Here is a 178,978-nt window from a genome sequence, read left to right on the forward strand (position 1 = left end):
TATCAGCACCCGTGATCTGCGGTAGGCCGTGGCGAGTCGGGCGTCCATGCGCCAGGTCATGGTGTCGCGGACGGTGACGTCGAGGTGGGGCAGGCCCGCCGCTTCCCGGACCAGGCGGGCCAGTTGGCGCCGGTCGGCCGACAGCTCCTCGATGTCGTCGCGCCCGGGGTCGTAGGGGTGCTGGTAGATCCAGTGCCGGTCGTTGTCGACGGCCAGGAAGCCGCCCCGTCCCGGCTCGGTGAGGAAGTACGACGCGCTGGCCCGGTCCGCCACGACCTCTCCGAGCGGAGCCTCGAACCGGACGCTGAGGAAGTGGCCCAGGCCGGTGGGCCCCTCCATCGCGATCCCGGCCCCGGAACGGACGGCGCTCGCCGCGCCGTCGCAGCCGACCAGCCACTCGGTGCGCACGGTGTGCCGCTCGCCGGTGGTCCGGTCCTCCAGTTCCGCGCGCACGCCGTCCCCGTCCTCGGCGAAGGAGAGCAACCGGGTGTTGAACGCGAGGGCGTCCGGCGCGAGTTCACGGGCACGTCGCAGCAGTACGGTCTCCAGCGCGTCCTGGGGGCAGATCAGTCCCGGCGACGGGGTGTACTCGGGGCTCTGCTCCGGATCGGCCGACAGCCCGGTGCGGACGAAGTCCGGGTCGACAAGGGTCCGGCCGCGGTAGAAGAAGACCTGCGAGGCGGGAAGTCCGGCCTGCCGGATGTCCTCCTCCAGGCCGCAACTCCGGAAGATCTCCATGGAACGCGCCGACACTCCACGGGCCTTGGGATGCCGCGAGACACCCGGATGCGCTTCGACGAGCAGATGGCGCACACCGTACTCGGACAGCAGAAGCGACAAGGTCAGACCGACCGGGCCGCCGCCGACGATCAGTACGGGTGTCGCTGCCGGACATCGCATGACCACTCCTCCGTAACGCCAAGCTAGTTTTTTTGAAGTTACCATGGGTGGCGATCGATCAGGAAAGGAGGGCCCCATGGCCCAGGACACCGGTGGCAACCCCCGAGGCCTCTACTTCCTCACCGACCTCGCGAACACCGTCCGCGACGACCCCGAAGCGGCCGCGGCCGACCTCCAGGCCATCCTGGAACGCCACGGCGGCCCCGCCTTCCAACTGACCGACACCGACGCCCGGGAACTCCGCGAGGCCACCGCCCACCTGATCGCCATCCTCACCACCCACGACCCGGACGAGGCGGCCGAGGCAATCAACACCCTGCTCGACCGCTACCCGGCCCGCCCCCGCCTCGTCCGCCTGCCTGACCGCCCCTGGTCACTGCACACCCAGCCGCCCCCCACCGCAGACCTCACCCACTGGCTCCTCTCCACCAGCGCCCTCGCTCTCGCCCTGTGGCTCAGCGAACGCGGCACCTGTGCCTGGGGCGAGTGCGCCGCGCCCGACTGCGACCACTTCTTCATCGACACCGGCCGCCGCACTCCGCAACGCTTCTGCACCCCGCGCTGCGCCACCCGCGTCCGCGTCGCCGCCCACCGAGCCCACCACGCGACCGGCTGACCCGGCCGCCGTAGAAGGCTCCCGGCAGAACCCCAGGGTTTTTCCCCGGTCCGCCGATGCGCCGGCCGCGCGAGTCTTGCGGGAACACGACGGCACCTTCACACGGGACACAGGATGAGGCTTGTACGGCGAGGCGCGGACCTCGGACGCTCGGACGGGAGGGGCCCCGCGCGGAAGGGCGGTGGCGGGGGCGGCCGGGGTCCCGTCCTGCGGACGCGGCGGAGCAGCCGGTGAACGACGGCACGCGTGACGCGCGCATCTCGGTGATCCTGACCCTGCTCGCGCGGCAGGGAGAGCTTCAGGTCCGTCTGCTGCCCGCGGTCCTCGGCGTATCGGGCCCCACCGTCCGCCGGGACCTGGCGGTGATGGAGGAGAACGGTCTCGTCCGGCGCTCCTACGGGCGGATCGCCGCGGCCCGCCGCAGCGCCGAGCTTCCCGTCGGGCTGCGTCAGTCGCGGAACACCGAGGCGAAACGCCGCATCGGGGTCCTGGCCGCCTCCCTGATTCCGAACGGCCCGCTCACGGTCGCGCTGAGCGGTGGCAGCACGGTCGGCTGTGTCGCCAGGATCCTGGCCGGACGACCGGACCTCACGGTGGTCACCAACGGCCTGGACACGGCCACCTCCCTCACGGCACGCCAGCTGGTGAAGGTCGTGGTCACCGGCGGCACGGCGCGGCCGCTGGCGAACGACCTCGTCGGCAAGGCCGCCGAACGCACGCTGCGCACCTACACGTTCGACTACGCGGTTGTCGGCGCCGACGGCATCAGTCCGGTCGGAGGATTCACCCAGCACAGTGTGAGCGGGGCGAAGGTCGACCGCATCATGCTGGAACAGGCGGAGCACACCATCATCGTGGCCGACAGTTCGAAGCTGGGCCGACTGCACCAGGCGAAGATCGCCGATATCGAGTCCGTGCACACCATGGTCACCGACGCGCACGCCAACGCGGACATGGTCGCGTCGCTCCGCAGACTCGGCCTCAACACCGTCCTGGTCGCCGTGCCGCCGACCGCCGGACCCGGATCCGGACCCGGGCAGCGCCGTACGGGCTGAATGGGCAGGCCGGCCCAGTCACTCGTCGACGGCCCGGATGCGCCGACGCAGTTCTCTGCGGTTGTGCACCCCTGTCTTTCCGAAGATGCTCCGGAGGTGGTACTCGACCGTTTTCACGCTGAGGGTCAGCTCGTCCGCGATCTCCTGATTGGTGTGGCCGAGGCCCACCAGATGGCTCACCTGGCGTTCGCGCGGGGTGAGCAGTTCCAGCTCCTCCACCCGGCCGGGTGCGGGCAGCGCGGCCCGGCGTTCGGCCCGGAACTCGGTGAGGAAGGGACGGGCACCGAGCCGCGTGAAAACTGCTTCCGCCGCGGCGAAGCGCTCCTCCGCGAGGCCGGTCCGGCCCAGCCCGGCGGCGACGCGTCCGTAGGCGGTGTCCACCAGAGCGCGGAGCAGGGGAATGTCCCGGCCGGGCGGGAGGGCGCGGACCGCTTCCTCGTATCGGCGCGCGGCATCCTCGCGGTCGCCCGCGGCCTCCGCCAGACGGCCGCGCAGCCATGCGTCCGCGACGGCCGGCAAGGGGTTCGCGGCGCCCGTCACGGCGCGCAGGGCGTCCAGGGCGGTGCGCGCCAGGTCGGCCAGCCCGCACACGATGAGCGACTCGGCCAGGAAGGGGAGCCATCCCGTGGCGACGACGCGTACGCGTTCCGAGTGGTCGGAGAGTTCGGCCACGGACTGAAGAGCGGTGACGACCCCGCGGTGGTCTCCTCGCGCCCGGGCGCCCATGGCCCGGGCCATGGCGGTGTTGTACAGCGGCCCGGCGAAGTCCAGGTGTGTGGCCAGCTCCTGAGTCTGCGTCAGGCAGGCTTCGGCCACAGCCTCGTTGCCCCGGAACGCTTCGAGGACGGAACGCAGGGACCACAGCGCGGCCATGTCGAAGCGGCGGCCCTGCTCGTCGTCGAGGGCGGCCTCGATCCCGTCGATCGCCCGGTCCCAATCGCCGTTCAGCAGACGGCACATGGCCAGATGCAGTGCGGCGCCGACACCGAAGAGACGGGCGCCGCCGGTCCGGCCGCGGACCAGGGCCATGGTGAGATCGGTCGTCGCGGCCGCCGTCCGGCCGTCCGCGAGCCGCAGGATGCCGCGTACGGTGAGGCAGGCAACGTCGTCCTCGCCGATCCCGTCCGCCTCCTCGGGGAGGTCCGCCAGCCGCGCGAGGCCGCTGTGCGCACCGTGCTGAAGCGCGGCTCCGTACGCGATCAGGGCTTCGGCCGACCGGTCCGTGCCCGGCGGGACGACGATGTCCGGGGCCCCGCACGGCGTAGGGGCGGCGGCGCGGTCTTCGGCGTGGCCGTCGGTGCGGTTGTCGGTGGGGTTGTCGGCGCGGGGCGTGGCGCGGGTGGTGTTCGCGGCCGCCGTGGCGTCCGCCGCCCTGTTCGCCGCCCCGTCCCTCGCGCCGTCCGCCGTACCTTCCCTCGTTCCGTCCGCCGTCGTGGCCGTCGTTTCGTTCCGGCGGAGGAGGGACAGTGCCTGTCCGGCACGGCTCGCGGCGGCCTCGCCCTGTCCCAGGATCGCGTGCACCATGGCCACTTCGGCGAGGACCACGGCGCTCTGGCCCGGGTGCCCGGTGCGCAGGGACTGGTGTGCCCGGTCCAGCAGACGTCGAGCGGAGTTGAGCCGGCCCGAGGCGAATTCGGTCAGCCCGAGTGCCTCGTCCCGCCAGGGGCACGGGCCGCAGGCGGCCACGGCGTCGGCATGGTGGGCCGCCTCGGTGTCGGCACCGGCCCAGAACAGCAGCCGGACCGCGCCAAAGAGCAGATGGCCTGAGAAATGCCCGTCAGTACAAGGCAGTTGAGCCGCCGACGACAGCAGCCGCGCGGCGGGCAGCAGGCGTCCCTCGGCGACCTCCTCCTCGACCACGCGCAGCAGGTCCGCCGCCAGCCCGCGGTCCAGGGTGCCCGCGGTCGCCACCCGGTGCGTCAGGCTCTGCCTCCGGTCGACGGCGCCGGCCGCGGCCCGGTGCAGCAGGTGACGGCGGGCGGAGGGCAGGGCGGCGTACAGGGCGTCGCGGAACGCGGAGTGCCTGATCGCCACCGTGGGCACGGGACCGTAGGTCCGGGTGATGAGTTCCTCGTCCACCAGCGGGTCCAGCGCGGTGGCGTGGTCGGGCACACCGAGTACCCGGCCGAGCGTGGGTACGGACGCCGAGCCGCCGAGAACGGCCAGGGCGTTCAGCGCCTCCGCGCTCGCCAGGGGGAGTCCCCGCAGCTGACGTTGCACCACGGTCGCGGGAAGCGTCGGCGTCCAGGAGCGCTCGGGCGGGTTCACCGCGTGCGGACTGCCGAGCAGTCCACTGAGATACAGCGGGTGGCGCCCCGAGTGACGCAGCAACTGCCGGGTGAGGGTGCGGTCGGTGGTGCCGCCGAGGGTCTTCGCCACCAGGTCGGCCGCCGCGCCGTCGTCCAGTTCCGTCAGGTCGATCGTGGCGACGGGGTGTCCCGTGTGCAGCGCCCGAAGTGTCTCCTCGTCCCAGGACCGCGTACGCCGCGCCGCCAGCACCACACAGAGGCGGACTCCCTCATGTGCGGCCTCCACCAGCGCGCACAGGCTGGGCCCGTCCGCCCACTGGGCATCGTCCACAAACAGTGCGAGGGGCCCCGCGGCGGGGGAGTCCACCAGTCTGCGCAGCGTGTGCGGAGCGGCCGGGGGAGGCGGGGTCGAGGCCGCGGCGCCCGCGTCCCCCGGTGTGCGGCGGCCCTGTGCGGGGACGACTGCCGGGCGCAGCAGCCGGGAGAGACAGTCGAAGGCGGCCTCGCTCGTCATGGGGGTCGCCGTGGTGGTCAGCACCGTGAAGTCCCTCAGCCCGGAGAGGAAGCGGCGTACCAGCGCGGTCTTTCCGATGCCGGGCGCACCCCGGACGAGGACCACCGCGCCCGTTCCGGCTCTGGCCCGCTCGGCCGCGGCGCGCAGTCTGCGCAGTTCGCCCGGGCGACCGGTGAACGTGTCCACGAGGTCCCCACTGTCGTGCTCCGACTGGTGTCTTGGTGCTCTCATCGACTAGGGCCTCTCGTGTGGATCAGGCCGGGCTCGCGGGCCCTGGTGCCGCGCCTCGCGGTGTTGTCGTCGGTTGCCATGGCTCCGCCATGACGCCCTCCTCCGCCTTGCGACGCACGGCACCAGACCCCGCTCCCTGACCCGGCCCGATCCCAACGAAAGACCCTAGCCGCCGTGGTGCCCTTCCGCCCGCGCCATGGCCCATGGTCCGCGCGCTCGGGCAGGGCACCTCCCGGCACAGCGGAACGAGGGATTGGGACCACCCGCCGAGGCGACCCACCGCCCGGAGGGCCAGCGTAGGCCACCGTGCCCGGTGCACGACCCTGGTGGACGACCGGGGAAAATCATCGATACTCTCCGGCTCCGGGCCCGGCACAGAGGCCGCTTCCGTGCGGCCGGACGCCACCCGGGGCGTATCTGCGAAGGCGCCCTCGCTGCACGGGGGTTGCTGTCCCTTGGCCCGGTGACCCGCAGCTCACCGAGTGACCCGTGGACTGTGCCGGGCGACCCCCTGGAGACCGGTGGAGCGGGCCGCCCCCGGCGAAGTGCTCATCTGCCGTGATCGTTTCCCGAGGCGCCGAAAGCACCGGATCCGGCCGCCCGCGGAACGGCTCGGGCGTCGGTGCACCGACGGTCGGGGCGGCGGCCGTCGGTGCACCGACGCCCGACAGCCCGGGAGGCGCAGGGCGAGGCGCACCGCGACCGGCTCTTTCCCTCCCCGCTCCGGGCGTCCGGCGCGTGTCTTCCCGGGCGCCCGCAAGGCGGCGCGCCCGATGATGACGGGCGTGGTGTGGAGGTTCCGTGCCGATTGACGGGCTCTCACGGCGCGCCACAGACTCGGTCCGCATCCGAGAGCGCCTCCCTTCGCCGGGGCGACTCGATCCCGGCGGTCGCCGCCCGAGCCGGCGCACAACTGCCGCCCGCCACAACGGACTTCAACGTCAGGAGAACACCATGCGCAGCATGACGCGCAGCAGCGCCGCACACCTGGGACGGCGGTTAGTCGCGGGAGTCGCCGTCGGAGGTCTGTCCGTCGTGGTCGGCGCACCCGCGGCGAACGCGGCGACGGCTCCGGACACTGCCCGGGCGGCCGGGGTCCGTCCGGCGGCGAGTCAGTCCACGGTCGACCTCGGCTCCTGGATGGAGCAGATGCAGGGGACCATCGGTGACCGGCCGTTGAACCGTATCGTCATGCCGGGCAGCCATGACGCCGGTACGGCGGGCATCACCAAGGACAGCGGCATCTGCGACCTGGGCGACACCGCCTCCACCGCGAAGAAGAACCGCTCCGTCGCGGCCAGCATGTCGAAGAGTCAGAGCGGGTCCCTGATCGAGCAACTCGACGGCGGATCACGGTACTTGGACCTGCGTCTGTGCGAGCAGGGCGGCACGTGGTACCTCTACCACGGCGGACCGATGGGCCGACAGTTCTTCGACTCCTGGGACGCCTCGGGCCATCGCGTCAAGGGCGAGGTGTCCGAGCTGGGCGACTGGATCCACCAGCACAAGAAGGAGATCGTGATCATCCGGCTCCAGGCCGTGGCGCCGTCCGCCACCGCCAGGGAGGACATCCGTGCGGCCATCTCGGAGCTGGGCGGTGTGATCGACGGCAGCCGACTGGACAACCCCGAGATCGCGGACGGCTCCCTGAGCCCCACCTCGACGTACAACCAGTTCATGGCCGCAGGCAAGCACATCGTCGTCATCGACGACACCAACAGCACGTCGTACCCGTGGGCCTGGGGGCCCGGGTCGCAGTCCTTCCGCGGCAGCTATGTGGAGGTCTCGCACGACGCGTGGGACGTCGCGAAGAGCTGGCTGGACCCGGACCAGGCACAGAAGAACCGTGATGCGGTGATCAACCGGGCGGGTCAGGTGTTCGCCAAGGCGCCGGGCGGGGACGCCGACAAGTTCTTCGTCCTGGAGGGCATCGTCGACCCGACGAACTCCATCCCCGACGCGGCCATCACCTGGTTCCTGGCACAGCTCAAGCTCCTCCCGGCGGCCGTCGCCGACACCATGCTCCTCAACCTGGAACACAAGCTGAACAAGCAGCTCCTGGACAGGTTCCGCGGCGACTGGAACACCTCCAACGTCAGCGACAACATGAACATCATCATGACCGACGACGTCAACCAGAACTCGGACGGCGTCGGCGCGGGCGAGCTGCAACGGGAGATCATCTCCAAGAACCTGCCGACCGTCCCGGTCACCCCGCACACCTTCTACGGCACCAGCCGCAGGAGCGACGGCTCCTGGACCGGGCAGACGGCGCTGTCCGGCGCCGGTGACGCCTTCCGGTTCCAGGGCTCCCGCGAGTCCGTGGCGGCGATGCCGGACGGCAGCGCCCAGGTCGTGGGCATCGGCAACGACGGCAACATCTGGCACACCATCCGCCGTGCCGACGGATCCTGGCAGGGCTGGAACATCCTGCCTGCTGCCGACAACAGGAACCCGGGCTTCGCCGCCACCGACACGGCCATCACCGGGATGCCGGACGGTGACGCCCAGATCGTCGCCGTAGGCAAGGACGGCTACGCCTACCACACCATCCGCCGTGCGGACGGCTCCTGGCAGGGCTGGGCCGCCATGGCCGGGACCGACAACGGCCTGGTCAAGGCGTCCAGGGTGGCGCTGGCGGGTATGCCCGACGGTTCCACGCAGGTGCTGCTGTTCGGCGCCGACGGCAGGATGCGGCTGGGAACGCGGGCGGCCAACGGTTCCTGGACCCCGTGGTCGGTCGTCAAGGGCGTCAACGCGGCCGACTTCCAGGGCCATGGGCCGGCGATCGCCGCCCTGCCCGATGGGGACAGTCAGATTGCGGCGATCGGCAACGACGGCAACATCTGGGTGACGACGCACCGTGCCGATGGATCCTGGGCGGACTGGTTCACGCCTCGGGGAGTGTCGACACAGGCGATGGGCGCGACTGCCGTGGCCCTCACCGGCATGCCCGACGGAACCAGCCAGATACTGGCCGTCGGACTGGACGGCAATGTCTACCACAGCGTCCGCGGCAGCGACGGCTTCGCGCCGTTCCGCCCTCTCGGGGGACTCCGAGGCGCCGCCGCCTTCCCGGGGGACCAGGTGAGCATCGCAGGCATGCCCGACGGTTCCGCCCAGGTACTGCTGACCTCGCGCTGACCGCCCCGCCTCCGGCGGATTCCCGCTGCCTTGCCCCACCCCGGCGCGCTCCCGCTGTGCCGTCCCGGCCCGCCGCCCTCACCGGGCGGCGGGCCGTCGTGCGAACCGGGTGGCGGCCATGGTGCGGACCGGGCGGCGGGACATGGTGCGGACCGCGAGGGGGGGAGGGAGGGGGGCCGCTACAGGTGCTTGAGGAACCAGTCGAGGGCGGCGCCGCTGGTCTCGTCGAGGTTCTTCGCGTATGCGTCGAAGTGGCCGCCGTCGTACCGGACCAGCTTCTTCGGCTCGCCCGCGGTCTCGAACGCGGCCTCGGCGAACTCATGCGGGGTGATCACATCGTGCTCGGCGACGATCATGAGCAGGGGAGTGGGTGCCACCCGCGGAACCCAGACACCCGGCTCGTACAGCTGGGCCTTGAGCGTCGAACGCAGTGTGACCCGCCGGTCGTCCTCCACTCCCTCCGGGGTGGGAAACCGCTCGTTGAAGTCCTCGATCTCCTGGGAGTGGTACACCGCGAGGGTGCCGGGGTCGGGACTGTTGATGGGCTGGGTGCCGGGTTCGCCGTCGAGCTGTGCGCGGTCGTCGTCCGCCAGCAGCCCGGCCATGGCCGCGCGCTTCTCGACCGGTACCCGCCGCAGGCTCTGCTCGTAGCCGCTGATCGTGGCGACCTGGGAGACGACCGCCTTGATCCGCCGGTCGCTCGCGCCGAGAACGAGGGAGTGGCCTCCGGCGTAACTGGAGCCCCACACGCCGATCCGCCCGGGATCGACTCCTTCCAGAGTGGTGATGAAGGAGATGACACGTCGCCAGTCGTGCAGCTGCCGCCACGGATCGATGTCCCGCCTCGGCTGCCCGCCGCTCAGGCCGAACCCGCGGTGGTCGTGGATCACCACGGCGAAACCGGCCGCGACGAACCGCTGGGCATAGCCGTCGAGTCCGTGGTACTTCAGGCCGGCGAAACCGTGGGCCATGCTGATCACGGGCACGGGCACGGGCACGGGCGCGGGCGCGGGCGCGGGAGCGGACGCGGATGCCTCGGCGGGACGGTACAGCCAGGTGTGCAGGTCGATCCCGTCGTCGACGGGCACGTAGATCTCTTCAGGGGTTGTGACCATGCCGCTGCTCCACCTTCACGATTCATGGAACCGACTGGATTGGAAATTCGGAGCCAGGCTATCCGCCGACTTGGAGAAGTCAAGGCAGCGGGGTGTGTGAGGTGGGGTGCGAGGTGGGGGCGTCTGGGTGCGACGGAAGGCCCCGGCCGTGGCGGGGGTGCCATGGCCGGGGCCTGGGGGTAGACGCAGCGGGGCCGATCACCGGTCCTCCCGGTGATCGGCCCCGCAGTGATCAGATCTGGCTGGGTGACGCGCCGGGGCCGGGGACGGTGATGACGTCCTCAAGGGCGACAGGTGCCCCCTCGGAGTCGACGAACGTCAACTGGACGGGCTCGTTCGTCTGCCGGTGCCGCAGGAGCGCCGGAGGTCCCGCCGCGTCGGCGAGGTGCTTGTCGCCCCAGGTCATCAGTGCGGCGATCACGAGGCCGAGCTCACGGCCCGCCTGGGTCAGGTGGTATGCCTGGCGCTCGCGGGAACCGCTGTCGCGGTAGGGCTGCTTCTCCAGTACACCGGCGGTGACCAGGCTCTCCAGGCGCTGCGCCAGCACATCGCTCGAAATCGTCAGAGCGTCCTGGAACTCGCTGAACTTGGTGCGGCCCTTCAGTGCCTCGCGGACCACGAGCAGGGTCCACCGCTGGCCCAGCACCCCGAGGCTCCGCGCTATTGAGCAAGCCCCTCCTGCTTCGAGTGAACCTCGTTTCGCCATGGGTCCGAGATTACCACTTGGCTTCGTCTGTCCCAGTCAGCCTCCGAGCGGCTGGATCAAGGATCCGTTCGCTCATGGGGTGGCGTCCCCTCTGGGTTGACTTTTCGGAGTCAGCGTGGAACCTTGCTCCGCGAAGGGTGACTCTGAAAAGCAGAGTCACCCCCTGCCGACAGCCGGATCAATCAGTGCAAAGCCAATGGAGGTACCGCTGTGGCGAGTGCAACCGCTCTCTCCTACGACGTTCTCGTACTGGACGGGAAGCCCCGGAAGTCCGAACTCCGGATGCCGGACGGCGGCCCGCTCATGTCGTCGCCGCTGTCCGTCACCCTGATCCACGGTGAGCGCGATGCCGTGCTGGTCGACCCGCCGTTCACCTACGACCAGATCCAGGAGGTGGGGGACTGGGTCGAGCGGTCGGGCAAGCGGCTGGCGTACATCTACATCACGCACGGTCACGGCGACCACTGGTTCGGCACCGCCGAACTGGTCAAGCGGTTCTCCGGTGCGAAGGTCTACGCCACGCCCGGCACCATCGGGGTGATGGAGCGGGCGGTGCAGACCCGCCAGCAGATGTTCGACGACTACTTCCCCGGCCAGATCCCCGAGTCGCCGGTCCTGGCCGAGCCGATACCGGCCGAGGGCATTTGCCTGGAGGGCCATCCCGTCCGGCCCATGGAGGTCGGGCACACCGACACCGACGAGACCACCGTGCTGCATGTGCCGTCGATCGGCCTGGTGGTGGCCGGTGACGCCGTCTACAACGGTGTGCACCAGATGCTGATGGAGAGTGCGGGCGGCGGCCTGGACGAGTGGCTGGAGGCGCTCGACCGGATCGAGGCGCTCCGGCCGACCGCGGTCGTGGCCGGTCACAAGAACCGCGAGCTGCCCGACGACCCGGCCATCATCGGCCGGACCCGCGCCTACCTTCAGGATGCGGCCCGGCTGCTGAAGACCCACAGCGACCCGGCCCCGTACTACGAGGCGATGCTCGGCCTCTACCCCGATCACCTCAACCGAAGCCCGCTCTGGTACTCCGCGGCCGCTCTTCTGGGCCGGTGATCCCCCTTGCGGAGCGTGAGGGACATGTCCGTTGACCGGCTCGCCGCCACGCGCACCGAAGTGACGCACTGGTTCTTCGAGGACTATCTGCCGCGCTGGGCCGCCGTGGCCGCCGGAGAATCCACCGAGGGGCCGGAGTTCATCCTCGCCTACTGGGGAACTCCCCTGCATGTCACGGCGTTTGAACAGTCGTTCTGGTGCCTCGACGACGCCAGTGTGCTGCGCTTTCTGGAACTCAATCATGCCCCGCTGCGCGAATCGGGGTACAGCCACACCGTGGTGCCCGACCGCCGCGTGATCGTCTACAACGCCGTGGGCGCCTCCATCGAGGTGATCTGGTCACGCCGCCGGGCCGACGAGAGCGAGGTCCAGCGCTGGGCCGTGCACTTCAGTGTCGCCAAGTCCGAGCGGGGCTGGCGGGTCGTGGCCATCCACGCCACGGAGACCAACGCGGACGTGGACCACGACAGCCTCGCCGAGGTCTGGTCCCATGACGCGGCAGCGCGGGCAGAGAGCCGTGGGTGAGTGCGCCTGCCTGCCGCCGGTCTCCCCAGGAGCGGATGCGGATGCCAGCCGCGTGTCGCCGGGGTCGCGATCATAGGGGAAGGAGCGCGTCCCCTGTGGGGGAAGGGGACGCGCTCCTGGTCGGGGTGTTCCGGCGACGGTGTTCCTAGCGTTGGAAGTCGCCGTAGGGCGTCCACCATTTCTGGTTGGTGCCGCCCCAGCAGTTGCTGATGGCCAGCAGGCCCCGGGTGTCCGGCTTGACGGAGCCGCCCGTGACCGTGAGACACAGTCCCGATGCCGGGTTGTAGAGGTTCCCCCAGCGGCCGAGGACCCATTGCTGATTGGTCCCTCCGTTGCAGGTGTAGATGATCACCTTGGCGCCGTCCGTGGTGGCGCCGTTCGCCACGTCCAGGCACATGCCGTTCACCCGGAGGGTGTTGTCCAGGCCGATGGTCCAGTCCTGGGCCTCGGTCCCGTTGCACGAGGAGAGCTGGGGTTCCGCGGGGGAGGCCTTGGTGTCGTCGTAGTCGTCCAGACACAGGCCGTTCTGGTTCTCGACCTTCAGTGTGGAATGAATCGGTGCCTTCGGTGTGAGGCGCGCATCGACGTTCTTCACCGAAGCGGTCGTCGAGCTTCCTACGTTGCTGCTGACGACCTGTATGCCCCGCAGGGTGAACTGGGACTTGTCCATCCTGTTCCCCGGATTGAGGTACGCGGCATACTTGTCGAACAGTGCGCTGATGTCGTCGTTGACGGGGGTCCAGTTCGACGAGTCGGACAGCAGTTGCGGTGCGCGGACCATGACCCGGCAGCCCCATTGCGCATCGCAGGTGTTCGTCTTTTCGTCGAGTGTCTCCCACTGGATGCCATGTGAGTCGACCGGCTGGAACGTCCCCGGGTCGTAGTGGACGATCGAGAGCACATCCGGGAGGGCGGAGCCGTGCTCGGGGTCTTCGAAGATGAAGTCCGTGGTGAGAATCGCCCGATGCTGAGCGCAGGAGAAGTCGCCCTGCTTCTGAATCTGCGCGTCGTACGAGACGTTCACCTGTCCGTCGCCCAGGGCGAGCCTCTTGCGGTCGGGGCCGAACCGCAGATGCGTGCCCTGGTAGGTGTAGCTGACGTTGGTCTCGTGGACAGCGCAGTCGCCGATGGCGCTGTTCCGCATGGTGACCGCCGCGGGGTCGGACTGCGACGTGAACGAGTAGCCGGGAGTCCTGCCCCAGTCGGAGCCGTTCCAGGTGCGCGTTCCCATGTCCCAGGTGGGCCGGTCGGCGGGGTCACGCTGGAATTCCTTGGTCGCCCCGAACACATCGCAGCCAGACGTGTTTTCATGCGCCGGATCGCTGTTGTTTCCGTCCGGGGCTCCTTCTACGAGCCTTCCGTAGCAAGAGTGCGACGGGCCGGGATCGTAAAGGAGCGAGTAGGAGCCGGAGCTGGATTCGGCTTCGAATCCGGAGTCTGAGGCCGCTGCTGGAGTCATTGGCCATAAGGCCGGCCCGAACAGGGAGAGAGCGGCGAGGAGCAGGAGGAAGACCCTGCGTGGTGGGGCCGGAGTGATCTTCATCGGATAACGGCGTTCCTTGGGCTAGGCGTTGCGGAGCTGTCTAGCTCTGCGCCGCGAACGCCGTCAAGGCGCCGATGTCCGGGGGAGCGAGGGTCTCACGTCCGGCGTGGAGCGGCGGCGCGGCACGACGCGCACACCCCCGGGCGGCTGTTTCGGCCGCTGCCACCGCACTCCGCACCCGGAATCCGTGTCGGATGCCGAGGCGCCAACGGCCGCACCACGCCCCGCCGGTGCGGGCTGGAACGCTCACCTTGGTTGCGCATTTGCGGAAGCGGTCTGAGGCAGGTGGGCACGCGCATCTCCGGGACCCCGGCCGCCCTCCTCAGGTGTAGGGGGTGGCGGGCGGCCGTATCCCCATAGGGAGCTGGCCCCATATTCCGTAGCCGTAGACCAGTTCTGCCGTCAGCATCTGGGCGGGGTCGTCGCGGGGTTCCACCAGCACGACGGGGTCGCCCTCCTGGGCCGGGCAGTGCAGGACGAGACCGGACTGCTTCGCGGTGACCCGGAGGGCCGGGGCGATGAATTCCTCCCCGTCCCCGTCCCCGTCTCCGTCGCCCTCGTCCGGGCTCGACGGCTCCTGGTCCACTCGGTGGTAGCCACCGTCGCGGTACTCCTCGATCAGGAACTTCTGCGCGTCGCCGTGGCCGGGCTCGCACTGCACCACGCCCGAACCGACGCTGTCCCCGGCCACTTGTACGGCCTTGCCGGAGTGGTGGAGGAGTATGCGGTGGAACCCCTCGCCGTCCGGCTCCAGCAGGAACCGGCAGGCGGAGGTGTGGTCGCGCTGCGCCATCGCCACCAGCGGTGCGCCTTCGCCTCTGCCGCGATCCAGTGGGACCGGGGCCTCGGCGGGGCGGTGGCCGGTGGCCGCCACGGCTTCGCTGACGTCCGACAGGCCACGCTCGGGGCACAGCGCGCGCACGATCTCCTCGGTCAGCGGCCGCCGTGCCAGTACGTGCCGGATGGCGTCGGCCCGACGGAACGACCCGTTCTCCTGGCCGAAGGAGCCGGGCAGCCAGAGATTGCCGGGGGAGGGGTCGATCAGGTCGGCGAGGCAGAACAGCGACCGGTCGTCGTACGGGAAGGGCTCCTCAGGCAGCCGGGTCGCACTCCAGGCGGTGTCGCCGGGCAGCCGCCACATCGCCGATGAGAGCGTCCACCAGACCTCCCCCTCGTCCCCGTGCCGCGCCATGGCGACAAGATGCGGCACCAGTTGCTCCGGGAGCTGGCCGACCAGGAAGTCCACCCCTTCCTCGTAGGCCGACTCGTCCACGTCCCATATCCACACCAGCGTGCCGTCGGTGCCGTGATGGACGCCGATGGCACGGGACTCATGCCGAATCGACAGCCGCCCCCCGTCGCCGGAAGGCGTGAAGACATAGTCCTCCCCGAACTGATCAGGGCAGATGGCGCTCAGCGCGGCAAGCGCCCGACAGCGATCGAGCAGCACCGGCACCTCGGGCATCCGCACGGCGGCTTGGGTAATCGACATGGCCCCAGCACACCACACGGGTCTGACAGCACCCCCCGCCGCGTGGCGAGCCCTTACCAGCTGCTCTTGGTCACGCCCGGAAGCTCACCCGCGTGTGCCATCTCCCTTACGCGGATGCGGGACAGGCCGAAGGCGCGCAGATGGCCGCGGGGGCGGCCGTCCACGGAATCGCGGTTGCGCAGGCGGGTGGCGCTGGCGTCGCGGGGTTGGCGGCGCAGTTCCCTCTGAGCGGCGGCGCGTTCGTCGTCCGATGTCCGCGAAGACGAGATGATCGCCTTCAGCACCGCGCGGCGGGCGGCATATCGGGCCACGACAAGCCGCCGCCGTTCATTCTTCGCGATCTTGCTCTTCTTCGCCATCAGACCTTCCCCCCTTGTGCGCGGATGCGGGCCACTGCGGCCTCGATGCCGATCACGTCGACCGTCTTGATGCCCTTGACGGAGAGGGTGAGCCGTACGTGGCGGCCCTCGCTCGGCAGCCAGTAGCGCTTGCGCTGGACATTCGGATCGAAGCGGCGGCTGGTGCGGCGGTGGGAGTGGGAGACGCGATGGCCGAAGCCGGGTTGGCGGCCGGTGGGTTGGCAGTGTGCGGGCATGGTGTTCCTCCTCGGTGATGGCATCAACTGCGCAGCACAATAACAGGTAAATGAAAATGAAAACCACTCTCGCATATGGTGCTGTTCATGGCCCGCAACGAACTGCGTCCGATCATCAAGCTGAGGTCCACCGCCGGCACCGGCTACACCTACGTGACCCGCAAGAACCGCCGCAACGACCTCGACCGTCCGACCCTGCGCAAGTACGACCCGGTCGTCGGCCGCCACGTCGACTTCCGTGAGGAGCGCTGAGAGCCGTGAAGCCCGGAATCCACCCCGCCTACCGCCCGGTCTTCTTCCGCGACCGGGCCGCCCACTTCGCCTTCCTGACCCGGTCGACAGCCACCAGTGACAGGACCGTCGAGTGGGAGGACGGCAATGTCTACCCGGTCATCGATGTCGAGATCTCCTGGCGAGTCACTCCTTCTCCACCGGAACCCAGCGGGTTCTGGACACCGCGGGACGGGTCGAGCGCTTCGAACGGCGATATGGGCGCCGCCGGAGCGCGCCGTGAACGGGCGGCGTCGGACCCGGTTGCCCGTCGCCCTCGTGGCCGGACTGCACGCCGACGCTCGCCGGGCCGCGGTCGAGGAGATCCTGTGCACGGTCCCCGGCTCGGTCGCGCTGCACCATGACCTCACGACCGCCGTCGACGGCACCGTGCGCCGGACCGTACGCGACGCGGACACCCTGCTGAGCAGCGGTGACGTACCCCGGTCAACGACTGCGCGTGCTGCGCACTCCGCGAGGACCTCGTCCCCGAACTTCTGCGGCTCGCCGAAGAGGGGCGCCGGGGGCTGGCCGTCGTGGAGCTGTGGGACTCGGTCGAGCCCCAGGCCATGGCCCAGGTCGTCGCTGCCGCGGGCGGTCCGCTGACGCTGACCGGCGTCGCCACCGTGGTGGACCCGGCACTTGTTCTGCCGTATCTGTCCCATGGGGACGACTTCGCAGACGCCGGTCTTGCCGCCGCCTCCACCGACCGGCGCACGATCGCCGACACCTTTGCCCGGCAGGTGGAGTACCCCACGGTGATCGCCTGCATGGAGGAGACCTGTCCGGGGGAGTGTGGCGGCGGCGCCGATGACACCGACCGCGCCCTGCTTGCCCGGCCTGCGGAGCGCTGCCTTGCCGCCTCCATGGACTGGCACGCGGAACTCGGTGACCGCTGCCAGTACCTCACCTTCACCTCACCCGGCCTGGACCGTGAGGTCCTGGCGTCCCTGCTCGACTCCTGCCTGCTCACGGACGAGGAGTATGCGGCGGGCAGGGACCACTGGCGGGAACTCCCCTGCCCCTTCAGCGACTTGCTCGATCCGGTGACCCGAGCGCGGGATTGGGAGCGTGGGCCGTGACGTCGTGACCGCGACGGATGGGATGACACACCGTCAATGGTGCGTGTGACGGGCGTTTTCGAGGCCCCTGTCAGGCCGCCTCACCCACCTCCGTGGAGGTGCGGGTGGGGCGGCATCGCACCACTCGACGGCTCGACAGGCCGGACCGGCAGGCGGCCCCGGCAGGGCGGACCTCAGGGCAGCAGGACGATCTTGCCCCGGCTGCGGCCGCCCTCGATGTCGGTGTGGGCCTGGGCGGCCTCCGCCAATGGGTAGGTCCGCCACACCGGGACCTCCAGCTTCCCGGCGGCGATCAGCTCGGCGAGCTGTGGCAGTGCCTCGGGGAAGCGGTCCCGGGGGTCCATGCCGGTGAACCGCACACCGTGCTCGACGTAGGACGGATCGGCGATGGTGACGACCCGCCCCGCATCGCCGACCAGGGCCACGGAGTCCCCGAGTACGCCTGCTCCCGAGGCGTCGAACACGGCATCCACGCCACCCGGGGCCGCGGCCGTGACCCGCTCCACCCAGCCCTCGCCGTACCGGACGCCCGTCCCGCCCAGGGCGCCGATCCGCTCGATGTCCCGCTCGGCGGCGGTGCCCACCACGGTGATGCCCCGGGCGACCGCGAGCTGGACCGCGACGGCGCCGACGCTGCCGCCCGCCCCATGGACCAGCAGGGTCTGCCCCGCCGCCATGTCGAGGTGCTCCAACGCCCGGTACGCGGCCTCGCCGACCGTCACCATCCCGGCGGCGGTCTCGAACGGCAGGCCCTTCGGCTTGGCGAACGGCCGGTCGAGCAGCGCGTATGCGCGGTAGCCGCCGGTCGAGGCCACGCCGAACACCTCGTCGCCGAGGGCGAAGCCCGCGTCCGCGCCTGCCGCGTCGACCACGCCCGCGACGTCCCAGCCCGGCACCTCGGGGAAGGCCACCGGAAAGACGTCTCGCATGATGCCCGCCCTGATCCGCGCGTCGATGGGGTTGACCGCGGCCGCCCGCACGCGGATGCGGACCTGGCCCGGCCCCGGCTCCGGCATCGGAACCGTCGAGACGGTGAGGACCTCGGGGCCGCCGTACTCGGAGAAGGTGATCGCAGTGGACATGGGGAACTCCCTGGAGAAGGCATGGAGCACACGCTTGAATCATGCAAGGTGTGTGATTGCCATTCCTGTGTATCACACGTGGTGTGTGATTGCTGGGGTGACCTCAATCACTCGTGATGTATGATTCATGCGGTAGGGTGAGGCGGTGGAGTCCGAGCCCCCTCACCGCCGTCAGCCGGCCCTGAGCAACCCCCGTGTCCAGCGCACCCGCCAGCGCATCCTGGCGGTCGCGCGCGAGCTGCTGCCCGAGGTGGGGCCGACCGGGCTGACGTACGCCCTGCTGGCCGAGAGGGCCGGGGTCACCCGCCAGACGCTCTACCGGCACTGGCCCAGCCGTGCCGCCCTGCTCTTCGACCTCGTCCTCCAGGGCCCCGACCTCGGCGACTATCCCGAGCCCGGAGACGACGTACGCGGTGTCGCAACGGCCTGGCTGAAGAGCCTGCGCTCCGGAGTCGGCGTTCCCGCCGTTCGCACCGCGGTGCTCGCGGTGACCGCCCAGGCCGACCATGACCCGGACAGCGCCCAGGCGCTCGAAGGTATCGGCCGGGACCGCCGTGCCGCCCTCAACAAGCTCCTGGAACCCGCGGGCGTCCAGCTCGACGACGACGCGTACACGCTGCTCTACGGGCCGGTCCTCGCCCGGCTGTTCCTCGACCGGGGCCAGGTCACCGACGAGTTCATCGACGCCGTCGTCACCCAGTGGCTCACCACGCTGCGGCGCACGGGCGTACTGCCGCCGGACGGTGCCGCGGCTGAGGAGTGAGGCCGGGGAGTCGGGCCGGGGAGTGAGGCCGTCCTCGCGGGGCGGCGCGGTGGTGTGACGCAGCCGGTGCTGGCTGCGTTTCCCGGGGTGGCTGTCACCCGGATGACCGGTCCCGGACGCGATATGTGCTCGTCCTTTCCCAGTTCAGGGCGTCTTCGAACGTGTGGGCGTGTCTGATACCCCGTCAGCGGGGTAGCGGCAGTACTCAACGGCGCCTAGGAAGGGGAAAGCCATGTCAGTGGATCCCGAAGCTGCCGAAGCAACACTGTCCGCGGAGCTTGCCGCCGAATCGATGATCCGCTTGTGGCAGCGGGCACATGAGGATGTCGCCCCGACGGTTTCCGACGAGCAGATGCGGACCCTGCTCGCCCTGGAGTGCGAGCGGAGCGATCCGGGCCGTATCGCCGAGGACCTCGGCATCGGCCTGACGTCGATGACGAGACTGCTCGCCCGGCTGGAGCAGCGGGCGCTGGTGCGGCGCTTCCCGGCCGGGGAGTTCCGCCTCACCGGCTCCGGAAAGTGCGTACTGGAAGCCACCCGCCAGCGCCGCCGTCAGCTGCTGGAAGAGGCCCTGATGACGGCCGTACCGGCGGACCGTCTGGTACTGCGCGATCTGTTCAACCAACTGTACGGACGGGTGAGCCCGTTGGCCCAGGTCCCGCGCAGCCGCACGCCGATCTGACCGGAGGGACCCCGTGTGCCGGTGCGGCGGCTCCCCTTGCGCCGGGTGAGGCGAGTGGGAAGGGTGCGGTGGGGAAGGGCCGCTGGGCCCTTCCGTGCGTCCCCTCGCATGCTAAGTTAGGCAACCCTAACTTGGTTGTTCGACGCGCAGGTCATGGAGGGGTGGCATGAGCCAGGGGCACGGCTGGGAGGGAGCGGTCCTCAGACTGCTGCGCGGTAAGGACTTCGAGTTCACCGTGACCGGCGTCGAGGACGTCACCCCGTACTACCGGCGCTTGCACTTCACCGATGGCGGCATGCTGGCCGCCACCGGGGTTCACCCCACGATGTGGGTACGGCTGTGGTTCGACAACGCGGGCAAGCCGCACCAGCGTGCGTACACACTCGTGGACCCCGATCCCTCCGCGGGCACGTTCAGTGTGGAGTTCGCGCTGCACGACGGGTGCGCCAGCGACTGGGCGCGTGGCGCCAAGCAGGGTGACACCATCGAGGCGACGGTGCACGGCAGCGGCTTCAACCGCCCCGAGCCCGCCCCCTCGCACCTCTTCGCCATGGGCGATCTGGCGTCCCTGCCCGCGCTCAACTCCCTTCTGACGGATCTGAAGGACGCGCACGCGACCATATGGTTCGAATCCGACTCGGACCTGGAGGGCCTGCCGCTGCGCGTCGCACCGAAACGTCACCGACTGCACACGGTGCCTCGCGTGGACTCCGGCGCCCATCTTGTCGCGCAGGTGAAAGGCGCGCTCCCCGAGCTGCTCAAGGACGCCCCGGACCCCTATGTGTGGATTGCCTGCGACGCGGCGACCACTCGGTCACTGGCGTCCCTCGTCCGCAAGGAACTGGCCGTACCGAGGCGGCGCGTCCACGCCCAGGGCTACTGGCGGCCGTAGGACACCTCGGGAGGGCAGCCTGGGTGCCGGGTGCCGGGTGCCGGGTGCCGGGTGCCGGGTGCCGGGTGCCGGGTGCCGGGTGCCGGGTGCCGGGTGCCGGGTGCCGGGTGCCGGGTGCGGGGCGCCAGGTCGCTGGTGGGGGGCCGTGCGGTGGCTTGGGGAAGCCGTGTGTGAGGAAGGCCGGGCGTGGGGTATGCGCTTGTGCGTCGGGGCAGGCGGGCGGGCCCGAGAGGTGCACCGCCGCTGCCGCGCCGCCGACAGGTTCACCGGCGTTCCTGCCGACCCTGACGTCCTTCTGCGGGTGCGGTGGCGGTTCTAAGGTGAGCCGACACGTGTGTCCTGCGGAGGGGAACCGATGGTGCGAAGAACCAAGATCGTCCGCTACGGCGCCGCACGCGCGGCGGCCTTGTTGCTGCTCTCCATCGTGTTCGCCCAGGGCGCCACTGCCAGTGGCGCCCCCGCCCGTGTCCGGCCGCATACGGACGCCGACCGGCTCGACGCCTACTGGACCCGGGCCCGGATGGCCGCCGCGGTCGCCGAGGACCCCGTCCAGAGCGCCAGGCCCGGGCCGAAGACCCTCGCCGCGTCCCCCGCGACGGACGGACCCCGGCCGGGCGAACACATCCCGCCCGGTCAGGCCTTCAACGGCATCCCCCAGGTCGGCACCTTCTTCTGGACCGACGCCACCGGTACCGGCCGCACCTGTACCGGCTCCGTGGTCCGCAGTCCCGGCCGCGCCCTGGTGCTCAGTGCCGGTCACTGCCTGAAGGACTACTCCGGCACGTCCCCGAGGCGCAACCTTGCCTTTGTGCCGCAGTACCACGACGGGCTCAAGCCCTTCGGTGTCTTCCCCGTCCGGCAGAACGGCGTCTATGTCCCGCAGCAGTACTACGACCTGGGGGAGCACGCGGGAGCCGAGTACGACTTCGCCTTCGCCGTCACCGGGCCCAACCAGAACGGCAGGCTGCTCCAGGACGCAGTCGGCGGAGTGCAGTTGCTCACCGGGACCGGGTACGACCACGCTCAGGTACGGATGATCGGGTACCCGGCGGACACGGACAAGCCGCTCCAGTGCCAGAGCCGGACCACCAAGTGGGTCAGCGACGACCCGGCCGACCCCGGCACCTTCCCGCGTATCGCCTGCGACGGCTTCGTGGGCGGGACCAGCGGCGGGCCGATGCTGGTGCCCTGGCCGGGCGGCTGGGCGGTGATCGGAGTGATCGGCGGCTACCACACCGGCGGCAACACCCCCCAGATTTCCTACAGTGCCACCTTCGGTGCCGCCACTCGGGCGCTGTACGGGGCCGCGGTCACCGGCGCCCCACCCGCGGGGCCCGCCTCCTGACGCCGGCCGCGCAAGGTCGGGAGCCGTACCTCCCGACCGCCTCCCGGGCCCGCCATCCGCGAGGGACGTGTGGCCGCCGGGGTCACTGGCCGGCAACTGCCCTCCTGCGCGCCTGCTCGAACTCCGCCAGCGGGTCCCCGCCGACGCGCCAGGGCCATGTGGTGACCGTGCCGCCCAGCGCCTCGAAGGCCGGACGGGCATCGTGCCGCCGGTCGGCGGCCATCAGCGCGTAGGCGAGGAGATTCAGGTCGGCCAGGGTCGCGGCATGGTGGAAGAACTCCGGGTTGACCCAGGTGTGGACCGCCCGGTCGAGGGCCTGAGCGGCTTCCCGCTGCCCCCAGTGGTTGCGCGCGACCAGGGCTTCGACGCCGCCCCGGGCGAGAACCGAGTGGTACTGGAGCACCTGGGCGGTGAGTTCCGTCGCCGCGCACGGCGCGTTCGCGGGCATACGGGCGGAGAGGACGTCCACGAACTCCAGTACCTGGACGCGTGAGCCCCCTTCCTCCGGGGTGAGGTAGCCCAGCATGCTCAGATAGGCCTCGCGGTTCCAGCGGTCGCGGGCCAGAACCTCGTTCCACACGCCGAACACCTGCGACTGCTCCCAGCGTTCCAGCCGTGCCGCGCCCAGCAGCACGATCCACGGGGTGGGATCCTCCGGCGCCAGATCGGCGGCCTGGAGGCAGCTTTCGGTGAGCTCTGCCGGGTCTTCCAGGCCGCCCTGGGCCCGGCCCCGCGCGAGCTGTGTCGCCGCGTGCAGCACCAGCGCGCTCGCCAGGCCCGGCTCACGTGCCGCCCAGGTCCGGGGCAGGTGCGAGGCGCGCAGATAGTCCGCCAGGACGGTGACGCGGTGGGCACGACGGTCCCAGTCGCCCGGATCCTCGTCCATGAGACGGGCTATCTGAGCCACGCACAGGTCCGTGGTCGCGATCGTGCCTGTTCTGGTGGTGGCCAGAAGAGACTTCAGGAGCCTGCCGAGGGCCTGGTCGTCGAGTTCCGGGGCAAGACGGGGCCTTTTACGACGGCTTGAGAGGAATGCCATGCACGGAGGCTAAAACGGACCGGATTTCACACAAGAGTTACGGCAAGATCGTTATCAGTTACATCTCTCAAACACGGTTACCCGCCCGTATGGCGAGATGCGTGCACGGGGCATTCTTTGTGGGGTGGGGTGGGGTGGGGTGGGGTGGGGTGCAGTGCGGTGGTCGGGCCTGCCAGTCGTCGCCCGGGCGGCAGCGGGTCGGACCTTGAGGGGTGAAGCGTTCGCCGTTCGGTTGGTGCGACTGCCTGTTAGCGTGCGTGGATGGACGATCTGGGGTGTGTGGTGTGGCCGCCTGAGCCGATCAGGACCGAGAGGCTTGTGCTCCGTGGGCCCGAGGCCCGGGATCGTGCGGCGTTCATCGAACTGCTCGCCTCGTCAGAGGTGCACACCTACCTCGGCGGCCCCTGGCCGCGTGACGAGCTCGAGCGCGAGATGTCCGGGGTGCCCCAGTCGCGGCCGGGGAGCTTTGTCGTCGATCTCGACGGGGCGATGATCGGCCAGATCCTGTTGAGGAGAGCAACGGCCCACCGTCGCCCCGCCGCCGTGGGGAAGGCCGACCTCGGCTACCTGTTCCTGCCGAGGGCGTGGGGGTTCGGGTACGCCGCCGAGGCGTGCACGGCGGCACTCGACTGGTTCGTCGGCGTGCTCCCCGGCGAACCCGTGGTGCTCGCCACCCAGACCGCCAACGCCCGCTCGATGCGGCTCGCGGCGAAGCTGGGGTTCACTGAGGTGGAGCGGTTCGAGGCCTGGGGCGCCGAGCAGTGGCTCGGCATGTGGTCCCCGGTCACGCCGACCGCTTGAGCACTGCCCGGGGAACCTGGAGAACCCGAGCAACCAGAGGACCCCGAGGACCCCGAGGACGTGGAACGGGCGTCGGGGCGGTCAGACGGTCAGTTCCTGGAGTGCTCCGGGTGTGGGACCTGCTTCGAGGCGGGTGAAGTACTCGGTGGAGATGATGCGTTCCCTCGCCGGGGCCGGAAGGCGGGCGAGGATACCGGGCAGGGAACGCTCCCTCGCCGCCTCGCTGCGGTGGGCCAGGATGGCGTTCCACTTCTGGTCGAGCCAGGCGTTCACGTCGACCGCCGCGGTGACGAAGTCGTCCGGCACGCTCAGTTCCTGCTTGCCGACCCGGGCGAGCAGAGGAGCCAGCTCTCCCACGCTTGAGTGCGGATAGGTGGCCAGATAGAGGGCCTTCGGCCGCCAGGGCGCTCCCGCGTCCGGACAGTGGTGTTCCAGCCCGGCGGCATGGACCGCGATCACGGTCGCGCGATGGGTGCGCAGATGATCGGGGTGGCCCGTCATCTGGCCGTACGCGTCATGGGTGATGACGACGTCCGGTCGGGTCTCGCGGATGTGCCGGACAAGCTGGTCCACCACGGTGTCGATCGGCGCATCGCACAGCCTGGGCCGGGCGGGGGCCGACTCCGGGATGCGGGCATCGGCGAACCCGAGCATCCGCGGCGGCCCGGAGCCCAGGATCTCCAGGGCATCGGCCAGTTCGGCGGCACGGTGGGTGTCCGGGGCCCAGGTGGCTGTGACGACGCCGGTACGTGCGCCGGAGGCGGCGTGCTGTGCCAGTACGCCGCCTGCCAGCAGGGATTCGTCGTCCGGGTGGGCGAACACGCCCAGCAGGGACGGCCGCGGTGAGGGATGGGGTGCGGGCACGGGCGGAGCCTTTCGGCTGGGGCTGGGGCTGGGGCTGGGGCTGGGGTCGGGGTTGGGCTGGGGGCGGGGCCGCGGCGACCGTGCGGGGCGTCAGGGGTGGAGGGCGTAGCAGCGGAGCACGTCCAGGTCGGCGGTGCGGACGACGGACCAGCCCGCGGTGAGGGTCTCGGCCTCGGCGGGCGTGATCCCGAGGTGCGCGCGCGGGTCGGTGGCCTCGCGGCGCCCGGCGATCTCGGTGACGACCCAGAAGCAGCCGCCGGGTGCGAGGAGTCGGCGGACGCGGTCGAGGAACGCGGGCTTGTCGTCCAGCCACCGGTAGACCAGGCGGCAGGTGACGGCGGCGTACGACGGATCGGGCAAGGCGGACAGGTCGTCGGCGGTGATGTCCGCGCACAGCCAGGAGGGTTGCGGGTCCGGCCCCGGCTGCTTGGCGGTGGCCAGGGCGACGGCACTGGGGGAGCAGTCGACGCCGGTGGCGCGGTAGCCGAGCCGGTGATGGAGGTGGCGGGTGAGGGTGCCGTCGCCGCAGCCGATGTCGAGCGCCGGGCACCCGCGGCCCGGGCCGAGGTGCTCGGCGAGCAGCGCGCTCTCGTCGTCGTCGAGTCCCCGGTAACGGTGGCCGTCGGCCCACAAGGGCTCCCAGAAGGACCGTGCGGATGGGCTCATGCGCTGTCTCCTTCGGGTTTCTCCTTGGGGTTTCCTCTTCGGGTGTCCCCTTTGGGTGTTCCCTTCGGGCGGCGGTGCGTCGCGGGCGGGCGGGGTGCCGGGGCCACGATGCGTGCATTCCCCGTACGGCCTCCCGCCAGGCGCCCGGTACCGGCCTGTCCGGTGGCCGCCCCGCCCGGTGACCGGACCCGCTGGGTCCTGCTGGTCGCGGTCCTGTCGGCCTGGGTCCGGACCGGGACTTGGCTCCGCCGAGCCGTCGTCAGCCGCGGGGGCTGCTGATCCGCTCGGGCTGGATCACGTAGATCACCCGGACCTGGTCGCGTCCTCCGAACCACGGGTAGGGGCCGCCGAGATACTTCTGTGCGAGGGCCTCGATGTGGTCGACCGCTCCGTCGGTGGTCACGCGTACGACCGTGCCGCGGATCTGGACGTACGAGGAGGGGTCCGAGGGGTCGGAGACCGCGACGGCCACCCTCGGGTCGCGTGCGATGTTCCGGGTCTTCTGGTGCGATTCGACGCTGTTGATGAGGACGTTCTGACCGTCGGTGTCGACCCAGGTCTGGGTGAGCTGGGGCGAGCCGTCGGGCATCGTCGTGGCGATGTAGCAGGTGCTGGGACGGCGCAGCAGTGCCAGGACGTCTTCGCCGAGGGGCACGGGCACAGGGTCCTCCGGGGTCGGTTGGGTGAGTGCAGGGGGCACGGTAGTCGGGGCGGTGAGTGGGGCGTGCCCCGGCTCCCGGCTACGGCGCCCGCCCGGTACGGCACACCGGGACGGCCGGGTGGCACCCTCTCGGTGCCGCCCGGCCGTCCCGTGTTCCGGCCGTGGGTGTGCGCGGGGTTCAGTGCCCGGCGGAACCCTCGTCCTCGGGGCGTGCGTGGCGGGGCAGGAGGAACGCGAGCAGGAAGGTCAGGGCGAGCATGCCGTCGACGATCCACAGCACCGACTTCATGACGGAGCCGAAGCCGCTGCGGAAGGCCGAGGACGCGGTGGCCTCCAGGGCGGCCGGTATCCGGGCACCCGCCTCAGGGGAGGTCACGACCGAACGGGTGTCCTTCTCCAGGCGTGTACAGGAGGCCGGGGTCGCGGCGGGATCCTTGGCGACGGCGCGGTCCGAGGTGCAGGTGCGCAGGTCCGCCACGACGCGATCCTGGTCGGCGGGTGCGACATGCGCGATGGCGAGCCGGCCCCGCAGACCGTCCGAGTGGTGGTCGACGGCGCCGGCGATGCCGCCGCCCAGCAGTCCGAAGAACACGGTGCCGAGGATGGCCACGCCGAAGGCGCCGCCGAGCTGCTGTATCGCGGTCATCGTGCCGGACGCGGAGCCCGTCTCGTGCTGCTCGACACTGGCGAGCACGATGTCGAAGAACGGCGCCATCAGCAGGCCCATGCCGATGCCGGTGACCAGCAGGGACGGCAGGAGCTGCCAGGGGCCGACGCCGCTTCCCACCATGTCGAGGGTCAGCCACACACCGAACACGCCGATCGCCATGACCAGCGCGCCCGCCTGGAGCACGGCACGACCGAACCGGGCGACGCCCTGGGCGATTCCAAAGCCGACGATCATGCCGCCCGACCAGGGCACCATCACCAGTCCGGCCTTGAGCGGCGAATAGCCAAGGCCGATCTGGGTGTAGAGGTTGAAGACCAGCATGAAGCCCTGCATGGTCGAGAAGAAGACCAGCCCGAGGGTCATGCCGCCGCTGAACCCGCGCTTGCGGAAGAGGCTGGGCACCACCAGCGGGTCCAGGCCGTTCTTGCTGCGGCGCGACTCGTACAGGGCGAAGGCGATGAAGAAGACCACCGAGGCGGCCATCATCAGGAACGTCCAGACCGGCCAGTCGTATTCACGGCCCTGGACCAGCGGGAAGATGATGAGCAGCGCGGCCAGCGAGACCAGGAGCATGCCGGGGATGTCCAGGCGCGGCTTGGTGCCGGAGTGCCCGCGCGGCAGATAGCGCAGCGCACCGAGGAAGGCCGCGGCCCCCAGTGGCAGGTTGATCAGGAAGATCATCCGCCAGCCGGTGCCGAAGTAGTCGGCGTCCACGAGCCAGCCCGCCAGGATCGGACCGCAGACCGCGGACAGTCCCATGACCGGGCCGAACATGCCGAACGCCTTCTGCGACTCCTTCGGCGGGAACATCTCCTTGATCATGCCGAGCCCCTGCGGCAGCATCACCGCGCCGAACAGGCCCTGTATGACGCGGGACGCGATCAGCATCTCCGGCGACACGGAGACCGCGCACAGCAGCGAACCAAGGGTGAATCCGGCGGCCCCGACCAGGAACATCCGGCGGCGCCCGTGGATGTCACCGAGCCGTCCTCCGGTGACGAGACCGACGGCCATCGAGAGGGTGTACGCGGCGGCGAGCCACTGAAGGGTGGAGGCGCCTCCGCCGAGGTCGGCCCGCATGGAGGGGCCGGCGATGTTCGTGACGACGGCGTCGAGGAGATCCATCACCTCGGCCGCGAGGATCACGAAGAGCGCGGCCCAGCGCCACCGGTACGGCGCCGGTGCGTCGGGCGAGTCGGTGGGCGTCTCTGCGGACACGACACCGGTGGTGGACATCGGAACTCCTCGCAGGAGGGCCGCGCCGCGGGGGATCCGCGGCGCGGAAGGACGGATGGCTGGGACTGCCCGGCTCGCTGGTACGGCCTGAAGGGGCTGGCGACCGGACGCGCGGGAGAACGGCGTTCACCCTAACAGAACAGTGCTCACCGCGAGAACGCTGTTCATTAAGATATAGCGCAATCGCCGTCCCGAGACAAGATATATCGCGTTTGGCGGTTCGAGGGTGGGCCTGTGCACGCGGCTCAAGGCTTACGGCTTACGGCGCATGGCTCACGGCTTGGCTCATGGGGCATGGCTTACGGCTCACCGGGGAGAACAGTGTTCTCCCCGGTGCCTAGACTGTCCTCATGACCGACGCGGCCGCCGACACCCCCGCCTCCCCGCCCCCGACCCCCTGGGAGCGGGAGCGCCCCGCTCGTGCCCATGTGACGCCCGCGCGTACACCACTGTCGAGGGAGCGGGTCGTGGAGGCCGCCTTCAGTGTGCTGGACCGCCAGGGCCTCGACGGCCTGTCCATGCGCCAGGTGGCGGCCGAACTGGGGGTCACGGTCTCCGCGCTCTACGCCCATGTCAGATCCAAGGACGATCTGCTGGAGCTGATGTACACCCGGCTCTTCGACGGCTTCGAGATGCCCGAGGCGGATCCGGAGCGGTGGCGGGAACAGGTACGGGACTATGCGCGGGCGGGGCGGCGGCGCCTGCTGTCGCACCGTGACATGGCCAGGATCGCCATGGCACACGTCCCCTTCACCGCCGAACTGCTCCCGCATGTCGAGTCGTTGCTCGCGGTCTTCCGTACGGCCGGACTGCCCGACCGCATCGCGGCGGAGGCCGGTGACCTCATCGCCACCTACATCGACGGGTTCGTCCTGGAAGAGGGCATGTGGCGGGACCGGGCCGCCGGGCACTGCCGCGGGGACTCCTCCGCCGCCCGCCCCGACTGGCGCGAGATGGCCGAAGAGATGCGGAACTACTTCGCGTCCCTGTCCGAGGGTGACTTCCCCCATCTGCGCGCCCTGGCCGGGCTGATGGTGGCGGACTCCTCCGACGAGAGGTTCGACATCGGTCTGGAGATCATCCTGCGCGGCCTGGCGAGCTATCTGCCGCCGGAGGGGGCGGCCGGTGCGGGTCCGGACGGCCCCTCCGCTCCGGACACCGCCTGATCCGGGGCAGCCGCCGGGCGTGTCAGCGGGGCGTCCGGTGTCAGCTGTCCGTGCCGCCGCGCGGTGCCATGTGGAAGTCGAATGCGAGGGTCCCGGGGTCCAGGGCCGTCGCCCCGCCGTCCACGGTGAGCACGGCGCCGTTGACATAGGACGCCGCCGGGGAGAGCAGCCAGCCGATCGCCTCGGCGACTTCGCCCGGTTCGCCCGGACGTCCCAGGGGCAGCGGCCCGGTCGCCTCCGCGTACGCGGACTCCATGTCACCCAGGTCCGCTTCCCTGGCGAAACGTGTCATGCGCCGGTCGGCCATCTCGGTCCGCACCCAGCTGGGGCACACGACATTGGCGCGTACCCCTTGGCGCCCGTAGTCGACGGCCACGGAACGGCACAGTTGCAGCAGGGCGGCCTTGGACACCGCGTACGGGACGTTGCCCCGGCCGTTGAGCAGGGCGGAGACCGAGGCTACGGCGACGACCGCGCCCCGTGTTTCGAGCAGGTGGGGGATCGCCGCGCGCAGTAGCAGCAGGGGGCCGGTGACGTTGGTCCGCATCACGTCGTCCCACTCCGCGAGCGAGAGGTCCCCGACCGTGCCGCCGCGGCCGATGCCCGCGTTCAGCACGACCCCGTCGAGCCGTCCATGGGCGTCGAGGGCCGCGCGGACCAGGCCTTCGACGGCATCGGGATCGCCCGCGTCGGACGGATACGCCAGGACCCCGGTCTCCTGCTCCAGGCGCCGCAGCGGCTCGGTGCGGCGCCCGGACACGACCACCTGGTGACCCTGCTCGCGCAGCAGCCGGGCGGTGGCCGCGCCGATACCGGATCCGGCACCCGTCACGATGACAACCTGCTTGTCCGTCACAGTGGTTCGGCCCTTCATGGGGGGGACTGCGGACGAAGTCGATCGTAGGCGCAGCCTGCGGCCGGGTGTCCGGCCGCCGGTGATCTTCGGACATGGCGTCCGTTCGGCAACGGTGGGCAGTGCGGTGGGCGGCGGGGGACCCCGCCCGGCTCAGGTCTGACGCAGCGGTATGTACTCCGTGGCCTCCAGTCCGAAGGTCCAGGCGACGCCCTCTCTCGCCGTGCGGGTCGTCGGCGGGACCCGCAGCCAGTAGACATTGTGCGAACCGTCCGGCTCCGGGGTCGAGTTGACCACTTCCACCATCACCACCGGCTCGTCCCCGACGAGGTCGATCCGCCACAGGGTGCCGGTCTCGTCGCTGCCCAGCGGGCGGGCCCCGGAGTCGGCCAGATAGCGGTCGTAGCCGTAGAACTCCAGCATCACCCGGCGCAGTTCGGCGTTCTCCTCGGAGCGGATGCGCTCCGGGGTGAGGGTCCGCAGCTCCTCGACGAAGGATGCCTGGACCGGCATGCCCCGCCACGCGTACAGGGCGAAGCCGTCGGGGAAGGCGAGGGCCGGGCCGTCGCCGCGGTCGAGTCGGCCGGCCTCGTCCCGGTGCAGCGCCGAGGGCCGCTCGCAGACCACCGCCACCTTCTCGAACGGCCACCACCAGCCTGCGCTGCGGCACACCTCGGCGAGCCCCTTCAACGGGCCTTCCCGACCGGAGAACGCGGCAAGCCATGCGGCGTCGTGCTGCCCCAGGACCGCGTCCAGAAGTATCAGCCGGACCTCCGGGTCCCCGTCGCACTCCGCCAGCACACCCGCGCGTATCCGGTCGACCAGCGCCTGGGTGAGCTCCCACAGCCGCCCACCCGTGGCCGCCCAGTGCGCCGCCCACCCGGCGGCGCCCAACTCCCCGTACAACCGGGCCCGTTCGCGGGACCATGGGGCGCTGCGCACCGCCTCGCGGACACTCGGCCCCTTGTCCTCCAGGGCGCGCACCAGGGCGACCCCCGCACGCGGCGAACCCGCCCACACCACCCGCTCCGGCTCGGGCAGCCCCGCCCGGCGATAGGCCTCCCGGACACCGGCCTCCGCCCGCTCCCGGTCGGCCGGAGCCGTCGAGGCCGCCCGAGCACGCCACTCCCCGGTCATGTCCCTCCCGCTTCCCCCGAGCGCCGCCCGATCCATCTCTGCCTGCCTCACCAGCGCCTCTTCCTGCTCTTTCTCTTTCTGCGTCACGGTCCGCGCCCTTCCTCTCCGTTCCCCCGGCTGTGTCAGTCCGCGACGATCCGCACCGAACCGGGCACGTACTCCCGCTGCCGGATCACCCGGAACCACCCCGACGGCAGCGCGATCGCCGCGTGCTCCTCGTGCACCACCCGTCCGCCCTTGGGCAGATGCAGCAGCATCGGGCCGAACGGGCCCTGCTCGCGCACCAGATCACCGGGCCCCATGACCGCGTGGGCATGCCCCGTGACCTCGCCCAGCGCCAGAACCAGCCGCCCCCGCCCGTCCCTCGGCTCTCGTGGCGCCCCCGCGACATGAGCCGGAACGGCCTCATCGGACATGGGCACGATCAGGACATCTCCCTGCCGGTACATCACTGCTCCCCTCCGCTGCGGTGCAGGGCCGCACCGCCTCCGTGACAGCGACCGTAGGACCCCCCACTGACAACGCCCCGAAAACCGCCCCACCGCCCCCCGTTGTCAGTGCCCCTTGGTAGAACTTCCGACATCGCAGCAGCCAGCATCCGTTCCAGTTCCCGGGAGCAGTCGCATGACCATCGGTGACCACCTGCACACCTTCCACGGGCTGCCCGTGTACTCCTTCCCCGGCCCGGAGACCAAGCCGGACCTGCCCGAACCGGACAGCCACGCCTGGCGCATTTCCGCCGATGTCTACGACGCGGAAGAGGAATGGACGGCCGCGTTCGCCCGTTTCCTGGGCGCGGTCGACACCACACGCGTGCGCGCTCTGGTCGTCGGAGCCTGGGGAGAGGCCTACGACAGCGACTCCTCCCCGGTCATCGAGGCGCTGTTGGCCGCCCGCGATCGACTGCCCGCCCTGCGCGCGGTGTTCCTGGGCGACATGGTCATGGAGGAGAGCGAGATCTCCTGGATCCAGCAGACCGATGTCACCCCCCTGCTGACCGGCTTCCCCGACCTGGAGGAGCTCGGTCTGCGGGGAGGATCGGAGCTCACGTTCCCGGCCCTGCGCCACACCGGCCTGCGCACGCTGACCATGGAGGCCGGCGGCCTGCCCGTGGAGGTCGTGCGCGGCGTCGGCGCCAGTGACCTGCCCGCGCTGGAGCACCTCGACCTCTGGCTCGGCACCCCCGACTACGGTGGTGACAGCGAGGTGGGGGACCTGGAGCCCATCCTGTCCGGTGCCCGCCTGCCCCGCCTGCGCCATCTCGGGCTGCGCAACAGCGAGATGCAGGACGCCGTCGCCGCGGCCGTCGCGTCCGCCCCGGTGGTGGCCCGCCTGGAGACGCTGGATCTGTCCATGGGCGTCCTCACCGACGAGGGCGCCGCCGCCCTCCTCGGCGGCCAGCCCCTCACCCATCTGAAGAAGCTCGACCTGCACTACCACTACATCAGCGAGCCGCTGCTGGACCGCATACGGGAGACCCTGGAGCCCGCGGGCGTCGAGCTGGACCTCGACCGCGACGACGCCGAGATCGACGACGACGAGGCGCATCGCTATGTGGCCGTGGGTGAGTGAGTGGACCCGTACCTGACCGGGCCCGGCCCGGGCGGCGCCGTGCGCTTCGCGGTGGTCGGCAACCCGGGCAGCCGCCGGGTGGCGCTCTTCGAGGAGGCGGTGCGTGCCGCCGGTCTGCCCGCCCCTCGCGTCCTCGCCTGGGCGCGGGTGCTGCGCGAGGGCGGCGCCGGATTCGCCGCCGACGAGATCGTCCGGCTGGACTCCCCGGGGGAGGACGCGGACGTCGACCGGCTGCTGCGCGGCGGCCAGGATCCCACCCGGGTGGAGGGATCCGGCCGCTGGTACGCCTCGTTGATGTCCGCGGTGCGCGGGCTGCGCGGAGGCGTCCGCCTGGACGACCCGGACGAGCTCGCCGTCCTGTTCGACAAGCGGCGCTGCCATGCCGCGCTGACCGCCGCGGGTGTGCCCGTGCCGTTCTCACCCACCTCGGGCGGCGCCGCACCGCCCGTGCGCGGCTGGGACGACGTACGCGCCCTGATGGGGGAGCACCGGATGCCCCGGCTGTTCGTGAAACCGGCGCACGGCTCGTCGGCGTCCGGGGTGCTCGCGGTCGAGTCCGCTGGCGGCGGCCGGATCCGCGCCACCACCTCGGTGGAACGCGGCCCGGACGGACGGCTGTTCAACTCCCTGAGGGTCCGCCGCTATGAGGACGAGCGGCAGATCGCGGCCGTCGTCGACGCCCTGGCCCCCGACGGCCTGCACCTGGAACGCTGGCTGCCCAAGGCCTCCCAGCAGGGCCGCGCCGCCGATCTGCGGGTCGTCGTCGTGGCCGGGAAGGCCACGCACGCCGTGGTGCGCACCAGCGTCTCCCCGCTGACCAACCTCCATCTCGGGGGCCGCCGCGGAGACCTCGACGCGGTTCGCGCCGCCGTGGAGACGGCGGGAGCCCGCTGGGCGGACGTCCTCGGCGTCTGCGAACGGGCCGCGGCCTGCTTCCCGCGCACCCTGTGCGTCGGCGTGGATCTGCTCCCGGCGATCGGCTGGCGCCGGTTCGCCGTGGGCGAGGTCAATGCCTTCGGTGATCTGCTGCCCCGGCTCACCGGCCTGCCCGGCAGCGGAGTGGAGGGCCTCGACACCTATGCGGCACAGGTCGCCGCGACCCTGGCCCGGCACACCCCCCGGAACCACCCCCACAGCCAGCACCACCCGCACCACCCGCACGAGAACAGAACGGGAACCGCTCATGCCATCGTCTGACCCGACGCCTCCGCACCTGCCCTCGGGCAGCGCCGGGCAACCGGACATGAACCGGATCGTCGGCAGCCACGACATCCTGCTGGTCACCCTCGACACCCTGCGCTACGACGTGGCGGCCGAGTTGGCCGCGGCGGGCCGCATCCCGCACCTGGCCCGGCATCTCCCCGACGGCCGCTGGGAGGAGCGGCACGCCCCCGGCAGCTTCACCTACGCCTCCCACCAGGCGATCTTCGCCGGGTTTCTGCCGACGCCGGCGGCACCGGGCCCGCATCCGCGCCTGTTCGCCGCGCGCTTCGCGGGCAGCGAGACCACCGCGGACGGCACCTATGTGTACGACACGCCGGACCTGGTCTCCGGTCTCGCCAAGGACGGCTATCACACGGTGTGCATCGGGGGAGTGGGCTTCTTCAACAAGCAGGGCCCGCTCGGTTCGGTACTGCCCGGGCTGTTTCACGAGTCGCACTGGGAGCCGGAGTTCGGCGTCGCCTCCCCCACCTCCTTCGAGTCGCAGGTGACCCGCGCCGAGCAGGTCGTCCATGGACTCCCCGCAGACCAGAGCCTCTTCCTCTTTGTGAATGTGTCGGCCCTGCACCAGCCGAACTGGTTCCATCTGCCCGGCGCCACCCGCGCGGCGGGCGACACCCGGGCGACGCACGCCGCCGCGCTGGAGTACGTGGACCGGCACATCGGCCGCCTCCTCGATGTGATGAGCAGCCGACGACGCTGCTTCGCCCTGGTCTGCTCCGACCACGGCACCGCCTACGGGGACGACGGCTACACGGGGCACCGCCTCGGCCACCCGGCCGTGTGGACCGTGCCCTACGCCCACTTCGTCCTCGACCAGGGACAGGGGCGCACGGCCGACGGGGGCACCCGATGACGACGGCGATCCAGCACACCGGCACCAGCCCGTACCAGAGCTATGTCTACGCCTACCCCCACAAGACCGCCTACCGCCCCCTGCCCGACCGCCCGTTGCTGAGCGGCCTGTGGGCAGGGGAGCCCAAGGACACCCTCTCCCTCTATCTGCATGTGCCGTTCTGCGAGGTCCGCTGCGGCTTCTGCAATCTGTTCACCCGGATCGGCGCCCCGGACGGTCTGACCACCGCCTATCTCGACGCCCTGGAACGCCAGGCCACCACGGTCCGCGAGGCGCTCGGCGACACGGCCGACCTCCGTTTCGCGACAGCCGCGTTCGGCGGCGGCACCCCCACCTTCCTCACCGCCGGTGAACTCACCCGCCTGTGCGACATAGCCGAGCACCGGATGGGTGCCGATCTGCGCGCGGTGCCGCTCTCCGTCGAGGCGTCGCCCGCCACGGCCACCGCCGACCGCCTCGACGTGCTGGCCGAACGGGGCACCACCCGGCTCAGCCTCGGCGTCCAGAGCTTCGTCGACACCGAGGCCCGCGCCGCCGTACGCCCGCAGCGCCGCGCCGACGTGGAGGAGGCCCTCGCCCGGATCCGCGACGCGGGCCTCCCGGTGCTGAACATCGACCTGATCTACGGCATCGACGGCCAGACGGACGCCAGTTGGCTCGTCTCGCTGAACGCCGCCCTGGCCTGGCGCCCCGAGGAGCTGTATCTCTACCCCCTCTATGTCCGCCCCCTCACCGGTCTCGGCCGCCGCGGCTCCGCAGCGGACCCCGCCTGGGACGAGCAGCGGCTGCGTCTGTACCGCCTGGGCCGCGACCATCTGCTGGCGAACGGCTATGTGCAGACCTCGATGCGTATGTTCCGGCGCGCCGACGCCCCGTCCCAGGGTGCGGACGACTACGCCTGCCAGACGGACGGGATGATCGGCCTCGGCTGCGGCGCCCGCTCGTACACGGCGGGCCTGCACTACTCCTTCGACTATGCCGTGAACATGCACGAGATCCGCGCCATCATCGACGACTATGTGGCGCGCCCCGCCGCCGACTTCGCCCGTGCCGAGTATGGGCGTCCCATGACCGGGGACGAGCCGCGCCGCCGCCATCTGCTCCAGTCCCTGCTTCAGGCGGAGGGCCTGGACACCACCGACTACCGGGCACGCTTCGGCGCCTACCCCGCCGACGACTTCGGCCCCGAGCTGAGCCGTTTCGCCGACCGTGGCTGGCTTGAGCAGCAAGGCGGCCCTGGGCGGTTGAGGCTGACGCCGGAGGGGCTGGCGCACTCCGACGCGATCGGTCCCGAACTGTTCTCCCCGGCCGTACGGGCGGCGATGGCCGCGTACGAACGCAAGTAGGCGGACTCCATGGACCTGACGATTCTCTACCGGGGCCCGCTCGCCTCCTGCGACTACGACTGCCCCTACTGCCCCTTCGCCAAGCGGCGCGACAGCACGGCCCAGTTGCGTACCGACCGTGCGGCCCTGGAGAGCTTCACCGCCTGGGCCGCCGACCGGACCGAGGACCGGCTGTCGGTCCTGTTCACCCCCTGGGGCGAGGGCCTGGTCCGCTCCTGGTACCGGCGGGCCCTGGTGGACCTGTCCCACCGCCCGCACATCCGCCGTGTCGCCATCCAGACCAATCTCAGCTGCCGCACGGACTGGCTGGCCGACGCGGACCCCGACACCGTGGCGCTGTGGTGCACCTACCACCCCGGGCAGACCCCCTACGACCGCTTCCTGGCCAAGTGCCGCGATCTCGCCGAGCGGGGCATCCGGTACAGCGTCGGCGTCGTCGGCCTGCCCGAACACCTCGATGATGCCCGGAGGTTGCGCGCCGAGCTGCCCGGTCATGTCTATCTCTGGGTGAACGCCGCAGAGGGACACACCTACGAGGACGCGGACGCCGCGGTGTGGACGGAGCTGGACCCGCTCTTCCCCTACAGCCGCCATCCCCACACCAGCGCCGGGCTGCCGTGCCGTACCGGGGAGTCGGTGATCTCGGTCGACGGCGAGGGGACCGTCCGCCGCTGCCACTTCGTACGCGCCGAACTCGGCAATCTCTACGACGGCTCCTACCGGGCGGCCCTCCGCCCGCGCCCCTGCCCCCTCGCGGTGTGCGACTGCCACATCGGCTATGTCCATCTCGAAACCCTGCCGCTGTACGACGTCTTCGCGGGCGGTGTTCTGGAGCGGATCCCGGCGGGGCACGGGGGACCGGCACATCCGCCCGGCCGACCGGAGCCGGTCCGTGCGGGCGGGGGTCCAGTGCCGGGCCCGTAGACGCCCTCATGAGCAGGGCGCCCATGAGCGGCAGCGCCTCCGCCGACAGCTTCTGCCACGGCGGATGCATCCGCGACACCTCGGCTCAGCCGCCGTGCGGCCGGGCCAGGCCGTGGTCGTAGGCGAAGATCACCGCCTGGATGCGGTCGCGGGCGCCGATCTTGGACAGGACACGGCCGACATGGGTCTTCACCGTGGACTCCGACAGGACGAAGTGGCCGGCGATCTCGCCGTTGCTCCAGCCCTTTCCGACGGCGACGAGGATCTCCCGCTCGCGGTCGGTGAGGGAGCTGAGTCTCGGGTCTTCGGCCGAGCCGTCACCGGCCGACGGCACGATACGGGCGAACTCGTGGAGCAGGCGGCGGGTGAGGGCGGGGGCGATCACCGCATCTCCCACGGCCACCGCGCGGATGCCTGCGAGGAGTTCCTCGGGGCGGGCGTCCTTGAGGAGGAAGCCGCTGGCACCGGCGCGCAGAGCCGCGTACACGTACTCGTCGATGTCGAAGGTGGTCAGGACGAGGACGCGGGAGCGGCCGCCCGCGGCGACGATCAGGCGGGTGGCCTCGATGCCGTCCATGCCGGGCATGCGCACGTCCATGAGGACCACGTCGGGCCGGAGCTCGGCGGCCTTGCGCACGGCTTCGGCTCCGTGTGCGGCCTCGCCGACCACCTCGGTCTCGGGCACGGAGTCCAGAAGCATGCGGAAGCCGTACCGCTGGAGCGGCTGGTCGTCCACGACGAGCACCGTGGTCACCGGACACCGTCCCGGGGAGTGAGGTCGAGGTCTGCGTGGACCGTCCAGCCGGTGCCCGCGGGGCTCGCGCTGACGTGCCCTCCGAAGAGCGCCGCTCGTTCTCGCATGCCCACCAGGCCGTGTCCTTCCTCGTTCGTCGTGCGGGGACGGCCGGCCGGGGCGGGCGGGCCGGAGTCCTGGACGGTAATGGTCAGCCGTGTGTCCTCGACGACGATCGCCAGGTTCGCACGCGCACCGGCACCGGCGTGCTTCAGGGTGTTCGTCAAGGCCTCCTGCACGATGCGGTAGACCGTCAGCTGCACACCGCTGTCCAGGGCCTCGATGTCACCGACGGTACGGTAGACGACCTCCAGCCCGGCGGCGCGCACCCCCTCGCACAGTGCGTCGATGTCCGTGAGACCGGGCTGCGGACTCAGCTCGGGCCCGGTGGCCGCACCGTCCGCCTCGCGCAGCACGCCGAGCACCCGCCGCAGTTCGCCCAGCGCCTGGCGACCGGTGTCGCCGATGAGATGCAGAGCCTCCGCTCCCCGCTCCGGGGCGGCGGCCGAGGCGTAGGCGCCCGCGTCGGCGAGTGTGATGATGACCGACAGGTTGTGGCCGACGATGTCGTGCATCTCGCGGGCGACGCGTGCCCGTTCGGCGGCGACGGCGAGTCTGCCGCGCTGGTCGCGTTCGACCTCCAGCCGTGCCGCGCGGTCCCGCAGCCCGGCCAGCTGAGCGCGCCGGATGCGGATGGCCAGGCCGAGGGCGAGGGCCGCCGTCGCCGTGCTGAGCAGGAAGAAGAGAGCGTCCCAGACCGACACCGCCGCCGAGACCCGCACCGCGACCAGGCTCAGCGCCCCCGCCGCGGCCGCGCAGGCCCAGGGCAGCTGCCGCAGCCGCCCGTGCAGGGCCAGGCTGTACAGGGCGACGAAGAGGGCGACGTCCGCCCGGAGTGCGGCGCCGAGCGCCCACTGAAGGACGAACACCAGTGTGACGGCGCCGAGGGCCACCGCGGGCGCCCGCCGCCGCCACAGCAGCGGCAGCACCAGACCGGCCTGGAGGGTCAGCATGCCCGCCAGGGGCAACCGGGTGAACGCCACGCGGAAGCGGCGCGGGCCGTCGTCGTCCGCACCGATCACGCCGACCGCGTGCAGCACGTCCGGCAGGCAGAACAGCAGGACGACCAGGACCACCACCGCGGTGTCCAGTACCCATGGGCGGGCCCGGTCGGCATGCCTGAGCCGCTGGCCCACCCGGCCGAGCCGGGCGACCAGCGGACCCATCCCGCTGATGTCTTCGGTGGTCACGGATGTCACCGGACCATGATGCGGGTGCCGCCGCTCAGACGTCGCTGCGCAGCAGCCGGTATGCCGCTCCGGCCAGCGCCAGCGCGGTCCAGCCGAGGAAGACCAGGAGTCCGGCGCCCGGCGACAGCGTGGTCGAGTCATGGGTCAGGGCGAAGATCGACTCACCCGCGTGGCTGGGGAGGTAGGGGCCGATGCCGCTCTGCCACGAACTGGGCAGCAGGGAGATCAGTCCGGGTACCAGCATGAGGGCGGCGACCAGGACGGAGATGCCGCCCGCCACGGACCGCAGCAGCGCGCCCAGCGCGGCGCCGATCACGCCCACCAGACCGAGGTAGAGCCCGGCACCCAGGAGGCTGCGGACGACTCCGGCATGGCCGAGGCCCATGGCGGCGGGCGTACCGGAGACGATCCTGCTGCCGACGAGGAAGGCGACGAACGCACCGGCGGTGGCGACGGCCAGTGCGACCAGCCCGTACACCGCCGCCTTGGACCACAGCACGGGCAGTCGGCGCGGCACGGCGGCCAGGGTCGAGCGGATCATGCCGGTCGAGTACTCGCCCGCCGTGACCAGCACGCCGAGCACGCCGAGGGCCAACTGTGCGAAGTTGGTGCCGAAGAGGGACAGGCTCACGGCCGTGGCGGTGGCGAAGTCGCGGTCCATGTGGCGGCCGGAGCCGAGATTCGACTTGTAGTGGCTCGCGGCGATGACCCCGAAGGCGACGAGGAACAACAGCCCCAGGCCGAGGGTGATCCAGGTGGAGCGCAGCGACCACAGCTTGGCCCACTCCGAGGACAGCACACGCCGCCCGGTCACCCGGTACGCGGTCCGGGACGGAGGGGTCCGGTCGGTCCCGGGCGTCTCGGGGATGGCCGTGAGGGTGCTCATGCCGCGCTCCCGGAGGTCTCGGCGCCGGTGGTGGAGCCGTGGTACTCCACGGCGTCCCTGGTCAGTTCCATGAATGCCTCCTCCAGCGAGACCGCCTTCGTGGTCAGTTCGAACAGCGGGATCCGGTGCTCGGCCGCCTTCCGCCCGATCTCGCGGGCGGACATCCCGGTCACCTGGAGTTCCTCGGAGCCGATCCGGCCGGTGATCTCCACGCCCGGTCCGGCCAGCGCGTCCCGCAGCCGCGCGGGGTCCTCCGTGGCCACCTTCACCGTGTCGCCGCCCGCGTCGCGGACCAGGTCCCGCACCGTCGTGTCGGCCAGCAGCCGGCCACGGCCGACGACGATCAGATGGTCCGCGACCAGGGCCACCTCGCTCATGAGGTGCGAGGAGACGAACACCGTGCGCCCCTCGGCCGCGAGGGAGGTGAGCAGGTTCCGGATCCAGAGGACGCCCTCGGGGTCCAGTCCGTTGACGGGCTCGTCCAGCATCACGGTCTGCGGATCCCCGAGCAGGGCCGCAGCGATGCCGAGCCGCTGCCCCATGCCGAGGGAGAAGGCACCGGCCCGCTTCTTCGCGACGCTGCCGAGACCGGCCAGCTCGACCACCTCGTCGACCCGGCGGCTCGGAATGCCATGGGTCAGCGCGAGAGCCCGCAGATGGTTGTAGGCCGAGCGGCCCGGGTGGATCGACTTCGCCTCCAGCAGCGCCCCCACCTCGTGCAGCGGGGCCCGGTGGCGGGCGTAGCGCTGCCCGTTCACCGTGACGGAACCGCTTGTCGGCGCGTCCAGCCCGACGATCATGCGCATCGTGGTGGACTTGCCCGCGCCATTGGGCCCCAGGAAGCCGGTCACCGTGCCCGGCTTCACGGTGAAGTCCAGCCCGTCGACGGCGGTCTTCTCCCCGTACCTCTTGGTGAGCTGCTGTGCCTCGATCATTCGGTTCTCACTTTCGGCCCGGGGCGCCCGGAGTGGGTGACGCCTCCTCGGTCACGCTAAGGCCGTGCTCTGCCGGATCCCGTGGTACCCGGGCGTGAACACTGACGCCCCGGTGGTACCGGGGTACTAGGACCCCGCCCGGCGCTTCCCGCAGGCGCTGCACCCGGCGACGAAACGCGCAGCAGCGGTTCGCCGCGGTGCCCGGTGCGCCGGTGCGTGGTCCGGCGGCGGAGCCGGACGCCTCTCCTGCCCCGCTCCCTGCCTGCCGCGCGTGGACCAGCGCCGAGAGGGCGAGCGCGGAGCTGGCCGAGATCAGGCCGCCGAGGACCAGACTGGAGCGGGCGCCGAAGGTGTCGGAGACAAGGCCGACGAGAGGGGCGCCGACGGGGGTGCCGCCGAGCAGGACGAGGAAGTAGACGGACATCACCCGGCCGCGCAGCCCCGGATCGGTGTGCAACTGGGTCAGCGTGTTGGCGGTCGTGGTGACGGTTGCGGCGGCCAGCCCGGTGGGGACGAGGAACGCCGTGAACGCGGCGTAGCCGGGCATCAGGCCGAGCGTGGCCTCCAGGGTTCCGAAGACGACGGTGGCGGTGACCAGGAGCCGTGCGGTGGGCGGGCGCCCCCGGCGGGCCGTGAGGAGCGCGCCGACGAGGCTGCCCGCGGCGTAGGCGGCCGAGAGGCAGCCGTAGGCGGCCGGGCCGGAGTGGAAGACCTCGACCGCCATGACGGAGAGGGTGACCTGGAAGTTGAGTCCGAAGGTGCCGACAACAGCGATGACGGTGACCGGCAGCAGGAGTTCCGGGGTGGCGGCGATGTGGCGGAACGGGGCCCCCGGCCGGGTGGCGCCTCGCCGGGGCCCGCTGCTTCGGCGGGGCGCGCGGGTGGGGAGGGTGATGAGCCCGTACAGGACGGCCAGGTACGAGGCCGCGTTGACGAGGAAGACGGGTCCGGTGCCGGCGGCGGCGACAGCCAGGCCCGCGAGGGCGGGGCCGATGAAGCGGGCCACGTTGAACTGGGCGGAGTTCAGGCTGACCGCGGCGGCCACATACGTCCGGCCGACGAGTTCGGGGATGAAGGCGCCCCGGGCGGGGGCGTCGACGGCGGTGGCGGTGCCGAGGGCGAAGGCCAGGGCGAACACCCACGCCAGGGTCACCGACCCGGTGATCGTCAGGATTCCGAGCAGCAGGGAGAGCGCCGCCATGGTGCTCTGGGTGATCAGCAGCAGCGTGCGCCTGGGGAAGCGGTCGGCGAGGATCCCCCCGACGAGGCCGAACAGGGTCTGGGGCAGGAATTGCAGAGCGGTCACCACGCCCACTGCGCCGCCGCTGTTGCCGGTGAGGTGCAGAACGAGCAGATCCTGTGCCGCGCGCTGCATCCAGGTGCCGGTGTTGGAGGTCAGCTGCCCGATCAGATAGCGCCGGAAGGGCCCTGCGGTGAGCGTGGCGCGGACCGCGTCCGGGGTCTTCCCTCCTCGCTCAGGGTGTACTTGGCGGTCCGTTCTCATGAGGAGGGGCAGGCGTGGGCGGCGGGGAGCGGCACGTCGGAGTCCTCGACGTGGTGGACGGTGGGGTGGGGGTGCATGAGGAAGTCGTGGTGGGAGATGTTCCATGCGTAGGCACCGGCGAGGGCGAAGGCGATCCGGTCGCCGACGCGCAGTCGGTCGATCACGATGTGATGGGCCAGGACGTCCTTGGGAGTGCAGAGTTGGCCCACCAGCGTCACTGGCTCGTAGCGGATCTGGGGGCGCTCCCACGGCCGGTCCCATGCGTCGTCGGGGACGACTTCGAAGGGCTGGTCGTGCTGTTTCGCGGCCGGGGTGCGCAGATGGTGGGTGCCGCCGCGCAGAACCGCGAACGCCTGGCCGCAGCTGAACTTGAGGTCCAGGACCTGAGTGACGTACCAGCCGCAGTACGCGGTGACCGAGCGGCCGGGCTCGATCCGCAGCGTGAGGCCGGGGTGGCGGCTGAGGGCGGAGCGCAGTCCGGCGCCGAACGCGGGCCAGTCGAAAACCTGTTGGGGCCGGATGTAGTCGACGTCCATCCCGCCCCCGAGGTTGACCTCGGTCAGGTCGATGCCCCGTCGGCGGGCCCAGCCGGACGCCCAGGCCAGGACGTCGTCGATCAGGGCTAGATGGGCGGTGGCACCGAGTCCGCTGGCCAGGTGGACGTGGAGGCCGCGCATCCGGATGCGGGGGTCGGAGGCGATGATGTCCAGGCACCGGTCCAGCTGGGACGGATCGAGGCCGAAGGGGCTGGGTCTGCCGCCCATGGCGAGAGCCACCGAGCGGAGGGGGACGGGCACGTTGACGCGCAGCAGGATGTCGGCGGTCCGGTCGCCCAGCACGGTCGCGAGCGTGCGCAGCTCATGCTCGCTTTCGACATGCAGCCGTGCCACCCGCGCGGCCACGGCCCGGGCCAGCTCGGCCGGTGTCTTGCCCGGGCCCCCGAAGGCGATCCGGGCGGCGGGCAGCAGCTGGCGGATGTGCCGGACCTCGCCGCCGGAGGCCGCCTCGAAGCCGTCGACGTGCTCGGCGAGGGCCTGGAGCAGGCGCGGATCGGAGTTGGCCTTCGTCGCATAGAGCAGTTCGACGCGCTGCGGCAGTGCGGCCCGGATCGCGCGCACGTGCTGGTCCAGGCCGGGCAGATCGTAGAGGTAGGCGGGCAGGTCCTCGTCGGCCAGGTGGCGGACGTGCTGGAGCAGTGCGGGTCTCACAGGGTCACCTCGTGGGGGAAGTTCCTGCCGAGCGGGCTGGGCAGGGGGACGTAGTCGGCGTGCCGGTCCGCCCGTCGGGCCCAGCGCAGGAGCAGGTTGGCCTTGGCGGGCAGCGGAACGCCGGACAGCAGGGCGCGCAGTCGCGGTGGTTCGCCGGCGGCGCGGGCACAGGCGTCGAGGCGGTCGTGGACCAGGCCCCACAGCGCAGGCTCCCGTGCCGGTTCCAGATCGGCGAGGACACCGAGCAGTTCGGCGACGTGATTGACCAGCAGGCAGTACGCGACCCGGTTCCAGCCGCGCTCGGCGTCATAGGTGAGAGGCCCGGCGACGTCTTCGGGCAGAGCGGCGAGGACACGATGATGATGGCGTGCCAGGAGCTTGGTCCCCTCCAGATCGCGGAACAGTATCTGCGCGGGCGAGCCGTCGGCGGCCACACCGATGACGACGTTCTGCAAGTGGGGTTCCAGGACGACGCCGTGCTCGAAGTAGGCGGCGAGCACCGGCGGGATCAGCAGCCGCAGATACGCGTCCCACCAGGCCAGGATGTCCCCGTCGCCGCGGGCGAGCAGATACGAGGCGTGCGCGGCACTGTTGGGGTACTCGTCCGCGACCGCGGCGGCGAGCACCGGTGTGACCCCGGGACGCAGATGGGGACGCAGCCCGGAGCGGACGACGACACCGAAGCCCTCCAGCAGGGCTACGTCGTCCACGGCAAGGGTGCGGTAGCCCGGCTCGGCCAGCAGCGCACACCCCGGGAAGCGGTCGGCGATCCGGGCCATGACGGGCTGGACCACCCGGTTCAGGGCCACGGCACCGGACAGTTCGTAACGGGCGTGCCTGCGCACGCAGTTGGTGAGCCGGACGTTCAGGCTGAACTTCAGGAAGGTGTCGGCCTCCGGCTCGTACAGGGTGCGCACGGATGCCGTCGGCACCAGCTCCGGCCCGCTCGGCCCGGTGTCCACGACCTCGCCCGCGTCCATCGCGGCGCGCAGGCGCGGATGGCCGCTGAGGAGCCGGAACTGCCAGGGGTGCACCGGCAGCGTCACGAAGGCCGCGTCCGCCCCGGGGCACAGTGCGTCCAGTTCCTTCAGGTCGCCCTCTTCCCGTACCAGGTCGCGGCGAACGGCCAGATGGCGAAGCCGGAAGCGGGCGCCGGTCTCCGGCCCGTGGACCAGCCAGTCCGCCGGATCCCCGGTGCGGGCCTTGGGCGTGGGGTGGAAGCGGTGGCCGAACACCAGGGACTGCTCGGATGCGACATAGAGGTCCCGCTGCGGCTCCGCGCCCGCCCGCTGCTCCAGGGTGGTGCGGATGGTGTCGCGGCTGTCGCGGACCTGGTCCGCGAACTCGCCGTTGGCCGTGCCGGTGCGCTGCTCCAGTTCGTCCTGGACGTGACCGGCCAGTTCCTGCCAGCCGACGGTGACCCAGTCGCCGCCCTCGAGCCGCTCGGCCGGGCCCTGGAAACGGTGTGCGCCGATCAGCGAGACCCGGCGCAGCCGGATCCGCAACAGCACACCCCGGCGGGGCAGGCGCAGCAGAAGGTGGTCCTGATCCACCGTCACCTGGTGCTCAGGAGCGGAGACCTCGCGGATCAGGCAGTTCAGGAGGGTGTGAGAGGTGACGAGGTCCGCCGTGCCCGCGGAGCTGCCGGCCGTGCGGGAGGCGGCGGCTGCGGCCGCGTCGCCGAGGTCGGCGGTCGAGGTGGTCATGCGAGGGCTCCAGTACGTCCGAAGTCGGGTGTCAGTCGTCGGCCGGGGAACGGTCGCCATGGCCCCCGGACTGCCGGGGTCAGCGGTGCTGCGCGAGAGGATTGGGGAGGTCAGTCCACTGCGCCGCGCCGGAGTCCCGGGCCAGACGCATCGCGATCGTCGCCTTCAGCGGCAGCGGGTCGCCGAAGAAGGCCGCCGCATCGCCGTCGTCGGGCAGATCGCCGTACACACGGCGCCCGGCCTCGGCCACCGCCTCCCACAGGGTCCCGGGATCTGCGGCCCGGGTGCGGGCCAGGACATCGACCAGTTCGCTGAACACCCCGCTGAGCAGCCCGCCGAACAGCTTGGTGCGCAGCGCCCCCGCATCGTCGCCGGCCCGGGCGCCTTCCAGCGGCGGCAGCGTGAACCCCCAGGCGGCCAGTCGGCGCGGACTGACCCGTACCCCGTCCAGGTCCCGGTACAGCACCCGCACCGGCCGTCCCTGCCGCAGCACGACCAGGGTGTTCTGGCCGTGAGCCTCCAGAGCCACTCCCATGGACAGCAGCGTCAGCGCGGGAGGCAGCACCAGGTCGGCGAACTCCGCCAGCCAGCGCACAGGATCACCTGCCACCACGGCGGCGCCGGTGGCGTGCACCGCCGTCAGCGGGACGGCGATCTCGCCGTCGTCGAGGTGGCACTCGGTGGACTCCCTGACCATCGCGGCCAGGCTCCCGGACGCCAGGCCGTCCACCCGTACCGCGCCACCGCCCAGCTCGCGCAGCACCCGCAGACTTCCGCCGAACCCGGCCTTGTCGACGACCGCCGCAACCAGCTCCGACAGGAGCGGGCCGTCGGCGACCTCGGCCGGTGAAAGGGTGCGGCGGTAGTTGGTGACCTGTACGTCGAGCGCGGTCTTGACATGGCAGCCCGCGAGGCCGGACAGCGGAGCCAGGGTGCGCAGCGACAGCAGCGGCCGCGCCGGGAGCGTGTGACGCGTCAGGGCGAGGTCCGGGTGGCGTACCAGCACATGGTCCCGCTGCCAGGGATGCACCGGGACCAAGCAGGTGTCCCCGTCACGCAGCTCCACGGGCCAGGTACCCGCCCTCTGCAAGCGGTCGGCCGGTACCGCCAGCAGCGCCAGCCGGATCACCGGATGGTGTTCGGGCGCGTAGGCGAGCACTTCGGCGATGGACATGCCGGTGCGGGTGCGGCAGCACGGGTGCTGGGGATGGCCGTCGACGACCGCTTGTTCCGCGTCGGCCGAATCGCCCGGCGCAGGGGGTCCTCCGGCGTTCGCGGCACGGGCCAGGGCGAGATTGACGACACTGTTGTCCAGCTCTGCGGCGAGCCGGTTCGCCGCCGCCGTACGCAGTCTCAGCTCCCCCAGCAGCTCCGCCGGACCGCGGACCGGCCCCTCGGGCCCCATGACGGCGAAGTCCTCGGGAATCCGGGCGAACCGCCGGGCACAGGCGTCGGGGGCGGTGAGACGGCCGCCGCTGCCCAGAGCGACCACCAGTGTCCCCGCCTCCCGCCGTCGGCCGGTCACTCCGGGGACCGGCTCTCGGGCGAATGCGCCCCACAGACGGCCGAGGACGGTGGCACGCGCTCCCGGCAGCGCGTGCAGGAACGGCTCCACCAGATCCGGGCGCACCAGGCACAGCTCGTCGACTGCGGTCCGGGACATCACCACCGTCCCGGAAGGAACGGAGACGGCCGATTCGTCGAAGCGTTTGAGTCTGTATATGGCATGCCTATGTCCAGGAAGTGAGTGGTGGATTCCTTCACGCGGAATGCCCGTGGCCTGCCCGCACATCGACACTACGAGGTGGCGTGGAAACGCATTCCCAGCGCGCATACAGCACGTACCACGAGGAGAGCCGCAGACCGGTGGGGGAATCCGGCCTCGGGGGCTATTCCGTCCCGCATCCGGGTTGACGGAAGTGCAGCGCCGCGGACGGCAACCGGGAGTCGGACAGCACGACTGCTCCGCGGGGCCGGGGCGCAGTGAACGAGCGGCACCGTGCTCAGCGGCCGCCCAGGTCCGCACGCGATTCGACGCGTGCGACGTCCGGGATTCCTCACCATCTCCTAACCGCCCGCTGTCCCCGCATTGGATGTCCGCACACACCCGTGGTCTCCGGCTGCGCCAACCGGACGATTTCCCGGGCATTCACCGGGGGGCTCACCTGCCCCGACGTCACGGAACCGGCTCGGACAGGTCACCGGCACGGGGGAAACACCGGCAATTGACCCGCACGGTGCGCAGGCATTTGTCAGTCTGACCGCATGCACGTGCTGCTGATCGAGGACGACGACCGGGTGGCCGAACCATTGGTGGAAGGACTGCGCCGCTTCGGATTCACCGTGGAACACGCGCGGACGGGCACCGACGGCCTGTCCGCCGGGGAACCGGAGATGGTGCTGCTGGACCTGGGACTGCCCGACATGGACGGCATCGACGTCTGCCGGGCACTGCGGAGCCGTTCCGACGTCCCGATCATCATGATCACTGCCAGGGACTCCGAAGTCGATCGTGTGCTCGGACTGGAACTGGGCGCGGACGACTACCTCTCCAAGCCGTTCGGGATCCGGGAGCTGGTCGCCCGGATCCGCGCCGTCACGCGCCGCACCCGCCCCCCGTTCCCGGGCCTCGGTCCCGCAGTCGGGCATTCCGGCGGCGTGGACCGGGGCGCCGTACCGGCCGCCCGGAGAATCGGCCCCCTGACCGTCGACCCCCGCACCCGTCAAGTGCACCTGCACCAGTCGCCCATCGCCCTGGCCCCCAAGGAGTTCGACCTCCTCGTCTGCCTCGCCGAGGATCCCGGGGCCGTCTTCTCCCGCCAGCAGATCCTCGACACGGTCTGGGACCCGCACTACTTCGGCCCGACCAAGACGCTCGACGTGCACATCGCCACCCTGCGCCGCAAACTCGGTGACCCCGGCTGGATCGAGAACATCCGCGGCATCGGATTCCGTCTCGTCCCCCCGTCGGAAAAGGCCGCCGCCACCTCCCCGGCACCGTCCGGACAGCCCCGCAGCGGCAGTCGATGACCCGCCGCCTGCTGCTCAGCTATCTCAGCCTCATGACGCTCGTCCTGCTCGCCCTCGAAGTGCCCTTCGGTTTCGTCTACGCCCGCAACGAGCTGAACCGCTTGTCCCGCACCGCGGAACTGGGTGCCATGACGTTCGCGGCCGTGTGCGAGGAGAAGCTCGAGCGCGGACTGACCGCCGATCTGCCGGAACTCGCCCGCCGCTACGCCCGGCACAGCGGCAGCAGCGTGATCGTCGCCGACCGGAACGGCATCGTTCTCACCGACACCACGACCGCCGCCACCGTGGGAAGGAACCTCTCCGCCGAACCCGACATCGCCGCCGCACTGAGCGACCACCCCGTCACCGGAGTCCGCCACGACCCCGCCCCGGGCGGCGACGTGCTGTTCGCCACCGTGCCGGGAAACTCCAGCGACACGGTGCCCTGCGTCGTACGGACCCTGTACTCGCTTCACCCACTCGCCCAGAAGGTCCACGCCACCTGGACGACCCTCACTCTCGTCGGGCTCGGCGTGCTGGCCGTGGTCGCACTCATCGGCTTCGCCCTGGCCCGCTGGATCACCCGGCCCCTACGCGCCCTGGAGCGCGCCACCAGGCAGCTCGCCGACGGCCGCCTCACCGACCCTCCGGCCACGGACCGCGGACCGCCGGAACTGCGGCAGCTGGCCACCTCCTTCACCCGCACGGCACGTCGGCTCCAGCACCTGCTCAGCGCCCAGGAAGCCTTCGCCTCCGAGGCGTCGCACCAGCTGAAGACCCCGCTGACCTCATTGCGCCTGCGCCTTGAGAACTTCGAGCCCCATCTCGCCCCCTGCGCCCAGCGCAGCCTGGGCGAAGCGATCGGCGAAGTGGGGCGGCTCAGCCGGATGGTGCAGGGGCTGCTCGCCCTGGCCCGGCTGGAGAACTCGGCGATCACCCCCGAGGTGACCGACCTCGACGCCGTCACAGCCGACCGCGCGGCCGTCTGGACGGCGTTCGCCGGTGAACAGCACGTCGACATCAAGGTGGCCGGAACCAGGGCCGGGCCGGTGTGGGCAGTCCCGGGAGCGCTTGAGCAGATCATCGACAATCTGCTGTCCAACGCACTGCGGGCGTCCCCTCCCGGTACCACCATCACCCTCGCGACCACCCCGGCGCCCCCCGGCAACGGCCGGACCCCGCCCATGGCCGAGTTGCACGTGGTCGATCAGGGACCGGGCATGACTCCGGTCGAACGGCAACGTGCCTTCGACCGGTTCTGGCGTGCCACCGACGCACACCACGACGGCACCGGCCTGGGGCTGTCCATGGTCCAGCGGCTCACCCAGGCCGGCGGGGGCGATGTCACCCTCGACGCCGCACCCCACGGCGGCCTCGACGTCCGCATCGGTCTCCGGCCCGCGCATGTCGCCCGCGCGCGGAAGTCTCCCACCGGCCGCGCGGGGCCGCTCCACCTCACCACCGCCGGGTCGGCCGAGCAGGAGGAGGGTCCGGCGAGCGCCCGGTAGGCGTTGTCGTCAAAGTGTCACGGCCCAGGAGCGAGGCGAGGGTTACGGCTGCGTGGCAACACTCGGCGGACTTGCCGCAGCAGGTCGCGGCAGTGCGCTGTTCTCCCGCGGGGAGCCCGTGCCGGGCACTGTTCGTGCGATGTCTTGCAGTGATCCGAGCAGCGGGTTGGGGTCGTCGGTGCGTGTGACGAGTACGACCTCGCAGGGGTCGGTGTCGGTGAGGGGTACCAGGGCGATGTCCTCGCGTGCTGCGGCGCGTCGGTCGCCGGCAGGGAAGATCGCGATGCAGTGGCCGGTGGCGACGAGCTCCAGTTTGTCCTCGAAGCTGTCGTCGATTGCGGGCTGGGGTGGCGCGGGGTGGTCGCCGAGCGGCTTGGGGGTGCTCCAGACAACCGGGGTGCTGACGCAGGCCACCAGTTCCTCGTCCGAGAGGGCGCGCAGGCTGATTGCTTTTTCGTTCGCCAGGGGATGGCTTGCCGATGTGACGAGGACCCGTGGTTCCTCATGGAGTGCGGTCACCCGGAAGCCGTCCGTGGGGAAGGGCAGGGGTTTGTAGGCGATGAGGGCGTCGACCCGCCCCTCGGTGAGAGCGCGTGTGTCCCGCCAGTCGAGGTGCCGGGTGCGGACCTGGCTTTCCGGGTGTCGGCGGCGCAGTTCCTGTGTCCAGGCGGTGATGAGCAGTCCTTCGGCGCAGCCGACGGTGAGGGTGTGAGGCTGTACGGCGGCTCTGGCTGTGCGGGCGGCTTGTTCGGCTTGCTGGAGCAGGATCCGGGCTCTGGGTAGGAAGGCCTGGCCGGCGTCGGTGAGGCTGCTGCCCTGCGGTGAGCGGTCGAAGAGGCGGGCGCCGAGCTGGGCTTCCAGTCGCTGGATCTGGCGGCTCAGCGACGGCTGCGCCAGGTGCAGTCTGGTGGCGGCCCGGCCGAAGTTGCCGTGCTCCGCCACGATCGTGAAGTAGCGCACGAGCCGTAGATCGACGTCCATCTGCCCAGCGTACGTGGTGCGTTGTCATGCGTCGGGCGTATGGCGGCATACGGAACGGGTCTTGGACAAGGTGTGCTGGTGGCTATTTGGCTTGCGGGCATGACGACTTATGAGGGCAAGAAGATCGTGATCACGGGCGGGAGCAGCGGTATCGGCCTGGCTGCCGCCCGGTTGTTCGCGGCCGGTGGGGCGCACGTGCTGATCACTGGCCGTACCCGGGCCACCCTGGACGCCGCGGTGGAGCAACTGGGTGACAAGGCGGTCGCCGTCCGCAGTGACGCCGCGTCCCTGCCGGAGATCAAGGTGCTGGCGGGCACGGTTCAGGAGCGGTTCGGCGCGGTGGATGCGCTGTTCGTCAACGCCGGTGTCACCGCGTCCGCGCCGTTCGGCTCGACGACGGAGGAAATGTACGACGCACTGTTCGACATCAACGCCAAGGGCGCGTACTTCACGGTGCAGGCGCTGGCGCCGCTGATGCGTGAGGGAAGCGGCGTGGTCCTCACCACGTCGGTGGTGAACGTCCTGGGTCTCGACGGGCTCAGTGTCTACTCGGCGAGCAAAGCGGCCCTGCGGTCGATGACGCGCACTCTGGCCCGCGAGCTGCTGCCGCGCAAGGTGCGGGTCAATGCCGTGAGTCCCGGTCCGACCGACACGGGCGTCCTGGACCGGTCCGTCCCCGCCGATGTCGCCGAGACGGTGAAGGACACCTACCGGAGCACCAACCCGATGCAGCGCCTGGGGACGTCCGAGGAAGTGGCCGCCGCGGTCGCGTACTTGGCGTTCGAGGCGACCTTCTCGACAGGAACGGAGTTCCCCGTCGACGGAGGGGCGTCGCAGCTCTAGGCCATGTCCCAAGGTCGCACTGTCGCCCGAGGGGCGGGCGGGACTGTGCGGACAGGCCCTGGACGCGGGCCGGACCGCGGAGCAGCGCACCGCGCCGAGACCGGGAATCGGTCTCGGCGCGACCTGAACCTGATGGCTCGTCAGTTCAGGGTGGTGAGGAAGGTGTTGAGCGCCTTGTCCTCCGTGGCCCTGTCCGGGTTCGGAGCGCGCAGCGCGGTCAGGACATGGTCGATTTCGCTGTCGAGGAAGTGCCAGGCCTGCTCGTTCTTGGGTTCCAGGGTGGGCTGGTCGTCGTCCCAGGCGGTCTCGAGGGCGGTCACCCGGGCGGTCGCGGCCGCCTGGTGGCCGGAGTCGAGCTTCGCCCGGGTGTCGGCTGCGATCGTGCGGAACTTCGCGATCTCGGCCGGCGGGAACGGCGACGTTGCCTGCTTCGGGGTGAGGTGGACGGTGGTGGCCGCGGGGGTCTCCTCCTCGCTGGCCGCTGCCGTATGGGGCTGCTGGTGTGCCCAGACGAGAAGCGCCGCAGTGGCGGCCGCCATGACGGCGTAGTAGCCGAGCATGAGCCGCTCGCGCGCCGGATCGGCCGCTCGTGGAGTGCGGGTCGCACCGGAGGTCTCGATGACGTCGCTGCGGCTGAGCGTGAGGTACAGGACCGTGGCGAGGATCGCGGCCAGGAAGATCACGCTGGTCGCCGCGGTGCCGAGGCCCAGTCCTCCGTCACCGCCGGGTGAGCCGAGCCAGTCGCCGAGGTTGGCGCCGAGGGGGCGGGTGAGGATGTACGCCAGCCAGAAGGAGAGCACCGCGCCCGCGCCGAGACGCCACGCGAGAACGATCGCGGCGATCAGCCCGAGAGGCAGGAGAACGGAGACGCCCGGAGTCCAGCCGGTCAGGTCCAGGGTCCAGTCGCCCGTCGCGGTGCCCAGGGCGAAGGTGACCAGGACCGCGAGCCAGTAGAAGAGTTCCCGCGGACGGGTGGTGATGCTGTGGACCGAAAGGGTCCGCTCGCGGGCGTACCAGGTCCCGAAGACCACGGCCAGAACACCGGCGAACACACTGCTGCTCACCGCGAGAGGAACGCCCTGGCTGTCGGTGAGGATGTCGGTGTAGAGAGTGCCCGTCACGCTCACCACCACCACGGTGAGCCAGTACACGAACGGAATGTAGCGTTTGGTGCCGAGCTGCCAGCCCAGGACGGCGGCCAGAACCACGGTGAAGATCAACGCGGTGTTGATCAGACCGACACCGAGGTTCATGTTGATCCAGTCGGCGAAGCTCTCACCGACGGTGGTACACAAGATCTTGATGACCCAGAACCAGATCGTGACCTCGGGAACCTTGTTCAGCAGGCCCCGAGGGGGCGTCCGAAGGTTCTCGGGCGTCGTCGCGGTCGTCATGTAACCCCTCACGTACACCGGGTGGCAGGCGGAGGGGTGTCCCTCCGGCCGGCGCCACGGTAGACCGTCTACAAGCATGTAGACAAGAGCGGTCTTGATCCCTAGGGTGGGCCGGGTGACTTCGATTGCTCGTCGTGCCCGTTCGGGCCGCACTGCTGCAGGCGCCTTCCCGGGCGTGGTTCGCGTCCCCGGAATCATCGCCGCCTTCTGGATGGCCAAGGGATTGTCGACGGCGCTCGGGGAGGGGGCCTCGGACTATCTCGTCCAGGCCATGGCGCCGCAGCTCGCAGTGGTGCTCGGCTTCATTGCCTTCCTCGTCGCGCTCGTGGTCCAGTTCCGCCAGGCCCGCTATCGGGCGTGGACGTACTGGTTCGCCGTCGCCATGGTCGGCATCTTCGGAACGATGGCAGCCGATGTGATGCATGTGGCCCTCGGCGTGCCCTACAGCGTCTCCAGCGCCCTGTACGCGGTGCTGCTGCTGGCCGTGTTCTGGCTGTGGCGGCGCACCGAGGGCACCTTGTCGATCCACACCATCGACTCCCCGCGCCGTGAGGCCTTCTACTGGGCGACCGTCGTCGCCACCTTCGCCATGGGCACCGCGCTGGGCGACTTCACCGCCTTCACTCTGCACCTGGGCTACTTCGCCTCCGCGGCCATGTTCGCGGCGCTGATCCTCATCCCGGCGGTGGGGTACCGCTGGCTGAGCTGGAATCCGGTGTTCTGCTTCTGGGCCGCCTATGTGATCACCCGCCCGCTCGGCGCGTCGATCGCCGACGGACTCGGCAAGTCCCGTTCCGCCGGAGGTCTGGGCTTCGGCGACGGGCCGGTGGCCCTCGTCCTGCTCGCCCTCATCGTGCTGATCGTCGCGTATCTGTCGGTGACCAGGGCGGACGTGCAGCGTGCGCCCGAGGCCGCCGCCGATCCGGAGGCGGCCGCCGTGCGCTGACAGCCGGGGCCTGCGGGGGCGGAGGGGCCGGGCCGGCCCGTGGCACAGTGTCCGGCTCGTCCGCCCGAAGGGCGTGGCCCGCGTGAGCGCCTATGCTGACTACAAGGCAGTAGTCAGCCCATCGCAGAATCCGGGCAGGGAGTGGAGGCGGTTCCGTGTCGGACACCGAGGGGGAGCGCAGGCCCGCCGGTGAACTGGAGGCCAGCGTGCTCGCGGCGCTGTGGGCGGCCGACGCGCCGCAGTCGGCCGCCCAGGTCAGAGCAGCGATCTCGCAGGACCTGGCGCGCACCACCGTGGCGACCCTGCTGGGGCGGCTGTGCGAGAAGGGGATGGTGGGCCGCAAGCCCGGCAGGCGCGGATTCGTCTACTTCGCCGTCCAGGACTCGCACGGGCTCGCCGCCCGGCGCATGCACCGCGAACTCGACCAGGGCGGCGGTGACCGAGGTCTCGTACTGGCCCGGTTCATCGAGGGGCTGAACCCGCACGACGAGGCCGAGCTGCGCCGACTGCTGGCGGAAGGCCATTCGTGATCGCCCTGCTCCTCATCCCCCTGTTGCTGCCGTGGCTGCTGCCGCCACTGGCACGGCGGACCGTGGAGCGAGTACGGCCGGACATCGCGCTGTGCGCGGTCACCGGTACCGCCGCCGCGCTGGCTCTCGGCGTGCTGGCATGCCTGGGGGTGCTGCTGCTTCCCCTCGCCCTCCGTCTCCCGCTCTTCGCCGCCCTCGTGCATCTGCTCCATCCGCTCCAGGCGGGTCCGGCCGCGCTGGTGTCCGGGGTTTCCGTGCTCGCGGTGGGTGCCCTCGTCGTGACCGTGATCGCCGGGGTGCGGGGCGTGACGGCGGAGGCGGTGCGGCTGCGCGCCGCCCACCGGCGCGTCGCCGCACTGCCGCAGGCCGGCGGCATGTCCGTGCTCGACGACGACCGGCCGGACGCCTTCGCGCTGCCCGGGGGGCTCTGGTCGACGGGCCGGATCGTCGTCACCGCGGGCATGCTCCGGGCGCTCGATCCACAGGAGCGCGAGGCGCTCCTCGGCCATGAGCGCGCCCATCTGGCCTCCCGCCATCATCTGTTCCTGGCGGTCGCCCAGCTTGCCGGTTGGTGCCATCCGGCCCTGGCCGCCATCGTCCGGGACGTCTCCTTCGCCGCTGAACGTGCCGCCGACGAGGCCGCGGCGCGGGTGTGCGGAGACCGTCGGCTGACCGCGCGGGCCGTCGGGCGTGCGGCGCTGGCCGCGAGTTCCCATCGTGCTGCGGCACGGCGGCCCGCCATCGCCGCGGGAGCCGCCACCGGACCCGTGCCCGCACGGGTGAGGGCGCTGCTCGTGCAGGCTCCCGTGCGGCGCTTCGCCCCGGTCCTGGTCGCCATGGTCCTGCTGTGCGCCACGGCAGGTGCGTCGTCCCTCGCCGGCGCCGTCTGGCTGCACCGCGGGGTCGAGATCGCGCAGGGCGAGGAGCCTGCGGGCTGAGGCGTCGTCGAGGCGTACGGTTCCGGCCCTGGCGGTGTCCGGCGCGCGCCCGGCGGCCCCGGCCGCCCGGCCGCGGCCCTGTTCTTCCCGCGCCGCCACCGAGACGTCCGCTCCGGCTTCGGGTGGGGTGCCGGTGGCGGTCCCGCTGCTTCTTCCCGGCCGTCCGAAGCCGCCCGTGCCGACGGCCGCGGGCAGTCGGCCGCTGGTGAGGCGGACCGCCCGGGGACGCCGGCACGAGTACCCGCCGCAGACTGCGCGGCGGTGGGGAGTCAGCAGCGGTGGGGATTCAGCAGCCGAAGTCGATGAGGTCGAACGTGGCGTAGTGGTCGGAGGTGTAGTAGTCCTCCTGGTTCTCCTCACCCGTGACGATGCGGCGCGCACCGCGCGTCGGGGATCCCGGGGTCGTCACGGTGTACTCGTGGTAGTAGCCGGACGACTGGCTGGGCAGGACGCCTTCACGGTTGGAGAAGACGACCCCGTCCTGCGAGTTCGGGAAGGGGCCGCCCTCGTCGATCAGGTTCAGGGTGTCGTCGGCCTGCGACGGCAGGGCACTGTGGCAGACGCTGCCGACCGAGTCGGCCGCCGCGTTCGCCGACGTGGCGGAGACGGTGCCGCCGACGACGAGGGTGGACAGGAGCGCGGCTGCGGCGCCGATGCGTGTTGCGCGTGGGGGGAATCTCATGGCGTCATGATGACGCGCGTAGATGTTGGCATGTCAACGACAAGATTGAAGATTCTCCCTTCAAGCTCGATATGTTTTCGGGGAGTTCACCTGGCGCATGGCATCTCCACGAGCACCGGCGGGGGCAGGGGCGGAGCACGCCCCGGCGACCCTGGTCGGGCTAGGACACGACTGTCGGCGGCACCGGCTCCAGGCGGTAGCCCTCGCCGTGCCGGGTGACGCGGCCCGCGGTCGGGGGCGGGAAGTGGGTGCCGAGGACGAGGGCCTCCGTGCCGGCGAGCGAGGCGAGCAGGTGGCGGCGGGTGGACTCGGCCAGAGCCGGGTCGATGTCGACGCAGCTGCCGATCGCGGGGTGGGCGAGCTGCACGGGGTGGTGCACGCAGTCGCCCGTGATCAGTGCCGTGGCGCCGCCGTGGCTCACCTGGACGGCAATGTGCCCGGGGGTGTGTCCGGGGGTCGGCAGCAGGCGCAGTCCCGGAGCGATGTCGGTGCCCTCGGCGGGGACGTCGACGGGGTCGAGCAGACCGGCCTCCTCGACGGGCCGTACGGAGTCGCGGAACATCTGCTGCCGCGGCTCGTCCATGTCCTGTCCGGCCCAGAAGTCGGCCTCGGTGCGCGAGACGACATAGCGGGCGTTGGGGAAGGTGGGCACCCAGGCGCCGTTGTCCCGGACGGTGTTCCAGCCGACGTGGTCGGTGTGCAGATGGGTCAGGATCACGAGGTCGACGGTGTCGGGTGCGAAGCCCGCGACGGCGAGCCGGGCCGGGTAGTCGGTGCGCAGATCGTTCCATGCGGGGTTCGCGCGGGTCTTGCCGTTGCCGATGCCGGTGTCGATCAGGACCCGCAGGCCGTCGGCCTCCAGGGCGAAGCTGTGGCTGTCGAGGCGCAGCACACCCGCGGGGTCGGCGAAGTCGGGGCGGAGCCAGTCCGTTCGGGTGACGACGTCCGGGGTGGCGCCGGGCAGCAGCCAGGGCCCGGTGGCCGCGGGGAGCGGGACCTCGTCGATCCGGTGGACGGTGAGGCCGCCGAGGGACCAGGCGGGGACGGCCGGTGCGGCGGGGGTCGTCGAGTCCCCCGGGGCGGGGTCCGTGCGGGGGGACGTCGGGGTCGGGTCGGGTGGGGTCACGGTCGGTTCGCTCCTCGGGTGGGCGGGCTGTGGCTGGTTGGCTGGCGATTGGCGGGCAGGCGGTCGGCGGGGGTGGGTCCCGCGGCGGAAGGTCGACGGGGATGCTTAAGGCAATCTCTTTGCTTTAGGTACGATAAACCCGCGCCTCCACTTAATGCAAACACATAGCCTTAAGGTGCGGGTAGAGTCGAGAAGATCGGCGCCGGTATGGCGATAGGCGCAATCGCTTTGCTTTAGGGTGGTCTCATGAGCCGCAAACCGATGGCGCGTCCGGGTGGGCGCAGTGCCCGGGTCCAGGAGGCGGTGCACGGTGCCGTACGCGAGCTGACCGGCGAGGTGGGGCGCGATGCCCTGACTGTGCCGCTGGTCGCCGCGCGTGCCGGAGTCACCCCGTCGACCGTCTACCGGCGCTGGGGCGACCTTCAGGCACTCCTCTCGGATGTGGCGGTGGAGCGGCTGCGCCCGGAGGCGCTTCCCGAGGACCGGGGCGATCTCACCGCGGATCTGATGGCCTGGGCCGAGGAGTTCCTCGACGAGATGTCCTCGCCGCCGGGCCGGGCCTATATCCGCGACGCCCTGCTCGGTGACCCCGACGGTGGCAACGCCGACCGTTGCTCGGCCTACGCCGCCGAGCAGATCGCCGTCATCCTCGCCCGCGCGGCCGGGCGGGACCAGTCGGCGCCCGAGGTGGAGTCGGTCATCGACCAGGTGGTCGCCCCGATGATGTACCGCATCCTCTTCCGCCCGGAGGGGCTCGATGCCGCGTACGCCCGCCGCCTTGTCTCGGGTCTGATCCGGGCCAGCTAGACCGGGGGGCGGTGCCGGCCCGGAGGGGGAGTGGGGCGGGACCGGGTGCAAACGGGCGCCCGTAGAGGGTGTTCGGGCCATCGGGCACCGTCCGGATCCGACCTTTTCCGCCCGTATTCGGTGGTCTTGGGGTGCTCGAAACGGGCAGACATCGGGCCCGTTCAGGTGGGTGACGGGCAGTCGCCGTGCGTACCAGGAGCGGTATAACTCTGTCACGGACAGCAACCGGGCGTGCGACGTCCGAACGGGCGGAGCGCGGCCGAGGGCGGAAGAGAACGGGGCCGGGGATGCGGGCAGCGAAGCGGCAGCACCGAGTCCGCGGGCCGCAGCGGCACGACGACCGGGCGGACAGGGTCGCCCCGGCCGCGGGTGCCGGTGCCGCGGCGGAGACCATACGGCCCGACCGCGACGGTCTCCGTGCTCGGACCGTTTGCGGCCCTGAGTGCCCCGGGGTCGGGCATCTCGCCGGAGCCCCCAGCTGACGGCCGCCGCGGCCGTGGGCGGTGGCCGGGGCCTCGGTCACCGGCCGACGCCGCAACGCACCCCCGCCCGGAAGGCCGCTCCGTACGGCGCAGGGTTCCGAAGGGGTTTCCGGCCGGGAGCCTGACCGGCTCCCAGGGCATCGATCGCGGGTGCCGGGCACGGTCGGGGTCGAGAGCGTCGAACCCGCGGCCCGGACAGGGGAGTTGGCCGGAGCGCGCGGACGGTGGCCCCGCCGGGATGGTGAACCTGGCAGGCCGCCGCCCCACCGTGGCGGATCCGGCCGGAGGCGAGTCGGAACACCGTATTCCTCGGGAGGACGGACGGTGACGGAGAACGGTCGGCTGCGCGTGGAGACGCTCGGGCCGCTGCGGGTATACGCCGGGGCGCGGGAGATCGCCCTCGGCCCGCCCAAGCAGCGAGCCGTCTTCGCCGTGCTCGCACTGAGTGACAACAGCCTGGTCCCACGGGACGACCTCATCGACCGGCTGTGGGGAGCCGAACCGCCGGCCACCGCCGTCGGCAGTGTGCACACCTATGTCTCGGGACTGCGCCGGGCCCTGGCGGACTCGGGCGACCCGCTGACCAGCACCGGCGCCGGATACCTGCTGCCGCTCGACCCCGAGGGGCTCGACGCGCGGGTCGCCGAGCGGCTGGCGGCACGGGCACGGGCCGACCGTGAGCGCGCCCCCGCCGCCGCGCTCGACGCCTACGACAGGGCGCTGGCCTGCTGGCGTTCCGGCTCCGTACTCGGCGGCCTGCCCGGCCCGTTCGCCGTGGAGTACCGCGCCTGGGCCTCGGATCTCCGGCTGCGGCTGCTGATGGAGCGCGCCGAACTGCTGCTGGGGCTCGACCGGCCCACCGGTGTCGCCGACGGACTGCGGGCACAGGTCGCCGCCCACCCCTACGACGAACGGCTGCGCGCCCTGCTGATGACGGCACTGAGCCGCAGCGGCCGGACCGCCGACGCGCTCGCCCAGTACCGGCATCTGCGCACGGTGCTCGCCGAGGACCTCGGCATCGCCCCCTCGGCCGAGCTGCGCGACCTCAACTCCTCGATCCTGGCCGAGAACGGCCGCCCCCGTACCCCGGCGGACCCCCGTCCACCGGCCGCCGCGCCGGTGGTTCCGGCCCAACTTCCGCACGGCGTAGGCGCCTTCGTCGGCCGGGCGGAGCCGGTCGGACAGGTGCTGGAGGCGGCCCGCACCGCGGCGGACGGCGAAGGCGCCGGGCAGGGCGGGGTGCCGGGCATCGTGATGATCGTGGGCGTGGGCGGGATCGGCAAGACCGCTCTGGCCGTGCACTGCGCCCACCGGCTGGCCGACGCCTACCCCGACGGGCAGCTGTACCTCAACCTCCGCGGCTTCGACCCCAAGCAGCCGGTCCGCGCCTCGGCGGACAGCCTGCACCATCTGCTCACCTCGCTGAATGTGACGGACATCCCCGCCGGTCATGAGCAGCGGGCGGCCCTGTGGCGCAGCATCGTCCGCGACAAGCGCATGCTGATCGTGCTGGACAACGCCGACTCCGCGGAGCGGGTGGAGGATCTGTTACCCGGTGCGGGCCCGTCCTTCACCATCGTGACCAGCCGCAACCGGCTCAGCGGGCTGGCCGTGCGCCATTCGGCCCGCCGGGTGACCCTGCCCCCCTTCAGCGTCCCCGAGTCGCTGGAACTGCTGTCCGCCTCCATCGGATCCGGCCGGGTCGGCGCCGAACTGGGCGCCGCCCGCCGCCTCGCCGGACTCTGCGACGGACTGCCGCTGGCGCTGCGCATCGCCTCGGAGCAGGCGACCGCGGGCCCCTCGGCGCGGATCGCCGACCTGGTGGCCGACCTGGAGGACGTACGGCACCGGCTCGACGCCCTCCAGATGCCCGACGACGAGCTGTACTCCGTACGCGGAGTGCTCTCCTGGTCCTACGCCCGGCTCGACACCGCAGGGGCGCACGCCTTCCGCACCCTGGGCCTCCTCCCGGGGCCCACCATCCGCCCCGAGGCGACCGCCGCCCTGCTGGACCTGCCCGTCCCGGCCGCCGCCGCCGCGCTGCGGAACCTGGCCGCCCAGCACCTGGTGGAGACCGCGGGCACCGGCTACCGCATGCACGAGCTGACCCGCCTCTACGCCGAGGAGCTGTGCCTCGGCGCGGAGACGGACGCCTCCCGGCGCCGGGCCCTGGAACGGCTGCTGCACTGGTATGTGGAAGCCCTGACCCCGGACCGGCCCGGGCAGCGGCCGACGCGATACGTCCCGGAGTGGGACGATGCCGCGCCGCTGGTGCGCACCGCGCAGCGGATCGGCCGCCATACGGAGGCATGGCAGCTGGCCCGGCTGCTCCACGACCGCCGTGTCGCAGCGGGGCAGTCCGGGGACGCGGGGGACTGGGTCCGACTGCTCAGGACCGGACTGCGCAGCGCCGAACTGCTCGGCGACAAAAGGGCCCAGGCCCTGCTGCTGCACCGGCTGAGCGCGGCCTGCTCCCGGCTCGGCGACGACGGGGCCGACCGGGGCGGGACGGCACTGCGCCGACTGCGGGAGGCCCTGGCGCTCGCCAGGGCCGACGGCGACACGCACCGGGAGGGCCTGGCGTTGTTCGGCCTCGCCCAGGTGCACGGGGCGACCGGGGCGTCCCCCGTACAGGTGCGGGACCTCGCGGTCCAGGCGCTGGCGCGGCTGCGGGAGTCGGGGACCGCGGAAGCCGCCGAGGTCAGTGCGTTCCTCGGGGCACTGGACGCAGGCCCGCGCCATGCGTCCGAGCGGGACCCCGTCCGGCGTGCGGGATAGGGCCGTCGTGGCGGCTCTGCCAGATCAGCACCGCCTCTACCCTGCTGTCCGCGCCCAGGGACCGGAAGATCCGGTTGATGTGGTTCTTCACGGTCTTCTCGCGCAGGTGCAGCCGTGCCGCGATCTCCGCGTTGCGGACCCCGCGCGAGACCAGGGTCATCACCTCGTGCTGACGCTGTGACAGGGGGAGGTCCACCCCCTCGTGTGCCGGGGCCGCGTCGGGGCGGGCGGGCGCCGGACCGGCCGGGGCGGGGGACCCGGCCGCCGGGCGGTCGGCCGCCTCGATCACATTGAGCCGGTACTCCGCGCACAGCCTGCGCACCGGGCGGACGACGGGCGCCGGGTCAGGAAGCACCGGGTGGTGCGCCCCCGCTTCGACGCAGGGGCGGCCGGTCCCGGCCGCGCCCGCGGCGGGCCGGACGGCGACCTCGACATAGGGCATCCGGACGATGTCCACATCCAGGTTCTTGCTGGCGAACACCTGCCGGATCTGGGCGAGGATGTCCGGGCTGGTGATGGCGATCCGCACCAGAGGGGAGCCGGGGCCGACCGGCGGAGCCATGGGGGGACGAGTCATGGCTCCAGCCTGGCGGGCCCCGCTTCACGCCCTCTTCACGGACGGTCCAGGCCGCCTTCAGAGCCGGCCGCCGCCGTCACCGTGTCCCCGTCCCGCCCCGCCTCCTGCTCCCCGGCGCTCCCGGTCAGCTGCGCCAGCTCGGCCAGCACCTCGTCCTCGGTGGGGACGTCCACCCGGTCCGCCCAGCGCAGGGTGGCGACAAGGCTGTCGAAGAGCATGACGACGGCCTGGACCGGCGCGGCCTCCACATCGCCGTCGGACAGCACGGTGAAGGTCAGCAGGGCCCACACGCCCGGGGCCTCCGGATGGGACACGTAGTAGGAGATCCGCTGCGACGGCGCCTTGCGTCCGATACGGCCGCTCTCCACCACCGAGGCCACCCGGACCGCGGGGCCGCCGCCGATCTCCAGATAGGTGCCGCTGTCCCCGGCGTCGGCCAGCACGGAGGCCAGCAGCTGTTCCGGGTCCTCGATGTCCTCCTCACGCTGCGCCTCCGACTCCAGGACGGTCATCAGCAGCGATCCGGGCAGCCGCACACCGCTGAATTCCTCCAGCGGCAGCAGCACCGAGCGGGCGTTCTGCCGGGCGGCCTCGTCGGTCGCCTCGGTCAGCTCCCGGCGCAGCATCCGGCGCCACGGACCGACCTTGTCCCGCGGCAGCGAGTCCGGCAGATGGTGGCGGATCACCTCGTCGATGATCCGGCGCCGCAGCACGGAGGTGTCGGGGGTGGTCGGGATCTGCACCCAGCCCTCGGGGACGACGAGTTCGAAGTCGATCACGACTGCCCCTCCCCGGCCGCCGCGAGGAAGCCGAGCCGGGCCGGGCCCCCGTCCGCGGGGGCGCACTCCTCGGCGATCTGCTGCATCAACTGCTCCACTCCGGGGCCGATCAAGGCCATCAGCCCCATCTCGAAGACGGACGTGCTCAGCAGGACGTCCGCGCTGCTGCCCGGGGCACCGCCCCGCGGCGGCACATCGAGGCGCAGCGCGGCGTCCAGACGTGCGTAGGCCGCACCCTCCGGGCTGCGGCAGAGGGCGAACACCCGCACTCCGTCACCGCTCGGCGTGGTCACGTAGTCCACGACGGGCTCCCGTGCGTCGCACTCCAGACCGCGCGCGCCCACCAGGTCCATCAGATAGTTCGGATCCTCGGCCTCGGGCCCGCGGAACTCCACCACCACCGGGACCGGCGCCCACCGGGGCCGCCCCTCGACGAAGGCCGCGCCCCAGGCCAGCCGGGACCACTCGGGCAACTGCTCCGCACGCTCCCGCAACCAGCGGGCCGTGTCCCGGCCCACCATGTCGGTGGTGAAGGGGAATTCGGCCCCGGCGTCCTTCGGCCAGGCCTCGCGGACGGCGGCCACGCCCTCGGCCGTCCACTCCGCGAACAGGGCCACCAGATGCCCGGTCCAGGTGTCGGGGTCGGGCTCGCCGGGCAGGCCCTTGGGCACCCACTCCCAGTGCCAGGGCAGCCTGGTCAGCTCCAGCAGTTCGCCGCTCATCGTCTCTCCCGTGCTCACGCGGTGGCATAACCGGGCGGATTGGCCGCGGGGATCCAGCCCTTGAGACGGCCGCCGGTGTAGATGAACCCGGCACCCAGACCGAAGGCGCCGTTCAGACCGCCCCAGGCGAACCAGAGCGGCGAGATCTTGCCGAGATTGGCCGCCGCCACGACGGCTCCCAGATCCTGGGCGCCCTTGATACCGGCGACGATGGACGCGAAGTCCTTGCCGAACTGCGCCGGGTTGGTCAGCAGGGTGGCCCACATCGAGCCCGCGCCCTTGAGCTGGCTCCAGGTGGAGGCCCAGAACCCGATGTCGGGGGTGACGGCGCCGGACTTGCCCAACAGCCAGTTGGTGGCCGGGTTGTTGAACCACTCCGACAGGTTCTGCCAGCTGGTGGCGGCGTTCGCCGGCGGCGGGGCGAACGGCCGGGAGAAGTTGGGCACCGGGCGGCCCGCTCCGGACGCCGCGGCGCCCGGCTGGTTGCCCGGGCCGAAGGGGCGGGAGAAGTTGGGCACCGGGCGCGGATTGCCCGGTCCGAAGGGCCGGGAGAAGTTGGGGGTGGGGCGGCCGCCCGCGCCGACCGGCCGCAGCGGCACCATGGGGATGCCCCCGTTGCCGCCGCCGACCGGGATCGGCCGCGGCCGGGCCCCCGCGCTCGCCGCGGCCTTGGCCGCGCTGGAGATGCCCTTGCCGACGACGGAGGCGATGGCGCCCAGGCCCGCCAGGCCCAGTCCCACCGCGCCGAGGATGACGTCCGCGAGGCTGCCCTTGCCGTCCACATAGAGCACGATGTTGGCGACCAGGGTGATGGCCCCGGCCACCACCCCCGCGATGACCAGCACGTTCACCCCCGGGATCAGGATGGCCAGCGCCGCGAGGACCATGCCGATGATGGCGAAGATCTGGCTGATCTTGGCCATCACCGCGTCCAGCTTGTCCTTGAAGCTGTCGGTGAGACCGTCCTTGTAGTTCTTGGCGTTGACCGCGTCGCCGAAGCGCTTGCCCGCCGTGTTCAGCGCGTTGAGGGCGTTGTCCAGCCGCGTCTTGGCCGCGGCCATCTTCGCGTCCGCGTCGGAGGTGGCCTTGTTCTTGGCATCGCCCTTGGCCTGTTCGTCCGGGTCGGTGGTGCCGTCGGGCTTCTTCTGCGGGTCCGGCATGCCCTTGGCCTTGGTCTGCGCGTCGTGCGCGGCCTCGGCGTCGGTCAGCGCTCCGGCCGTCTCGCTGAGCCCCCGGTCCAGATCGGGTTCGTACTTGGCGATCTCGTCGGCCACGTCGTGGTAGCGGACACCGGCCTTGGTGAGCCGGTCGTTGAGCGAGTTCGCCGAGGACTTCAGACCCTCGACGTACTGGCCCGCCAGGCTGTCGCTGCTGGTCCCGACGATCTTCTGGAGCTTGGCGGTCGCGTCGTCGATGGTGGCGGCGATGTGCTGGTACCGCTTCTGGGCGTCCCGTACCACGTCGGGGTCGGCGCGGACCGGGTCCGAGTCCAGATCCAGAGGCGACCAGTCGCCGAGATTCCTGATGCTCATCGGTTCTCCTCGACCTCGCCCCTCATCCGTTCTGGAACGACTGGAACAGCTGTGTGTCGCCCTGCGCCCAGGCCTGGTCGATCTTGGTGACCTGGTCCCGCAGGGCCTTCATGTCCTTGACCATGGCGTCGCGGTGGACGGTCCAGTTGTCGGCGAAGTCGCCCATCGAGAGATTGGCGTTGTGCTGGCCCCACAGCCCCTTGTCGTCGTTCTGGAAGTCGAGCGCGCCCTCGAACTGGCCGATCAGCTCGTTGAGATCGCTCACCAGGTCCTGGAGGTCCTTCACCACGATGTCTGCCATCACTGCTCCTGCCGGTTCGGGACGGGTGTGCCGGGCCCGGCGGCCGGAAGCGGCCGGGCGGGCAGCGGCACCTGAGCACTCGTCAGGCTTCCGGCGCCGAGATGGACCAGGGCCGCGCCGGGCACCACCCGGGCGGCGAGCTGGGAACGGGTCAGCCGTACGCCCACCAGGTCGCCGTCGCTCATATTGGGCGGCGACAGCAGCGCACCGCGCCGGTTCCGCTTGACCTCGGCCTGCCAGCCGGAGAACCCCATCGCCACCGAGGCCACGTCCCCGCCGAGCACCACGGCCCGGTGGGCGCCCGACGCCCTGCGGACGAACGCCTTGAGCCAGTCCCGGCAGGGCAGGTCGCGCCACACCTCGGCGTCGTCGACCAGCAGGACCACCGGCCCGTCCCCCGGGTCGAGCAGCCCGGCGAAGTCCGCCTCCGCCGGGGCCTCGGCGGTCAGCACACCGCGCACCCCCGCGCGGCCCTCGAAGGCACGCAGCGGCGAGTTCAGCGGAGCGCCGATCACCAGCTCCGCCCCGCCGCGCAGCAGCGACTCCGCCATGACGCACAGCGCGGTGCTGCGCCCGGACCGGGACGGCCCCGCGACCAGGAAGGTGGGCTGGTCGCCCAGCAGGTCCGCGCCCACCGGCTCCAGCTCGTCGCCGCCGACACCGAGCAGCGCCCACATCGGGGCCGGTGCCTCGACCAGCTCCCACGCCTGCTCGAAGGAGAGCTGGGTGGGCAGCACCGCGATCCGGTTGGGGCGCGCCGACTTCGGCACCCCCGCCTCCCGCTCGGCCAGCCGGGCGCCCAGCGCGTGCAGCGCCGCGACCTGGGCCGGGCCCGCCGGATCGGCCGCCATCAACGCGACCTGCGTCTCGATGGCGCTGGTCGCCCGGTAGCCGCGGCCCGGCGGCAGATGCTCGGGGATCTTACGGGGGCTCAGCCCGGCCAGGCTGGCGTCGCTGCGGTCGGCCAGGCGCAGCACCAGTTTGTCGTCGCAGAGCGAGCCCATCCGGCCGCTGAGCAGCATGTGGTCACCGGCGATGACCAGATGGACCCCGGCGCTGCCGCCCTCCCGGTGCAGGACATGGATCAGATCGGTGAGGGCCCCGCCGTCGTACTCGCTGAGGGTGCCCATGAACCCCTCCCAGCGGTCCAGCAGCAGCACGATGTGCGGCAGCCGCTCCGCCTCCAGGGCGGCCGCGCGCTGCTCGGCCAGATCCGCGAACCCGCCCTCACCGAGGATGCGTTGGCGGTTCAGCACCTCCGCGTGCAGGCGCTTGAGCAGCCGCGCGGCCCGGTCGGCGTCCGAGCGCTGCACCACCGCGCCGCAGTGCGGGAGCCTGCTCAGCGGCAGCAGCGCGCCGTTGCCGCAGTCCAGCCCGTACAGATGCAGATCGGCCACACCGGAGGCGGCCGCGGCGGCGGCGCCGAAGGTCCGCAGCGCCGTGGAGCGGCCCGAGCGGGGGGCGCCGATGATGTGCAGATGGCCGAAGGTGGCCAGGTCGACCGTGACCGGCTCCTGGCGCTGCTGCGTCGGCAGGTCCTGTACGGCCCAGGAGAACACCGGTTCGCCGTGCTCGCCGCGCACCGGCTCCGAGGGCAGCTCGACGACGGGGGAGAGCGGCAGCGGCGGCAGCCAGGGGCGGCGCTGCGGGGCGATCCCCAGCAGGGTGTTGGCCTGCTCGACGGTCCGCACCAGCGCCGCGAGGTCGGTCTCGGTGTCCGTCTCGACGGTGCCCCGGGGACGCTGCGGCACCGGCCTGCCCAGGTCCAGCCAGGAGACCGGCTGGAGGAAGGGAGGCACCACCACCGCCTGCTGGCTGCCCAGCGGTCGGCGGCCGCCGACCCGACCGGTCTGGAACGGGATCAGCGAGCTGTGCCCCAGCCGGGCGTACGCCCGCCCCGGAGTGGCCGCCGAGATGCTCGCCGCCTCCCGGGCGTCGATGACATCGGTGCTCTCCGCCGGATCGGTCACCCTCAGCGCGACCCGCAGATTGGTGTTGGCGCGGATCTCCGCCGACACCACGCCCGAGGGCCGCTGGGTGGCCAGGATCAGATGGATGCCCAGCGAACGGCCGCGCTGGGCGACATTGACCAGTCCGGTGACGAAGTCGGGCAGCTCGCGGACCATGGAGGCGAACTCGTCGATGACGATCAGCAGCCGGGGGACCGGCGCCAGTTCGACGGGCCGCCGCTCCGCGTAGTCGAGGTAGTCCTCCAGGTCCTTGGCGCCCGCCGCCGCCAGCAGATGCTCGCGGTGGGTCAGTTCGGCGCTCAGCGAGACCAGGGCGCGCTCCACCAGATGCGTGTCCAGGTCGGTGACCAGGCCCACGGTGTGCGGCAGATCGACGCAGTCCTTGAACGCGGCGCCGCCCTTGTAGTCCACCAGCACAAAGGTCATCGCGTCCGGGCGGTTGGCCACGGCCAGCGAGGCGACCAGGGTCTGGAGGAACTCCGACTTGCCCGATCCGGTGGTGCCGGCCACCAAACCGTGCGGACCGTGGTTGACCAGGTCCAGGGCGAAGGGGCCGTCGAGGGAGTAGCCCACCACGGCCTTGGTGCTGCGGCCCGAGGCGCGCCAGCGGGCGGCGATCTGGGGGGCGGTGGGCTCCTCGAGTCCGAGCACCTCCAGCAGCCGGGCCGAGGCGGGCAGCGCGGCCTCGCCCTGGCCCTCGCTGACATCGCGCAGCGGGGCGAGACAGCGGCCCACGGCCTCGTACCAGGTGTCGGCGACCTCGTCCGCGCGAATGCCGTCGATCTGCGCCTCCCGCTGGCGGCGCAGGCTGGCCCGGCTCCCGGGGCCGCCGACGACGACCGTGGCGCACTCCTCCGGCAGGGTCCGCTCGTCGGCGTCCACACAGATGCTCAACACACCGACCGCAGGACCTTCTTGAAGGATCGTCACCACCCCGGGCAGGGCGCGCAGTCGCCGGGCGCCGTCCATCACCACGATCACATCGGGGTCCGCGGAGGCTGCCCCGGCGCCGGCGTTGAGACGGGCCTGCCGCCGCGCCTTGATCAGCTCGGTCAGCTCGGCGACCCGGTGGCCCAGCGTCTCCGCGTCGGCGCCGACCAGCGCCAGCGCCTGCTGGCCGAGCATCGGACGGGTGTGCGGCAGCCAGGTCGCCCACTCCCACAGGGACTCGCCCGCCGGGTCGGTCAGGATGTAGAGCTGCACATCGCGCGGGCTCTGGAGCACGGCCAACTGGCCGACCAGCCAACGAGTGGTGTGGCGGGGCCAGTTGTCCCGCCCCGCCACCCCGACCACGCCCGCCTGCGCGATGGAGAACGCGGCCGGGACGTCCTGGGCGGCCCGCAGTTCGCGGTGGCGCCGGTTCCCGTCCCCCTCCTCCACGGCGATACCGGTGGGCAGATCGGCGATGCCGACCCGCACCAGCAGATGGTCGGGATCGGTGCGACGGCGCTCCCACAGCCGGGCCCGCGGTCCGGTCGCGATGACCGACAGCTCGGCCGGATCGGGGGATGCGGCCCTGCGGTCCAGGCGCTCCTGGTCGAGCGCGGCGGAGATCTCGGCCTCCGTGGCGTCCAGGACGGCCCGGTGCTCCGCCAGTTGCCGCCGGTGGCTCAGCTTGCCCTGGCGCCGCCCGGTCCACCAGCTGCCGATCATCATCACCGGTGACATGCCCGCCATCACCAGGAACATCGGGTTGTCCGACATCAGCGCGATCGCGCCGCCGAAGACCGCGGGCAGCGCCGCGGCCAGCCACGGCAGCGCGTTCAGCGCCGGTGCCTTGGGCTGCCCCGGCAGCTTGAACGCGGTGCGCCGCACCGGCGGCAGCAGCCGAGGGGGCCGGTTGTAGTCGAGATAGCCGCCGTCCGGTGAGGGGGCGACCACGGCGTCGGGGCGCAGCAGCGCGTGCGCCTCCAGCACGGTGTCCCCGACGATCAGCTGGGCGCGCTCCCGCCACAGCACCTCGTGGCCGGGCAGCGGAGCGCGCTCCAGCAGGGCCGTCCCGGAGCCGGTGCGCACCCGCACCCGGGCGTCCAGGAACACCCGGATGACGGCGACCGCGGCCTCCGGCTGCTCCTGGTCCACGGTGAGACCGCCCGCCGGGTCCACACCGATGTGGTGCTCACCCGCGTCGAGGTACCAGACCCGGCCCGCACCGGTACCGGCCACGGCGCGCAGGGTGACCAGACCGGACCGGTGCCCCTCGGCGGGGCCGGGCTCGTCGAGCCAGAGGACGGCCCCGTCCTGGATCCCGCTGCCCGCCAGCGGCTGGTCCAGGTCGAGCAGCCGGCCGGCCAGGAAGACCCGGGCCGCCGTCGGGTCGCCCGCTGCCGGGGCCTGCGTCAGGGCCAGGCTGTCCAGCAGGTTCTTGACGACGTCCCGGACGCTGGTGGCGGGTTCGGCGTCCACGACGACATCGGCGGACCAGTCCGGGAGCCGGGAAATGGTGATCATCATGGGACTGCTGCTTCCCCACTCCTCGTAGGCGCGGCTGCTTCGGGAGAGCGGACGGGACCGGGAAGAAGGACGGGCACCGGGGCCCGCCTTCCGGATCCGGCCGAGAGGCCCTAGCTCTTGTTGAGCGAACCGGCCAGCTGCGTGTCCATGTCGCGCATCGCGTCCACGGCCTTGTCCAGCCACTGGGAGAGCTGCTCCAGGGTCTCCATCGCCTGGTTCGCCGAGTTCACGAACTCGGTGTGCACCTCGTCGAACCGGCCCGACGCCTGGTCGGTGACGAAGCCCGAGCTGGTCAGGCTGTCGACGATGCTCTTGCACTCCGTCAGCTTCGCGTCGATGTCGCTCTTGTTGTTGCGCATGCGGTTCGCGCTGTCCGACATCTCCTCGTAGGTGACATTCACGTTTGCCATCGGGGTGTCCCTTCTGTGTTGCCGGTCGTTGCCCGGCGTTGCCCGGCCTGGGCTCGCACCCACAGGTTCGCCGTGGACGTCCACGATGCTAGGAACGGCCCGGACGGCCGGTCCAGGGCGACGGGGGTGGGCCTTGGGCCCCTGGGCCCAAGGCCCACCCCCGCCCGCCGTTGACACCTTCACGGCCCCCGGCGAACGATCTGAGGACACTGCGGACCCGACGCCGACACCGCGCGGGAGGGGCCTCCGCCGGGCCGGGCCCGCCCATCACAGCCGAGGAGACGAAGGTGACTCTGCCGAGCCGATCCACCGAGCGCAGTTCCCCCCGCCGCTCCTGGCTCGTCCGGCTCCGTCCGGGGCGCGGCTCCGGGGCGCGGCCCGGCTCCCCGCGCGCCGACCACGGCCTGTGGACCGTGGACCGGGTGGTCCGCGCGCTCACCACCGCCTGCCACGAGGAGACGCGCGAGGTCCCGGCCGTGCACGCGGTCGTCGTGGGCGCCGAGACCGTACGGCTGTATCTGAGCACCCCCGACGAGCGGCCGCCCGCCGACTGGGTCTGCGAACAGGACGGCAGGGTCTGGCACGCGCCGCTGCGCAGGCTCCAGTCGGTCGCGGTGTCGGACACGCTTCCCGACCCCTATCCGCAGCTGGTCTCCCTCGGTGGCTCCCACGAGGGCTTTGTGCTGCTCAACCTGGCGCGGGCGGGCGGCATCATCGCACTGGAGGGCGACGCCCGCCAGGCGCGGCTGCTGGCCCAGGACTGGACCCGGGAACTCACCAGCAGCCCGTGGTCGCGGGAGGTGAAGGTGGCGCGGATCGGGTTCAAGACCGGCCCGGCGGGTCCGGACGACATCATCGAGGCCAAGTCCCTGGGGCATGCCGCGTCCACGCTGGCGGGGATCGACGGCGCGGTGCTGATCCTGGCCGGACCGCCGGACGGCCGGGCCCGCGAGTTTCTGCACCGGGTCGCCGAGGATCCGTCCGGGCGCTGGACCGTGGTGGTCCTCGGCCGGATGGAGCAGCCCCGGTGGCGCCTGGTCCTGGACGCCGAGGGGATGGTGGACACCGGTTTCCTGGCCGAGCCGGTGTCCCGGCGGCTCGACCAGGTGTCGGCGCTGCCCGGCCCCGAGGAGTCCGACGCCGACTCCGGTCCCGCGCCCGCCGCCGTGCCCCGGCCCCGGCCGTCCGCCCCGGCCCGACCCGCGACCCCGGCGGGGCCCGGGGACGGCCGCCGGTTCAGCCGTCGCACCACCATGGCCGCCGCTGCTGCCGCCGTCGCCGTGGTGGTCGTGGCCGTCGTCCTGACCACCACGCACCGTGGCTCCTCGCCCGCCGCGCCGGTGGCGCGGGCCACCACCGAAGCGGGTACGGCCGCGACGGCGCCGGGCTCCGCCCCGACGACCGCGGGAGCGGGCGGCTCCGGCACCCCGGCCCCGGGTGCGCCGTCCGCGTCCGGTGGTCCGGTGGCGCCCCCGGCGGGCTCGTCGCTGGTCAACCCGGCCGCGAACAAGTGCCTCAGCGCGGGGCCCGGCACCGACGGCACACCGCTCTCGCTGGCCGCCTGCGACGGCGACGCCAACCAGTCGTGGCAGGCCGTGAACGGCACGCTCCAGAGTCAGGGCCTCTGCATGGACGCCGCCTGGGGCGCCACCACTCCCGGCACGGTCGTGCAGGTCGCACGGTGCAGCGGCAACCCGGCCCAGCTCTTCTCGGTGCGGGGCGGCACCGTCTACTCGCAGCAGGCGAAGCTGTGCATCGGCGAGGCCAACGGCGGTACGGCGGTCCGGCTGGCCCCCTGCACCGGCCCCGCGAGCGTCTTCAAGCGCCGCTGACCCGAGGCCGGTCGCCGGTGCGACCGCCACCGGACGAGGGGCCCTCCCCGCCGGGCGCCCCAGACCCTCTTCGGCACCCCGCACATGACGTAGCGTCGCACCGCGCCGGGGACGGCCGGGGAAGCGGAGACCACCTGCGCCACCCCTCGGCGGCCCCTGCGGCGGTGGGCATGCACCTCCCCCGGTGCGCGTGTGAGCCCTGTATGCGCCCCCGTGCGTGCGAGAAGACTGCGCCCTGCCAGCGTGCGGATGGGCGGAAACAACTGTTCAGCGTGCAACTGTTGAGGAAGGCGGGTCGCCACGTGCTGCTGCGTCTGCCCCTGTCCATACCCGAAGCACAGGAGTGTCTCGCCGAGGAGGCCGTTCCGGTCGGCGGCGCCACGCTCGTCTGGGCCGTCTGGCAGCGGGACGGCTTCCCCGACCTGGCCATGTCGCTGCGCGACCTGCCGGACGCCCAAGTCCTGGGCGGCGGAAGGCTCGGCTCCGCCGTGGTCCTCGGCCGCATCGACGACCGGGTGCCGGACGTCCTCCGGCTGGCCGCCGCCACGGTGGGGACGGGGGCCGTGCGCCGGACGGCGACGGTCGGCGGCAATCTCGTCGGCAGCACCCTGCGCTGCCTGCTCCCCGCCGCGCTCGTCCTGGACGCCCGTGCCACGGTGCTGGCGTCGGACGGCGTCCACGAAACGGACCTGGCCGAGGTGATCGCCAAGCAGCCGCTGCTGCTCGGTCTCCACTGGCGCGATCCGATCGCCTCCGCGTACCGCAAGCTGCCCCCCGACGCGGGCGGACCGCCGCCCCTTGTCGTCGCCTCGGCGCTGCACGGCGACGACGGCACGGGCGTCCGCCTCCGGGTCGCCGTACGGGACGGCTACGACGTGTTCAGCGGCGACACCGTCTGCGCCGCGGACCCGGGCACGGACATCGACCGGACCCTGCACGCGCTGCACTCGACGGCGCTGGGCGATCTGCCTCCCGCGGCCTGGGACGTCGTACGCCCGCAGGTCGCCGGACTGCTGGACGGCCACGGCCCCGTCCGCTGAGGCCGGACCCGCCCGCGCCCTACCGCCGGTTCGCGCCGCCGGCCCGCTCCGGGTGGACCGACTCGACCCGGAACAACCGCGGCTGGACATCGGTGGCGATGGTGGCCGCCTTGTCCATGTGCACCCGCGCCTCGGGGTTGGCCAGCATCGCGTGGTAGTGCTCCTCGCTCTCCCACTGGGCGTAGTTGATGACGCGTTCGCCGTCCAGGGAGGCGTGGAAGTTGGCGCAGATGAAGCCGGGTTGATGCTTCATCGTCTCCTCCGTGGCGCGGGACAGGAGCGCGATCAGCTCCTCCTGGCGGTCGGGGGAGACCGTGAAGACATTGATGAGCGTGGCCACGGGGCGCGTGGAGTCGATGTGTGCCGTAACAGTCATACGGTCATGTGTCCCGTTCCGGCGTCCCCGGGTCTCCCTCGCCGGTCCGTATTTCGCCCGTTCGGACGTCGGCAGGGCGGGGGACCCCCCGGCGCCGGGCGCCGCGGCAAAGGCCCCGACCGGCAGCGGGAACCTCTGGCGCCCGTTCACCAACTCTCCCTAGGATGTGCCCGGTTCGCACCCGTTCCGGCCTTCCCGGCCGCCCCTGGCGTGAGCCGTGCGCACAACAACCGCAGAGGCGCGCGATCGGGGGAAGCCGGTGGGAATCCGGCGCTGACCTGCAACCGTGTGCGGCCCCGGGGCCGCGAGTCGGGGCACCCGGCGCGTGCCGAGAACCGCTTCCCACTGTCATGGTCCGCAGTGCGAAGCCGAGAGCCCGGTCCGGTGCGTCCGGCCGTTCGCAAGCAGAGCGGCGCGGCGCGTCCCTCCGGCGCGGGTCCGCCCGCTCGGCGTCGGGCCGCGGACCGCCCACACCAGAAGGGCTCCTCCCTTGCACCGCACCTTCGCACGCCGCACCGCGGCCGCCGCGGCCGTCCTCGCCCTCGCCTCCGCCCCGGCAGTCGCCCATGCCCAGGGCGCGCCCCGTACCAACGCCCCGATCAGGGTGTCGCTGACCGTGCAGGGACCGGACGGGACCCTGTTCAAGGGCAGCGTCAGAACCCGTGGCCATGAGGTCACCACGGCCACGGGCGGCACACACAGATGCGACGGCACCAACGGCGGCGCCAACGCCTCCGCCGTGCCGACGCCCACCGCCGCCCTCGACGACGCCGCCCGCAAGCGGCACTTCACCTGGGACGGCACCTGGTACTCGTCCTTCGACGACTACTCCGTCGACACCATCAAGAAGGTGAGCGGCGGCGCCACCGCCTACTGGAACATCTCCGTCAACGGCACCTCCACCCCGGTGGGCGGCTGCCAGTTCAAGCTGAAGGCCGGGGACAAGGTCGCCTTCACCTGGACGGCCTTCTGATCCGGCCCGTCGTCACCGGCCGGGGAACGGGCGCGCCTCGGCCGGTGTGACCGCCTCCCCGGCCCGCACCCCGTGCAGAACCCGCGCGAGGACCTCCGCCCCGCGCACCACCCGCGGTCCGGGGCGGTTGAAATGGGCGGGGCCGTCCAGCCCCCAGACCCGTCCGGACCGTACGGCGGGCAGCTCCGCCCAGCCCGGCAGCCCGGTCAGCAAGTCCGCCTCGCGCAGGGTCCGTTCGGGCGGGAAGCCGCAGGGCAGCACGAGGACCGCGTCCGGCCGGGCGGCGCGCACCGCCTCCCAGGTCATCGGCGCGGTGTGCTCGCCGGGCTGGGCGAGCAGGGGCTCGCCGCCGGCGGCCGCGATCTGCTCGGGCACCCAGTGCCCGGCGGGCCACAGCGGGTCCAGCCACTCGAGGGCCACCACCCGGGGCCGCCCGCGCCGGGCGACCGCGCTGCGGACTCGGTCGAGCCGGGCCCGCAGCGCGGCCCGGCGCGCCCGCGCCCGCTCCGGCACGCCGAGCAGCTCGCCGACCGTGACCAGGCAGTCCAGTACGTCGTCGAGCGTGCGCGGCTCCAGACTGAGCACCCGGGTGTCCGCGTCGAGCAGCCGCACGGCCCCGCTCACCCTCGCGTACGACACCGCGCACACCTCGCACAGATCCTGGGTGAGCACCACATCGGGCCGCAGGGCCGCCAGCGCCTCGGTGTCCAGGGTGTACAGCGACGAACCGGAGTGCGCCGAGCCGCCCACCGCGTCCGAGATCTCCCGGCTGGTGAGGGCGTCCTGATCCAGGTCCGCCCCGGTCACCACGGGCACCTGCGCCACCTCGTCCGGCGGCCAGTCGCACTCATGGGTACGGCCGACCAACCGCGCCGACAGCCCGAGTTCGGCCACGATGTCTGTCGCGGCGGGCAGCAGGGAGACGATGCGCATGCGCCGACTCTAGGATCTTTCGTCGGGATCCGCCCGCAAGCCCGGCATGATCCGAACGAGCGGCCCCAGGACCCGCCGCGGATCCGACCGCGCCGTCAGGCGCCCCAGCGCACTGCGATCGTGTCGCCCACTCCCACCACCGTGTTCCGCGCGGCGGAGGCGAACGCCGAGCCGTCGATGCTCACCTTCCAGGTGTTCGAGCCGCTGTTGGCCTTGCCGTTGAGCGCGGTGACGGTGCCCGTACCGGAGGAGGGGGTGACACCGGTGACGCACCCCGCCGGGGTGGCCGCGCCGGTGGCCGCGTCCAGGACCGCGCCGAGGGTGGTGGCCGTACCGGTCGGCGTGAGGGCCACCGAGCACACCTTCGGATTCCCGGCGCCGTCGTCCACGGTGAGCGCCAGCCTGGTCGCCGTACCGGAGGTGAAGGAGCCCTGGCCCACCCACTGCGGGGCGCCCGAGGTGACCGGGACGGGCGGGGCGGCCGTGAAGCCGCCGCCCGCCACCGCGCGCAGTCCGTCGATCGAGGAGTACGCCGTCGGGGAGGTGTCGGAGGGCAGGTACTTGAAGCCGCCGCCCGGCTTGAACTGCTGCGCGATCAGGAAGTCCACCGGCGTCTTGCCCATGGAGGTGAGGAAGTCACCGGTCTGCGCGTTGATCCCGCAGGCGTTGAGCCCGGACACCGCCCAGCCGTTGGAGTCGGTGTTGGCGCCGAACATGGCGTTGAAGGCACCGCTGCTCGCCACCAGCTTGCTCTTGAGGAACGCCTTGGCCTGGAGGACGTCGGTGTCGGTGTTCGGCACTCCCGACACGCACAGGGCCGCCATCGTGGCGCCGGTCATGTCGATGTCGCTGGTCGAGGACAGCTGGCTGGGACTGCCCTCCGCCTTGCCGTAGTTCCAGCCGCCGTCGTTGTGCTGGTTGGCGCGGATACGGGTGATGAGCGCGTCCCGCAGCGCCTGCGGGATCCGGGCCTGACCGGACTGGGTCTTCGCGCCGCCCAGGGCGAGCGCCGCGAACACGGTGCCGTTGAAGTTGGCCGACGGGCCGAAGTAGCCGGGCTCGGCGGTCTGCCAGTAGCCGTAGATGTCGGCGACCAGATTGCGGGAGGCGGAGACACGGGCCGGGTCGATCCCCGCCGCGTAGGCGTTGAGCATCGCACGCTCGTAGTCGGTGACCACGGGGGAGGAGGAGGGCCAGCTCGCGGTGGAGAGCAGGGTGCGGTAGACGGTTCTCGCGTTCTTGCTGGTGTCGCCGCCCGGGGTGACATCCACCGCGGCGGTACCGGCCGCCGCGAGGGCGCTGAACGCCCACTCGTTGGACAGCCCGGAACCGGCGTAGGAACCGTCCGCCGCCTGAAGGGACTTGAGGTAGGAGACGCCGTTCGTCTTGGAGGTGGCGATCTGTGACGGGCTGGAGGTCGCGGCGGCGGGCAGTGCGGTGAGGGCGAAGGCACCCAGCGCGGCGGCCGCGGTGAGGGCGGGGCTGCGGAAGGACAGCGGACGGGGCATGGCCTGCTCCTTGGATGAAGGACGCCGACCCCACCCGCGCCGGTGCCGGGCGGCCCGGGGAGCGGCGGGTGCGGCCGCCGTCCGGAACGCGTGGACCGGCTTCCAGAGGTGCTGCACCGCTTGGGCATTCGGGCTCGGGGCGGCCCCCGGCCGTCCCACACCGCTGCGCGTCAGCCCCGGAATCCCACCGGGTTCCCCCACTCGGCAGTCCGGGACGGTACCCGACCTGCACCCCTGCCGCCAGCGGTCGCAACCGACCGCCCGGACCGGTCAGGGCGGTGTCTTGACGGCCGTGGTGAAGCGTGTTCAAATCCCGCTGATACACAACGAGTTCCAGGGGAAGCCGGTCGAAGTCCGGCGCTGACCCGCAACCGTGGGCCCGGCACCGCCGGGCGAGCCGGAATGCCTGGACCGTTTCATCGGCAACAGACGCCGTCGCGGACTGCGGCGTGGTGCGACCAGCTTCCGGCAGCCGGGACCTCCCGTCCGACGGAGGCCCTCTGCCACGTCTGCGCCCGCGTGCGGCAGGCCTGAGGGGGCTGTGGTGGGGAAGCGAAGAAGCGGCCTGACGGCGGGGGGCCCGCCACGGGTGGCGGCACTGCTGTCGGCACTGTTCCTCCTGCTGGCGGCCTGCGTGACGTACCTCACGACGACCCCCGCCGCCGCGGACGGCACCGACGCGTGCACGGCGACCAAGGGCGCCGTGGTCGCCGTCGACTTCGGGCCCTTCGGCGGCAGGGTCGAGCGCGGCTGCGACACCAGCCCCACCACCGGGTACAACCTGCTGCACGACACCGGCTTCACCACCGCGGGCACCGTGCACGACGGCCCCGCCTTCATCTGCCGTATCGGCTTCGCCTCCTTCAACTCCGGTACCCAGTACCCGACTCCGGACAAGGAGTCCTGCGTCCTCACCCCCCAGGCCACCGCCTACTGGTCCTACTGGATCGCCGCCCCCGGCCAGCACGACTGGACCTACAGCCCTCAGGGCGCCATGGACCGCAAGCTGAAGAACGGCGACATCGACGCCTGGGTCTACGGCGGCACCGACGTCGGCGGCTCCACGGGCCAACCCGCCTTCACCCCCGACGACGTACGCGCCGGATCCACCGGCACCCCCGACCCGGGCAGCACCCCCACCGGCGCCCCCGGCAAGGTCGATACAGGCGCCGCCGCGGCATGGCTCAGGAGCAGCCTGACCGACGGGGAACGCATCGTCGACGACGGCGCCACCACCCCCGACTACCCGCTCACCGCCGACACCGCCTACGCGCTCGCCGCGGCCGACGGCAAGAGCGCCACCCTCGACAAGGTGACCGGCTTCCTCGCCGCCCACGCCGCCGACTTCGCCTACCCGAACGGCACCGACCAGGCCCCCGACGCCACCGCCGTGGCCCGCCTGGCCCTGCTCGCCGAGACCACCGGCCGCGATCCGCGCACCTTCGGCGGTCACGACCTGCTCGCCGCCCTCACCGGCAATGTGTGCGCGGCGGGCCCCGAGGGCGACCATCCGCTGTCCGGCTGCACCGCCAAGGGCGACTTCCGCGCCTCCTCCTACGCCGAGGGCCAGGCCCTGGCCGTACTGGCCCTGCTGCGCGCCGGGGTGACGCCCCCGGCCGCCACCGTGGACCGGCTCACCCAGCTCCAGTGCAAGGGCGGCGGTGTCACCAGCATCCTCATCCGTCCCGGCGAGTACTGCGACGGCGACCCCGCGACCACCGGGCTCGTCGCCCTGGTGCTGCACCGGGCGGGCGGCCACGAGGCCGCGGTGAGCAGCGCCCGTACGTATCTGGCCAAGTCCCAGCGGGCGGACGGCGCCTTCCCCGGCTCCACCGGCTCCGACACCGGCAGCGTCACCGCCACCGCGTATGCCGCCCAGGCGCTGCGTGCCCTCGGGGACACCGTCCGCGCCGACGCCGCCGTGGGCTGGCTGTCCCGGCAGCAGCTGAAGGGCGGCGGCTTCGGCTTCGACGAGGGCGCCACCGACCCGGCCGTCTACGCGACCTCACCGGCCGTCCTCGCCGGTGCCGCCACCAGCCTGGTCACCCTCACCACCACGACACCCCCGCCGCCGACCACGCCCCCCGCCGATCCCACCGTCCCCGCGAGCGGCGGCCCCGACCTCAAGAAGGGCGTCGCCTACCTGACCAAGGCGGCCAACCTCAAGGGCGGCCGGTACTACGGGGACGGATTCACCACGGGCCGCGCCGACTTCGGCCTCACCATCGACGGCGCCTACGCCCTCGCCGCCACGGGCCTGGACAACGCCGGGCTGCGCGGCATCGTGGACTTCCTCGACCACGGCGGCAAGGACGGCACGGGACGCACCGTCAACGACTGGACCGGCGTCGGCACCGCGTACGCGGCGGGCGGCTCCCTCGGCAAGACCGCACTGCTCGCCGAGGCCGTCGGCCGCGACCCGCGCCACTTCGCCGGGCACGACCTGGTCGCCGCCCTCGCCAAGTCCGTCTGCGCGGGGCCCAGCACCGCACCGGACCGCTCCTGCGCGGCCAAGGGCGCCTACACCTACGCGCCCTCCGTCTTCGCCCAGGCCCTGGCCGTCATGGCGCAGCTGCGCGCGGGCGAGAAGGCGGCCGCCGCGCGGCCCGTCGCCTACCTGGAGAGCCTCCAGCAGCCCAGCGGGGCCTGGCCCAGCCTGATCCCCTCCTCCGGCGACTTGGACGTGGACTCCACCGCCATCGCCGCCATGGCCCTGAAACTGGCGGGCGGCACCGCGGCCGACCGGGCCGTGGACCGGGCGCTGGCCTGGATCGCGTCGAAGCAACTGGCCGACGGCGGCTTCCCGGGCGCCGCAGGCGACTCGGTCAACTCCGCCGCCCTCGCCGTGCAGGGGCTGTCCCTGAACGCCGGGACCTACGCGGCGAAGATCACCAAGGCGCGGCACTTCCTCGCCGCGCAGCAGAACGCCGACGGCGGCTTCAACGTCGCCAAGGGCGGCCAGCGCGGCTCCGATCTGCGCGCCTCCACCCAGGCCGTCGGCGGCGCCACCGGGATCTCCTTCGGCACCCTCCGGGGCAGCCTGACCGGCACCACGCCGCAGCCGACCCCCAGCCCCAGCGGCAGCGCCCCGGAGATCGTCACCACCGGCAGCAGCAGTGCCGGAGCGGGCGGAGCCACCGCCAGCGGCGGCGAGGGCGGTGTGCTCGCCTCCACCGGAGCCCAGGTCGGCGCCCTGGCCGCGATCGCCGCCCTGCTGGTCCTGGCCGGCTGGCGCACGGTGGCCGTCGCCCGCCGCCGCACCGACCCGGGACGGCAGCGATGAGGGCCGCACGGGTCCTGAGGGCGCTGGCCGCGCTCGGTCTGGCCGCGGCCGCGGTCGCCGCGACCGGCACCCCGGCCGCCGCCGACCCGGAGCCGATGGGGCGCTGCACGACCACCTCGGGTGCCGTGCTCGCCGTCGACTTCAGCCACTGGGGCGGCCCCGTCCTCCGCTCCTGCGGCACCACCCCGACCACCGGCTACGAGCTGCTCAACGAGGGCGGCTGGAGCACCACCGGCACCGGTCACGACGGCCCGGCCTTCATCTGCCGCATCGGCTACAGCGGTTACCGCGGCGGCAAGCAATATCCCACCCCCGGTGAGGACGACTGCGTCCTCACCCCGCCCGCCACCGCCTACTGGTCGTACTGGCACGCCGACCCGGGCGCCAGGGACTGGAGCTACAGCCAGCTCGGTGCGATGCTCTACAAGCCCAAGCCCGGCAGTGTCGATCTGTGGATCTTCGGCAGTACGAACATCCAGGGCACCGAGGGCCGCCCGAGGATCACCCCCGACCAGCTCCGCGCCCACAACACCGCACCGCAGGGCGACGCCGGGAAACCCGCCTCCACCCGGAAGGCGCCCCCGCTGCCGCCCGACGTGGACACCGGACCGGCCCCCGAGCAGCAGAAGCAGACCACCGTACCCGCCACTTCGCCCGCGCCCGCACCGAAGAAGGCCGGGCCGAGCACCACCCCGAGCCCGACGCCGTCCCCCACACCCAGTGCCGCCACAAGTCCCGCGGCCGCGGCGGCTCCGGGCTCCGGCACCCGGGTCGTCGACGCCGCCCCGGCCGCCGAGGCCCGGCACGGCTCCGGCTCGATCGTCCCCGTCGCCACCGGAGCCGGTCTCGTCGTGGTGATCGGCGGCGCCGCCGTGTTCGTGGCGCGCCGACGCCGCCGTACCGAGTGACCGCGGTGGCCCCTACGACCGTGCAGCCCGCCCCGGCCGCCCCGGCACCGGCCCGGGGCGGCCGACGGCTGCCGCGGACCCTGCACCCGGTGGCCTGGTGGATCTGGGCGCTCTCCCTGGCCACCGCCGTCAGCCGCACCGACAACCCGCTGCTGCTGTTCCTGGTGCTGGCCGTCCTCGGCTATGTGGTCACGGCCCGGCGCACCGCGGCGCCCTGGGCCCGGGGCTTCCCGTACTACCTGTATCTCGCCCTGACCGTGGTGATGGTCCGGGTCGCCTTCCGGGCCGTCTTCGCCACCGGGATCACCCCGCACGACCACTTCCTCTTCTCCCTCCCGCACATCCCCACCCCCGACTGGTACGCGGGCATCAGCATCGGCGGCCCGGTGTCGCTGGAGGCACTGCTGTCGTCGGCCACCGATGGTCTGCGGCTCGCCTGCATGCTGTGCTGCATCGGCGCGGCCAACACCCTCGCCAACCCCAAACGGGCCCTGCGGGTGCTGCCCGGCGCCCTGTACGAACTCGGGGTCGCCGTCACCGTCGCGATCAGTGTGGCCCCGCAGCTGGTGCAGAGCGTGCAACGGGTCGCCCGGGCCAAGAAGCTGCGGGCCGGACGCACCCGGGGCATGAAGGCGCTGCGCGGCATCGTCGTCCCCGTCCTGGAGGACGCCCTCGAACGCTCCCTGCGGCTGGCCGCGGCCATGGACTCCCGCGGCTACGGCCGGGCGGGCACCGCCACCCGCCGCTCCCGCCGGATCACCGGCGCACTGATGCTGCTGGGTATGTGCGGCCTGTGCGCCGGGGCCTACGGTCTGCTCGACGCCACCGCGCCCGCCTTCCTCGGACTGCCCGCGATGGCGGCGGGTGCCGCGCTCTGCGTGGCGGGCCTGCGGCTCGGCGGCCGCCGCATCACGCGCACCACCTACCGGCCCGACCCCTGGCGTCTGCCGGAGTGGGCCGTGGCGGGCAGCGGGGTGCTCTCCGCCGTGCTGCTCTTCTGCAACCTCGGCTACGACCCCGCCCAGCTCAACCCCACCTTCTACCCGCTGACCTGGCCCGTCCTCCCGCTGGTGCCGACCGCGGCGATCCTGCTCGCCGGTACGGCCGGATTCCTCGCGCCCGAGCCCGGACCCGTCCAGAGAGCCGACGTCCCGTGATCACCTTCGACCAGGTCACCGTCCAGTACGACGACACCCCCGAGCCCGCCCTGCGTGACATCGACCTCACGGTGGAGGAGGGCGAACTCTGCCTGGTCGTCGGGCACACGGGCGTCGGCAAGTCCACGCTGCTCGGCGCGGTCAACGGGCTTGTCCCGCACTTCACCGGCGGCACCCTGCACGGCCGGGTCACCGTCGACGGCCGCGACACCGCCCACCACCCGCCCCGCGAACTCGCCGATGTCGTCGGCGTGGTCGGCCAGGACCCGATCGACGGCTTCGTCACCGACAGCGTCGAGGAGGAACTCGCCTACGCCATGGAGCAGTTGGCGATCCCCCCGGCCACCATGCGCAAACGGGTGGAGGAGACCCTCGATCTGCTCGGCCTCGCCGAGCTGCGCCACCGCGCCCTGCACGAACTCTCCGGTGGCCAGCAGCAGCGCGTCGCCATCGGCTCCGTCCTGACCGCCCACCCCCGCGTCCTGGTCCTGGACGAACCGACCTCCGCCCTGGACCCCACGGCGGCCGAGGAGGTCCTCGCCGCCGTGACCCGGCTCGTCCACGACCTCGGGGTCACCGTCCTCATGGCCGAGCACCGGCTCGAACGCGTGGTCCAGTACGCGGACCGCGTCATCCATCTGCCGGGCGACGGCCGGGCCCGGATCGGCGCACCCGCCGAGATCCTGCGTACGTCCACGATCGCACCGCCCATCGTCGAGCTGGGCCGGGCCGCCGGGTGGTCCCCGCTGCCGCTGTCCGTCCGCGACGCCCGCCGCGCCGCCGCCCCCCTGCGGGCGCGGCTCGCGGACCGCACCCCGGACCCGGTGCGCCCGCAGGTCCCCTACGGCGAACGGACCCGGCTGCTGGCGGCGCGCGGCGTCCAGGTCTCCTACCGGGGGGTCGCCGCCGTCCGCGGGGCCGACCTCGATCTGCACGCGGGCGAGGTCACCGCGCTCATGGGCCGCAACGGCTCCGGCAAGTCCTCCCTGCTGTGGGCCGTGCAGGGCTCCGGTCCGCGCCGGGCCGGAGCGGTGACGGTGGCCGACGGCGCCCGCGGCGGCACGGACCCGGGCGACGTGCCGGCCGCCGAGGCCCGCCGACTCGTCGGACTGGTCCCGCAGACCCCCGCCGACCTGCTCTATCTGGAGAGCGTCAAGCAGGAACTCGACCAGGCGGACACCGAGTCCGGCGCCGGGCCGGGCGCGCGCGCCCTGCTCGACCGGCTCGCGCCCGGCATCGACGACGCGACACACCCCCGTGACCTCTCGGAGGGGCAGAAGCTCGCCCTCGTCCTCGCCATCCAGCTCTCCGCCGCGCCCCGGATCGTCCTCCTGGACGAACCGACCCGGGGTCTGGACTACCGGGCCAAGTCGGAGCTGATCGGCATCGTGGACACGCTCGCGGCCGAGGGCCGGGCGGTCGTCATCTCCACCCATGACGTGGAGTTCGCCGCGCGGGCGGCCGACCGGGTGGTGGTGATGGCCGAGGGCGACATCGTCGCCGACGGTCCGACCGTCGATGTCATCGTCTCCTCGCCCACCTTCGCCCCGCAGACCGCGAAGATCCTCGCCCCGCTGCCCTTCCTGACGGTCCAGCAGGCGGCGCGGGCGCTGGCCGCCGACGACGAGGGGGCACATCCATGAGCACGCCCAGGGACATGCCCCCGGGTGCCCGGCCCGTCGCCGCGATCCGGCTGACCCCGCGCGTCGGTGTGGTGGTGGCGCTGGCCGCGTTCCTCGGACTGGTCGCGTTCTTCTGGCCGTTCGTGGTCGCACCGGGCACATTCGGTTCCAACTACGCGCCCCCGCTGATCTTCGGGGTGCTGCTGGTGCTCGTCCTGTGCGTGGTGCTGTCGGAGATCGCCGAGGGCGGCATCGACTCCAAGGCGCTCGCGATGCTGGGGGTGCTGTCCGCGGTCAACGCGGCCCTGCGTCCGCTGGGCGCCGGGACGGCGGGCATCGAGACCGTCTTCTTCGTCCTGGTCCTGGCCGGGCGGGTGTACGGCCCCGGCTTCGGCTTCGTGCTCGGCTGCACCTCGCTCTTCGCCTCGGCGCTGATCACCGGCGGGGTCGGGCCGTGGATGCCGTACCAGATGTTCGGGTGCGCCTTCGTCGGGATGCTCGCCGGGTTCCTGCCCCGGGTGCGAGGCCGGGGCGAGGTGCTGATGCTGGCCGTCTACGGCTCGCTGTCCGGCTATCTCTTCGGCTTTCTGCTGAACCTGTCCTTCTGGCCCTTCTCCCTGGACCCCAACAGCTCCCTCGCCTATCTGCCGGGACTGCCCTTCACCCAGCAGTGGCACCGCTATGTCGCCTTCGACCTCGCCACCTCGCTGGGCTGGGACACCGGGCGGGCCGTCACCAACTTCGTCTGTGTGCTGCTGGCCGGTCCGGCGGTGCTGACCACCTTCCGGCGGGCCGCCCGCCGGGCCCGCTTCCGGGCTCCCGTGCGCTTCCCGACCGCCCGAACGGCCGAATCCGACCCCTCCTGACCTGCAAAGCCGTGCGACGGGGGGCGTCGGGGGTGGAATTACTAGGACGTCCAACTATATATTCGGGGGGAAGGCCCGCGGCGCGGGGAAGCCGGGTGCGACACCGGCCCGCTCCCGCCACCGCGACCGGGGAGCACGCCGTGGAACAGGGCGCCCCCGTCCGTCCGCGCCCGGCCCGAGCGCCGCCCCGGATTCCCCGACGAGAGCAGGCTCCGCATGAACCGCCCGCAAGAGACCGCCTCCGTACGCGAGTTGACCCACTTCATCGGGGGCAAGCACACCCCGGGGGCCTCGGGGGCCCACGGCGAGGTGTACGACCCCAACACCGGCCGGGTGCAGGCCCATGTGCCCCTGGCCGACCGGGCCGAGACCGAGGCGGCGATCGCCGTCGCCGTCGAGGCGCAGCGCGAGTGGGGCGAGTGGAACCCGCAGCGCCGCGCCCGGGTCCTGCTGCGCTTCCTCCAGCTCGTGGAGGAGGAGAAGGACGCGCTGGCCCGGCTGCTGTCCGCCGAGCACGGCAAGACCGTCGCCGACGCCCACGGCGACCTCCAGCGCGGTCTGGAGGTCGTGGAGTTCGCGGCCGGTATCCCGCACCTCCTCAAGGGCGAGTTCACCGACAACGCGGGCACCGGCATCGATGTCCACTCGCTGCGCGCACCGCTCGGCGTGGTCGCCGGGATCACCCCCTTCAACTTCCCCGCGATGATCCCCCTGTGGAAGGCCGCCCCCGCCCTGGCCTGCGGCAACGCCTTCATCCTCAAGCCCTCCGAGCGCGACCCCTCGGTCCCGCTGCGGCTCGCCGAACTCTTCCTGGAGGCGGGCCTGCCGCCCGGCGTCCTCAATGTCGTCAACGGCGCGCGGGAGACGGTCGACACCCTGCTGGAGGACCCGCGGGTGGCCGCCCTCGGCTTCGTCGGCTCCACCCCCGTCGCCGCCCACGTCTACGCCACCGCCGCCGCCCACGGCAAGCGCGCCCAGTGCTTCGGCGGCGCCAAGAACCACATGATCGTGATGCCGGACGCCGACCTCGACCAGGCCGTGGACGCCCTGATCGGCGCCGGATACGGCTCGGCCGGGGAGCGCTGCATGGCGATCTCGGTCGCCGTGCCGGTCGGCGAGGCCACCGCCGAGGCACTGGTCGCCCGGCTCAAGGAACGCATCGGCACCCTGCGCATCGGCCGCAGCGACGACCCCGAGGCCGACTTCGGCCCGCTGGTCGGACCGGACGCGCTGGACCGGGTGCGCTCCTATGTCGACCTCGGTGTCGAGGAGGGCGCCGACCTCGTGGTGGACGGACGCGACTTCGTCCTGCCCGGCCACGAGGAGGGCTTCTTCGCCGGGGCCTCCCTCTTCGACCGGGTCACCCCCGACATGCGCATCTACCAGGAGGAGATCTTCGGCCCGGTCCTCTCGGTCGTCCGCGCCGCCGACTACGAGGAGGCCCTCCGCCTCCCCAGCGAGCACACCTTCGGCAACGGGGTCTCGATCTTCACCCGCGACGGGGACACCGCCCGCGACTTCACGCGCCGGGTGAACACCGGCATGGTCGGCGTCAACGTGCCCATCCCCGTGCCGGTCGCCTACCACACCTTCGGCGGCTGGAAGCGCTCCGGCTTCGGCGACCTCAACCAGCACGGCCCGGACGCCATCCGCTTCTACACCCGTACCAAGACCGTCACCTCCCGCTGGCCGGCCGGGCTGCGGGAGGGTGCCAGCTTCACGATCCCCACGATGGGCTGAGTGCCGTATGACCACCACCCTGCTCACCGAGGACCAGCAGGCCCTCGTGGAGACCACGCTCGACTTCGCCCAGGACCACCTCGCCCCGCACGCCCTGGAATGGGACCGCGACAAGCACTTCCCCGTGGACGTGCTCCGCAAGGCGGCCGGACTCGGACTCGGCGGCGTCTACGTCCGCGAGGAGTCCGGCGGCTCCGGGCTCACCCGCTCCGACGGCGTCCTCGTCTTCGAGACTCTCGCCTCCGGCTGCCCCTCCATCGCCGGATACCTCTCCATCCACAACATGGTCGCCTGGATGATCGACCACTACGGCGACGACGCCCAGCGGGACCGCTGGCTGCCCCGCCTGTGCGCCATGGACGACCTCGCCAGCTACTGCCTGACCGAGCCGGGCGCCGGATCGGACGCGGCGGCGCTCACCACCCGGGCCGTCCGCGACGGGGAGGACTGGGTGCTCACCGGCGTCAAGCAGTTCATCTCCGGCGCGGGCGCCTCCCAGCTGTATGTCGTCATGGCCCGCACCGGCGGCGCCGGACCGGACGGCATCACCGCCTTCGTCGTCGACAAGGACGACCCGGGCGTCACCTTCGGCCCCAACGAACGCAAGATGGGCTGGAACGCGCAGCCCACCCGCCAGGTGATCCTGGACGCGGTGCGGCTGCCCGCCGACCGGCTGCTCGGCCGCGAGGGCGACGGCTTCCGCATCGCCATGAACGGGCTGAACGGCGGCCGCCTCGGCATCGCCGCCTGCTCCCTGGGCGGCGCCCGCAGCGCCCTGGACCGCAGCCTGGCCCACCTCGCCGACCGGGAGGCGTTCGGCAGGCGGCTGCTCGACGCCGAGGCGCTGCGCTTCCGCCTCGCCGACATGGCCACCGAACTGGCCGCCGCCCGCGCCCTGGTCCAGCAGGCGGCCCAGGCACTCGACCGGGGCGACCCGCAGGCGCCGTACCTCTGCGCGATGGCCAAGCGCTTCGCCACCGACACCGGCTACTCGGTGGCCGACCGCGCGCTCCAGCTGCACGGCGGCTACGGCTACCTCAGCGAGTACGGCATCGAGAAGATCGTCCGTGACCTGCGGGTCCACCAGATCCTGGAAGGAACCAACGAGATCATGCGCGTCATCGTGGCCCGCGGCCTGACGGAGGCCTTCGGATGACCGGCAGCGCGGCGGACGCCCCCGTCCTGTTCCACACCGCGGGCCGGGCCGCCCACATCACCCTCAACCGGCCGAAGGCCCTCAACGCGCTCACCCACGAGATGGTGGGCCTGATCGACGAGGCGCTGACCGGGTGGGAGCAGGACCCGGCCGTCGAGACCGTCGTCATCACCGGAGCCGGGGAGCGCGGACTGTGCGCGGGCGGCGACATCCGCGCCGTCCACGACGACGCCCGCGACGGCGACGGCTCGGCCGCGGCCGCCTTCTGGCGCGACGAGTACCACCTCAACGCCCGTATCGCCCGCTACCCCAAGCCCTATGTGGCCGTCATGGACGGCATCGTGATGGGCGGCGGCGTCGGCATCTCCGCGCACGGGGGCGTCCGGATCGTCACCGAGCGGTCCCGGATCGCCATGCCCGAGACCGGCATCGGATTCGTCCCCGACGTCGGCGGCACCCGGCTGCTCGCCCTCGCCCCCGGCGAACTGGGCACCCATCTCGCGCTGACCGGCGCGCAGTTCGGCCCCGGCGACGCCCTGCTGTGCGGGCTCGCCGACCACTACGTACCGTCCGCGGCCCTGGGCGACCTCGTCGACGACCTCGCCGCCATGCCTGTGCGCCAGGCTCTGGCCCCCCGGACGCAGACCCCGCCCGAGGCGGGGCTGTCCGGCCGACGGGAGTGGATCGACACCTGCTACTCCGCCGACACGGTCGAGGAGATCGTCCACCGGCTGCTCGCCCACGGCGCCCCGGACGCCAAGGAGGCGGCCGAGACCCTGCTCACCAAGTCGCCCACCTCCCTCAAGGTCACCCTGGCCGCGCTGCGCCGCGCCCGGCGCCTCGGTTCGCTGGAGCTGGTGCTCGACCAGGAGTACCGCGTCTCCTGCGCGACCCTCACCAGCCCCGACCTGGTGGAGGGCATCCGCGCCCAGATCATCGACAAGGACCGCAACCCGCGCTGGTCCCCGGCCACCCTCGCCGAGGTGGCCGACGCCGACGTGGAACGCTTCTTCGCCCCGCTCGGCGACCGCGAACTGGGGCTCGCCGGCACCACAACCGCCACGGAGGTGGCCAGGTGACCACAACCCTCGCATTCATCGGACTCGGCCACATGGGCGCCCCGATGGCCGCCAACCTGGTCAAGGCGGGCCACCGAGTGATCGGCCACGACCTGGTCCCCGAGGCCCTGGACGGCGCCGTACGGTCGGGTGTCGAGGCCGCCGCGTCCGCGGTCGAGGCGGTGACGGACGCCGATGTGGTGCTCACCATGCTCCCCGCGGGCCGCCATGTCCTGGACCTCTACGAGTCCATCCTCCCGGCGGCCCGGCCCGGCACCCTCTTCGTCGACTGCTCCACCATCGACGTCGCCGACGCCCGTACCGTCCATGAACGGGCCGTCGCCGCCGGAATGCGCGCCCTGGACGCCCCCGTCTCCGGCGGTGTGGTCGGCGCCGAGGCCGCCACGCTCACCTTCATGGCGGGCGGGGGAGAGGGGGAGTTCGCCGAGGCGCGCCCCCTGCTGGAGGTCATGGGCAAGAAGGCCGTCCACTGCGGCGGCGCGGGCGCCGGGCAGGCCGCGAAGATCTGCAACAACATGATCCTCGGCATCTCCATGATCGCCGTGAGCGAGGCCTTCGTCCTCGCGGAGAGCCTCGGCCTGTCCCACCAGGCGCTCTACGACGTGGCCTCCACGGCGTCCGGGCAGTGCTGGGCGCTGAGCGTCAACTGCCCCGTCCCGGGCCCGGTGCCGACCAGCCCCGCCAACCGGGACTACCGCCCGGGCTTCGCCGCCTCCCTCATGGCCAAGGACCTGGGCCTTGCCGCGAACGCGGTGCGCGAGGGCGGAGTGCAGGCCGAACTCGGGCTCAGGGCGGCGGAGTTGTACGCCGCCTACGCCGAGCGCGTCGGGGCCGGGGAGGACTTCTCGGGCATCGTACGCACCATCAGGGAACAGAGCGGAGAGCACGCATGAGCACGGGCCCGGACACCGAGTACGAGACGATCCTCGTCGAACGCAAGGGCCGCACCGCCCTGCTCACCCTGGACCGGCCGAAAGCCCTCAATGCCCTGAACCTCCAGGTCATGAACGAGATGGTGGCCGCCACCGAGGCGCTGGACCGGGACCCGGACTGCGGCTGCATCGTCATCACCGGATCGGCGAAGGCGTTCGCGGCCGGGGCCGACATCAAGGAGATGCGGCCGCAGGGCTATATGGACATGTATCTCGCCGACTGGTTCGCGGCCTGGGACCGGCTGGGGCAGCTGCGTACCCCGACCGTGGCCGCGGTCGCCGGATACGCCCTCGGCGGCGGCTGCGAACTGGCCATGCTCTGCGACATCCTGCTCGCCGCCGACACCGCCGTCTTCGGCCAGCCCGAGATCAAGCTCGGTGTGATCCCCGGCATCGGCGGCTCCCAGCGGCTGACCCGCGCGGTCGGCAAGGCCAAGGCCATGGAGCTGGTCCTGACCGGCCGCACCATGGACGCGGCGGAGGCCGAACGCGCCGGGCTCGTCTCCCGGGTGGTGCCCGCCGACGACCTGCTGGGTGAGGCGCTGGCCGTCGCCGAGACCGTGGCGGGCATGTCGCTGCCGGTGGCGATGATGGCGAAGGAGGCGGTCGGGCGGGCCTTCGAGACCACCCTCGCCGAGGGCGTGCGCTTCGAACGGCGGCTGTTCCACGCGGTGTTCGCGACCGCCGACCAGAAGGAGGGCATGGGCGCCTTCGTCGACAAGCGCCCGCCGGAGTTCCGCCACCGCTGAGCCTTGCGGCCACCGGCACCTCCGCCCGGCCGGGCCCCTGGGCCCCGCCGGGCGGACTCTGTGGTTCCGGCCATCCGCCGACAGCCGGGGGCGCCCGCACTGGCGGGAACGCGACATCGACCGGCGGGCCCGCCGGTACCGCACCCCGGCCGCCCCCGGGGAGGCCGGCCGGTATGACGGACTTCCGCTACCGGGCCGCGGACGGCTGCGTCCTGCACGCCACGGCCGCGGGAACGGGACCGGCCCTGCTCCTGCTCCACGCGGGCGGCCCGACCACCGGAGCATGCTCCCGCTGGCCCAACTGCTCGCCGACCAGGGCACCGTGGTCCTGCCGGACCTGCGCGGCCACGGCCGCTCGCACTGCCCGGACCCGGCCCGCCACACCTGGGCCCGCTACACCGACGACCTGGTCCGGCTCCTGGACCACCTGGACATCGCCCGCGCCGTACTCGTCGGAGCGGGCCCAGGGTCTCGGCGCTCGCGCACCCGGACCGGGTCCCGGCCGCGGTGCTGATCGGTGTCGAGGACATCGAGGCGACGAGGCCAAGGAGGCGGAGACCCGCTTCCTGGACGCCTTCGCCGCCCGGGTCGCGGCCGCCGGGCCGGCGGCCGCCTGGGCGCCGGCCCTCGCCCAACTCCCGCCCCTGGTGGGCGGGATGGTGCGGGACGCCATTCCGCGCTCCGACCCCGCGAGCATCGCCGCCGCGGCCAGCGGGCACGACCGCTCCTTCCGCACCGTCGCCGAACTCGCCGCGGTCACCGCGCCGGTCCTGGTCTTCCCCGGCGGCGACCCGCGCCACCCCGGCGCCCTCGCCGCGGCGGTGGCCACCCTGCCGGACGCCCGGCAGGCCGCCACGCCGGTCGACGGCCGTCTGCACAGCGCCGCCGACCTCGCCCGGGCCGTCGCGCCCGCCGTCCGCGTGTTCCTGCGGACCCTCCCGGCGGTCTGACACCGGCGCCTCCCGGTGGTGTCAGGGGGTGTGCGTCTCCACCGGGTAGGGCACATAGGTGCGCCGGTCCGGGTCGATGGAGAGCCGTCCACCGGCCGGGGGCCGGGCCCGCTGCGCACAGTCGCGGCGTTCGCAGATCCGGCAGCCCAGCCCGATGGGGGTGGCGGCGCGGGGGTCGTCCAGGGCGATCCCCTCGGCATAGACGAGCCGGTGCGCATGGCGCAGTTCGCAGCCGAGTGCCACCGCGAACTCGGCGCGCGGGGTGTGGTGGCCGAAGCCGCCGCGGGTGATGGTCCGCGCCACCCAGAAGTAGCGCTTCCCGTCGGGCATCTCCGCCACCTGCGTCAGGATCCGGCCCGGCGCGGAGAACGCCTCGTAGACCGTCCACAGCGGGCAGGTGCCGCCGAGCCGGGAGAAGTGGAAGTCGGTCGCCGACTGCCGTTTGGAGATGTTCCCGGCCCGGTCCACCCGCAGGAAGGAGAAGGGCACCCCGCGGCGGCCGGTGCGCTGAAGGGTGCTCAGCCGGTGGCAGGCCGTCTCGAAGCTCACCCCGAAGCGCGCGGAGAGCAGCTCGATGTCGTAGCGCACCTCCTCGGCGGTGGTGTGGAAGGCGGTGTACGGCATCAGCAGGGCGCCCGCGAAGTAGTTCGCCAGGCCGATGCGGGCGAGCGCCGCCGACTCCGGCGAGGTCAGCTCCGTCGCGCTGTCGGCGAGCTGGGCCAGCAGCGGGCCGTGCTCCAGCAGGGCCAGCTGGGTGGCGAGCTGGAAGGCGCGGCGGCCGTCGCTCAGCCAGGGCGAGAGGAACAGCAGCCCGGTCTCCGGGTCGTAGCGCCGGGCGTCGGCCGAGCGGCCCGAGGCGGCCGGGACCACGCGGACGCCGTGCCGCTCGGCGAGCCGCACCGCCAGGGGGTCGGCGGCGCGGCCCGGCCGCAGCCCCAGTGACCCGGCCGCCCGCTCCGCCTCGCTGTCCAGGGGCTCGAAGTGGTTGTGGTGGGCGTAGAAGAAGTCCCGCACCTCGTCGTGCGGCTCCGCCGGGGGCAGCGCGCCGCCGGTGCCCGGGGCGCCGAGCGCCGCGGCCTGCTCGGCGGCGTCGCGGTAGCGGTGGTGCAGGGCGACCAGGGCGCGGGCCATCTCGGGGTGGTCGCGGGCGGCCTCGGTGATCTCCTCGGCGGCGGGCAGCGGCACCCCGCACGCCTCGTCGGCGAGCGCGGCCCGCAGATCGGCCGCGAGCCGGTCCTCCTCGGCCTCGGAGAAGAACTCCGCGTCGACGCCGAACACCTCGGCGATCCGCAGCAGCACGGGTGCGGTCAGCGGGCGCTGGCTCTGCTCGATCTGGTTGGCGTAACTGGTGGAGATGCCCAGCGCGCGTGCCATGTCGACCTGGTTCATCCCGTGCTCACGGCGCAGCCGGCGCAGCTTGGCGTGGGCGTAGACCTTGCGGTCCGCGGTTCGCCGGGCCATGGCACACCCTCCTCGTCCCCGGCCGCCGGGCACCACGTCCGAGCGGCACTACTTGCGAAGATAACATCCGCAGATTTCGCAGATTCGCAGTTGAGGACGGTACTGATTCCGCAGATTGGAGCGGTGGCCCCGGGGCTCCGGCGCGGGGCAGGCTCGATCACCGGCAGACCCGCCGAGGCGAACGACGTCCACAAGGAGTCCCGTGATCGAGCACCGCGTCCGAGTCCACCCCAGCGCCGACCGGCTGTCCCGCGAGGACCAGCTCGCCTGGAAGCTTGCCGCCGTGGCCACCGGCACCCAGGAACTGGACCGCGAGAGCGCGGCCATGGCCGTCAACCGGGTGATCGACAACGCCTCGGTCGCCGTCGCCTCCCTGCTGCGCCGTCCGGTCGCCGTGGCCCGCGCCCAGGCCACCGCCCACCGCGCGGCCGCCCCCGGCGCCTCGGTCTTCGGCAGCCGCACCCGGGTCTCCCCGGAATGGGCCGCCTGGGCGAACGGCACCGCCGTCCGCGAACTCGACTTCCACGACACCTATCTCGCGGCCGACTACTCCCACCCCGGCGACAACATCCCGCCGCTGCTCGCCGTCGCCCAGCACACCGGCCGCACCGGCGCCGACCTGCTGCGCGGCATCGTCGCCGCCTACGAGATCCATGTCGCCCTGGTCAAGGGCATCTGCCTGCACAAGCACCGCATCGACCACGTGGCCCACCTCAGCGCCGCCACCGCCTGCGGCCTGGGCGCACTGCTGCGGCTGCCGACGGAGACCGTGTACCAGGCGGTGCAGCAGGCCGTGCACACCACCACCGCGACCCGGCAGTCCCGCAAGGGCGAGATCTCCAGCTGGAAGGCGTACGCACCCGCCTTCGCCGGCAAGGCCGCCATCGAGGCCGTGGACCGCGCCCTGCGCGGCGAGACCTCCCCCTCCCCGGTCTACGAGGGCGAGGACGGCTTCCTGGCCTGGATGCTCGACGGCCCGGACGCCGACTACACCGTCCTGCTCCCCGGAGCGGACGAACCCCGGCGCGCGATCCTCGACACCTACACCAAGGAGCACTCCGCCGAGTACCAGGCGCAGGCGATCATCGACCTGGCCCGGCGGCTGCGCGAGAAGACCGGACCGCTGGAGCGGGTGCGCTCGATCGTGCTGCACACCAGCCACCACACCCACAACGTCATCGGCTCCGGTGCGAACGATCCGCAGAAGTACGACCCCGAGGCCAGCCGCGAGACCCTCGACCACTCCGTGCCGTACATCCTCGCCGTCGCCCTCCAGGACGGCGCCTGGCACCACGAGCGCTCCTACGCCCCCGAGCGGGCCGCGCGTCCGGAGACCGTCGAGCTGTGGCGGAAGATCACCACGGTCGAGGACCCCGAGTGGACCCGCCGCTACCACGACCCCGACCCCCAGCGGCGCGCCTTCGGCGGACGGGCCGTGATCACCCTGGACGACGGTTCGGTGATCGAGGACGAGCTCGCCGTCGCCGACGCCCACCCCGCCGGGGCCCGCCCCTTCGACCGCCCCGCCTACGCGGGCAAGTTCCGCACCCTCGCCGAGGGCATCGTCACCCCGGGCGACCAGGACCGCTTCCTCGCCGCCGCCGAGCACCTGGCCGAACTGGGCGCGCCCGACCTGGACGGGCTCTTCCCGGCCGTCGACACCGAGGCCGTCGCCGCCTGTGACGCACGGCTCCCGAAGGGCCTGTTCTGATGCTGCTGCACACCCGCACCACCCCGGCCGAGCGGCGCCGCGCCTTCCGCGAGCAACTCGCCTCCGGCAGGCTGCTGCGCATCCCCGGCGCCATCAACCCGCTGTCCGCACGCCTGATCCAGGACACCGGCTTCGACGCCGTCTATCTCTCCGGCGCCGTCCTCGCCGCCGACCTGGGGCTGCCCGACATCGGCCTGACCACTTCCGTGGAGATCGCCGCCCGCGCCCAGCAGACCACCCGGGTCACCGACCTGCCCGTCCTGATCGACGCCGACACCGGCTTCGGCGAGCCCATGAACGCCGCCCGCACCGTCCAGCTCCTGGAGGACGCGGGCGTGGCCGGGCTGCATCTGGAGGACCAGGTCAACCCCAAGCGCTGCGGCCACCTCGACGGCAAGACCGTCGCACCCCGCGCGGAGATGCTCCGCCGGATCAGGGGTGCCGTCGACGCCCGCCGCGACCCGGACTTCCTGCTCATGGCCCGCACCGACGCCCGCTCGGTGGAAGGGCTCGACGCGGCGATCGACCGCGCCAGGGCGTATGTCGACGCGGGCGCCGACGCGATCTTCCCCGAGGCCCTCGCCGACCTCTCCGAGTACGAGGCCTTCCGCAAGGCCGTCGACGTGCCGCTGCTCGCGAACCTGACCGAGTTCGGCAAGACGCCCCTGCTGGACGCCCGCACCCTGGAGAACCTCGGCTACAACATCGCCCTCTACCCGGTGACCCTGCTGCGCATCGCCATGGGCGCCGTCGAGGACGGACTGCGCACCATCGCCGCCGAGGGCACCCAGCAGTCGCTGCTGCCCCGTATGCAGACCCGCTCCCGCCTGTACGAACTCCTCGGCTACGAGGAGTACTCGGCCTTCGACTCGGCCGTCTTCGACTTCACCCTCCCGCCCGGCGCCTGACACCCCGGAGGCCGACCCATGTCCACCACCGCACCCGAGATCCACCGCGGTCTCGCCGGTGTCTTCGTCGACACCACCGAGATCTCCACCGTCATCCAGGAGACCAACTCCCTGACCTACCGCGGCTACCCGGTCCAGGACCTGGCCGCCCGCCGCTCCTTCGAGGAGGTCGCGTATCTGCTCTGGTACGGCGAACTCCCGGACGCGGCCCAGCTCCGCGACTTCCAGGCCCGCGAACGCGCCCTGCGCCCGCTGGACCGCACCACCTCCGAGCTGCTGGCCCGGCTGCCCGAGTCCTGCCACCCGATGGACGTGCTGCGCACCGCCGTCAGCTTCTTCGGCGCCGAGGACCCCACCGAGGACGACGGCAGCGCCGCCGCCAACCGCGCCAAGTCCCTGACCCTGCTGGCGAAACTGCCCACCGTGGTCGCCGCCGACCAGCGCCGCCGCCGGGGCCTGGACCCGATCCCGCCGGACCCCGACCTCGGCTACGCGGAGAACTTCTTCCACATGTGCTTCGGCACGGTGCCCGACCCCGACGTCGTGCGCTGCTTCGAGATCTCCCTCGTGCTGTACGCCGAACACAGCTTCAACGCCTCCACGTTCACCGCACGCGTGGTCACCTCCACCCTCTCCGACCTCTACAGCGCGGTCACCGCGGCGATCGGCGCCCTCAAGGGCCCCCTGCACGGCGGCGCCAACGAGGCCGTGATGCACATGCTGGACGAGATCGGCGACCCCGCCCGGGCCGAGGAGTGGCTCGACGAGGCGCTGGCCACCAAGCGGAAGATCATGGGCTTCGGCCACCGCGTCTACAAGCACGGCGACTCCCGCGTGCCGGTCATGCAGGAGGCCCTGGACCGGCTGGTGGCCCGCGCCGCCGACCCCGAGGTGACCCGCCTGGCCACGCTGCACGCGGCCCTGCGGCACGCCATGCTCCAGCGCAAGGGCATCCACCCCAACCTGGACTACCCGGCCGGGCTCGCCTACCACCTGATGGGATTCGACACCCCCGTCTTCACACCCCTGTTCGTGATGAGCCGGGTCACCGGCTGGACCGCCCACATCACCGAACAGCTCGACCACAACGCGCTGATCCGGCCCCTCGCCTCCTACGCGGGACCGGACCAGCGGGCAGTGCCGACGGGGCGCTAGCCCTCAGACCGGTGCCGGGGCGGTGCAGGACGCGGGAGCCGCGGGCACCGTCCCGTCCTCCTCGCCCGGCAGCATCACCTGGATGTGGTCGAGGAGGGCCTCCGTCACCTCGTCCAGGTCGAGCCGCTTCTCCACCGCCCGCAGATGCGGCAGCCCGGCCCTGGTGCTGGCCCGGGGCGGTGCGAGGAGCTGGCAGCAGTCCTCGTCCGGCAGTATCGAGATGTCCGCCGTACCGAGCGACCGGGCCTCGTCGATGATCTCCTGCTTCTCCCAGCCGATCAGCGGACGCAGGATCGGCAGGTCCGAGGCCTCGTCGACGGCGACCAGATTGGCCAGCGTCTGGCTCGCCACCTGCCCCAGGCTGTCGCCCGTGACCAGGGCCTGCGCCCCGGTCCTGGCCGCCAGCGCCGAGGCGGTCCGCACCATCAGCCGCCGCTGGGCGACCACTTGGAGCCGCCCGGCGCCGACCACGGCCAGCTGCTTCTGGGCCTTGCCCAGCGCGATGACATGCAGCCGCCCGGGCGGCTGGTACCGGTTCAGCTCCCGGGCCAGGGCATACGCCTTGTACACCGACGAGGGGTTGGTGTACGGAGCACCGCTGAAGTGCACGAACTCGCAGGCCAGACCGCGCCGCATGGCCCGGTGGGCGGCCACCGGCGAGTCATAGCCGCCGGACAGCAGTACCAGGGCCCGGCCGCTGGAGCCGACGGGCAGCCCGGTGACGCCGGGGTGCCGGGTCCAGGAGAGATAGGTCTCCTTGCGGTCGATCTCTATGGTCAGCAGTACATCGGGCCGGGTGAGATCGACATGCAGGCCCGTGACCTCCTCCAGGACCCGGGCGCCCACCTGGGCGGCCATCCGGGAGGAGGTCAGCGGGAACTGCTTGTCGCGTCTCTTCACCCGCACCGCGAAGCCGCGCCCGGGCCGGTCGGCGCTCACCGCGCGCAGCGCCTCGACGGCCGCCCGGTTGATCTCCTCCAGCGTGCTGGGCACACGTATCGCCGGTTCGACGGAGTTGAAGCCGATCACCCGGCGCGCCCGTTCCACGAGCGCCTCCTGCGGGACCTGGCCGCCCAGCACGGTGACGTTCTGGGCGGACTTGATCCAGGTGGAGCCGCCGACACCGCGCAGGGCGACCCGCAGGTTGTCGTGCAGCCGCTCGACGAAGCGGTGACGGTTGTGGCCCTTGAGGAAGACCTCGCCGTGCTTGAGCAGCACACAGGGACCGTAGGGGGCGGAAGCGGCCCGGGGAGCGGGCACCGTGGGTTTGCCGGACATCATGAGCCTCTCAGAAGTCCCAGTCGTCATCGGCGGTGTCCTCCGCCTTGCCCATGACGTAGGAGGAGCCGGAGCCGGAGAAGAAGTCGTGGTTCTCGTCCGCGCCCGGTGACAGCGCGGCCAGGATCTCCGGGTTGACCTCGCTCTCCTTCGCGCCGAAGCGCGCCGGGTAACCGAGGTTCATCAGCGCCTTGTTGGCGTTGTAGCGGACGAAGACGGCCACGTCGTCCATGAGCCCCAGCGGCTCGTACAGCTCGCCCGAGTAGGTGAGCTCCAGCTCGTACAGCTCCTCCAGGAGGTCGTACGTGAACGCGCGCATCCGCTCCTGCTCGGCCGTCGGCCGCTGCTCCAGACCGCGCTGGTACTTGTAGCCGGAGTAGTAGCCGTGGACCGCCTTGTCCCGCAGGATCAGCCGGATCATGTCGGCCGTGTTGGTCAGCAGGGCATGGGTGGAGAAGTGCAGCGGGAGGTAGAAGCCCGCGTACAGCAGCAGCGACGACAGCAGGGTGGAGGCGACCTTCCGCTTCAGCGGATCGTCGCCGTAGTAGTGCTTCAGGACCGTCTTGCACCGCTGCTGGAGGACGTCGTTGCCCACCGCCCAGCGGTAGGCGTCGTCGATCTCCGGGGTACTGGCGAGCGTGGAGAACACCGAGGAGTAGCTGCGGGCGTGCACGGCCTGCATAAAGGCGATGTTGGTGTACACCGCCTCCTCGTGCTCGGTGCGCGCGTCCTGGATCTGCACGATCTCGCCGACCGTCGCCTGCACGGTGTCCAGCATGGTCAGACCGGTGAACACCCGCATGGTCAGGGTGCGTTCGTCGGCGGTGAGCCGCTGCCGCCAGGCGTTCACATCGTTGGAGAGCGGCACCTTCTCGGGCAGCCAGAAGTTGGCGGTGAGCCGGTTCCACACCTCCAGGTCCTTCTCGTCGGTGACCCGGTTCCAGTTGACCGGGCGCAGCCGGGCGGCGGGGTCGTGGCGGTAGGAGGGGGGCGTGACCGAGATGTCGGTCAGCGGCGGTGGGGTGGTGGTCATCGTCGGTGTGTTCCTCAGAGCGTGCAGGAGAGGCAGTTCTCGATCTCGGTCCCGGCCAGCGCCTCCTGGCGCAGCCGGATGTAGTAGAGGGTCTTGATGCCCTTGCGCCAGGCATGGATCTGCGCCTTGTTCAGATCACGGGTGGTCGCGCTGTCGCGGAAGAAGAGGGTGCAGCTCAGCCCCTGGTCGACATGCTGGGTGGCCGCCGCGTAGGTGTCGATGATCTTCTCATAGCCGATCTCGTACGCGTCCTGGAAGTACTCCAGGTTGTCGTTGTCCATGTGCGGCGCCGGGTAGTAGACACGGCCGAGCTTGCCCTCCTTGCGGATCTCCACCTTGGCGGCGATCGGGTGGATGGAGGCGGTGGAGTCGTTGATGTAGCTGATGGAGCCGGTGGGCGGCACCGCCTGGAGGTACTGGTTGTAGATGCCGTGCTCCATGACGGAACGCTTCAGCGCCCGCCAGTCGTCCTGTGTGGGCAGGTGCACCCCGGCCTCGGCGAACAGCTCCCGGACGCGCTCGGTGGCCGGCTGCCACGCCCGCTCGGTGTACTTGTCGAAGTAGCTGCCGTCGGCGTACGCGGAGGACTCGAAGCCGTCGAAGGCCGTGCCGCGCTCGATCGCGATCCGGTGGGAGGCGCGCAGCGCGTGGAAGGCGACGGCGTAGAAGTACATGTCCGTGAAGTCCACGCCCTCCTCGCTGCCGTAGTGGATGCGCTGCGAGGCGAGGTAGCCGTGCAGGTTCATCTGGCCGAGGCCGATGGCGTGGGAGAGGTCGTTGCCGCGGGCCACGGACGGTACGGCGTCGATGTGCGACTGGTCCGAGACCGAGGTCAGCCCGCGCACGGCCGTCTCGACGGTGGTGCCGAAGTCCGGTGCGGCCATGGCGGCGGCGATGTTGAGCGAGCCGAGGTTGCAGGAGATGTCCCGGCCGACCGTCTCGTAGCCGATCGAGGCGTCGTAGGTGCTCGGCGTGTTGACCTGGAGGATCTCCGAGCAGAGGTTGGACATGTTGATCCAGCCCTCGATCGGGTTGGCCCGGTTCACCGTGTCCTCGAACAGCAGGTACGGGTACCCGGACTCGAACTGGAGCTCGGCGACCGTCTTGAAGAACTCCCGGGCGCTCAGGGTGGTCTTGCGGATGCGCGGGTTGGCGACCAGGTCGTCGTAGTGCTCGCTGACGGAGAGGTCGGACAGCGGCCTGCCGTACTCGCGCTCCACGTCGTACGGCGAGAACAGGTGCATCTCCTCGTTGCGCTTGGCGAGTTCGAAGGTGATGTCGGGGACGACCACGCCGAGCGAGAGGGTCTTGATGCGGATCTTCTCGTCCGCGTTCTCCCGCTTGGTGTCCAGGAACCGCATGATGTCGGGGTGGTGCGCGTGCAGATACACCGCGCCCGCGCCCTGGCGCGCGCCGAGCTGGTTGGCGTAGGAGAAGGAGTCCTCCAGCAGCTTCATCACGGGGACGACACCGGACGACTGGTTCTCGATCTTCTTGATCGGCGCGCCCTGTTCGCGCAGGTTGGTCAGCAGCAGGGCGACGCCACCGCCGCGCTTGGACAGCTGGAGCGCGGAGTTGATGCCGCGTCCGATGGACTCCAGGTTGTCCTCCACCCGCAGCAGGAAGCAGGAGACCAGCTCGCCGCGCTGGGCCTTCCCGGCGTTGAGGAAGGTCGGGGTGGCGGGCTGGAAGCGACCCGTCATCATCTCGTCCACCAGATGGGAGGCGAGGCTCTCGTCGCCCGCGCCCAGGTAGAGCGCGGTGGCGGCCACCCGGTCCTCGTAGCGCTCCAGATAGCGGGAGCCGTCGAAGGTCTTCAGGGTGTACGAGGTGTAGTACTTGAACGCGCCCAGGAAGGTGCGGAAGCGGTGCTCGTGCGCGTACGCCTGCCGGAAGAGGCCCTCGATGAACTCCCAGCTGTAGCGCCGGAGGGGGGCTTCCTCGTAGTAGTCGTGCTCAATGAGGTAGTCGATCTTCTCCTTCAGCGTCGGGAAGACCATCGTGTTCGGGTTGACGTGCTGGAGGAAGTACTGGCGGACGGCCTCCCGGTCCTGGTCGAACTGGATGCGCCCGTCGCAGTCGTACATGTTCAGCAGGGCGTTGAGGGCGTGGTAGTCCTTGCGCGTCCCGACCGACTCACGCGGGGGCGGGGGCACCGTGACGGCCGTGGGGAGGGCGGTCATGCCGCCGGCCTCGCCGGCCGGCTGGTTGACGAGTGTCGTGTCCAAAACTTCCGCAGTCCTTCCCTCACGGCACGGACATCGCGGTCCGTGCCCAGCAGTTCGAATCGGTACAGCTCGGGGACCTGGCACTTGGCCGAGATGACGCGCCCGGCCAGGCAGTAGTCCGCGCCGAAGTTGGTGTTGCCGGAGGCGATCACTCCGCGCAGCAGGGTCCGGTTGGCCGGGTCGTTGAGGAACCGGATCACCTGTTTGGGGACCGCGCCCGCGCGTTCGCCGCCGCCGTAGGTCGGCACGATCAGCACATAGGGCTCGGTGACCCGGGGCATGCCCTCGCGGTGGGCGTGCAGGGGGATCCGCGTGGCGGGCAGGCCCAGCTTCTCCACGAAGCGCTTGGTGTTCTCCGAGACGCTGGAGAAATACACGAGGCTGCTCAACGGTGCCGCCTCCTCTCGCTCGTTCCCGTGTCGCATCCGGGGACCGGGAGGGGAGGAGCGTCGCGGCGCGTACGGCGGTGCACCGGGCGGCGGAAGTCGGTCACGCCTGGCCCGGGTCCGTGCGTCTGCCACGCGGCCCTCCCTCGGGGCCTCGGAGCGCGTACACCGCTCTTCGGCGTACGCGCCGGTGGCAGGTCTTCGGACTCGCGGGCGCGTCTCGTGTCGTACGAGACCCCTACTGGCCGTCGCTTCCCAGGCCCCTTCACCGGGCCCAGTGCGTCTGACGGCGGTCGTTCCCGCTCACCGCTGCGGGGCAGCCCCGGATTCCCACCGGGTTCCCTCTTGCCTCGCCCGGCACCGCAGTGCCTGGCGAACCACCAGCACGTCCAACACTACATCTAGATCAGGCTGGATGGAGCCACCCCAGATGTTGTGTCGAGAGCCGCCGAAGGGGTGTAGTAAGGTGACCCTAAGTTCGACCGGAAACGCGACGGCCGGGGAGGGCGTGAACCCTCCCCGGCCGTGGTGCGCCGGTGGTGCCGGATGTGCCTCGGTCAGGAGGCGGGCAGCTCCTCACGCACCGTGCGGGCCGCGGCCACCAGGTTCTCCAGCGAGGCGCGGGTCTCGGCCCAGCCGCGGGTCTTCAGACCACAGTCGGGGTTGACCCACAGCCGCTCGGCCGGGATGGCCTTCAGACCGGTGCGCAGCAGCTCCGCGGCCTCCTCGGCGCTCGGCACACGCGGCGAGTGGATGTCGTAGACACCCGGTCCCGCCTCGCGCGGGTAGCCGTGGGCGGCCAGCTCCCGGGCGACCTGCATGTGCGAACGGGCCGCCTCCAGGCTGATGACGTCGGCGTCGAGGTCGTCGATGGCCTGGACGATGTCACCGAACTCGGCGTAGCACATGTGGGTGTGGATCTGGGTGTCCGGCCGGACACCGGCCGTGCTCAGCCGGAACGCCTCGGTGGCCCAGTCCAGATAGGCGGGCCGGTCGGCGGCGCGCAGCGGCAGGGTCTCCCGCAGCGCGGGCTCGTCCACCTGGATCACCGAGGTGCCCGCCGCCTCCAGGTCGCCGACCTCGTCGCGCAGGGCGAGCGCGACCTGCCGTGCGGTGTCCGCGAGCGGCTGGTCGTCGCGGACGAAGGACCAGGCGAGCATGGTCACCGGACCGGTGAGCATGCCCTTGACCGGCCGGTCGGTGAGGGACTGGGCGTACGTCGTCCAGCGCACCGTCATCGGCTCGGGCCGGGAGATGTCGCCCGCCAGGATCGGCGGCCGGACATAGCGGGTGCCGTAGGACTGGACCCAGCCGTGCTGGGTGGCCAGGTAGCCGGTGAGCTGCTCGGCGAAGTACTGGACCATGTCGTTGCGCTCGGCCTCGCCGTGCACCAGGACGTCCAGGCCGGTCTTCTCCTGGAAGGAGATCACCTCCCGGATCTCGGTCCGGATGCGCTCCTCGTAACCGGCCGTGTCGATCCGGCCGGTGCGCAGGTCCGCCCGTGCCGTGCGCAGCTCGTCGGTCTGCGGGAACGAGCCGATGGTGGTGGTCGGCAGCAGCGGCAGACCGAGTCCGGCGCGCTGGGCCGCGGCACGCTCGGCGTACGGCTGGGAGCGGCGGGCGTCGGCCTCGGTGACGGCCGCGGTCCGCGAGCGGACGGCCGGGTCGTGGGTGATCGGCGAGCCCGCGCGGGACTCCAGATCGGCCCGGTTGGCGGCGAGTTCGGCGGCGATCGCGTCGGTGCCGTGGGCCAGGCCCTTGGCGAGGGTGACGATCTCCTGCGTCTTCTGCCGGGCGAAGGCCAGCCAGCGCAGGATCTGCGGCTCGATGTCCCGCTCCAGAGCGGTGTCGAAGGGGACGTGCAGCAGGGAGGAGGAGGCGGACACGTCGACCCGGTCCGCCAGCCCCAGCAGGGTGCCCAGCGTGGACAGGGACTTCTCCAGGTCGTTGACCCAGATGTTGCGGCCGTTGACCACACCGGCGACCAGGCGCTTGCCGGGCAGGCCGCCCGCGGCGGCGAGGTCGGCCAGGTTGGCGGCCGCCGCCTCGGTGAAGTCCAGGGCAAGTCCCTCGACCGGGGCCTTGGCGAGCACCGGCAGGGCCTCGCCGAGACGGTCGAAGTAGGAGGCGACCAGCAGCTTGGAGCGGTCGGTGAGGCCGCCCAGTTCGCGGTAGGCGCGGGCGGCGGCGTCCAGCTCGGCCGGGGTGCGGTCCTGGACGAGGGCGGGCTCGTCGAGCTGTACCCACTCGGCGCCCGCGGCCCGCAGGTCGGCGAGGACCTCCGCGTAGACCGGCAGCAGGCGGTCCAGGAGGGTCAGCGGGTCGAAGTCGTCGGCCACGCCCGGCGCGGGCTTGGCGAGGAGGAGGTAGGTGACCGGGCCGACGAGGACGGGGCGTGCGGTCAGGCCCAGCGCGAGGGCCTCCTTCAGCTCCGCGACCTGCTTGGCCGAGTCGGCCGTGAAGACCGTGTCCGGGCCCAGTTCCGGCACCAGGTAGTGGTAGTTGGTGTCGAACCACTTGGTCATTTCGAGCGGCGCGACATCCTGGGTGCCGCGGGCCATGGCGAAGTAGCCGTCCAGGGCGTCCGCCTCGACGGCGGCCCGGTGGCGGGCGGGGATCGCGCCGACCATCACGGTGGTGTCCAGGACATGGTCGTAGTACGAGAAGTCACCGGTGGGCACTTCGTGGATGCCGGCCTCGGCGAGCTGCTGCCAGTTGGTGCGGCGCAGTCCGGCGGCGGTACCGCGCAGGGCGTCGGCGGTGACGCGGCCCTTCCAGTAGCCCTCGATGGCCTTCTTCAGTTCCCGGTGCTGTCCCTGGCGGGGGTAGCCGTACACGGTGGCCCGTGCTGCCGCGGCTGCGGACTTTGTGGTCACGGAGATCTCCTTCGCGAGATGAATCCCTGAGTCCCGGCGACGGAACGAGTGCGCGAAGGGTGACGGACCGGACGGAAACGACCTCGCGCGGCAAGCGCGGTCATCCGCCTGGTGTGTACGCCGACCCGCCCTCGAGGTCACCGGATTGTCCGCGCGCGAGTCGTCCCGCACGCGGGCAGTTGGCAGGTATTCGGACTCACGGGCACGCCCAGGCCTCTGTCGAGGCGCGGACACCTACTGGCCGTCGCTTCCCGGACCCGGTACATCGGGCCCAGTGCGTATGACGGCGGTCGTTCCCGCTCACCGCTGCGGGGCAGTCCCGGATTCCCACCGGGTTCCCTCTTGCGACGCTCCCGCCTGGCTGACGGGGCGAACCAGCTGCACGGGCCACACTACGCATCCGTCCGCGAGCGTGCCGGGACCCGTCCAGCATTCGGAAGGTGAAGTGGACCACGCGGTGGACAAGTGTGAAATGCGGCAGGGGCGGGAAGCGCGGTCACCCACGCTTCCCGCCCCTCTTCGGTGCGGTCCTGTCCGATGCGGTCCTGTCCGATGCGGTCGGCGGCCGGCGGATCCCCCGCCCGGCGCCGCCGGTTCCGGATCCCCCGACCCGTGGGAACCCGGCAACGCCCCGGCGGGCCGGGGCCCTCACCCCTGGTCGTACCGGTGGAATCCCCGCCCGGACTTACGGCCCAGCAGCCCCGCCTCCACCATCCGCTGGAGCAGCGGGGGAGGGGCGTAGAGAGGCTCGCGGAATTCGTCGTAGAGCGACTCGGCGATCGAGGCCACGGTGTCCAGCCCGATCAGGTCCGCGAGCCGCAGCGGCCCCATCGGGTGGGCGCAGCCCAGTTCCATGCCCGCGTCGATGTCGGCGGCGGTGGCGAAGCCGGACTCCGCCATCCGGACCGCGGCCAGGAGGTAGGGGACGAGCAGGGCGTTGACGACGAAGCCCGCCCGGTCCTGGGAGCGGATCACGGTCTTGCCGAGCGTGCCGCTCGCGAACTCCTCGGCCGCGGCCAGGGTCTTTGCCGAGGTGTGCAGCGAGGTCACGACCTCCACCAGGGGCAGCACCGGGACGGGGTTGAAGAAGTGCAGCCCCACCACCCGGTCCGCCCGCCCGGTCGCCATCCCGAGCCGCATCACGGGCAGGGAGGAGGTGTTGGTCGCGAGCACCGCCTCCGGATCCTCGACGATCTTGTCGAGGGCCGCGAAGACCTCGGTCTTGGCGACCGGGTTCTCCACCACGGCCTCGACGACCAACTGCCGGTCGGCCAGGTCGTCCAGGTCCCCGGTGAAGACCATCCGGGCGAGCGCGTCCCGGGCGTCGGCGCCGGACAGTTTCCCGCGCCGCACCGCCCGGTCCAGCGAGGACGCCACCGTCTCCCGGGCGGCCCGGGCCGCGACCGCGTCCACCTCGCACACCACGGTGTCCAGTCCGGCCCGGGCGCACACCTCGGCGATCCCGGCGCCCATCTGGCCGCCGCCGACCACCCCCACGCGCGCGATGCGTCCGCTCACGCCGCCCGCTCCAGGACCCGCACCAGGTGGCGGGAGTAGGCCTCCGGCGTGAAGAACAGGGGCAGTTCACCGCAGAGCGCGGTCCGTTCGAACAGCTCCCGCGCCTCGTCGACACACGCCCACGGGGACTCCGCACCGAGGGCCGCGGCCTCGGCGTCGAGCAGCCGGAGCACCGTCTCCCGGTCGACCACCCGGTGCCGCAGCCACTGCCAGATCTGCACCCGGGCGATCTCGGCGGTGGCCGCGTCCTCCATCAGGCCGTAGAGCGCGACGGCTCCCTGACCGCCCACCCAGGCGGCGAAGTAGCGCAGCGCGATCGCGATGTTGGTGCGCACGCCCTCGGAGGTCGGCGGTCCGCTGATGCGCCGCACCGACAGCAGCTCGGCCGGGGTCACCTCCACGTCGCCGCGCTGGCGGTCGAGCTGGTGCGGCCGCTCGCCCAGCACCCCGTCGAACACCTCGCGGCACACCGGCACCAGACCGGGATGGGCGACCCAGGACCCGTCGAAGCCGTCCTCCGCCTCGCGCTCCTTGTCCAGCCGGACCGTGGCGAGGGCCGCCTCGTGCGCGGCCGGGTCCTTGCTCGGCACCTGGGCGGCCATGCCGCCGATGGCGTGGGCGCCGCGCCGGTGGCAGGTGCGGACCAGGAGTTCGGTGTAGGCGCGCATGAACGGCGCGGTCATCGTGACCTTCGCGCGGTCCGGCAGCAGGAAGTCGGTGCGGTGACCGAAGGTCTTGATCAGGCTGAAGAGGTAGTCCCAGCGGCCCGCGTTGAGACCGGCGCTGTGCTCGCGCAGCTCGTAGAGGATCTCCTCCATCTCGAAGGCGGCGGTGATCGTCTCGATCAGGACCGTGGCGCGGACCGTGCCCCGGGGGATGCCGAGCAGCTCCTGCGCGAGGACGAAGACGTCGTTCCACAGCCGCGCCTCGTAGCGGTTCTCCAGCTTGGGCAGGTAGAAGTACGGGCCGTACCCGGCGTCGATCTGCCGCTGGGCGCAGTGGAAGAAGTACAGCCCGAAGTCCACCAGGGCGGCGGGCACGGGCCGGCCGTCGTACTCCAGGTGCTCCTCGTCGAGGTGCCAGCCGCGCGGGCGGATCATGATGGTGGCGATCCGCTCCCGGTCGGTGAGCCGGTACTCCTTGCCCTCCGCGGAGGTGAAGTCGATCCGCCGGTCGATGGCGTCGATCAGGGTGAGCTGGCCGCCGATGATGTTGTCCCAGGTGGGTGCGGTGGCGTCCTCGAAGTCCGCCATCCAGACCCGGGCCCCGGAGTTGAGGGCGTTGACGGCCATCCGGCGGTCCGGCGGCCCGGTGATCTCCACCCGCCGGTCGTGCAGTCCGGGAGCGGGCGGCGCGACCCGCCAGGAGGGGTCGGCGCGCACGGCGGAGGTCACCAGCGGGAAGTCGAGCGGGGTTCCGGCGGCCAGGCGCAGGGCCTGGCGGCGGCGCTCCTTGAGGAGTTCCTGACGACGCTCGGTGAACGCGGCGGCCAGCCTGCCCACGAAGTCGAGGGCGGCGGGCGTCAGGATCTCGTCGTGGCGGTGGGCCGGAGCTGCGAGGACACGGACCTGCTGAGCCGGAGCGATCGTGGTCATCGGGTTCTCCTGAGGAGTGGAGGCGGCGGGGCCGCCGGTGGGAGCGGGTGCCGTTCGGGGCAGCGGGGGGAGGGTCGCCCGGGTCGGGGTGCCGGGGCTGTGGGCCGGGTCGTGAAGGGGCCGGACGGGGTGGTCGGCCGGGTGCGGGCCGGTCCGGGACGGTCGCCCCGGTGGGGCGGGCCGGGGACCGCCCGGTGGTCCGGGGGCGTGTCCGGTGGTCCTGGACTCGGCCGGCGGTCCGGGTCCGCCCGACGGTCCGAGCTTGTCCGACGGTCCTGGTTTTGTCCGGTGGTCCGGGGCCCGTCCTGGGTCCGGTGGGCCTGTCCGGGTGTCCGGTGGCCCGTCGGGCCGGGTGTGGCCCGGGCGGTCGGCCGGGGCGGCGGCGGTGCGAGCGGTCGTCCTGCCCGGGGGGTCCGTCCGGAGGGGACGGCTCCGTCCGGGGCGATTGCTCCGTTCGGGTGACGGGGCGGTCGCCGGGCGGGGTGGCCGGGGCGTTCACCGAGGGGTCGGTTGCGGCCGGAGAGGTCCTGGGTCGGGACGGCGGAGGTGCGCCGGGTCGGACGGTCGCGGTCGCGGTGGTCCGCAGGGGGACCGGCGCCGGGGCGCCTGTCCGGCGGAGGCCGCCGGGGTCGTCCATTCTGCGGGGCCGACAGGGATTTCCCGTGCTGCTGTGGCTGCCGGGGGCGGCGGCCGGGCGGGGGTGCTCGGGGCGGGACCGGATGACGGATCCCGTGGCCGTTGCGCCCCTCGTGCCCGGCCTGCTCGTCGCTCGTCAGGGTGTGGAGCGGCGGTGGCGGCCGATCGCGCCGCGGGGGGCGACCGGCCGGGGGCGGGCGGACGGCTCGCGGTCGTCCCGCGAGCCGTCCCGCGCCGTGCCTAGTGGAACTGCTCCTCCTCGGTGGAGCCCGTGAGGGCCGTGGTCGAGGAGGCCGGGTTGACGGCGGTGGAGACCAGGTCGAAGTAGCCGGTGCCGACCTCGCGCTGGTGCTTGACGGCGGTGAAGCCCTGCTCCTGCGCGGCGAACTCCTTCTCCTGGAGGTCGACGTAGGCGGTCATGCCGTGCTCGGCGTAGCCGCGGGCCAGGTCGAACATGCCGTGGTTCAGGGAGTGGAAGCCGGCCAGGGTGATGAACTGGAACCGGTAGCCCATCGCACCCAGCTCGCGCTGGAACTTGGCGATCTGGTCGTCGTCCAGCGCCGCCTTCCAGTTGAAGGACGGGGAGCAGTTGTACGCCAGCATCTGGTCCGGGTACTGGGCGTGGATGGCCTCGGCGAACTCGCGGGCCTGCTCCAGGTCCGGGGTGCCGGTCTCGACCCAGATGAGGTCGGAGTAGGGGGCGTAGGCCAGACCGCGGGCGATGACCGGGGCCATGCCGTTGCGGACCCGGTAGAAGCCCTCCGCCGTGCGCTCACCGGTGACGAACTCGGCGTCGCGCTCGTCGACGTCGCTGGTGATCAGGTTCGCGGCCAGGGCGTCGGTGCGGGCGATGATGACCGTGGGCACGTCCGCGATGTCGGCCGCGAGACGGGCGGCGTTGAGGGTGCGGATGTGCTGCGAGGTGGGCACCAGGACCTTGCCGCCGAGGTGGCCGCACTTCTTCTCCGAGGCGAGCTGGTCCTCGTAGTGGATACCGGCCGCGCCCGCCGCGATCATCGCCTTGGTCAGTTCGAAGGCGTTCAGCGGGCCGCCGAAACCGGCCTCCGCGTCGGCGACGATCGGCGCCAGCCAGTCGGTGGTGTCGCCCGCGTTCTCGGCGGTGGCGATCTGGTCGGCGCGCAGCAGCGCGTTGTTGATCCGGCGGACCACCTGCGGCACCGAGTTGGCCGGGTACAGGCTCTGGTCGGGGTAGGTGTGACCGGCCTGGTTGGCGTCGGCGGCGACCTGCCAGCCGGAGAGGTAGATGGCCTGGAGACCGGCCTTGACCTGCTGGACGGCCTGGCCGCCGGTCAGGGCGCCGAGGGCGTGGATGTAGTCCTGCTCGTGCAGCTGGCGCCACAGGCGCTCGGCGCCGCGGCGGGCGAGGGTCTGCTCCTCGCGGACACTGCCGGAGAGCCGGACCACTTCCTCGGCGCCATAGGTGCGCTCGATGCCCTGCCAGCGGGGGTCGGTGGCCCAGCGCTGTGCGAGTTCCTCGGCTGCCTGCGTCCTCGCGTCTGCCATGACGGTCACCCTCTCCTCGGTCTGCATCTGTTTGCCAATCTCCCGTCCCGATGAACTGGGGTGGCACTGTGTGTCATGTTGTGTGGTGCACGGCCCGCCGTCCCGTTGCCGGACCTGGGTGAGCAATGCTGCCGTGCGCGGCCCCTTGGATACCGGGATCTCCGACGTCAGGGCGTGATATCGAGCCCCGGTATCGGTTGGTGGCCGTTGGGGTCCGGCGGGCCGTACAACCACTTTCGCACTGGCACTCAGTGCCATCAACCGTGCAAGCATGCCAAGTTTTGCGAATCTTCCCTGCGATGATTGCGAAGGTTGCGAAGGGGCAGGGCCTGTTTGCCTCGCGTAAGGTGACCGCCGGGCCCGGACCACGGAGGAGACGCGGTGAGCAAGACGTACGCGGGAGCGCGCCTGCGCCGCCTGCGCGAGGACCGCAGGATGAGTCAGGCCGAACTGGCCCGGGTGCTCGCCATCTCGCCGAGCTATCTGAACCAGATGGAGCACGACTCCCGCCCCCTCACCGTCCCGGTGCTGCTGCGCCTGACCGAGGCCTTCGGCGTCGAGCCGGGCTTCTTCTCCGAACGCGACACCACCCGGCTGGTGGCCGACCTGCGCGAGGCGCTGGCGGGAGAGCTGGCCGAGTCCCGGGTCTCCGCCTCCGACCTGACCGAGCTCGCCTCGCGGATGCCCACGGTGGCGCGGGTGCTGCTCGACCTCGGCCACCGCAACCAGGTGCTCGCCGAACGCCTCGCCGGGGCCACGGACGCCCGCGACATCGGCTCCGAGCCGCCCCAGTCGCCGCACGAGGAGATCCGGGACTTCTTCTACCGCCGCCAGAACTACCTGCACGACACCGACCTCGCGGCCGAGCGGCTCGCCGAGGAGATCGGGATCAGGCCCGGCGAGGTCGTCCCCGCCCTGACGGCCCGTCTGGCCGACCGCCACGGCGTCCGGCTGGCCGTCGAGGCCGACGGCCATCTGCACCGTTACGACGAGCCGAGCCGCACCCTCCGCCTCTCCGCCCGGCTGCGCCCCGGGCAGCGCGCCTTCCGGATGGCGACCCAGCTCGCCCTGCTCGAATACGGCGCCGAACTCGACCGGCTGGCCTCGGAGGACTTCCCCGCGGGCTCGCCCGCCCACTGCCTGGCCCGCATCGGCGTCGCCAACTACTTCGCGGCGGCCCTGATCCTGCCGTACGCCGCCTTCCACGCGGCCGCCGAGGAGGTGCGCTACGACATCGAACGGCTCACCGACCGCTACGGCCTCGGCTACGAGACCGTCTGCCACCGGCTGAGCACCCTCCAGCGCCCCCGGCTGCGCGGTGTCCCCTTCTCCTTCGTGCGGGTCGACCGGGCGGGCAACATGTCCAAGCGCCAGTCGGCGTCCGGCTTCCACTTCTCCCGGGCGGGCGGCACCTGCCCGCTGTGGAACGTCTACGAGGCCTTCGCCTCACCCGGCCGCATCCATGTCCAGATCGCCGAAATGCCCGACGGGCAGCGCTACTTGTGGACCGCCCGGGCCGTCACCCGGCACCGCGGCGGCTGGGGCGAACCCGGCAAGACCTTCGCCATCGGCCTGGGCTGCGAGATCCGCCATGCCCACCGGCTCGTCTACTCCGACGGCCTCGACCTCTCCAACGCCTCGGCCGCCACGCCCATCGGCATGGGCTGCCGCGTCTGCGAACACCTCGAATGCCCGCAGCGCGCGGCTCCGCCCCTCGGCCGCCCCCTGCGCATCGACCAGAACACCAGCACCTTCGTGCCGTACCCCATCACCGACGCCGCCACCTGACCGCCCGGCTCCCGCTCAGGAGGCCGCTCGGTCCGGGTCCGCCCCGGCGCCGTACACGGTCGTTGCCGGGTCCGGGTCGAGGACCAGGTACTGCGCCACGCCGTGCCCGAACGACCAGTCGACGGACTCGTTCTCGGTCAGCGTGATCAGCACGTTGCGCGGGTCCGTCCCCGCGCGGTCCCGGGCGAGTTCGGTGATCCGCCGGTACAGCGCCTGCTTCTGCGCCGGAGTGCGCCCGGACCGCAGGGTGATCGTGACGAACACGATGCCGTCGTCGCGCCGGATGCCGAGGTGGTCGCCGTAGCGCAGGGTGCTGCCGGTGCCGTCGTGGCCGGTGAGGACCTGGAACAGATCGCCGGGGGGAATGCCGGTCGTCTCGCGCAGAGCGTCGTGCACGGCCCGGCCGAGTGCGTCGAGCCGTTCGGCGTCGGCCCGGAGTGCGTCGATGCGTACCAGCGGCATGGCGGTGGCCGCCCCTTCGTTCGAATGCTCGCGCTTGCCCGGATGCCTGCGCGGGTTCCGTACATACTAGTAGGTACAACGATGCTCCAGTAGGGACAACGACGGGCCGCCGGGGGACTGCGGGGTTCTCCGGCATGTCTCCGGCATGAACGTCCCTGTTCCGTAAGGGGTCCGGGCATTCCGGGGGCGGGGTGCGGCGGGTGGGATGGGAGGCATGGAACTGCGCTTCATTCCCCCCGTGTTCAAGGGCAGACTGCACGACGCCCGCACGGCGACCGTGATCGGACGGTGGCTCGGCCCGGCGTTCGCGGTGTGCTTTCTCACCGGGCTGGTCAGCCATGTCCTCCAGCACCCCCCGGCCTGGGCCGCCGACCGCCTGCCGAGCCGCCCGGTGTGGGGCTACCGGCTCACCCAGGGACTCCATGTCGCCTCGGGCATCGCCGCGATCCCGCTGCTGCTCGCCAAGTTGTGGACGGTCTACCCGCGCCTGTTCGCCTGGCCCCTCGTGCGGTCGGTGCGGCACGCGCTGGAGCGGCTGTCGGTGGCGGTGCTGGTGGCAGCCGCCGTGTTCGAGCTGGCGACCGGGCTGCTGAACACGGTGCAGTGGTACCCCTGGCCGTTCTCGTTCGTGCCCGTGCACTACGCGGTGGCGTGGATCGCCGTCGGGGCGCTGGTGCTGCATCTGGCGGTCAAGGCCCCGGAGATCCGGGCGCACTGGACCCGGCGGTCGCCGGGCACCCTGGCCCTGCCCGAGCAGGACGCCGTCGACCGGCGGTCGCTGCTGGCCGGGGTGGGCGCGGCGGTCGGAGCGGTCACCCTGACCACCGTGGGCCAGTCCTTCACCCCGCTGGGGGATGCCGACCTGCTCGCGCCGCGCCACCCGGACCACGGCCCCCAGGGGCTGCCGGTCAACCGCACCGCCGCCGCGGCCGGGGTCGGCCGGATCCCCGACGAGCAGTACCGGCTGGTGGTCTCCGGCCCCCGGCCCTACGTCCTCACCCTGGACGAACTGCGCGCCCTGCCGCAGCACGAGGTGGAACTGCCGATCGCCTGTGTGGAGGGCTGGAGCAAGTCGGCCCACTGGACGGGCGTACGGGTCAGGGACCTGCTGGAGCTGACGGGCGCCCCGCCGCACGCCCGGGTGCGTGTGGTGTCGCTCCAACTCCGGGGCGGTTACCGGGTGTCGGAGATGGGCCACGAGCACGCCCGCGACCCGCTGACCCTGCTCGCGCTGCGCCTGGGGGGCGAGGTGCTCGAACCCGACCACGGCTACCCGGCCCGCCTCATCGCACCCAACCGGCCCGGTGTGCTCCAGACCAAGTGGGTCGGCAGGCTGGAGGTGCTCACATGAGGGCGACCCGGATCCTGACCGGCGTGGCCGGTACGGCGCTGATGGGCGTCGGCGCGTTCCTGCTGTCGGACACCGGCGATGTGACGGGGGTGCTGCTCTGGCTGGGCGGCGCGGTGGCGCTCCATGACGCGCTGATCGCCCCCCTGGTGCTGCTCGCCGGGCTGCTGGTGCGCGGCGGATGGCGGGGCCCGGTCCGCGGGGCGCTGGTGGTCGCGGGCGGTGTGACGGCGGTGGCGCTGCCGGTGCTGCTGCGCCCCGGACCCACGGCCAACTCCTCGGTGCTGCCGCTGGACTACCCGCGCAACTGGCTGCTGGTACTGGCTGCCGTGGCGGTGGCGACGGTGCTGTTCACGGCGGCCCGGCGGCTCGTCCGCGGCCGACGGCGGCCGCCTTCTCCCTGAGGCGCGGAAGGCTTACGAACCCCTGACGTCCCTGCCCGGGACGGCCCGGCGGGGCGGGCGCGGCCCTACGGTCGAGGCATGCTGATTCTGGTCACCGGAGGCGCGGGCTTCATCGGCTCGCACATCGTCCGGTCCCTCCTGAGCGCCGGACACTCGGTGCGTGTCCTGGACGCCGTACTGCCCGCCGCCCACCGCACCGAGCCGTCCCTGCCGCCGGAGGCCGACTGGCGGCGCGCGGACGTCCGGGACGCCGGGGCGGTGGCCGACGCGCTGCGCGGTGTGGACGCCGTGTGCCACCAGGCCGCGATGGTGGGCCTGGGCAAGGACTTCGCCGACGCACCCGACTATGTGAGCTGCAACGACCTGGGCACCGCCGTCCTCCTCGCCGGGATGGCGTCGGCCGGGGTGCGGCGGCTGGTGCTGGCGGGATCCATGGTGGTCTACGGGGAGGGCCGCTACACCTGCCCGGCCCACGGACCCGTCCGGCCCGGACCGCGCCGGGTGGCGGACCTGGACGCCGGACGCTTCGAACCGCCCTGCCCGCACTGCGGGGAGCCGCTCGCCGCGGGGCTGGTGGAGGAGGAGGCGCCCGCCGACCCCCGCAACGTGTACGCCACCACCAAGCTCGCCCAGGAGCATCTCGCCGCGGCCTGGGCCCGCTCCACGGGTGGCCGGGCGGCGGCCCTGCGCTACCACAACGTCTACGGGCCGGGCATGCCCCGCGACACTCCCTACGCGGGTGTCGCCTCCCTCTTCCGCTCCGCGCTGGAGCGCGGCGAGGCCCCCCGCGTCTTCGAGGACGGCGGCCAGCGGCGGGACTTCGTCCATGTGCGGGACGTGGCCGAGGCCAACCTCGCGGCGCTGGCCGCGGTGGCCGGACTGCCGGAGGGCACCCTGCGCGCGTACAACGTGGGCAGCGGCGAACCGCACACGGTGGGGGAGATGGCCGCCGCGCTCGCCCTGGCGCACGGCGGCCCGGTGCCGGTGGTCACCGGGGAGTACCGGCTCGGCGACGTCCGCCACATCACGGCCTCCTCACGGCGTCTCCGTGACGAGCTGGGCTGGAAGTCCCGGGTCGCCTTCGCCGAGGGAATGGCCGGGTTCGCGGGGGCGCCGCTGCGGGACGGCTGACGGCCCGCGCCACCGACGCCCCCGCCGTGCACGGCTGCCGGGGGCGTCAGCCCGCCGCGGGCAGCCGGACCTCGAAGCGGCAGCCGCCCGGCACGTTGTGCACGGCGGCATGGCCGCGATGGGCCTCCACGATGCCTCGTACGATCGCGAGCCCGAGCCCTGCCCCGGCGGGCGGGGTGCGGGCATGGGTGCCGCGCCAGCCGGTGTCGAAGACGCGCGGCAGGTCCTCCGCCGGGATACCGCCGCAGCCGTCGGTGACCGAGAGCACGACACTGCCGGCCTCCCGCCGGGCGGCGACCGCGACGGTGCCGTCGGCAGGGGTGCGGCGGATGGCGTTGACGAGCAGATTGGCCAGGACGCGGGACATCTCGCGGCCGTCGACCTCGACCGGCACCGGCTCCACCCCGTCCCCGACGAGCCGCACCCCGTGCTCCCTGGCCAGCGCGTCGGCGCCCGCGATGGCGTCGCCGACCAGGTCGTAGACCGACATCCGGGTGGGCGACAGGGCGAGCACCCCGGCCTGTATCCGGGACAGTTCGAACAGATCGCTGACCATGTCGCTCATCCGCTCCACCTCGGCGCTGATCCGGGAGTGGTAGACGGCGGGGTCCTGGACCACACCGTCCTCCAGGGCCTCGGTCATCGCCCGCAGCCCGGCCAGCGGGGTGCGCAGATCGTGGGAGATCCAGGCGACCAGCTCGCGCCGGGACGCCTCCAGGGCCCGTTCCCGTTCCCGGGAGGCGGTGAGCTTGGCGCTGGTGGCGGCGAGCTGACGGCTCAGCGCGGCGAGTTCGGCCGTGGGGGCGCCCTCGGGCGGGACGAAACTGCCCTCGTCGCCGAGCGCCCGGGTGGCCTCCGCCAGGGCGCGGCTGCCCCGGACGACACTGCGGCCCAGGACCAGCGCCACCGCCAGGGAGACCACCGCCGCCATGGCGCACACGGTCGTCACCACCCACAGATCGTGGTCGGACAGCAGCATCGCCCAGGCCACCAGCAGGGTGCCCGCGAGCATCGCCGCCACCGTCACGGCCGCGACGACGGCCAGCGAGAGTGCGAGCGTACGGCGCCGCAGCAGCCGCAGCGCGAGCGCCCCGGCCAGTCCGGCAACCGCCGCGCCGACCGCCGCGTAGAGCGCGATGAGCAGGGTGTCACCGACCATCCCCGGCTCCGTTCCTTTCGGCGCCGGACCCGCCGGGCGGATCGAAGCGGTAGCCGACCCCCCAGACGGTGCTGATCAGCCGCGGGCGCGCCGGATCGTCCTCGATCTTCTCGCGCAGCCGCCGCACATGCACGGTGACGGTCGACAGATCGCCGAACTCCCAGCCCCAAACCCGGCGCATGAGTTCCTCGCGGCTCGTCGCCCGCCCCGGCCGGCGCAGGAAGTACTCCAGCAGATCGAACTCCCGGATGGTGAGGGCCAGTTCGTCACCGCCGCGGGTGGCGCGGCGGGCGACCGGGTCCAGGGCGAGCGGGCCGGACCGCAGCCAGGACCCCGGCTGCTCGGCGCGGACCGCGGCCGCCGAACCGGCGCGCCGCAGCACGGATTCCACGCGGAGCACCAGTTCGCGGGGGCTGAACGGCTTGGTGACATAGTCGTCGGCCCCGACCTCCAGACCGAGGATGCGGTCCTCCTCGTCGCCGCGCGCGGTGAGCATGATCACCGGCAGGGGGCCGTCCTCGCGGATGCGGCGGCACACCTCCAGACCGTCCATACCGGGCAGCATCAGGTCCAGCACCACCAGGTCGGGCGGCCGGGCCGCGGCGCGGGCCACGGCGGCGGGCCCGTCGACGGCCAGCTCCACGGTGAAGCCCGCCCGGTCCAGATAGCCCGCGACGACCTCCGAGACGGTCGGGTCGTCGTCCACGACGAGTACATGTGTCACGCCTCCGAGTCTCGCACCACCGTTCGGCCCGCCGGCCGGAGCGGCCGCCGACGTCAGCGATCCGTAAGGAGGCGATCCGTAAGAACGCGTCAGTGGTCCGTGAGGAGGCGTTGGCGATCCGTGCAGCGGGAGGTGGCCGGTGCGGCGGCCCGGAGGCGGAGCTGCTCCCCGCCGGTGGTGGACGTCAGCGATCCGTAAGGTCGCCAATCCCCTTATGTCCGTTCTGCGTTCGTAGGGTGAGTGGGGTGATCGAGACATCCCCCTCCTCGCCTCCGCCGGTCGACGTCGTGCTGCCCTGCCTCGACGAGGCAGGTGCCCTGCCCTGGGTGCTGGACCGGATCCCGCCCGGCTGGCGCGCGATCGTCGTCGACAACGGCTCGACCGACGGTTCCGCGGAACTCGCCCGCTCCCTCGGGGCCCGGGTGGTCCACGAGCCGCGCCGCGGGTTCGGTGCGGCCTGCCATGCCGGGCTCGCCGCGGCCACCGCCGAGGTGGTCTGCTTCTGCGACTGCGACGGCTCCCTGGACCCCGCGCTGCTCCCCTCCGTCGCCGGACCGGTCCTGGACGGCACCGCCGATCTGGTCCTCGGCCGACGGCGGCCCACCGCCCTCGGCGCCTGGCCCCTGCACGCCCGGCTGGCCAATCTGGAGCTGGCCCGGCGGATCCGCAGGCGCAGCGGGCTGCGGCTGCACGACCTGGGCCCGATGCGCGCGGCCCGCCGCCGGGACCTGCTCGCCCTGGACCTGACCGACCGCCGGTCCGGCTACCCGCTCCAGATGGTGGTCCGCGCCGCCGACCGGGGCTGGCGCATCCGGGAGACGGATGTGCCCTACCGGCCGCGCACCGGCCGGTCCAAGGTCACCGGCACCTGGCGCGGCACCTGGCAGGCGGTGCGCGACATGAGCGCCGTCCTGACCGAGACGCCTCCGGGGGCCACCCCCGAAGCACCCACCGCACGCACGGTCACGGGCACCGGACGGGCCGCCGCGACCACCGCTGGACCTGCTCCCAGTTCCGCTCCCAGTTCCGCTCCCGGCTTCGCCGGCGGACCCGCCGACGGAGCGCCCGTCACCGGAGCCGGGCGATGAGCGCCCCCGGCGCGGTCGCGGGACCGCTGACGCTGCTGGTGATCGCCAAGGAGCCCGTGCCCGGGCGCGTCAAGACCCGGCTCACCCCGCCCTACACCCCCCGGGAAGCGGCCGCCCTCGCCGAGGCCGCACTCGCCGACACCCTGCACACGGTGCTGCGGGTCCCCGCCCGGCGCCGCGTCCTCGTCCTGGACGGAGCCCCCGGCGCCTGGCTGCCCCCGGGGTTCGACGTCGTACCCCAGGCTCCGGGCGGGCTGGACGAGCGGATCGCCGCGGCCCTCACCCGCCACGCCGACGGCCCTGCGCTGCTGATCGGCATGGACACCCCCCAGCTCACCCCGGACCTGCTCGCCACCGTCGGCCACGACGGTCACGACGCCTGGTTCGGACCGGCCGCCGACGGCGGGTTCTGGGCGCTCGGCCTGGCCGATCCGGCCCGGGCCGGGGCCCTGGTGAGGGGCGTGCCCATGTCCACCGACCGCACCGGTGCGATCCAGCGGGACCGGCTCACCGCGGCGGGACTGTCGGTGGCCGATCTGCCGGTGCTGCGCGACGTGGACACCGCGGCGGACGCGGCCGAGGCGGCCGCCCGCTGCGCCCCCGGCTCCCGCTTCGCCGCCGCCCTGGACCGGATGGCGGAGGCCGTACGATGACCGGCACCGCGGCCGGTACGGCGGCCGACCGGCCCGACACCACGGTCCCGCACCCGGCGGTCCCCCTCATTCCCCCGCCCCCCTTCATTCCCCCGCTCCCGCTCCCGTTTCCGGAGCCGGAACCGGCGGGCTGGGCTCGCGGGTCCTCCGCCACCGCCCTCCTCCCTCCGGAGCCGGGCGCTCCCTGGGCCGACGACCCCTACGCGCACGCCCTGCGCACCGGCAGGGGCCCGCTGTACCTGCGCCGTCTGTCCCGCGACGCGGAGGAGGAACGGCTGCTGTTCCTGGACGTGGAGCGCTGGTGCGCCGCCCCCGACGCCGCCGACACCAGCGTGTTGCACCGCTGCACCGGCCCGGTCCTGGACGTCGGCTGCGGCCCGGGACGGCTGGTCGGGGCCCTGGCCGCGCGGGGGCTGCCCGCGCTGGGGGTGGACGTCAGTCCCGCCGCCGTCTCCCGGACCCGCCGCCTCGGCGGTGCGGCCCTGCGGCGTTCCGTCTTCGACCGGCTGCCGCGGGAGGGCCGCTGGAGCACCGTCCTGCTGATGGACGGCAACATCGGCATCGGCGGCGATCCGGCCGCCCTGCTGGTCCGGCTGGGCGAACTGGCCTGCCCCGGCGGGCGGTTGCTGGTGGAGGCCGCCGCGCCGGACGTGGACGAACGCCTCACCGTCCGCGTCGAGGACGGCCACGGCCGCCATGGCCGCCCCTTCCCCTGGGCCCGCGTCGGCACCACCGCGCTGGCCCGTGCCGCCGACACCGCGGGCTGGATCCTCACCGGCCGCTGGACCGCCGCGGGCCGCCCCTTCATGGAATTCCACCGACCCCGGCCACGGCACCCCGCGCCCGACGGAGAATCCGACCAGTCATGACCGACACCGCCTCCGCATCCCCCTCCGCCGTCTCCGAGCGGCCCCCGCCCCCGGGCCCCGCCGCACCCGCGGCCCGCCGAACGGCCCGGATCGCCATCGGGGTGACCGCGCTCCTCCTCGCCGTCCTCACCGCGGTGGTCGTCGGCACCCTCCGGGCCGGGGACAACATCGGCGCGCCCGGCCGCCTGCTGGTGGGCTACGGCATCGCCTGGGCGCTGTTCGCCGCCGCGGTGTGGACCGTGCGCCGAGTCCCGGCGCGTGCCGCCACCCTGCTGGTGGTGGCCGGTGCCGCCGCCGTGACGCTGGCCGGGCTCGCCGCGCCGCCCCGCACCAGCGACGACATGTTCCGCTACGCCTGGGACGGCCGGGTCCAGGCGGCCGGGATCTCCCCCTACGCCCACCCGCCCGCGGCCCCCGAACTCTCCGGGCTGCGCGACGGCTGGCTGTTCCCGACCCGTGGCTCGTGCGAGGGCTGGGGACTCCACCGGACCGACGCCGGGCTGTGCGTCCGTATCAACCGCCCCACCGTGCCCACCATTTACCCTCCCGTCGCCGAGGGCTGGTTCCTCGCCGTCCACGCCGTCTCCCCGGCGGACAGCCGCCACAAGCCGCTCCAAATAGGGGGTGCGGCCCTCGCGTTCGGCACCACCCTGGCGCTGCTCCCGGTACTGCGGCGGCGCGGGGACCCGCAACGGGCTCCGGCCCGGGCCGCGTTGTGGGCCTGGTGCCCCGCTGTGCCCCTGGAGGCGGTCGACAACGCCCATGTCGACACCCTCGGCGTGCTGTTGACCGTGCTGGCGCTCGGCACCGCGACCGCCGGGGTCCGCCGGGGCGGGCTGCTGGGCGCCGCGATCGCCGTCAAGCTGCTGCCGGTCCTGGTGCTCCCCGGGGCGCTGTCCGGGCAGCGCTCCCCGGCGCGGATGCTGCGGGTCGCGGTGGCCGCGGTCGCCGCGGTGGCGCTCACCTATGTGCCGTATGTCGCGGCATCCGGCGCGGGCGTACTCGGCTATCTGCCCGGCTATCTCCAGGAGGAGGGCTACGAACCGGGGGACGTACGCCGGTTCGCCCTGCTGCGGCTGCTGCTGCCGGACGCCGCCGCCGAGGTGGCGGCGGTGGTGCTGCTCGCGGCGGTCGCGCTGTACGTATGGCGCCGGGGCGATCCGGAACGGCCCTGGAGCGGTGCCCTGCTGGTCACCGGCACCGCGCTGCTGCTGTTCTCGCCCGCCTACCCCTGGTACTCCCTGCTCGTCATCGCCCTGGTCGCCCTGGACGGGCGCTGGGAGTGGCTGACCGTCACCCTCGCCGGGACCGTCCTCTATCTCGCGGGCCGACTGCTTCCCGGCTTCCCGCTCCAGGCGTGGTCGTACGGCATTGCCGCTCTCGCCGTCATCACCGGAGCCTGGCTACGCTCCACCCGCACCCGCACCCGCACCCGGGCCGCCGGGCGCCCTCGCCCGGCGGCCGACCGGCCCCCCATGCCCCCGCCAGCACCCCCGCCAGGCGTCAGGCCAGATACCCGTCCGGCCGGACCAGGAAGCTGTCGCCCGGCGACGCGGCGTACGCGGCATGGGCGTGCCCCTCCGCGTCCACCACATACCGCCCGTCGTCGCCCCCGTGGCCTCCCGAAGGCATCTCCCCGGGGCCCAGCACCGTAAAGGCACGCTCGTCATGAGCGGCCCCGTCATGGGCGGCCCCGTCACCCGTGGCAGGGGCGCCGCCGCCGAAGGTCAGACGGGTGAAGTGCGGGCCCCGGAACAGGTCGAAGAGGCGGATCCGCTTCCCCTCCCCGGTGCGGACCGGCGCGTCCGGGGCGCGGTCGCCGGAGACACGGTGGCCGACGGTGTCCGGGCCGCGATAGGTGATGTCGAGGCCGAAGCCCTCCTCGCCGCGCCGGAAGGCGTCCTCGTGCCCCTCGGCGTACTTGCGCAGCAGACCGGTGCTGACCCCCAGGACCCGGGCCGCGACACCGCGCCGCTCGGTCTCGTAGCTGTCGAGCGCGCTCCCCGAGGCCAGCTTCCAGCCCAGGTTGTAGGCGTCCTGGACCCCCGTGTTCATGCCCTGCCCGCCGGTCGGCGGATGGACGTGCGCGGCGTCCCCGGCCAGGAAGACACGTCCCACCCGGTAGTGCTCCGCGAGCCGCACATTCGGCCGCCACACCGTCGACCAGCCGCGGCCGGTCAGGCGCACCCCAGCGGCGAACCGGTCCAGGGCGGCCTGCATCGCCTCCAGCGAGGCGTCGTCGCCCTCGCCCAGGGGTGTGGCGTACTGGAACAGCCCGGTCCCCGGCAGCGGGGTCAGGATGACACCCGCCACCGGATTCGCCGCCGAGGCGAACCAGTGGCCCGTCGCGGGGTCGAGGTCCGGGGTGGCCACATCGCCGACCAGGACCCGGTAGGTCTCGTCGGTGGTGCCCGGGAAGGCCACGCCGACGGCCTTGCGCACGAAGCTGGCGCCGCCGTCGGCACCCACCAGATGGTCGAAGCGTCCGGTCTCCCCGGTGGACAGCCGCGCGGTCACCCCGTCCTCGTCCTGTTCCAGGCCGACCAGTTCGGTGCCGAGTTCCACGCGCACTCCGAACTCCGCGAGCCGCGCCCGCAGAATCGCTTCCAGCTGCGACTGCCCCAGCACCCAGGGATTGGGGTGGGGGACGTCGGGCCGGGGCTCGCGCGGCTCGGTCATCCACCGCTCGCCCGCCGGACGCCCGTCGAGCCGTACCCGGATCACCGCCTGTGCCGCGCCCGTCTCCCGTACGGCGTCCAGGACGCCGAGGTCGTCGAAGACCTCCAGGGTGCGCGGCTGGATCCCGTCGCCGCGCGACCCCTCGAAGAACCTCTCCGCCTTGTCGACGATCCGCACCTGGACACCGCGGCGGGCGAGGTCGATCCCCAGTGTCAGCCCGGTCGGTCCGCCGCCCGCGACGAGTACTCGCATGCTGAATCTCCATTCACTGAATTCAGATTCATCCTGTGCGCTGCTAGCGTGCGGTGTCAAGCAGCGAGGTGAGCGTGTGAGCGGAGGGCGTGTGCCAGGAGGGCGTGTGACACGGGCGGAGCAGGCGGCCGACACCCGGGCCGCACTGATCGAGGCCGCCAAGCGCCTGTTCGCCACCCGCGGCTATCTGAACACCAGGATCACCGAGATCACGGCGGAGGCCGGACGGTCGGCCGGGTCCTTCTACAATCACTTCACCAGCAAGGAAGAGCTGCTGGAGGCGCTGCTCGCCGACTTCACCGCGGCGAGCGACGAGATGGCCGCGGCCCCCGGCCACAAGGCGGACTTCACCGACCCCGAGGCGCTCCGCTACCACGTGGCCGCCTACTGGCGGGTCCACCAGGAGCACGCGCCCACGCTGCTCGCCCTGCGCCAGGCAGCCCTCGTCAATGAGGACTTCGCGCGCACCCTCAGCCGCTACCGCCGCTCCCAGTTCGACGACCTGGCCGACCATCTGGCCCATGTCCCGGATCTCCCGGCCTCGCCCGAGGTCAGCCTCACCGTGCTGGCCACGATGATCGACAGCCTCGCCCAGCTGTGGCCGGAGGTCCCCGAGAGCGAGGCCGTCGAGGTCATCACCCGCTTCGTCTACCGGGCACTCAACGGACGGGACTACCCGGCCGGTCGGGCGTAGCCCCGGAGGACCTCCCCGGCGCGCGGCCCCGGCGCCCGAAACCGGGTGTGCGGCCCGTGACGAGCCCCGGCCCCCGGCGGCCGCCCCCGCAGCGTGGATGTCGTCACACCCCTGGCGAGGATGCATGGGCGGGTACCCCTGGCGGGCAGATGATGGACCGGCCGGTCGACGTCCGGGCGCAGGCCCGGCCCGGCGCCGGTGCAGACATGCCAACGCTCGCCAGGCGCCGCATCCGGCGCACCATCAGAAGGGACCCTTGATGTTCCGCAAGGTACTGGTCGCGAACCGCGGCGAGATCGCCGTCCGTGCGTTCCGCGCGGCCTATGAGCTGGGCGCCGGAACGGTGGCGGTGTTCCCGTACGAGGACCGCGGCTCGCTGCACCGCCTCAAGGCCGACGAGGCCTATGAGATCGGGCAGAAGGGCCACCCGGTGCGCGCCTATCTGTCGGTGGAGGAGATCGTCGCCGCGGCCCGCCGGGCGGGAGCGGACGCCGTCTACCCCGGCTACGGGTTCCTGTCGGAGAACCCCGATCTGGCCCGGGCCTGCGAGGAGGCCGGGATCACCTTCATCGGTCCGAGCGCCGACGTCCTGGAGCTGACCGGCAACAAGGCGCGCGCCGTCGAGGCGGCCCGCGCCGCGGGCGTCCCGGTGCTCGGCTCCTCGCGCCCCTCGACCGACGTCGGCGAACTGGTCGCCGCCGCCGAGGAGGTGGGCTTCCCGCTGTTCGTGAAGGCGGTGGCCGGCGGCGGCGGGCGCGGAATGCGGCGGGTGGAGGAGCCCGCGAAACTCCGGGAGGCCATCGAGGCGGCGTCCCGCGAGGCCGAGTCCGCGTTCGGGGACGCGACCGTGTTCCTGGAGAAGGCCGTGGTGGATCCGCGCCATATCGAGGTGCAGATCCTCGCCGACGGCCAGGGCGAGGTCATCCATCTCTTCGAACGCGACTGCTCGGTGCAGCGCCGCCACCAGAAAGTCGTCGAGCTGGCCCCCGCGCCCGGCCTCGACCCCGCGCTGCGCGACCGCATCTGCGCCGACGCCGTCGCCTTCGCCCGCACCATCGGCTACCGCAACGCGGGCACCGTGGAGTTCCTGGTCGACCGCGACGGGCGGCATGTCTTCATCGAGATGAACCCGCGCATCCAGGTGGAGCACACGGTGACCGAGGAGGTCACCGATGTCGACCTGGTCCAGTCCCAGATGCGGATCGCCTCGGGCGAGTCGCTGGCCGGTCTCGGCCTGTCCCAGGACACGGTCTACGTCCGCGGCGCGGCCCTCCAGTGCCGTATCACCAGCGAGAACCCCGCCAACGGCTTCCGCCCCGACACGGGCACGATCAGCGCCTACCGCTCGCCCGGCGGCTCCGGCATCCGGCTCGACGGCGGTGTCGCGTTCGCCGGTTCCGAGATCGGCGCCCACTTCGACTCCATGCTGGTGAAACTCACCTGCCGGGGGCGCGACTTCGCGACCGCGGTGCGGCGGGCCCGGCGCGCGGTCGCCGAGTTCCGCATCCGGGGCGTGGCCACCAACATCCCGTTCCTCCAGGCGGTGCTCGACGACGCCGACTTCCGGGCGGGCAGGGTCACCACCTCCTTCATCGAGGAACGCCCGCAGCTGTTGACCGCCCGCCACTCCGCGGACCGCGGCACCCGCCTGCTCACCTATCTCGCCGATGTCACCGTCAACAAGCCGCACGGCCCCCGCCCGCACCTGGTGGACCCCGTGACCAAGCTGCCCGCGGTGCCGTCCACCCCGCCGCCCGCCGGGTCCAGGCAGCGGCTGGCCGAGCTCGGCCCGGAGGGCTTCGCCCGGGCGCTGCGCGCATCGGCCGCCGTCGCCGTCACCGACACCACCTTCCGCGACGCCCACCAGTCGCTCCTGGCCACCCGGGTGCGCACCAGGGACCTGCTGGCCGCCGCCCCCGTGGTGGCGCACACCCTGCCCGAACTGCTGTCCCTGGAGTGCTGGGGCGGCGCCACCTACGACGTGGCCCTGCGCTTCCTCGCCGAGGACCCCTGGGAGCGGCTGGCCCGGATGCGGGAGGCCGCGCCCAACCTCTGCCTCCAGATGCTGCTGCGCGGCCGCAACACCGTCGGCTACACCCCCTACCCGACGGAGGTCACCGACGCCTTCGTGGAGGAGGCCGCGCGGACCGGTATCGACATCTTCCGCATCTTCGACGCCCTCAACGACGTCTCCCAGATGCGGCCCGCGATCGACGCCGTACGCGCCACCGGAGGCGCCGTGGCCGAGGTCGCCCTGTGCTACACGGCCGATCTGTCCGACCCGGCCGAGAAGCTCTACACCCTGGACTACTATCTGCGGCTCGCCGAGGAGATCGTGGCGGCCGGGGCCCATGTCCTGGCCATCAAGGACATGGCCGGACTGCTGCGCGCGCCCGCGGCGGCCCGGCTGGTGACCGCGCTGCGCCGGGAGTTCGACCTCCCGGTGCATCTGCACACCCACGACACGGCGGGCGGCCAGCTCGCCACCTATCTCGCGGCGATCGGCGCGGGCGTGGACGCCGTGGACGGAGCGGTCGCCTCGCTGGCGGGCACCACCTCGCAGCCGTCCCTGTCCGCGATCATCGCCGCCACGGACCACTCCGACCGGCCGACCGGCCTGAGCCTGCGGGCGGCCTGCGAGCTGGAGCCGTACTGGGAGACCGTGCGCCGTATCTACGCCCCCTTCGAGGCCGGTCTCGCGGCGCCCACCGGCCGGGTCTACGACCATGAGATCCCCGGCGGCCAGCTCTCCAACCTGCGGGTGCAGGCACGGGAGTTGGGCCTGGGCGACCGGTTCGAGGAGATCGAGGCGATGTATGCGGCCGCCGACCGCATCCTCGGCCGCCTGGTGAAGGTCACCCCCTCGTCCAAGGTGGTCGGCGATCTCGCGCTGCACCTCGTGGGGGCGGGCGTGACACCGGAGCGGTTCGCCGCCGAGCCGGGCGCCTACGACATCCCGGCCTCCGTGGTCGGATTCCTCCGCGGCGAGCTGGGCGACCCGCCCGGCGGCTGGCCGGAGCCCTTCCGTGGCAAGGCCCTGAAGGGACGGGCCGAGGCCGCGCCCGCCGCCGAACTGACCGAGGAGGACCGCGAGGGCCTGGACAAGGACCGCAGGGCCACCCTCAACCGCCTGCTGTTCCCCGGACCGGCCAAGGAGTTCGGGGCGCACCGGGACGCGTACGGGGACACCGGAGTGCTGCCCAGCAAGGACTTCTTCTACGGTCTGCGCCCCGGCGAGGAGCACGCGGTGGACCTCGAACCCGGTGTCCGGCTGCTCATCGCGCTGGAGGCGATCGGCGAGGCGGACGAGCGGGGCATGCGCACGGTGATGGCCACCCTCAACGGCCAGCTGCGGCCGGTCCAGGTCCGCGACCGCTCGGTCGCCTCGGACCTGCCGCCCGCGGAGAAGGCCGACAGGTCCGAACCCGGCCATGTCGCCGCGCCGTTCGCCGGGGTCGTCACCCTCGCGGTGCAGCCCGGCGCGAAGGTCGACGCGGGTGCCACGGTGGCGACGATCGAGGCGATGAAGATGGAGGCCGCCATCACCGCGCCCGTCGCGGGCACGGTGAGCCGTCTGGCCGTCGACTCCGTCCAGCAGGTGGAGGGCGGCGATCTGCTGATGGTCGTCTCCTAGGGCCTCTCGTGTGGATCGGGCCGGGCTCGCGGGCCCGGCCCGAGCCGAACGGAAGACCCCAGCCGGTGCCCCACCCCTCGCGGTGCGGACGGCCGTTCCCCCCCGTCCGCACCGCGCGGGACCGGGCTGTCAGACGGTGACCCGCTCCGCGAGGGCCTTGGCCCTGGTGGCCGCGTCCCGCAGGGCGCGCTCCCGGGAGGCCTCGAAGAGCGGGACCAGCTCGGCCATGGCCGGGTTGTGCGGGGCCATGGTCAGCTCGGGGACGATGAAGTCGAGGTCGAGGCCGAGCCCGTCGGCGAGGGCCGCCCGCAGATAGTTCTGCACGTACTCGAAGGGCTCCCTCGGGGTGCCCGGCGCGTAGGAGCCGCCGCGGCTGGCGACCACCGTGACCGGGGTGCCCTGGGCGGACCGGCGCTCGCCCGCGGTGCGGCCCATCAGGATCACATTGTCCAGCCAGGCCTTGAGGGTCGACGGGATGGTGAAGTTGTACATCGGGGCGCCGATCAGCACCGCGTCCGCCCGCTCCAGCTCCTCGATCAGCTTCACCCGCTCGGCGAAGGCGGCCGCCTGCCCCGGGGTGTGGGTGGCGGGATCTGCGAATCCGGCCGAGTGCGCGTCGGCGGTGATGTGCGGGACGGGATCGGCCGAGAGGTCGCGGTAGATCACCGTGCCGCCCGGGTGCTGCTCCTCCCAGACTCTGCGGAAGGCGTCCGTCACCGTCCGGGAGGCGGAGGCTTCGGCGGGGAGCACGGACGAGTCGATGTGCAGCAGGGTGGCCATCGGGTTCTCCAGTGAAAGACGGTCCGGGGCGCCCGCCGGGACGGCGGACACCGAGGAGCTAAAGTTTCGTACTGAACTACAGATATCACAGGTACTTACTTTTTTTCAGTCCCTTGTGAGGGCGCAGTATCCTGACGGGCATGACGGTCGAACAGAGCCATGACACCGGTGAGTGCAGGCGGGTGGACGATGGCATCACCCGGGTCTTCCAGCTGCTCGGCAAGCGCTGGACCGGCCCGATCGTGGCCGTGCTGATCGCGCAGCCCGCCCAGTACGCCGCGCTGCGCCGGGCCATCCCGGGGATCAGCGAGCGCATGCTCTCCGACCGCCTGGCCGAACTCGGCGCCGCGGGACTCGTGGTGCGCGAGGTCGACGAGGGACCGCCGCTGCGGGTCTGCTACCGCCTCACCCGCGCGGGGGCCGCGCTGGAACCCGCGCTGAAGGAGCTGGGGGAGTGGGCCAAGGAGCATCTGCCGGACAGCGGCCCGTGCCCGGGGGTGTCCGCGGAATGAGGCCGTGGGCACGGTGACACGTCAGTCCGACGGCGTACCGGGTGGGAAGGCCGCTCGACCAGGCCTTTCAGGACACCGGGGCGCTGGATCCGGGCGTGTGGGGCACATCTCCCCTCGCTGAAGCATGCCCATGTCAGCGCCCTGATGCGGCGCCCGCCCGGGGCCCCGCGGTGGCCGCCGGAAGGCGGGACGGACCGGTCCGCGCCCATCCTCGTACTAAAATTGTTCGCTTGTTCGGCGCTGGACGGAAGATCCCCAGGCATCCCTGCGGCCCGCCAGCACCCGGGAGCGTTCCGGGATCGACACGTGAGGACTCGATGGCAGCCCTGGAGCAAGGACCCACACTCGCGCTGTCCGATGCGGAGGTGCGCGCCGAGTTCGGCGACCGCGCCCGCTTCTCCGCCGCCCCCGCCGCCTCGCCGCGGACCCTCGTGGACGTCTTCGACGCCACAGTACGGGCCTGTCCCGACGAGCCCGCCCTCGACGACGGCCGCCGCTGCCTGACCTACCGGGCCCTGGCCGCCGAGGTCGAGGCCCTCCGCGTGAAGCTCGCCGACGCCGGGGTCGGCCTCGGCGACCGGGTCGGCGTACGCGTCCCGTCCGGCACCAACGACCTGTACGTGGCGATCCTGGCCGTACTGGCCGCGGGAGCCGCCTATGTCCCGGTGGACGCCGAGGACCCCGACGAGCGGGCCGACCTGGTCTTCGGCGAGGCCGAGGTGCGCGCCGTCGTCGGCGCCGGGCACCGGATCACCGTCGACGGCACGTCGGACACCCCGGCCGCCCGCCCCGGCACCGGGCACGACGCCTGGATCATCTTCACCTCGGGCTCCACCGGCAAGCCCAAGGGCGTCGCCGTCACCCACGCGAGCGCCGCCGCCTTCGTCGACGCGGAGGCCGGCCTCTTCCTCCAGGAGGAACCGATCGGGCCCGGCGACCGGGTCATGGCCGGACTCTCCGTCGCCTTCGACGCCTCCTGCGAGGAGATGTGGCTCGCCTGGCGCTACGGCGCCTGCCTGGTGCCCGTACCGCGCTCCCAGGTCCGCAGCGGCGCCGACCTCGGCCCCTGGCTGGTCGAGCAGGAGATCACCGTCGTCTCCACGGTGCCGACCCTGGCCGCTCTCTGGGAGTCCGAGACCCTCAACGACGTCCGCCTGCTGATCTTCGGCGGCGAGGCCTGCCCGCCCGAACTGACCCAGCGGCTGGTCACCGAGGGACGCGAGGTCTGGAACACCTACGGCCCCACCGAGGCGACCGTGGTGGCCTGCGCCGCGCTGCTCACCGGCGAGGAGCCGATCCGCATCGGACTGCCCCTGAACGGCTGGGAACTCGCCGTCGTGGACGACGTCGGGCAGCCGGTGGCGATGGGCGACAGCGGACAGCTGGTCATCGGCGGCGTCGGACTCGCCCGCTACCTCGACGCGGAGAAGGACGCGGAGAAGTACGCGCCCCTGCCGTCCCTCGGCTGGGAGCGCGCCTACCGCAGCGGCGACCTCGTCAGGGCCGACCCCGAGGGACTGGTCTTCCTCGGCCGCGCCGACGAGCAGATCAAACTCGGCGGCCGCCGGATCGAACTGGGCGAGGTGGACGCCGCACTCCAGGCGCTTCCCGGGGTGGCGGGCGCCGCCGCCGCGGTGCGCACCGCCCGCAGCGGCAACCAGCTCCTCGTCGGCTATGTCGTCACCCAGGACGGCTGGGACCACACCGCCGCCGTCGCACAGCTGCGCGCCGCGCTGCCCGCTGCGCTGGTCCCGCTGCTCGCCCCCGTCGACGACCTGCCGACCCGTACCTCCGGCAAGGTCGACCGCAACGCGCTGCCCTGGCCGCTCGCGGACCTGGACCAGCCCGCGGCGGCCCGGCTCCAGGGCACCGAGGCCTGGCTCGCCGAGCAGTGGACCGAGGTCCTCGGCATCCCGGTCGTCGACGCCTCGGACGACTTCTTCGCGATCGGCGGCGGCAGCCTGGCCGCCGCCCAGCTCACCACCCGGCTGCGCACCCGCTACCCCAGCGTGGCCGTCCTCGACATCTACCAGCAGCCGATCCTGCGCAAGCTGGCCCGCCACCTGGAGGAGTCCGCACAGGACGACGGCGCCGCGCGAGAGATCGCACCGGTGCCCGGCCGCGCCGGGGTGCTTCAGCTCCTGCTGCTCCTGCCCCTGTTCACCGTGCTCGGGCTGCGCTGGACCGTGGCGCTCGCCGCGCTCGGCAACGTACTGCACCTGCTCGGCCCCTACCCCTGGGCGCCGACCACCTCCTGGTGGGCCGTCGCCGCGGGCGCGCTGCTCCTCTTCAGCCCGCCGGGCCGTATCGCGCTCGCGGCGGGCGGCGCCCGGCTGCTGCTGCGCGGACTCGCCCCCGGCCGCTACCCGCGGGGCGGCAGCGTGCACCTGCGGCTGTGGACCGCGGAACGGCTCGCCGAGTTCAGCGGGGCGACCTCGCTCACGGGCACCTGGCTGGAGCGCTACGCACGGGCCCTGGGCGCCAGGATCGGCCCCGACGTCGAGCTGCACTCGCTGCCCCCGGTGACCGGCATGCTCAAGCTCGGCCGGGGCGCGGCCGTCGAGTCCGAGGTGGACCTGTCCGGCTACTGGCTGGACGGCGACCGGCTGGAGATCGGCACGGTCAAGGTGGGCGCCCACGCCGTGGTCGGCACCCGCAGCATGCTCTTCCCGGGCGCGCGGGTCGGCAAGCGCGCCGAGGTCGCCCCCGGTTCGGCCGTCGCCGGACAGGTCCCCACCGGCCAGCGCTGGGCGGGCGCACCCGCCGTCAAGCTCGGCAAGGCCAAACGGAACTGGCCCAAGGACCGCCCGGGCCGCAACACCGGCTGGCGGACCATGTACGGCGCCACCGGCATCGCACTGACCGCCCTGCCGGTCCCCGCGGCCGCGGCCGCACTCCTGATCGGCCACCTGTTCGTCGACCCGGCCGCCGGACCCGCCGCGGCCCTGCGCGGCGCCGCCGCGGCGCTGGTGCCCGCCACCCTCGCCTTCGGGCTCGCCTACGCACTGGTGCTCCTGGTCGCCGTACGCCTGATGAGCCTCGGACTGCGCGAGGGCACCTATCCCACGCACAGCCGCACCGGCTGGCAGGCCTGGACCGTCACCCAGCTGATGGACCGCTCGCGCGAGACCCTCTTCCCGCTCTACGCCGGGCTGGTCACCCCCGTCTGGCTGCGCCTGCTCGGCATGCGGATCGGGCGCCGCGCGGAGGTGTCGACCGTGCTGGCACTGCCCAGCCTGACCACCGTCGGTGAAGGTGCCTTCCTGGCGGACGACACCCTCACCGCGCCGTACGAACTGGGCGGCGGCTGGGTGCGGATCGGCCGCGCGGAGATCGGCCGACGCGCCTTCCTCGGCAACTCCGGGATGACCGCGCCGGGCCGGAGCGTGCCGGACGGCGGACTGGTCGGCGTGCTGTCGGCGACCCCGAAGAAGGCGAAGAAGGGCAGCTCCTATCTGGGACTGCCGCCGGTGAAACTGCCGCGCACCGCCTCGGACGGCGACGGCAGCCGCACCTACGAGCCGCCCGCCCGGCTGCTCTGGGCGCGCGGGCTGGTGGAGCTGTGCAGGATCGTGCCGGTGTTCTGCTCGGCGGGGCTCGCCGTGCTCACCGCCGCCGCGCTGAGCGCGCTCGGCCCCTGGGCCTGGCTGCTGTGCGGGCCGGTGCTGCTGGCCGCCGGACTGGCCGGAGCCGCCGTGTCCGTGGTGGCGAAGTGGCTGCTCGTGGGGCGCCACCGCAGCGGGGAGCACCCCCTGTGGAGCTCCTTCGTCTGGCGCAACGAGCTGGCGGACACCTTCGTCGAGGTCGTGGCCGTGCCCTGGCTGGCCGGGTCGGTGCCGGGCACCCCGCTGATGGTGCTGTGGCTGCGCGCACTCGGCGCCCGGATCGGCCGGGGCACCTGGGTGGAAAGCTACTGGCTGCCGGAGACGGACCTGGTGACGCTGGAGGAGGGGGCCACGGTCAATCGCGGCTGTGTCCTCCAGACCCACCTCTTCCATGACCGGATCTTGCGGACGGATACTGTGATCCTCCGCGCGGGCGCGACGCTGGGCCCTGGCGGAATCGTCCTGCCCGGCAGCACGGTCGGGGCCCGCACCACACTGGGTCCCGCCTCGCTGGTGATGGCGGCGGAGTCGGTGCCCGACGACACCCGCTGGCTGGGCAACCCGATCGAGGCATGGCGTCCCCGGAAGCGAGCGGCGTGACCCGGTAGGGACCGGACGACGGGGCAGCGGCACGACGTACGAGTACAGCGCAGGGAGCAGACGCAGCAGTGAGCGCGCAGCACAAGGTGGAAGCGGACCCGTACTTCCCCGCCAACGGCGACCCCCGCTACCGGGTCAACCGCTACGAGCTGGCGCTCGACTACCGCCCCGGCCCCAACCGGCTCGCCGGGACCGCCCGGCTGGGCGCGATCGCGGGCGGCGCCCCGCTGACCGAGTTCCAGCTCAACCTGGCCGACTTCCGCATCGGCCGGATCCGGGTCGACGGCCGGGCGCCGCACTACACGCACCGCGGCGGACGGCTGCGCATCCGCCCGCCGAAGCCGATCCGGGCGGGCGCCGCCTTCACCGTCGAGGTGCACTGGTCGGGCAACCCCCGGCCGGTCAACAGCCCCTGGGGCGGCATCGGCTGGGAGGAGCTGGAGGACGGGGCGCTGGTGGCGAGCCAGCCGGTCGGCGCGCCGTCCTGGTACCCGTGCAACGACCGCCCGGCGGACAAGGCGTCGTACCAGATAGCGGTCACCACCCCCTCGGCGTACTCGGTGGTGGCCGGTGGACGCCTGCTGACCCGTACCACGAAGGCGTCCACCACCACCTGGGTCTACGAGCAGCCCGCGCCGACCTCCAGCTATCTGGTCGGACTCGCGATCGGCAGGTACCAGACGGTGCTGCTCGGCGACCGGGGCGAGGACGGGGTGCCGCAGTACGCGCACCTCCCGGCCCGGCTGCTCCCGCAGTTCTCCCGTGACTTCGCGCGTCAGCCCGCCATGATGGAGCTGTTCCAGGAGCTGTTCGGCCCCTACCCGTTCGGCGAGTACGCGGTGGTGGTGACCGAGGAGGAACTCGATGTCCCCGTGGAGGCACAGGGGTTGTCGCTGTTCGGCTCCAACCACGTGGACGGCGCCCGGGGTTCGGAGCGGCTGGTGGCGCACGAGCTGGCGCACCAGTGGTTCGGCAACAGCGTGTCCGTCGCCGACTGGCGGCACATCTGGCTCAACGAGGGCTTCGCCAAGTACGCGGAGTGGCTCTGGTCCGAGCGGTCGGGCGGCCCCACCGCCGACCGGCTGGCGGCGGCCGCCCACCGCAAGCTGTCCGCGCTGCCGCAGGACCTGCCCCTGTCGGACCCGGGCCGCAAGCGGATGTTCGACGACCGGCTCTACGAACGCGGCGGCCTGGTGCTGCACGCGCTGCGCTGCGCCATGGGCGAGGAGCCCTTCCACCGGATGCTGCGCGGCTGGGCGGCCGCGCACCGGGGCGGGACCGTGACCACGGCCGTCTTCGCCGCGCATGCGGCACGGTGCGCGGGCCGCTCCCTGGACGACCTGTTCACCGCCTGGGTGCACGAGGCACCCCTGCCCCCGCTCCCGTCCCAGGCGCCCCCGGTGCCGACCCGTCCGTCGTATCCGCCGGGCAACGCGGGATCCGTGTGACCTCCTGAGCGGGCCCGGCGCCCGGGGGAGCGCCGGGACCTCCCCGTCAGCGGCGCAGCGCCTCGAAGGCCTGCCGGGCGCCGATCCCGATCGCGAGGTCGATGTCCGGCGCCAGCCGGGCCCGCCGGTCGGACCGGGTCAGCGCGGCGATCGCGACCCGGTCGCCCGACTCGGCCTCCACCACCGCGATCTCGTGCCGCAGATGGAGAAAGGTCCCCGTCTTCCCGCTGAGCCGCAGGGTGTCCGCGCGCAGTTCGCTCGCCAGCCGCTGGGTGAACACCTGCAACCCCATCATCCGGCGCAGCTCCGCGGTGGCCTCGGGGCAGGCGATCTCGTCCCGCCATACGCGCTCCAGCAGACCGACGAGCGCCGCGGCGGTGCCGGTATTGGCCGAGGCGGGGTCCAGCGTCTCGATGGTGTGCCGCCCCGTGCGGTCGTCGCGGACGGCCAGCTCCAGCGCGAGGGAGAAGTCGTCACCCGCCGCGCCCGCCGCGCACTCGTACATGTGGTTGAGCCGATGCCGCACCCGCAGCTCCGGACACCCCCAGTCCCGCAGACAGGCATCCACCTCCTCGGCGGGCACCAGGTCCAGCAGGGCGTCCGCGGCGGCGTTGTCGCTCACCGAGAGCATCAGGACCAGCAGGTCGCCGACGGCCACGGTGGCCGGATGACGGAAGGCCGCGAGCCCGGTCGCCCCCACACTGCTGGTGGCCGGGTCGACGGTCACCTGCCGGGAGGCGTCGAGGCGGCCCCGCGCGATCCGGTCGAGGACGACCAGGGCGAGGGGGACCTTCACCACCGAGGCGAGCGGCACCGGGGTGTCGATGTCGAAGCCCAGCTGCTCGCCGGTGTCCACACCGCGGGCGAGGAAGGACCCGTGGACCCCGAGGTCCGCCCAGTCCGCGGCGATCCCCTCGGCGACGTCGAGCAGGGCGGAGCCGTCACCGACACAGGCCGGGCGGGGCGCGGGGCGGGCGCTCATCCGTGCGCCGCCAGCCGCGAGAGGGCCTCCGCGTCCGCGGCCGGTGCGGGTGATCCGGCCGCCCCGGAGCGCACGGCACCGATCGCCGCCGCCAGCAGCGTCAGCAGCCAGCCGGGCACGGCCGCCCCGTCCGCCCGGCGCCCGGTCGCGCCCGCGTCGTACCCCCGGTGCAGCGAGGCATCGCCCAGCGGCGCCCAACTCGCCCCATGGCGCCGGGCGAACGGCTCGGTGCACAGCAGCGTCACCCGCCCGGCGAGCGTCTCGGCCAGCGCGGTCGCCACCGGTCCGGCGGCCCGGACCAGACCCTCGGGCAGCCCGGCCCGCGCGGCCGCCCGGCCGATCCGGTCCCGTGCGGAGGGGCCCTGGTCCTCCTCCAGGATGAGCACCGGCAGCGCGGCCCGGCCGCCGCGCCCGCGCCGGGGCCGCAGATCCTCCAGATGGACCGCGCGCGGGCGGGGGCCGGGCACGGCCGGGGCGGGATGCGCCCCGTCCGGCGCGGGGGAGGGCGGCGCGGTCGCCAGACCGAGCGGCACCCGGAACGCGGCGTTCTCCGGCGGAACACGGAGCACCGCACAGCTCAGCGACCCGTCGGCCAGACCCAAAACCCGTTCCTCGGGCGGAAGTTCGCGCACACCGACACTCGTGCCGCGCTCGGCACCGGCCCGGATGACCCGCGCCAGAGCCGCCGGTGCGCAGTCCGCGGGCACGCCGACGGCACAGACCGCCGACCGCCCGGCCGACCGCGCGACATGCCGCAGCCGCTGGGCCCGGTCCAGTACGTCCCGGGCGTACGGCAGCAGCAGCACTCCCAGTTCGGTGGTGGTGACCTGCCGCCGCGAACGGTCGAACAGCGCCCCGCCGAAGTGCTCCTCAAGCGTCTTCACCCGTCGGCTGAGCAGCGGCTGGGCGATCCCCAGCCGGTCCGCGGCGCGCGAGAAGCTCGCCTCGTCCACGGCCGCGACATAGGCGTCGAGATGTGCGAGCAGGTCCATCCTGCATTCATATCAAAAAAGCATGGACCGCTCACAGATCACTCTTGGACATGGGTGCGGCTCTGCTGCTTCGCTGTCCCTGCCGAAGATCACAACTCCGGCAAACCGATCGATCTACCCCTGGGGGACCTGTGACCCGTGCCGACTTCCCGCGCCGACGCGGCCTGCTCAAGGCCGGACTCGCCGCCTCGGCCCTCGCCCTCGCACCCGCCGCCACGGCAGCGGCCGCACCGGCGGCGCCGGGCGCGGACCCGCGTGAGACCGAGGAGCGGCTGCGCGATCTCGAACACCGCTATGCCGCACGCCTCGGCGTGTACGCCCGCAATGTCCGCACCGGACAGGTCGTCGCCCACCGGGCGGGGGAGCGGTTCGCGATGTGCTCGACCTTCAAGGCCGTCGTCTCCGCGGCGGTCCTCCGCGACCACGCGCACTGCGCCCCGCTCGACGCGACGATCCACTATCCGCCGGCCGATGTGCTGCCGAACTCCCCCGTCACCGAGAAGTACGTCGGCACCGGTCTGACGGTGGGCGAGGTGTGCGCGGCCGCGATCCAGTACAGCGACAACACGGCGGGCAATCTGCTGCTGCGCCAGGTCGGCGGCCCGGCCGGGCTCACCCGGTTCTTCCGCTCCCTCGGCGACCCGGTGAGCCGACTCGACCGCTGGGAGCCCGACCTGAACTCCGCGGTGCCCGGCGACCTGCGCGACACCACCACACCGAAGGCCCTGGCCGGAAGCTTCGAGCGGCTCACGGTGGGCCGCGCACTGCCCGACGCGCGACGCGAGCAGCTCGTCACCTGGCTGAAGGGCAACACCACCAGCGCCGAACGGTTCCGCGCGGGACTGCCGCGGAACTGGGTCGTCGGGGACAAGACCGGTACCGGCGACTACGCGTCGGCCAACGACGTCGGCGTGGCCTGGACGACCAGGAAGACCCCCCTGGTGCTGGCCGTGCTGTCGTCGAAGGCGGACAAGGACGCGCCCGTGGACAACGCGCTGATCGCCGACACCGCGAGGCTTCTCGCCCACACCCTCGCCCCGGGCGAGTGACACACGCCGACCGGCAGGGCCCCGGGTTCGGGCCCTGCCGGTCGGCGTGTTCGGATCGCGCGGCCGTCCCGCTGCCGCGCCCGGCTTCAGTCCCGGACGATCCGCGCCGGGTCCAGGACGACGGGCAGCTTGTCCAGGCCCCGGAACGCCGGGAACGGGACCTTGAGCCACTCCGCCTCGTCCGCGGGCGCCACCAGGTCGATGTCCGGGAACCGCTCGAACAGGGTGGTCAGCGCGATCCGCATCTCCATCCTGGCCAGCGGCGCACCGAGGCAGTAGTGCGGGCCGCTGCCGAAGCCCAGATGGGCGCTCTGGATCCCCTGGCGCTTCACATCGAAGGTGTCCGGCTCCGCGAACTTCTCGGGGTCCCGGTTCGCGGAGGCCACCGCGATCTGCACCAGGGCGCCCTTGGGGATCACCGTGTCCCGGATGGTGATGTCCTCGAGAGCGTGCCGGAAGGTGGCGTTCTCCACGGAGCCCTCGTAGCGGATGACCTCCTCGATCGCGTTCGGCAGCAGCGCGGGGTCGGCCAGGACCTCCCGCAACTGCTCGCGATGGGTCAGCAGATTGAAGACGGCGTTGCCGATGAGGTACGCGGTCGTCTTGTGCCCGGCGAAGAGCAGTACCCACAGCGTCGACAGCAACTCGCCGTCGTTCATGGCCCCTTGCTCGTCCTGCGTCCGGATCAGCGCGCCGAGCAGGTCGTCGGTCGCCTCCCGGCGCTTGCGCGCGATGAGGTCGACGAAGTAGTCCCGCAACGCCCCCTCGGCCACCGCCAGCTTTTCCTTGTCCTCCTTGCTGAAGCCCGTACGCGCCACCACCGCGCACCACTTCTGGACGGTCTCCCGGTCCTCGTCGGGAATTCCGACGAGTTCGCAGATCACGATGAGCGGGAGCGGAAAGGCGAACGTCGGCAGCAGATCGACGGGCGCGTCGGTGGTGCAGTTGTCCAGGAGTCCGTCGGTGATCTCCTGAATGCGCGGACGCAGGGACTCGATTCGGCGCGGAGTGAACGCGCTGTTCACGATGCGGCGCAGCCGGGTGTGCTTCGGCGGGTCCGAGAAGAGCATGTTGTCGTCGAGCGCGACGGACGAGTCGCCGAAGATGGTGTGGTACGCGTCGAGCGCCGCGTACATGTCCTTGCTGATCCGCGGGTCGGTCAGCGCGGTCTTGGCGTCGTCGTAGCGGGTGATCAGAAAGGTGTCCACGCCGTGCGGCGGGGAGATCGGACACACCGGCGCCGAGGCGCGCAGCCTGGCGTAGACCGGATACGGGTCGCTGCGGTACGCGGCCGTGCCGCGCGATGCCGCCGCGATCGCCTCCGCGGTGGCGTCCGTGGTGTCCCGTTCGTCGAGCTGAGTCATTCGCACGGCCTTTCTGACGACTCCCGCCCCGGCCACGGGACAGCAGATCCACGAGTTTCGGTCAACCATTCCCCGGTCGCTTCCCGGCCGTAAACGCGCATTCGCCCGACTGGCCACCCGTCCGGCGTCCGGCGGACGTTCCTGCCGCTGTACGAGTGATATTTGCGTATCGCCCGGCACGGCGTGGCAAAAGAACAGGGCGCGAGCCGCGGAATCTTCCGGCCGCCGCGTTCCGGAGATGCTGACCGCAGAGGAGAGCAACGCGATGAAAGATCGCGGGAACGACTATGTGCCCGTTCTGGTCGTCGGGGGATCGCTCGTCGGTCTGTCCGCTTCCGTATTCCTCGGACGCCTGGGCATTCAGCATCGTGTCGTGGAACGCCACGCGGCCACCTCCGCGCATCCGCGCGGCCGGGGCAACAACATGAGGACGATGGAGCTGTTCCGGACCGCGGGGCTCGAACCGGAGATCCGCAAGGCCGCGGCCACCCTGTCGAGGAACCATGGGATCCTCCAGGTGGACACGCTGCACAGCGGCAACCAGCGCTGGCTCTCGGCCCGGATCACGGGCCGCCCGCCGGAGGCCGACGTCTGCTCCACGGTCCGCTGCGCATGCAGCCAGAACGACCTGGAACCGGTGCTCCTCGAGGGCGCCAAGGCTCTCGGCGGGGACATCCGCTTCAGCACCGAACTGCTCTCGTTCACCCAGGACGAGGACGGTGTGCAGGCCGTGGTGCAGGACCGGACCTCCGGTGAGACCCACACGGTGTACGCGGACTACCTGCTTGCCGCCGACGGCCCCCGCAGCCCGGTGCGCCAGCGGCTCGGCATCGAACACTCCGGCTCCGGGGACCTGTTCCACAACATCAGCGTCACCTTCCGCAGCAAGAAGCTGCGCGAGGTCGCGGGCGACCAGCACTTCGTGGTGTGCTACGTCACCGATCCCGCGGGTGAGGGAGTGCTGCTGCCCGTGGACAACGAGGAGCAGTGGGTGTTCCACGTGCCCTGGTTCCCCGAGCGCGGCCAGACCATGGAGTACTTCACCGACGACCGCTGCATCGAGCACATCCGGGCCGCGGCGGGGGTGCGCGACCTGGACGTGGAGATCACGGGCCGGGCCCCCTGGCACGCGGCCGACCGCGTCGCCAACAGCTACGGCGAGGGGCGGGTCTTCCTCATCGGCGACGCGGTGCACGAGATGCCCCCGACCGGCGCCTTCGGCTCCAACACCGGCATCCAGGACGCGCACAACATCGCCTGGAAGATCGCCGCGGTCCTGCGCGGCTGGGCGGGACCCGCGCTGCTGGACAGCTACGAGATCGAGCGCCGCCCGGTCGCCCAGATCACCAGTGCCCGGGCCACCGTGCAGGCGGCCCGCGAGCAGCACCCCGGCTACTCCGCGCGGAACGCCTCGAACGACGCGGCCGACCTGATGGTCACCGCCCTGTGCTACCGCTATGTCTCCGGCGCGGTCGCCGGTGCGTCCACCGACGAGCCCCTCATCCCGGACGTCCTGATCCTGAACGCCGACCCCGGTACCCGGGCGCCGCACCTGTGGGTCGCCCGCGACGGGGAGACGGTGTCCACCATCGACCTGTACGAGCGCTCCTTCGTCCTGCTCTGCGGAAGCCCCGAGTGGCGCGAGGCCGCCCGGGTGGTCGGCCCGGTGCTCAATGTCCCGCTGGACGCCTACACCATCGGCCGGGGCGCCGCCCACGACCTGGACACCGGCGAGGGCCCGGACTGGGCCGCGCTGCACCACACCACCGCGGAAGGCGCCGTCCTCGTACGGCCGGACGGCTTTGTGGCCTGGCGGGCGGACGCCCGGCCCACGGACGCGGCGGAGACGCTCAGCGGCGTCCTCCGCCAGGTCCTCGGGCGCTGAGGAACCCCGCGCCCGAGGGGCGCGACCGCTCCGACGCAATCGCTCCGACGCGACCACAGGAATGGGGCCCGTCCATGACAGCACTGCCCACGGCCACCGGCGCCGCGCCGGTGGCCGGTGCGGACCACGGCACCCCGGCGGCCGACGCCCGCCGGGACCGCGTGGACGTGCACCATCACTACACCGCGCCGGAGTGGATCGACTGGGCGGAGCGGAACGGTGTCGTCCGGCGGGAGAAGCTTCCCCCGTGGACCCGCTGGAGCCTCGACGACGCCCTCGCGCTGATGGACGGGGCGGGCGTCCGCACCAGTGTGCTCACCGTCGCCATGCTGGGGCGCCTCCAGGAGCCGAAGGCGCGCAAGGAGAGCGCGCATGTCGCCCTGCGGGCCGCGGGCGACCTGGTCCGGGAGCACCCCGACCGCTTCGCCTTCTACACCCCCGTCTTCCTGGACAGCCCGGAACTGTCGCTCTGGTCGATCCGCCACGGTCTGGACGAGCTGGGGGCGGTCGGTGTCAGTGCCCGCACCAGCGTGCGGGGCGTGTATCTCGGCCATCCGTCCCAGGACGCGATCCTCGCGGAACTCAACGAGCGCTCGGCGGTGATCAGCACCCACCCCATGGAGGTCCCCGGCGGGGACGCCGATCTGGAAGGCGTGCCGCCGTTCCTGTGCGACTTCCTGATGGACACCACCCGGGCGGCCCTCAGCCTCATCGTCAACGGAACCCTGGACCGCTACCCGAATCTGACCTTCATCCTGCCGCACGGGGGCGGATTCCTGCCCTACATCGCGAGCCGCCTGGAGGTCTTCGGCCACCATCTGTCACCCCCGGTGGAACCGGCCCGGGTGCGCGACTGCCTGCACCGCTTCTACTACGACACCGCGGGGCCCATGTCCCCGTCCGCCACCCCGAGCCTGCTGGCCGCCGTGGGACCCGAGCGGATCCTCTTCGGCAGCGACTGGCCCCCCACCCCCGCCGCCCTGGTCACCGGAGTCACCGCTCCCGCGTTCGACCAGGACCCGGCCCTGGACGGGGAGCAGCGCCGCCGTATCAACCGCGACAACGCCCACCGTCTGCTGCCCGCGCTGGCCGCGGCCGCTACCGGGAGCGTCTGAGACCGTCCGCCGCCGGGCCGTCTTCGGCGCTGCTCACCCGGCGGGCACCTCCGCCCACCGGCAGCTGCCGTCCGGGTGCACCTGCACACCGCACCGCGCCGACAGCAGGCTGACGATCGCCAGGCCCCGGCCGTGCTCGTCCGGGTCCACGGACCGGCCCGGGCCGTCCGCGGGCGCGGCGGCCCCCCTGTCGGTCACCTCCACGCGCACCGTGCCGCATCCGTCCACCAGTACCTGGGTGAGCCGCAGCGTCGCCGGTGGCACGGCGTGCACCAGGGCGTTGGTGAGCAGCTCGGAGACCACCAGGAGCACATTGTCGGCGGCGTCGGCGGGCAGGCCCAGGGTGGTGAGGACGGCGTCCACGCGTCGTCGTACGGCCGAGACGGCTCTGGGGGCGTGCGGCAGTGTGAACACGTATTCGATGCCCGCACGGGGTGCGGCGTCGACCTGCACTGCTGTCATGTGCCCTCCTCTCCGATCGAGCGCGGGGCCCGGAAACACGGCGTCAGCGCACGTTATGGACACATACGCCCGACGTCAATGAAGAGCGGTCGGTAATGCCGAACAGCATGCCGAATAGTGGTAAAGCGGACTATGATCGCTTCATGGCCGGCCCGGTCCAGTCCATAGAACGGGCGGCGGCGATCCTGCGACTGCTCGCCGGCGGCCCAGGACGCCTGGGACTGGGCGAGGTGGCCACCTCGCTGGGACTGGCCAAGGGCACCGCCCACGGCATTCTGCGCACCCTCCAGCACGTGGACTTCGTCGAACAGGACGCGGCCACCGGCAAGTACCAGCTGGGCGCCGCGCTGCTGCACCTCGGCACCAGCTATCTGGACGTCAACGAGCTGCGGTCCCGCTCCATCAACTGGGCCGACGCCCTGGCCGCCCGCAGCGGGGAGGCCGTCCGGCTGGGCACGCCCCTGGAGGGCAGGGTGCTCGTCGTCCACCATGTCTTCCGGCCCGATGACACCCTCCAGACCCTGGACGTGGGGGCGCTGCTGCCGCTGCACGCCTCCTCGCTCGGCAAGGTCCTGCTCGCCTTCGGCGCCGCCCCGGTGGACCCGCTCCTGGAGGCCGGTCTGGAGGCGTACACCCGGCACACCGTGGTGTCGCCCGCCGACCTCAACCGCTCGCTCGCCGAGATCAGGGACCTCGGCTGGGGCTCCGAGGTCCAGGAGATGAGCATGGGCGAGGCCGGTGCCGCCGCGCCGATCCGGGGACAGGGCGGCCTGGTCGTCGGGGCGATCGGCGTGTCGGGGCCGGTCGAGCGGATCTGTGACACCCAGGGGCGGCCCCAGCCCGCTCTGATCACCTTGCTCCGGGAGGCCTCACGGGCGATTTCCCGAGATCTCGGCGCGGCCCGCTGGTAGGTCCCGCACCGCCACGACGCATCGGAAGGCAGGCCCGATCATGGTTGAACGGTATGTGATGTCCATCGATCAGGGCACCACATCCACGCGATGCATCCTGTTCGACCATCGGGGTCGGCTGGTGTCGGTCGCCCAGCGGGAGCACCAGCAGTACTTCCCCCGGCCCGGCTGGGTCGAGCACGACGCCGTGGAGATCTGGCGCAACCTCCGGCGCATCGTGCCGGAGGCGCTGTCGAACGCCGGCGTCGACGCCGGGCAGATCGCCGCCATCGGCATCGCCAACCAGCGGGAGACCACCGTCGTCTGGGACCGGGAGACCGGGGTCCCGCTCGGCCGGGCCATCGTCTGGCAGGACGTCCGCACCGCCCCGACGGTCGAGGGCCTCCGGGACCGGCCGGGGGACGAGTTCTTCGTGGAGCGCTGCGGCCTCCCACCGTCCACGTACTTCTCCGCGCCCCGCATCCGCTGGCTGTTCGACCATGTCGAGGGGCTGGAACGCCGGGCCCGGGACGGCGAGGTGCTCTTCGGCACCATGGAGACCTGGCTGATCTGGAACCTCACCGGCGGAGTGGACGGCGGGCTGCACATCACCGACCCCACCAACGCCAGCCGCACCATGCTCATCAACATCCGCACCCTGACCTGGGACCGGGAGCTGATGGACTTCTTCGGGGTGCCGGAGGCGATGCTCCCGGAGATCCGGTCCTCGGCCGAGATCTACGGCGAGGCCCGTGACCTGCTGCCGGGAGTGCAGATCGCGGCCGCCCTGGGGGACCAGCAGGCGGCCCTGTTCGGACAGACCTGCTTCTCGCCCGGCGAGGCCAAATGCACCTACGGGACCGGCAGCTTCCTGCTGATGAACACCGGAACCGAACTGGTGCGCTCCCGCCATGGACTGCTCACCACCGTCGCCTACAAGATCGGGAACCAGCCCACGGTCTACGCCCTGGAGGGCCCCATCGCGGTCACCGGGTCCCTCGTCCAGTGGTTCCGCGACCGGTTGGGCCTCATCAACAGCGCACCCGAGATAGAGACCCTGGCCCGCACCGTCGAGGACAACGGCGGCTGCTACATCGTGCCCGCCTTCTCCGGCCTGTTCGCACCCCACTGGCGCAGCGACGCCCGCGGTGTCGTCGTCGGCCTCACGTCCTACATCACCAAGGGCCATCTCGCCCGGGCCGTGCTGGAGGCCACCGGCTGGCAGACGCGGGAGGTAGTCGACGCCATGAACGCCGACTCCTCCCTCGCGCTGAAGCAGCTCAAGGTGGACGGGGGCATGACGGCCAACAATCTGCTGATGCAGTTCCTGGCCGATGTGCTGGACGTGCCGGTGGTCCGCCCGATGGTCGCCGAGACGGTCTCGCTCGGCGCCGCCTACGCCGCCGGGCTCGCGGCCACCTACTGGCCGGACCTGGAGGTCCTGCGCCGCAACTGGCACATGGCCGGGAAGTGGGTGCCGGACATGGACCCCGAGCGGCGGGAGTGGGAGTACGAGTGCTGGCAGCGGGCCGTCGAGCGCTCCCTGGGCTGGGTACGGCCCCGCAACCACCAGCTGTGACCCGCCCGGCCGGGCCGCGCGGACGGCCCGGGTGCGCCGTGCCCGCCCGGCCCCACCGGCCCGGTGCCGACGACGCGCCGACGGGCCCGCCCTTGCTCCCGCGGGACACCCGCCCTTGCTCCCGCGGGACAGCGGGCCTCAGTGGGTCGCGACCGGGGCGGGACCAGCGCCGGCCCCGGGAGGGGTCGTCATCAGCTTCGCGAAGGACGCCATGCACGCCGAACAATGGCCCGCCTGCTGCGCGCCCGCCGCGTCCACCGCCTCGGCAAGCCGCTGACCGCACAGGGTCGTTGTGGTCTGCTTGACCATGACGTGCCACACCAGCACGCCGCCGGGCCGCTCCGGGCCCGCACACATCTCATACATGATCGGCTCCTTTGACGGATGCCTCACCCCTTCCAGGAGACCCTGTCCGAGCCGTCCGCGCGGGGCGGAGGGGGCCATTCGGGGGACAGGGCCCCGCATCACCCGGTCGGCGAGCGGAAGTTGACACCTGTGCCGCCGGTACCGGTCGCGGCACGGCCCGGGGTATGCCGACGGACCGCCCTCCTCCCGGAGCAGTCCGGGGGAGAGCGGTCCGCGCAGACACGGGGGAGGCCCCGCGCCGGGGCGCTCAGCGAGCGCGCCGGGAGCCGCTGCGGACCCCCACCATCCGCCAGATCCTGACCTCGCGGACCAGCCCGGGCACCTCACGGGCGAGCAGCGCCAGCGCCACGGCGCCCACCAGCAGCCCCTCGGCGATCAGCACTCGTTTGGCCGTCATCCCCAACTCCTCTCGTCCGACGCGGCCGAGCCCCTCGCGGCCCGGCCGCCGCTGCCGTGTCATCCCGGAGGGAGGTTCGGCATGGTCCTGGTGATCGCGTTGTGCGCCTTCGAGCGGATCCCGGTCGAACGGCGCGCGTCGGCGGTGCCGTCCTTGTGGTGACCGGTCTGCCGCTTGCCCGGCCCCTTGTTGCCCTGGTGCTGTCCGGCGACGTGCTGGGGGGTGTCGGGATGCACCTGCGCCTTGCCCACACGGATCGTTCCCATGGTCTGCTCCTTGCGTCTCCTGCCGGTCACCCCGGCTGCTCGGTCAGCTCCGCGAAGAACTGCTCGACGGCGGGCCACACCCGGCTGCCGCCGGACAGCCCCCGCCACTCCCGGCGGACGAGGGCCACCATCCGGAAGCAGTCGTCCACGGGAGCGATCCAGTGGTGTCGAGCGGAATGGGCGGTATTCACCAATAGTGCCTCCACATCCGCTTCCAGGGTGGCGAGCTGTGGACAGCCGGAGACGACCTCGTCCCAGGCCGCCCGGTCCGGCTCCCAGCGGGTGGCTCCCGCGGGGCTCGGCAGATGCGCGGTCACCGTCTCGTCCGCGTGGCGCACAAAGAAGGCGAGTCCCACCGGGACGCCGAGCCCCTGGGTGTCGACCGGGGGGAGCCGCATCCGGCGCCGCGGCACCAGCCGGTAGTGCCCCCGGCTCGCGGCCGCCTCGACGAAGAGCAGCGAGCAGGGCCGGCAGGCGCACAGCACCGCCTCCGCGCCCGTGTCGAGCAGATGCCGGTGCTCCGGGGGGACCTCGGCGCCGCACAGGTCGCAGAGCTCCGCGTCCGGCCGCCGCTCGGCGGCCGAGCGGATCATCCGGGCCAGCGCACCGGAGGTCATGACCGGCCCCCGGTGGGCGCCGGGCGCACCGTGAGCGACTCCACCGGGACGAAGGCGGGGGCACCCCGCCCCTCGTCCCCGGGCGCCCGTTCGACACCCGTCAGCTCCGGAGCCAGGGCGAGCACGGCCTCGCGGACGGCGTCCTCCAGGGCGGCGGAGGACGTACCGCACCCCTTGGCGGTCACCCGCACCCGGGCCACGCCCGATTCCACCCCGTCCAGTTCGATGTCGCCGCCCCGCTCCCGCACCGCGGGCCGCAGAGCCTCCACGGCCCGTGCGGCACGGCGCTCCGGCGGCTCCGGATGGATGCCGTGGAGCACCAGGAGGTGGCCGATCAGCTCGTCCCCGGCCATCCGCTCCAGGACCGGTCCTTCGGCGCCGTCCAGCACCCGGGCCAGCGCCTCCCCGTAGACCTCGGTGAGTGCCTGGACCGCCTCGATCGCCGCGCCCGTCATCGGGCCGGGAGCGCCCTGGACCTGCTCCAGCAGCCCGTCGAGGCGCGACAGCCGCTCCGCGACCGCCGCGCCGTCGAGCCGTCCTGCCTCAGGCATGTGCCGCCCCGTAGGTGGGGGAGTGCAGCTTGGACAGGGTGTTGCCCTTGCCGAGGTACATATGGACACCGCAGGGCAGACAGGGGTCGAAACTGCGCACCGTGCGCATGATGTCGACGCCCTTGAAGTCCTCCGGGCCGTTCTCCTCGAAGATCGGCTGTCCCTGGACGGCGTCCTCGTACGGGCCGGGGGTGCCGTACATGTCCCGGGGGCTGCCGTTCCAGGGGGTCGGCGGATACGGATGGTAGTTCGCGATCTTCTTGTCCTTGATCACCAGATGGTGGGACAGCACCCCGCGCACTGCCTCGTGGAAGCCGCAGCCGATCCCCTCGTCGGGCACCTCGTAGTTCTCGAAGACCTTGGTCTCACCGGCGCGCACGGCCGTCATCGCCTGCTCCAGGAACTGGAAGGCCATGGCGGCCGCGTAGGCGACGAAGTACGGCCGGGCGCGGTCCCGTTCGAGGGTGTTGCTCCACTTCGGGATCTTCCACTCCAGGGTCATCTCCGGCAGCTTCTCGCTCGTCGGCAGCGAGATCTGCACGCTGTGCCCGGTGGCCTTCACATACGGCGTGTCGACCAGGCCGTTGAGCGCGGTCGACCACAGCCGCGCCAGGGGGCCGCCGCCGGTGTCCAGGGCGAGGTGCTCGCGGGTGTCCTTGTGGTACCAGCGCGGGCTCATCACCCAGCTGTAGTTGCCGTCGAAGTCGCGCTTCTGCGGCATCGGCACCGTCGTCTGGTTCCACGGGTGGCGCATGTCGACCGGATTGCCCAGCGGGTCGCGGGTGACATACGGCTCCTGGTTCGCCCAGTCCTCGTAGTACGAGCTGCCCAGCAGGATCCTGATGCCGAGGTTGATGTCGACGAGGTCGTTGGTGACGAGCTTGCCGTCCACGACGACACCGGGGGTGACATACATCGCCCGGCCCCACTCGCTCATCGTCTCGTAGCGGTAGTCGCACACCGCCGGGTCCTGCCAGGCGCCCCAGCAGCCGAGCATGATGCGGCGGCGGCCCACCTCCTCGTAGCCCGGCAGCGCCTCGTAGAAGAAGTCGAAGATGTCGTCGTTCATCACGACGGCCTTCTTCACGAAGTCCAGGACCCGCAGCAGCCGGGAGAGGTAGTCGGTGAAGACGGTCGGCTGCGGCATCGTGCCGACCCCGCCCGGGTAGAGCGTGGAGGGGTGCACATGGCGCCCCTCCATCAGGCAGAACATCTCCCGGGTGATCCGGCTGACCTTGAGCGCCTCCTTGTAGACCTCGCCCTCGAAGGGGTTGAAGGCGCGCATGATGTCGGCGATGGTCCGGTAGCCGTGGATCCGGCCGTGGGGCGCCTCGGTGCGCTCCGCCCGCGCCAGTACGGCCGGGTTGGTGGACTTGACCATGGCCTCGCAGAAGTCCACGAACACCAGGTTGTCCTGGAAGATGGTGTGGTCGAAGATGTATTCGGCCGCCTCGCCCAGGTTGACGATGGTCTCCGCGAGCGGCGGCGGCTTGACGCCGTAGGCCATCTGCTGGGCGTAGTTGGAGCAGGTGGTGTGGTTGTCGCCGCAGATCCCGCAGATGCGCGAGGTGATGAAGCCCGCGTCGCGCGGGTCCTTGCCCCGCATGAAGACGGAGTAGCCCCGGAAGAGCGACGAAGTGCTGTGGCACTCCACCACCTCCCGGTTGGCGAAGTCGATCTTTGTGTAGATGCCGAGATTGCCGACGATCCGGGTGATCGGATCCCACGACATGTCCACGATCTGCTCAGGCTTACGTTTCGCGCCCGGCGCCTCGGTTGCCGTCATGTCCGAGTCTTCCTCGCTTTCTCGCTCGCCCCCGAGGGGCGCCAGTAGGGGTCGTAACCGCTGGTCAACTCGGCCTTGTCGTGACGCCATCGGGGCTCACGGTTGACGGCGACGTTGGTGATGCCGCGCAGCCGCCGGATCACGGCCCCGTAGGGCCGGATGAGGGCCGACGAGAAGGTGGCGCCCGTCGGCTCGTCCATGAAGGGCATGAACGCGTCCGGGAAGCCGGGCATGGTGCAGCCGATGCACACACCGCCCACGTTCGGGCAGCCGCCCACGCCCGACATCCAGCCGCGCTTGGGCACGTTGCAGTTGACGACCGGGCCCCAGCAGCCCACCTTCACCTGGCACTTGGGCGAGTTGTAGTCCTTGGCGAAGTCGGCCTGCTCGTAGTACGCGGCACGGTCGCAGCCCTCGTGCACCGTCCGGCCGAACAGCCACTGCGGGCGCAGCATGTCGTCCAGCGGGGGCGGCGGGGCCGTCCCGGCCGCGTGGTACAGCAGCCAGGTCAGCGTCTCCATGAAGTTCTCCGGCTGGATGGGGCAGCCCGGCACGTTGACGATCGGCAGTCCGCCCTGCGACCTGTAGTCCCAGCCCAGATAGTCGGCCAGGCCCATGGAGCCCGTGGGGTTGCCCGCCATCGCGTGGATCCCGCCGTAGGTGGCGCAGGTGCCCGCGGCGACGACGGCCCAGGCCCTGGGGGCGAGCCGGTCGAGCCACCAGTTGAGGGTGAGCGGTTCGCCGGTCTCCAGGTCGTTGCCGAAGGACGTCCAGTAGCCGTCGCCCTCGATGATGTTCTGGTTGGGGATCGAGCCCTCGATGACCAGCACGAAGGGCTCCAGCTCGCCGCGCGCCGCGGCCCGGAACGGCGCGAGGAACTCCTCGCCGCCCAGGGTGGGGGAGAGCACCTTGTTGTGCAGATTCACCTTGGGCAGGCCGGGGACGAGTCCGAGGACGACGTCCTCGATCGCCGGCTGGCCGGCCGCGGTCATCGAGATGGTGTCGCCGTCGCAGCTCATGCCCTCCGAGATCCACAGAATGTGCACCTCGTCGAAGCCCGGCTTCTCCCCGGCCGCGGCGGTCTGCCCGCGTGCCTGTGCGGTCCCGCTCTTACGGGTCATGTCCTCGGCCTCCCTTGCAGTCGGTCCAACCGCTCGACCGTCCGGTGGTCATGCGTCAGCAGCGCGAAGGCGGGATCCGCGCCTCCCTCCTGGTCCGGGGCAGCCGTCGGCCCGTCCGGGCGGGGTGTCGCGGTGGAGGGTGCCAGGGAGCGGATGGCGCCGTGCAGCCGGGCCCACACCTCGGGGGGCATCGCCTCCACCCGGTCCAGGATTCCGGCGGCCCGCGGATCGGTGGCGCGTGCCTCCCGCTTCTCCTCGTCCGTGAGCAGCAGCGTCCGCAGGGTCAGGATCTCGTCGATCTCCGCCGCGTCGTGCAGGTCACCGGGGCTCTCCGGGGCCACCTGCGGGTGGTCGGGCAGGATGATCGGCGACGACAGCACCGGACCGTCCGAGCCCTCCGCCCCGGCGAGCACCGGGAAGGTGTGCAGATTGCGGCAGTCGCGTACGGCCTTCGCGACCTCGTCCGGCGGGTCGATGGAGGAGAAGAAGCCCAGCCCCGTCCCACCGATGAAGGTGTGCGCCGCCACCAGGGCATGGCCGAGTGCCTCGTCCCGGGGCGTCCCGGCGGGCGTCGTCCGGCCGGTGTTCTCCGTGAGCACCCGCAGCCGGTACAGGGAACCGGGGCCCGGCAGTTCCTCGGCCCTCAGAGTCGTCCGCGCCTGCACGGGGCGGCGTCGGCGCACCAGGCGCCCCACCCCTCCGGGAAGCTCCTCGACCTCCTCGCCGCCGGGCGCGCCCACCTCGAACTCCCGCTCCGCCGCCAGCAGATCGGCGAGCGGTACGGTCAGCTCCCGCTCCCGCGGCACCGCCTCCTCGAACGCGAGATGGACGTCTCCGCCGGCCTCCAGGGCGTCCACGGGCACATGGCCGCCGTCCTCGGTCCGGCGCTCCACGCCGCGTGCCTGCGTCTGGAGATAGCGCACGCGTACCCGCACCACGGCCCCGGGTGCGGCCCGCAGCACGCACTCGGTCTGCTGCCGCCAGGCCTCCACGGACCCCGAGAGGCCGGGCGCGACCGGGCCGTGCGCCTCGGCCCAGGCGCGCGGCGCCAGGATGCCGAACTGCCAGCGCACCCGGTTCTTCGCCGAGGACCTGCGGTACGGGTAGAGCAGATACCCCTCGTAGAGGACGGCGTCGGCCACCGCGCACGCCGCCTCGAACGCGGAGCGCGAATCGTCCACGTTCCCGGGCTCCCGGTCAGGGTCGCTCACCGCTGCTCCTCACCGACTGAATATCCGTTATGCATTGGTTTACAACGATCACACCTTTCCCTGGGGGAGGCGCGCATTTGGCTGCATTCGGGTGAGGGAGTGTCCGGCACCCCGGCCCGCCGCCCCGACACGGCCCTGACCGGGGGCAGGGCCGTGTCGGGGCGGCCTGGCGGGGTACTGCGGGAGGTGACCCGGCCGTGGGCCCCGGCGTCGACGGACCCGGCACACGGTGGGCGACCCGACGGAGGGCGGCAGCGATGCAGGTGCACGGCGAGGACCCGTCGGAGGGCAGGCCCCGCGTGGGCGACACGGCGGCACGGCTGGCCCAGGACACCGCGCAACTGGTCCGCCACGAGATCCTCGCGGTGCAGGGCGAGCTGAGGGCCGCCCTGCGCCGGATCGGAGCGGGCGGCGCACTGCTGGGCGCCGCCGGGGTGTCCGGGATCCTGGCCCTGTGGTCCGCGCATGAGACGGCCCTGCGCGCCCTGGAGGCGAAGCTGCCGGGCCCGCGCGCACCGGCCGTCCTGGGCTGTGCCTACGCCGCCGGGGCCGTCGCCCTGGGAGCGGCCGCACGGGACCGCGTACGCACCGGCTGCCGAGTACCGCCGGACGCGTTCGACCCGCCCGGCGACGCCACGACCGGAGCCCCGGACGCCGCCGACCGGACCGGGGGTCCCGCGGCCGGGGCCCCGGACGCCGCCGACCGGACCGGCGACCCGCGCCGGGGGCCCGGCGGTCCGGGCCGGTCGCCGCGGGATCCGGGCGGCCGGGGGGTCTAGCGGGTCGGAGGTCTCGCGCCCCGCGCATCCGGGGGGCGGCACATGGTGCGTGGCGCCCGGCACATAGGGTCACCCGTCATGGCGGACGACTGGCGCAAGGACCGGATCGGCAGCGCGCACCGGGGCGGGAATCCCACGGTGATGCGTCGATTGGACGCGGGCTTCGCCGCGATCGGGGACGTGCAGTTCCTGCCGGGGTATGCGGTGCTCCTGGCGGACGACCCGGCGGTGCGATGCCTCTCGGAGCTGCCGCGGGACAGAAGGCTGGCGTTCCTGTCCGACATGGACCGGCTCGGTGAGGCCGTGGAACGCGCCTGCAAGCGACTCGACCCGGCCTTCCGGCGGGTCAATCTGGAGATCCTCGGCAACACCGACGGATTTCTGCACGCCCATGTGTGGCCCCGCTACACCTGGGAGCCCGCGGACCTGGTGGGGCTGCCGGTGTGGCTCTACCCGCGGGAGCGGTGGACCGACGAACGGTATGCGCTGGGTCCGGAACAGGACGCCGTGCGCCACGCCATCGGCGAGGAGTTGGACCGGCTGACCGGCTGACCGGCTGACCGGCTGACCGGCTGACCGGCTGACCGGCCGAGGCGGCCGACCGGCGGGGGGCGAGGCGACCCGGGCGTGGGGCGGGGCGCGGTCGTGGGCCAAGTTGCGGCCGTCGACCGTGCCCCTGCTGTGCCCGGTGCCGGGTCAGCCGATGTGGTAGCTGTCCCCGTAGACCTTCCAGTCCAGCGGCGGGTCCAGGTTCAGATTGCCCTTGCGCAGGAAGACGCGCTGCTCGGTGTCCACCCGGGTGGTGTCGCTGTGGGCCTCCTCCTGCTTCATGGCCCAAACCCGCGCGTCCAGGAAGGAGTTGAGGTACGTCACCTCGGAGCCGCCCTGGGCCGGGGGCTTGGCGGTGCGCAGCGCGCGCTTGCGGATGTTGCGGAAGCTCGTCGGATCGTCGCCGTCGCCGTGCATCACGATGGCGTCGTAGTACGTGAACTGCCCGAGCACGCCGAGGCCGTCGGTCTTGCCCTGCTGGACCGCGGGGTTGAAGTACACCCGGTCGCGCTCGTCGTTCTGCGCCCGCTGGAACGCCGGGTCCTGCGCCGCCTTGCGCCAGTCCCGGGGGAAGTTCGGGTCCAGACCGCTGTGCGAGTCGGTGCCGTTGACCCTGCGCAGGGCGGGCAGGTACCCGGCGAGCACATTGCCGGGCGAGCGGTCGGTGTACAGCTGGACCAGGTCGAGCATGTCGCCGGTGCCGGAACAGAAGCCGATGATGCCCGCGGTGTAGCCGCGGCCGTCACCGATGTCCTCGATGTACTTGTACTGGGCCTTCCAGTCCAGGGAGGAGTTCTCCGCGCTGGAGACCAGCTTCATGGCGATCTCCTTCTTCGCCGGGTCGTCGAGCCCCACGGACCTGGCGGCGGCGGAGACCGCCGAGGCGCGGGGGGAGTCGAGGAGCGGCACGGCCGCCAGGGACGCGCCGAGAAGCGCGAGCACGGTACGGCGGGAAGCGCGGGCCGGGTCCGCCGCGTCGGGGGAGGGGGAGCGGTCTGCCACGAGGACTCCAAGGGGGGTGGGGGTGCGCCGGGTTGCACTGATAGGAAGGTTTCCTATCAGATGTGGGGAGCCCTGGATACCCGTACGGCAGGACCTTCACGGAGTGGAACGGGCCTCAGGGCAGCGGCTGTTCGGCCCAGATGACCTTGCCCGGCGGCGCATAGCGGGTCCCCCAGCGCTCGGCCAGCTGCGCCACCAGGAACAGTCCGCGGCCGCCCTCGTCCGTCATGGCCGCATAGCGCAGATGGGGCGAGGTATTGCTGCCGTCGTACACCTCACAGATCAGACTGTGGTCCCGCATCATGCGCAGATTCACCGGCGTACCGCCGTGCCGGATCGCATTGGTGACCAGCTCGCTGACGATCAGCTCCGTGGTGAACGTCAGCTCCTCAAGACCCCACTCCGCCAGCTGCCGGGTCGCCGACGCCCGTATCCCGCCGACGGCCGCCGGATCCACCGGCACCTCCCACTCGGCGACCTGGTCGGACCGCAGGGCCCGGGTGCGTGCGACGATCAGGGCGATGTCGTCCCCCGGCCGGGGCGCCAGCCGGGCGTCCACCACGGCCCGGCAGGTGTCCTCGGGCGACGGCCCCGCCTCCGTCAGCGCGGCGCCCAGCAGCTCCAGCCCTGCGTCGATGTCCCGGTCGCGGTCCTCGACCAGACCGTCCGTGTAGAGGACGAGCCTGCTGCCCTCCGCGAGCTCCAGGTCGGCCTCCTCGAACGGCAGCCCGCCGAGCCCCAGCGGGGGACCGGCCGGGACCTCGGTGAACTCGACCCGGCCGTCGGGCCGGATGAGGGCCGGGGGCGGATGGCCCGCGCGCGCCAGGGTGCAGTGCCGCGAGACCGGGTCGTAGATCGCGTACAGGCAGGTGGCGCCCGTGACGGGGGCGTTGGCGTCCTCGGCCGTCTCGTCCTGGTCGATCCGGGCCACCAGCTCGTCCAGCAGCGAGAGGATGTCACCCGGCGGTAGATCGAGCGCCGAGAAGTTGTGGACCGCCGTACGCAGCCGCCCCATCGTCGCCGCCGCGTGCAGACCGTGGCCCACCACATCGCCCACCACCAGCGCCACCCGCGCCCCGGACAGCGGCAGGACGTCGAACCAGTCGCCGCCCACCCCCGCCTGCGCCGGAAGATAGCGGTAGGCCACGTCCAGGGCGCCCTGTTCGGGCAGCCGCTGTGGCAGCAGACTGCGCTGGAGCGTCACCGCCATGTTGTGCTCACGCGTGTACCGGCGCGCGTTGTCGATGGCCACCGCGGCACGGGCCACCAGCTCCTCGGCGAGCGCCACGTCCTCACTGTCGAACGGCTCCGGCTTCTCGGAACGCCAGAAGTTGACCAGGCCCAGAATGAGCGAGCCCGCCATCAGCGGCGCGGTGATCAGCGAGTGGATGCCGTACGCCACCACCGCCGTGGTGCGCTCGATGTCCTGCACGAGCCATCCCGGCGCCTCCCCCAGCCGGGGCTCCAGCAGGGCCTTGCCGCTGCCGAGGCTGTGCGCCTGCGGAGAGGACGCCACGAACTGGATCCGCTCGCCCACCGGGTAGAGCGGGGCGGTGTCGCGGATCCCGGCGGAGGCCGAGCGGCACAGGTCGGTCCCGGCCTCCGGCTCCTCGCCGTCCAGCACCGCGCTGAACAGATCGACGGTGACATAGTCGGCGAACCGGGGGACGGCCAGCTCCGCCAGCTCCTCGGCGGTGCGCCGCACGCTCAGGCTGGTCCCGACGGCCGCGCCCGCGTCGTAGAGCAGGCTGAGGCGCTGGCGCGCCATCTCGGCCCGGCCGGACAGGGCGCGCAGCTCCGTGGAGTCGCGCAGGGTGGCCACGCTCCCGGGCGGGCCGCCCCCCTGGTCCGTGGGCCGCTGGTTGATGGCCAGCAGCCGGCCCCCGACCGGCTGCATCTCGTCGGTCGCGGTCCGCCCGGAGGCCAGCAGCTCCGCGGTGTCGGGCGGCAGGCCGAGGCCGGTCACCTGCCGTCCCTCGGCGTCCCCGGGAAGGTCGAGCAGACGGCGTGCCTCGTCGTTGCTCAGCAGCAGTTTTCCGTCGCCGTCCAGGATGATCACGCCCTCGCGGACCGAGTGCAGCACCGCGTCGTGGTGCTCGTACATCCGGGCCATCTCACGCGGCCCCAGACCGCGGGTCTGGCGCAGCAGCCGCCGGGTGACCAGCCCGGTGCCCACCGTCGCCACGGCGAGCCCCCCGGCCGCGGAGGCCAGCACCAGCGGCAGCTGCCGGTTCGCCTCGGCGCTGACGCGTTCCGTGGTGACCCCGGCGGAGACCAGGCCCACCACCCTGCCGTCGACGGTGGTGACCGGGACGATGGCCTGCACCATCCGGCCGAGTGTGCCGTCGACCTCCTCGGTCACGGGCGTCCCGGTCATCGCGGGCTGGAGATTGCCGATGAACTGCTTGCCGATCAGGTCCGGGTCGGGATGGGTGTAGCGGACCCCCTGATTGCTCAGGACGACGATGAAGTCGACGCTCGCCGAGACCCGGGTGGCCTCGGCGGCGGGTTGCAGCACGGCCGTCGGATCCGGGCTGCTCAGCGCCTCCCGGGTGCCCGGCGCGTCCGCGAATGCCTCGGCGACGGCGAGGGAACGGTTGCGGGCCTCCTGCGTGGTGTCATGCCGCACCTGGAGCAGCAGCGCCGTCACCGCGGTCAGTACCAGCAGCAGCACGATGGCCGCTTGCAGCAGGAACACCTGTCCGGCGACGCTGCGGCCGGTCACCGCCGACCGCAGCGCCGCGAGGGCGCCCGGGTGTGGTCCCTCCGCCTCCCGGCGGTGCGCCGGAGGCGGGGCCCCCGGCAGTTCCGGGGACGGCACCAGGTCGGCACGGCGCTGCGCACCCGGTGCGCGCGGGCCACACGGACGACGGGACGACCGGAGACCGGTTCGGCCCAGAAGTCGGACCATGTGCCCTGTTTACACTGCCTGGCGGCGGAGGGCGACACGCGTCACACACGGTGATCGAGCGCTCCCCGGTGTGCGAAGCGGGGAGGGGCCGCGGCCGTCTCCGGACGCGTGCTCCGCCCTGCCGCGGGAGGCGGAGCGCGGGCCGATCTGACAATTCCCGTCTGGCCCACGACGCCATGCACGCACTCTCGCCGCAGGCCCGCCCTCCGGGCGACGACGCGAACTGTCAGACCGGCCCTCGCCGGGGGAGACGCGCCGTCCCCCGCCTCCGGGTGGCGTTGCCACGCCCACTTTCGGGCGACTTCGGCGCCAGTCTGCGCCTCCCCCGAGCGACCGTGTCCGACGATCGCAGTCGGGCGGGCACCACCGCCCGCACCGTCCGCCGGGAGTCCGCCGTGCACATCCTGCTCGTGGCCACCGCGTTCAACAGCCTCGCCCAGCGTGTGCACGCGGAGCTGCGCGACCGGGGCCACACGGTGGCGGTGGAACTGGCCCTGCCGGACGTCCCGCCGGTGGACCGCCTGCGGCGGCACACGCCCGACCTGGTCCTCGCACCGGTGCTCGACACCGAGATCCCCGAAGACGTACGGGTCGCCTTCCCGTGCCTCGTCGTCCATCCGTGCCCGGTCGGCGAGCGCGGACCCGCCGCCCTGGACCGGGCGGTCCTCGCGGGTGCCACCCGGTGGGGCGTGACGGTTCTCCAGGCGCTGGAGGGCACGGACAGGGACGCGGGCCCCGTGTGGTCGGCCGTCGCCTGCCCGGTGCCGCCGGTGTCCAGGAGCGACCTGTACCGGGGGGAGATCGCCGACGCGGCCCTGGCGGCCGTGCTGCTGTCCGTGGAGCGCTTCGCCTCCGGGGACTGGATCCCGCTCGAACAGGGCGCGGCACAGAGCCGTCCGCCCCTGGATTCGAGCGACCGCCGGATCGACTGGGCCGCCGATCCGACCGAGACCGTCGTCCGCAAGCTGCGCGCCTGCGACTCCCGGCCCGGCGTTCCCGACGTACTCCTCGGCGAGGAGTGGTATCTGCACGGCGGGCACCCCGGGGAGGGCCTGCGCGGCGCTCCCGGGGAACTGCTCGCCACCAGGGCCGGGGCGGTCTGCCGGGCGACCGCGGACGGCGCCGTGTGGATTCCCGAACTGCGCCGACGGCGCCCGCCGGGGCAGCCGCTCCCGGTCCGGCTCCCGGCCGTACGGGCCCTCGGCGACCGACTGCCCCCGCTGCCCGAGCTGACCGTGGCCCCGGACGCCGCGGGGTCCGACTGGCGGGACATCGGGTACCGGGAGGAGCAGGGCGTCGGTTTTCTCTCCTTCGCCTTCCCGGCCGGAGCGATGAGCACCGACCAGTGCCGACGGCTGCTCGCCGCCTACCGGACCGCCCGGACGCGCCCCACCTCCGTCCTGGTGCTGGGCGGCCGACGGGACTTCTTCTCCAACGGCATCCATCTGGGCGTGATCGAGGCCGCCGACGACCCCGCCGCCGAGGCCTGGGCGAACGTCAACGCCCTCGACGACCTGGCCGAGGCGGTCCTGACCACCACGGACCGCCTGGTGGTCGCCGCGCTCTGCGGCAATGCCGCGGCGGGCGGTGCGATGCTCGCCCTCGCGGCCGACGAGGTCTGGTGCCGGTCCGGTTCCGTCCTCAACCCGCACCACCGGCTGATGGGTCTGTGCTGCTCCGCGTACGGCAGCAGCACGCTGCCCCGCCGGGCCGGTGCCGGGGCGGCGGACCGGCTGCTGCGGGAGGCCCTGCCGGTGAGCGCCGCGCGGGCCCTGGACCTCGGACTCGTCGACCGGATCGTGGAGTGCGGGCCGCAGGAGTTCGCGGCGGAGACCGCGCGGCTGGCGGCCCGGCTGGCGCGACAGCCGGGGACACGGGCCCGGATCGCGGCCAAGAAGGCGGAGCTGGAGGCCCGGGAGACCAGGGAGCCGCTGGCCGCCGTCAGGGAACGGGAGCTGGCCGGGTTCCACCGGATCATCCACGACCCGGACGCCCCCCACCACGCACTGCGCCGCGCCTTCGTCCGCAAGGAGAGGCCCGCCTGCACACCGCCGCACCTTGCTGTCACGGCCGCCCGGACGGCGCCGGTACCGGCACGTCCCGAGGCGGCCGCGACGATCACCGAGGCAACAACTGTGTCGGTCACCGAGGCCGCTCCGACGGTCACCGAGGCCACTGTGTCGGTCGCCGAGGCCACCACGACGACCGTCGAGCCCCCCGCGACCGGCACAACGGCTGCCGAGGTGACCGTGACTGCCGTCGAGAGCACCACCACGACCCCCGAGGTGACCGTGACGGCCGCCAAGAGCACCGTGACGGCCGCCGAGACCACCTCCACGCCCCCTGAGGCCACCGCCGTGGCCACCGAAGCTCCCACGACCGACACCTGACGACCGACCACCGCCCGCGTGCCGCCCTCCGCGGTCCGCCGACGCCCGAAAGGACCGCTCCGTGAGCGTCACCGTGTTCGCCCCGGAGACGGAGGCACGCTTCGCCCGCGCCCGGTGCGTGGCCGACGCCGTCCTCTTCGAGGGCTGCGCGCTCCACCCCTACCGCCGCCCCGCCGCCGAGCACCCGCTGCGCCGACAGGTGGGCCTGCTCGTACCGCCCGGCCGCAGCACCCGCGGCGAGGAGGAGTACGACTTCCAGCACACCGAATGCCTCATGGAACCCGGGCCGGACGCCACCCTCGCGGTCGAACTGCGCTTTCTGCGCGCCCGCCGCCGGACGGTGCTGCGGGCCCACGCCGACGGCACCTTCACCGCCGTACCCGAACTCCGGCTCGGGGACCGGGTCCTCGCCGCCCGGGACGAGGGAACCGTGGAACGCGTCGAGGCGCTCGCCACCGTTGCCGAGCTCGTCGAGGGCGACGGAGTCACCGTGGACTTCGCCCGCCCGGCGGTGCAGGACAGCGAACCGGTGCTCGACGAGGACGGGCGCGGTGCGGGCATGCTGGTGCGCCGGTGCGAGGAGATCCACGGCACCCTGCGGCTGTCGGCCCGGCGGCTCGACGGCCCCTTCCGCCTCATGCGGCTGACCGCCGTCGTCGAGAACACCAGCCGCTGGGCCCCCGCGGACGAGGAGGCCGCCGGGCGGAGCCCGGTCCTGGCCCGCTCGCTGGTGGCCACCCATCTGCTGCTGGGGCTCAGTGACGGGTCGTTCCTGTCGATGACGGATGCCCCCGAATGGGCGCGGGACGCGATCGCCTCCTGCCGCAATCTGCACACCTGGCCCGTTCTCGCCGGGGCGGACGGACGGGCCGACGTGGTGCTGTCCTCGCCGGTCATCCTCGGCGACCACCCGGCCGTCACCCCGGAGCCTCCCGGCACCCCGTACCCGCTCGTGGCGGCCGACGGCGCCCTCACCCCGGACGGTGTCCGCGCCGCGACGGGGGCCGCTCCCGCCGAGGGCTTCCCCGACGAGTACGGCATCGCACAGCCGGGCGGCGGTCCGGAGCCGACCGGCGGCCCCGCCCCCGGCCCGCTTCCCGACCAGGTCCTCGTGGCCGGGCGGCCGGTGCGCGCCGGAAGCCGGGTGCGGCTCCACCCCGGGCTGCGGCGCACCGACGCGCAGGACCTGTTCCTGCGCGGCCGTACCGCGACCGTCGAGTCCGTGCTGCACGACGTGGACGGCTCGGTGCATCTCGCGGTCACCGTCGAGGACGACCCGGGCGCCGACATCCGACGGGCACAGGGGAGCTTCCTCTACTTCCGGACCGACGAGGTGGCACCGCTGGAGGACGAGTCATGAGCACCGGCAGTGGCGACGACAAGGTCCTGGTGGCCGGGATCGGAAACATCTTCCTCGGGGACGACGGCTTCGGCGTGGAGACCGTGCGTGTGCTGAGCGGCCGTCAACTACCCGGCCAGGTCGAGGTATTGGACATCGGGGTGCGCGGGGTGCACCTCGCCTACCAGGTCCTCGACGGCTACGGGACGCTGGTGCTGGTGGACGCCACCGCGCGCGGCGGGGAGCCGGGCACACTGTATGTGATCGAGCACGAGGAACACGCGGTGCAGGGCGCGGAACCCGTGCCGATGGACGGCCACCGGATGACCCCCGACGCCGTCCTCGCCCTGCTGGGCACGCTCAGCGCCGGTACGGGCGGACAGGTGCCGCGGCGCATCCTGGTGGTGGGGTGCGAGCCCGCCTCCGTGGAGGAACGCCTCGGCCTCAGCCCGGCGGTGGCGGAGGCGGTGCCCCGGGCCGTCCGACTGATCGAAGAGCTGCTGGACCCCGGGACCACGGTCGGCCCTGGTCTCCGCTCCCTCGCCCCGGGCGCCCCGGCGGCGACCGGCGGTGCGACGGAGGACGCCGCCCGCTGACCCGGACGTCCCGCGGCCCGGCGGCCACCCCGGCCGACCGGTCCGCCCAGGGGTGCGGCGAACGGCGTACCCGGGCCGGTGGCCCCGGCGTGCCGGTCCGCCGCTCGGTGGGCCCTCACCTCTAATGGACGTCGGCCGGACGTCGGCGGACCGCGTACGCCCCGTCCCAGGGGGCCGCTCCCCGGCCTCCCGCCCGGGACGGACGGAGACCCATGCACGAGATGTCCATCGCGCTGGCGGTGATCGGCCAGGTACAGGAGGCGGCCGAGCGGGCCGGTGACGTCACGGCCGTGCACGAGGTCCGGCTCCAGGTGGGCGAGCTGGCCGGTGTCGTCCCCGACGCCCTGTCCTTCTCCTTCGAACTGGCCTGCGCCGGGACCTTCCTCGAAGGAGCCGAACTGGTCACCGAGTTCGTGCCCGGGCGGGCCCGCTGCACGCCCTGCGCGCACGAATGGGCCGTCGGCATGCCGCCGCTGCTGAGCTGCCCGCGCTGCGACACGGGCAGCACCGACCTGCTGTCCGGCCGTGAACTCCAGATCGTCGGCGTGCGCTGGGAGGACGGTCGCACGCCCCGAGCCGCCCGAGAACCGACGCCCGAGGAGTGCTGAACCATGTGCCGTGAGGTCGACCTGCACCAAGCCGTGCTCGCCAAGAACGACCGGGCCGCGCACACCCTGCGCACCCAGCTCGCGGCCCGCGGCACCACCGTCGTCAACCTGCTCTCCAGCCCCGGCAGCGGCAAGACCGCCCTGCTGGAGGGCGAACTGATCGAGGCCCGGGACCGCGCGGTGCCGGTCGCGGCGCTCACGGCGGACCTCGCCACCGAGAACGACGCGACCCGGCTCGCCCGGTCGGGAGTCCCGGTCAAGCAGGTCCTCACCGACGGGCTGTGCCATCTGGAGGCGGGGATGCTGGCCGGTCATCTGGCCGGGTGGCTGCCCACGCCGGTACGGCTGCTGTTCGTGGAGAACGTCGGCAATCTGGTCTGCCCGGCCTCCTACGACCTCGGGGAGACCCTGCGGGTGGTGCTCGCCTCGGTGACCGAGGGCGAGGACAAGCCCCTGAAGTACCCCACCGCCTTCGGGCTCGCCCAGCTGGTCGTGGTCACCAAGACGGACATCGCGGACGCGGTCGACTTCGACGAGGCGACGTTCCGCGCGAACGTGGAACGGGTCAACCCCGGTGTGGAGGTGCTGCTCACCTCGGCCCGCCACGGCGTGGGGACCGGGCTGCTGCTCGACCGGGCCCTGGCGGCCGCGGACGGCGCCCCGGTGCACGTACCCGTCATGGCCCGCGCACCGCACCCGCACACCCATGACCACACCGACCACACCCACGGGGCCCACGATCACCCCCATGGGGACCATGACCACGCCCATGGGCCCCATGACCATCCCCTTGGGGACCATGGCCACGAGCACACCGGCGCCACCGCCGCCATGGCGTGGCCCCACTCGTGATCGGACCCGCCCCGGCGGCCGGTGCGGTCCGCACCGCGCGGCGTCGGCAGATCACCGTCCAGGGCGTGGTGCAGGGCGTCGGCTTCCGGCCGTATGTGCATGCCCTCGCCACCGCCCTGGAACTGTCCGGGCAGGTGACCAACACCCCGGAAGGCGTCGTCGTCGAGATCGAGGGCGACCCGGCGGCCGTCGCCCGGTTCTGCGACCGCCTCGCGCCGGAAGCGCCGCCGCTCGCCCGCGTGGACCACCTGTCCCTGCGGGAGTTGCCCGTCACGGGCGGCAGCGGCTTCGCCATCCGGGCCTCCCGGGGCGACGGTCCCGCCCGCACCCTGATCCCGGCGGACACCGCGACCTGCGCCGCCTGCCTCGGCGAGCTGTCCGACCCCCGCGACCGCCGCCACCGCCACCCGTTCCTCACCTGCACGCACTGCGGCCCCCGGTTCACCATCGTCACCGGCCTGCCCTACGACCGGGACCAGACCACCATGGCCGGTTTCCCGATGTGCGCCGACTGCGCCCGGGAGTACGCCGATCCGACCGACCGCCGCTTCCACGCCCAGCCCATCGCCTGCCCGGCCTGCGGGCCGCGGCTGCGGCTGCTGCTGCCCCGGGCGGACGGCGACGGCCCGCAGCACCGCGCTCCAGGACTGCCGACGGACGGCTCCCCGGCCACGGAGGCGCAGGGGGACCCGATCGCCGGGGCCCGGCGTCTCCTCGCGGCCGGAGCGGTCGTGGCCGTGAAGGGCCTGGGTGGCTATCACCTCGCCTGCGACGCCACCGACCCCGCCGCCGTCGACCGGCTGCGCCGCGGCAAGGGCCGGGAGGACAAGCCGTTCGCGCTGATGGCCGCGGGCATCGAGGACATCGAACACCTCGTTTGGCTCGGGCCCGAGGAGCGCGCCCTGCTCACCGGCGCCGCCCGCCCCGTCGTGCTGCTGCGCCGCCGCACCGACGGCCCCGCCGCGCCCGGCGCCCCCCACCCCGCCGACGGTGTCGCGCCCGGCAGCCCGGACTACGGCGTCATGCTGCCGTACACCCCCGTGCACCGGCTGCTGTTCGGCCTCCCCGGCGACCCCGAGGGGCCGCGGCTGCTCGTCATGACCAGCGGCAATGTCTCCGGCGAACCCATCGTCACCGACGACGCGGAGGCGCTTCGGCGCCTGGCACCCCTCGCCGACGCCTGGCTCACGCACGACCGGACCGTCCAGGTGCCCTGCGACGACTCCGTGGTGCGGGTGTGCGACGGACAGCCGCTGCTGGTGCGCCGCGCCCGGGGGTACGCGCCGCTGCCGCTTCCCCTCCCGGTCGAGGTGCGCCCGGCCCTGGCCGTGGGCGGCGATCTGAAGAACGCGTTCTGCCTGGGCGCCGGCCGGCTCGCCTGGCTCTCCGCCCATGTCGGCGACATGGACGACTTCGCCACCCAGCAGGCCTTCGAACGCGCCGTGGCGCACCTGGAGTCCCTCACCCCGGTGCGGCCGCGGCTGCTGGCCGCCGACCGGCACCCCGGCTACCGCTCCGCCGGATGGGCCGCCCGCCACGCGGCGGGCCGACCCCTGGTGCGGGTGCAGCACCACCACGCCCATGTCGCCGCCGCGATGGCCGAGCACGGGCTCGACGGCTCCGCCCCGGTGCTCGGTGTCGCCTTCGACGGCACCGGCTACGGCGACGACGGGGCCGTCTGGGGCGGGGAGTTCCTGCTCGCCGACTACGACGGCTTCGTCCGGTTCGGGCATCTGGCGTACGCACCGCTGCCCGGGGGAGACGCCGCCGTGCAGCGCCCGTACCGGATGGCGCTCGCGCAGCTGCGCCGGGCCGGAATCGGCCGGACCGCGGACCTGCCCTGCGCGAAGGCCTGTCCGGAGGACGAACGGCGCGTACTGGAAAGGCAGTTGGAGCGGAACTTCAACTGTGTGCCCACCTCCAGCATGGGCCGGCTCTTCGACGCGGTCTCGTCCCTCTCCGGAGTCTGCCACCGGTCGCGGTACGAGGCCCAGGCCGCCGTCGAGCTGGAGGCCGCCGCGCTGCGGGCACCCGCCGGGGACAGCGCGGCCTACGCCTTCGCCGTCGGACCCGCGCGGCCGGACGGGAGCCCGCTCACCGCCGACCCGGCGCCGGTGATCGCGGCGATCGTCGACGATCTGCGCGCGGGCACCCCGGCGGACCTGGTCGCGGCCCGCTTCCACCGGTCCGTCGCCGCCCTGGTGCACCGGATGTGCGTCCGGGCCCGGGAGCGGCACGGAGTGGGCACGGTCGCCCTCACCGGCGGGGTGTTCCTCAACTCCCTTCTTTCCTCGGCCTGTGCCCGGGCCCTGGGTGCGGACGGCTTCACCGTGCTGCGCCACCGCCTGGTCCCCCCGGGCGACGGCGGTCTGGCCCTCGGCCAGCTCGTGGTGGCCGCCCGCACGGCCCGGCACACCGGGCCCCCCGACTGACCCACCGGACGTCCGGCACCGCCGGGCGACGCACCGTCCACAGCGAGGAGAGGACCATGTGCCTGGCGGTACCCGGCAGAGTGCTGGACATCGAGGAACGCGACGGCACCCGGATGGCGAACGTCGACTTCGGCGGCGTCGTCAAGGAGGTGTGCCTGGAGTATCTGCCCGACATCCAGATCGGCGAGTACGCCGTCGTCCATGTCGGCTTCGCCCTCCAGCGCCTCGACGAGGAGTCGGCCAAGCAGACGCTCGAACTATTCGAAACCCTGGGAATGTTGCAGGAGGAGTTCGGCGATCCCTGGGAAGCGGCGGCACTGGCGGACGGATCCCTGCCGTCCGGACCCGAGGAGGCGCGGCAGTGAAGTACATCGACGAATTCCAGGACCCGGACCTGGCCCGCCGGCTCCTCGACGAGATCCACGCCACCGTGACCCGGCCCTGGGCGCTGATGGAGGTCTGCGGCGGCCAGACCCACTCCATCATCCGCCATGGCATCGACCAGCTGCTGCCCGAGGAGGTGGAGCTGATCCACGGCCCGGGCTGCCCCGTGTGCGTGACCCCGCTGGAGGTCATCGACAAGGCGCTGGAGATCGCCTCCCGGCCGGGCGTGGTCTTCTGCTCCTTCGGCGACATGCTGCGGGTGCCCGGCACCGGGCGGGACCTGTTCCAGGTGCGGGGCGAGGGCGGCGACGTACGAGTCGTGTACTCCCCGCTCGACGCCCTGCGGATCGCCCGGGAGAACCCGGACCGCGAGGTGGTGTTCTTCGGCATCGGCTTCGAAACCACCGCGCCCCCCAATGCCATGACGGTCCATCAGGCCCGCAGGCTCGGCATCCGGAACTTCAGCATGCTGGTGTCCCATGTGCGGGTGCCACCCGCGATCGAAGCGATCATGCAGTCGCCGAGCTGCCGCGTCCAGGGCTTCCTGGCCGCGGGGCATGTGTGCAGTGTGATGGGTGTGGACGAGTACCCGGAGCTGGCGGAGCGCTTCCGGGTCCCGATCGTGGTCACCGGCTTCGAACCCCTGGACATCCTCGAAGGGGTGCGCCGGACCGTCGCCCAGCTCGAACGGGGCGAGCACCGGGTCGACAACGCCTATCCGCGCGCCGTGCGGTCCGAGGGCAACCCGGCCGCCAGGGCCATGCTGGAGGACGTCTTCGAGGTCACCGACCGCGCCTGGCGCGGCATCGGCGTGATCCCCGGCAGCGGCTGGCGGCTGTCCCCCACGTACCGCGACCACGACGCCGAGCACCGCTTCTCGGTGACCGGCATCAGCACCCGCGAGCCCGCCGAGTGCCGCAGCGGAGAGGTCCTCCAGGGCCTGGTCAAGCCGCACGAGTGCGAGGCCTTCGGAACCCTGTGCACCCCGCGCACCCCGCTCGGAGCCACCATGGTCTCCAGCGAGGGCGCCTGCGCCGCGTACTACCTCTACCGGCGCCTGGATCTGACCCCCGCGTCCCGGGAGGCGACCCCCGTTGTCTGACGTCAGCGATCTGCATCTGCCGCCGGTGGACCCGGCGGCCTGGAACTGCCCCGCCCCGCTGCGGGACCAGTCCCGCATCGTGATGGGCCACGGCGGAGGCGGCGCCCTCTCCGCGGAACTGGTCCGGGACGTCTTCGCGCCCGCCTTCGGCGGTGACGCCCTGGCACAGCTCGGCGATGCCGCGGCGCTGTCCCTCGGGGGGGTGCGGCTGGCGTTCTCCACCGACTCCTTCGTGGTGCGGCCGCTGTTCTTCCCCGGCGGCAGCATCGGCGACCTCGCGGTCAACGGCACCGTCAACGACCTCGCCATGAGCGGCGCCCGGGCCGCGTATCTCTCCTGCGGATTCATCCTGGAGGAGGGCGTCGGGCTGGACACGGTCGCCCGGGTCGCCGACGCACTCGGCGCGGCGGCGCGGGCCGCCGGGGTCGAGGTGGCGACGGGCGACACCAAAGTGGTGGAGGCGGGCCACGGCGACGGCGTCTACATCAACACGGCCGGTATCGGGCTGATCCCGGCGGGCGTGGACCTGCGGCCGCAGCGCGTGGTCCCCGGCGACGTGGTGATCGTCAGCGGTCCGATCGGGGTCCACGGCGTGGCCATCATGAGCGTCCGTGAGGGCCTGGAGTTCGGTGTCGGCATCGAGAGCGACTGCGCCGCCCTCGGCGGCCTGGTCGACACCATGCTCGCCGTCACCCCCGACCTGCATGTGCTGCGGGACCCCACCCGGGGCGGCCTGGGGGCCGCGCTGAACGAGATCGCGGCCGCCTCGGGCACCGGTGTCGTCGTCACCGAGCGCGCGATCCCGGTCCCGCCCGCCGTCGCCAACGCCTGCGCCGTCCTGGGGCTCGACCCGATGTACGTCGCCAACGAGGGCAAGCTGGTGGCCTTTGTGCCGCGGCAGCACGCCGACGCCGTCCTGGACGCCATGCGGGCGCATCCGCTGGGCGCCGGGGCCGGGATCATCGGCGAGACGGTCGCGGACCACCCCGGCATGGTCGTGGCGCGCACCGGCCTCGGCGGCACCCGGGTGGTCGACCTGCCCATCGGGGAGCAACTGCCCAGGATCTGCTGACCCCCGCCGCCCGGGCACCGCACCCCGCGGGCCGTGCCCGGGCCCCGGGTTTGAACAGGATCCGTCGTCCCCGCGTACTCGACGGTGTGACCTCGGGGAGTCCGTCGCCGCCGCCCCTGGCGGCGCCGGGCCGCGAGGCGGACTTCCGCTCGGGGGACGGGCCGTGCCGCGGACCACCGCGCAGCGGCCCCGGCCGGGCCCGAGGACGACACGAGGGAGGTGGGCGGGTGAAGACCCTGCTCATCGACAATGACGACGCCAACACGTACAACCTGTTCCAGCTGATCGCCGAGGTCAACGGCGAGGAGCCGGTGGTCGTGCGCAACGACGCCCCCGCCGACGCCCTGGGCGACCTGGCGGAGTTCGACAACGTGGTGGTGTCGCCGGGGCCCGGACACCCCGCCGAACCAAGGGACTTCGGCATCGGCGCCGGAGTCGTCGCCCGGTCCGGCATCCCGGTGCTCGGGGTCTGCCTGGGGCATCAGGGCATCGCGGTGGGGGAGCGGGGCACGGTCGCGCCCGCACCGCGGCCGCGGCACGGACATCTCTCCACGGTCCGGCACGACGGCCGGGACCTCTTCCAGGGGCTGCCGCAGAACTTCACCGCGGTCCGCTACCACTCGCTGTCCGTCGCCGAGCCGCTGCCCGCGACCCTGGAGGCCACCGCCTGGGCCGAGGACGGGGTGGTGATGGGCCTGCGGCACCGCACCCGGCCCCTGTGGGGCGTGCAGTTCCACCCCGAGTCCGTGCTCACCGACTACGGCCACCGGATGCTGGTCAACTTCCGCAATCTGACCGCCGGGCGGGCCCGCAGGACCCGGACCAAGAACACCGCGATCCCGCTGTCCGCGGCCGCCGTGCCCCGCCCCCGCCGCCCCCTGCGCCCCGCCCACCGGCTGCACTACCGCCGGCTCGGCACGGCGGTCGACGCCGAGGCGGCCTTCGCCCGGATGTACGGCGACGCGCCGCGGGCCTTCTGGCTGGACAGCTCACGCGTCGAACCGGGCCTCTCCCGCTTCTCCTTCTTCGGGGACGGCAGCGGCCCGCTCTCCGAGTTCGTGCGCTACGACGTCGACAGCGGCGTCTGCGAGATCGAGCGCCCCGGACGGCCGGTACGGCGGGTCCGCGCCAGCGTCTTCGACTACCTGAAAAGGCAGTTGGCGACCCGTCATGTCGACGCCACCGGGCTGCCCTTCGACTTCACCGGCGGCTATGTCGGCTACTTCGGCTACGAGACCAAGGCCGACTGCGGCTCGCCGAACCGGCACCGGGCCGAAACCCCCGACGCCTGCTGGCTGTTCGCAGACCGGCTGATTGCCGTGGACCACGAGGAGGACGCCACCTACGCGGTGTGCGTCGCCGAGGACACCCCGGCGGCGACCCGGGAGGCGGCCGACTGGCTGGACGGTGCGCTGGCCCGGCTCACCTTCGTCGCCGCCGAGATCCCCGCCCCGGCCCCGGACCCGGCCGAACCGGACCCGGACGCCGCCGAACCCTGGCTGGTGCGCGACCGCGCGTCCTATCTCGCGGACATCGAATCCTGCCGACGCGAACTGACGGCCGGTAGCAGCTACGAGATCTGCCTGACCAACGCGGTCCGGCTGCCCGCGCCGGACGACGCCCACGGCTTCTACCGGGTCCTGCGGCGCGTCGACCCGGCGCCGCACGCGGCGTTCCTGAGGTTCGGCGACCTCGATGTGGCCTGCTCGTCCCCCGAGCGGTTTCTGCGGATCACCCGGGACGGCATCGTCCAGGCCCGGCCCGCCAAGGGCACCGCGCCTCGGGGTGCCAACCCGGCGGAGGACGCGCGGCTGCGGCACTCGCTGGCCGTGGACGACAAGACCCGCGCCGAGAACCTGATGATCGTGGACCTGCTCCGCGGCGACCTGGGCCGGGTCTGCGGGACCGGCACCGTCCGCGTCGCCCGGCTCATGGCCACCGAGACCTGCGCGACCGTGCACCAGCTCGTCTCCACCGTCGAGGGCAGGCTGCGCGAGGGAACGGACGCGGTGGACTGCGTACGGGCCTGCTTCCCCGGCGGCTCGGTGACCGGTGCCCCGAAGCGGCGCACCATGGAGATCCTCGGTGCCCTGGAGACCGGGGCGCGGGGCGTCTACTGCGGTGCCCTCGGCTACTTCGGATGCAGCGGCGCCGCCGACCTCGGCATCGCCGTCCGTACCGCCGTGATGTCCGGCGGCCGGATGCATCTGGGCGCGGGCGGTGCCATCGTCCTCGGCTCCGATCCCGCCGACGAGTACGCGGAGATGCTGCTGAAGACCGCCGCCGCGATGCACGCCCACCGCGAGTGCACCGGCACCCCGGCCGCGGAGGAGAAGGCGGCCCGGTGACCGGACCCGCGTCCGGCCCGGGTCGGTGCGGGCCCGTATCCGGACCGGGGAGGCCGGGGCCCGTGCCCGGGGTGCCTAGGTCGGGGCGGTCCGCAGAGCCTGCCGTACGCCCCAGACGACCGAGACGATCGGGACGGCGACGATCGCGCCGATCACGCCCGCGACGATGCTGCCCCCGATCACGGAGACGGCGACGACCAGCGGATGCAGCCGGACGGCCCAGCTCATCACGAAGGGGTGCAGCAGATGCCCTTCGATCTGGCCGATCACGACGATCAGCAGCAGCACGGCGGCGGCCGTGAGCGGGCCCCGGCCCGCCAGGGCGACCACCGTGGCGACGGCGAGGGCGACGGGTGAGCCGATCAGCGGCACGAACGCGGCGAAGAACTCCAGCAGGGTCAGCGGCAGCGCCAGGGGCACCCGCAGCAGGGACAGGGCGATGCCGACGAGGGCGGCGTTGGTGGCGGCGACGATGATGATGCCCCGGGTGTATCCGGCGAAGGTCCGCCAGGCCGCGTGCCCCGCGGTGTCCCAGGCCTCGCGGGCGTTCCCGGGCACCAACTGGTCCCGCGTCCAGTGCCACAGCCGCTCCCCGGAGTACAGGAAGAACACCGAGGAGAACAGGGCCAGCGCGCCCCCGGTGACCAGTTCCACGACCCTGCCGAGGCCGCTGACGGCGCTGTTGAGCAGTCTGGCCCGGTGGGAGGACAGATAGGAGACGATCTGCTGCTGGAGATCGGACAGCTTGCGGGGGCTGAGCCGGAACGGCGGGCGTTCCAGCCACCGTTCGATCTCCCGTACGCCGCCGCGGAACTCGTCGGCCAGTTTCGCCGACTCGTCCGCCACCGCGTCGCCCACCAGCGCGAGGACGGCGAACACCAGCAGAATGCTGCCGATCAGAGAGACGGCGACGGCCAGTGACCGCGGAATCCACCGGCTCAGCAGGTCGGTGACGGGCCGCAGCACCGAGGTGATGACCAGCGCCAGGAACAGGGCCACCGCGATCAGCTGGAAGCGCCCCAGGATGCCGAAGACGCCGTAGACGACGGCCCCGACCAGGATCAGGCGCCAGGCGTAGGCGGCGGTGATGCGCAGCCAGGGGACGGTGCGCTCGGCCGCGGTGGCGGGGGTGGCCGGGGTGCGTGGGGGGAGGCGCACGGAGCGCGCCGGGCGGCTGCCCAGCACCACGGCACCTGCCCTGCGCCCTCGCCCCGGCCGGTCCGCCGGCTCACCCGTGTGCGCCACCGCGTCTCCCGTGTCCCGGCCGGGTGCCCCTCCGGCCGATGTGATCGTCTCCTGTGCACATTAAGCGCAAAGCGGGCGGGGCGCTGGTGCCGCGCGCCGCCCCCCGACGACGGCCACGCGAACGAAGGTTCCTGGCCAAGAGGTCACTTTGGGTCAGCGGGATGTCCTGGGGCGGGCCTTCAGGAAGTATCGTGAGGATCTAAGGGGACGCTGGCGGTCCGCACCTGGTGCGCGATCCGGTCGGAGGAAGTGATGAGCGGCAAGGGGCCGGGGCGGTCCGAGCAGCATCTGCCGAAACTGCGGCTGGACGAGCTGCTCGACGAGGTGCAGGCCCGTATCGACGCGGCCCGCGGCACGCAGGACCGGGTGCACCGCCTCCTGGAGGCCGTACTGTCCGTCGGACGGGAACTCGACCTGCCCCAGGTGCTGCGGAGCATCGTCGAGGCCGCCGTGATCCTGGTGGACGCCGAATACGGCGCGCTGGGCGTGATCGGCGACGACCGGATGCTCTCCGAGTTCCACACCGTGGGCATCAGCGACGAGCGGCGGGCGGAGATCGGGGCGCTGCCCAGCGGGCACGGCATCCTCGGAGAACTGATCCGGCACCCTGAGCCGCTGCGCCTCGCCGAGATCTCGGAGCACCCGGCCTCCTACGGCTTCCCGGCCCACCACCCGCCGATGCGCTCCTTCCTCGGTGCACCCATCCGGGTACGCGACCGGGTTTTCGGGAACCTCTATCTGACCGAGAAGCGCGGCGCGGCGGAGTTCGACGCCGAGGACGAGGCGGTGCTGTCCACCCTGGCGGTGGCCGCCGGGGTCGCCGTGGAGAACGCCCGGCTCTACGAGGAGACCCGGCTGCGGGAGCGCTGGCTCGGGGCCAGCGCCCGGGTCACCAGCGCCCTGCTCTCCGGGGCCCCGGGCCAGGACGTACTGGAGATGATCGTCGAGCAGGCGCTCGGGATCGTCACCGCCGATGTGGGCATGATCGCCGAGCGGGTGTCCGGGGAGACCGTGCTGCGGCCGCTGCTCGCGGTCGGCTCGCAGGCGGAGCGCCGCCGGGGTCTGGTGGTGTCCGGCCAGGACGGTTTCGTGGAGGCCGCGTTGAGCACCGCGGAACCGGTGGTCAGCGCCGACATCCAGCAGGACGCCCGGATCAACCGGCACTCGGACCTGTGGACCGGACTCGGGCCCGTGCTCGGGGTGCCGCTGGTGGCCAGCGGCAAGTCGCTCGGGGTGCTGCTGCTCGGCCGCACCGCGGGCCGCACCCCCTTCACGGACACCGACGCCGGTCCGCTGCTCGGCTTCGCGGGGCAGGCCGCGCTCGCCCTGGAACTGGCCGAACGCCGCCGGGACGCCGAGCAGATCGCCCTGCTCCAGGACCGGGACCGCATCGCCCGCGATCTGCACGACCTCGCCATCCAGCGGCTGTTCGCGGCCGGTATGACACTTCAGAGCACCCAGCGGTTCGTCGACCACCCCGAAGCCGCCGAACGGCTGTCGCGGACCGTCGACGACCTGGACGAGACCATCAAGATCATCAGGTCCACCATTTTCGGGCTGCGCACCCACGGCAGCCGGACCACGGAACAGGCGGGCCTGCGCGCCCGGGTGTCCGCGACGGTGACGGCCTCCGCCGCCTCACTCGGTTTCACGCCCGCACTGCGGATCGAGGGACTCGTCGACACCGATGTCCCCGACGAGGTGGCCGACCATGTGATCGCCGTCCTCGGGGAGGCCCTGAGCAACGCGGCCCGGCACGCCGGGGCGGGCTCGGTCGACGTACATCTGCGGCTCGCGGCGGGCGCGTTGACCCTCACGGTGGCCGACGACGGCTGCGGGGTCCCGCCGGACGCCGACCGCAGCGGCCTGCGCAACCTGGAGGAACGGGCCGCGGCCCTCGGCGGCACGCTCTCGGTCGGCGTATGCCCCGACGGCGGCGGCACCCGGCTGGTGTGGAACGTTCCGGTGGGACCGGCGGGGGGCTGAGGGCCCGGCGGTGCCGGGCCTCGGCTCTCGGTGACCCGGACGGTCCTTTACCGGCCGCCGCCGGGCGGCTGGCTCAGCGGCCGGGACGGCCGTTTCCGGGGTGCGGTGCGGTGAGCTGGGAGGCCAGCACCGCGGCCTGGACCCGGCGCTGCACTCCCAGCTTGGCGAGCAGCCGGGAGATGTGGTTCTTGACGGTCTTCTCCGACAGATAGAGCCGCTTGCCGATCTCCCGGTTGGTGAGTCCGTCCCCGATCAGCGCGAGGATCTCCCGCTCCCGCGGTGACAGGTCGGCCAGTTCGGGTGCGACGGACGGCTGCTCCGCGGGGTCGGCGCGCAGCGACCGCATCAGCCGGGCCGTGGTCGCCGGGTCGAGCATGGACTGCCCGGAGGCCACCGTGCGCACCGCCGAGACCAGATCGGAGCCCTTGATCTGCTTGAGCACATAGCCCGAGGCCCCGGCCATGATCGCGTCAAGGAGCGCGTCCTCGTCGTCGAACGAGGTCAGCATCAGACAGGCCAGCTCCGGCATCCGGCTGCGCAGCTCACGGCAGACGGTGATGCCGTCACCGTCCGGGAGGCGCACATCGAGGACGGCGACGTGGGGCCGCAGCGCGGGGGCGCGGGTGAGCGCGTGTTCCACGGTGTCGGCGTCCCCGACCACCGAGATCTCCGGTTCGGCGTCCAGCAGGTCGGCCAGGCCGCGCCGGACGACCTCGTGGTCGTCCAGCAGGAAGACCCGGATCGGGTGCTCCTCGGTGAAGGGTGCCTCGGCCATCGGGACCTCTCGTTCTCGGTGCGGAGGCGGGCTGCGGACGGCCCGCGACCACGATCGTCGCCCATCCCGGACCGGAAGCACTAGGGCCGACCGGCCCACTGCTCCGCCTCGGGCTTCCCGGGGAGGCCCGGCTCGGCCTTCGCGGGGACGCCTCGCCGGTTGCGCCACCCGGTTGCGCCACCTGGTGTCCCGGGTGCCCGGGTGCTCCGGTGTCCCGGTGGTCGGCGGGCGGCGCTCGGAGCATGCTGGTCGTCGGAGGGAGCGGCCTCCATGCCACCACGGCCCCACGCCGGACGCGCTGGAGGTGCGCACATGGCTCAGCAGGTCACCGCTGGAGTCGACGAATCGGCCGAGAGCCTCGCCGCCGCCCACTGGGCCGCCCGGGAGGCCCTGCGCCGGGGCGCCGGACTGCGGCTGGTGCACGCCTGGCGCGAGGAGCAGGGGACGGAGCCCTCCGCGGCGCCCGTCGACACCGGTCGGCTCCGGGCCGCCGAGCGGGCCCTGCGGCGCTCGGTCGCCAGCGTGCGGGCCGCGCACCCGGGGCTGCGCGTGGAGGACCTGCTGCTGCCCGACCCCCCGGTGCCCGCCCTGCTCACGGCCGCCGAGGAGTCGGAGCTGCTGGTGCTCGGGTCCCGCGGCCTCGGCCGGATCGCGGGGTTCGTGCTGGGCTCGGTGTCCCAGAGCGTCCTGGCCCGCTCGCCGCGCCCGGTGGTGCTCGTCCGTGCGGGTGAGACCTCGGCCCGTGAACACCTGCCCGCGCTGGACGGAGTCTCGCCCGACGAGATACCGGAGACGCCCTACCGCGATGTCGTCCTCGGGCTGGACACCGGGCACCCCGGTGACGAACTGCTCGGTTTCGCCTTCGAGTCGGCCCGCCGCCGCGGTGCCGGACTGCGGGTGATCCACGCCCTCGGCGCGGACCCGGCCTACGGTGCCTACGGCCGCTCGGAGACCGAGGGCGCGGGGGAGGACGCCGCGACGCAGCAGCACATCGTGGTGGCGGCGCTCCGCCCCTGGTGCGAGAAGTTCCCCCGGGTCCGGGTGACCGAGACCCTCGCCGAGGGCCGTCCCGCCGCCGAACTGGTGCACGCCTCGGCCTGCGCCTCGCTCCTCGTCGTGGGGCGCCGGACCCGCGGCACCCGCCACGGCGCGCACCTCGGTGCCGTGACCCATGCGGTGCTGCACCACGCGGACTGCCCGGTCGCCGTCGTCCCGCATGTATGAAGCCCCTGCGACCCCACGACCCCGGCTCCCCCGAACCCGGCTCCCCGTCCGGCGGGATCCCGGCAGGGGCCGACCGGACCCTATGGGGGACCTGCGGCCCCTGCCCACCCGGAACCCGAGGACCGACGCTCGAACCCTGAATATCCGCGATCCAGGAGGTGGAGACCATGCCCCGCCCCGTCACCGCCGGCCTCGACGGCTCGGCCGAGAGCCTCGCCGCCGCCGAGTGGGCCGCCCGCGAAGCGGCACTGCGCGGCCTGCCGCTGCGGCTGGTCCATGTAGCGGAGCCCGTCGACCCCCTGATGCAGGCACCGCTGCTGGGCCCCGAGACCCGGCAGCACTGGGCCGAGCGGATCCCCCGCGAGGCGGCCGAAGGGGTCGGGCTGCGGCATCCCGGCGTCCCGGTGACCGCCGACCGCCTCGCCGGACGGGCCGCCGAACTGCTGGTGGAGGCGGCCGCGGACGCCGAACTGCTCGCCCTCGGGTCACGGGCGCTGGGCGCACTGGGCGGCTTCCTGGTCGGCTCGGTGTCGCTCGCCGTCGTGGCCCACGCCGTACGGCCGGTGATCCTGGTCCGTGCCGGGGAGCAGGCGGCCGACGAGCACCGACCGGACCCGACGGGGATCCCCTCCGCGGCCGCGCCGTTCCGCCCGGTGGTGCTCGGGCTCGACACTCGGAGCCCGGACGCCTCGCTCATCGGGTTCGCCTTCGAGGAGGCCGCGCAGCGCGCCGCGCCTCTCCATGTCCTGCACGGCTGGACCCTGCCCTTCACCGCCGCCGACGCCGTCACCGCCGGTGTGGATGTGCGCGGCGAGTTCGCGGACCGGCAGACCGCCGCGCTGAGCGAGGCACTGGGGGAGTGGCGCCAGAAGTACCCGGGCGTCGAGGTGGCCGAGCGGGCCGCCCTGGGCTCCGCCGCCCGGCTGCTGGTCGAGGCGTCGCGGGAGGCGTCCCTCGTGGTGGTGGGCCGCCGGATCCGCAGGGGCCCGCTCGGCGTCCACATCGGCTCCGTCGCCCATGGAGTACTGCACCACGCCACCGCGCCCGTCGCCGTAGTGGCCCACGACTGAACACCCCCGGGGGCGGCCTCCGCGCCGCCCCGCCGCCCGCCCGAGCACCCTCCGACGATGTGTGGAGTCAATCCATGGACCAGTCACCCGTGGCCCAGGCCGGCCACCGGACCGGCACCGTGCTGACCGACGACGAACTGCGCACCCTGGACGCCCACTGGCGGGCCGCCAACTACCTCGCCGCGGGCCAGATCTACCTGATGTCCAACCCGCTGCTCACCGAACCGCTGTGCCCCGGGCACATCAAGCCGCGGCTGCTGGGCCACTGGGGGACCTCGCCCGGGCTCAACCTCGTCTACACCCACCTCAACCGGGTGATCTCCGCGCGGAACCTGGACGCCCTGTGCATCTGGGGGCCCGGGCACGGCGGTCCGTCCGTGCTCGCCAACTCCTGGCTGGAGGGCAGCTACAGCGAGATCTTTCCGGATGTGAGCCGGGACGCGGAGGGGATGGCCAGGCTGTTCCGCCAGTTCTCCTTCCCCGGCGGCGTACCGAGCCATGTGGCGCCCGAGGTGCCGGGCTCCATCCACGAGGGCGGCGAACTGGGCTACTCGCTCGCCCACGCCTACGGAGCCGCCTTCGACCATCCGGAGCTGCTGGTGGCCTGTGTGATCGGCGACGGCGAGGCGGAGACCGGACCGCTCGCTGCCTCCTGGCACTCCAACAAGTTCCTCGATCCGGTCCACGACGGCGCGGTGCTGCCGATCCTCCACCTCAACGGATACAAGATCGCCAACCCCACCGTGCTGTCCCGGATCCCGGAGTCCGAACTCGACGCGCTGCTGCGGGGATACGGCCACGATCCGCTCCATGTCACCGGCGACGACCCCCACCAGGTCCACCGGGCGCTGGCCGCCGCCTTCGACGAGGCCCTGGACCGGATCGCCCGGTTCCAGCGCACCGCCCGCGAAGAGGAAGGGGCGCAGCGCCCGCACTGGCCGGTGATCGTGCTGCGCACCCCCAAGGGCTGGACGGGCCCGGCGGAGGTGGACGGTGTGCCGGTCGAGGGCACCTGGCGGGCACACCAGGTCCCGCTGCCCGGGGTCCGCGAAAACCCCGCCCACCTGAGGCAGTTGGAGGACTGGCTGAAGTCGTACCGGCCCGAGGAGCTGTTCGACGCCGACGGCCGGCCCACCGCCGATGTGCTGGCGTGCGTGCCCGAGGGCGATCGCCGACTCGGAGCCACTCCCTACGCCAACGGCGGCCTGCTCGTCCGCGAACTGCCCCTGCCCGCCCTGGACGACTACGCGGTGCCCGTCGACAAGCCGGGCGCCACCCTGCACGAGCCGACCCGGGTGCTCGGCACCCTGCTCGAACAGCTGATGAAGGACACCGCGGGGCGGCGGGACTTCCGCCTGGTCGGCCCCGACGAGACGGCCTCCAACCGGCTGGACGCCGTCTTCGCCGCCAGCGGCAAGGCATGGCAGGCCCGGATGCTCCCGGTGGACGAGCACCTCGACCGGCACGGCCGGGTACTGGAGGTCCTCTCCGAACACCTCTGCCAGGGCTGGCTGGAAGGCTACCTCCTCACCGGACGGCACGGCCTCTTCTCCTGCTACGAAGCCTTTGTGCACCTCGTCGACTCCATGGTCAACCAGCACATCAAATGGCTCAGGACGGCACGCCGACTGCCCTGGCGCGCCCCCGTCGCCTCCCTCAACTACCTGCTCACCTCGCACGTGTGGCGCCAGGACCACAACGGCTTCTCCCACCAGGACCCGGGATTCGTCGACCACGTCCTCAACAAGAGCCCCGAGGTCGTCCGCATCTATCTGCCCCCGGACGCCAACACCCTGCTCTCGGTGGCGGACCACATCCTGCGCAGCCGCGACTACGTCAACGTCGTCGTGGCCGGCAAGCAGCCCTGCTTCGACTGGCTCTCCCTGGACCAGGCCCGCGTCCACTGCGCCCGCGGCGCCGGGATCTGGGAGTGGGCGGGCACCGAGACCGGCGGCGAGCCCGATGTCGTACTCGCCTGTGCGGGGGACGTACCCACCCAGGAGGTGCTGGCCGCGGCCCAGTTGCTCCGCCGCCATCTGCCCCAGCTCGCGGTCCGCGTGGTCAACGTGGTCGACATGACCCGGCTGCTGCCGCGCGAGGAACACCCGCACGGAATGACGGACTTCGAGTACGACGGGCTCTTCACCACCGACAAGCCGGTCATCTTCGCCTACCACGGCTACCCCTGGCTGATCCACCGCCTCGCCTACCGCCGCACCGGACACCCCCATCTGCATGTGCGCGGCTACAAGGAGTCCGGCACCACGACCACACCCTTCGACATGGTGGTCCGCAACGACCTCGACCGCTACCGCCTGGTCATGGACGTCATCGACCGGGTACCCGGACTCGCGGTCCGTGGCGCCGCCGTACGCCAGCAGATGGCCGACGTCCGCACCCGCCACCACGACTGGATCCGGGAATACGGCACGGATCTGCCCGAGGTCGCGGACTGGACCTGGGCCACCTGACACGGGCACCGGCGGCGACCCGGCACCGGCCGTAGGGGCGTCACACCTTGAGGCTGAACCAGGTCGTCTTTCCCTCGTCCGTGGGCCGGACGCCCCAGTCGTCGGCGACCGTGCGCACCAGCAGCAGGCCCCGCCCGCACTCCTCGTCGTCGGCCGCCTGGCGCGGCTGGGGCAGATGGTGGCTGCGGTCGCTGATCTCGACGGTGAGATCGGTGTCCGTCCGGCACACATGCACCCCGAGCGGACCCTGGGCGTGCTGCACCGCGTTGGTGAGGATCTCGGACAGCAGCAGCCGGGCGTCGTCGGTGCGCTCCGTGCAGTCCCAGGCCACGAGGGTCTTGTCGAGGAACTCGCGTCCCGCCGGGACGGACCGCGCTGAGCAGGGCAGATCGGTCGCCGCCGTGGCCAGCGGGGCGGCGGGCAGCTGGGTCAGCAGCAGGGTGACGTCGTCGTGGCCGTCGGCGTCCGCCAGCAGGGTCGTCAGCACATGGTCCGCGACGCCCTCCAGGTCGGGCGAGGCCGTCGCCAGCTTGTCCAGGGTGGCGACGAGCTGGGTGAGCTGGTCCTCGATGTCGGTGCCCGGCGTCTCGATGAGACCGTCCGTGTAGAGCACCAGGGTGGCGCCGCGCGCGATGGTGGTGGAGCTCTGCTCGTAGATCACACCGCCCACCCCGAGAGGGGCGTTCACCGGGGTGGGCAGCGTCCGGGCACCCTCACCGGGGACGGCCACCAGGACGGGGAGATGTCCCGCGGAGCACAGGGTCACCTCGCCCACGTCGGCGGCGATGACCAGATAGCAGCAGGTGACGAGCTGGTCGGGCACATCCAGATCGGCGACCACGGTGTCCAGGGCCTGCATCAGCTGGCGGGGCTGAAGTCCCGTCTTCGCCAGGGCGTGCGAGGCGGAACGGAGCTGGCCCATGACCGCCGCCGCCTCCAGACCGCGTCCCATCACATCGCCGATGAGCACCCCGACGCGGCCGGCGCCCAGGGGTATCAGGTCGAACCAGTCGCCGCCGACCCCCGCGCCCTGGGTCGCGGGACGGTAGCGGCTGGCGGTCGCGAGGCCCGGGATGGCGGGCGGGGTGCCCATGAGACTGCGCTGGAGCGTCAGCGCGATGTGCCGCTGCTGCTCGTAGAGTTCGGTCAGTTCGGCCTCGGCGCGCTTGCGGTCGCTGATGTCCCGGACGATCGCACACGCCCCGATGACGGTCCCGTCGGGCGAGCGGGTCGGCCACAGGGTGACATCGACGTCGAGCAGTTCTCCCGAGCGGGTGGCCCGCAGCGTCTCGAAGTGCTCCACCTTCTCGCCCTCGCGCAGGCGTTGGAGGAGCGCGGTGATCTCGTGCGCCCGCTCGGGCGGTGCCAGCACGGACACATGGCGCCCCAGCACCTCGGCCGCTGTGAAGCCGTACAACCGCTGTGCCGCGGCGTTCCAGTAGGTGATGTGGCCGTCGAGGGTCTTGGCGAGGATCGCGTCCTGCGAGGACTCGACCAGTGCGGCGAGTTCGTTGATCCGTTCCTCGGCGCGCTTGCGGTCGCTGACGTCGCGTACGGCGGCGGAGATGAGGAGTCCGTCGGCGGTCTCCAGGGGGCTGAGGCTGATTTCTACGGGGAATTCGGTGCCGTCCTTGCGGAGGCCGTAGAGGTCGAGTCCGGCGCCCATGGGGCGGACTTGCTGGTTGTGGGCGTAGGCGTTGCGGTGGGCGGTGTGGTGGGTGCGGAAGCGGCCGGGGACGAGGAGTTCGACGGGGCGGCCGAGGAGTTCTTCGCGGCGGTGGCCGAAGAGGGCTTCGGTCTGGGCGTTGACGAGTCGGATGGTGCCGGTGTCGTCGACGATGACCATGGCGTCGGGTGCCGCCTCCAGCAGCCCCCGGAACCTTTCTTCGGCGGCCTTGCGGTCGCTGACGTCGCGTACGGCGGCGGAGATGAGGAGTCCGTCGGCCGTGTCCAGGGGGCTGAGGCTGATTTCTACGGGGAATTCGGTGCCGTCCTTGCGGAGGCCGTAGAGGTCGAGTCCGGCGCCCATGGGGCGGACTTGCTG

146 protein-coding genes, 3 pseudogenes and 5 riboswitches (1 of these 154 running past the window's edge) are annotated in these 178,978 nt (G+C 72.6%); of the genes and pseudogenes, 79 read left to right on the plus strand and 70 right to left on the minus strand.

Annotated features, from left to right (window positions below; genetic code table 11):
- On the minus strand, positions 1-900 hold the 5' portion of the coding sequence (locus ACIHAA_RS05330; RefSeq protein WP_399813358.1) for an FAD-dependent monooxygenase. 741 nt of this gene lie to the left of the window's left edge; the window shows 900 of its 1,641 coding nt (coding positions 1-900); it begins with the start codon at positions 898-900; its stop codon lies off the left edge, out of view.
- 76 nt (positions 901-976) lie between these two features.
- Between ACIHAA_RS05330 and ACIHAA_RS05335 the strand changes: the two genes are divergently transcribed.
- Both ACIHAA_RS05335 and ACIHAA_RS05340 read left to right on the plus strand, forming a co-directional pair.
- A complete protein-coding gene (locus tag ACIHAA_RS05335) occupies positions 977-1,516 on the plus strand; it encodes a CGNR zinc finger domain-containing protein (RefSeq protein ID WP_399813362.1) in 540 nt (179 codons plus the stop codon).
- A gap of 230 nt (positions 1,517-1,746) precedes the next feature.
- The gene (locus ACIHAA_RS05340; RefSeq protein WP_399813364.1) at positions 1,747-2,571 is read left to right on the plus strand and encodes a DeoR/GlpR family DNA-binding transcription regulator; all 825 of its coding nucleotides are present in this window, start codon (positions 1,747-1,749) and stop codon (positions 2,569-2,571) included.
- Between the two features lie 18 nt (positions 2,572-2,589).
- On the opposite strand, the gene ACIHAA_RS05345 is transcribed toward ACIHAA_RS05340, so the two are convergent.
- A complete protein-coding gene (locus tag ACIHAA_RS05345) occupies positions 2,590-5,520 on the minus strand; it encodes an AAA family ATPase (protein ID WP_399813367.1) in 2,931 nt (976 codons plus the stop codon).
- A gap of 1,008 nt (positions 5,521-6,528) precedes the next feature.
- Between ACIHAA_RS05345 and ACIHAA_RS05350 the strand changes: the two genes are divergently transcribed.
- A complete protein-coding gene (locus ACIHAA_RS05350; protein WP_399813370.1) occupies positions 6,529-8,709 on the plus strand; it encodes a hypothetical protein in 2,181 nt (726 codons plus the stop codon).
- A gap of 179 nt (positions 8,710-8,888) precedes the next feature.
- Here ACIHAA_RS05350 and ACIHAA_RS05355 read toward each other — a convergent pair whose 3' ends face one another.
- Entirely contained in the window at positions 8,889-9,824 is a 936-nt protein-coding gene (locus ACIHAA_RS05355) for an alpha/beta hydrolase (RefSeq protein ID WP_399813374.1), read from the minus strand.
- A gap of 232 nt (positions 9,825-10,056) precedes the next feature.
- Complete coding sequence (locus ACIHAA_RS05360; protein ID WP_399813376.1) at positions 10,057-10,470, minus strand: winged helix-turn-helix transcriptional regulator; 414 nt, start codon at positions 10,468-10,470, stop codon at positions 10,057-10,059.
- A gap of 270 nt (positions 10,471-10,740) precedes the next feature.
- Between ACIHAA_RS05360 and ACIHAA_RS05365 the strand changes: the two genes are divergently transcribed.
- Positions 10,741-11,589, plus strand: a complete 849-nt coding sequence (locus ACIHAA_RS05365; protein ID WP_399813379.1) for an MBL fold metallo-hydrolase — start codon at positions 10,741-10,743, stop codon at positions 11,587-11,589.
- Positions 11,590-11,613: 24 nt separating this feature from the next.
- Entirely contained in the window at positions 11,614-12,114 is a 501-nt protein-coding gene (locus ACIHAA_RS05370; protein WP_399813383.1) for a hypothetical protein, read from the plus strand.
- A gap of 145 nt (positions 12,115-12,259) precedes the next feature.
- Here the strand turns inward: ACIHAA_RS05370 and ACIHAA_RS05375 are convergent, their stop codons facing one another.
- The 4 genes from ACIHAA_RS05375 to rpmB form a co-directional block, all read right to left on the minus strand.
- Positions 12,260-13,402, minus strand: coding sequence for a ricin-type beta-trefoil lectin domain protein (locus ACIHAA_RS05375; protein WP_399813385.1), 1,143 nt, complete (start codon positions 13,400-13,402; stop codon positions 12,260-12,262).
- A gap of 577 nt (positions 13,403-13,979) precedes the next feature.
- Positions 13,980-15,149 (minus strand): RICIN domain-containing protein, encoded by a 1,170-nt coding sequence (locus ACIHAA_RS05380; protein WP_399813388.1) that lies wholly within the window; start codon positions 15,147-15,149, stop codon positions 13,980-13,982.
- Between the two features lie 53 nt (positions 15,150-15,202).
- Positions 15,203-15,508, minus strand: coding sequence for a 30S ribosomal protein S14 (gene rpsN / locus ACIHAA_RS05385; protein WP_399813391.1), 306 nt, complete (start codon positions 15,506-15,508; stop codon positions 15,203-15,205).
- On the minus strand, positions 15,508-15,744 hold the full coding sequence (gene rpmB, locus ACIHAA_RS05390) for a 50S ribosomal protein L28 (RefSeq protein ID WP_399813393.1): 237 nt from the start codon (positions 15,742-15,744) through the stop codon (positions 15,508-15,510). The genes rpsN and rpmB overlap by 1 nt, the downstream gene beginning before the upstream one ends.
- A gap of 87 nt (positions 15,745-15,831) precedes the next feature.
- Between rpmB and rpmG the strand changes: the two genes are divergently transcribed.
- The 3 genes and pseudogenes from rpmG to ACIHAA_RS05405 all read left to right on the plus strand — a co-directional run bounded on the left by rpmG (position 15,832) and on the right by ACIHAA_RS05405 (position 17,096).
- Positions 15,832-15,996: a 50S ribosomal protein L33 gene (gene rpmG, locus ACIHAA_RS05395; RefSeq protein ID WP_399813395.1), complete on the plus strand. Its 165-nt coding sequence runs from the start codon at positions 15,832-15,834 to the stop codon at positions 15,994-15,996.
- A gap of 5 nt (positions 15,997-16,001) precedes the next feature.
- Positions 16,002-16,258, plus strand: a pseudogene (locus ACIHAA_RS05400) (type B 50S ribosomal protein L31).
- A 20-nt stretch (positions 16,259-16,278) separates the two neighbouring features.
- A pseudogene (locus ACIHAA_RS05405) lies at positions 16,279-17,096 on the plus strand (GTP-binding protein).
- Positions 17,097-17,269: 173 nt separating this feature from the next.
- Here ACIHAA_RS05405 and ACIHAA_RS05410 read toward each other — a convergent pair.
- On the minus strand, positions 17,270-18,178 hold the full coding sequence (locus tag ACIHAA_RS05410; RefSeq protein WP_399813398.1) for an NADP-dependent oxidoreductase: 909 nt from the start codon (positions 18,176-18,178) through the stop codon (positions 17,270-17,272).
- A 145-nt stretch (positions 18,179-18,323) separates the two neighbouring features.
- Between ACIHAA_RS05410 and ACIHAA_RS05415 the strand changes: the two genes are divergently transcribed.
- The 4 genes from ACIHAA_RS05415 to ACIHAA_RS05430 all read left to right on the plus strand — a co-directional run bounded on the left by ACIHAA_RS05415 (position 18,324) and on the right by ACIHAA_RS05430 (position 21,860).
- Positions 18,324-18,941, plus strand: a complete 618-nt coding sequence (locus ACIHAA_RS05415) for a TetR/AcrR family transcriptional regulator (RefSeq protein WP_399813400.1) — start codon at positions 18,324-18,326, stop codon at positions 18,939-18,941.
- Between the two features lie 232 nt (positions 18,942-19,173).
- Positions 19,174-19,623 carry a MarR family winged helix-turn-helix transcriptional regulator gene (locus tag ACIHAA_RS05420; RefSeq protein ID WP_399813402.1) on the plus strand — a complete coding sequence of 150 codons (450 nt, stop codon included), beginning with the start codon at positions 19,174-19,176 and terminating at the stop codon, positions 19,621-19,623.
- Between the two features lie 166 nt (positions 19,624-19,789).
- On the plus strand, positions 19,790-20,515 hold the full coding sequence (locus tag ACIHAA_RS05425; RefSeq protein ID WP_399813404.1) for a siderophore-interacting protein: 726 nt from the start codon (positions 19,790-19,792) through the stop codon (positions 20,513-20,515).
- 355 nt (positions 20,516-20,870) lie between these two features.
- Positions 20,871-21,860: a trypsin-like serine peptidase gene (locus ACIHAA_RS05430; RefSeq protein ID WP_399813406.1), complete on the plus strand. Its 990-nt coding sequence runs from the start codon at positions 20,871-20,873 to the stop codon at positions 21,858-21,860.
- A gap of 82 nt (positions 21,861-21,942) precedes the next feature.
- Here ACIHAA_RS05430 and ACIHAA_RS05435 read toward each other — a convergent pair whose 3' ends face one another.
- Entirely contained in the window at positions 21,943-22,899 is a 957-nt protein-coding gene (locus ACIHAA_RS05435) for a hypothetical protein (protein ID WP_399813409.1), read from the minus strand.
- Positions 22,900-23,160: 261 nt separating this feature from the next.
- Here ACIHAA_RS05435 and ACIHAA_RS05440 point away from each other — a divergent pair, with 261 nt between their 5' ends.
- Entirely contained in the window at positions 23,161-23,700 is a 540-nt protein-coding gene (locus ACIHAA_RS05440) for a GNAT family N-acetyltransferase (RefSeq protein ID WP_399813413.1), read from the plus strand.
- A gap of 81 nt (positions 23,701-23,781) precedes the next feature.
- Here the strand turns inward: ACIHAA_RS05440 and ACIHAA_RS05445 are convergent, their stop codons facing one another.
- The 4 genes from ACIHAA_RS05445 to ACIHAA_RS05460 form a co-directional block, all read right to left on the minus strand.
- Entirely contained in the window at positions 23,782-24,564 is a 783-nt protein-coding gene (locus ACIHAA_RS05445) for a PIG-L deacetylase family protein (protein WP_399813415.1), read from the minus strand.
- Positions 24,565-24,654: 90 nt separating this feature from the next.
- A complete protein-coding gene (locus ACIHAA_RS05450; RefSeq protein WP_399813418.1) occupies positions 24,655-25,230 on the minus strand; it encodes a class I SAM-dependent methyltransferase in 576 nt (191 codons plus the stop codon).
- Between the two features lie 259 nt (positions 25,231-25,489).
- Positions 25,490-25,885, minus strand: a complete 396-nt coding sequence (locus tag ACIHAA_RS05455; protein WP_399813421.1) for a PPOX class F420-dependent oxidoreductase — start codon at positions 25,883-25,885, stop codon at positions 25,490-25,492.
- A gap of 184 nt (positions 25,886-26,069) precedes the next feature.
- Positions 26,070-27,797: an MFS transporter gene (locus tag ACIHAA_RS05460; protein ID WP_399813423.1), complete on the minus strand. Its 1,728-nt coding sequence runs from the start codon at positions 27,795-27,797 to the stop codon at positions 26,070-26,072.
- A 350-nt stretch (positions 27,798-28,147) separates the two neighbouring features.
- On the opposite strand from ACIHAA_RS05460, the gene ACIHAA_RS05465 reads away from it, so the two are divergent.
- On the plus strand, positions 28,148-28,963 hold the full coding sequence (locus tag ACIHAA_RS05465; protein WP_399813425.1) for a TetR/AcrR family transcriptional regulator: 816 nt from the start codon (positions 28,148-28,150) through the stop codon (positions 28,961-28,963).
- Between the two features lie 40 nt (positions 28,964-29,003).
- On the opposite strand, the gene ACIHAA_RS05470 is transcribed toward ACIHAA_RS05465, so the two are convergent.
- The 3 genes from ACIHAA_RS05470 to ACIHAA_RS05480 form a co-directional block, all read right to left on the minus strand.
- A complete protein-coding gene (locus tag ACIHAA_RS05470) occupies positions 29,004-29,819 on the minus strand; it encodes an SDR family NAD(P)-dependent oxidoreductase (RefSeq protein WP_399813428.1) in 816 nt (271 codons plus the stop codon).
- 150 nt (positions 29,820-29,969) lie between these two features.
- The gene (locus ACIHAA_RS05475) at positions 29,970-30,989 is read right to left on the minus strand and encodes a DUF6745 domain-containing protein (protein WP_399813739.1); all 1,020 of its coding nucleotides are present in this window, start codon (positions 30,987-30,989) and stop codon (positions 29,970-29,972) included.
- Positions 30,990-31,075: 86 nt separating this feature from the next.
- On the minus strand, positions 31,076-31,402 hold the full coding sequence (locus ACIHAA_RS05480; RefSeq protein ID WP_399813431.1) for a hypothetical protein: 327 nt from the start codon (positions 31,400-31,402) through the stop codon (positions 31,076-31,078).
- A gap of 175 nt (positions 31,403-31,577) precedes the next feature.
- Between ACIHAA_RS05480 and ACIHAA_RS05485 the strand changes: the two genes are divergently transcribed.
- Genes ACIHAA_RS05485 through ACIHAA_RS05505 form a run of 5 tightly spaced genes read left to right on the plus strand, consistent with a single transcriptional unit; the run spans position 31,578 to position 36,872 of the window.
- Positions 31,578-32,525, plus strand: a complete 948-nt coding sequence (locus ACIHAA_RS05485; protein ID WP_399813433.1) for an STM4015 family protein — start codon at positions 31,578-31,580, stop codon at positions 32,523-32,525.
- On the plus strand, positions 32,526-33,722 hold the full coding sequence (locus ACIHAA_RS05490; RefSeq protein ID WP_399813435.1) for an STM4014 family protein: 1,197 nt from the start codon (positions 32,526-32,528) through the stop codon (positions 33,720-33,722).
- 46 nt (positions 33,723-33,768) lie between these two features.
- Positions 33,769-34,602 (plus strand): STM4013/SEN3800 family hydrolase, encoded by an 834-nt coding sequence (locus ACIHAA_RS05495; protein WP_399813741.1) that lies wholly within the window; start codon positions 33,769-33,771, stop codon positions 34,600-34,602.
- Positions 34,599-35,948, plus strand: a complete 1,350-nt coding sequence (locus tag ACIHAA_RS05500; RefSeq protein WP_399813438.1) for an STM4012 family radical SAM protein — start codon at positions 34,599-34,601, stop codon at positions 35,946-35,948. Before ACIHAA_RS05495 ends, ACIHAA_RS05500 begins: the two co-directional genes overlap by 4 nt.
- Positions 35,949-35,957: 9 nt before the next feature.
- The gene (locus ACIHAA_RS05505) at positions 35,958-36,872 is read left to right on the plus strand and encodes an STM4011 family radical SAM protein (protein ID WP_399813441.1); all 915 of its coding nucleotides are present in this window, start codon (positions 35,958-35,960) and stop codon (positions 36,870-36,872) included.
- Positions 36,873-36,957: 85 nt separating this feature from the next.
- Here the strand turns inward: ACIHAA_RS05505 and ACIHAA_RS05510 are convergent, their stop codons facing one another.
- The 8 genes from ACIHAA_RS05510 to ACIHAA_RS05545 form a co-directional block, all read right to left on the minus strand.
- Positions 36,958-37,626, minus strand: coding sequence for a response regulator (locus ACIHAA_RS05510; RefSeq protein ID WP_399813444.1), 669 nt, complete (start codon positions 37,624-37,626; stop codon positions 36,958-36,960).
- A complete protein-coding gene (locus ACIHAA_RS05515) occupies positions 37,623-38,891 on the minus strand; it encodes a sensor histidine kinase (RefSeq protein ID WP_399813743.1) in 1,269 nt (422 codons plus the stop codon). Before ACIHAA_RS05515 ends, ACIHAA_RS05510 begins: the two co-directional genes overlap by 4 nt.
- A gap of 58 nt (positions 38,892-38,949) precedes the next feature.
- Positions 38,950-39,801 (minus strand): ABC transporter permease, encoded by an 852-nt coding sequence (locus tag ACIHAA_RS05520; RefSeq protein WP_399813446.1) that lies wholly within the window; start codon positions 39,799-39,801, stop codon positions 38,950-38,952.
- A complete protein-coding gene (locus tag ACIHAA_RS05525; protein ID WP_399813449.1) occupies positions 39,798-40,736 on the minus strand; it encodes an ABC transporter ATP-binding protein in 939 nt (312 codons plus the stop codon). Before ACIHAA_RS05525 ends, ACIHAA_RS05520 begins: the two co-directional genes overlap by 4 nt.
- A 7-nt stretch (positions 40,737-40,743) precedes the next feature.
- A complete protein-coding gene (locus ACIHAA_RS05530; protein WP_399813453.1) occupies positions 40,744-42,240 on the minus strand; it encodes an MFS transporter in 1,497 nt (498 codons plus the stop codon).
- A complete protein-coding gene (locus ACIHAA_RS05535; protein WP_399813456.1) occupies positions 42,237-43,448 on the minus strand; it encodes a type III PLP-dependent enzyme in 1,212 nt (403 codons plus the stop codon). The genes ACIHAA_RS05530 and ACIHAA_RS05535 overlap by 4 nt, the downstream gene beginning before the upstream one ends.
- Complete coding sequence (locus ACIHAA_RS05540) at positions 43,445-45,154, minus strand: IucA/IucC family protein (protein ID WP_399813459.1); 1,710 nt, start codon at positions 45,152-45,154, stop codon at positions 43,445-43,447. Before ACIHAA_RS05540 ends, ACIHAA_RS05535 begins: the two co-directional genes overlap by 4 nt.
- Positions 45,155-45,233: 79 nt before the next feature.
- Positions 45,234-46,817, minus strand: coding sequence for an IucA/IucC family protein (locus ACIHAA_RS05545; RefSeq protein WP_399813462.1), 1,584 nt, complete (start codon positions 46,815-46,817; stop codon positions 45,234-45,236).
- A 602-nt stretch (positions 46,818-47,419) separates the two neighbouring features.
- On the opposite strand from ACIHAA_RS05545, the gene ACIHAA_RS05550 reads away from it, so the two are divergent.
- A complete protein-coding gene (locus ACIHAA_RS05550; protein ID WP_399813465.1) occupies positions 47,420-48,184 on the plus strand; it encodes a response regulator transcription factor in 765 nt (254 codons plus the stop codon).
- Positions 48,181-49,671, plus strand: coding sequence for a sensor histidine kinase (locus tag ACIHAA_RS05555; protein WP_399813468.1), 1,491 nt, complete (start codon positions 48,181-48,183; stop codon positions 49,669-49,671). The genes ACIHAA_RS05550 and ACIHAA_RS05555 overlap by 4 nt, the downstream gene beginning before the upstream one ends.
- 42 nt (positions 49,672-49,713) lie before the next feature.
- Here ACIHAA_RS05555 and ACIHAA_RS05560 read toward each other — a convergent pair whose 3' ends face one another.
- Positions 49,714-50,652, minus strand: coding sequence for a LysR family transcriptional regulator (locus tag ACIHAA_RS05560; RefSeq protein WP_399813471.1), 939 nt, complete (start codon positions 50,650-50,652; stop codon positions 49,714-49,716).
- A 99-nt stretch (positions 50,653-50,751) separates the two neighbouring features.
- On the opposite strand from ACIHAA_RS05560, the gene ACIHAA_RS05565 reads away from it, so the two are divergent.
- Entirely contained in the window at positions 50,752-51,495 is a 744-nt protein-coding gene (locus ACIHAA_RS05565) for an SDR family oxidoreductase (RefSeq protein ID WP_399813474.1), read from the plus strand.
- A 140-nt stretch (positions 51,496-51,635) separates the two neighbouring features.
- Here ACIHAA_RS05565 and ACIHAA_RS05570 read toward each other — a convergent pair whose 3' ends face one another.
- Positions 51,636-52,889, minus strand: coding sequence for a hypothetical protein (locus ACIHAA_RS05570; RefSeq protein ID WP_399813477.1), 1,254 nt, complete (start codon positions 52,887-52,889; stop codon positions 51,636-51,638).
- A gap of 175 nt (positions 52,890-53,064) precedes the next feature.
- Between ACIHAA_RS05570 and ACIHAA_RS05575 the strand changes: the two genes are divergently transcribed.
- The 3 genes from ACIHAA_RS05575 to ACIHAA_RS05585 all read left to right on the plus strand — a co-directional run bounded on the left by ACIHAA_RS05575 (position 53,065) and on the right by ACIHAA_RS05585 (position 55,303).
- Positions 53,065-53,835: a hypothetical protein gene (locus ACIHAA_RS05575; protein ID WP_399813479.1), complete on the plus strand. Its 771-nt coding sequence runs from the start codon at positions 53,065-53,067 to the stop codon at positions 53,833-53,835.
- Positions 53,836-53,990: 155 nt separating this feature from the next.
- Positions 53,991-54,365 (plus strand): BlaI/MecI/CopY family transcriptional regulator, encoded by a 375-nt coding sequence (locus ACIHAA_RS05580; protein WP_399813482.1) that lies wholly within the window; start codon positions 53,991-53,993, stop codon positions 54,363-54,365.
- Positions 54,362-55,303, plus strand: a complete 942-nt coding sequence (locus tag ACIHAA_RS05585) for a M48 family metalloprotease (protein ID WP_399813484.1) — start codon at positions 54,362-54,364, stop codon at positions 55,301-55,303. Before ACIHAA_RS05580 ends, ACIHAA_RS05585 begins: the two co-directional genes overlap by 4 nt.
- Positions 55,304-55,589: 286 nt before the next feature.
- Here the strand turns inward: ACIHAA_RS05585 and ACIHAA_RS05590 are convergent, their stop codons facing one another.
- Together ACIHAA_RS05590 and ACIHAA_RS05595 are read right to left on the minus strand one after the other, a co-directional pair.
- Positions 55,590-55,985 (minus strand): ribonuclease domain-containing protein, encoded by a 396-nt coding sequence (locus tag ACIHAA_RS05590; RefSeq protein WP_399813486.1) that lies wholly within the window; start codon positions 55,983-55,985, stop codon positions 55,590-55,592.
- A 160-nt stretch (positions 55,986-56,145) separates the two neighbouring features.
- Positions 56,146-57,111, minus strand: coding sequence for an MBL fold metallo-hydrolase (locus ACIHAA_RS05595; protein ID WP_399813488.1), 966 nt, complete (start codon positions 57,109-57,111; stop codon positions 56,146-56,148).
- Between the two features lie 246 nt (positions 57,112-57,357).
- Between ACIHAA_RS05595 and ACIHAA_RS05600 the strand changes: the two genes are divergently transcribed.
- Positions 57,358-57,918: a TetR/AcrR family transcriptional regulator gene (locus ACIHAA_RS05600; protein ID WP_399813491.1), complete on the plus strand. Its 561-nt coding sequence runs from the start codon at positions 57,358-57,360 to the stop codon at positions 57,916-57,918.
- Between the two features lie 806 nt (positions 57,919-58,724).
- The gene (locus ACIHAA_RS05605; protein ID WP_399813494.1) at positions 58,725-61,178 is read left to right on the plus strand and encodes an AfsR/SARP family transcriptional regulator; all 2,454 of its coding nucleotides are present in this window, start codon (positions 58,725-58,727) and stop codon (positions 61,176-61,178) included.
- Here ACIHAA_RS05605 and ACIHAA_RS05610 read toward each other — a convergent pair.
- The 7 genes from ACIHAA_RS05610 to ACIHAA_RS05640 form a co-directional block, all read right to left on the minus strand.
- On the minus strand, positions 61,102-61,755 hold the full coding sequence (locus ACIHAA_RS05610) for a response regulator transcription factor (protein ID WP_399813496.1): 654 nt from the start codon (positions 61,753-61,755) through the stop codon (positions 61,102-61,104). The genes ACIHAA_RS05605 and ACIHAA_RS05610 overlap by 77 nt on opposite strands.
- 35 nt (positions 61,756-61,790) lie before the next feature.
- Complete coding sequence (locus ACIHAA_RS05615) at positions 61,791-62,534, minus strand: hypothetical protein (protein ID WP_399813498.1); 744 nt, start codon at positions 62,532-62,534, stop codon at positions 61,791-61,793.
- The gene (locus ACIHAA_RS05620; RefSeq protein WP_399813500.1) at positions 62,531-63,256 is read right to left on the minus strand and encodes a hypothetical protein; all 726 of its coding nucleotides are present in this window, start codon (positions 63,254-63,256) and stop codon (positions 62,531-62,533) included. The genes ACIHAA_RS05615 and ACIHAA_RS05620 overlap by 4 nt, the downstream gene beginning before the upstream one ends.
- A gap of 14 nt (positions 63,257-63,270) precedes the next feature.
- The gene (locus tag ACIHAA_RS05625) at positions 63,271-64,788 is read right to left on the minus strand and encodes a hypothetical protein (protein WP_399813503.1); all 1,518 of its coding nucleotides are present in this window, start codon (positions 64,786-64,788) and stop codon (positions 63,271-63,273) included.
- A 22-nt stretch (positions 64,789-64,810) separates the two neighbouring features.
- Positions 64,811-65,089 (minus strand): hypothetical protein, encoded by a 279-nt coding sequence (locus tag ACIHAA_RS05630; RefSeq protein ID WP_399813505.1) that lies wholly within the window; start codon positions 65,087-65,089, stop codon positions 64,811-64,813.
- Positions 65,089-69,513, minus strand: coding sequence for an FtsK/SpoIIIE domain-containing protein (locus tag ACIHAA_RS05635; RefSeq protein ID WP_399813507.1), 4,425 nt, complete (start codon positions 69,511-69,513; stop codon positions 65,089-65,091). The genes ACIHAA_RS05630 and ACIHAA_RS05635 overlap by 1 nt, the downstream gene beginning before the upstream one ends.
- 110 nt (positions 69,514-69,623) lie before the next feature.
- Positions 69,624-69,923, minus strand: coding sequence for a WXG100 family type VII secretion target (locus tag ACIHAA_RS05640; RefSeq protein WP_399813510.1), 300 nt, complete (start codon positions 69,921-69,923; stop codon positions 69,624-69,626).
- 287 nt (positions 69,924-70,210) lie between these two features.
- Between ACIHAA_RS05640 and ACIHAA_RS05645 the strand changes: the two genes are divergently transcribed.
- Positions 70,211-71,755, plus strand: a complete 1,545-nt coding sequence (locus ACIHAA_RS05645; protein WP_399813512.1) for a ricin-type beta-trefoil lectin domain protein — start codon at positions 70,211-70,213, stop codon at positions 71,753-71,755.
- Between the two features lie 302 nt (positions 71,756-72,057).
- Positions 72,058-72,795: an FAD binding domain-containing protein gene (locus tag ACIHAA_RS05650; RefSeq protein WP_399813513.1), complete on the plus strand. Its 738-nt coding sequence runs from the start codon at positions 72,058-72,060 to the stop codon at positions 72,793-72,795.
- 19 nt (positions 72,796-72,814) lie between these two features.
- Here the strand turns inward: ACIHAA_RS05650 and ACIHAA_RS05655 are convergent, their stop codons facing one another.
- Positions 72,815-73,171, minus strand: coding sequence for an antibiotic biosynthesis monooxygenase family protein (locus ACIHAA_RS05655; protein ID WP_399813514.1), 357 nt, complete (start codon positions 73,169-73,171; stop codon positions 72,815-72,817).
- Positions 73,172-73,420: 249 nt separating this feature from the next.
- Positions 73,421-73,491, plus strand: a riboswitch (cobalamin riboswitch).
- Positions 73,492-73,661: 170 nt separating this feature from the next.
- On the opposite strand from ACIHAA_RS05655, the gene ACIHAA_RS05660 reads away from it, so the two are divergent.
- Positions 73,662-74,144 carry a DUF4430 domain-containing protein gene (locus ACIHAA_RS05660; RefSeq protein WP_399813515.1) on the plus strand — a complete coding sequence of 161 codons (483 nt, stop codon included), beginning with the start codon at positions 73,662-73,664 and terminating at the stop codon, positions 74,142-74,144.
- Between the two features lie 12 nt (positions 74,145-74,156).
- Here the strand turns inward: ACIHAA_RS05660 and ACIHAA_RS05665 are convergent, their stop codons facing one another.
- A complete protein-coding gene (locus ACIHAA_RS05665) occupies positions 74,157-75,077 on the minus strand; it encodes a cobalamin-binding protein (RefSeq protein WP_399813516.1) in 921 nt (306 codons plus the stop codon).
- A gap of 95 nt (positions 75,078-75,172) precedes the next feature.
- A complete protein-coding gene (locus ACIHAA_RS05670; protein WP_399813517.1) occupies positions 75,173-76,585 on the minus strand; it encodes a hypothetical protein in 1,413 nt (470 codons plus the stop codon).
- 122 nt (positions 76,586-76,707) lie between these two features.
- Positions 76,708-76,783, minus strand: a riboswitch (cobalamin riboswitch).
- A gap of 137 nt (positions 76,784-76,920) precedes the next feature.
- A riboswitch (cobalamin riboswitch) is annotated at positions 76,921-76,993 on the plus strand.
- A 136-nt stretch (positions 76,994-77,129) separates the two neighbouring features.
- On the opposite strand from ACIHAA_RS05670, the gene ACIHAA_RS05675 reads away from it, so the two are divergent.
- The 12 genes from ACIHAA_RS05675 to ACIHAA_RS05730 all read left to right on the plus strand — a co-directional run bounded on the left by ACIHAA_RS05675 (position 77,130) and on the right by ACIHAA_RS05730 (position 91,027).
- Positions 77,130-79,868 (plus strand): prenyltransferase/squalene oxidase repeat-containing protein, encoded by a 2,739-nt coding sequence (locus tag ACIHAA_RS05675; RefSeq protein WP_399813518.1) that lies wholly within the window; start codon positions 77,130-77,132, stop codon positions 79,866-79,868.
- On the plus strand, positions 79,865-80,776 hold the full coding sequence (locus tag ACIHAA_RS05680) for a hypothetical protein (RefSeq protein ID WP_399813519.1): 912 nt from the start codon (positions 79,865-79,867) through the stop codon (positions 80,774-80,776). The genes ACIHAA_RS05675 and ACIHAA_RS05680 overlap by 4 nt, the downstream gene beginning before the upstream one ends.
- A complete protein-coding gene (locus ACIHAA_RS05685) occupies positions 80,773-81,933 on the plus strand; it encodes an energy-coupling factor transporter transmembrane component T (protein WP_399813520.1) in 1,161 nt (386 codons plus the stop codon). The genes ACIHAA_RS05680 and ACIHAA_RS05685 overlap by 4 nt, the downstream gene beginning before the upstream one ends.
- Positions 81,930-83,576 (plus strand): ABC transporter ATP-binding protein, encoded by a 1,647-nt coding sequence (locus tag ACIHAA_RS05690; protein WP_399813521.1) that lies wholly within the window; start codon positions 81,930-81,932, stop codon positions 83,574-83,576. The genes ACIHAA_RS05685 and ACIHAA_RS05690 overlap by 4 nt, the downstream gene beginning before the upstream one ends.
- Positions 83,573-84,421, plus strand: a complete 849-nt coding sequence (locus ACIHAA_RS05695; protein WP_399813523.1) for an ECF transporter S component — start codon at positions 83,573-83,575, stop codon at positions 84,419-84,421. Before ACIHAA_RS05690 ends, ACIHAA_RS05695 begins: the two co-directional genes overlap by 4 nt.
- Before the next feature lie 216 nt (positions 84,422-84,637).
- On the plus strand, positions 84,638-86,161 hold the full coding sequence (locus tag ACIHAA_RS05700) for a CoA-acylating methylmalonate-semialdehyde dehydrogenase (protein WP_399813525.1): 1,524 nt from the start codon (positions 84,638-84,640) through the stop codon (positions 86,159-86,161).
- A 7-nt stretch (positions 86,162-86,168) separates the two neighbouring features.
- Positions 86,169-87,317, plus strand: coding sequence for an acyl-CoA dehydrogenase family protein (locus ACIHAA_RS05705; RefSeq protein WP_399813527.1), 1,149 nt, complete (start codon positions 86,169-86,171; stop codon positions 87,315-87,317).
- Positions 87,314-88,396 (plus strand): enoyl-CoA hydratase/isomerase family protein, encoded by a 1,083-nt coding sequence (locus tag ACIHAA_RS05710; RefSeq protein ID WP_399813529.1) that lies wholly within the window; start codon positions 87,314-87,316, stop codon positions 88,394-88,396. The genes ACIHAA_RS05705 and ACIHAA_RS05710 overlap by 4 nt, the downstream gene beginning before the upstream one ends.
- A complete protein-coding gene (mmsB, locus tag ACIHAA_RS05715; RefSeq protein WP_399813530.1) occupies positions 88,393-89,289 on the plus strand; it encodes a 3-hydroxyisobutyrate dehydrogenase in 897 nt (298 codons plus the stop codon). Before ACIHAA_RS05710 ends, mmsB begins: the two co-directional genes overlap by 4 nt.
- On the plus strand, positions 89,286-90,077 hold the full coding sequence (locus ACIHAA_RS05720) for an enoyl-CoA hydratase (protein WP_399813532.1): 792 nt from the start codon (positions 89,286-89,288) through the stop codon (positions 90,075-90,077). The genes mmsB and ACIHAA_RS05720 overlap by 4 nt, the downstream gene beginning before the upstream one ends.
- A gap of 283 nt (positions 90,078-90,360) precedes the next feature.
- On the plus strand, positions 90,361-90,591 hold the full coding sequence (locus ACIHAA_RS05725) for an alpha/beta fold hydrolase (protein WP_399813534.1): 231 nt from the start codon (positions 90,361-90,363) through the stop codon (positions 90,589-90,591).
- Between the two features lie 142 nt (positions 90,592-90,733).
- Positions 90,734-91,027: a hypothetical protein gene (locus ACIHAA_RS05730; RefSeq protein ID WP_399813535.1), complete on the plus strand. Its 294-nt coding sequence runs from the start codon at positions 90,734-90,736 to the stop codon at positions 91,025-91,027.
- 21 nt (positions 91,028-91,048) lie between these two features.
- Here the strand turns inward: ACIHAA_RS05730 and ACIHAA_RS05735 are convergent, their stop codons facing one another.
- A complete protein-coding gene (locus tag ACIHAA_RS05735; RefSeq protein WP_399813537.1) occupies positions 91,049-92,488 on the minus strand; it encodes a short-chain fatty acyl-CoA regulator family protein in 1,440 nt (479 codons plus the stop codon).
- Between the two features lie 202 nt (positions 92,489-92,690).
- Between ACIHAA_RS05735 and ACIHAA_RS05740 the strand changes: the two genes are divergently transcribed.
- From ACIHAA_RS05740 to ACIHAA_RS05750, 3 genes are read left to right on the plus strand one after another with little or no spacing between them, the layout of a single operon-like run.
- On the plus strand, positions 92,691-94,199 hold the full coding sequence (locus tag ACIHAA_RS05740) for an MmgE/PrpD family protein (RefSeq protein ID WP_399813538.1): 1,509 nt from the start codon (positions 92,691-92,693) through the stop codon (positions 94,197-94,199).
- Positions 94,199-95,107, plus strand: coding sequence for a methylisocitrate lyase (prpB, locus tag ACIHAA_RS05745; RefSeq protein WP_399813540.1), 909 nt, complete (start codon positions 94,199-94,201; stop codon positions 95,105-95,107). The genes ACIHAA_RS05740 and prpB overlap by 1 nt, the downstream gene beginning before the upstream one ends.
- 18 nt (positions 95,108-95,125) lie before the next feature.
- Positions 95,126-96,262, plus strand: a complete 1,137-nt coding sequence (locus ACIHAA_RS05750; RefSeq protein ID WP_399813542.1) for a bifunctional 2-methylcitrate synthase/citrate synthase — start codon at positions 95,126-95,128, stop codon at positions 96,260-96,262.
- A 3-nt stretch (positions 96,263-96,265) separates the two neighbouring features.
- On the opposite strand, the gene thiI is transcribed toward ACIHAA_RS05750, so the two are convergent.
- From thiI to aceA, 8 genes are all read right to left on the minus strand, one after another.
- Positions 96,266-97,540, minus strand: a complete 1,275-nt coding sequence (gene thiI / locus ACIHAA_RS05755) for a tRNA uracil 4-sulfurtransferase ThiI (RefSeq protein WP_399813544.1) — start codon at positions 97,538-97,540, stop codon at positions 96,266-96,268.
- Between the two features lie 10 nt (positions 97,541-97,550).
- The gene (nrdF, locus tag ACIHAA_RS05760; RefSeq protein WP_399813546.1) at positions 97,551-98,573 is read right to left on the minus strand and encodes a class 1b ribonucleoside-diphosphate reductase subunit beta; all 1,023 of its coding nucleotides are present in this window, start codon (positions 98,571-98,573) and stop codon (positions 97,551-97,553) included.
- Between the two features lie 14 nt (positions 98,574-98,587).
- Positions 98,588-100,756 (minus strand): class 1b ribonucleoside-diphosphate reductase subunit alpha, encoded by a 2,169-nt coding sequence (gene nrdE / locus ACIHAA_RS05765; protein WP_399813745.1) that lies wholly within the window; start codon positions 100,754-100,756, stop codon positions 98,588-98,590.
- The gene (gene nrdI, locus ACIHAA_RS05770; protein WP_399813548.1) at positions 100,753-101,190 is read right to left on the minus strand and encodes a class Ib ribonucleoside-diphosphate reductase assembly flavoprotein NrdI; all 438 of its coding nucleotides are present in this window, start codon (positions 101,188-101,190) and stop codon (positions 100,753-100,755) included. Before nrdI ends, nrdE begins: the two co-directional genes overlap by 4 nt.
- Positions 101,191-101,361: 171 nt before the next feature.
- Positions 101,362-101,584, minus strand: a riboswitch (cobalamin riboswitch).
- Between the two features lie 160 nt (positions 101,585-101,744).
- Positions 101,745-104,063, minus strand: coding sequence for a 5-methyltetrahydropteroyltriglutamate--homocysteine S-methyltransferase (gene metE, locus ACIHAA_RS05775; protein WP_399813549.1), 2,319 nt, complete (start codon positions 104,061-104,063; stop codon positions 101,745-101,747).
- Between the two features lie 163 nt (positions 104,064-104,226).
- A riboswitch (cobalamin riboswitch) is annotated at positions 104,227-104,457 on the minus strand.
- A 254-nt stretch (positions 104,458-104,711) separates the two neighbouring features.
- The gene (locus ACIHAA_RS05780; protein WP_399813551.1) at positions 104,712-105,581 is read right to left on the minus strand and encodes a 3-hydroxybutyryl-CoA dehydrogenase; all 870 of its coding nucleotides are present in this window, start codon (positions 105,579-105,581) and stop codon (positions 104,712-104,714) included.
- Entirely contained in the window at positions 105,578-107,176 is a 1,599-nt protein-coding gene (aceB, locus tag ACIHAA_RS05785; RefSeq protein ID WP_399813552.1) for a malate synthase A, read from the minus strand. Before aceB ends, ACIHAA_RS05780 begins: the two co-directional genes overlap by 4 nt.
- Positions 107,177-108,052: 876 nt before the next feature.
- Complete coding sequence (aceA, locus tag ACIHAA_RS05790) at positions 108,053-109,336, minus strand: isocitrate lyase (protein WP_399813554.1); 1,284 nt, start codon at positions 109,334-109,336, stop codon at positions 108,053-108,055.
- A 381-nt stretch (positions 109,337-109,717) separates the two neighbouring features.
- Between aceA and ACIHAA_RS05795 the strand changes: the two genes are divergently transcribed.
- Positions 109,718-111,124: a short-chain fatty acyl-CoA regulator family protein gene (locus tag ACIHAA_RS05795; RefSeq protein WP_399813556.1), complete on the plus strand. Its 1,407-nt coding sequence runs from the start codon at positions 109,718-109,720 to the stop codon at positions 111,122-111,124.
- A 15-nt stretch (positions 111,125-111,139) separates the two neighbouring features.
- On the opposite strand, the gene ACIHAA_RS05800 is transcribed toward ACIHAA_RS05795, so the two are convergent.
- Positions 111,140-111,586 carry a tautomerase family protein gene (locus ACIHAA_RS05800; protein ID WP_399813558.1) on the minus strand — a complete coding sequence of 149 codons (447 nt, stop codon included), beginning with the start codon at positions 111,584-111,586 and terminating at the stop codon, positions 111,140-111,142.
- Positions 111,587-111,800: 214 nt separating this feature from the next.
- On the opposite strand from ACIHAA_RS05800, the gene ACIHAA_RS05805 reads away from it, so the two are divergent.
- From ACIHAA_RS05805 to ACIHAA_RS05815, 3 genes are all read left to right on the plus strand, one after another.
- Positions 111,801-112,937, plus strand: a complete 1,137-nt coding sequence (locus ACIHAA_RS05805; protein ID WP_399813559.1) for a molybdopterin-dependent oxidoreductase — start codon at positions 111,801-111,803, stop codon at positions 112,935-112,937.
- Complete coding sequence (locus ACIHAA_RS05810; RefSeq protein ID WP_399813560.1) at positions 112,934-113,338, plus strand: hypothetical protein; 405 nt, start codon at positions 112,934-112,936, stop codon at positions 113,336-113,338. The genes ACIHAA_RS05805 and ACIHAA_RS05810 overlap by 4 nt, the downstream gene beginning before the upstream one ends.
- A gap of 78 nt (positions 113,339-113,416) precedes the next feature.
- On the plus strand, positions 113,417-114,469 hold the full coding sequence (locus ACIHAA_RS05815; RefSeq protein WP_399813562.1) for an NAD-dependent epimerase/dehydratase family protein: 1,053 nt from the start codon (positions 113,417-113,419) through the stop codon (positions 114,467-114,469).
- A 46-nt stretch (positions 114,470-114,515) separates the two neighbouring features.
- Here the strand turns inward: ACIHAA_RS05815 and ACIHAA_RS05820 are convergent, their stop codons facing one another.
- Together ACIHAA_RS05820 and ACIHAA_RS05825 are read right to left on the minus strand one after the other, a co-directional pair.
- On the minus strand, positions 114,516-115,628 hold the full coding sequence (locus ACIHAA_RS05820; RefSeq protein ID WP_399813563.1) for a sensor histidine kinase: 1,113 nt from the start codon (positions 115,626-115,628) through the stop codon (positions 114,516-114,518).
- The gene (locus tag ACIHAA_RS05825) at positions 115,618-116,352 is read right to left on the minus strand and encodes a response regulator transcription factor (RefSeq protein ID WP_399813565.1); all 735 of its coding nucleotides are present in this window, start codon (positions 116,350-116,352) and stop codon (positions 115,618-115,620) included. Before ACIHAA_RS05825 ends, ACIHAA_RS05820 begins: the two co-directional genes overlap by 11 nt.
- A 245-nt stretch (positions 116,353-116,597) precedes the next feature.
- Here ACIHAA_RS05825 and ACIHAA_RS05830 point away from each other — a divergent pair, with 245 nt between their 5' ends.
- The 4 genes from ACIHAA_RS05830 to ACIHAA_RS05845 are packed head-to-tail and all read left to right on the plus strand — an operon-like array spanning position 116,598 to position 120,617.
- Positions 116,598-117,440 (plus strand): glycosyltransferase family 2 protein, encoded by an 843-nt coding sequence (locus ACIHAA_RS05830; protein WP_399813567.1) that lies wholly within the window; start codon positions 116,598-116,600, stop codon positions 117,438-117,440.
- Entirely contained in the window at positions 117,437-118,093 is a 657-nt protein-coding gene (locus ACIHAA_RS05835; protein WP_399813568.1) for a DUF2064 domain-containing protein, read from the plus strand. The genes ACIHAA_RS05830 and ACIHAA_RS05835 overlap by 4 nt, the downstream gene beginning before the upstream one ends.
- Positions 118,090-118,962, plus strand: coding sequence for a methyltransferase domain-containing protein (locus ACIHAA_RS05840; protein ID WP_399813569.1), 873 nt, complete (start codon positions 118,090-118,092; stop codon positions 118,960-118,962). The genes ACIHAA_RS05835 and ACIHAA_RS05840 overlap by 4 nt, the downstream gene beginning before the upstream one ends.
- The gene (locus tag ACIHAA_RS05845) at positions 118,959-120,617 is read left to right on the plus strand and encodes a glycosyltransferase 87 family protein (protein WP_399813571.1); all 1,659 of its coding nucleotides are present in this window, start codon (positions 118,959-118,961) and stop codon (positions 120,615-120,617) included. Before ACIHAA_RS05840 ends, ACIHAA_RS05845 begins: the two co-directional genes overlap by 4 nt.
- On the opposite strand, the pseudogene ACIHAA_RS05850 reads toward ACIHAA_RS05845, so the two are convergent.
- Positions 120,529-121,893 (minus strand): annotated as a pseudogene (locus ACIHAA_RS05850) (FAD-dependent monooxygenase); the annotation flags it as partial. The gene ACIHAA_RS05845 and the pseudogene ACIHAA_RS05850 sit on opposite strands and share 89 nt — an antisense overlap.
- Positions 121,894-121,999: 106 nt before the next feature.
- Here ACIHAA_RS05850 and ACIHAA_RS05855 point away from each other — a divergent pair.
- Both ACIHAA_RS05855 and ACIHAA_RS05860 read left to right on the plus strand, forming a co-directional pair.
- The gene (locus ACIHAA_RS05855; RefSeq protein ID WP_399813572.1) at positions 122,000-122,587 is read left to right on the plus strand and encodes a TetR/AcrR family transcriptional regulator; all 588 of its coding nucleotides are present in this window, start codon (positions 122,000-122,002) and stop codon (positions 122,585-122,587) included.
- A 259-nt stretch (positions 122,588-122,846) separates the two neighbouring features.
- The gene (locus tag ACIHAA_RS05860; protein ID WP_399813573.1) at positions 122,847-126,221 is read left to right on the plus strand and encodes a pyruvate carboxylase; all 3,375 of its coding nucleotides are present in this window, start codon (positions 122,847-122,849) and stop codon (positions 126,219-126,221) included.
- 129 nt (positions 126,222-126,350) lie between these two features.
- Here the strand turns inward: ACIHAA_RS05860 and ACIHAA_RS05865 are convergent, their stop codons facing one another.
- Positions 126,351-127,001: an FMN-dependent NADH-azoreductase gene (locus tag ACIHAA_RS05865; RefSeq protein WP_399813575.1), complete on the minus strand. Its 651-nt coding sequence runs from the start codon at positions 126,999-127,001 to the stop codon at positions 126,351-126,353.
- Positions 127,002-127,141: 140 nt separating this feature from the next.
- Here ACIHAA_RS05865 and ACIHAA_RS05870 point away from each other — a divergent pair, with 140 nt between their 5' ends.
- The 3 genes from ACIHAA_RS05870 to ACIHAA_RS05880 all read left to right on the plus strand — a co-directional run bounded on the left by ACIHAA_RS05870 (position 127,142) and on the right by ACIHAA_RS05880 (position 133,166).
- The gene (locus ACIHAA_RS05870) at positions 127,142-127,513 is read left to right on the plus strand and encodes a winged helix-turn-helix transcriptional regulator (protein WP_399813577.1); all 372 of its coding nucleotides are present in this window, start codon (positions 127,142-127,144) and stop codon (positions 127,511-127,513) included.
- A gap of 317 nt (positions 127,514-127,830) precedes the next feature.
- Positions 127,831-131,718, plus strand: a complete 3,888-nt coding sequence (locus ACIHAA_RS05875) for a Pls/PosA family non-ribosomal peptide synthetase (RefSeq protein WP_399813578.1) — start codon at positions 127,831-127,833, stop codon at positions 131,716-131,718.
- 68 nt (positions 131,719-131,786) lie between these two features.
- A complete protein-coding gene (locus tag ACIHAA_RS05880) occupies positions 131,787-133,166 on the plus strand; it encodes a M1 family metallopeptidase (protein WP_399813580.1) in 1,380 nt (459 codons plus the stop codon).
- Between the two features lie 46 nt (positions 133,167-133,212).
- Here ACIHAA_RS05880 and ACIHAA_RS05885 read toward each other — a convergent pair whose 3' ends face one another.
- Both ACIHAA_RS05885 and ACIHAA_RS05890 read right to left on the minus strand, forming a co-directional pair.
- The gene (locus ACIHAA_RS05885) at positions 133,213-134,148 is read right to left on the minus strand and encodes a serine hydrolase (RefSeq protein WP_399813581.1); all 936 of its coding nucleotides are present in this window, start codon (positions 134,146-134,148) and stop codon (positions 133,213-133,215) included.
- Positions 134,145-135,140, minus strand: a complete 996-nt coding sequence (locus ACIHAA_RS05890) for a LysR family transcriptional regulator (protein ID WP_399813583.1) — start codon at positions 135,138-135,140, stop codon at positions 134,145-134,147. The genes ACIHAA_RS05885 and ACIHAA_RS05890 overlap by 4 nt, the downstream gene beginning before the upstream one ends.
- Before the next feature lie 131 nt (positions 135,141-135,271).
- Here ACIHAA_RS05890 and bla point away from each other — a divergent pair, with 131 nt between their 5' ends.
- Complete coding sequence (gene bla, locus ACIHAA_RS05895; RefSeq protein ID WP_399813585.1) at positions 135,272-136,189, plus strand: class A beta-lactamase; 918 nt, start codon at positions 135,272-135,274, stop codon at positions 136,187-136,189.
- An 86-nt stretch (positions 136,190-136,275) separates the two neighbouring features.
- Here bla and ACIHAA_RS05900 read toward each other — a convergent pair whose 3' ends face one another.
- Positions 136,276-137,553, minus strand: coding sequence for a cytochrome P450 (locus ACIHAA_RS05900; protein ID WP_399813587.1), 1,278 nt, complete (start codon positions 137,551-137,553; stop codon positions 136,276-136,278).
- A 265-nt stretch (positions 137,554-137,818) separates the two neighbouring features.
- On the opposite strand from ACIHAA_RS05900, the gene ACIHAA_RS05905 reads away from it, so the two are divergent.
- Entirely contained in the window at positions 137,819-139,438 is a 1,620-nt protein-coding gene (locus tag ACIHAA_RS05905; protein WP_399813588.1) for an FAD-dependent oxidoreductase, read from the plus strand.
- A gap of 74 nt (positions 139,439-139,512) precedes the next feature.
- Positions 139,513-140,553, plus strand: a complete 1,041-nt coding sequence (locus ACIHAA_RS05910) for an amidohydrolase family protein (protein ID WP_399813590.1) — start codon at positions 139,513-139,515, stop codon at positions 140,551-140,553.
- Positions 140,554-140,586: 33 nt separating this feature from the next.
- Here the strand turns inward: ACIHAA_RS05910 and ACIHAA_RS05915 are convergent, their stop codons facing one another.
- On the minus strand, positions 140,587-141,015 hold the full coding sequence (locus ACIHAA_RS05915) for an ATP-binding protein (protein ID WP_399813592.1): 429 nt from the start codon (positions 141,013-141,015) through the stop codon (positions 140,587-140,589).
- A 143-nt stretch (positions 141,016-141,158) separates the two neighbouring features.
- Between ACIHAA_RS05915 and ACIHAA_RS05920 the strand changes: the two genes are divergently transcribed.
- Together ACIHAA_RS05920 and glpK are read left to right on the plus strand one after the other, a co-directional pair.
- A complete protein-coding gene (locus ACIHAA_RS05920; RefSeq protein ID WP_399813594.1) occupies positions 141,159-141,926 on the plus strand; it encodes an IclR family transcriptional regulator in 768 nt (255 codons plus the stop codon).
- 40 nt (positions 141,927-141,966) lie between these two features.
- The gene (gene glpK / locus ACIHAA_RS05925; protein ID WP_399813595.1) at positions 141,967-143,484 is read left to right on the plus strand and encodes a glycerol kinase GlpK; all 1,518 of its coding nucleotides are present in this window, start codon (positions 141,967-141,969) and stop codon (positions 143,482-143,484) included.
- Positions 143,485-143,622: 138 nt separating this feature from the next.
- On the opposite strand, the gene ACIHAA_RS05930 is transcribed toward glpK, so the two are convergent.
- From ACIHAA_RS05930 to ACIHAA_RS05965, 8 genes are all read right to left on the minus strand, one after another.
- Positions 143,623-143,850, minus strand: a complete 228-nt coding sequence (locus ACIHAA_RS05930) for a hypothetical protein (protein WP_399813597.1) — start codon at positions 143,848-143,850, stop codon at positions 143,623-143,625.
- Between the two features lie 247 nt (positions 143,851-144,097).
- Positions 144,098-144,247: a hypothetical protein gene (locus tag ACIHAA_RS05935; RefSeq protein WP_399813599.1), complete on the minus strand. Its 150-nt coding sequence runs from the start codon at positions 144,245-144,247 to the stop codon at positions 144,098-144,100.
- Between the two features lie 59 nt (positions 144,248-144,306).
- Entirely contained in the window at positions 144,307-144,513 is a 207-nt protein-coding gene (locus ACIHAA_RS05940; protein WP_399813600.1) for a hypothetical protein, read from the minus strand.
- 26 nt (positions 144,514-144,539) lie between these two features.
- A complete protein-coding gene (locus tag ACIHAA_RS05945; RefSeq protein ID WP_399813601.1) occupies positions 144,540-145,130 on the minus strand; it encodes a DUF5947 family protein in 591 nt (196 codons plus the stop codon).
- A complete protein-coding gene (locus ACIHAA_RS05950; RefSeq protein WP_399813603.1) occupies positions 145,127-145,681 on the minus strand; it encodes a NifU family protein in 555 nt (184 codons plus the stop codon). The genes ACIHAA_RS05945 and ACIHAA_RS05950 overlap by 4 nt, the downstream gene beginning before the upstream one ends.
- Complete coding sequence (locus ACIHAA_RS05955) at positions 145,674-147,467, minus strand: nickel-dependent hydrogenase large subunit (protein ID WP_399813604.1); 1,794 nt, start codon at positions 147,465-147,467, stop codon at positions 145,674-145,676. The genes ACIHAA_RS05950 and ACIHAA_RS05955 overlap by 8 nt, the downstream gene beginning before the upstream one ends.
- Complete coding sequence (locus tag ACIHAA_RS05960) at positions 147,464-148,588, minus strand: hydrogenase expression protein HypE (protein WP_399813605.1); 1,125 nt, start codon at positions 148,586-148,588, stop codon at positions 147,464-147,466. Before ACIHAA_RS05960 ends, ACIHAA_RS05955 begins: the two co-directional genes overlap by 4 nt.
- Entirely contained in the window at positions 148,585-149,799 is a 1,215-nt protein-coding gene (locus ACIHAA_RS05965; protein WP_399813607.1) for a hypothetical protein, read from the minus strand. Before ACIHAA_RS05965 ends, ACIHAA_RS05960 begins: the two co-directional genes overlap by 4 nt.
- 257 nt (positions 149,800-150,056) lie before the next feature.
- On the opposite strand from ACIHAA_RS05965, the gene ACIHAA_RS05970 reads away from it, so the two are divergent.
- Together ACIHAA_RS05970 and ACIHAA_RS05975 are read left to right on the plus strand one after the other, a co-directional pair.
- Entirely contained in the window at positions 150,057-150,578 is a 522-nt protein-coding gene (locus ACIHAA_RS05970) for a phage holin family protein (protein WP_399813609.1), read from the plus strand.
- A 78-nt stretch (positions 150,579-150,656) separates the two neighbouring features.
- The gene (locus ACIHAA_RS05975; protein ID WP_399813610.1) at positions 150,657-151,130 is read left to right on the plus strand and encodes a diadenosine tetraphosphate hydrolase; all 474 of its coding nucleotides are present in this window, start codon (positions 150,657-150,659) and stop codon (positions 151,128-151,130) included.
- Between the two features lie 144 nt (positions 151,131-151,274).
- Here ACIHAA_RS05975 and ACIHAA_RS05980 read toward each other — a convergent pair whose 3' ends face one another.
- Positions 151,275-152,129 (minus strand): chitosanase, encoded by an 855-nt coding sequence (locus ACIHAA_RS05980; protein ID WP_399813611.1) that lies wholly within the window; start codon positions 152,127-152,129, stop codon positions 151,275-151,277.
- 115 nt (positions 152,130-152,244) lie between these two features.
- Complete coding sequence (locus tag ACIHAA_RS05985) at positions 152,245-155,040, minus strand: SpoIIE family protein phosphatase (RefSeq protein ID WP_399813612.1); 2,796 nt, start codon at positions 155,038-155,040, stop codon at positions 152,245-152,247.
- A gap of 335 nt (positions 155,041-155,375) precedes the next feature.
- Between ACIHAA_RS05985 and ACIHAA_RS05990 the strand changes: the two genes are divergently transcribed.
- The 10 genes from ACIHAA_RS05990 (at position 155,376) to ACIHAA_RS06035 (ending at position 168,163) form a co-directional block, all read left to right on the plus strand.
- On the plus strand, positions 155,376-157,430 hold the full coding sequence (locus tag ACIHAA_RS05990) for an enoyl-CoA hydratase-related protein (protein ID WP_399813613.1): 2,055 nt from the start codon (positions 155,376-155,378) through the stop codon (positions 157,428-157,430).
- 61 nt (positions 157,431-157,491) lie between these two features.
- Positions 157,492-158,790, plus strand: a complete 1,299-nt coding sequence (locus ACIHAA_RS05995; protein WP_399813614.1) for a hypothetical protein — start codon at positions 157,492-157,494, stop codon at positions 158,788-158,790.
- Positions 158,787-159,365 (plus strand): hydrogenase maturation protease, encoded by a 579-nt coding sequence (locus tag ACIHAA_RS06000; RefSeq protein ID WP_399813616.1) that lies wholly within the window; start codon positions 158,787-158,789, stop codon positions 159,363-159,365. The genes ACIHAA_RS05995 and ACIHAA_RS06000 overlap by 4 nt, the downstream gene beginning before the upstream one ends.
- Before the next feature lie 212 nt (positions 159,366-159,577).
- Positions 159,578-159,973 carry a hydrogenase maturation nickel metallochaperone HypA gene (locus ACIHAA_RS06005; protein WP_399813618.1) on the plus strand — a complete coding sequence of 132 codons (396 nt, stop codon included), beginning with the start codon at positions 159,578-159,580 and terminating at the stop codon, positions 159,971-159,973.
- A gap of 3 nt (positions 159,974-159,976) precedes the next feature.
- Positions 159,977-160,825, plus strand: a complete 849-nt coding sequence (gene hypB / locus ACIHAA_RS06010; protein WP_399813619.1) for a hydrogenase nickel incorporation protein HypB — start codon at positions 159,977-159,979, stop codon at positions 160,823-160,825.
- The gene (gene hypF / locus ACIHAA_RS06015; RefSeq protein ID WP_399813621.1) at positions 160,822-163,257 is read left to right on the plus strand and encodes a carbamoyltransferase HypF; all 2,436 of its coding nucleotides are present in this window, start codon (positions 160,822-160,824) and stop codon (positions 163,255-163,257) included. The genes hypB and hypF overlap by 4 nt, the downstream gene beginning before the upstream one ends.
- A 56-nt stretch (positions 163,258-163,313) precedes the next feature.
- Entirely contained in the window at positions 163,314-163,622 is a 309-nt protein-coding gene (locus ACIHAA_RS06020) for a HypC/HybG/HupF family hydrogenase formation chaperone (RefSeq protein ID WP_399813623.1), read from the plus strand.
- Complete coding sequence (gene hypD / locus ACIHAA_RS06025; protein WP_399813625.1) at positions 163,619-164,743, plus strand: hydrogenase formation protein HypD; 1,125 nt, start codon at positions 163,619-163,621, stop codon at positions 164,741-164,743. Before ACIHAA_RS06020 ends, hypD begins: the two co-directional genes overlap by 4 nt.
- Positions 164,736-165,815, plus strand: coding sequence for a hydrogenase expression/formation protein HypE (hypE, locus tag ACIHAA_RS06030; RefSeq protein ID WP_399813626.1), 1,080 nt, complete (start codon positions 164,736-164,738; stop codon positions 165,813-165,815). The genes hypD and hypE overlap by 8 nt, the downstream gene beginning before the upstream one ends.
- Positions 165,816-166,042: 227 nt before the next feature.
- The gene (locus ACIHAA_RS06035) at positions 166,043-168,163 is read left to right on the plus strand and encodes a chorismate-binding protein (RefSeq protein ID WP_399813627.1); all 2,121 of its coding nucleotides are present in this window, start codon (positions 166,043-166,045) and stop codon (positions 168,161-168,163) included.
- Positions 168,164-168,238: 75 nt separating this feature from the next.
- Here the strand turns inward: ACIHAA_RS06035 and ACIHAA_RS06040 are convergent, their stop codons facing one another.
- Positions 168,239-169,351: an AI-2E family transporter gene (locus tag ACIHAA_RS06040; RefSeq protein WP_399813628.1), complete on the minus strand. Its 1,113-nt coding sequence runs from the start codon at positions 169,349-169,351 to the stop codon at positions 168,239-168,241.
- Between the two features lie 309 nt (positions 169,352-169,660).
- Between ACIHAA_RS06040 and ACIHAA_RS06045 the strand changes: the two genes are divergently transcribed.
- Positions 169,661-171,394, plus strand: coding sequence for a GAF domain-containing protein (locus ACIHAA_RS06045; RefSeq protein WP_399813629.1), 1,734 nt, complete (start codon positions 169,661-169,663; stop codon positions 171,392-171,394).
- Positions 171,395-171,467: 73 nt separating this feature from the next.
- Here the strand turns inward: ACIHAA_RS06045 and ACIHAA_RS06050 are convergent, their stop codons facing one another.
- A complete protein-coding gene (locus ACIHAA_RS06050) occupies positions 171,468-172,169 on the minus strand; it encodes a response regulator (protein WP_399813631.1) in 702 nt (233 codons plus the stop codon).
- Positions 172,170-172,481: 312 nt separating this feature from the next.
- Here ACIHAA_RS06050 and ACIHAA_RS06055 point away from each other — a divergent pair, with 312 nt between their 5' ends.
- The 3 genes from ACIHAA_RS06055 (at position 172,482) to ACIHAA_RS06065 (ending at position 176,934) form a co-directional block, all read left to right on the plus strand.
- A complete protein-coding gene (locus ACIHAA_RS06055) occupies positions 172,482-173,393 on the plus strand; it encodes a universal stress protein (RefSeq protein WP_399813632.1) in 912 nt (303 codons plus the stop codon).
- 167 nt (positions 173,394-173,560) lie between these two features.
- Positions 173,561-174,463: a universal stress protein gene (locus tag ACIHAA_RS06060; RefSeq protein ID WP_399813634.1), complete on the plus strand. Its 903-nt coding sequence runs from the start codon at positions 173,561-173,563 to the stop codon at positions 174,461-174,463.
- 74 nt (positions 174,464-174,537) lie between these two features.
- Positions 174,538-176,934 (plus strand): phosphoketolase, encoded by a 2,397-nt coding sequence (locus ACIHAA_RS06065; RefSeq protein WP_399813635.1) that lies wholly within the window; start codon positions 174,538-174,540, stop codon positions 176,932-176,934.
- A gap of 40 nt (positions 176,935-176,974) precedes the next feature.
- Here ACIHAA_RS06065 and ACIHAA_RS06070 read toward each other — a convergent pair.
- Positions 176,975-178,978 (minus strand): PAS domain S-box protein (locus tag ACIHAA_RS06070; RefSeq protein ID WP_399813637.1); only part of this gene is annotated, 2,004 nt, incomplete at its 5' end.

Source organism: Streptomyces sp. NPDC052040 (assembly GCF_044548405.1).
In the GTDB taxonomy this organism is placed as follows: domain Bacteria; phylum Actinomycetota; class Actinomycetes; order Streptomycetales; family Streptomycetaceae; genus Streptomyces.

Excerpts from the sequence above, each read along its gene's own strand:
- ACIHAA_RS05485 (WP_399813433.1), top strand. The coding sequence starts at position 31,578 with ATGACCATCGGTGACCACCTGCACACCTTCCACGGGCTGCCCGTGTAC.
- ACIHAA_RS05495 (WP_399813741.1), top strand. The coding sequence starts at position 33,769 with ATGAACCGGATCGTCGGCAGCCACGACATCCTGCTGGTCACCCTCGAC.
- ACIHAA_RS05885 (WP_399813581.1), bottom strand. The coding sequence starts at position 134,148 with ATGAGCGCCCGCCCCGCGCCCCGCCCGGCCTGTGTCGGTGACGGCTCC.
- ACIHAA_RS05545 (WP_399813462.1), bottom strand. The coding sequence starts at position 46,817 with ATGTCCCGGACCGCAGTCGACGAGCTGTGCCTGGTGCGCCCGGATCTG.
- ACIHAA_RS05600 (WP_399813491.1), top strand. The coding sequence starts at position 57,358 with ATGAGCCGCAAACCGATGGCGCGTCCGGGTGGGCGCAGTGCCCGGGTC.
- ACIHAA_RS05860 (WP_399813573.1), top strand. The coding sequence starts at position 122,847 with ATGTTCCGCAAGGTACTGGTCGCGAACCGCGGCGAGATCGCCGTCCGT.
- ACIHAA_RS05670 (WP_399813517.1), bottom strand. The coding sequence starts at position 76,585 with ATGCCCCGTCCGCTGTCCTTCCGCAGCCCCGCCCTCACCGCGGCCGCC.
- ACIHAA_RS06065 (WP_399813635.1), top strand. The coding sequence starts at position 174,538 with ATGGACCAGTCACCCGTGGCCCAGGCCGGCCACCGGACCGGCACCGTG.
- ACIHAA_RS05820 (WP_399813563.1), bottom strand. The coding sequence starts at position 115,628 with ATGGTCGGTGACACCCTGCTCATCGCGCTCTACGCGGCGGTCGGCGCG.
- ACIHAA_RS05530 (WP_399813453.1), bottom strand. The coding sequence starts at position 42,240 with ATGAGAACGGACCGCCAAGTACACCCTGAGCGAGGAGGGAAGACCCCG.
- ACIHAA_RS05720 (WP_399813532.1), top strand. The coding sequence starts at position 89,286 with ATGAGCACGGGCCCGGACACCGAGTACGAGACGATCCTCGTCGAACGC.
- ACIHAA_RS05610 (WP_399813496.1), bottom strand. The coding sequence starts at position 61,755 with ATGACTCGTCCCCCCATGGCTCCGCCGGTCGGCCCCGGCTCCCCTCTG.
- ACIHAA_RS05725 (WP_399813534.1), top strand. The coding sequence starts at position 90,361 with ATGCTCCCGCTGGCCCAACTGCTCGCCGACCAGGGCACCGTGGTCCTG.
- ACIHAA_RS05930 (WP_399813597.1), bottom strand. The coding sequence starts at position 143,850 with ATGTATGAGATGTGTGCGGGCCCGGAGCGGCCCGGCGGCGTGCTGGTG.
- ACIHAA_RS05805 (WP_399813559.1), top strand. The coding sequence starts at position 111,801 with ATGGAACTGCGCTTCATTCCCCCCGTGTTCAAGGGCAGACTGCACGAC.
- ACIHAA_RS05920 (WP_399813594.1), top strand. The coding sequence starts at position 141,159 with ATGGCCGGCCCGGTCCAGTCCATAGAACGGGCGGCGGCGATCCTGCGA.
- ACIHAA_RS05550 (WP_399813465.1), top strand. The coding sequence starts at position 47,420 with ATGCACGTGCTGCTGATCGAGGACGACGACCGGGTGGCCGAACCATTG.
- ACIHAA_RS05890 (WP_399813583.1), bottom strand. The coding sequence starts at position 135,140 with ATGGACCTGCTCGCACATCTCGACGCCTATGTCGCGGCCGTGGACGAG.
- ACIHAA_RS05465 (WP_399813425.1), top strand. The coding sequence starts at position 28,148 with ATGACCGACGCGGCCGCCGACACCCCCGCCTCCCCGCCCCCGACCCCC.
- ACIHAA_RS06055 (WP_399813632.1), top strand. The coding sequence starts at position 172,482 with ATGGCTCAGCAGGTCACCGCTGGAGTCGACGAATCGGCCGAGAGCCTC.
- ACIHAA_RS05590 (WP_399813486.1), bottom strand. The coding sequence starts at position 55,985 with ATGAGATTCCCCCCACGCGCAACACGCATCGGCGCCGCAGCCGCGCTC.
- ACIHAA_RS05520 (WP_399813446.1), bottom strand. The coding sequence starts at position 39,801 with ATGAGCACCCTCACGGCCATCCCCGAGACGCCCGGGACCGACCGGACC.
- rpmB (WP_399813393.1), bottom strand. The coding sequence starts at position 15,744 with ATGCCCGCACACTGCCAACCCACCGGCCGCCAACCCGGCTTCGGCCAT.
- ACIHAA_RS05940 (WP_399813600.1), bottom strand. The coding sequence starts at position 144,513 with ATGGGAACGATCCGTGTGGGCAAGGCGCAGGTGCATCCCGACACCCCC.
- ACIHAA_RS05430 (WP_399813406.1), top strand. The coding sequence starts at position 20,871 with ATGGTGCGAAGAACCAAGATCGTCCGCTACGGCGCCGCACGCGCGGCG.
- ACIHAA_RS05900 (WP_399813587.1), bottom strand. The coding sequence starts at position 137,553 with ATGACTCAGCTCGACGAACGGGACACCACGGACGCCACCGCGGAGGCG.
- ACIHAA_RS05810 (WP_399813560.1), top strand. The coding sequence starts at position 112,934 with ATGAGGGCGACCCGGATCCTGACCGGCGTGGCCGGTACGGCGCTGATG.
- ACIHAA_RS05640 (WP_399813510.1), bottom strand. The coding sequence starts at position 69,923 with ATGGCAAACGTGAATGTCACCTACGAGGAGATGTCGGACAGCGCGAAC.
- ACIHAA_RS05435 (WP_399813409.1), bottom strand. The coding sequence starts at position 22,899 with ATGGCATTCCTCTCAAGCCGTCGTAAAAGGCCCCGTCTTGCCCCGGAA.
- ACIHAA_RS05460 (WP_399813423.1), bottom strand. The coding sequence starts at position 27,797 with ATGTCCACCACCGGTGTCGTGTCCGCAGAGACGCCCACCGACTCGCCC.
- ACIHAA_RS05625 (WP_399813503.1), bottom strand. The coding sequence starts at position 64,788 with ATGAGCATCAGGAATCTCGGCGACTGGTCGCCTCTGGATCTGGACTCG.
- ACIHAA_RS05420 (WP_399813402.1), top strand. The coding sequence starts at position 19,174 with ATGTCAGTGGATCCCGAAGCTGCCGAAGCAACACTGTCCGCGGAGCTT.
- ACIHAA_RS05425 (WP_399813404.1), top strand. The coding sequence starts at position 19,790 with ATGAGCCAGGGGCACGGCTGGGAGGGAGCGGTCCTCAGACTGCTGCGC.
- nrdF (WP_399813546.1), bottom strand. The coding sequence starts at position 98,573 with ATGACCACCACCCCACCGCCGCTGACCGACATCTCGGTCACGCCCCCC.
- ACIHAA_RS06060 (WP_399813634.1), top strand. The coding sequence starts at position 173,561 with ATGCCCCGCCCCGTCACCGCCGGCCTCGACGGCTCGGCCGAGAGCCTC.
- ACIHAA_RS06005 (WP_399813618.1), top strand. The coding sequence starts at position 159,578 with ATGCACGAGATGTCCATCGCGCTGGCGGTGATCGGCCAGGTACAGGAG.
- ACIHAA_RS05800 (WP_399813558.1), bottom strand. The coding sequence starts at position 111,586 with ATGCCGCTGGTACGCATCGACGCACTCCGGGCCGACGCCGAACGGCTC.
- ACIHAA_RS05665 (WP_399813516.1), bottom strand. The coding sequence starts at position 75,077 with ATGCGCATCGTCTCCCTGCTGCCCGCCGCGACAGACATCGTGGCCGAA.
- ACIHAA_RS05555 (WP_399813468.1), top strand. The coding sequence starts at position 48,181 with ATGACCCGCCGCCTGCTGCTCAGCTATCTCAGCCTCATGACGCTCGTC.
- ACIHAA_RS05975 (WP_399813610.1), top strand. The coding sequence starts at position 150,657 with ATGGCGGACGACTGGCGCAAGGACCGGATCGGCAGCGCGCACCGGGGC.
- ACIHAA_RS05515 (WP_399813743.1), bottom strand. The coding sequence starts at position 38,891 with ATGGGTCCGCTGGTCGCCCGGCTCGGCCGGGTGGGCCAGCGGCTCAGG.
- ACIHAA_RS05970 (WP_399813609.1), top strand. The coding sequence starts at position 150,057 with ATGCAGGTGCACGGCGAGGACCCGTCGGAGGGCAGGCCCCGCGTGGGC.
- ACIHAA_RS05680 (WP_399813519.1), top strand. The coding sequence starts at position 79,865 with ATGAGGGCCGCACGGGTCCTGAGGGCGCTGGCCGCGCTCGGTCTGGCC.
- ACIHAA_RS05355 (WP_399813374.1), bottom strand. The coding sequence starts at position 9,824 with ATGGTCACAACCCCTGAAGAGATCTACGTGCCCGTCGACGACGGGATC.
- rpsN (WP_399813391.1), bottom strand. The coding sequence starts at position 15,508 with ATGGCGAAGAAGAGCAAGATCGCGAAGAATGAACGGCGGCGGCTTGTC.
- ACIHAA_RS05840 (WP_399813569.1), top strand. The coding sequence starts at position 118,090 with ATGACCGGCACCGCGGCCGGTACGGCGGCCGACCGGCCCGACACCACG.
- ACIHAA_RS06045 (WP_399813629.1), top strand. The coding sequence starts at position 169,661 with ATGAGCGGCAAGGGGCCGGGGCGGTCCGAGCAGCATCTGCCGAAACTG.
- ACIHAA_RS05635 (WP_399813507.1), bottom strand. The coding sequence starts at position 69,513 with ATGATGATCACCATTTCCCGGCTCCCGGACTGGTCCGCCGATGTCGTC.
- ACIHAA_RS05705 (WP_399813527.1), top strand. The coding sequence starts at position 86,169 with ATGACCACCACCCTGCTCACCGAGGACCAGCAGGCCCTCGTGGAGACC.
- ACIHAA_RS05655 (WP_399813514.1), bottom strand. The coding sequence starts at position 73,171 with ATGACTGTTACGGCACACATCGACTCCACGCGCCCCGTGGCCACGCTC.
- ACIHAA_RS05730 (WP_399813535.1), top strand. The coding sequence starts at position 90,734 with ATGGTGCGGGACGCCATTCCGCGCTCCGACCCCGCGAGCATCGCCGCC.
- prpB (WP_399813540.1), top strand. The coding sequence starts at position 94,199 with ATGCTGCTGCACACCCGCACCACCCCGGCCGAGCGGCGCCGCGCCTTC.
- aceB (WP_399813552.1), bottom strand. The coding sequence starts at position 107,176 with ATGACCACGATCGCTCCGGCTCAGCAGGTCCGTGTCCTCGCAGCTCCG.
- ACIHAA_RS05630 (WP_399813505.1), bottom strand. The coding sequence starts at position 65,089 with ATGGCAGACATCGTGGTGAAGGACCTCCAGGACCTGGTGAGCGATCTC.
- ACIHAA_RS05750 (WP_399813542.1), top strand. The coding sequence starts at position 95,126 with ATGTCCACCACCGCACCCGAGATCCACCGCGGTCTCGCCGGTGTCTTC.
- ACIHAA_RS05525 (WP_399813449.1), bottom strand. The coding sequence starts at position 40,736 with ATGATCGAGGCACAGCAGCTCACCAAGAGGTACGGGGAGAAGACCGCC.
- ACIHAA_RS05815 (WP_399813562.1), top strand. The coding sequence starts at position 113,417 with ATGCTGATTCTGGTCACCGGAGGCGCGGGCTTCATCGGCTCGCACATC.
- glpK (WP_399813595.1), top strand. The coding sequence starts at position 141,967 with ATGGTTGAACGGTATGTGATGTCCATCGATCAGGGCACCACATCCACG.
- ACIHAA_RS06000 (WP_399813616.1), top strand. The coding sequence starts at position 158,787 with ATGAGCACCGGCAGTGGCGACGACAAGGTCCTGGTGGCCGGGATCGGA.
- ACIHAA_RS05950 (WP_399813603.1), bottom strand. The coding sequence starts at position 145,681 with ATGCCTGAGGCAGGACGGCTCGACGGCGCGGCGGTCGCGGAGCGGCTG.
- ACIHAA_RS05910 (WP_399813590.1), top strand. The coding sequence starts at position 139,513 with ATGACAGCACTGCCCACGGCCACCGGCGCCGCGCCGGTGGCCGGTGCG.
- ACIHAA_RS05735 (WP_399813537.1), bottom strand. The coding sequence starts at position 92,488 with ATGGCCCGGCGAACCGCGGACCGCAAGGTCTACGCCCACGCCAAGCTG.
- ACIHAA_RS05505 (WP_399813441.1), top strand. The coding sequence starts at position 35,958 with ATGGACCTGACGATTCTCTACCGGGGCCCGCTCGCCTCCTGCGACTAC.
- ACIHAA_RS05480 (WP_399813431.1), bottom strand. The coding sequence starts at position 31,402 with ATGTACCGGCAGGGAGATGTCCTGATCGTGCCCATGTCCGATGAGGCC.
- ACIHAA_RS05935 (WP_399813599.1), bottom strand. The coding sequence starts at position 144,247 with ATGACGGCCAAACGAGTGCTGATCGCCGAGGGGCTGCTGGTGGGCGCC.
- hypB (WP_399813619.1), top strand. The coding sequence starts at position 159,977 with ATGTGCCGTGAGGTCGACCTGCACCAAGCCGTGCTCGCCAAGAACGAC.
- ACIHAA_RS05380 (WP_399813388.1), bottom strand. The coding sequence starts at position 15,149 with ATGTCGATTACCCAAGCCGCCGTGCGGATGCCCGAGGTGCCGGTGCTG.
- ACIHAA_RS05915 (WP_399813592.1), bottom strand. The coding sequence starts at position 141,015 with ATGACAGCAGTGCAGGTCGACGCCGCACCCCGTGCGGGCATCGAATAC.
- ACIHAA_RS05955 (WP_399813604.1), bottom strand. The coding sequence starts at position 147,467 with ATGACGGCAACCGAGGCGCCGGGCGCGAAACGTAAGCCTGAGCAGATC.
- ACIHAA_RS05500 (WP_399813438.1), top strand. The coding sequence starts at position 34,599 with ATGACGACGGCGATCCAGCACACCGGCACCAGCCCGTACCAGAGCTAT.
- thiI (WP_399813544.1), bottom strand. The coding sequence starts at position 97,540 with ATGTCCGGCAAACCCACGGTGCCCGCTCCCCGGGCCGCTTCCGCCCCC.
- ACIHAA_RS05905 (WP_399813588.1), top strand. The coding sequence starts at position 137,819 with ATGAAAGATCGCGGGAACGACTATGTGCCCGTTCTGGTCGTCGGGGGA.
- ACIHAA_RS05410 (WP_399813398.1), bottom strand. The coding sequence starts at position 18,178 with ATGTCCACTGCGATCACCTTCTCCGAGTACGGCGGCCCCGAGGTCCTC.
- ACIHAA_RS05945 (WP_399813601.1), bottom strand. The coding sequence starts at position 145,130 with ATGACCTCCGGTGCGCTGGCCCGGATGATCCGCTCGGCCGCCGAGCGG.
- aceA (WP_399813554.1), bottom strand. The coding sequence starts at position 109,336 with ATGGCAGACGCGAGGACGCAGGCAGCCGAGGAACTCGCACAGCGCTGG.
- ACIHAA_RS05695 (WP_399813523.1), top strand. The coding sequence starts at position 83,573 with ATGAGCACGCCCAGGGACATGCCCCCGGGTGCCCGGCCCGTCGCCGCG.
- ACIHAA_RS05700 (WP_399813525.1), top strand. The coding sequence starts at position 84,638 with ATGAACCGCCCGCAAGAGACCGCCTCCGTACGCGAGTTGACCCACTTC.
- ACIHAA_RS05540 (WP_399813459.1), bottom strand. The coding sequence starts at position 45,154 with ATGACCACCTCGACCGCCGACCTCGGCGACGCGGCCGCAGCCGCCGCC.
- ACIHAA_RS05835 (WP_399813568.1), top strand. The coding sequence starts at position 117,437 with ATGAGCGCCCCCGGCGCGGTCGCGGGACCGCTGACGCTGCTGGTGATC.
- ACIHAA_RS05985 (WP_399813612.1), bottom strand. The coding sequence starts at position 155,040 with ATGGTCCGACTTCTGGGCCGAACCGGTCTCCGGTCGTCCCGTCGTCCG.
- ACIHAA_RS05710 (WP_399813529.1), top strand. The coding sequence starts at position 87,314 with ATGACCGGCAGCGCGGCGGACGCCCCCGTCCTGTTCCACACCGCGGGC.
- ACIHAA_RS05960 (WP_399813605.1), bottom strand. The coding sequence starts at position 148,588 with ATGACCCGTAAGAGCGGGACCGCACAGGCACGCGGGCAGACCGCCGCG.
- rpmG (WP_399813395.1), top strand. The coding sequence starts at position 15,832 with ATGGCCCGCAACGAACTGCGTCCGATCATCAAGCTGAGGTCCACCGCC.
- ACIHAA_RS05865 (WP_399813575.1), bottom strand. The coding sequence starts at position 127,001 with ATGGCCACCCTGCTGCACATCGACTCGTCCGTGCTCCCCGCCGAAGCC.
- ACIHAA_RS05845 (WP_399813571.1), top strand. The coding sequence starts at position 118,959 with ATGACCGACACCGCCTCCGCATCCCCCTCCGCCGTCTCCGAGCGGCCC.
- ACIHAA_RS05570 (WP_399813477.1), bottom strand. The coding sequence starts at position 52,889 with ATGACGACCGCGACGACGCCCGAGAACCTTCGGACGCCCCCTCGGGGC.
- ACIHAA_RS05475 (WP_399813739.1), bottom strand. The coding sequence starts at position 30,989 with ATGGATCGGGCGGCGCTCGGGGGAAGCGGGAGGGACATGACCGGGGAG.
- ACIHAA_RS06050 (WP_399813631.1), bottom strand. The coding sequence starts at position 172,169 with ATGGCCGAGGCACCCTTCACCGAGGAGCACCCGATCCGGGTCTTCCTG.
- ACIHAA_RS05560 (WP_399813471.1), bottom strand. The coding sequence starts at position 50,652 with ATGGACGTCGATCTACGGCTCGTGCGCTACTTCACGATCGTGGCGGAG.
- ACIHAA_RS05335 (WP_399813362.1), top strand. The coding sequence starts at position 977 with ATGGCCCAGGACACCGGTGGCAACCCCCGAGGCCTCTACTTCCTCACC.
- ACIHAA_RS05370 (WP_399813383.1), top strand. The coding sequence starts at position 11,614 with ATGTCCGTTGACCGGCTCGCCGCCACGCGCACCGAAGTGACGCACTGG.
- ACIHAA_RS05875 (WP_399813578.1), top strand. The coding sequence starts at position 127,831 with ATGGCAGCCCTGGAGCAAGGACCCACACTCGCGCTGTCCGATGCGGAG.
- nrdE (WP_399813745.1), bottom strand. The coding sequence starts at position 100,756 with ATGACCGCCCTCCCCACGGCCGTCACGGTGCCCCCGCCCCCGCGTGAG.
- ACIHAA_RS05450 (WP_399813418.1), bottom strand. The coding sequence starts at position 25,230 with ATGAGCCCATCCGCACGGTCCTTCTGGGAGCCCTTGTGGGCCGACGGC.
- ACIHAA_RS05440 (WP_399813413.1), top strand. The coding sequence starts at position 23,161 with ATGGACGATCTGGGGTGTGTGGTGTGGCCGCCTGAGCCGATCAGGACC.
- ACIHAA_RS05350 (WP_399813370.1), top strand. The coding sequence starts at position 6,529 with ATGACGCGCAGCAGCGCCGCACACCTGGGACGGCGGTTAGTCGCGGGA.
- ACIHAA_RS05620 (WP_399813500.1), bottom strand. The coding sequence starts at position 63,256 with ATGAGCGGCGAACTGCTGGAGCTGACCAGGCTGCCCTGGCACTGGGAG.
- ACIHAA_RS05565 (WP_399813474.1), top strand. The coding sequence starts at position 50,752 with ATGACGACTTATGAGGGCAAGAAGATCGTGATCACGGGCGGGAGCAGC.
- ACIHAA_RS06020 (WP_399813623.1), top strand. The coding sequence starts at position 163,314 with ATGTGCCTGGCGGTACCCGGCAGAGTGCTGGACATCGAGGAACGCGAC.
- ACIHAA_RS05870 (WP_399813577.1), top strand. The coding sequence starts at position 127,142 with ATGACGGTCGAACAGAGCCATGACACCGGTGAGTGCAGGCGGGTGGAC.